The organism is Gallionella capsiferriformans ES-2 (genome assembly GCF_000145255.1).
GTDB lineage: Bacteria > Pseudomonadota > Gammaproteobacteria > Burkholderiales > Gallionellaceae > Gallionella > Gallionella capsiferriformans.
The window spans coordinates 230,686-461,371 of the sequence record NC_014394.1 but is presented as its reverse complement, the minus strand read 5'-3'; the positions used below and the strand labels follow the sequence as shown (position 1 = coordinate 461,371).

At 53.6% G+C, this 230,686-nt stretch carries 221 protein-coding genes, 5 tRNA genes, 3 rRNA genes, 1 other RNA gene, 1 pseudogene and 1 riboswitch (2 of these 232 running past the window's edge); of the genes and pseudogenes, 65 read left to right on the top strand and 166 right to left on the bottom strand.

The window, feature by feature from the left end:
• The 10 genes from apbC to dnaE all read right to left on the bottom strand — a co-directional run.
• Positions 1-335 carry the 5' portion of an iron-sulfur cluster carrier protein ApbC gene (apbC, locus tag GALF_RS02090; protein WP_013292396.1) on the bottom strand. It extends 760 nt beyond the left edge of the window, so 335 of the gene's 1,095 nt are visible here — the first part of the coding sequence; the start codon lies at positions 333-335; its stop codon lies beyond the left edge, outside the window.
• Between the two features lie 158 nt (positions 336-493).
• On the bottom strand, positions 494-1,042 hold the full coding sequence (locus tag GALF_RS02085) for a diheme cytochrome c (RefSeq protein WP_013292395.1): 549 nt from the start codon (positions 1,040-1,042) through the stop codon (positions 494-496).
• Positions 1,043-1,055: 13 nt separating this feature from the next.
• A complete protein-coding gene (locus GALF_RS02080) occupies positions 1,056-1,457 on the bottom strand; it encodes a DUF1924 domain-containing protein (RefSeq protein WP_013292394.1) in 402 nt (133 codons plus the stop codon).
• A gap of 11 nt (positions 1,458-1,468) precedes the next feature.
• The gene (locus GALF_RS02075; RefSeq protein WP_013292393.1) at positions 1,469-2,047 is read right to left on the bottom strand and encodes a hypothetical protein; all 579 of its coding nucleotides are present in this window, start codon (positions 2,045-2,047) and stop codon (positions 1,469-1,471) included.
• Between the two features lie 9 nt (positions 2,048-2,056).
• The gene (locus GALF_RS02070) at positions 2,057-2,653 is read right to left on the bottom strand and encodes a cytochrome b/b6 domain-containing protein (protein ID WP_013292392.1); all 597 of its coding nucleotides are present in this window, start codon (positions 2,651-2,653) and stop codon (positions 2,057-2,059) included.
• Positions 2,650-3,453 carry a metal-dependent hydrolase gene (locus GALF_RS02065; RefSeq protein WP_013292391.1) on the bottom strand — a complete coding sequence of 268 codons (804 nt, stop codon included), beginning with the start codon at positions 3,451-3,453 and terminating at the stop codon, positions 2,650-2,652. The genes GALF_RS02070 and GALF_RS02065 overlap by 4 nt, the downstream gene beginning before the upstream one ends.
• Positions 3,450-4,214, bottom strand: coding sequence for an outer membrane lipoprotein-sorting protein (locus GALF_RS02060; protein WP_013292390.1), 765 nt, complete (start codon positions 4,212-4,214; stop codon positions 3,450-3,452). Before GALF_RS02060 ends, GALF_RS02065 begins: the two co-directional genes overlap by 4 nt.
• The gene (locus GALF_RS02055) at positions 4,211-5,338 is read right to left on the bottom strand and encodes an ABC transporter permease (protein WP_013292389.1); all 1,128 of its coding nucleotides are present in this window, start codon (positions 5,336-5,338) and stop codon (positions 4,211-4,213) included. Before GALF_RS02055 ends, GALF_RS02060 begins: the two co-directional genes overlap by 4 nt.
• The gene (locus tag GALF_RS02050; RefSeq protein WP_013292388.1) at positions 5,335-6,015 is read right to left on the bottom strand and encodes an ABC transporter ATP-binding protein; all 681 of its coding nucleotides are present in this window, start codon (positions 6,013-6,015) and stop codon (positions 5,335-5,337) included. Before GALF_RS02050 ends, GALF_RS02055 begins: the two co-directional genes overlap by 4 nt.
• On the bottom strand, positions 6,008-9,622 hold the full coding sequence (dnaE, locus tag GALF_RS02045) for a DNA polymerase III subunit alpha (RefSeq protein WP_013292387.1): 3,615 nt from the start codon (positions 9,620-9,622) through the stop codon (positions 6,008-6,010). Before dnaE ends, GALF_RS02050 begins: the two co-directional genes overlap by 8 nt.
• A 144-nt stretch (positions 9,623-9,766) precedes the next feature.
• On the opposite strand from dnaE, the gene GALF_RS02040 reads away from it, so the two are divergent.
• Complete coding sequence (locus GALF_RS02040; RefSeq protein WP_013292386.1) at positions 9,767-10,999, top strand: MFS transporter; 1,233 nt, start codon at positions 9,767-9,769, stop codon at positions 10,997-10,999.
• A gap of 9 nt (positions 11,000-11,008) precedes the next feature.
• Here GALF_RS02040 and GALF_RS02035 read toward each other — a convergent pair.
• Positions 11,009-11,082: transfer RNA gene (locus GALF_RS02035), tRNA-Gly, on the bottom strand.
• A gap of 43 nt (positions 11,083-11,125) precedes the next feature.
• Between GALF_RS02035 and thiS the strand changes: the two genes are divergently transcribed.
• Genes thiS through trmB form a run of 3 tightly spaced genes read left to right on the top strand, consistent with a single transcriptional unit; the run spans position 11,126 to position 12,927 of the window.
• On the top strand, positions 11,126-11,329 hold the full coding sequence (gene thiS / locus GALF_RS02030) for a sulfur carrier protein ThiS (protein WP_013292385.1): 204 nt from the start codon (positions 11,126-11,128) through the stop codon (positions 11,327-11,329).
• Positions 11,330-11,378: 49 nt separating this feature from the next.
• A complete protein-coding gene (locus GALF_RS02025; RefSeq protein ID WP_013292384.1) occupies positions 11,379-12,173 on the top strand; it encodes a thiazole synthase in 795 nt (264 codons plus the stop codon).
• Between the two features lie 58 nt (positions 12,174-12,231).
• Complete coding sequence (gene trmB / locus GALF_RS02020; protein WP_013292383.1) at positions 12,232-12,927, top strand: tRNA (guanosine(46)-N7)-methyltransferase TrmB; 696 nt, start codon at positions 12,232-12,234, stop codon at positions 12,925-12,927.
• Here trmB and hemW read toward each other — a convergent pair.
• The 4 genes from hemW to GALF_RS02000 form a co-directional block, all read right to left on the bottom strand.
• On the bottom strand, positions 12,898-14,082 hold the full coding sequence (hemW, locus tag GALF_RS02015; protein WP_013292382.1) for a radical SAM family heme chaperone HemW: 1,185 nt from the start codon (positions 14,080-14,082) through the stop codon (positions 12,898-12,900). The two genes, trmB and hemW, sit on opposite strands and share 30 nt — an antisense overlap.
• A complete protein-coding gene (gene rdgB / locus GALF_RS02010; protein ID WP_013292381.1) occupies positions 14,079-14,669 on the bottom strand; it encodes an RdgB/HAM1 family non-canonical purine NTP pyrophosphatase in 591 nt (196 codons plus the stop codon). Before rdgB ends, hemW begins: the two co-directional genes overlap by 4 nt.
• A 3-nt stretch (positions 14,670-14,672) precedes the next feature.
• On the bottom strand, positions 14,673-15,389 hold the full coding sequence (gene rph / locus GALF_RS02005; protein WP_013292380.1) for a ribonuclease PH: 717 nt from the start codon (positions 15,387-15,389) through the stop codon (positions 14,673-14,675).
• A gap of 91 nt (positions 15,390-15,480) precedes the next feature.
• Positions 15,481-16,266 (bottom strand): PP2C family protein-serine/threonine phosphatase, encoded by a 786-nt coding sequence (locus GALF_RS02000; RefSeq protein WP_013292379.1) that lies wholly within the window; start codon positions 16,264-16,266, stop codon positions 15,481-15,483.
• Positions 16,267-16,344: 78 nt separating this feature from the next.
• On the opposite strand from GALF_RS02000, the gene GALF_RS01995 reads away from it, so the two are divergent.
• The 7 genes from GALF_RS01995 (at position 16,345) to GALF_RS01965 (ending at position 22,525) form a co-directional block, all read left to right on the top strand.
• Entirely contained in the window at positions 16,345-17,208 is an 864-nt protein-coding gene (locus GALF_RS01995; RefSeq protein ID WP_013292378.1) for a YicC/YloC family endoribonuclease, read from the top strand.
• Between the two features lie 469 nt (positions 17,209-17,677).
• Complete coding sequence (locus tag GALF_RS01990) at positions 17,678-18,172, top strand: hypothetical protein (protein ID WP_013292377.1); 495 nt, start codon at positions 17,678-17,680, stop codon at positions 18,170-18,172.
• Between the two features lie 376 nt (positions 18,173-18,548).
• Positions 18,549-19,166 (top strand): guanylate kinase, encoded by a 618-nt coding sequence (gmk, locus tag GALF_RS01985; protein WP_013292376.1) that lies wholly within the window; start codon positions 18,549-18,551, stop codon positions 19,164-19,166.
• Positions 19,167-19,169: 3 nt separating this feature from the next.
• A complete protein-coding gene (gene rpoZ / locus GALF_RS01980) occupies positions 19,170-19,376 on the top strand; it encodes a DNA-directed RNA polymerase subunit omega (RefSeq protein WP_013292375.1) in 207 nt (68 codons plus the stop codon).
• A gap of 18 nt (positions 19,377-19,394) precedes the next feature.
• Positions 19,395-21,503: a RelA/SpoT family protein gene (locus tag GALF_RS01975; protein ID WP_013292374.1), complete on the top strand. Its 2,109-nt coding sequence runs from the start codon at positions 19,395-19,397 to the stop codon at positions 21,501-21,503.
• Positions 21,504-21,626: 123 nt separating this feature from the next.
• Positions 21,627-22,031, top strand: a complete 405-nt coding sequence (locus GALF_RS01970; protein ID WP_013292373.1) for a hypothetical protein — start codon at positions 21,627-21,629, stop codon at positions 22,029-22,031.
• Positions 22,028-22,525 carry a hypothetical protein gene (locus GALF_RS01965; RefSeq protein ID WP_013292372.1) on the top strand — a complete coding sequence of 166 codons (498 nt, stop codon included), beginning with the start codon at positions 22,028-22,030 and terminating at the stop codon, positions 22,523-22,525. Before GALF_RS01970 ends, GALF_RS01965 begins: the two co-directional genes overlap by 4 nt.
• Here the strand turns inward: GALF_RS01965 and pabB are convergent, their stop codons facing one another.
• Together pabB and GALF_RS01955 are read right to left on the bottom strand one after the other, a co-directional pair.
• Positions 22,526-23,833, bottom strand: a complete 1,308-nt coding sequence (pabB, locus tag GALF_RS01960; RefSeq protein ID WP_013292371.1) for an aminodeoxychorismate synthase component I — start codon at positions 23,831-23,833, stop codon at positions 22,526-22,528.
• A gap of 8 nt (positions 23,834-23,841) precedes the next feature.
• Positions 23,842-24,786: a patatin-like phospholipase family protein gene (locus GALF_RS01955; RefSeq protein ID WP_013292370.1), complete on the bottom strand. Its 945-nt coding sequence runs from the start codon at positions 24,784-24,786 to the stop codon at positions 23,842-23,844.
• A gap of 492 nt (positions 24,787-25,278) precedes the next feature.
• On the opposite strand from GALF_RS01955, the gene GALF_RS14755 reads away from it, so the two are divergent.
• The 5 genes from GALF_RS14755 (at position 25,279) to GALF_RS01930 (ending at position 34,530) form a co-directional block, all read left to right on the top strand.
• Complete coding sequence (locus GALF_RS14755; protein WP_013292369.1) at positions 25,279-27,783, top strand: PAS domain-containing protein; 2,505 nt, start codon at positions 25,279-25,281, stop codon at positions 27,781-27,783.
• 709 nt (positions 27,784-28,492) lie between these two features.
• Positions 28,493-30,886 (top strand): EcoAI/FtnUII family type I restriction enzme subunit R, encoded by a 2,394-nt coding sequence (gene hsdR, locus GALF_RS01945; RefSeq protein WP_013292368.1) that lies wholly within the window; start codon positions 28,493-28,495, stop codon positions 30,884-30,886.
• Positions 30,870-31,307 carry a hypothetical protein gene (locus tag GALF_RS01940; RefSeq protein WP_013292367.1) on the top strand — a complete coding sequence of 146 codons (438 nt, stop codon included), beginning with the start codon at positions 30,870-30,872 and terminating at the stop codon, positions 31,305-31,307. The genes hsdR and GALF_RS01940 overlap by 17 nt, the downstream gene beginning before the upstream one ends.
• A 2-nt stretch (positions 31,308-31,309) precedes the next feature.
• Positions 31,310-32,785: a type I restriction-modification system subunit M gene (locus tag GALF_RS01935; protein ID WP_013292366.1), complete on the top strand. Its 1,476-nt coding sequence runs from the start codon at positions 31,310-31,312 to the stop codon at positions 32,783-32,785.
• A gap of 101 nt (positions 32,786-32,886) precedes the next feature.
• Positions 32,887-34,530, top strand: coding sequence for a restriction endonuclease subunit S (locus tag GALF_RS01930; RefSeq protein WP_223293719.1), 1,644 nt, complete (start codon positions 32,887-32,889; stop codon positions 34,528-34,530).
• A 48-nt stretch (positions 34,531-34,578) separates the two neighbouring features.
• On the opposite strand, the gene GALF_RS01925 is transcribed toward GALF_RS01930, so the two are convergent.
• The 18 genes from GALF_RS01925 to tyrS form a co-directional block, all read right to left on the bottom strand.
• Positions 34,579-35,340, bottom strand: a complete 762-nt coding sequence (locus GALF_RS01925; protein WP_013292364.1) for a nucleotidyl transferase AbiEii/AbiGii toxin family protein — start codon at positions 35,338-35,340, stop codon at positions 34,579-34,581.
• The gene (locus tag GALF_RS01920) at positions 35,337-36,311 is read right to left on the bottom strand and encodes a winged helix-turn-helix domain-containing protein (protein ID WP_013292363.1); all 975 of its coding nucleotides are present in this window, start codon (positions 36,309-36,311) and stop codon (positions 35,337-35,339) included. Before GALF_RS01920 ends, GALF_RS01925 begins: the two co-directional genes overlap by 4 nt.
• Positions 36,312-36,597: 286 nt before the next feature.
• Positions 36,598-37,494 carry a hypothetical protein gene (locus GALF_RS01915; RefSeq protein ID WP_013292362.1) on the bottom strand — a complete coding sequence of 299 codons (897 nt, stop codon included), beginning with the start codon at positions 37,492-37,494 and terminating at the stop codon, positions 36,598-36,600.
• Between the two features lie 76 nt (positions 37,495-37,570).
• Positions 37,571-39,010: an SEFIR domain-containing protein gene (locus GALF_RS01910; RefSeq protein ID WP_013292361.1), complete on the bottom strand. Its 1,440-nt coding sequence runs from the start codon at positions 39,008-39,010 to the stop codon at positions 37,571-37,573.
• 282 nt (positions 39,011-39,292) lie between these two features.
• Positions 39,293-40,390, bottom strand: coding sequence for a ribonucleotide-diphosphate reductase subunit beta (locus tag GALF_RS01905; protein ID WP_013292360.1), 1,098 nt, complete (start codon positions 40,388-40,390; stop codon positions 39,293-39,295).
• The gene (locus tag GALF_RS01900) at positions 40,390-43,224 is read right to left on the bottom strand and encodes a ribonucleoside-diphosphate reductase subunit alpha (protein ID WP_013292359.1); all 2,835 of its coding nucleotides are present in this window, start codon (positions 43,222-43,224) and stop codon (positions 40,390-40,392) included. Before GALF_RS01900 ends, GALF_RS01905 begins: the two co-directional genes overlap by 1 nt.
• 181 nt (positions 43,225-43,405) lie before the next feature.
• Positions 43,406-43,945, bottom strand: coding sequence for a 1,6-anhydro-N-acetylmuramyl-L-alanine amidase AmpD (gene ampD / locus GALF_RS01895; protein WP_041938185.1), 540 nt, complete (start codon positions 43,943-43,945; stop codon positions 43,406-43,408).
• The gene (locus tag GALF_RS01890) at positions 43,935-45,329 is read right to left on the bottom strand and encodes a sigma-54-dependent transcriptional regulator (protein ID WP_013292357.1); all 1,395 of its coding nucleotides are present in this window, start codon (positions 45,327-45,329) and stop codon (positions 43,935-43,937) included. The genes ampD and GALF_RS01890 overlap by 11 nt, the downstream gene beginning before the upstream one ends.
• Positions 45,316-46,920, bottom strand: a complete 1,605-nt coding sequence (locus GALF_RS01885; RefSeq protein WP_013292356.1) for a sensor histidine kinase — start codon at positions 46,918-46,920, stop codon at positions 45,316-45,318. Before GALF_RS01885 ends, GALF_RS01890 begins: the two co-directional genes overlap by 14 nt.
• Before the next feature lie 2 nt (positions 46,921-46,922).
• On the bottom strand, positions 46,923-47,132 hold the full coding sequence (locus GALF_RS01880; RefSeq protein ID WP_013292355.1) for a PP0621 family protein: 210 nt from the start codon (positions 47,130-47,132) through the stop codon (positions 46,923-46,925).
• A gap of 45 nt (positions 47,133-47,177) precedes the next feature.
• A complete protein-coding gene (gene ispB, locus GALF_RS01875) occupies positions 47,178-48,140 on the bottom strand; it encodes an octaprenyl diphosphate synthase (RefSeq protein ID WP_013292354.1) in 963 nt (320 codons plus the stop codon).
• A gap of 106 nt (positions 48,141-48,246) precedes the next feature.
• Positions 48,247-49,512 carry an MFS transporter gene (locus tag GALF_RS01870; RefSeq protein ID WP_013292353.1) on the bottom strand — a complete coding sequence of 422 codons (1,266 nt, stop codon included), beginning with the start codon at positions 49,510-49,512 and terminating at the stop codon, positions 48,247-48,249.
• A gap of 76 nt (positions 49,513-49,588) precedes the next feature.
• A tRNA-Ile gene (locus GALF_RS01865) sits at positions 49,589-49,665 on the bottom strand.
• 8 nt (positions 49,666-49,673) lie between these two features.
• Complete coding sequence (rpoD, locus tag GALF_RS01860; RefSeq protein WP_013292352.1) at positions 49,674-51,641, bottom strand: RNA polymerase sigma factor RpoD; 1,968 nt, start codon at positions 51,639-51,641, stop codon at positions 49,674-49,676.
• 95 nt (positions 51,642-51,736) lie between these two features.
• On the bottom strand, positions 51,737-53,494 hold the full coding sequence (gene dnaG / locus GALF_RS01855; protein WP_013292351.1) for a DNA primase: 1,758 nt from the start codon (positions 53,492-53,494) through the stop codon (positions 51,737-51,739).
• A gap of 73 nt (positions 53,495-53,567) precedes the next feature.
• Positions 53,568-54,011 carry a GatB/YqeY domain-containing protein gene (locus GALF_RS01850; RefSeq protein WP_013292350.1) on the bottom strand — a complete coding sequence of 148 codons (444 nt, stop codon included), beginning with the start codon at positions 54,009-54,011 and terminating at the stop codon, positions 53,568-53,570.
• Positions 54,012-54,032: 21 nt separating this feature from the next.
• The gene (rpsU, locus tag GALF_RS01845) at positions 54,033-54,245 is read right to left on the bottom strand and encodes a 30S ribosomal protein S21 (protein ID WP_013292349.1); all 213 of its coding nucleotides are present in this window, start codon (positions 54,243-54,245) and stop codon (positions 54,033-54,035) included.
• A gap of 106 nt (positions 54,246-54,351) precedes the next feature.
• Entirely contained in the window at positions 54,352-55,551 is a 1,200-nt protein-coding gene (gene tyrS, locus GALF_RS01840; protein ID WP_013292348.1) for a tyrosine--tRNA ligase, read from the bottom strand.
• Between the two features lie 186 nt (positions 55,552-55,737).
• Between tyrS and GALF_RS01835 the strand changes: the two genes are divergently transcribed.
• The 3 genes from GALF_RS01835 to GALF_RS01825 are packed head-to-tail and all read left to right on the top strand — an operon-like array spanning position 55,738 to position 58,400.
• Positions 55,738-57,036, top strand: coding sequence for a peptidoglycan DD-metalloendopeptidase family protein (locus tag GALF_RS01835; RefSeq protein WP_013292347.1), 1,299 nt, complete (start codon positions 55,738-55,740; stop codon positions 57,034-57,036).
• Positions 57,037-58,149 (top strand): anhydro-N-acetylmuramic acid kinase, encoded by a 1,113-nt coding sequence (locus GALF_RS01830; protein WP_013292346.1) that lies wholly within the window; start codon positions 57,037-57,039, stop codon positions 58,147-58,149.
• A 44-nt stretch (positions 58,150-58,193) separates the two neighbouring features.
• Complete coding sequence (locus GALF_RS01825) at positions 58,194-58,400, top strand: SlyX family protein (protein WP_013292345.1); 207 nt, start codon at positions 58,194-58,196, stop codon at positions 58,398-58,400.
• Positions 58,401-58,542: 142 nt separating this feature from the next.
• On the opposite strand, the gene erpA is transcribed toward GALF_RS01825, so the two are convergent.
• The 6 genes from erpA to rplM all read right to left on the bottom strand — a co-directional run bounded on the left by erpA (position 58,543) and on the right by rplM (position 62,039).
• Positions 58,543-58,902 carry an iron-sulfur cluster insertion protein ErpA gene (gene erpA / locus GALF_RS01820; protein ID WP_013292344.1) on the bottom strand — a complete coding sequence of 120 codons (360 nt, stop codon included), beginning with the start codon at positions 58,900-58,902 and terminating at the stop codon, positions 58,543-58,545.
• A gap of 18 nt (positions 58,903-58,920) precedes the next feature.
• Positions 58,921-59,325 (bottom strand): bactofilin family protein, encoded by a 405-nt coding sequence (locus GALF_RS01815; RefSeq protein WP_013292343.1) that lies wholly within the window; start codon positions 59,323-59,325, stop codon positions 58,921-58,923.
• A 14-nt stretch (positions 59,326-59,339) separates the two neighbouring features.
• On the bottom strand, positions 59,340-60,041 hold the full coding sequence (locus GALF_RS01810) for a DUF6776 family protein (protein WP_013292342.1): 702 nt from the start codon (positions 60,039-60,041) through the stop codon (positions 59,340-59,342).
• Between the two features lie 54 nt (positions 60,042-60,095).
• Positions 60,096-61,124 carry an N-acetyl-gamma-glutamyl-phosphate reductase gene (argC, locus tag GALF_RS01805; RefSeq protein WP_013292341.1) on the bottom strand — a complete coding sequence of 343 codons (1,029 nt, stop codon included), beginning with the start codon at positions 61,122-61,124 and terminating at the stop codon, positions 60,096-60,098.
• A gap of 82 nt (positions 61,125-61,206) precedes the next feature.
• Positions 61,207-61,599, bottom strand: coding sequence for a 30S ribosomal protein S9 (gene rpsI, locus GALF_RS01800; RefSeq protein ID WP_013292340.1), 393 nt, complete (start codon positions 61,597-61,599; stop codon positions 61,207-61,209).
• A gap of 2 nt (positions 61,600-61,601) precedes the next feature.
• Positions 61,602-62,039, bottom strand: coding sequence for a 50S ribosomal protein L13 (gene rplM / locus GALF_RS01795; RefSeq protein WP_013292339.1), 438 nt, complete (start codon positions 62,037-62,039; stop codon positions 61,602-61,604).
• Between the two features lie 204 nt (positions 62,040-62,243).
• Between rplM and GALF_RS01790 the strand changes: the two genes are divergently transcribed.
• Genes GALF_RS01790 through cimA form a run of 3 tightly spaced genes read left to right on the top strand, consistent with a single transcriptional unit; the run spans position 62,244 to position 65,044 of the window.
• Positions 62,244-63,008 (top strand): YdcF family protein, encoded by a 765-nt coding sequence (locus GALF_RS01790; protein ID WP_013292338.1) that lies wholly within the window; start codon positions 62,244-62,246, stop codon positions 63,006-63,008.
• A gap of 16 nt (positions 63,009-63,024) precedes the next feature.
• Positions 63,025-63,447 (top strand): OsmC family protein, encoded by a 423-nt coding sequence (locus GALF_RS01785; RefSeq protein ID WP_013292337.1) that lies wholly within the window; start codon positions 63,025-63,027, stop codon positions 63,445-63,447.
• Positions 63,448-63,487: 40 nt separating this feature from the next.
• Complete coding sequence (cimA, locus tag GALF_RS01780) at positions 63,488-65,044, top strand: citramalate synthase (protein ID WP_013292336.1); 1,557 nt, start codon at positions 63,488-63,490, stop codon at positions 65,042-65,044.
• An 11-nt stretch (positions 65,045-65,055) separates the two neighbouring features.
• Here cimA and GALF_RS01775 read toward each other — a convergent pair whose 3' ends face one another.
• From GALF_RS01775 to GALF_RS01755, 5 genes are all read right to left on the bottom strand, one after another.
• The gene (locus GALF_RS01775) at positions 65,056-65,913 is read right to left on the bottom strand and encodes an ATP-binding protein (protein WP_013292335.1); all 858 of its coding nucleotides are present in this window, start codon (positions 65,911-65,913) and stop codon (positions 65,056-65,058) included.
• Positions 65,914-65,916: 3 nt separating this feature from the next.
• On the bottom strand, positions 65,917-67,146 hold the full coding sequence (gene argJ / locus GALF_RS01770) for a bifunctional glutamate N-acetyltransferase/amino-acid acetyltransferase ArgJ (RefSeq protein WP_013292334.1): 1,230 nt from the start codon (positions 67,144-67,146) through the stop codon (positions 65,917-65,919).
• A gap of 16 nt (positions 67,147-67,162) precedes the next feature.
• A complete protein-coding gene (locus GALF_RS01765; protein ID WP_013292333.1) occupies positions 67,163-67,648 on the bottom strand; it encodes a Crp/Fnr family transcriptional regulator in 486 nt (161 codons plus the stop codon).
• A gap of 12 nt (positions 67,649-67,660) precedes the next feature.
• Positions 67,661-70,384, bottom strand: coding sequence for a preprotein translocase subunit SecA (secA, locus tag GALF_RS01760; protein ID WP_013292332.1), 2,724 nt, complete (start codon positions 70,382-70,384; stop codon positions 67,661-67,663).
• A gap of 77 nt (positions 70,385-70,461) precedes the next feature.
• On the bottom strand, positions 70,462-71,334 hold the full coding sequence (locus tag GALF_RS01755; RefSeq protein ID WP_013292331.1) for a M23 family metallopeptidase: 873 nt from the start codon (positions 71,332-71,334) through the stop codon (positions 70,462-70,464).
• A gap of 52 nt (positions 71,335-71,386) precedes the next feature.
• Here GALF_RS01755 and GALF_RS14750 point away from each other — a divergent pair, with 52 nt between their 5' ends.
• On the top strand, positions 71,387-71,779 hold the full coding sequence (locus GALF_RS14750) for a DUF721 domain-containing protein (RefSeq protein WP_190274091.1): 393 nt from the start codon (positions 71,387-71,389) through the stop codon (positions 71,777-71,779).
• Between the two features lie 27 nt (positions 71,780-71,806).
• Here the strand turns inward: GALF_RS14750 and GALF_RS01745 are convergent, their stop codons facing one another.
• The 18 genes and pseudogenes from GALF_RS01745 to mraZ form a co-directional block, all read right to left on the bottom strand.
• Positions 71,807-72,007, bottom strand: coding sequence for a hypothetical protein (locus tag GALF_RS01745; RefSeq protein ID WP_013292329.1), 201 nt, complete (start codon positions 72,005-72,007; stop codon positions 71,807-71,809).
• Between the two features lie 27 nt (positions 72,008-72,034).
• Entirely contained in the window at positions 72,035-72,940 is a 906-nt protein-coding gene (gene lpxC, locus GALF_RS01740) for a UDP-3-O-acyl-N-acetylglucosamine deacetylase (RefSeq protein WP_041938178.1), read from the bottom strand.
• A 135-nt stretch (positions 72,941-73,075) separates the two neighbouring features.
• The gene (gene ftsZ, locus GALF_RS01735) at positions 73,076-74,230 is read right to left on the bottom strand and encodes a cell division protein FtsZ (RefSeq protein WP_013292327.1); all 1,155 of its coding nucleotides are present in this window, start codon (positions 74,228-74,230) and stop codon (positions 73,076-73,078) included.
• Positions 74,231-74,304: 74 nt separating this feature from the next.
• Positions 74,305-75,528 (bottom strand): cell division protein FtsA, encoded by a 1,224-nt coding sequence (gene ftsA / locus GALF_RS01730; protein ID WP_013292326.1) that lies wholly within the window; start codon positions 75,526-75,528, stop codon positions 74,305-74,307.
• A gap of 38 nt (positions 75,529-75,566) precedes the next feature.
• Positions 75,567-76,283: a cell division protein FtsQ/DivIB gene (locus GALF_RS01725; RefSeq protein WP_013292325.1), complete on the bottom strand. Its 717-nt coding sequence runs from the start codon at positions 76,281-76,283 to the stop codon at positions 75,567-75,569.
• Positions 76,273-77,241, bottom strand: coding sequence for a D-alanine--D-alanine ligase (locus tag GALF_RS01720; RefSeq protein ID WP_083777161.1), 969 nt, complete (start codon positions 77,239-77,241; stop codon positions 76,273-76,275). The genes GALF_RS01725 and GALF_RS01720 overlap by 11 nt, the downstream gene beginning before the upstream one ends.
• Before the next feature lie 12 nt (positions 77,242-77,253).
• Positions 77,254-78,168: pseudogene (murB, locus tag GALF_RS01715) on the bottom strand (UDP-N-acetylmuramate dehydrogenase); the annotation flags it as partial.
• Positions 78,165-79,565 (bottom strand): UDP-N-acetylmuramate--L-alanine ligase, encoded by a 1,401-nt coding sequence (gene murC / locus GALF_RS01710; RefSeq protein WP_013292323.1) that lies wholly within the window; start codon positions 79,563-79,565, stop codon positions 78,165-78,167. The pseudogene murB and the gene murC, both read right to left, overlap by 4 nt.
• The gene (gene murG, locus GALF_RS01705; protein WP_013292322.1) at positions 79,562-80,623 is read right to left on the bottom strand and encodes an undecaprenyldiphospho-muramoylpentapeptide beta-N-acetylglucosaminyltransferase; all 1,062 of its coding nucleotides are present in this window, start codon (positions 80,621-80,623) and stop codon (positions 79,562-79,564) included. Before murG ends, murC begins: the two co-directional genes overlap by 4 nt.
• Before the next feature lie 94 nt (positions 80,624-80,717).
• Positions 80,718-81,881, bottom strand: coding sequence for a putative lipid II flippase FtsW (gene ftsW / locus GALF_RS01700; RefSeq protein ID WP_013292320.1), 1,164 nt, complete (start codon positions 81,879-81,881; stop codon positions 80,718-80,720).
• Complete coding sequence (gene murD, locus GALF_RS01695) at positions 81,869-83,260, bottom strand: UDP-N-acetylmuramoyl-L-alanine--D-glutamate ligase (RefSeq protein WP_013292319.1); 1,392 nt, start codon at positions 83,258-83,260, stop codon at positions 81,869-81,871. The genes ftsW and murD overlap by 13 nt, the downstream gene beginning before the upstream one ends.
• A complete protein-coding gene (mraY, locus tag GALF_RS01690) occupies positions 83,257-84,342 on the bottom strand; it encodes a phospho-N-acetylmuramoyl-pentapeptide-transferase (protein ID WP_013292318.1) in 1,086 nt (361 codons plus the stop codon). The genes murD and mraY overlap by 4 nt, the downstream gene beginning before the upstream one ends.
• Positions 84,342-85,793, bottom strand: a complete 1,452-nt coding sequence (locus GALF_RS01685) for a UDP-N-acetylmuramoyl-tripeptide--D-alanyl-D-alanine ligase (protein WP_013292317.1) — start codon at positions 85,791-85,793, stop codon at positions 84,342-84,344. The genes mraY and GALF_RS01685 overlap by 1 nt, the downstream gene beginning before the upstream one ends.
• Positions 85,790-87,301, bottom strand: coding sequence for a UDP-N-acetylmuramoyl-L-alanyl-D-glutamate--2,6-diaminopimelate ligase (locus GALF_RS01680; RefSeq protein WP_013292316.1), 1,512 nt, complete (start codon positions 87,299-87,301; stop codon positions 85,790-85,792). The genes GALF_RS01685 and GALF_RS01680 overlap by 4 nt, the downstream gene beginning before the upstream one ends.
• Positions 87,298-89,052: a peptidoglycan D,D-transpeptidase FtsI family protein gene (locus tag GALF_RS01675; protein ID WP_013292315.1), complete on the bottom strand. Its 1,755-nt coding sequence runs from the start codon at positions 89,050-89,052 to the stop codon at positions 87,298-87,300. Before GALF_RS01675 ends, GALF_RS01680 begins: the two co-directional genes overlap by 4 nt.
• Complete coding sequence (gene ftsL / locus GALF_RS01670; protein WP_013292314.1) at positions 89,049-89,360, bottom strand: cell division protein FtsL; 312 nt, start codon at positions 89,358-89,360, stop codon at positions 89,049-89,051. Before ftsL ends, GALF_RS01675 begins: the two co-directional genes overlap by 4 nt.
• Positions 89,350-90,285 (bottom strand): 16S rRNA (cytosine(1402)-N(4))-methyltransferase RsmH, encoded by a 936-nt coding sequence (rsmH, locus tag GALF_RS01665; protein ID WP_013292313.1) that lies wholly within the window; start codon positions 90,283-90,285, stop codon positions 89,350-89,352. The genes ftsL and rsmH overlap by 11 nt, the downstream gene beginning before the upstream one ends.
• The gene (gene mraZ / locus GALF_RS01660; protein WP_013292312.1) at positions 90,282-90,728 is read right to left on the bottom strand and encodes a division/cell wall cluster transcriptional repressor MraZ; all 447 of its coding nucleotides are present in this window, start codon (positions 90,726-90,728) and stop codon (positions 90,282-90,284) included. The genes rsmH and mraZ overlap by 4 nt, the downstream gene beginning before the upstream one ends.
• Before the next feature lie 783 nt (positions 90,729-91,511).
• Between mraZ and GALF_RS01655 the strand changes: the two genes are divergently transcribed.
• From GALF_RS01655 to GALF_RS01640, 4 genes are read left to right on the top strand one after another with little or no spacing between them, the layout of a single operon-like run.
• On the top strand, positions 91,512-92,681 hold the full coding sequence (locus GALF_RS01655) for an IS4 family transposase (RefSeq protein ID WP_013292311.1): 1,170 nt from the start codon (positions 91,512-91,514) through the stop codon (positions 92,679-92,681).
• A gap of 23 nt (positions 92,682-92,704) precedes the next feature.
• Complete coding sequence (locus GALF_RS01650) at positions 92,705-93,328, top strand: TetR/AcrR family transcriptional regulator (protein ID WP_013292310.1); 624 nt, start codon at positions 92,705-92,707, stop codon at positions 93,326-93,328.
• Positions 93,329-93,353: 25 nt separating this feature from the next.
• Positions 93,354-93,776, top strand: a complete 423-nt coding sequence (locus tag GALF_RS01645) for a cytochrome c (protein WP_013292309.1) — start codon at positions 93,354-93,356, stop codon at positions 93,774-93,776.
• A 36-nt stretch (positions 93,777-93,812) separates the two neighbouring features.
• A complete protein-coding gene (locus GALF_RS01640; RefSeq protein WP_013292308.1) occupies positions 93,813-94,280 on the top strand; it encodes a hypothetical protein in 468 nt (155 codons plus the stop codon).
• Positions 94,281-94,438: 158 nt separating this feature from the next.
• Here the strand turns inward: GALF_RS01640 and GALF_RS01635 are convergent, their stop codons facing one another.
• Both GALF_RS01635 and GALF_RS01630 read right to left on the bottom strand, forming a co-directional pair.
• Positions 94,439-94,795, bottom strand: a complete 357-nt coding sequence (locus GALF_RS01635; RefSeq protein ID WP_013292307.1) for a hypothetical protein — start codon at positions 94,793-94,795, stop codon at positions 94,439-94,441.
• A gap of 123 nt (positions 94,796-94,918) precedes the next feature.
• Positions 94,919-97,408: an FAD-dependent oxidoreductase gene (locus tag GALF_RS01630; protein WP_013292306.1), complete on the bottom strand. Its 2,490-nt coding sequence runs from the start codon at positions 97,406-97,408 to the stop codon at positions 94,919-94,921.
• 315 nt (positions 97,409-97,723) lie between these two features.
• Between GALF_RS01630 and GALF_RS01625 the strand changes: the two genes are divergently transcribed.
• Positions 97,724-98,128 carry a rhodanese-like domain-containing protein gene (locus GALF_RS01625; RefSeq protein ID WP_013292305.1) on the top strand — a complete coding sequence of 135 codons (405 nt, stop codon included), beginning with the start codon at positions 97,724-97,726 and terminating at the stop codon, positions 98,126-98,128.
• An 89-nt stretch (positions 98,129-98,217) separates the two neighbouring features.
• Here the strand turns inward: GALF_RS01625 and GALF_RS01620 are convergent, their stop codons facing one another.
• The 5 genes from GALF_RS01620 to GALF_RS01600 form a co-directional block, all read right to left on the bottom strand.
• Complete coding sequence (locus GALF_RS01620; protein ID WP_013292304.1) at positions 98,218-98,823, bottom strand: peroxiredoxin; 606 nt, start codon at positions 98,821-98,823, stop codon at positions 98,218-98,220.
• A gap of 60 nt (positions 98,824-98,883) precedes the next feature.
• On the bottom strand, positions 98,884-100,674 hold the full coding sequence (gene msbA / locus GALF_RS01615; RefSeq protein WP_013292303.1) for a lipid A export permease/ATP-binding protein MsbA: 1,791 nt from the start codon (positions 100,672-100,674) through the stop codon (positions 98,884-98,886).
• A gap of 41 nt (positions 100,675-100,715) precedes the next feature.
• Positions 100,716-101,309: a cob(I)yrinic acid a,c-diamide adenosyltransferase gene (cobO, locus tag GALF_RS01610; RefSeq protein WP_013292302.1), complete on the bottom strand. Its 594-nt coding sequence runs from the start codon at positions 101,307-101,309 to the stop codon at positions 100,716-100,718.
• Positions 101,302-101,868, bottom strand: coding sequence for a hypothetical protein (locus tag GALF_RS01605; protein WP_013292301.1), 567 nt, complete (start codon positions 101,866-101,868; stop codon positions 101,302-101,304). The genes cobO and GALF_RS01605 overlap by 8 nt, the downstream gene beginning before the upstream one ends.
• A gap of 107 nt (positions 101,869-101,975) precedes the next feature.
• Positions 101,976-103,994: a TonB-dependent receptor gene (locus GALF_RS01600; RefSeq protein WP_013292300.1), complete on the bottom strand. Its 2,019-nt coding sequence runs from the start codon at positions 103,992-103,994 to the stop codon at positions 101,976-101,978.
• 147 nt (positions 103,995-104,141) lie between these two features.
• Positions 104,142-104,365, bottom strand: a riboswitch (cobalamin riboswitch).
• Positions 104,366-104,467: 102 nt separating this feature from the next.
• On the opposite strand from GALF_RS01600, the gene GALF_RS01595 reads away from it, so the two are divergent.
• The 3 genes from GALF_RS01595 to ssrS all read left to right on the top strand — a co-directional run bounded on the left by GALF_RS01595 (position 104,468) and on the right by ssrS (position 105,176).
• A complete protein-coding gene (locus GALF_RS01595) occupies positions 104,468-104,668 on the top strand; it encodes a hypothetical protein (RefSeq protein WP_013292299.1) in 201 nt (66 codons plus the stop codon).
• A complete protein-coding gene (locus tag GALF_RS01590) occupies positions 104,665-104,976 on the top strand; it encodes a cell division protein ZapA (RefSeq protein WP_013292298.1) in 312 nt (103 codons plus the stop codon). The genes GALF_RS01595 and GALF_RS01590 overlap by 4 nt, the downstream gene beginning before the upstream one ends.
• A gap of 23 nt (positions 104,977-104,999) precedes the next feature.
• A non-coding RNA gene (gene ssrS, locus GALF_RS15195) (6S RNA) lies at positions 105,000-105,176 on the top strand.
• Positions 105,177-105,238: 62 nt separating this feature from the next.
• Here the strand turns inward: ssrS and GALF_RS01585 are convergent.
• On the bottom strand, positions 105,239-106,492 hold the full coding sequence (locus tag GALF_RS01585) for a DUF445 domain-containing protein (protein WP_013292297.1): 1,254 nt from the start codon (positions 106,490-106,492) through the stop codon (positions 105,239-105,241).
• Between the two features lie 211 nt (positions 106,493-106,703).
• Here GALF_RS01585 and GALF_RS01580 point away from each other — a divergent pair, with 211 nt between their 5' ends.
• The 3 genes from GALF_RS01580 to GALF_RS01570 are packed head-to-tail and all read left to right on the top strand — an operon-like array spanning position 106,704 to position 109,899.
• Positions 106,704-107,168 (top strand): EVE domain-containing protein, encoded by a 465-nt coding sequence (locus GALF_RS01580; protein WP_013292296.1) that lies wholly within the window; start codon positions 106,704-106,706, stop codon positions 107,166-107,168.
• Between the two features lies 1 nt (position 107,169).
• Complete coding sequence (locus GALF_RS01575; RefSeq protein WP_013292295.1) at positions 107,170-107,961, top strand: sulfite exporter TauE/SafE family protein; 792 nt, start codon at positions 107,170-107,172, stop codon at positions 107,959-107,961.
• Positions 107,962-109,899, top strand: a complete 1,938-nt coding sequence (locus GALF_RS01570) for a RelA/SpoT family protein (protein WP_013292294.1) — start codon at positions 107,962-107,964, stop codon at positions 109,897-109,899.
• A 4-nt stretch (positions 109,900-109,903) separates the two neighbouring features.
• Here GALF_RS01570 and GALF_RS01565 read toward each other — a convergent pair whose 3' ends face one another.
• The 10 genes from GALF_RS01565 to ilvD form a co-directional block, all read right to left on the bottom strand.
• A complete protein-coding gene (locus GALF_RS01565; protein WP_050752425.1) occupies positions 109,904-110,668 on the bottom strand; it encodes an ABC transporter ATP-binding protein in 765 nt (254 codons plus the stop codon).
• Complete coding sequence (locus GALF_RS01560) at positions 110,610-111,380, bottom strand: ABC transporter ATP-binding protein (RefSeq protein ID WP_013292292.1); 771 nt, start codon at positions 111,378-111,380, stop codon at positions 110,610-110,612. The genes GALF_RS01565 and GALF_RS01560 overlap by 59 nt, the downstream gene beginning before the upstream one ends.
• A complete protein-coding gene (locus GALF_RS01555) occupies positions 111,377-112,477 on the bottom strand; it encodes an ABC transporter permease subunit (protein ID WP_013292291.1) in 1,101 nt (366 codons plus the stop codon). Before GALF_RS01555 ends, GALF_RS01560 begins: the two co-directional genes overlap by 4 nt.
• A complete protein-coding gene (locus tag GALF_RS01550; protein ID WP_013292290.1) occupies positions 112,474-113,397 on the bottom strand; it encodes a branched-chain amino acid ABC transporter permease in 924 nt (307 codons plus the stop codon). The genes GALF_RS01555 and GALF_RS01550 overlap by 4 nt, the downstream gene beginning before the upstream one ends.
• A 30-nt stretch (positions 113,398-113,427) precedes the next feature.
• Positions 113,428-114,582 (bottom strand): branched-chain amino acid ABC transporter substrate-binding protein, encoded by a 1,155-nt coding sequence (locus GALF_RS01545; RefSeq protein WP_013292289.1) that lies wholly within the window; start codon positions 114,580-114,582, stop codon positions 113,428-113,430.
• 133 nt (positions 114,583-114,715) lie between these two features.
• Complete coding sequence (locus GALF_RS01540) at positions 114,716-115,099, bottom strand: c-type cytochrome (RefSeq protein WP_013292288.1); 384 nt, start codon at positions 115,097-115,099, stop codon at positions 114,716-114,718.
• A 75-nt stretch (positions 115,100-115,174) separates the two neighbouring features.
• Positions 115,175-115,492 (bottom strand): c-type cytochrome, encoded by a 318-nt coding sequence (locus GALF_RS01535; RefSeq protein WP_013292287.1) that lies wholly within the window; start codon positions 115,490-115,492, stop codon positions 115,175-115,177.
• 175 nt (positions 115,493-115,667) lie between these two features.
• Positions 115,668-115,901, bottom strand: coding sequence for a hypothetical protein (locus GALF_RS01530; RefSeq protein ID WP_013292286.1), 234 nt, complete (start codon positions 115,899-115,901; stop codon positions 115,668-115,670).
• A gap of 11 nt (positions 115,902-115,912) precedes the next feature.
• Complete coding sequence (locus GALF_RS01525) at positions 115,913-116,818, bottom strand: D-hexose-6-phosphate mutarotase (protein WP_013292285.1); 906 nt, start codon at positions 116,816-116,818, stop codon at positions 115,913-115,915.
• 57 nt (positions 116,819-116,875) lie between these two features.
• The gene (gene ilvD, locus GALF_RS01520) at positions 116,876-118,723 is read right to left on the bottom strand and encodes a dihydroxy-acid dehydratase (RefSeq protein WP_013292284.1); all 1,848 of its coding nucleotides are present in this window, start codon (positions 118,721-118,723) and stop codon (positions 116,876-116,878) included.
• A gap of 57 nt (positions 118,724-118,780) precedes the next feature.
• Between ilvD and lgt the strand changes: the two genes are divergently transcribed.
• Positions 118,781-119,569 carry a prolipoprotein diacylglyceryl transferase gene (lgt, locus tag GALF_RS01515; protein ID WP_013292283.1) on the top strand — a complete coding sequence of 263 codons (789 nt, stop codon included), beginning with the start codon at positions 118,781-118,783 and terminating at the stop codon, positions 119,567-119,569.
• A gap of 18 nt (positions 119,570-119,587) precedes the next feature.
• Here lgt and GALF_RS16005 read toward each other — a convergent pair whose 3' ends face one another.
• A complete protein-coding gene (locus tag GALF_RS16005; protein ID WP_263053278.1) occupies positions 119,588-119,722 on the bottom strand; it encodes a hypothetical protein in 135 nt (44 codons plus the stop codon).
• On the opposite strand from GALF_RS16005, the gene GALF_RS01510 reads away from it, so the two are divergent.
• The 6 genes from GALF_RS01510 to GALF_RS15190 all read left to right on the top strand — a co-directional run bounded on the left by GALF_RS01510 (position 119,709) and on the right by GALF_RS15190 (position 124,840).
• Positions 119,709-120,899, top strand: coding sequence for an HlyC/CorC family transporter (locus GALF_RS01510; RefSeq protein ID WP_263053277.1), 1,191 nt, complete (start codon positions 119,709-119,711; stop codon positions 120,897-120,899). The genes GALF_RS16005 and GALF_RS01510 overlap by 14 nt on opposite strands.
• Positions 120,900-121,035: 136 nt before the next feature.
• Complete coding sequence (locus GALF_RS01505; protein WP_013292281.1) at positions 121,036-122,247, top strand: type II secretion system F family protein; 1,212 nt, start codon at positions 121,036-121,038, stop codon at positions 122,245-122,247.
• A gap of 88 nt (positions 122,248-122,335) precedes the next feature.
• Positions 122,336-123,202, top strand: a complete 867-nt coding sequence (locus tag GALF_RS01500) for a prepilin peptidase (protein ID WP_013292280.1) — start codon at positions 122,336-122,338, stop codon at positions 123,200-123,202.
• Complete coding sequence (gene coaE, locus GALF_RS01495; RefSeq protein WP_013292279.1) at positions 123,199-123,831, top strand: dephospho-CoA kinase; 633 nt, start codon at positions 123,199-123,201, stop codon at positions 123,829-123,831. The genes GALF_RS01500 and coaE overlap by 4 nt, the downstream gene beginning before the upstream one ends.
• A gap of 59 nt (positions 123,832-123,890) precedes the next feature.
• Positions 123,891-124,652 (top strand): cell division protein ZapD, encoded by a 762-nt coding sequence (gene zapD, locus GALF_RS01490; RefSeq protein WP_013292278.1) that lies wholly within the window; start codon positions 123,891-123,893, stop codon positions 124,650-124,652.
• A complete protein-coding gene (locus tag GALF_RS15190) occupies positions 124,649-124,840 on the top strand; it encodes a DNA gyrase inhibitor YacG (RefSeq protein ID WP_013292277.1) in 192 nt (63 codons plus the stop codon). Before zapD ends, GALF_RS15190 begins: the two co-directional genes overlap by 4 nt.
• Here GALF_RS15190 and GALF_RS01485 read toward each other — a convergent pair.
• The 14 genes from GALF_RS01485 to GALF_RS01420 are packed head-to-tail and all read right to left on the bottom strand — an operon-like array spanning position 124,828 to position 134,832.
• A complete protein-coding gene (locus GALF_RS01485; RefSeq protein WP_013292276.1) occupies positions 124,828-125,772 on the bottom strand; it encodes a Nudix family hydrolase in 945 nt (314 codons plus the stop codon). The two genes, GALF_RS15190 and GALF_RS01485, sit on opposite strands and share 13 nt — an antisense overlap.
• A complete protein-coding gene (locus tag GALF_RS01480; RefSeq protein WP_013292275.1) occupies positions 125,769-126,401 on the bottom strand; it encodes a flavin prenyltransferase UbiX in 633 nt (210 codons plus the stop codon). Before GALF_RS01480 ends, GALF_RS01485 begins: the two co-directional genes overlap by 4 nt.
• 15 nt (positions 126,402-126,416) lie before the next feature.
• Positions 126,417-127,034, bottom strand: coding sequence for a Gx transporter family protein (locus GALF_RS01475; protein ID WP_396230358.1), 618 nt, complete (start codon positions 127,032-127,034; stop codon positions 126,417-126,419).
• A complete protein-coding gene (locus GALF_RS01470; protein WP_013292273.1) occupies positions 127,015-127,395 on the bottom strand; it encodes a NusG domain II-containing protein in 381 nt (126 codons plus the stop codon). Before GALF_RS01470 ends, GALF_RS01475 begins: the two co-directional genes overlap by 20 nt.
• Positions 127,396-127,399: 4 nt before the next feature.
• Positions 127,400-128,236: an RNase adapter RapZ gene (gene rapZ, locus GALF_RS01465; protein ID WP_013292272.1), complete on the bottom strand. Its 837-nt coding sequence runs from the start codon at positions 128,234-128,236 to the stop codon at positions 127,400-127,402.
• Positions 128,237-128,238: 2 nt separating this feature from the next.
• Positions 128,239-129,177 (bottom strand): HPr(Ser) kinase/phosphatase, encoded by a 939-nt coding sequence (hprK, locus tag GALF_RS01460; protein ID WP_013292271.1) that lies wholly within the window; start codon positions 129,175-129,177, stop codon positions 128,239-128,241.
• On the bottom strand, positions 129,174-129,635 hold the full coding sequence (locus GALF_RS01455) for a PTS sugar transporter subunit IIA (protein ID WP_013292270.1): 462 nt from the start codon (positions 129,633-129,635) through the stop codon (positions 129,174-129,176). The genes hprK and GALF_RS01455 overlap by 4 nt, the downstream gene beginning before the upstream one ends.
• Before the next feature lie 49 nt (positions 129,636-129,684).
• Positions 129,685-130,005, bottom strand: coding sequence for a ribosome hibernation-promoting factor, HPF/YfiA family (gene hpf / locus GALF_RS01450; RefSeq protein WP_013292269.1), 321 nt, complete (start codon positions 130,003-130,005; stop codon positions 129,685-129,687).
• Between the two features lie 15 nt (positions 130,006-130,020).
• Positions 130,021-131,418 (bottom strand): RNA polymerase factor sigma-54, encoded by a 1,398-nt coding sequence (locus GALF_RS01445; RefSeq protein WP_013292268.1) that lies wholly within the window; start codon positions 131,416-131,418, stop codon positions 130,021-130,023.
• A gap of 43 nt (positions 131,419-131,461) precedes the next feature.
• Positions 131,462-132,184, bottom strand: coding sequence for an LPS export ABC transporter ATP-binding protein (lptB, locus tag GALF_RS01440; protein WP_013292267.1), 723 nt, complete (start codon positions 132,182-132,184; stop codon positions 131,462-131,464).
• Entirely contained in the window at positions 132,181-132,717 is a 537-nt protein-coding gene (gene lptA / locus GALF_RS01435) for a lipopolysaccharide transport periplasmic protein LptA (protein ID WP_013292266.1), read from the bottom strand. Before lptA ends, lptB begins: the two co-directional genes overlap by 4 nt.
• Positions 132,707-133,282: an LPS export ABC transporter periplasmic protein LptC gene (gene lptC, locus GALF_RS01430; protein WP_013292265.1), complete on the bottom strand. Its 576-nt coding sequence runs from the start codon at positions 133,280-133,282 to the stop codon at positions 132,707-132,709. The genes lptA and lptC overlap by 11 nt, the downstream gene beginning before the upstream one ends.
• Positions 133,279-133,797, bottom strand: coding sequence for a KdsC family phosphatase (locus GALF_RS01425; RefSeq protein WP_013292264.1), 519 nt, complete (start codon positions 133,795-133,797; stop codon positions 133,279-133,281). Before GALF_RS01425 ends, lptC begins: the two co-directional genes overlap by 4 nt.
• Before the next feature lie 48 nt (positions 133,798-133,845).
• On the bottom strand, positions 133,846-134,832 hold the full coding sequence (locus GALF_RS01420; RefSeq protein WP_013292263.1) for a KpsF/GutQ family sugar-phosphate isomerase: 987 nt from the start codon (positions 134,830-134,832) through the stop codon (positions 133,846-133,848).
• A gap of 135 nt (positions 134,833-134,967) precedes the next feature.
• Here GALF_RS01420 and GALF_RS01415 point away from each other — a divergent pair, with 135 nt between their 5' ends.
• Positions 134,968-136,941 (top strand): cation:proton antiporter, encoded by a 1,974-nt coding sequence (locus tag GALF_RS01415; protein WP_013292262.1) that lies wholly within the window; start codon positions 134,968-134,970, stop codon positions 136,939-136,941.
• Between the two features lie 114 nt (positions 136,942-137,055).
• Here GALF_RS01415 and mutY read toward each other — a convergent pair whose 3' ends face one another.
• Positions 137,056-138,108 carry an A/G-specific adenine glycosylase gene (mutY, locus tag GALF_RS01410; protein WP_041937931.1) on the bottom strand — a complete coding sequence of 351 codons (1,053 nt, stop codon included), beginning with the start codon at positions 138,106-138,108 and terminating at the stop codon, positions 137,056-137,058.
• 69 nt (positions 138,109-138,177) lie between these two features.
• On the bottom strand, positions 138,178-139,569 hold the full coding sequence (hemN, locus tag GALF_RS01405; protein ID WP_041937930.1) for an oxygen-independent coproporphyrinogen III oxidase: 1,392 nt from the start codon (positions 139,567-139,569) through the stop codon (positions 138,178-138,180).
• 156 nt (positions 139,570-139,725) lie between these two features.
• On the opposite strand from hemN, the gene fnr reads away from it, so the two are divergent.
• The 3 genes from fnr (at position 139,726) to GALF_RS01390 (ending at position 141,756) form a co-directional block, all read left to right on the top strand.
• Entirely contained in the window at positions 139,726-140,451 is a 726-nt protein-coding gene (gene fnr, locus GALF_RS01400; protein WP_013292259.1) for a fumarate/nitrate reduction transcriptional regulator Fnr, read from the top strand.
• 92 nt (positions 140,452-140,543) lie between these two features.
• Positions 140,544-141,047 carry a hypothetical protein gene (locus GALF_RS01395; RefSeq protein ID WP_013292258.1) on the top strand — a complete coding sequence of 168 codons (504 nt, stop codon included), beginning with the start codon at positions 140,544-140,546 and terminating at the stop codon, positions 141,045-141,047.
• Between the two features lies 1 nt (position 141,048).
• A complete protein-coding gene (locus GALF_RS01390) occupies positions 141,049-141,756 on the top strand; it encodes a hypothetical protein (RefSeq protein ID WP_013292257.1) in 708 nt (235 codons plus the stop codon).
• 78 nt (positions 141,757-141,834) lie between these two features.
• On the opposite strand, the gene ccoS is transcribed toward GALF_RS01390, so the two are convergent.
• The 10 genes from ccoS to GALF_RS01345 all read right to left on the bottom strand — a co-directional run bounded on the left by ccoS (position 141,835) and on the right by GALF_RS01345 (position 150,828).
• Entirely contained in the window at positions 141,835-142,029 is a 195-nt protein-coding gene (gene ccoS / locus GALF_RS01385) for a cbb3-type cytochrome oxidase assembly protein CcoS (RefSeq protein ID WP_013292256.1), read from the bottom strand.
• A gap of 43 nt (positions 142,030-142,072) precedes the next feature.
• Positions 142,073-144,526: a heavy metal translocating P-type ATPase gene (locus GALF_RS01380; protein WP_013292255.1), complete on the bottom strand. Its 2,454-nt coding sequence runs from the start codon at positions 144,524-144,526 to the stop codon at positions 142,073-142,075.
• 8 nt (positions 144,527-144,534) lie between these two features.
• Entirely contained in the window at positions 144,535-145,095 is a 561-nt protein-coding gene (locus GALF_RS14745) for a FixH family protein (RefSeq protein WP_013292254.1), read from the bottom strand.
• Positions 145,096-145,109: 14 nt separating this feature from the next.
• Complete coding sequence (gene ccoG / locus GALF_RS01370) at positions 145,110-146,531, bottom strand: cytochrome c oxidase accessory protein CcoG (protein ID WP_013292253.1); 1,422 nt, start codon at positions 146,529-146,531, stop codon at positions 145,110-145,112.
• A 185-nt stretch (positions 146,532-146,716) separates the two neighbouring features.
• On the bottom strand, positions 146,717-146,839 hold the full coding sequence (locus tag GALF_RS16000; protein WP_013292252.1) for a hypothetical protein: 123 nt from the start codon (positions 146,837-146,839) through the stop codon (positions 146,717-146,719).
• 57 nt (positions 146,840-146,896) lie between these two features.
• Complete coding sequence (gene ccoP, locus GALF_RS01365; protein ID WP_013292251.1) at positions 146,897-147,898, bottom strand: cytochrome-c oxidase, cbb3-type subunit III; 1,002 nt, start codon at positions 147,896-147,898, stop codon at positions 146,897-146,899.
• A complete protein-coding gene (locus GALF_RS01360) occupies positions 147,895-148,095 on the bottom strand; it encodes a cbb3-type cytochrome c oxidase subunit 3 (RefSeq protein WP_013292250.1) in 201 nt (66 codons plus the stop codon). The genes ccoP and GALF_RS01360 overlap by 4 nt, the downstream gene beginning before the upstream one ends.
• Before the next feature lie 4 nt (positions 148,096-148,099).
• The gene (ccoO, locus tag GALF_RS01355) at positions 148,100-148,897 is read right to left on the bottom strand and encodes a cytochrome-c oxidase, cbb3-type subunit II (protein ID WP_013292249.1); all 798 of its coding nucleotides are present in this window, start codon (positions 148,895-148,897) and stop codon (positions 148,100-148,102) included.
• A 12-nt stretch (positions 148,898-148,909) separates the two neighbouring features.
• Positions 148,910-150,340, bottom strand: coding sequence for a cytochrome-c oxidase, cbb3-type subunit I (ccoN, locus tag GALF_RS01350; RefSeq protein WP_013292248.1), 1,431 nt, complete (start codon positions 150,338-150,340; stop codon positions 148,910-148,912).
• A gap of 397 nt (positions 150,341-150,737) precedes the next feature.
• Positions 150,738-150,828 (bottom strand) — tRNA-Ser (locus GALF_RS01345).
• A gap of 48 nt (positions 150,829-150,876) precedes the next feature.
• On the opposite strand from GALF_RS01345, the gene mltF reads away from it, so the two are divergent.
• On the top strand, positions 150,877-152,373 hold the full coding sequence (mltF, locus tag GALF_RS01340; protein ID WP_013292246.1) for a membrane-bound lytic murein transglycosylase MltF: 1,497 nt from the start codon (positions 150,877-150,879) through the stop codon (positions 152,371-152,373).
• An 87-nt stretch (positions 152,374-152,460) separates the two neighbouring features.
• Here the strand turns inward: mltF and serS are convergent, their stop codons facing one another.
• The 14 genes from serS to bioB form a co-directional block, all read right to left on the bottom strand.
• A complete protein-coding gene (gene serS / locus GALF_RS01335) occupies positions 152,461-153,756 on the bottom strand; it encodes a serine--tRNA ligase (RefSeq protein WP_013292245.1) in 1,296 nt (431 codons plus the stop codon).
• Between the two features lie 12 nt (positions 153,757-153,768).
• Positions 153,769-154,482 (bottom strand): class I SAM-dependent methyltransferase, encoded by a 714-nt coding sequence (locus GALF_RS14740; RefSeq protein ID WP_190274089.1) that lies wholly within the window; start codon positions 154,480-154,482, stop codon positions 153,769-153,771.
• 10 nt (positions 154,483-154,492) lie between these two features.
• Positions 154,493-155,812 carry a replication-associated recombination protein A gene (locus GALF_RS01325; RefSeq protein ID WP_013292243.1) on the bottom strand — a complete coding sequence of 440 codons (1,320 nt, stop codon included), beginning with the start codon at positions 155,810-155,812 and terminating at the stop codon, positions 154,493-154,495.
• Positions 155,805-156,650 carry a KilA-N domain-containing protein gene (locus GALF_RS01320; protein ID WP_013292242.1) on the bottom strand — a complete coding sequence of 282 codons (846 nt, stop codon included), beginning with the start codon at positions 156,648-156,650 and terminating at the stop codon, positions 155,805-155,807. The genes GALF_RS01325 and GALF_RS01320 overlap by 8 nt, the downstream gene beginning before the upstream one ends.
• Before the next feature lie 4 nt (positions 156,651-156,654).
• Positions 156,655-157,269, bottom strand: a complete 615-nt coding sequence (gene lolA / locus GALF_RS01315) for an outer membrane lipoprotein chaperone LolA (protein WP_013292241.1) — start codon at positions 157,267-157,269, stop codon at positions 156,655-156,657.
• A 75-nt stretch (positions 157,270-157,344) separates the two neighbouring features.
• Entirely contained in the window at positions 157,345-159,612 is a 2,268-nt protein-coding gene (locus GALF_RS01310) for a DNA translocase FtsK (RefSeq protein ID WP_013292240.1), read from the bottom strand.
• Positions 159,605-160,252, bottom strand: a complete 648-nt coding sequence (locus GALF_RS01305) for a response regulator (protein WP_013292239.1) — start codon at positions 160,250-160,252, stop codon at positions 159,605-159,607. Before GALF_RS01305 ends, GALF_RS01310 begins: the two co-directional genes overlap by 8 nt.
• Positions 160,253-160,343: 91 nt before the next feature.
• Entirely contained in the window at positions 160,344-160,934 is a 591-nt protein-coding gene (locus tag GALF_RS01300) for an SCO family protein (protein WP_013292238.1), read from the bottom strand.
• Positions 160,921-161,631: a sulfite exporter TauE/SafE family protein gene (locus GALF_RS01295; protein ID WP_013292237.1), complete on the bottom strand. Its 711-nt coding sequence runs from the start codon at positions 161,629-161,631 to the stop codon at positions 160,921-160,923. Before GALF_RS01295 ends, GALF_RS01300 begins: the two co-directional genes overlap by 14 nt.
• A 67-nt stretch (positions 161,632-161,698) precedes the next feature.
• Positions 161,699-162,367, bottom strand: a complete 669-nt coding sequence (bioD, locus tag GALF_RS01290) for a dethiobiotin synthase (protein ID WP_013292236.1) — start codon at positions 162,365-162,367, stop codon at positions 161,699-161,701.
• A gap of 7 nt (positions 162,368-162,374) precedes the next feature.
• Complete coding sequence (gene bioC / locus GALF_RS01285) at positions 162,375-163,247, bottom strand: malonyl-ACP O-methyltransferase BioC (RefSeq protein WP_013292235.1); 873 nt, start codon at positions 163,245-163,247, stop codon at positions 162,375-162,377.
• On the bottom strand, positions 163,240-164,127 hold the full coding sequence (locus GALF_RS01280; protein WP_013292234.1) for an alpha/beta fold hydrolase: 888 nt from the start codon (positions 164,125-164,127) through the stop codon (positions 163,240-163,242). Before GALF_RS01280 ends, bioC begins: the two co-directional genes overlap by 8 nt.
• Entirely contained in the window at positions 164,111-165,265 is a 1,155-nt protein-coding gene (gene bioF, locus GALF_RS01275) for an 8-amino-7-oxononanoate synthase (protein WP_013292233.1), read from the bottom strand. The genes GALF_RS01280 and bioF overlap by 17 nt, the downstream gene beginning before the upstream one ends.
• Before the next feature lie 5 nt (positions 165,266-165,270).
• On the bottom strand, positions 165,271-166,266 hold the full coding sequence (bioB, locus tag GALF_RS01270) for a biotin synthase BioB (protein WP_013292232.1): 996 nt from the start codon (positions 166,264-166,266) through the stop codon (positions 165,271-165,273).
• 48 nt (positions 166,267-166,314) lie between these two features.
• Between bioB and GALF_RS01265 the strand changes: the two genes are divergently transcribed.
• Both GALF_RS01265 and GALF_RS01260 read left to right on the top strand, forming a co-directional pair.
• Positions 166,315-167,037 (top strand): ComF family protein, encoded by a 723-nt coding sequence (locus GALF_RS01265; protein ID WP_223293717.1) that lies wholly within the window; start codon positions 166,315-166,317, stop codon positions 167,035-167,037.
• A 111-nt stretch (positions 167,038-167,148) separates the two neighbouring features.
• A complete protein-coding gene (locus tag GALF_RS01260) occupies positions 167,149-168,405 on the top strand; it encodes an HD-GYP domain-containing protein (protein ID WP_013292230.1) in 1,257 nt (418 codons plus the stop codon).
• On the opposite strand, the gene GALF_RS01255 is transcribed toward GALF_RS01260, so the two are convergent.
• The 16 genes from GALF_RS01255 to GALF_RS01180 form a co-directional block, all read right to left on the bottom strand.
• On the bottom strand, positions 168,402-169,439 hold the full coding sequence (locus GALF_RS01255; RefSeq protein ID WP_013292229.1) for a tetratricopeptide repeat protein: 1,038 nt from the start codon (positions 169,437-169,439) through the stop codon (positions 168,402-168,404). The genes GALF_RS01260 and GALF_RS01255 overlap by 4 nt on opposite strands.
• Positions 169,436-170,395, bottom strand: coding sequence for an ExeA family protein (locus tag GALF_RS01250; protein WP_013292228.1), 960 nt, complete (start codon positions 170,393-170,395; stop codon positions 169,436-169,438). The genes GALF_RS01255 and GALF_RS01250 overlap by 4 nt, the downstream gene beginning before the upstream one ends.
• A 34-nt stretch (positions 170,396-170,429) precedes the next feature.
• The gene (locus GALF_RS01245; RefSeq protein WP_013292227.1) at positions 170,430-172,151 is read right to left on the bottom strand and encodes a secretin N-terminal domain-containing protein; all 1,722 of its coding nucleotides are present in this window, start codon (positions 172,149-172,151) and stop codon (positions 170,430-170,432) included.
• Positions 172,148-172,612, bottom strand: coding sequence for a hypothetical protein (locus GALF_RS14735; protein WP_013292226.1), 465 nt, complete (start codon positions 172,610-172,612; stop codon positions 172,148-172,150). Before GALF_RS14735 ends, GALF_RS01245 begins: the two co-directional genes overlap by 4 nt.
• Entirely contained in the window at positions 172,597-173,253 is a 657-nt protein-coding gene (locus GALF_RS01235; RefSeq protein ID WP_013292225.1) for a hypothetical protein, read from the bottom strand. The genes GALF_RS14735 and GALF_RS01235 overlap by 16 nt, the downstream gene beginning before the upstream one ends.
• A complete protein-coding gene (locus tag GALF_RS01230) occupies positions 173,250-173,846 on the bottom strand; it encodes a PilN domain-containing protein (RefSeq protein ID WP_013292224.1) in 597 nt (198 codons plus the stop codon). Before GALF_RS01230 ends, GALF_RS01235 begins: the two co-directional genes overlap by 4 nt.
• Positions 173,846-174,799 (bottom strand): type IV pilus biogenesis protein PilM, encoded by a 954-nt coding sequence (pilM, locus tag GALF_RS01225; protein ID WP_013292223.1) that lies wholly within the window; start codon positions 174,797-174,799, stop codon positions 173,846-173,848. The genes GALF_RS01230 and pilM overlap by 1 nt, the downstream gene beginning before the upstream one ends.
• A gap of 79 nt (positions 174,800-174,878) precedes the next feature.
• Complete coding sequence (locus tag GALF_RS01220) at positions 174,879-178,514, bottom strand: DUF6701 domain-containing protein (protein WP_013292222.1); 3,636 nt, start codon at positions 178,512-178,514, stop codon at positions 174,879-174,881.
• Positions 178,515-178,524: 10 nt separating this feature from the next.
• Positions 178,525-178,941 (bottom strand): mannose-sensitive agglutinin (MSHA) biogenesis protein MshP, encoded by a 417-nt coding sequence (locus GALF_RS01215; protein ID WP_013292221.1) that lies wholly within the window; start codon positions 178,939-178,941, stop codon positions 178,525-178,527.
• On the bottom strand, positions 178,938-179,852 hold the full coding sequence (locus GALF_RS01210) for a prepilin-type N-terminal cleavage/methylation domain-containing protein (RefSeq protein ID WP_013292220.1): 915 nt from the start codon (positions 179,850-179,852) through the stop codon (positions 178,938-178,940). The genes GALF_RS01215 and GALF_RS01210 overlap by 4 nt, the downstream gene beginning before the upstream one ends.
• The gene (locus tag GALF_RS01205; protein ID WP_150102547.1) at positions 179,852-180,286 is read right to left on the bottom strand and encodes a hypothetical protein; all 435 of its coding nucleotides are present in this window, start codon (positions 180,284-180,286) and stop codon (positions 179,852-179,854) included. The genes GALF_RS01210 and GALF_RS01205 overlap by 1 nt, the downstream gene beginning before the upstream one ends.
• 124 nt (positions 180,287-180,410) lie before the next feature.
• A complete protein-coding gene (locus GALF_RS01200; RefSeq protein ID WP_013292218.1) occupies positions 180,411-180,887 on the bottom strand; it encodes a type II secretion system protein in 477 nt (158 codons plus the stop codon).
• Between the two features lie 95 nt (positions 180,888-180,982).
• A complete protein-coding gene (locus tag GALF_RS16065; RefSeq protein WP_013292217.1) occupies positions 180,983-181,417 on the bottom strand; it encodes a type II secretion system protein in 435 nt (144 codons plus the stop codon).
• Positions 181,418-181,566: 149 nt separating this feature from the next.
• Positions 181,567-181,815, bottom strand: a complete 249-nt coding sequence (locus GALF_RS01190; RefSeq protein ID WP_013292216.1) for a hypothetical protein — start codon at positions 181,813-181,815, stop codon at positions 181,567-181,569.
• Positions 181,816-181,883: 68 nt separating this feature from the next.
• Complete coding sequence (locus GALF_RS01185; protein WP_013292215.1) at positions 181,884-183,110, bottom strand: type II secretion system F family protein; 1,227 nt, start codon at positions 183,108-183,110, stop codon at positions 181,884-181,886.
• Positions 183,111-183,112: 2 nt separating this feature from the next.
• Positions 183,113-184,816 carry a GspE/PulE family protein gene (locus GALF_RS01180; protein ID WP_013292214.1) on the bottom strand — a complete coding sequence of 568 codons (1,704 nt, stop codon included), beginning with the start codon at positions 184,814-184,816 and terminating at the stop codon, positions 183,113-183,115.
• An 86-nt stretch (positions 184,817-184,902) separates the two neighbouring features.
• Here GALF_RS01180 and trmL point away from each other — a divergent pair, with 86 nt between their 5' ends.
• Positions 184,903-185,379: a tRNA (uridine(34)/cytosine(34)/5-carboxymethylaminomethyluridine(34)-2'-O)-methyltransferase TrmL gene (gene trmL, locus GALF_RS01175; protein ID WP_013292213.1), complete on the top strand. Its 477-nt coding sequence runs from the start codon at positions 184,903-184,905 to the stop codon at positions 185,377-185,379.
• On the opposite strand, the gene GALF_RS01170 is transcribed toward trmL, so the two are convergent.
• The 12 genes from GALF_RS01170 to GALF_RS01120 form a co-directional block, all read right to left on the bottom strand.
• Positions 185,369-186,361: an NAD(P)H-dependent glycerol-3-phosphate dehydrogenase gene (locus GALF_RS01170; RefSeq protein ID WP_013292212.1), complete on the bottom strand. Its 993-nt coding sequence runs from the start codon at positions 186,359-186,361 to the stop codon at positions 185,369-185,371. The genes trmL and GALF_RS01170 overlap by 11 nt on opposite strands.
• Positions 186,358-186,810 (bottom strand): SH3 domain-containing protein, encoded by a 453-nt coding sequence (locus GALF_RS01165; protein WP_013292211.1) that lies wholly within the window; start codon positions 186,808-186,810, stop codon positions 186,358-186,360. Before GALF_RS01165 ends, GALF_RS01170 begins: the two co-directional genes overlap by 4 nt.
• Positions 186,810-187,271: a protein-export chaperone SecB gene (gene secB / locus GALF_RS01160; RefSeq protein WP_013292210.1), complete on the bottom strand. Its 462-nt coding sequence runs from the start codon at positions 187,269-187,271 to the stop codon at positions 186,810-186,812. Before secB ends, GALF_RS01165 begins: the two co-directional genes overlap by 1 nt.
• 15 nt (positions 187,272-187,286) lie before the next feature.
• Positions 187,287-187,544, bottom strand: coding sequence for a glutaredoxin 3 (grxC, locus tag GALF_RS01155; protein WP_041938160.1), 258 nt, complete (start codon positions 187,542-187,544; stop codon positions 187,287-187,289).
• Positions 187,544-187,960: a rhodanese-like domain-containing protein gene (locus GALF_RS01150; RefSeq protein WP_050752567.1), complete on the bottom strand. Its 417-nt coding sequence runs from the start codon at positions 187,958-187,960 to the stop codon at positions 187,544-187,546. Before GALF_RS01150 ends, grxC begins: the two co-directional genes overlap by 1 nt.
• Complete coding sequence (locus GALF_RS01145; protein ID WP_013292207.1) at positions 187,935-189,704, bottom strand: PglL family O-oligosaccharyltransferase; 1,770 nt, start codon at positions 189,702-189,704, stop codon at positions 187,935-187,937. The genes GALF_RS01150 and GALF_RS01145 overlap by 26 nt, the downstream gene beginning before the upstream one ends.
• Entirely contained in the window at positions 189,698-189,910 is a 213-nt protein-coding gene (locus tag GALF_RS01140) for a YgaP family membrane protein (protein WP_013292206.1), read from the bottom strand. The genes GALF_RS01145 and GALF_RS01140 overlap by 7 nt, the downstream gene beginning before the upstream one ends.
• Before the next feature lie 34 nt (positions 189,911-189,944).
• The gene (locus tag GALF_RS01135) at positions 189,945-193,145 is read right to left on the bottom strand and encodes an efflux RND transporter permease subunit (RefSeq protein WP_013292205.1); all 3,201 of its coding nucleotides are present in this window, start codon (positions 193,143-193,145) and stop codon (positions 189,945-189,947) included.
• Positions 193,146-193,189: 44 nt separating this feature from the next.
• Positions 193,190-194,194: an efflux RND transporter periplasmic adaptor subunit gene (locus GALF_RS01130; RefSeq protein ID WP_223293716.1), complete on the bottom strand. Its 1,005-nt coding sequence runs from the start codon at positions 194,192-194,194 to the stop codon at positions 193,190-193,192.
• Positions 194,195-194,309: 115 nt separating this feature from the next.
• Complete coding sequence (locus GALF_RS15635; protein WP_013292203.1) at positions 194,310-194,474, bottom strand: hypothetical protein; 165 nt, start codon at positions 194,472-194,474, stop codon at positions 194,310-194,312.
• Between the two features lie 23 nt (positions 194,475-194,497).
• Complete coding sequence (locus GALF_RS01125) at positions 194,498-195,955, bottom strand: NAD(P)/FAD-dependent oxidoreductase (protein ID WP_013292202.1); 1,458 nt, start codon at positions 195,953-195,955, stop codon at positions 194,498-194,500.
• A gap of 210 nt (positions 195,956-196,165) precedes the next feature.
• Positions 196,166-196,468 carry an ArsR/SmtB family transcription factor gene (locus tag GALF_RS01120; RefSeq protein WP_013292201.1) on the bottom strand — a complete coding sequence of 101 codons (303 nt, stop codon included), beginning with the start codon at positions 196,466-196,468 and terminating at the stop codon, positions 196,166-196,168.
• 82 nt (positions 196,469-196,550) lie between these two features.
• Between GALF_RS01120 and gpmI the strand changes: the two genes are divergently transcribed.
• The 6 genes from gpmI (at position 196,551) to GALF_RS01090 (ending at position 202,951) form a co-directional block, all read left to right on the top strand.
• Complete coding sequence (gpmI, locus tag GALF_RS01115; RefSeq protein ID WP_013292200.1) at positions 196,551-198,089, top strand: 2,3-bisphosphoglycerate-independent phosphoglycerate mutase; 1,539 nt, start codon at positions 196,551-196,553, stop codon at positions 198,087-198,089.
• Entirely contained in the window at positions 198,086-199,243 is a 1,158-nt protein-coding gene (locus tag GALF_RS01110; protein WP_013292199.1) for a murein hydrolase activator EnvC family protein, read from the top strand. Before gpmI ends, GALF_RS01110 begins: the two co-directional genes overlap by 4 nt.
• An 11-nt stretch (positions 199,244-199,254) precedes the next feature.
• Positions 199,255-200,640, top strand: a complete 1,386-nt coding sequence (locus tag GALF_RS01105; RefSeq protein ID WP_013292198.1) for a S41 family peptidase — start codon at positions 199,255-199,257, stop codon at positions 200,638-200,640.
• 17 nt (positions 200,641-200,657) lie between these two features.
• Positions 200,658-201,062 carry a hypothetical protein gene (locus GALF_RS01100; protein ID WP_013292197.1) on the top strand — a complete coding sequence of 135 codons (405 nt, stop codon included), beginning with the start codon at positions 200,658-200,660 and terminating at the stop codon, positions 201,060-201,062.
• A gap of 9 nt (positions 201,063-201,071) precedes the next feature.
• Positions 201,072-201,821, top strand: a complete 750-nt coding sequence (locus tag GALF_RS01095; protein ID WP_013292196.1) for a HesA/MoeB/ThiF family protein — start codon at positions 201,072-201,074, stop codon at positions 201,819-201,821.
• Between the two features lie 89 nt (positions 201,822-201,910).
• Positions 201,911-202,951, top strand: coding sequence for a GGDEF domain-containing protein (locus GALF_RS01090; protein WP_013292195.1), 1,041 nt, complete (start codon positions 201,911-201,913; stop codon positions 202,949-202,951).
• A 248-nt stretch (positions 202,952-203,199) separates the two neighbouring features.
• Here the strand turns inward: GALF_RS01090 and rrf are convergent.
• The 5 genes from rrf to GALF_RS01065 form a co-directional block, all read right to left on the bottom strand.
• Positions 203,200-203,313, bottom strand: a 5S ribosomal RNA gene (rrf, locus tag GALF_RS01085).
• Between the two features lie 166 nt (positions 203,314-203,479).
• Positions 203,480-206,376: ribosomal RNA gene (locus tag GALF_RS01080) — 23S ribosomal RNA — on the bottom strand.
• A gap of 340 nt (positions 206,377-206,716) precedes the next feature.
• Positions 206,717-206,792 (bottom strand) — tRNA-Ala (locus GALF_RS01075).
• A gap of 18 nt (positions 206,793-206,810) precedes the next feature.
• Positions 206,811-206,887: transfer RNA gene (locus GALF_RS01070), tRNA-Ile, on the bottom strand.
• Between the two features lie 61 nt (positions 206,888-206,948).
• A 16S ribosomal RNA gene (locus GALF_RS01065) occupies positions 206,949-208,484 on the bottom strand.
• The 16S, 23S and 5S rRNA genes sit together here with 2 tRNA genes alongside, the layout of an rRNA operon.
• Before the next feature lie 642 nt (positions 208,485-209,126).
• Here GALF_RS01065 and tsaD point away from each other — a divergent pair.
• On the top strand, positions 209,127-210,137 hold the full coding sequence (gene tsaD, locus GALF_RS01060; RefSeq protein ID WP_013292194.1) for a tRNA (adenosine(37)-N6)-threonylcarbamoyltransferase complex transferase subunit TsaD: 1,011 nt from the start codon (positions 209,127-209,129) through the stop codon (positions 210,135-210,137).
• A gap of 19 nt (positions 210,138-210,156) precedes the next feature.
• Here the strand turns inward: tsaD and plsY are convergent, their stop codons facing one another.
• Positions 210,157-210,750, bottom strand: a complete 594-nt coding sequence (gene plsY, locus GALF_RS01055) for a glycerol-3-phosphate 1-O-acyltransferase PlsY (RefSeq protein ID WP_013292193.1) — start codon at positions 210,748-210,750, stop codon at positions 210,157-210,159.
• 72 nt (positions 210,751-210,822) lie between these two features.
• Here plsY and folB point away from each other — a divergent pair, with 72 nt between their 5' ends.
• The gene (gene folB / locus GALF_RS01050; protein ID WP_013292192.1) at positions 210,823-211,179 is read left to right on the top strand and encodes a dihydroneopterin aldolase; all 357 of its coding nucleotides are present in this window, start codon (positions 210,823-210,825) and stop codon (positions 211,177-211,179) included.
• On the opposite strand, the gene GALF_RS14730 is transcribed toward folB, so the two are convergent.
• From GALF_RS14730 to polA, 6 genes are all read right to left on the bottom strand, one after another.
• On the bottom strand, positions 211,172-211,777 hold the full coding sequence (locus tag GALF_RS14730) for a hypothetical protein (protein WP_013292191.1): 606 nt from the start codon (positions 211,775-211,777) through the stop codon (positions 211,172-211,174). The genes folB and GALF_RS14730 overlap by 8 nt on opposite strands.
• A complete protein-coding gene (locus GALF_RS01040; protein ID WP_013292190.1) occupies positions 211,764-213,062 on the bottom strand; it encodes a sialidase family protein in 1,299 nt (432 codons plus the stop codon). The genes GALF_RS14730 and GALF_RS01040 overlap by 14 nt, the downstream gene beginning before the upstream one ends.
• On the bottom strand, positions 213,062-214,810 hold the full coding sequence (locus tag GALF_RS01035) for an ArnT family glycosyltransferase (RefSeq protein ID WP_223293715.1): 1,749 nt from the start codon (positions 214,808-214,810) through the stop codon (positions 213,062-213,064). Before GALF_RS01035 ends, GALF_RS01040 begins: the two co-directional genes overlap by 1 nt.
• Positions 214,776-215,282, bottom strand: a complete 507-nt coding sequence (locus tag GALF_RS01030) for a GtrA family protein (protein WP_013292188.1) — start codon at positions 215,280-215,282, stop codon at positions 214,776-214,778. Before GALF_RS01030 ends, GALF_RS01035 begins: the two co-directional genes overlap by 35 nt.
• Complete coding sequence (locus GALF_RS01025) at positions 215,279-216,502, bottom strand: glycosyltransferase family 9 protein (protein ID WP_013292187.1); 1,224 nt, start codon at positions 216,500-216,502, stop codon at positions 215,279-215,281. Before GALF_RS01025 ends, GALF_RS01030 begins: the two co-directional genes overlap by 4 nt.
• 89 nt (positions 216,503-216,591) lie before the next feature.
• The gene (gene polA, locus GALF_RS01020; protein ID WP_013292186.1) at positions 216,592-219,315 is read right to left on the bottom strand and encodes a DNA polymerase I; all 2,724 of its coding nucleotides are present in this window, start codon (positions 219,313-219,315) and stop codon (positions 216,592-216,594) included.
• Positions 219,316-219,337: 22 nt separating this feature from the next.
• Here polA and GALF_RS01015 point away from each other — a divergent pair, with 22 nt between their 5' ends.
• Entirely contained in the window at positions 219,338-220,054 is a 717-nt protein-coding gene (locus GALF_RS01015; protein ID WP_013292185.1) for an LOG family protein, read from the top strand.
• A 41-nt stretch (positions 220,055-220,095) separates the two neighbouring features.
• Here GALF_RS01015 and GALF_RS01010 read toward each other — a convergent pair whose 3' ends face one another.
• Positions 220,096-220,998, bottom strand: coding sequence for a recombination-associated protein RdgC (locus GALF_RS01010; protein ID WP_013292184.1), 903 nt, complete (start codon positions 220,996-220,998; stop codon positions 220,096-220,098).
• Positions 220,999-221,165: 167 nt separating this feature from the next.
• Between GALF_RS01010 and GALF_RS01005 the strand changes: the two genes are divergently transcribed.
• Genes GALF_RS01005 through GALF_RS00995 form a run of 3 tightly spaced genes read left to right on the top strand, consistent with a single transcriptional unit; the run spans position 221,166 to position 224,798 of the window.
• The gene (locus GALF_RS01005; protein WP_041938155.1) at positions 221,166-223,115 is read left to right on the top strand and encodes a lytic transglycosylase domain-containing protein; all 1,950 of its coding nucleotides are present in this window, start codon (positions 221,166-221,168) and stop codon (positions 223,113-223,115) included.
• The gene (locus tag GALF_RS01000) at positions 223,105-224,349 is read left to right on the top strand and encodes a multifunctional CCA addition/repair protein (RefSeq protein WP_013292182.1); all 1,245 of its coding nucleotides are present in this window, start codon (positions 223,105-223,107) and stop codon (positions 224,347-224,349) included. Before GALF_RS01005 ends, GALF_RS01000 begins: the two co-directional genes overlap by 11 nt.
• Positions 224,346-224,798 carry an EF-hand domain-containing protein gene (locus tag GALF_RS00995; RefSeq protein WP_013292181.1) on the top strand — a complete coding sequence of 151 codons (453 nt, stop codon included), beginning with the start codon at positions 224,346-224,348 and terminating at the stop codon, positions 224,796-224,798. The genes GALF_RS01000 and GALF_RS00995 overlap by 4 nt, the downstream gene beginning before the upstream one ends.
• Position 224,799: 1 nt before the next feature.
• On the opposite strand, the gene GALF_RS00990 is transcribed toward GALF_RS00995, so the two are convergent.
• Complete coding sequence (locus GALF_RS00990) at positions 224,800-225,966, bottom strand: class I SAM-dependent methyltransferase (protein ID WP_013292180.1); 1,167 nt, start codon at positions 225,964-225,966, stop codon at positions 224,800-224,802.
• A 45-nt stretch (positions 225,967-226,011) separates the two neighbouring features.
• Here GALF_RS00990 and GALF_RS00985 point away from each other — a divergent pair, with 45 nt between their 5' ends.
• The 4 genes from GALF_RS00985 (at position 226,012) to GALF_RS00970 (ending at position 230,547) form a co-directional block, all read left to right on the top strand.
• Complete coding sequence (locus GALF_RS00985; RefSeq protein ID WP_013292179.1) at positions 226,012-226,752, top strand: pteridine reductase; 741 nt, start codon at positions 226,012-226,014, stop codon at positions 226,750-226,752.
• Positions 226,753-226,762: 10 nt separating this feature from the next.
• Positions 226,763-227,605, top strand: coding sequence for a tRNA 2-thiocytidine(32) synthetase TtcA (gene ttcA / locus GALF_RS00980; protein ID WP_013292178.1), 843 nt, complete (start codon positions 226,763-226,765; stop codon positions 227,603-227,605).
• Positions 227,606-227,965: 360 nt separating this feature from the next.
• The gene (locus tag GALF_RS00975; protein ID WP_041938152.1) at positions 227,966-230,107 is read left to right on the top strand and encodes a UvrD-helicase domain-containing protein; all 2,142 of its coding nucleotides are present in this window, start codon (positions 227,966-227,968) and stop codon (positions 230,105-230,107) included.
• A complete protein-coding gene (locus GALF_RS00970; RefSeq protein WP_013292176.1) occupies positions 230,104-230,547 on the top strand; it encodes an MEKHLA domain-containing protein in 444 nt (147 codons plus the stop codon). The genes GALF_RS00975 and GALF_RS00970 overlap by 4 nt, the downstream gene beginning before the upstream one ends.
• Position 230,548: 1 nt before the next feature.
• Here GALF_RS00970 and GALF_RS00965 read toward each other — a convergent pair whose 3' ends face one another.
• Positions 230,549-230,686, bottom strand: partial view of a hypothetical protein gene (locus tag GALF_RS00965; protein WP_013292175.1) — the 3' end only. The gene runs 351 nt beyond the window's last position; the window shows 138 of its 489 coding nt (coding positions 352-489); its start codon lies off the right edge, out of view — the gene reads right to left on this strand; it ends in the stop codon at positions 230,549-230,551.

The window sequence follows — 230,686 nt, the reverse complement described above, 5'->3', positions numbered from 1 at the left end:
CCCACGCCACCCTTACCGCTTGCGACTGCAATGATGTTTTTGACGCCGTCGACCAATTTGACGCCGCGCTGCACCGCGTGCGGCACAACTTTACTGGTAACCGTAACGCTGACCTTGCCAACCCCCGGCAACACGGCTTTCAGTTGCGTCTCGACCATGACGCGAATCTCGTCCCACACACTTTTGGCAGGATAGCCCAGCAGGATATCCAGCGACACATCGCAACCGGAAATTTTAATATTCTTGACGGATTTCCCTGTGACAAAATCGCGATGCGTGTTGGGGTCGATCAAATTCTTCAACGCACTTTGCACATCCATATCGCTAAAACTCATCGCTGCCTCTATTCGGTAATAAATAATACGAGAGCGCAATTCTAACTGATGTTAGGAATACACATAAAAAAGCTTGATACACAAAAAGGGAGAAAAGCCATTTTTCTAAAATAAATCAATCACATGAAAACAGATCCATACCTGATCTCGCCAACGGTTTAATACTTGGGATAATTGGGAATGCTCACGGCATCCTCATCGAAGACACCCTCGGCCGCTTCTGTATGGCAGGCATTGCAGTTGCTCAGCGATTTCACCTTTTTATTGCCCTTGATCATCTTATCGGGAATGTCGTGATGCTTGCGCTTGATATAGCGCACCTCGGTGATTCGCAGCGGCGGTTCACCCTCAGCCGTGGAAATCGCAATTTTGCGCGAACGTTTATGGTAGGATTTTTCTGCCGCATTCGCCAGCGCGTAGTCATAAATCTCTTTGAGCGCCTCCTGATCCAGATCAGCGTCTTCACCGAAATGATCCAGCAACGCCTCATGGGTGAGCAGCTTTTGCCACGACTTACCCGGCAGCAAACCCGGCTGATAAGCAAAATGACATGCACCGCATTCCTGCTTATAGAGTTTATTTTCGACGGGCACGAGCTCCTTCTGGCGCAGCGGCGTCATCAAAGCCCACAGCAAACTCTCTTCGGCCACGGCCGCTTGAGAGATGCACACGGCCAGCAGAGCGGCAGAAATAAATTGCATTTTCATGTCGATACGCCCCTTACTGAGCCAGGAAAAATGTCAGAAAGTCCGCTTTTTCCTGCGCGGTGCATTCGCGTCCCCACGCATCCTTGCAATTGCGCTTGAACCACTTTTCCACTTTTTTCTCATCGGTAAAGCGCTCGGCATTCACCCGAGGCGACATCGGCTCAATGACTTTTTGCGTCTTGTGATGCTTGCCGGACTTACTAAAATCGGTGCCGTGACAGGTCGAACAGGACATCATCTCACCGTCTGCATCGCGGGTCTCTTTGGTCCAGTTAGCTTTTCCGGTAGCCGCATCCGCTTTGATAACCCCTGCCGCCTTATAGGACGCCAGCAGTGCATCACTCGCCGGGGTTGCCGATGCGACAGGCGATAGCGCCAATAATCCTGACAAAATCAGTGCATATAAATAGTTCACGTTTATCTCCTCTACCAGGTTAATTTGATCGCAAGGCCCATACCCACCGCACCCAGTTCCGCCATACCGGCGTGGCTGGTCGGCGTCGAGGAGTGCATCGATTTATTTACGGCATACGCCATGAGCGCCGCGCCCGATAACGCGAGCAGAACATGCAGGTTATCCGGGTCAGACCAGCCGTCTTCAAGACTGAAATCATCCCAGTGGGTAAGCAAGCCGGTCGCAACCGTCGCTGCGGCCATCGCCACGGTGGCTTTTGCATAACGCGCATGTGCGCCACTCATATCGCGCGGCGCATTGCTGCCCGGCACCGGATGCTTGTGCGTAATAAACGTCATGCCGGCCATCACCATGGTACCGACGCCTAAATACTGGTGCAGCTTGCTGCCCGATAAGAGATCCGGCTCAAATTTCTGCGCATCCTTATCGGCCTCGGTTTTTTCTGCCGTACTCTCCCCCATAAATTTGGTATCGGGACGATAGGTACTCGCCGGCAGACTCAAGTCCAGCTCTGCGGCAGATCCTGTACCTGCCAGCAACGCCAGCAACATACCGGCGAGCAGTTTATTAACACGCAAAGCGAGCGTCATTTTTTCTCCTTATTCCGGCGCACGAGATGCCGATGCGATACATTTTTTTCCGGTGATCATCGCGTGCACCAGATTTTCCTTGTGCTGAATGCTGCCGACCAGCACGCCCAACAGGTGCAGCGGAATCAGCACCAGCGCAATATTAACCAGCCATTCATGCACATGTCGAATCATGTAGCTGGTCTCGTCATCGACATAGTTGGCTAGATACAACACCGGCCCCTCAAAATCGATCACGGCCAAGGTCACCAGGCCGCTCATAAAAACCAGACTCAGCGTACCCAACAATGCAAACACCATCAGCGCGCCGGCAGGATTGTGCCCCAGATACGGCTTCGGGTGTCCTTGCAACATGGCGCGCAGGTAACTTATCGTCTCCGCACGTGAAAAAACAAAGGCGCGAAAACGCGCATATTGATTACCGGCGAATCCCCAGACGATGCGCGTCAGCAGCAAGACACATAAAAAATAGCCTATCCAGATATGCAAAAATCCCAAACGATACCCAGCCGTCAAATATGCAGCGGAAAAACTCAACACCAGCGACCAGTGGAACAGCCTGACCGGCACATCCCAGACTTTCACTATGGTTTGCATGTCATTCATTTCGACGCTCCTTTCCCGGCATTCGTCGTGTGATTTTTTTCCGCCATTTTCTCGTCAATTAACCGTTCGGGATGAAAATCGCCGCGAATAAATGAAAAAAGTTCTGAAACAGGCAGCTGCGCCAGCGTACTGCCGATATTTTTTACCGTAAATTTAACCAGTGCAATCAGCGTTTTTAAAAGACGCCGTTCCATTTTCCGGTACAGTATCCACGGCACGGCAAGCCCGACATAAACGCTACCCACCAGCAACACCAGCGCGATGATAACAAAACGATTAAACCGTCCGCCAGGCTCGTTCGCCTGCCACAAATCAAACACCACCGAACGATGCCCCAACTCTTCTTCGGCGTGCATCGCGAACAACTCCTGCGCATAACGCGATGCAAATTTAAGCCCATGCTGCTGACCGACATACAGCTTGGACATCACCGCCGTCAGATGCTCGAGTGCAGCAGCCAACCCCAGTTGTTGAGACACCGACAAGTACTGCCTCGCAGCATCGAGCATCGCGCTAACCATCGCAAGTCCGCGCGGCGGGCGGCCGAGATAGCCCAGCAATACCGTGTTAAATTTTTTATGCGCGCGCGAATGACTCGATTCTTCCCGGATAAATGCCTGACAACGCCGTGCCAGTGCAGAATCCTTATGCACCCGCATTCCCTGAGCCACGCTGCGAATGAAAAAACCTTCCAGCACCGGCGTGACAAAACTGACCGTCTCCATCACGCTGGAAACCACGACATCGTCGTTGCACCAACTGTGCGATAAATCACCGATATCGGCATGCCTGGCTTTCATCGTGCCCCGGACTTTTGATCGCGTTCGGCATCCAGCGCAGAAAATGCATCGGCTGGAATCTGGTACTGCTCGTCTCCCGAATACACCTCGACCTGCGTCATGACGCCCTCGGCATCGGTAAGGGTCAATTTTTTGGCGGTCTGCATGAAGCTATCCGCCTTCTGCAGGGTTTTTCCGACCAGCAGTGAGCGCAGCAGCGCGTGATGCGCATCATACAAGCGGGTTCTGAGCGACAGCCTGGCGCTCACATCAACGCAGCTCTCGACTTCACGTACGGCTGAATGTTTATCGTCCGCGCTCGAGCGTATCATCACGCACTCACGCCCGTTGATCCGTTCGCCCGCCAACAAAGCTTGCCGGCGCCAGCTCCACCAGGGACTGAACATATCCCATAGCACCAGAGACGAATCGAACAGACGGGCGTCAGAATCGACACCTGACACCTTGTCAGGCGTGCGATAAGCGACCACACGAATCTCACCACTACCGACCGATTCTGCGGCAAAAAATCGCCCGCGCACGAAATCGGGCGAAATGCCATTGATACGGAGTTGCTGCTTGTCGGCGCTAAACCTGCCGATCACGGCGATTTTAAACGGCGTAGCGTGCGCGCCGTCAGGCCGGGTGACCAGCACATTCATGCGCGCTGAGAATCCCGAAGTAGACTTCGCCTGCCGCATCAGGCCCGCTAATTCATCCGCGCCAGGTTCCGCATGGCAGAGCGGCGCGAAACACATCAGCATGACTAAAAGCCGCTTCATTCGTGCCTCAGTGCGGCAGAGGGCAACAGGCGCGAGGCTTTGAGCGCCGGATACAGGCCGCCGAAAACGCCCAGCAGCACAGACAAGCCCAGCACGGCAAACAAGAAGGGGATGGAGAAGATCGCATCGATTTTGCCGCGCATCAACTCGAGATGTTCGAGGCCGACAGCCAATCCCGCCCCCAGCAAGATACCGAGCAATCCGCCCAGCAAAGAGAGCAGCATCGCCTCGGTAAACACCAGCTTGATAATCGTGGCGCGCTGCCAGCCCAGCGCCAGCAAAATACCGATTTCACGCGTCCGCTCGTTAATGCTCATCAGCATCGTGTTGAACACCACCAGTGCACCGACCAGGGTAGCGATCAAAATGGTGGCATTGCTCATCGCCTTGGAAATGCGCACGATCGCATTATTGCCGACCAGCTCGCCTGAGGTAATCGCCAGAAATCCCGGCATGGTTTTTTTGACCTGCTCCTTGATAGATGCCAGATCCGCTTCACTCGCGCCCGCATCCAGCTTGATGTTCAGGAAGTTGACCTTGCCCGGCTTGTCGGTCAACGCCTGCGCGCGGTTCAGCGTCATGATGACGGCGCCGTTCTCCACCACCGCGCTGCTCTCAAAAATCCCCGCCACCTTGAAAACCTGCCCCTCAATCTCGACCTGATCGCCGGTTTTTTTATGCAGCATTTCCGAGGCAAGCGAACCCACCATCACCACAGCCTCATCGCTATCAGCAGGCCAGCGGCCATCGATCAGCCTTAAGTGATCCCACAAGTAGCTGCCGTATACCCAGCCGAACACAAAGGCGGGCGGCGCCTCTTCGCTGACCGTCAGCATTTCGCTCAGCAGTCCGACCACTTCTTTGACATGGGGCAAGCGCGCCAGCGCATCCTGTACTTTGGCGGCTAAAAACGGCGAAGGCATGCTGTTCTGGCTGGCAATGCGCGTGACAATCAGATCCGTGCCGCGCGCATCGTTGGCTTTTTGCCAGCTGGCTTCAAATCCCCACGCAATGCTGGTGAGCGCAACCACCGCAGCGATCCCCAGCGAAATCGCGGATACCGTAAGGCCGCTGCGGGCCGGGCGGCGGTACAGATTATCGAGCGCGAAACGAAACAGGTTCATGCGAAAGCCCCCAAAGGATGTTCGACACGCCCATCCCGCATATGAACGATGCGGTCAGCACGCGCCGACACGCTTGCGTCATGGGTCACCATAATCAGCGTCAATCCCTGCTCCCTGACCACCTGAGCCAGCAAGTCCAGCACTTGCTGCGCATTGGCGCTATCCAAACTGCCCGTTGGCTCATCGGCCAGAATCACACGCGGCTGATTGATCAGCGACCTTGCAATCGCCACGCGCTGGCGTTCGCCGCCGGCGAGTTTTCCCGGAAAGTGATCCAGCCGGTCTTGCAGACCCAAACTGTTCAGCAGCGCTTCGGCCCGCGCCTTATGACTGCTTCCCTCGCAACCGATTGTCGGCACAATCACATTGTCCAGCGCGGACAGGGTGGGGATCAGATGAAAGCCCTGAAAGATGAAGCCAAAATTCTCGCGTCTGAATAGCGAAGCATCCCGGATAGTCGAATATGCCTGATCGCGAAAATAAATCTCGCCGGCCGTCGGCGTATCCAGCGTGCCGATCACATTGAGAATACTCGATTTCCCCGAGCCGCTGGGCCCGACGATCGCCACAAACTCACCTTCTTGAATTGTGAGATCAACCCCGTTCAAGGCGCGCGTCTGACCACCGTCAAAATAAAGTGTGATGCCGTTGATGCGTATCAGCGGCGTGTTAGCCATAAACAACCTGCATATTTCCCGGTTGCAGCAGGACGCCCAAATCGCGCATCAGCGCTTCATCCAGCGTCACCTGCCAGTCAGTCCCCAGACGCAACTGACAAACAGCCACCTCGTTGTTGTAGTTGATCTGCACAGCGCACGCCCCGCCGCTCCACGGTTTGAGTATCTCTTTAAGCTGCGCGATGTTCACTGACGAATTGCAGTGCAACTCGAGCTGACGGGCAAAACGGGAACGCGCCTGCGCGAAATTAAACAGCTCTTCGCCACTGACGCGAATGTTGCCTGAATACTCATCGAGACTAGCCTTGCCTTCCACCACCAGTAATTCGTCCTCCACAATCCACTGACGGCTTTTCTCATACTCTTCGTTAAATACCGTCAATTCAATCTGTGCACTGCCATCGTCCAGCGTGATGACTGCCATGCGACCGCGCCGGGTCTGCTGCAGACGCAATCCTGAGACGATTCCCGCCAGTCTTACCTGCACACCGCGCCGCGACACGTAGCCGCCTGAACCGCTGTTCTTACCCAGAAATGCCGGCGTCAAATCACCCAATCTGACCTTAATGAAATTGGTCAGCTCCTTTTCGTACTCCTGATAAGGATGACCGCCCAGATAAATACCCAGACTGACTTTTTCAAACGCCAGCTGTTCACGCAGGCTCCAGCGCGGCACATCGGACTTTTGCTCGATCAGCACCGCATCCGCGTCATCTTCGCCGAACAAGCTGTCCTGATTGATCGAACGCGCCTGCTGATCAGCACTGGCTAATGCTGCATCGACGCTGGCCATCAGCGCTGCGCGATGGTCGTTGATCGAATCGAAGGCGCCTGCGCGTATCAGTGTCTCTATGGTGCGGCGATTGACCGCGCGCTTGTCCACCCTGCGGCAAAAATCGAACAGATCTTTGAATGGGCCGGTGGCCCGCGCCTTGACGATGCTGGCGATTGCCGCCTCACCCGTGCCCTTGATCGCACCCAGACCATAACTGATCGTCTTTTCGTCCGTGGGCGAAAATGCGTAGCCGGAACTGTTCACATCGGGCAACAGGATCGTAATGCCCTGTTGCAGGGTGTCGGCATAAAAAGTGCGCACCTTTTCGGTATTGTCCAAATCACCCGACAAAGTTGCGGCCATAAATGCGGCCGGATGATGCGCCTTCAGGTAGGCGGTCTGATACGCCACCAGCGCGTAAGCTGCCGAGTGCGATTTGTTAAAGCCGTACCCTGCGAACATTTCCATCAAATCGAACAGGCGAGTGGCCAGATCCTTGTCGATCTCGCGATTGAGTGCGCCGCTGACAAAAATATCGCGCTGACGCGCCATCTCGGCAGGATCTTTCTTACCCATCGCGCGGCGCAGCATATCCGCGCCACCCAGCGTATAGCCGCCGATGATCTGCGAGATCTGCATCACCTGCTCCTGATACACGATTACGCCATAAGTCGGCTTGAGCGAGGCTTCCAGTTCGGGGTGGAAATAATCTGCCGTTGCGCGGCCGTGCTTACGGTCGACGAAATCGTCCACCATGCCGGATTCGAGCGGACCCGGACGGAACAAGGCGACCAACGCGACGATATCCTCGAAGGTATCCGGCTGCAGGCGCTTGATCAAATCCTTCATGCCGCGCGATTCGAGCTGAAACACGGCGGTGGTGTTGCATTTTTTCAGCAGGTCGTAGCTGGGCTTATCGTCCAGCGGAATGGCTTCAATGGAAAAGAGTTGAGGATTGTGGACTGAGGATTGAGTAGAAACCTGGGTTTGATCCTCGATCCTCGATCCTTCACGCAACAACTCAGTGGTTGTCTCATTAGTTGTGCGGGGAAGACCCTTGCGGTCTCGAGCCTGAAGACGATGTATGTGCCGCACGGCCCAGTCGATAATGGTCAGCGTGCGCAGTCCCAAAAAGTCGAACTTAACCAGACCGATCGCTTCGACATCATCCTTATCGAATTGGCTCACCACGGATGCGCCGCCGTCGGCACAATACAACGGGCAAAAATCGGTCAGTTTACCCGGCGCGATCACCACGCCCCCGGCATGCATGCCGACGTTGCGCGTCAAATCTTCCAGGCGCATCGCCAGCTCCAGCAACTCCGGCACGCCCTCTTCGCTCTCGGCGATGGCGTTGATTTCAGGTTCCATCTCGCGCGCTTTTTGCAGCGATACCGGTTTTACCCCTTCGAGCGGAATCGCTTTCGACAGCCGGTCGCACAAGCCGTACGGAAACTCCATCACCCGCCCAACGTCGCGGATCACCGCCTTGGAGGCCATGGTGCCGAAGGTCGCGATCTGCGACACGCAGGCCGCGCCATATTTCTGCTTCACGTAATCGATCACCAGCTCGCGGCCATCCTGACAGAAATCCACGTCAAAGTCGGGCATGGAAACGCGTTCAGGATTCAAAAATCGCTCAAACAGCAATTCGTAACGCAAGGGATCAAGATCGGTAATCAGCAGACAATACGCCACCAGCGAGCCCGCGCCCGACCCGCGGCCCGGACCTACCGGCACGCCATTGGGGAAAGCATCCGAGCGATAGGCTTTAGCCCAGCGAATAAAATCCGCTACGATCAAAAAGTAACCGGGGAAGCCCATCTTGATGATGGTATTGATTTCGAATAGCAGCCTCTCGTGATACTGAGGGAATTTTTCGGCGCGCTCAGCTTCATCCGGATAGAGAAAAGCCATCCGGTCGGCCAATCCCCGCTCGGATTCGCTAAGCATAAAGTCATCAAGACTTTCACCCGAGGGCGTCGGAAAATCGGGCAGGCGCGGCTTGCCCAGCACCAGCGTCAGATTGCAGCGCCGTGCGATTTCCACGCTGTTTTGCAAGGCTTCCGGCAAGTCAGCGAACAGCTCGCTCATTTCGGCCTGCGTCTTGAAATACTGCTGCGCAGTAAAGGCTTTCTCGCGGCGCTTATCGTTGAGCACATAACCTTCGGCGATGCACACACGCGCTTCATGCGCCTTGAAATCAGCTGAAGTTAAAAACTGCACCGGATGCGTTGCCACGACAGGCAAATCGAGTCCGGCGGCAAGCGCCGTTGCCGCGTCAACATAGGCCGCTTCATCGGCAAAACCCGCGCGCTGCACCTCGATGTAATAACGATCCTCGAACAACGCAGCCCAGCCTTGCGCATAGCGCCGAGCTTCCGCCACATTGCCCGACATCAGCGCACACCCCACATCGCCCAGATGCGCACCGGACAGAGCGATCAGCCCTTCTGTGCCTTCGTCTTTGAACCATTCGCGGCGCAACTCGGCACGCTCGCGATACTGATTCGAAAGATAAGCGCGCGACAACAGCCGGCACAGACGCAGATAGCCTTCGCTAGACTGACAGAGCAGCAGCAAACGATAGGGTCTATCACGGTCAGCCTCATTGGTGATGAACACATCGACGCCCGCGACGGGCTTGAGGCCTTTGCCGCGCGTTTTTTTGTAAAATTTGACCAGACCGGAAAAATTGGACAGATCGGTCAGCGCCAGCGCCGGCATGCCGTCAGCGATCGCTGCATCGACGGCTTCATCGATGCGCGCCATTCCATCGGTAATGGAATATTCGCTGTGCAGACGGAGATGGACAAATACAGGAGACGGCATGATGTGAGTAAAATAATGTTCAACCGCAATTTTACCACCGCCCTCTCAGGCATCGGCAGATAAAATTAAATCGCGCCGCAATTTGCCCGCAATCCTTAATCGCCATCCTGCTAAAATATCGGCCACGCAATCATTCAACCCTTCATGCCTACCCCTCTGACCCCGCAACGCGAACGCTATCTACTGCTGACCCTATCCGGCATGCAGTTTTCGCACATCCTCGACTTCATGATCATGATGCCGCTGGGCCCGATTTTAATGCACGAATTTTCCATCACAACGCATGAGTTCGGCTTTTTGGTCGCCTCCTACAGTTTCAGCGCCGCCTTCGCGGGCCTCTTGGCCGCCACCTTCGTCGACAAGTTTGAACGAAAACGGCTGTTGCTGACCGTCTTCGCGCTGTTCGGCCTCTCGACGCTGGCCTGCGGCTTTGCGCCCGGCTATGCCACTCTGTTGATCGCACGCGGACTGGCCGGCGCGTTCGGCGGGGTGATGGGTGCCATGGTGCAGACGCTGGTCGGCGATTTGATTCCGTTCGAGCGACGTGCCACCGCCAGCGGCGTGATTTCCTCCTCGTTTTCACTCTCGACCGTGGCAGGCGTCCCTCTGTCGCTGTGGCTGGCCAACCACTACAATTGGCGCGCACCGTTCATCCTGATTGCCGTCACCACCGTCGTATTCATGATCATCGCACTGCGCCACCTGCCTGACGTGCGCCATCACCTGAATCAGGCGCGACGCGCCCACCCCTTCTCGGCCATGTTCGACGTGCTGCATGACGCCAACCACCTGCGCGCACTGATCTTCACCATGCTGATCCTGTTTTCCGGTTTCACGGTCATCCCGTACATCACCGTCTATGCAGTGGCGAACGTCGGAATTCTTCAGCACGATATTTTCTATATCTATCTGGCAGGAGGCGCCGCGACGCTGGTCACCTCGCCCCTGATCGGACGCTGGGCGGACCGGGCCGGCAAGGTAAAAATCTACCAGATCATGGCCGTGGCATCCACCGTACCGCTGTTTGCCGTCACGCAAATTGAAGCCGCCCCCCTCTGGGTATGGCTGATCAGCACCACGTTGTTCTTCGTGCTGATTTCGGGGCGCATGATACCGGCGATGGCGATCATTACGTCAGCGGCCATTCCGAAACTGCGCGGCACCTTTATGTCGCTCAATTCCGCCACGCAGCAACTGGCTAGCGGTTTGGCGGCAACGCTGGCAGGATTCATCACGACGCAAAGCGCAACGGGACAAATCGCGGGATACGACCATGTCGGCTATGTGGCCATCGCCGCAAACATACTGGCGATCGCCTTCGTCGCGCGCATCGTGATGCACGAAAATACTGCAGAAATGAGAATAAATCGGGAGTAAAGCTTACGATGGAGCGGGTGAAGGGGATCGAACCCTCGTATGCAGCTTGGGAAGCTGCCGTTCTACCATTGAACTACACCCGCGTGGTAGCATCGCATTTTAGCGTAACTGAAGGACAAATTGAAAGTGATTACTGTCTTTGTGAACGGCGCCGAGCGCCAATTGAACGATAATTGCAGCATTGCCGAGCTGATTGAGGCGCTCGGCTATACCGGACGTCGCATCGCGCTGGAGAAAAACGGCGACATCGTGCCGCGCAGCCGGTACGCCGATTCCACGCTTAATGAAGGCGACAAACTGGAAATCGTCGTTGCGGTCGGCGGGGGATAATTATCAATGGATCATTGATAATTGACAATTAAATACAAAGGATTACAAAATGAATGACCCGCTCATCATCGCCGGAAAAAGCTACTCATCGAGACTCTTAGTCGGCACTGGAAAATACAAAGATTTCACCGAAACCCGCGCGGCGCTGGACGCTTCCGGGGCCGAAATCGTCACAGTGGCGATACGCCGCACCAATCTGGGTCAGAACCCCAATGAACCGTCGCTGCTCGATGCCGTACCGATGTCGAAATTTACCTATCTGCCCAACACCGCCGGTTGCTATACCGCCGATGACGCCGTGCGCACGCTGCGTCTGGCGCGCGAATTGCTGGACGGTCATAGTCTGGTCAAGCTCGAAGTGTTGGGCGATCCGCAATCGTTATATCCGAACGTGATCGAAACCATCGCCGCCGCCAAAATACTGGTTGCCGAAGGTTTTCAGATCATGGTCTACACTTCGGATGATCCGATTGTCGCAAAACAACTCGAAGACATCGGCTGCGTGGCGATCATGCCACTGGCCTCATTGATCGGCTCTGGCATGGGCATCTTGAACCCGTGGAATCTGCAACTGATCATGGATCGCGTCAGCGTGCCGGTGATCGTCGACGCGGGCGTCGGAACCGCCTCGGATGCCGCGATTGCCATGGAACTGGGCTGCGCAGGGGTCTTGATGAACACCGCGATTGCCGGTGCACAAAATCCGGTGCTGATGGCCAGTGCGATGAAAAAAGCGACGGCAGCCGGACGCGAGGCATTTTTGGCAGGACGTATGCCGAAAAAACTCTACAGCGCGAGTCCCAGTTCTCCGACCGCTGGCATCATCGCCTCAGCTCGCAGCTGATCTCCCATCTATCCCTTCACCCGACTCTAAGGAGTGAAGGTAATCCAGTGTAACGAATATGACTAATACCGACGATCTAACTAAACGCCACATCCGCAGCTATGTTTTACGGCAGGGTCGCGTCACGGTCGCACAGCAGCGCGCCGTCGATACCTTGCAAGCGGTCTATGGCATTCCCTATGCGCCAGCTCCCCTCAACCTCGAGACGGCTTTTGGCCGCAGCGCACCCAAAATCCTCGAAATCGGTTTCGGCATGGGGGATAGCACAGCGAGCATTGCTCAGGAAAATCCGCAAAACGACTACCTGTGCCTGGAAGTGCATACGCCGGGGGTGGGCAATCTGTTCAAAGTGATGGGCGAGCAGAACATCAGCAATATCCGCATCATCCAGCACGATGCGGTGGAAGTGCTGCGCGACATGATAGGAGATGGAACGCTGGACGGCGTGCATATCTTTTTCCCAGATCCCTGGCACAAGGCGCGTCACAACAAGCGCCGGTTGATTCAGGCGCCGTTCATCGAAAAACTGATGAAAAAATTAAAGCCGGGCGGCTATATCCACGTTGCGACCGACTGGGAAAATTACGCCCAACAAGTGCTGCAGGTATTGAGCGATGAGCCGCTGCTTGAAAACACCGCTACCGATTACGCCCCGCGCCCCGACTACCGCCCGCTCACCAAATTCGAGAAGCGCGGGATCAATCTCGGGCACGGTGTCTGGGACTTAGTCTTTATCCGCAAGGAAAATCTCTAATAAATCATTGAGGAAGCGCTGGCCTTGCAGGGTTGGCGCGATGCGCTGGATGTCGCGGGATAACAGCCCGCGCTTCTCAGCGTCGAGCAGCTCGCGCTGGATAGAAATCAGCGACAAACTGGTGCGCTCGCAAAACAAGGCGGCATCGAAGCCTTCGTTCAGGCGCAACGCATTCATCATAAATTCGAACGGGATCTCATCTCGGCTTACCTCGTGCTCCGTTTGAACCGGCGCGCCCAAGGCCACCTGCTGCATATACGCTTGCGGCTGTTTGTAACGCGCCTCGCGAACGATTTTATCGGGAAAACTGAGCTTGCTGTGCGCGCCGGCACCGATACCTAAATAGTCGCCAAACTTCCAGTAATTGAGATTGTGACGAGAGCGCCGGTTCGGCTGCGCGAAGGCCGATGTTTCATAGTGCTGGTAGCCATTTTCCGCCAGCAGCGCCTCAATGGCCTGCTGCATGTCGGCGCTGGCGTCGTCGTCCGGCAGCGACGGCGGATTGCGATAAAACAGCGTGTTCGGCTCTAGCGTCAGGTGATAGGCGGACAGATGTTGCGGTTTGAAAGTCAGCGCGGTCTGCACATCCTGCAAGGCCTGATCCAGCGTCTGTTTGGGTAGCGCATACATCAAATCCAGATTGATATTATCGAAATGAAGCTGCGCGATATCGATAGCGGCTTTCGCCTCATCGGCGGTATGAATCCGCCCCAGCGCCTGCAAGTGCGTATCGTTAAAACTCTGTATGCCCATCGACAAACGGTTTACGCCGGCATCCCTGAAGGCTGCGAACTTAGCGGCCTCGACGGTACCGGGATTGGCTTCCAGCGTGATTTCCGCATCACCGGACAGCGGCAGCAGCATGCGTACCTGACGCAGTATTTCCGTGATCGCTTCACCTGAAAGCAGGCTGGGCGTACCCCCGCCGAAAAACACCGTATAGACTTTTCGCCCCCATATCTGCGGCAGCGCCATTTCCAGATCACGGATCAAGGCGTCGACATATTCCTTTTCTGAAAACCCACCGCGGGCCTCATGCGAATTAAAGTCGCAATAAGGACATTTTTTCACGCACCACGGCACATGAATATACAGCGACAACGGCGGCAGCGCCGTAAAAGCGACCGATTTTGAAATCAGGGAAACGGGGATCATGCCACTTTCAGGTGTTGCAACAGCACCTTCATGGCCTGCCCACGATGACTGATCGCGTGTTTTTCTTCATGCGTCAACTCAGAACTCATCTTGTTCAATTGCGGCAACCAGAACATCGGGTCATAGCCGAAGCCGCCCTCGCCCCGTTCCTCGTGCGCGATTTCGCCGTGCCATTCGCCCTCAGCGATAACCGGCTGCGGATCATCCGCATGCCGCACCAGCACCAGCACGCAGTAGTAATGCGCGCGGCGATCCGTCACGCCCTGCATATCGCGCAACAATTTCTCGTTGTTGCGTCCATCTGATTTCGGGTTGTCCCCCGCGTATCTTGCCGAATACACGCCGGGCGCGCCACCTAACGCCTCAACGCAGATACCTGAATCATCCGCTAACGCCGGCAACCCGCTCAGACGGCTGGCATGGCGCGCCTTGGCCAGCGCATTCTCGATAAAGGTGACATGCGGCTCTTCCGCTTCCGTGATGCCCAGTTGCGACTGCGTCACAACTTCAATCCCTAAAGGCTGCAGCATATGGGAAAATTCGCGCAGCTTACCGGCGTTATTAGACGCGATGACGAGTTTATTCACGGTTTAGCCTGCCAGCGCAGCCTGTTGCATTTTGATTAAATCAACAATGCCGTTTTGCGCCAGTTCCAGCAACTGATCCATTTCAACGCGTGAAAAAGCGTGACCTTCTGCGGTGCCCTGCACCTCGACAAAATGTCCGCTGCCCAGCATCACCACATTCATATCGGTGTCGCAGGCCGAGTCTTCCAGATAATCCAGATCAAGTACCGGCGTACCCTGATAGATGCCCACCGAAATTGCGGCAATCGCATCGGTGACTGGCGTTTCCGTCAGCAAGCCCTTTTCTATCAGACTGCTCACGGCATCCTGCAAAGCCACATAGGCGCCGGTGATACTGGCAGTGCGGGTTCCACCATCTGCCTGAATGACGTCGCAATCAATCTGAATGGTGCGTTCACCCAGCTTTTTCAAATCCACCACGGCACGCAGACTGCGACCGATCAGGCGCTGAATCTCCTGAGTACGACCGGATTGCTTGCCTTTCGCGGCTTCCCGCTGCATGCGGCTACCGGTCGAGCGCGGCAACATGCCATATTCCGCCGTGACCCAGCCTTCACCGCTGCCCTTCTTATGAGGAGGAACACGCTCTTCAACGCTGGCGGTGCAGATGACTTTAGTGTCGCCGCACTCGATCAGCACCGAACCTTCGGCGTGCTTGGTGTAGTGACGGGTGATGCGAATTTCACGCAACTGATTTGCTTGTCTTGAACTTGGGCGCATAAATAACAGTAAGTGGTAAGTGGTAAGTGGTAAGTGGTAAGTGGTAAGTGGTAAGTGGTAAGTGGTAAGAATTTAAACTCGGAAACCGGGTTTAATGAATTTCCAGAATATGGCTGATGATCACGTCGGTGTCATGTATATCCTCGGCGTTGCCCCAGCGTAGCGCCAGCCCGGTGGCATTATCCGCTTTGCCGTTTTCAAGTCCTACGGCGCGCACGATCAGCTGATCAAGCACCCCTTCAACCGGATTTCCGGCAAAAGCGGCCAGCAGATCTTTATCAAACAGAGGGCCTGATAAACCATCGCTGCACAATAAAACCACATCGCCAGACTGCAGCTCGACCGGATTGCCAAGCTCGATGTTGAACATATCCTCTACGCCGCCCAGACAATTTGTAATCTGGTTACGTCTGGGGTGAGTGCGCGCTTCCTCTTCGTCGATCACGCCACACGCCAGCCACATCTGCACCATCGAATGATCCAGCGTCTTGGCAAACACCGCACCATTGCGAATCAGATACAGTCGGGAATCACCGGCATAGCCCCAGTACAGTTTGCCATTCTGGATCAGCGCCGCCACGCAAGTGGTGCCGGGGAAAGTATGATCCATTTTTTGCGGCAAACTCATGATGCGCTGATGAGCCGCCTGCATCGTATCGGACAAAAAAGCTTGCGGATCAACAGCATGAGAATGACCGGCAAACGCACTCATAAAAGTATCAATCGCGATGCTAGCTGCCACCTCGCCGTGAAAATGCCCGCCCATTCCATCGGCCAGCACCATCAATAAATCGTCATTACTGTACGCGTAGGCAACGCGATCCTGATTATATTTTCGATCGCCGATGTGACTGGCCTGATGGATAGAGAATTTCATAGTCTGCAATCGTAATATAATGCGCGCTCAGCGCACAGCTTTTTATTTACAACCGCGCATTTTGGATACTTAAACACCATGATTTTAAGCATGACCGGTTACGCGAATACCAGCGCCGACGCCAGCAGCGGCACGCTATCTCTGGAACTGCGGGCCGTTAACCATCGCTATCTCGATATTCAGTTGCGCATGCCGGAAGAATTTCGCGTGTTTGAAGGCGCATTGCGCGAACTGATCAGCGCACAACTCCAGCGCGGCAAGGTCGAATGCCGGATTAACTATGCCGCACGCGAAGTTCAGGGCAATACGACCCTCAATCGGGAACTGCTGACGCAACTGGCGCAATGGAGCTGCGAAGTGAAAAGCGCCCTTCCCGGCGCACGGGATTTGAGCGTTGCCGACGTGCTGAACTGGCGCGGCATCCTCGCCACGCCCGCAGTTTCAAACGACGAATTGCGCGCGACGCTGGTCAGCCTGATGCAGGCCGCCCTGTTGGAATTTTCCGCTTCACGCAGTCGAGAGGGCGACAAGCTCAAAGAATTTCTGCTGGTGCGCCTTGAGAAAATTGAAACATTGCGCGCCGAAGTAATCCCCCACGTCCCCGCCGCAATTGCAGCTTACGAGACCCGCCTGACCAACCGCTTGAGGGATGCAATGCAGGGCACGGATGATGAGCGCGTACGGCAGGAAATCGCGCTGTTCGCCAGTAAAATCGATGTCGATGAGGAGCTCTCGCGCTTAGACAGCCATCTGACTGAGATGCACCGTATCCTCAGACAAGGCGGTGCAGTCGGCAAGCGGCTGGATTTCCTGATGCAGGAACTCAATCGTGAAGCCAATACGCTGGGCTCTAAGTCCGTCGATGCTGAGGTTTCGCGCAGCGCAATGGAAATGAAAATTCTCATCGAACAGATGCGAGAACAAATCCAGAACCTTGAATAGTGTTTTAGCCCGAATCACCACAACGCACAAACCCACCTAAAGCCGCTAATCATGCGGCTTTGTCATAATTGCCACTGCACTTCCACTCATTAAAACGCAACATGCCTTGCACCTAAACGTGTCCAAAATATGATTGACAATCAAATTCCATGACTAGGCCCCACCAATCTGAAGGACAGCATAAAAAATCAATCTGATATTTAAATTCGCAACAGAATCAAGTCAGAGCACATTTTTAACCTGCGCGAAAATAGTGAAAGTACAGCTCACCTTGATCGGCACTACCTAGCTAACTAGCTAATATCTAATAATGAAATAAGCTGCTAAATTTCGCCTACAAGTATTTGCTACACCTGTTTTTCTTGGATGAATGTAACTCTTCCTGTTTTCAGCTAATTCTTTCACTGTTAAGTTTTTATGGCGCGCGGCAACGTCTTTTTTGTCGCAAAATCAGCTAGGAATAAATTTAATGTTTAAATATTTTGCAATTGCTTCATTATTGACAGTTACAGGTTGCGCCTCAATAGCGGGGGAGAAAATGCAGCCAGTTTCGGTGCAAACAATACAGGATAATAAAGAGGTTGCTGGTGTCGGATGTACGCTAACAAATGATGCGGGAAAATGGTTCGTAACATCTCCCGGTAGTGTAACCGTCCATAAGAGCACCGGTGACTTGGCAATTGATTGCAGTAAAGACGGCAACATTGTGGGACATGAAACCTTGGTATCAAAAAGTAATGGTGCAGTGTGGGGGAATATCCTTGCTGGAGGGGGCATCGGCTATATCATCGATAGAAACACCGGTGCTGGATTTAATTACCCAGATAGCATTACTATAGTACTTCGAAAAATTGGCGAGGTGGTTGGATTGGTTACTCCCGCAATCGCGACCACTACACCTATCGTTGCAACGACGGCACCAATAGTTACGGCTACGGCACCAACTGAAGCAAGTAAAAACTAAAACACGACAATCTCACCGTTCAACTGACCAACAGGATCACAATTGTGACGGCAACACAGCAAAGCTGTGTTTTTGTAGCAGTGGTTCAAAGACACGGTGTGATTGCTCAACAACAGTTGATCACAAATATTGTTGGGATAGACCGCTTGAACTGGTGACAGTCAGGCGGTTTTGTATTTCAGGCCGGAATTTAGACTGCCGGTATCGTGTAAAATGCAAAAAGTTAGGGAACACAACGATACCATCGCTTTGCGTGCACCAAGTAAAAAGCAATATTAACTCACAACTAAATAAATCAATTAGTTACGCGTTTAATACAGATTAAAATCCAACTTGGAATAACCCGGAATTTGAAATTTACCCGTTTGGAGTTTTTATGTCAGGAAGTTTATTCGTCATCAGTGCGCCGTCTGGCGCCGGAAAAACCAGTCTGGTGCACGCCTTGCTCGCCACCAACCCGCAGATTGATTTGTCCGTCTCCTACACTACCCGTGCGCCACGCAAAGGCGAGGTGGATGGTGTCGCCTACCACTTTGTCAGCCGCGAAACATTCATCGAGATGTCAGGACGCGGCGAGTTTTTGGAAAGCGCCGAAGTCTACGGAAATTTTTACGGCACCTCGCAAAACTGGATCGCGCAGGAAAACGCCAAAGACCGCGATATTTTGCTGGAAATCGACTGGCAAGGCGCCCAGCAGGTCAGGCAGCAGTTCGCTGAATGCGTCAGCATTTTCATCCTGCCGCCTTCCATCGCAGCACTGGAACAACGACTGACCGGGCGCGGCACAGATCACAGTGACGTCATAAAACAACGCATGGCAGCAGCAAGCAACGATGTCGCACATGTAGCTGAATTCGATTATGTTATCATCAACGATAATCTGAACGAGGCGCTCAAGGAATTCAACGCGATCGTTCTGGCCGCCAGACTGCGCGGCACCAAGCAGTTGGCTCGCCATCAAAATTTAATTAACCAGTTACAAAATCCGGAGTAAATCATGGCTCGTATTACCGTAGAAGAATGCTTGGCACATATCCCTAACCGTTTTGAAATGACGCTGGCCGCCGCTTTTCGCGCACGTCAAATCGCCAACGGCGCATCACATCTGGTCCCTGAAAGCCGCGACAAACCGACTGTAGTTGCCTTGCGCGAAATCAGCAAAGGTAAAGTCGGCGTAGAAATCCTCAACCGGGGTCACGCTTAACTTTTGCTATAGCAAACAATGGCCGACGCAGAATTTCTGATTGACGAAGTATCGGGCTACCTGAAGCCTGAGGATGTAGAACACATCCGTGCTGCAATAGAATTCAGCCGCATCGCCCATCAGGGTCAAACCCGCCAGTCGGGCGACCCGTATGTCACACATCCGATTGCAGTGGCGCGCATACTCACGCCCCTGCATCTGGATGCGCAATCCATTATTGCTGCACTGCTGCACGATGTGGTTGAAGATACCGAAATCACCACCGAACAGATCGCGGAACAGTTCGGCAAACCCGTCGCAGAACTGGTCGGCGGGCTGAGCAAACTGGAAAAGATTCATTTTGAGACGCGCGAAGATGCGCAGGCTGAAAATTTCCGCAAAATGCTGCTCGCGATGGCACGCGATGTTCGCGTCATTCTGATCAAACTGGCCGACCGGCTACACAACATGCGCACGCTCGACTCGATGCGGCAGGACAAGTGTGAACGCATCGCGCGCGAGACGATGGAAATTTACGCGCCGATTGCCAACCGGCTGGGACTCAATGAAATCTATCTGGAACTACAGGATTTAAGCTTCAAACATCTGCACCCGAATCGCTATACGGTGCTGGCCAAGGCGCTCAAGGTCGCACGCGGCAATCGCCGTGAAGTGGTCGGAAAAATACTGGACGCCATCCGCGGACAGCTTGAAAAAAAACAGGTTCAGGCCGAAGTCACCGGGCGCGAGAAGAACATCTACAGTATCTATAAGAAAATGCAGCTCAAATCGCTGGCGTTTTCGGAGGTACTGGATATCTACGGTTTTCGCGTGCTGGTTGAAGACACCAATGCCTGCTATCTGGCACTAGGCGCACTGCACGCGCTGTACAAACCGATCCCCGGAAAAATAAAAGACTATATCGCCATTCCGAAGTCCAACGGCTATCAGTCGCTGCACAGTACGCTGTTCGGCCCCTTTGGCACGCCTATAGAAGTCCAGATTCGCACCCGCGAGATGCACAAGATCGCCGATGCAGGCGTTGCCTCGCACTGGCTCTACAAGAACGGCCACGCAACCATCAGCGAGCTGCACAAAAAGACGCACCAGTGGCTGCAGGAATTGCTCGAAAGCCTCAACGACAGCCGCACCTCGGCCGAATTCATGGAACACCTGAAGGTCGACCTTTTCCCCGATGCGGTTTATATTTTCACCCCCAAAGGCAAGATTCTGTCATTGCCACGCGGCGCTACGGCAGTGGATTTCGCCTACAGCGTGCACACTGATATCGGCAACCGCTGTATTGCGGTCAAAATCAACCACGAACTGGTCCCGCTGCGTAGCGAACTCAAAAATGGCGACAGGGTGGAAATCATCACCGCAGCGCACGCAAAACCCAATCCTGCCTGGCTGACTTATGTGACCACCAACAAGGCGCGCAGCCATATCCGCCATTTCCTCAAGACCATGCAGTCGGGAGAATCAGCTCAACTGGGAGAGCGCCTGCTGGGTCAGGCTTTGACGGCACTGGGATTCAAGTCTGCCGAAATTTCAGAAGCCTGCTGGAATAAACTGCTGCGCGACACCGGCGTTAAAACCCGTCAGGAAATTTTGGCCGATATCGGTTTAGGCCGCCGCCTCAACATGGTGGTCGCACGGCAACTGGCCTGCAATGGCGATGCTGCACCCGGAGATATCGTCTCCAATCCGGTCATCACCATACTGGGCACGGAGGGCATGGCGGTGCAGTTCGCCACCTGTTGCCGGCCTATCCCGGGAGATCCTATCATTGGCGTAATCAAGAGCGGACAGGGGCTGGTCGTCCATACGCACGATTGCCCGCTGCTACGCAAAGGCCACAGCGGACAATGGCTGGACGTTGTGTGGGACAAACACATCACGCGCACCTTTGCCGTCAACCTGAAACTGCTGGTTGCCAATCAACGCGGCGTACTGGCAAAAGTAGCGGCCGCCATCGCCGATGCTGAATCAAACATTGAGAACGTCAGCTTCGCCAACGAAGGCGAATACACTGCGCTGCACTTCACACTGGAAGTTAACAACCGCCTGCATCTGGCCACCATCATGCGCAGCTTGCGCATGATTCCCGAAGTTATCCGCATCTTCCGCGTACAAAGCGCAGTCTAAACTCACCCCCCAGCCCAGCCAAACTATCTATGCATTCAGGCATATTGTGCTTGCCAGAGCACATAGATATAGTGGCCAAAAATCATCCTTGATGCCTGACGATTAAATTGCGGGGTCAATATCATGCTGGAGAGACTCAAAGAATACAAAGAACTGATTGCGATCATTGCCTTTTTTCTCGGTGGTTTTTTCTGGCTGCAAAGTCAATATCCCAGCAAGAACGATGTGAAGGATGAGTTCAATTCCATCCGCTGCCAGCTGAATAGCTATATGAAGTTGACCCAACTGCAGATCCTGAACCAGGAGTTGGAGAAGCAGTTAAATGCCTTAAAACTACAACTTGCAAGCGTAAATCTGGCAGAGGCGGGCGGCAGCGCATCCGCGATCTCTCCTGCGATGAAGTTGGAGATCGACCAGATGAAATCTGACTTTTCGAGCGTAAGAAATCAGCTGGGACAAACCACTGGCGAAATGAAAAAAATTCGCGACACACTGGAACTCGGCAGCTGCGGCAAGGCGGGACTATGAACGCACTTTGGACGACACTCTTAATACTGTTATCAAACCTAGCATTCAGCGCACCGCTGAGCGAACTGATTGATAAAAACGTACAAAGCGCGACACACGCATACGAAATATCCTTACCGGTTGCCGCTGTGCTGCCGGATACGCCGCCTTCCCCTGCCAACTCCACTGTACAACTGTGGATTCATATCCGTAACAGCAAACAAATCGAACTGGCGCAAGACATTTTCCGGAAGCTGATACAAGCCAAATCACAACCTTGGCATATTGAGCAAAAGCCGATACAAAAAGTAGATGACGGACCTTTGAAAAGCCAGCTGCGCTATTTCAAAAGAGAAGACCGCTCACAAGCTAAAAAACTACTGGCGGCTTTGCAGAAGTCGATCCCGAAAATCGAACTTTGCGACCTATCAGGAAAATTCGATCAAATCGGATGGGTCAAACCGGGGCACTACGAATTGTGGCTATCTCCCGATCTGAGCCGGCTACAAAAGTAATCAGCCCGCAACGGTGCCCCCGTAGCATTTCAACAGCGCGAGCAGCGCGGCAGCCTTATCCAGCGTCTCCTGATACTCGGCATCGCATTGCGAGTCGGCTACCAAGCCGCCGCCCGCCCAGCAGCGTATCTGCCCGCCGCTATAGACCAGCGTGCGAATGACGATATTGGTGTCCATATTGCCGTCAAATCCGGCATAGCCGATCGCACCGCAGTAAATACCGCGAGATGCGGATTCGAGTTGTTCGATAATCTGCATTGCACGCACTTTAGGCGCACCGGTGATAGACCCACCGGGGAAACAGCCGCGCAACAAATCCAGCGCATCACGGCCGGGAGCCAGTTCACCCTGTACCGTGCTGACGAGATGATGCACATGGGCATAACTCTCCACATCGAACAATTTCGGCACCCGCACTGAACCTGCTATGCAATTTTTGCCAAGATCGTTGCGCAACAAATCAACGATCATCAAATTTTCGGCGCGATCCTTGGGATGGCAACTTAACTCGCAGGCCAGCTGCGCATCAATCAGCGGATCCGCATCGCGCGGACGCGTACCCTTGATCGGCCGTGTCTCAACAACGCCGTTACACACACTGACAAAACGCTCAGGTGAGGCGCACAGAATCTGAACCTCGGGAAAATTAAGATACGCCGAAAAGGGCGCCGGACTCAGTTCGCGCAGCTCGAGATAGGCGCACAGCGCATCCCCTGTTGCCGCAGCGGAAAAACATTGCGCCAGATTAACCTGATAACAATCCCCTGCCTGCAAATAGCCTTGCACAGTATCGAACGCCGCCGCATAAGCGGCTTTGGTGAAATTACTGGCTATCATGCCCTGCACGCTGAAGGGTTCGGATGGCAGACTGTGTAAGCGGCTCAGTCGCTGCAGCACATCTGCCAGCACTGCAGCGGTTTCGGAAAAACGCTGATGCGACATCAGACGCGCTGTTTTTTTCTGATGATCGAGTACCAGCGCCCAGTCATAAATACCGATGGACATGATAGCGTTGAGGTTGTCCGCCCCGCCTTGTGTCAGATCATAGCTCCAGTAGCCCAGCGCACCGCCGGCAAACGGCACGTCGGCGACCGGCGCCACGCTCGCACCCAGCTCACCGCGTATCAGTGCAAATGGATCTTCGCACGCTTCCTGCAACACTAGCGTATGGTGAGGTTGCGCAGTCAGAATATCAAAACGCGCCATGCCTGCGCTGTCGAGCCAGGCTGCCCACGGCAGATCAGCGATCGCCGCATAGTAGCTCGCGGCGTCTGACAGGTAGGGTAGCTCTTTGCTGTAAAAATTCACGGTAACAATTAAGAACGAGGAACGGCGAGGGGCGAAGAAGGATGTTGTTCAAGCGCCTTCTCAGCCGCAATTTTCTGCAACCACTCACGTATCATCGGCAAGGCGGCGGTTGCAGCCTCCTCCCCCGCCTTGATCAAATGCAGCTTACTGGCAGCATCGATTTCAGGCGTCATGCCGATTACCGGACGTATTACGACTTGAGCCGATGCCAGCTCCTGCGACAAAATGGACTGGCGCATGATGCGCAGGCTTTGCTTCAAAATATCGATGATATCGAGCAGCGCGGGACTGTCTTTGGGCTGCTGAGAAATATCCACCGCGATGATGAAGTCGGCGCCCATTTCACGTGCGATTGTGACTGGAACAGGCTTCTTCAAGTCTCCGTCGACATACTCTTCACCCTGAATAATCACGGGATAGAACACCCCGGGGATACTGCTAGAAGCCCGCACCGCCATCCCGGTATTGCCGCGGTTAAAGGCGACGGCGCGACCGCTGCTCAACTGGGTTGCAATAGCGACAAACGGCTTGTCGAGTTGCTCGATAGAGCGATTTTTCAACGCACGATTGATAAAATCCTGCAACTGCTCGCCCCGCACGTAACCGCGCCTTGAGAAATCAAAATCCTTGAGCTTTTCACGGTCCATCTCAAGCGCCAGTTTTTCCAGCGCCACGCCGTCATACCCGCCTGCATATAACGCGCCGACCACGCTGCCCGCGCTGGTTCCCAGTACCAGATCGACCTTGATATTATTAGCTTCAAGCACCTTGATAACGCCGATATGTGCAAAACCGCGATCGCCCCCGCTACCCAGCGCAAGTGCGACCACAGGCCGGTCAGATTGCAGCTGCGCAGAATAAACCGCCTGCGGTAAAACAACATTTTTGTATTGCAGCGGCGGCGTGGTGCAAGCGCTCACCGATAAAAGCAGCAGTATAAAAGCAATTTTCATGTCCGAACCATTTGCGGTATTTGAGTGATGGCGGCGATAAAATTCGCAAGCACGCGCTCAAGCACATCCGAATTCGCACTGCGATCCGCCTCTGCATGCCCCCTATTTAGAACAAGCCGCAAAAAAAATTCCATCATATTCAAAATTTTAAACTTTCATGCGTGAATTTAACAAACATTGCGACTGCATCGTGCCATTCTACTTCGCTTCGGTCGCTTTAAGTACCTGCGACAAAAAGTCCTCTTGCTGCATGCATGGCGTATCAATATCAGACTGACCGCAATTATAAACGAGTAAACCCGCAACTCTGCTCAGCCATCCGCTCAATCACAGAGGGTGCGTACTACCTGCAAGACCGTGCGGCACTGCCATGCTCTACAACACAGCTTCATTTCATCGCTCATGAAACTGGTTTTCCACCTGAAAAATATGTCATCATCTGCAACCGAAAGATGTATTGCCAAACGTGGACTTACTCAAACAAAACAACCCATGAAAATCGCCCCACTGCCAAAAGATGAGCAAGCGCGCATGGCTGCGCTGCTCGATTACGAAGTGCTGGATACAGAACTCGACAGCGCACTCGATTCAATGGTGCAACTGGCCTCGTATATCTGCCAGACGCCGATCGCGGCGATCAGTCTGATCGACGAACATCGCCAGTGGTTCAAGGCTAGCACCGGACTCGATGCGAAAGAAACCTCGCGTGATGTGGCATTCTGTGCCCACACCATTCTTGAGAACGAAACGATGATCATCGAGAATGCCCAGCTGGACGAACGATTCTTTGATAATCCGCTGGTCGTTTCTGCCCCTGAAATTCGGTTTTACGCAGGCGTTCCGCTCGCCGCACCCGAAGGCCAACACATTGGAACACTCTGTGTCATCGATCGTGTACCCCGCGTATTAAGTCCCGAGCAGATAAATGCCATCAAAATTCTGGCCAATAACATCATGGCCCACCTGAATCTGAATCTGTCGCACCGAATGTCACGCCAGCATGTCGACAGCTTAAACCTGAAAAATGCGCAACTGCAAACCAGTCAGAACTTGCTAACGAAATTGTCGCATCAACTACCGGGCATGCTTTTTCAGTTCCGCCTGTTCCCGGATGGAAACGTCAGCATGCCCTATGCCAGCGATGGGATCTTCGAGATATTTGAGTTACCCGCCGTTCAAATCAAGGAAGACGCCTCGCTACTTTTCACACGCGTTCACCCTGAAGATTACGAAATACTGATGGCCTCCATCCATGAGTCAGCCCGCACACAACAACCCTGGCGGCTTGAATACCGTGTCATGCTGCCCATGCGAGGTCTGCGCTGGCTGGAAGGGCAGTCCAGACCGGAAAAACTCTCCGATGGCAGCGTGATATGGCACGGCTACCTCTCCGATGTCACCGAGCGACATCAGGCAGCGGTCTCACTACACGAAGTCAGCGAGCGGCTCGCGCTTGCCACGCAGGCGGGCGGCGTCGGCGTATGGGACTGGGATGTCGTGAATAACGCGCTGACGTGGGACGATCAGATGTTTGCGCTGTACGGGCTGCACCGTGACCAGTTTGTAGGGGCTGCTGAGGCGTGGAGCTCGGCCATATTGCCCGAGGATACCGCCCAGGCCCAAGCCTGCATGCACAATGCGCTGGCCAACAAACAGCACTACGATACCGAATTCCGCGTGCGCTGGCCTGACGGGAGCATCCACAATATACGTGCGCTGGCCAGCGTCAAATTTGATTCGGCAGGAAAACCGCTGCGCATGACGGGCACCAACTGGGACATCACAGAGCTCAAGCAATCCCAGCAGGCCCTGCAACGCGCCAAAGAAGTTGCTGAAAGTCTCGCTCAATCCAAATCCGAATTTCTGGCCAATATGTCGCATGAAATCAGGACGCCGATGAACGCCGTCATCGGCCTGTCTGAACTGGCACTCGACAGCACAGATCCCGCAGAAAAACAAAGTCACTTGCAACAAATCAATGACTCCTCACGGTCATTGATGGGCATACTCAACGACATACTTGATCTGTCAAAAATAGAAGCACACCAGCTGTCAGTTGAAAAAATACAATTTAATCTCACTGAATTGCTCGATAGTATCCAGCGGATATTCACCCTATCCGCAGCGGGTTGCGACATTGAATTCAACGTCGTACGCGACGCTGACATTCACCAACTCCTGCTGGGCGACCCGCTCAGGCTGAGGCAAATACTGACCAACTTGCTGGGAAATGCGTTTAAATTCACCCAAAAAGGCCGCGTCACACTGAATGTATCGAAAATAGAAAATACTACTGATTCAACCACGCTGCGCTTTAGCGTGAAGGACAACGGTATCGGCATGTCGGATGGACAAGTCAGCACCCTGTTCCAGCCATTTTCTCAGGCAGACAGCTCCATCAGCCGACGCTTTGGCGGCACAGGGCTGGGTTTGACCATCAGTCGAAATCTGGCGCAACTGATGGGGGGTGACATCAAAGTTGAGAGTCAGGCAGGAGCAGGCAGCACCTTCAGCGTTGAGCTCACCTTCAGCAAAGTGCAGGTAAGCGACCCTCAGCGTCGTCAGTCTGACAAGGCGCCGCCGGAATTGCGCGAAATCGCACACGCACTGCGCGGTAAACACGTTTTGCTGACGGAAGATAACCGGATCAATCAACTGGTCGCCTCCAAAATGCTGGAAAAAATTGGTCTGCTCGTCGATATTGCCAATAACGGCGAAGAGGCGATACAACGCCTGCAGGAAAAGACCTACGACATTGTGCTGATGGACATTCAGATGCCGGTGATGGACGGACTGGAGGCCACGCGCCTGATTCGTCAGGATACGCGATTTATCAACCTGCCCATCGTCGCAATGAGTGCGGGCGTGACTTTAGACGAAAAGTCTGCCTGCGATAAAGCGGGGATGACCGGGTTCGTCGCCAAGCCGATCAACTCGAGCGAATTGATCAACAAACTGATCGAACTGTGTTTCCCCTATATTTCAGACGGGATTTGATTTCGCCCGCATTACGAACATCGGATGTATCTATCGTTGCTACGGCGTGGTTTTTTATTCCCCCTGCGGGCTCGCCACTTATTCTTGCGGGTGCCGCACACCATTTAGCAGTATCTGCCATCAATTTCAGATGATCCGCGAACCATTTGAATTCATCCTCGAATCAGTTGAGCTCGTCGGCGAACCATATGAAGTCATCGGCATGCTTACTCAGATGCTCGTGACACCGCACCCATTACCCAATCTAGTCTGCAGCACCCGTTAAACTGTTCGCAGATCCTGAAAATTTTCCTGCGGCTTGCGCCAAATCGACTGACGCGCACGCCAAACTGACTGCAAGTGATCCTTTTGGCGTCGCCACGTCTGCGGCAAGGAATATCCGGCTGCATAAATAACCGCATTGATAAACAATTCAGCCTCTCGCTAGGGAAGCGCTTATTTATTCGGTTTTGTCATTCCCGCGCAGGCGGGAATCCAGTTAAATCAAGGCACTGGATCTCCGCTTTCGCGGAGACGACGAATAATTCAGCCTCTCGCTAGATAATTCGGCCCCGGGAGACGATGATTGATCAGGTTTTGTCGTTGATGAAACAACTAGCGGGGAGTCCATATAAAAAGCTGACTTATCAATCAAGCCATTAATATGACGGGGAACTGACAAAAACTGGTAGCATCGGGCATAGTCGCTTGACCTGAATATTTTCGCCCTATGACTGACAATAAAAAACTCTCCGAACGCGACATCTGCACTAAATACATCACCCCCGCCGTTATTCAGGCGGGATGGGATTTGTTCACCCAGATTCGTGAGGAAGTCAGTTTCACCAAGGGGCGCATCATCGTGCGCGGCAAGTTGCATACACGGGGCGAACTCAAGCGCGCCGACTACATCCTTTACTACAAGTCCAACATCCCGCTGGCCGTCATCGAGGCGAAGGACAATAGTCACGGCGTCGGCTCTGGTATGCAGCAGGCGCTGAACTATGCCGAGACGCTGGCCGTGCCATTCGTGTTCAGTTCCAACGGTAATGGTTTTTTGTTTCACGACCGCACCGGAATGTCGGATCAAACCGAGCGCGAATTGCGTTTAGAAGAGTTCCCATCCCCTGCCGAGCTGTGGCAACGCTATTGCTTATGGAAGGGAATAGCGACCGAGCAGGCGCTCAAGACCGTAGAAATTCCGTATTACGATGATGGTACAAGCCGCGCACCGCGCTACTACCAGGTCAATGCCATCAACAACACCATTGAGGCGGTAGCCCGTGAGCAGCAACGCATCCTGCTGGTCATGGCGACTGGCACCGGCAAGACCTATACCGCGTTCCAGATTATCTGGCGACTGTGGAAATCCGGCACCAAGAAACGCATCCTGTTTCTGGCTGACCGCAACATTCTGGTCGATCAGACCAAAAACAACGACTTCAAACCGTTCGGCGCTGCGATGACCAAGATCACTAAACGCCAGATCGACAAGAGTTACGAGATTTACCTGTCCCTTTATCAGGCGGTCACCGGCAGCGAGGAAGATCAGAACATCTACAGGCAGTTCTCGCCGGATTTCTTCGACCTGATCGTGATCGATGAATGCCATCGCGGCAGTGCATCGGAAGATTCTGCCTGGCGCGTGATTCTCGACTATTTTTCATCCGCAACTCATATCGGTCTGACCGCCACGCCCAAAGAAACCAAGGACGTTTCCAGCATCAACTACTTCGGCGAACCGGTTTACAGCTACACGCTCAAGCAGGGCATTGAAGACGGATTTCTGGCGCCTTATAAAGTGGTGCGTATCGACATCGACAAGGATCTGCAAGGCTGGCGTCCGAGCAAAGGTCAGGCCGACAAGAACGGCCTGATGATTGAAGACCGGATTTATAACCAGATCGACATGGACCGCACGCTGGTGCTGGAAAAGCGCACCGAGCTGGTCGCCCGTAAAATCACCGAGTATCTGGCGGCGACCGACCCTTATGCCAAGACCATCGTGTTCTGTGATGACATCGACCACGCCGAGCGTATGCGTCAGGCGCTGGTCAATCTCAACCCTGAACGGGTGAAGGAAAGCCGTAAATACGTGATGCGCATTACCGGCGATGAGATCGAGGGCAAGGCCGAACTGGGCAACTTCATTAATCCGGAAGAGCGCTATCCGGTGATTGCGACCACCTCCAAGCTGATGACGACCGGCGTGGATGCGCAAACCTGCAAGCTGGTGGTGCTGGATCAGCACATCAAGTCGATGACCGAATTCAAGCAGATGATCGGTCGCGGCACCCGCATCAACGAGGACTACGACAAATACTGGTTCACCATCATGGATTTCAAGAAGGCGACCGAACTGTTCGCCGACGAGGCGTTCGATGGCCCGCCAATTGTGATTTATGAACCTGAACCTGATAAACCGCCCGCACCGCCCGATGAATTGCCTGTGGATGAACACGGCAATCCTTTGCCGCCCGACACTGACGGTGAAGAAGGGGGGGCGGACCTGCCAACATCAGATGATTTCGGTGGCGGATCAGGGCCGGGTACTGGTCGCGTTAAATATGTCATTGGTGATGTCTCAGTTTATGTCGTATCTGAACGCGTCCAATATTACGGCCCCGAAGGCAAACTGATAACCGAATCGCTCAAAGATTACACTCGCACTACCGTGCGCCGCGATTATGCCTCGCTGAAGGACTTCCTGTTGAGTTGGAACAAAGCCGACCGTAAGGCCGCGATTCTGAAAGAGCTGGAAGAACACGGCCTGCTTCTGGAACCGCTGGCGGATGAGGTCGGCAAGGATTTCGATGCATTCGATCTGATCTGTCACGTCGCTTTCGATCAGCCGCCGCTGACGCGCCGTGAACGCGCAGAGCAAGTAAAAAAGCGTAATTACTTTACTAAATACGGCGAGCAGGCACGCCGCGTTCTGGAAACCCTGCTGGAAAAATATGCCGATACCGGCATACAAAATATCGAAGACATCAAAATCCTCACGCTAGACCCGTTCAAAAATATGGGGACAGCCAGTGAGCTGGTGTCAGCCTTTGGCGGCAAGCCCGCCTATCTGGCAGCCTTACACGAATTGGAGCAACAGTTGTATGACACAGCCGCCTAAGCAAGTCCTGCATCCTGATAAGTTCAGTTTTTACATTGGCGATTATGGCGCCATCGGCTACAAGCTGGAAATGCACGACAACATTTTGCTGTATTCAAGCGCATCTTCAGATCGTATTTGCGGGAATGCCGAAAGTATTGAAGTCATTCCATCACCAATAAAGTGGCGCAACTTCATCGCCAAGCTGGAGGCGATAGGCGTATGGGACTGGGAAGATAATTATGAGAATCCCTGTGTTTGCGATGGTACACAGTGGGAGCTGAACATAGCCCTCGGCGACCGTCATGTACAGTCCAGTGGCAGCAACTATTATCCCGGCATCACGGATGATCCGACCTGTATCACCTTTCCCGATAGTTCGCCACAATTCGACGCTTTCCTTTTAGCTCTTAAAAATCTTACCGGCAAAAGAATCAACTAAATATGTCTATTTCCTCCACCATCAAATCCATTCAAGACATCATGCGCAAAGACGTCGGTGTTGATGGCGACGCGCAACGTTTAAGCCAGCTGGTTTGGATGCTGTTTTTAAAAATCTTTGATGACCGTGAAAGCGAGTGGGAGCTGTTGCAGGACAATTACCTGTCCCCGTTGCCGGAAGCCTATCGCTGGCGCAACTGGGCGGCCAACCCTGAGGGCATGACCGGTGAGGCGCTGAAACAGTTTCTGGATAACGAGATGTTTCCTGCCTTGCAGCAACTGGAAGCCCGTGGCGGCGATCAGCGTGCCTATGTGATTCGTTCGGTGTTCGAGGGCGCTTATAACTACATGAAGTCCGGTCAGCTGATCCGTCAGGTGGTCAACAAGATTCAGGAAGGCGTCGATTTCAACAAGGCGCAGGAACGTCATCTGTTCGGCGATATGTACGAGCAGTTGCTGCGCGACTTGCAGGCGGCGGGCAATGCGGGTGAGTTCTACACCCCGCGCGCCGTCACCGAATTCATGGTGCGCATGACCAACCCTCGCCTCGGTGAAAAGGTGATGGATCCTGCCTGCGGCACTGGCGGTTTTCTGTCCTGCTCGATTGAGCATATCCGCCGTCAGGATGTGAAAACGGTGGACGATGAAGCTGCATTGCAGGCCAGCATCTTCGGTATCGAGAAGAAGCCGATGCCGCATTTGCTGTGTACCACCAACATGATCCTGCACGGCATCGATGTGCCGAGCAATATCCGCCACGACAACACACTGGCACGCCCGCTGATCAGCTGGACGCCGAAAGAGCGTGTCGATGTGGTCGTCACCAATCCGCCGTTCGGTGGCATGGAAGAGGACGGCATCGAAACCAACTTCCCGGCAGCCTTTCGTACCCGTGAAACTGCCGACCTGTTTCTGGTACTGATCATGCAGTTGCTCAAAGCCGGTGGTCGTGCAGCCCTCGTTCTGCCGGATGGTTTTCTGTTCGGCGAAGGCATCAAGACCCGCATTAAGGAAAAGTTGCTGGAAGAGTGCAATTTGCACACCATTGTGCGTCTGCCCAATGGCGTGTTCGCCCCCTACACCGGTATCAAGACCAATCTGCTGTTCTTCAGCAAGGGTGCGCCGACGCAGCACATCTGGTTCTATGAGCATCCGTATCCGGCAGGTGTGAAGAGCTACAACAAAACCAAGCCGATGAAGATCGAGGAGTTTGATGTTGAGGCGGCATGGTGGGGCGTGGAATCTGATGGATTTTCCCATCGCGTCGAAAATGAGCAGGCATGGAAAGTCAGTCTGGATGACATCAAGGCGCGCAACTACAACCTCGATTGCAAGAACCCGCATGTCGGCGAGCAGGAAATTCACGATCCTGATGTGCTGCTGGCGCAATATGCTGCCATGCAGTCTGAAATTGCCGCCTTGCGTAACCAGTTGAAGACGATACTGGGAGAGGCGCTGAATCGCGAGGTGCAGGCATGAGTGCCATTCAGCAACTGTTGACCGACCATATCGATATCTGGACGGCAGCGGAAACTGAGAAGAGATCGGGGCGTGGTCGTGCGTCCGGTAATGCGGGCAGCGTGTACGGCATCAAGAAACTGCGCGAGCTGATTCTGGAGCTGGCGGTGCGCGGCAAGTTGGTGCCACAGGATGCTAACGACGAACCCGCCTGCGAGCTGCTCAAAGGCATACAGGCGAAAAAGGCGAAGCTGATTGCCGAAGGTAAGATTAAGAAAGATAAACCGCTGGCGGCGATAACTGAGGATGAAAAACCGTTTGAACTGCCGAAGGGGTGGGAATGGGTGCGGGTTGGGCAAGTTGGACATGATTGGGGGCAGAAAGAACCTGATTCCAATTTTACCTATATTGAAGTTTCAGCAATCGATAGTACGCGAGGTGTTGTTTCGTCTCCTGGATTGGTTGCGCCTGAAGATGCGCCTTCACGGGCAAGGAAAATAGTAAAGAAAGGTACTGTTATATATTCAACTGTACGGCCTTATCTTTTGAATATAGCCGTCATAGAGGAAGAATTTTCGCCCGAACCCATTGCAAGCACGGCCTTTGCAATCGTCCATCCTTTTTGCTTAATGCCGCCAAGGTATTTCCTTAGTTTTTTCCGTAGCCCTGTATTCGTTCGTTATGTAGAGTCGGTGCAAATGGGTATAGCTTACCCCGCAATCAATGATGGCCAGTTCTTTTCTGGGTTGATTCCATTACCTCCAATTGAAGAACAGCACCGCATTGTCGCGAAAGTCGATGAATTGATGGCGCTGTGTGACCAGCTGGAAAATCAGCACAGCAACGCCGCCGAAGCGCACGAAAAACTGGTGAGCCACCTGCTCGGCACGCTCACTCAGTCACAAAACGCAGAAGACTTCAGCGCTAACTGGCAGCGCATCGCTGCACATTTCGATACGCTGTTCGCGACAGATGCCAGCATCGATGCGCTCAAGCAAACCCTGCTGCAACTGGCGGTGATGGGCAAGCTCGTCCCGCAAAATGCGAACGACGAACCTGCCAGCGAACTGCTTAAACGCATACAGGCTGAAAAAGCCAAACTGATTTCTGAAGGGAAGATCAAGAAAGACAAGCCACTGACGCCTATTACGGACGTTGAAAAACCGTTTGAATTGCCACTGAGATGGGAATGGGTGCGACTAAGTGATATCGCTACGCAAATTACCGATGGCGCTCACCACACACCTGAATATATTTCTGACGGCGTGCCATTTCTGTCAGTGAAAAATTTGAGTTCAGGATGCCTTGATTTTACCGATACACGCTTTATTTCACCGGTTGCTCATGCTGATCTGACAAAGCGATGCAATCCGGAATTTGATGACATCCTGCTCACCAAGATTGGAACAACAGGCATTGCTGTGGTTATAGACGACCCGAGGCCATTCAGTATTTTCGTAAGCGTGGCTTTGATAAAGCTTCCAAAAATTCTCATTGATCGTGACTATTTGTCACTTGTCATCAACTCCCCGTTTGTTCGGCAACAGTCAGAAGATGGCACTGAGGGAGTAGGCAATAAAAACCTTGTATTACGGAAGATAAATACATTCGATATTCCTTTCGCTCCTCTTGCCGAGCAGCACCGAATCGTTGCGAAAGTGGATGAGCTGATGGCGCTGTGCGATCAGTTGAAATCCCGCATCACGGATGCCAGCCGATTGCAGCAGAAGCTGGCGGATGTGCTGGTCGAGCAGGCCGTGGCATAAGACAGTCATTATGTCGGTGAAAATCCCGACCTAGGAAATTGCCACCTTTCATTGTGTGAGTCCATACGCGACACTAATACGGTCAATAATCACGGCCAGATTCGTTTTTCCTAAACCTAACGTTTTCATATCCACGTTTTCTTGAACGATCAGTCCGAGAAATTGATTTAAGTCTTCTGCAACCCGGGCCGGTAAATCAATCCGCGTGCCTGGTGCAAGCACTTGGGAAAGGCGCAAGACATCATGCAGGTGTTTACGAACTTTCTGGGAATCGATGGTCTCCCCTTGTGCAACCCTTTTACTCATGTCGAGCCAGGCATTCGCCTTTAATGGAATCAGGCGATCCTCTCTTACCCAGGCAATACCGTCCGACACGTGTACGCCAGCCAGGATGAATTGGTAATAATCGTTATCCAGCAAAATTGCCGACAGGCTCGATACGGCTTCATCAATGGGAATGGGCGTCAGATGTGCATCGACAGACAAGAGCAGTCCGTCAGGAATTCGGGAAAACAACTCCAGCATCACCGGAAAACCTGGATTCGTTGGTTTTTGAAAACGATAAAACTGCGGTTTACCCCCGCTACGCTCGCGAATTTCATAGCCGCCATCTTGGATAAACTGCCAGAAGTGTTGACCGAACTCGGCATCCATCGCTTCAACTATCAACACCAGATCAATATCCTTGGTCGCTCTGAAATCCAGCCCCGCTTCCTCCATCACAAGGCTGGCAGCCACTCCACCGATCAACACATACCGATCCGTGTAATCATCGAAATGATGGCGAAATAAATCCAATCCTTTGATCATATCAACCCCTTTTCAAATTCATGCAGTGCTTGCTGCACTCGTTCATCACGCTCGTTGCGCAAGCTTAATATCAGTGAGAAAGGATCAACCGATCCGGCTATGGGGTTGATGTTCGGGTCGTAGCACCAAATCTGCCAAAGGCAAGCACCAGGTTCTGGGGATGGTAAAACGAGCAAGCCCAATTTCTGTGCGAGCTTCCATTGTTCGCGGCTAATGGCATAAACCGGATATGCGGGTTCAGCAAGCAAGGTGGTATCAGCCAGCGCGCTTTCACCAGCTACACGTGCTTGTTGTTGCACGGTGGAGTTCGGCATCGCCCAGACGGTTTGTTTCACCGGATCGCGCAACAACGGCAATGCCTTGGTCCAAACCGCATGAGCATTTTCCTCAAACCGCAACCGGCGTTCGCGCCCCACACGCACCACCGAAGCAAGTCCGGAGTTTTCTAATTCCTTCATCGCACGCGATAGGGTCATGCTGGTGTAACCCAGTCCGTTAGCCAATTCCGCCGGATGCACCTCGGCTTTCCACGGATTTAGTAACGCGCTGATCAGCAAAGCTTGCGTTGCGGGGCTTAATCCCTTGTCCGGGACTGCGCGGCGCTGGCGAAAATACTCGCGAAGATCGATGCCCAAATCGGGTAAGTAAAGTTGATTGCCCGGGACGATAAAGGGGATATGCTGACCAACTAGACGCTTGCGCTCGTATGAACTCAAGACAGGAGCCACATAAATAGCCACCTCTCCACTTGCTTTTCCCAGTGTATCTGCATCTTTGCGCACCTTTGCCGCGTTCGCGGCCTGATCGCGCGCCAACATCAACACATAGCGAGCGCCCAGCAATTCAATGCAGGCAAAATCATAAGCATCGTGCAGGAAATAAGGTAAAACTGATTTTTCTGCCCAAGGCTTGATCGCTACAGTCAGTCCCAGCGTTTCCTCCAAATAGCGTTCGATATTTTCGTGGCTCATAAAAAACTATCAGTAACGTAGTTTCGGCACGATAACAACAATCTGGTTGTTGTGCAATATCAATGTTATCCAGCAATTCGATCAATCTGTCATGCCTGCTAGTCGCTGGTTATTAATTTCCCGAATGGAAATAAGGGAGGTGCTGATTAAATCGTCTTGCGAAGAGCGGCCTTTAGCCGCGAACAGCGAGTGGCGGGACGTGGCAAACCAGAATTCGTTATATATCAAAACACTGGATTGTCGCGCAGGTTCTGTTGAGCGCAGGGTTCTACATCTTCGCTAAGCTTCACTTTGCGCGCCCTGTAACGACGTGACGCTCAAGCGCCACTAAGCCAGAGTTTCGAGAGACAAGTTTCACTCGCACATCGTCCCAATCGAGCAGTAGCGGCACAGATTCTTGTTGCCCTTGCGGGCCAGTTCTGAAGGCCGTGAGCCCGACAGTTGAGCCATCGCTTGCTTTGGCATAGTTTGATAGATGATCTTGAATTGTTTGCCTTGCAACTTTTACTCGTTCGGCAACATGGCTACGAACAAGTTTGTGAAGATCACCAATGCACTGCAGATACTCACGGATGACAAGCGTCAGAACCACCTTTTCTGGCATCTCATCAAGGATCGTCGCCTTGAATCCAGTATTCGCGCCCAAGTAGTGACGTTCAGCAAACGGTCGAATTGAGAGCTCAAGCTCACGGCTTTCTCCTTCCCCAATCCACTTTTTTTCAAGTCTCAAACTGTGAACCGCTAGGCCACAATGCTGGACATGATTTCGTAACGCCTCAAGGAATCGATACCCGAAAGTGGCGTCGTAATGATTGTGCGTTCGCTGCTTGAATTCGGAACGAGCCTTATTCGGCTCAGTGGCACAATCTGATAGACGTTGTGGAGCTTGGTCGAGGTAAAGACGAGTTGCCGTCAGCAAGTTTACAACACGCCGATTAATCGTTGATCGCAGCTCAAAGAAGTCATGGTACTCATTCAAATCCCGAACTGCATTAGAGGCTGTAGCTGTGAGCAATTCCTGTTCAACTTCTACATAGTTGCCGATTAAGAGGTCATAGGACTCCTCAAGTGCGAACGCTGCGGCAAGAACGACGCGAGCTTGGGATGCAGCGTCAAACTGCACGTCACTGATTGGCAACTTTGGCACAGGACCAAGCACGTTCTTGCGAATATAGGCGTTCATGATATCCAACGTGGAATTAACCGGCTCCGCGCTTTTGCGGAGCCCGGGTTGAATGTAAAGTTAGACCACGCATCGTTCATGGTTTAGTGGCGATCTCGTTAAAACCAAGGAGTCCCGAAGGACTGAGGGTTGTGAACTCCCATCTCGGTAAGCGTTGCCTTTCTGCACCAAATGCTTCCAATAGTGGTGCAAGCGCTGCCTTGGACTCCACACCCAAGAGAATCTTTGCTCTTTCGAAATAGCTTGTTGATCTGGAGCGCGCGAATACTTCGAGTGGTCCAGAGTGCCTTACGATATAGAGAAGTGTTTCTGGCCACCAATGCCACTGGTCGTTTGGCCTGTCAATGTTATCTCGCATGAACAGAATAAAGTCGGCCTGCATTAGGTACCTGAACTCGATTCCAGAGCCTTTAGAACGCTGTTCGAGTAGGTCGGCGCGAAGAGATAGCCGACGTAGCTCAAGTCTCTTGTTTCTATGTTCAAGAGACTTTATGTATTGGTGAAAAACCTCGAACGGTACCATCGCATCCTTGCCGTATTCCGAACGCCCGGAGACGTAGTATTCGTTTGCCATGAGAAAGGCAGCGGATTCAAATCGTTCATAGCGAATTAACGTTGCCAAGGCGTATAGAAATAGTTCGTGAACGATGAATTTAAAGTTGTCAAAATCCCATTCTCTATGGCTGCTAATGTTCTGTGGTCGCTCAAGGTATGGAATGATGCGTTCAAAGAATCGGTGAATCGCTGTCCGAGTTTCAAGTGAATCACGATAGAGGGCAAGACTCAGAAACAACTCAATTGCCTCGTTTCTATAGGGCAAGAATGCCTCAATATTTCGAATTACCTCATCGTCAAATGGCTCAATTGATGCGTCGATACGGAATTTTTCTAACTCATCTGCAAGCGTTGTCAGGTAATCAATCATTACGGCCTCGGCATTGTCACGTCCGCTCTTGATTGCATCAAGCGCACGCCTCTGTCGCGACGAAGTACCCAATGAGACTGCTCGCTGTTCCTCAGAAAGAAACCCCGGTTTCTGACCAAGACTTGGTTTTTTATAAAGGGGTTGTTCGTACACCCAACGAATCAGCTTTTCAAAGTTCTCAGCTTCCAAGCTTGGATCGCTGAAGTCGATGTAAATACGAGAACGATAATAGACAGGAAGATATGCCTTTCCTTCATCGTCTCGCTCTTTGACTATTGCGACGAACTTGTCTTGTGCTTGGCTACGATAGATTTCTGGTGAAATGATCTGAGTTTCGGTTCCTACGCCACCACTTCGGCCATCTGCTTTGTCAACGTAAGTTTTGTCGCAGATGAGCGCGACCTTTTTTATTTCCGGGTCAGAAACCATGCGTTCCATGAAGGCGTGGGCATCGTGACCTTCTTTTAGATCCCATTTGTCGAGGACCACATCGATACCGGACTCTCGCAAATCAGTTGCAAGCTGAATGACCCAAGCCTCGTGATCTTGGCTCGACCAGCTGTAGGAAATAAAAAGCTTTGGATTACCCATCTAATAGCACCTTGGTCCAACGTTTAAGTAGACAGAATTATTCAAACATATGCAGGGGAGTATTCTGTATTAAAGGTCATTTTCAGTAGTTACTATCTGATTTTAAATAATTATTCTTGCTTTATGCGTCCAGCAATCCAGCATGTTCAGCACAACACTAGAATGTCAGTATTTGGCACGTAGCCGTGGTAGCTGCCAGTAATCTCGATGGAGCAAAGCCTAAAGTAACAGTTTTTATGGCAAGGACGCCCCTGATTCAGGAGCGTCCATTATGGTGACAGGTTAATCCCAGCTCAGTGTGCCGCCGGTCTGATATTCGGTGACGCGGGATTCGAAGAAGTTCTTTTCCTTTTTCAAATCAATCATCTCCGACATCCACGGGAACGGATTAGTCGCCCCCTGATACAGAATATCCACGCCGATTTGCTGGCAGCGGCGGTTGGCGATGAAGCGCAGGTATTCCTTGAACATGGTGGCGTTCAATCCCAAAATACCGCGCGGCATGGTGTCTTCCGCATAGGCGTATTCCAACTCCACGCCCTTTTGCATCAGGCCGCGAATTTCCTCACGGAAGGCCGCCGTCCATAAATGCGGATTTTCCATCTTGATCTGATTGATCAAATCCACGCCGAAATTCAGATGCATGGATTCATCGCGCAGGATGTACTGATATTGCTCCGCAGCCCCGGTCATCTTGTTCTGGCGACCTAAAGCCAGAATCTGCACGAAACCGACATAGAAGAACAGGCCTTCCATGATGCAGGCGAACACGATCAGGCTGCGCAACAGTGCCTGATCCGCTTCCGGCGTGCCGGTCTTAAACTCAGGATTAGTCAGCACATCGATATACGGCAGCAGGAATTCATCCTTGTTACGGATGCTCGGTACTTCGTGATACATATTGAAGATTTCGCCCTCATCCAGTCCCAGACTTTCCACGATGTACTGGTAGGCGTGGGTGTGGATCGCCTCTTCGAACGCCTGACGCAGCAGGAACTGGCGGCATTCAGGATTGGTGATGTGACGGTACGAGCCCAGCACGATATTGTTCGCGGCCAGACTGTCGGCCGTCGTAAAAAAGCCCAGATTGCGCTTGATCAGGCGGCGCTCGTCGTCAGACAGCTTATCACTCTTCCAAAGCGCGATGTCGGCCGTCATGTTCACTTCTTGCGGCATCCAGTGATTGGCACAAGCGGCCAGGTATTTTTCCCATGCCCATTTGTATTTGAACGGCACGAGCTGGTTGACGTCCGCCTTGCAGTTGATGATGCGCTTGTCTTCCACGCGGATGCGAGCGGATGCGGCATCGGTCGCAGCAGACGAGCTCAGTGTATCCACAGCGGGATTCGTTGTTATAACTTCATCGTCAAATGTCAGCATTATTGGCAAGCCTCGCACTCAGGGTTATCAATCGAGCAAAATTGCGTTGTCTCCGCCGGCGCATCGCCGACCGACACCGCATTCAGTGCACCGGCACGTCCGGTTGATTTCTCAGCCGAGGTCGCACCCAGCGTGCGCAGATAATACGTCGTCTTCAAACCGCGCACCCAGGCCAGTTTGTAAGTGTCATCCAGCTTACGACCGGACACGCCCGCCATGTAGATATTCAAGGATTGTGCCTGATCGATCCATTTCTGACGGCGCGATGCGGCTTCAATCAACCAGGAAGGCTCCACTTCGAAGGCCGTGGCATACAGGCTGCGTAATTCGGCCGGGATGCGGTCGATCTTGGCCAAACTGCCGTCGAAGTATTTCAGATCGGAAATCATCACTTCGTCCCAGAGCCCCAGTCGTTTCAACTCTGCGACCAGATGGTCGTTGATCACGGTAAATTCACCGGACAGATTCGATTTAACGAAAAGATTCTGATAGGTAGGCTCGATACAGGCCGACACGCCGATGATGTTGGAAATCGTCGCCGTCGGCGCAATCGCCACACAATTCGAATTGCGCATGCCGTATTGACCGATGCGGGCGCGCAACGCGTCCCAGTCCATGCTAACCGAGGTATCCACTTCGACGTATCCGCCGCGCTCTTCTCTTAACAGATCGAGGGTGTCCTGCGGCAGGATGCCGCAATCCCACAAGCTGCCCTTATAGGAGGCGTAACGACCGCGCTCTTCGGCCAATTCGGTCGATGCCCAGTAGGCGTAATAGCACACCGCTTCCATCGAACGGTCAGCAAATTCAACCGCTTCCATTGAGGAATAAGGTAGACGCAACTGATGCAGACAGTCTTGGAACCCCATGATCCCCATCCCGACCGGACGGTGCTTCAGGTTGGAATTGCGCGCTTTAGCGACCGCGTAGTAGTTGATGTCGATCACGTTATCCAGCATGCGCATCGCGGTGTTGATGGTGCGGCGCAGCTTGGCGTGATCGATCTGACCTGCCAGATCGTGTCCTTCAGGATACAGATGGGCGGGCAGATTCACTGAGCCCAGATTGCATACGGCGATTTCATCCGCGTTGGTGTTCAGCGTGATTTCGGTACACAGATTCGAGCTGTGAACCACGCCCACATGCTGCTGAGGCGAACGGATGTTGCAAGGATCCTTGAAAGTGATCCACGGATGGCCGGTTTCAAACAGCATGGTCAACATCTTGCGCCACAGGCTCGCGGCCTGAACCGTCTTGTAGAGTTTGATTTGTCCGGCAGCCGCTTTTTCTTCATACGCGGTGTAGGCGATTTCGAAATCGATACCGAACAGATCATGCAGATCCTTCACGTCCGACGGCGAGAACAGCGTCCAGTTGCCGCCTTCCATTACACGTTTCATGAACAGGTCGGGAATCCAGTTCGAGGTATTCATGTCGTGCGTACGACGACGGTCGTCGCCGGTGTTCTTGCGCAGATCGAGAAACTCTTCGATGTCCAGATGCCATGTTTCCAGATAGGCGCATACCGCGCCCTTGCGCTTGCCACCCTGATTGACCGCAACCGCCGTATCGTTGACAACTTTGAGGAACGGCACCACACCTTGCGACTCGCCGTTAGTACCCTTGATATGCGCACCGAGGGCGCGCACGGGCGTCCAGTCGTTGCCCAGACCACCGGCGAACTTGGCCAGCAGCGCATTGTCTTTGATGGCGTCGTAAATACCTTCCAGATTGTCTTCCACGGTCGACAGATAGCAGGAAGAGAGCTGCGAGCGGCGCGAACCGGAGTTAAACAGCGTCGGCGTCGAGCACATGAAGTCGAAACCTGACAGCAGACGATAGAACTCAATCGCACGCGCTTCGCGGTCGATCTCGTTCAGCGCCAGCCCCATCGCCACACGCATAAAGAACACCTGAGGCGCTTCGATACGCGTACCGCCGATGTGCAGGAAATAACGGTCATACAACGTTTGCAGCCCCAGATAACCGAACTGCAGATCGCGCGAGGCATCGAGCTCTGCTGCCAGTCGCGGCAGGTCGAAACCGGCCAGTTTTTCATCAAGCAATTCAGCGGCAATCCCGCGCTTGATGAATTTCGGGAAATAGTCCGCATAGCGTGTCGCCATGTCCGCAGGGGCCACATCTTCGCCCAGCACTTCACTGCAGATATTGTTCAACAGCAGACGCGCTGTGACGAAATTGTAAGCCGGCTCTTTTTCGATCATCGAACGCGCTGACAAAATCAGGCATTTGTGCACTTCATGCAGCGGCACGCCATCGTACATATCCTTCAAAGCGACTTGCAGCACCAACTCCGCATCAACCACCTCACCCAGACCTTCGCAGGCCGATTGAACCAGCACCGACAAACGCGCTAAATCCAGCGGCTGCACGACGCCGTCTTTGCCCGTGACGTTGATGACGTGGGCTGGCTGCTGAACCTGAGTCTGCGCACGCGAACGGGAATGCTCTTCGCGATACAAAACGTAAGCACGCGCAACATCGTGTTCGCCGGAGCGCATCAGTCCCAGTTCGACCTGATCCTGAATATCTTCGATATGCAGCGTGCCACCGTGCGGCTGACGTCTCATCAGCGCGATGACTACGCCTTGGGTGAGTTGGTCGACCAGTTCGCGAACGCGTGCGGACGCGGCAGCCGGCCCGCCGCTGACGGCGATAAAGGCCTTGGTCAGTGCCACTGAAATTTTCGCAGGTTCAAACACGACGACCGAACCGTTGCGACGGACAACCTTGTATAAATCGAACGAGCTGTTTGCCTCTTTATCGCCCGCGGCGGACGACAAAGAGGTTGGAGCGCTAGCAGCGTTTGTCATGAGCATCCCTTAGTATTAACTGATCTGGTAAATTCGAAAACCACTATATATAGTATTTTTTTTAGCGATTGACGCTGATTGTAGTGTTACCAGAAAATTTTGCAAGCAAAAACAATCCGATTAAAATCGGCATTCCGATTTATATCAGCGAATCAACTATCTGCAGAGCGTATTGAGGAAGTTACTTCAAAGCGAGTGGCGCAAGATAACGCTGCCAGTCGAAAAACGGCCCCGGATCGGTTTTGCGAACAGGCGCAATATGGCTGTGTCCGGCAATTCCGCGTATCGGCAAGGCCATGCGCAGCGCAAGGGTCAGCTCATGAAGCGCCGCATACTGCGCATCGGTAAAGGGCACATTGTCGCTGCCTTCGAGCTCTATGCCGACTGCAAAATCATTGCAGCGCGTCTTGCCCTGCCATGAAGACAAGCCCGCATGCCATGCGCGTTGCAGACATGAAACGAATTGTATGAGATGCCCGTCGCGGCGAATGTAAAAATGCGATGACACACGCCCTTCCGGTATCGTCTGGTAATAAGGATGCGCGCGACGGTCCAGCGTGTTGGTGAAGAGCTGCTGCACGCCTTCACCGCCGAATTCATCGGGCGGCAGACTGATATTGTGGATCACCAGCAACTCAATAGGACCTGCTGCACGGTCGTCGAAATTAGGTGAGTGCAGATGCTCGCACCCACCCGCCCAGCCGGCCTGGTCAATCCGCATCATCCGCCCCCGCCGGGCTCTTGATGCCCAGTCGCTCCATACGATAGCGCATGGTTCTAAACGTCAGTCCGATCAGTTTCGCGGCAGCGGTTCGATTAAAATTCGTCTGCTGTAGCGCCTCCATCAGCGCCTCTTTTTCAACCCGGTCAAGATAGGCGGGCAGCGGATACTTGTCGGTCCGCTCTCCCACCTCAGCTTGCTCTACCGGACTCAGACACAGATCCTCAGCCGCGATCACGCCCTCCGAACACAGCGCCAGGGCGCGCTCGATGATGTTTTCCAGCTCACGGACATTCCCGGGAAAGTCATACTGCTGCAGCACGCGCAACGCCTCATCCGAGAAGCGTGTTGGCACCCCTGCGCGCAGGCGGTTGAGCACCTGCTGAGCGATTTGAGCGATATCCTCACGCAATTCGCGCAAGCTGGGCATCTGGATCGGAATCACGTTCAAACGATAATATAAATCCTGACGGAACTGGCCCGACTTGACACGCTCGGCCAGATCTTTGTGCGTCGCACTGATCAGACGCACATCCACCGGCTCTTCCGTCGTTGAACCTACTTTTCTGACGCGCTTTTCCTGTATCACACGCAGCAGTTTGACCTGCATCGTCAAAGGTAAATCCGCAACCTCATCCAGAAATAACGTGCCGCCGTTCGCCGCCTGAAAAAATCCGTCACGATCTTTATCAGCGCCGGTAAAAGCGCCTTTTTTATAACCGAAAAATTCACTCTCCATCAAGTTTTCGGGAATCGCGCCGCAGTTGACCGCGATCACCGGCTGATCACTGCGCGGACCACTCTGCACGATCAGGCGCGCAGCGAGTTCCTTGCCGCTCCCCGACTCCCCGCTGATATATACCGGCGCCTGACTACGCGCGACGCGCTCGATCAAATCACGCACTTTCTGCATGGCCGGCGCGTTACCCAGCAAGAGCTTATCGGCGGAAGGACTGGGCTGCGGCATGCTGAGGGCCGATTTCACCAGCGTGCGCAATTGTTCGAGCGACAGCGGCTTGGCGAGATAATCAAAGGCACCGGCCTTGAGTACCGTGATCGCATTTTCCATATTGCCATGCGCAGTAATCACCGCAACCGGCACATCGAGACTGTGAGCGGCGATGTATTTGACCACTTCGAGACCGTCCCCATCGGGCATACGCATGTCCGTCAAACACAAGTCATATCGATTGGCGGCCAGCTTGGCGAGCGCTTCCTGCACGCAAGCGGCCTTATCCACCACCAACCCCATTTTAAGCAGGGTCATTTCCAGCAATTCCAGAATATCAGGCTCGTCATCGACCAAAAGCACCGATTGCTGCAGTGCGGCCCCCTTGACTGAGCCCGACTGAAATTCGCGTTTTGTTTTATCAGCCATGTTCATTCACCGGTCGTTTCCCCAATCTTCTCTCGCCGAAGGTAATTCGAAAGCACGCGCCCGGTTCCGAGAACCTATCGTGGTATTCCAGCCAGGCGCCATTCGCCTCGCACAACTCACGCGCAATGTACAAACCCAGCCCCGTCCCCTGCTCCGCAGTGGTAAAAAAAGGTTCAAACAGACGGGATTGATGCGCTACCGAGACCCCCGGCCCGTCATCCAGCACATCGAGCAGCACACGCCCCCGATCCAATCCGGTCGTCAACACGAGACTGCCCGGCAATTGATGTCCGTAATGCAAGGCATTGCGGCACAAATTCCATAGCACCTGCCGAAAATGCCCCCGGTCGAACGTCACCATACTGCCTCCCTCCGCCTGCAAGTGCAGCACATCCTTCCCCACGCGCTCGGCCTGATTAAACTCTTCGACAAACACAGGCAACAACACCGCCAGATCAAATGTTTCCGGCTGTGCGCGATCGCGCCGGTTCAACTGCATCACGTCTTCGACTATCCGGTTGATGCGCTGCGTATTGTCCCGAATCAGCTGCAACAGACGCGCCTGCCGCGTATCGCCCGATTCCTCCTGCAGCAACTCGGTCGCATAACTGATGGCCGACAACGGATTACGCACTTCATGCGCCAGATTGGCCGTCAGTCGCCCCAATGCCGCAAGCTTAATCTGCTGAGCCTCGGCCTGAGCATGCTGCATATCTTCCAGAAAGATTACCGCACCCTGCGCCGCATCGCGTTCTACTCCGACAAAGCGCAATCTGGCCTGCAAGCCGCCATCCAGCTGCAAGGTGATACGGGCATTCATGGTATTGTGCTTCCATTGCACATACTGCTGATATAAAAGCGGAAAACTCTCGGAGAGCATGCTGTCAGCCGCTTCCGTGTTGTAGAGCAGACGCGCCGCGCTCGGGTTCATCTGCACGATTCTGTCATGCTCATCGACCACCAGCACGCCGTCTTGCATGTCGCGCATCACCAGACGGTTCGCCTCGGCCATCCCGATCAAATCACGACCCCGGCGCTGCGCCAGCTTCTGATTGTCCAGCGCATACTGGGCCAGCTTGTGCGCCAACCCCGCCACCGCGAAATAGGACACACACAGCAAGCCCACCTGAACATATTGCGTGACCGGCGCATCATCGTAAAGAACGGCAAAGGCGTGTTCCAGCAACGCGGCGATGCTGGCAAGCGATGCAAAGAACAGGGTTATTTTTCCGCGACTGATAATACCGGCCACCGCCATCGATACCATCAGCAGCAAACCCACACTGCTCTGTATCCCGCCGCTCGCATGAGATAACACTGTCAGTACGACGATATCGCTGCAGACCTGCCACGCCAGTTGCCATGAAAATTTAAACCAGCGCATCCGCATTGGGATAAACGACAGCGTCACGACAACCGCGTACACCCAGCCCGTCAGCAGAAACAGGTGCCCTTTGCTGGTGCCGAACAGGCGCTCAGCCTCGAAGGCGATCGCGATAAACAGGATGAAGCCGACTAAGGCTAAGCGGTAGAGATTGAAATAATAAAGTGAACGCCAAAAATCGGCGGGAATCTCGTCATTAGTGACCGGCAGCACAACTAGCCTTGGGCATCGCGGTGAGCGGCACAACAAAAGTGCGCGTCCCCCGCACTCACGCTCTCACCGGCCGGCAGATGAACGCCGCAATACGCACAGCGCACCATGTCCTCAGCGGGTTTAGGTGCTTGCGAAGGTAGATTTTTACGGACAGATTTAAACAGCAGATAAATCACTGCAACAATAGCGAACAGAAATAGCAGACGACTCATGTGTACTCCGTTGCAACGACCCGCTCCGGCAAGGATGCGGGTGAATTAGTGCTGGCGCGTGGCAGCGAAGTGCGCCAACTCCATCAGGCAGGTTTTGTATTTCGAAGCCGGCAGACCTTTAATGGCCGCGCAGGCTAATTCGACCTCGCGCATCGCTTGCAGCCTCGTAAAATCGAGCGCGCCGGTATCGTGTATGATTTTAAGCACGTCGGCGAATTTCCCCACGTCACCCTCTTCAATCGCACTGCGCACCACGGCAGCCTGCTGAGCGGTACCGTGTTGCATCGCATAAATCAGCGGCAAGGTCGGCTTGCCTTCAGCCAGGTCATCGCCCAGATGCTTGCCAGTGGCCGCTTCGTCGGCTGAATAATCGAGCACATCATCGATCAACTGGAACGCCGTACCCAGATGCATGCCGTAGGTGGCGGCAGCCGCTTCATCCTCGCTTGAGGTTTTGGCAAGGATCGCACCCAGACGCATCGCCGCTTCGAACAGTTTCGCGGTTTTGTAGTGGATCACGCGCATATAATTCTCGGCATCCACATCGGCGTCATTGCAATTGAGCAACTGCAACACCTCGCCTTCTGCGATCACATTGGTCGCATCGGCCAGCGTCTGCATGACGCGCATCGAGCCTACTTCAACCATCATCTGAAACGCGCGCGAATACAGAAAATCGCCAACCAGCACGGATGCGGCATTGCCAAACAGCGCATTGGCCGTTTCGCGACCGCGCCGCAATCCCGATTCGTCAACCACATCGTCGTGCAGCAGGGTCGCTGTGTGAATAAATTCGACGACAGCCGCCAGTTCGTGATGATGCTCGCCAGTGTAATTAAACGCGTGTGCAGACAGCACCACCAGCGCAGGGCGCAGACGTTTACCGCCGCTATTGACGATATATTCGGCAACCTGATTCACCAGCACCACTTCCGAGTGCAATTTATTGCGTATGACCTGATCGACTGAGGCCATGTCGGCCGCCAGCAATTGATTAAAGTTTTCCAACTTTCCGCCCTAATAAATTCTAAGTGCCAACAGCACCTGATTGATCGCGTATTGTCTCATAAAACGCCCCTTAGCCGCACGCAGCCAACTTACAGGAAACTGACGGTTACTCCACTTTTTTTTCGCAGCGTATCAGATACAGCCCGATCAGCACTCCGGCCCCGCTCAACAGCAGGACGTAATGTGCAGGCGCCATGGGGTCAAGCGGCAAGCACAGACTCACAAGCACCGGCGTGAGCCCGCCGAACACCGCGTAGGCCACATTGTAGGAAAACGACAAACCCGAGAATCTGACCACAGGAGGAAAGGCGCGCACCGCAGCGGCCGGAATCACGCCGATGACACCGACAAAAAATCCGCATAGCGCATACAACGGATTAATGTATTGCGGCGCAACAGCCATCTGGCTATAGAACAGCATCGCGGTAAAACCCAACATCACGCAACCGGCCGCCAGCACACGTCCCGCGCCGAAACGGTCAGACAATGCGCCAAACACGATACAACCGAAACTCAAAAACAAGGTGGCGATACTGCCGGCCTGCAACGCTGCGGCTGCCGGAATGGCATACAGTTTTTGCACCAGAATCGGCGTCATTAAAATCATCACGATGATCGCTGCCGATAGCAACCAGGTCATCGCCATCGTCAGCACCACCGAGGCGCGATGCGCGCGAACCACCGTTTTCAAGGGCAACTCGTCAGCCAATAACTTGCGGGCCTGCATTTCTTTGAATACCGGCGTTTCCTGCAACCACTGGCGCAACCATACCGACAACAAGCCGAACAAACCGCCCAAGATGAACGGAACACGCCAGCCCTCACTGAGCAACTCTGCCGGCGAATACATTTGATGCACCGCCGTCGCAACCAAAGAGCCCAGCAGTATGCCGCCCGTCAATCCTGCCGTAAGCGTCCCGCAGGCAAATCCAACATGTTTTTCGGAGACGTGTTCCGAAACAAACACCCAGGCACCCGGCACTTCGCCGCCGATCGCCGCCCCCTGCATGATGCGTAAAGTCAGCAACAAGATGGGCGCCCAAATGCCGATCACCGCATAGGTCGGCAGCAGCCCGATGACCAGGGTCGGCAGCGACATCAGCAGGATACTCAGCATAAACATGCGCTTGCGCCCCAGCAGATCGCCAAAATGCGCCATCACGATGCCGCCCAATGGACGCGCCAAATATCCCGCAGCGAAAATACCAAAGGTTTGCAACTGCCTTAACCAGTCGGGCATATCGGGCGGGAAGAACAACTGACCGATGACCACGGCGAAGAAGACGAAGATGATGAAATCGTAGAATTCCAGCGCCCCGCCCAGCGCGGACAACACCAGCGTTCGATAATCGTTGCGACTCAGAGACGACATGCACACCCTCCTCACTCACTGCGCGGCTAACTGATCAATGAAAATGGCCCAGGATTTTACGCCTGAGCCATTTATTTGGTGGGTCGTCACGGACTTGAACCGTGGACCAAAGGATTATGAGTCCTCTGCTCTAACCAACTGAGCTAACGACCCGTAAACTATTATCCTTCGCTATCTAAGAAACTCTTCAGCTTCTCGGAACGCGACGGGTGACGCAATTTGCGCAGCGCCTTGGCTTCGATCTGACGAATACGTTCACGCGTCACATCGAACTGCTTGCCAACTTCTTCCAAGGTGTGATCGGTGTTCATTTCTATACCGAAACGCATACGCAATACCTTAGCCTCACGCTGAGTCAGGCTGTCGAGTATATCCGACGTTGCGCTGCGCAAACTCTCATAAACCGCGGCTTCAATCGGCACCGTGGTGTTCGAGTCCTCGATGAAATCGCCCAGATGCGAATCATCGTCATCGCCCACCGGCGTTTCCATCGAAATGGGTTCTTTGGCGATCTTCAAAATCTTATGGATCTTGTCTTCCGTCATTTCCATTTTTTCGGCAAGCGTTGCAGCATCGGCTTCCTGCCCGGTTTCCTGCAGAATCTGACGCGAGATGCGGTTCATCTTGTTGATCGTCTCGATCATGTGCACCGGAATCCGGATCGTACGTGCCTGATCGGCGATCGAACGCGTGATCGCCTGACGAATCCACCAAGTCGCATAGGTCGAAAACTTATAGCCGCGACGATATTCGAACTTGTCCACCGCCTTCATCAGACCGATATTGCCTTCCTGAATCAGATCGAGGAATTGCAGGCCCCGATTGGTATATTTCTTGGCGATCGAAATCACCAGACGCAAGTTAGCCTCGATCATGTCGCGCTTGGCACGGTGCGAACGCGCCTCGCCATTGGTCATGCGGCGGTTGATTTCTTTCAAATCAGTGATCGGCAATCCGACGCGCTTTTGCATGTTGATCAGATTTTGCTGCTTCTCAACAATCGCATGCTGATAGCGCACCAGCAATTCGCTGTAAGGCTTAGCCGCCTTGATTTCTTGAGCGAGCCAGTCCATATCGACTTCATGCCCGACAAAGCTCTTGATAAAATGCGGACGCGGCATCTTGCTCTTCGTCACACAGATATCCTGAATACCGCGCTCGTTGGTGCGAATTTCTTCAACCAGACCGCGCATGGTGTTGCACAATGCATCCACCTGCTTGGCAGTAAAACGGAACGCCATCAACTCTTCGGTAATGCCGGCCTGATGCACATTGTATTGCGCACTCAGATAACCATACTTCTCGTATGCCTTGCCCATTTTGCTGAACAGATCAGCGATCACGGCAAAACGCGCCAGCGCATCGGCTTTTAGCTGCGCCAAATCGGCAGCAGCAGCAGCAGCACTCGCGGCGGCCATCGCTTCTTCATCTTCTTCGTCTCCATCCTCAGAACTCGACTCCTCCGAAGATTCTTCCTCTTCAGCGTCATCCTGTTCCTGATCATCGCTGGCAGTCAAACCGGATTCGTCTTCCAGTTCGATATCCACAAAACCATCGATCAGTTCATTGACGCGAATCTCATCAATTTCAATTTTGGCCGCCAAAGACAGGATTTCCGCGATCGTCACAGGACAGGCGGAAATCGCCTGGATCATGTTGCGCTGACCTTCTTCGATACGCTTGGCGATTTCGATTTCTTTTTCGCGCGTCAGCAGATCAACCGTACCCATTTCGCGCATATACATGCGCACAGGATCTGTGGTGCGGCCAAACTCTGAATCGACCGTGGACAAGGCTGCTTCCGCTTCTTCAGCAGCGTCTTCATCCGCAGCGGTCGGGGCGGAATCCGTCATGATCAGCGCTTCAGCATCGGGCGCCACATCGCAGACACGGATACCCATGTCGTTGATCATGCTCGCTACGCTCTCGATCTGTTCGACCTCGAGCATATCGGGCAGATGGTCGTTGATTTCGGCGTAGGTGAGATAACCGCGCTCTTTACCCAGCACGATCAGCGCCTTCAGACTGGTCCGTCGCGCATCGATGTCCTGCTGCAACTCGGCAAGCGGCAACGCAATCACGTCGTCCTTCTTGTCAGTTTTTTTCTTGGTCTTTTTAACCGTTACCATAATCTTGTTTCCAATTGCGTGAGACCTACGTTAGGACCGCAGAAAAGCGCGCCATTATACCCGAAAAGCACGGACACTTACACCCTTCACGAACATCAACTCTTTAGCTCGCTTACCACACCGGAATTGCCGCGCTGCAGCAATCGCAAATACTGCTCACGCTCGTCAACACTTAGTCCGGACAAACCCCCTTGCGACAATTTGCTTTGCAACGCCTGAAACTGATCGCGACGCTGCCCCTCTTCCAGCTTGCCAACCAACCCCGCAAACTCAGCGGCAACATCGAAGGAATCCCCCCATGCCAGCATTTCCGCTTCCGCCTGAGCCAGCGCTCTGGCATAACTGGTCCCTTCAAACATCTGCATCAGCGCCGGACTGCTGATTTTATAATCCGCCTCGCGCAACGCCGACAGCACCGCCACAATCGCCTCGGCATCCGCCCCCTCACCATGCCAATCGGCCGGCATATCCACGCCCAAGCCGGGTTGCGCGATCAGGCATTGCAACATCAAACGCTGTACCGGAAATGGGGTGCGCGCAGCTTTTTTCAAGGAGGGGCGCGGCGCATGGGCTATCGGCTTGATTTCATACAACGCCTCCAGCTCAGCCTGACTAACACCCGATAACGCCGCCACCTCCTTCCGAAGCAACAACGACGTGACCGGAGACACAATCACCGACAGCAGCGGCTTGGCCCGATGCAGCAATTGATTACGACCCTCCTGCGTCTGCAAATCCAACTCCGACGTCAACTCGCGGAGCAAATAACCGGACAGTGGCATCGCCTCGGCAATGCGCTGCTCAAACTCGGCCTGCCCGAACTCACGAATAAAACTGTCAGGATCATGCTCTGCCGGCAAAAACAGAAAACTCAGCAGCTTGCCATCCTGCAAATGGGGCAGCGCATTTTCCAGCGCACGCCAAGCGGCCTTGCGCCCAGCCTTGTCGCCGTCAAAACAAAATACAATCTGATCCGCCAGTCGCAACAATTTCTGAATATGATACGGCGTCGTCGCCGTACCCAGCGTTGCGACCGCATAATCGACACCGTGCTGCGCCAGCGCCACCACATCCATATACCCTTCGACGACCAGCACGCGCCCGTGAGCGCGTATCGCTTTTTGCGCCTGATACAAGCCGTACAGCTCGCGCCCTTTTTCAAACAAAGGCGTTTCGGGCGAATTCAGATACTTAGGCTCACCCTTATCCAACACACGCCCGCCGAATCCGATCACCTGCGAACGCACATTGACAATCGGAAACATGACACGGTCGCGAAACCGGTCGTAGCGCTTATCGCCATCCCCCGTGATCACAAGTCCGGTCTCAACCAGCGTAGCGCTCTGATAATCCGGAAAAGCAGCACTCAGATTCTGCCAACCCTCCGGCGCAAATCCAATGCCGAATCTTGCTGCAATCTCCCCGCTCAGGCCGCGATTTTTCAGATAATCGATCGCCCGCGTGGATAACTTGAGCTGCTCGCGGTAGTAACGGGTAGCGACTTGCATTACCTCGTATAAATCGGGCGCCACCTTTTTAAAGGACTCGCCTGACGCCTGCTGCTCATACGGCACTTGCATCCCGACGCTTTGCGCCAGATCTTCGATGGCCTCGACAAACCCCAAGCCCAGATGCTCCATGACGAACCCCACCGCCGTGCCATGCACGCCGCAGCCAAAACAGTGATAAAACTGCTTGGACTGACTGACCGTAAAGGAGGGAGATTTTTCGTTATGGAACGGGCAGCAGGCGACATAATTGCCACCGGCTTTTTTAAGCGGCACATAGCGCTCTATGACATCGACGATATCCAGACGATTGAGCAGGTCCTGAATGAAACTTTTTGGAATCATGCCGGAACGCCCTTTTCATCATGACAAAAAGCGCCCTGAAGACGCTCATTGAAAACCTGCTACGTTCAAACTACTACGAGAGCTGAGCCTTAATCAGAGCGGATACCCGACCCATATCAGCAATACCTGCCAATTTAGATTTGAGCACACCCATGACTTTCCCCATATCCTGCGGACCCGCAGCACCAACAGCCGAAATTGCCTCAACAACTGCGGCCAGCACTTCTGCATCGCCCAACTGTTGCGGCATATAAACTGCCAGCACGCCCATTTCGAATTTCTCGATATCGGCCAGATCCTGACGAGATGCCGCCTCATACTGACTAATGGAATCACGGCGCTGCTTGTTCATCTTCTCGATGATCGCAACGATATCTCCATCGGCCAGCTCGATGCGCTCATCCACCTCACGCTGCTTAATCGCGGCGAGCAATAGACGAATAGCCGAGAGACGTGCCGTATCTTTGGCACGCATCGCGACTTTCATGTCATCGGTAATTTTCTGCTTTAAATTCATTACCACGCGAACGGGTAAGACTTAGTACAGCTTAGGCGGCAGAGTCTGGCTGCGCAGACGCTTGTAATGACGCTTAACCGCTGCAGCGAGCTTGCGCTTGCGTTCAGCTGTTGGCTTCTCGTAAAATTCACGTGCACGCAAATCGGTCAACAGACCAGTTTTTTCTACAGAACGCTTGAAACGACGCATTGCGACTTCAAACGGCTCATTCTCTTTAACACGTACGGTTGTCATCTACGAACTACCTTCTACCAAAAAATTGAGGGCGCGATTCTAGCAAAACCATCCTCGCATAACAACTCATATTTCACTATGAGCACAAATAAAGCGAATTTAAAACTTATTGCACCGTGATTCGTGCAAATTTACGCTTACCGACTTGAGCCACCACCACACGACCGGCCGCTACCGTATCGCCTTTATCGTTCACGCGCTCACCGTCGAGCTTGACCGCACCCTGAACTATCATGCGCATTGCCTCCGACGTTCCGTCTACCAGTCCGGCCTGCCTCAGCAACAACGGCACGGAAATCACGCCATCGGGAGCCGCCACGGTCATCTCCGGCATATCATCAGGCAACACCCCCTTGCGAAAACGGGCATCGAACTCCTCCAGCGCAGCCTCAGCATCCCGCTGACTGTGGAATCGCGCAACAATTTCCTGCGCCAGCAACACTTTGATGTCGCGCGGATTGCGTCCGCCTTCAACTTCGGCACGCCAGCTTGCAATTTCGCTCAGACTGCGGAACGACAGCAATTCAAGATAACGCCACATCAACACATCGGAAATTGACATCAGCTTGCCAAACATATCCTGAGGCGCATCGGTAATTCCGATGTAATTGCCAAGCGACTTGGACATCTTGTTCACACCATCCAGACCTTCGAGCAGTGGCATGGTCAAGATACACTGCGCAGGCTGCCCGTAATGACGTTGCATTTCGCGCCCCATCAGCAGGTTAAATTTCTGATCCGTGCCGCCCAACTCCAAATCCGCCTTCAACGCGACCGAATCGTAACCTTGCACCAGAGGATAGATGAATTCATGAATCGCAATCGGCTGCCCCCCCTTGTAGCGCTTCGCAAAATCATCGCGCTCAAGCATTTGCGCGACCGTATGGGTCGCTGCCAGCCGGATCAAGTCGACTGCACTGAATTTATCCATCCAGGTCGAATTGAAAACGATCTCCGTCTTTTCAGGGTCGAGCACTTTAAAAACCTGATCACGGTACGACTGCGCATTTTCCAGCACCTGTTCGCGTGACAGCGGCGGACGGGTGGCATTTTTTCCGGTCGGATCACCAATCATTCCTGTGAAGTCGCCAATCAAAAACAACGCGTGATGCCCCAGATCCTGCAACTGACGCATCTTATTGAGCAATACGGTATGCCCCAGATGAAGATCCGGCGCGGTCGGGTCGAAACCCGCCTTAATGCGCAACGGACGACCCAATGCGAGTTTTTGTTTGAGCTCAGCCTCGATCAGCAATTCATCTGCCCCGCGTTTTATTACATCCAATACCTGTGTCATGTCATTCATATTTTTCATTTTAAATTCAGTAAAATCGCTAGCGCACGCCCTATTTTCCCGCCAGATTGTAGCTACGGGTTCATTTTCACACAAAATATCAGTTAAACCTTTAAGGAATAGCCTGTTTCTGTTAAAGTTCGCTTCAATCAGATAATGCTGCCATCATAAAACGGCAATCCGCTCACGGAGACGCGAATGTTAACGCAAAACATGCTTAACCAAGAACGCAAAAAGAAATTGCGCTGGTTTATCACCGTATCAACCATGCCACTGCTGGGTGTCGTCACCGCTTTTGGACTGGTGCCGACCAGCAATCTTGGTTTGAATAATGACAAAGTTGCCATAGAACAACTCGCTCTGCCCGCAGCAGCCCCAACCGAGAGCACGCCTGCCACCTTCTGGCACACCGAACGCCTGCAGCGCGGCGATACGGTGGCAGAACTGATGCAACGCCTGAACATTAAGGATCCGGTTGCCAGCAATTATCTGCGCAACAGCGCTGACGCAAAAGCATTCCGGAAATTATCTGTTGGCAGCGAAGTACAAGCGGAAACAGATACGACAGGTGCACTCGTATCATTGAGCTACTTGGGCGAACAGGGCGCAAAATCCATCATCCAAAAGCAAGGCGACTCGTTCATCTCGAAAACGGTTGCCGCGCAACTCGAAAAACGTCTGTTTGTCCGCACAGGTGAGATCAAGACCAGCCTGTACGCCGCCACCGATGCCGCTGGCATGCCGGAATCAGCCGCCAACCAACTCACCGAAATTTTCAGCGGCGATGTGGACTTCCATCACGATTTGAAACGCGGCGATCGCTTCACCGCCGTCTATGAAATGACCTACAGTAACGGCGCACTGGTGAAAGCCGGGCAAATTCAGGCAGCCGAATTCATTAATCAGGGCAATGTCTATCGCGCTGTACGCTTTCAAAGCGATGCAACCCACAGCGATTACTACACCCCCGAAGGCCGCAGCCTGAAGAAGGCATTTTTGCGCTCTCCGATTGCTTTTTCACGCGTGAGCTCGGGCTTTACCATGGCACGTTTTCATCCGGTACTGAACAAATGGCGCGCGCACAAGGGCGTAGATTTTGCAGCCCCCATCGGCACGCCGGTAAAAGCCACCTCGGATGGTATCGTCTCTTTTGTCGGCCAGCAGAATGGCTATGGCAACGTTGTCATTCTGAAGCACCAGAGTCAGTATTCCACGGTATACGGGCATCTGTCTCGCTACGCCAAGGGCCTGCGTAACGGCGCTCGCGTCAGACAAGGCGATGTGATTGCCTATGTCGGCATGACCGGCATGACCAGCGGCCCTCACCTGCACTATGAATTCAGGATCAACGATCAGCAACGCGACCCGCTGCGCGTCGCACTGCCCAATGCACTGCCGATCACGGGTGCAAACCGGACCGCATTCAAGGCAATGGCAGATAAATTTGTCGCAAGTCTGGTCCAGTTGCGCAACACCAATCTCGCCAAGCTGGATTAATTGGGCACACAGCACTTGAGTCAGCCCGAGCTTTATATCGGGCTGATGTCGGGAACCAGCCTGGACGGCATCGATGCTGTACTGGTCGATTTCGCCCCCCCCGCCCCAACGCTACTGGGGAAATTTTTCTTCCCGTTCGATGATGCGCTGAGACAAGCCGTACTCGCCTTGCATCTCCCCGCGCAGAACGAACTGCACCAGACGCAACTGATCGCAAATCAACTGGCAACGCTGTATGCCCAAGCCGTCAATGCACTGCTAGCGCTTACCTGCCACACCCCTCAACAAATTCTCGCCATAGGCTGTCACGGACAAACCATCCGGCATTGCCCGGAACACGGCTATACGCTGCAAATCGGCAATGCTGCGCTGCTGGCTGAATTGACCAGCATTACCGTTGTCAGCGACTTTCGCAGCCGCGACATTGCAGCAGGCGGTCAGGGCGCCCCTTTGGTTCCCGCTTTCCACGACAAACTGCTGCGCGCGCCCGGCGTACATCGCGTGATTGTCAATATTGGCGGTATCAGCAACCTGACCAATCTCGCGCCCGGCGTTACCACGTCAGGCTTCGACTGCGGCCCGGGCAATCTGCTGATGGACGCATGGTGCATGCAACACCTGAAAAGATCCTATGATGCGAACGGCGCATGGGCTGCAACCGGACGAGTGCTACCCGAGCTGCTGCAATTGATGCTGGCGGAACCGTTCTTTGCACTGCCGCCCCCCAAGAGCAGCGGACGCGACCTGTTCAACATGCAATGGCTGCAAAGCAAACTTACCGGGGATGAATCACCTGAAGACGTACAGGCAACCCTGTTGGAACTCACCTGCCGCACCATTGCAGAGGCGATACAAACCCAATGCGCGGGCGCTCAGGCCGTTTACCTGTGCGGCGGCGGTGCGCACAACCTGACGCTGCTAAACCGTCTTGCAACGCTACTCTCCAGCAGCATTGTGCAGACCACCAACGAGCTCGGTGTCGACAGCGACTTTCTGGAAGCAATCGCCTTTGCCTGGCTGGCACAGCAAAATTTACAGGGACTGCCTGCAAACCTGCCGCTGGTGACTGGTGCTAGGCATTCGTGCATCCTAGGTGCCGTCTATCCTGCATAACAGCCTCACCCACCGGCCAATCGCCCATTTCACAAAGACACCTCATGACTGAAGAACGCTTCGTAAACATCGAAACAAAAATATCCTATCAGGAAGATCTGGTAGAGGAACTCAATAAAATTGTCTATCAGCAGCAGCAAAAACTCAGCCAGCTAGAGGCGATTTGCGCCTCACTGACAGGGCACATACAATCGCTGAATGAGGCAGGCAATATCAATAAAACCCTCAACGAAAGACCTCCACACTATTAAGCCCGTCTTGCGATGGAGATCGAGCCGGCCGCAAGAATTCGGCTGCCATCGAGAGGGAATCGCTGCAAGGGCATTCAGTTTAAGCGATGCGATTAACTATCCGTCAACAAGCTTCGTTCTGACGGATAGTTACAACAGCGAACTAGACTGAGAATGAAGAACCGCAACCGCAGGTGGTGGTGGCATTCGGGTTCTTAATGACGAACTGAGAGCCTTCCAGTCCTTCCGTGTAATCAATTTCCGCACCGACCAGATACTGGTAGCTCATCGGATCGATCAACAGTTGCACGCCGTTCTTATCAAGAACCGTGTCATCCTCGTTGGTGATTTCATCGAACGTAAAGCCGTACTGAAATCCTGAGCATCCGCCACCGCTGACAAATACACGAAGTTTGAGTTCGCTATTGCCTTCTTCTTCGATCAATTGCTTGACCTTGGCAGCCGCATTGTCTGTGAACACCAGCAAATCTTGTGACTCGGTTACAGCAGTTGTTGCATCCATGATTTTTCCTTACATTAATTAAGCATTACTCGATTTAAACGCGACCACATTTTCCTGATCGGCGGCATTGGTATGCACCAGATGTCCTTGAAGCATCGCACCAATCTGAATTTCCAGCGTCTTGTAATGAACGTTGCCAGTGACCCGCGCCTTGGCATGAAGCTCGAGATATTCAGTAGCAGTGACGTCCCCGCAAATTGCCCCGTTGACCACAAGATGAGTGACACTTACCGCACCATTCACGCTACCCAGCTCGCTTAAAATCAGCGTCGAGGGTTTGCCCGGCATGGCGATCACATCACCGTTTACCTGACCATCGATCCGCATGCCGCCACTAAACGTGACGTTGCCATCGATGACTGTGCCCAGCCCGATAAGGGTGTCAATCCGGCTTTGTGGCTTGCTGTGCTTCTTGTTGAACAAACGCGTCTCCCTGACTACAAAAGATTAACACTCTGTCTGATTTTGGGTTCGCGCATCCCCTGTTCAAACAGTCTAACCTGCACACTCTTCAATTGCACATCTGCGGGAAGCCGCAGAGTTTGCTCCAGACGCTGATAATACTTGAATTTCAGTGAAAACTGCGCAAGCCCTGATTCTGCGGAGGGGAATAGCTGCGTTACTTCGCGCCCGTTTTGCACCACAGTCCCAACGAGCTGATAGCCTCCGGAAAACTCTTTGCCGTGCTGACCGCTCTGCACCAGCAACATCCTCACACGATATTCTCCGGGGATTTTATCGCGTTCCAGCGTGAGCCTATGAATGGCAAACTCACCTTCCTTACCGCTGGCAGCGGTTAGATTCTGGAAAAAATTTAAATCATCCTGTAAACGGGCATTTTCTGCCGTGAGGTTCTGCAACTGACGTGCAGTCTCCCCGCTACGCCCCTGCTCAACCTGTAGTTGCTGCTGAAATTGCGCAACTTGACTGCCAAGCTGGCTATTCTCCAGCGTGACTTTGGCTAATTTCTCCTGCAACCCTGTCATTGCACGCTCGGATTCACCACTGCGAAAACCGGCCAACTCCAACCCGCTGATGTAAGCGTACCAGACCAGACCAGCCGCCGCCAGCACGAAGGGCAACACCATACTCCAGCGATAATACCAGGCAATATGCGGACGAACCGACAGCGGCCTCATACTGAAGCCGCGTCTGGCACGCCGCCACGCTTTAATAACCGCCTCGCGCAGGCATTACGGCAACAACGGTACGATATTCAACGCCATGGCCTCAGGAAAATCGAACATGATGTTCAAGTTCTGTACAGCCTGACCCGCAGCCCCCTTGACCAGATTGTCGATCACCGACAACACCACGACCGTATCACCGCCTTGCGGGCGGTGTACCGCGATGCGACACCGGTTTGAGCCTCTGACCGAGCGCGTCTCAGGATGGCTGCCCGCCGGCATCACATCGACGAATGGCTCATCGGCGTAGCGCGCCTCGAACAGGGCCTGCAAATCAACATCACGTGTGAGCTTACCGTACAGCGTTGCATGGATGCCGCGTATCAAAGGCGTCAAATGCGGCACAAAAGTAAGCCCGACGCCGTTACCTGATACGCGCGCCAACCCCTGCTTGATCTCCGGCAGATGACGATGACCTGCAACCCCATAGGCTTTAAAATTATCACCCGCCTCAGCAAACAACGCCGGAATTTCCGCCTTGCGTCCTGCGCCTGACACGCCCGACTTCGCATCGGCGATCAGACTACCCGCTTCAATAACGCCCGCTTCCAGCAACGGGAAAAAACCCAGTTGTACCGCGGTCGGATAGCAACCCGGATTGGCGATCAAACGGGCCGTCTTGATTTGTTCACGGTTGACTTCAGGTAAGCCATACACGGCTTCGGCGACCAGATCAGGACAGGCGTGCGTCATGCCATACCATGCCTCCCACGAGGCGATGTCCTGCAAGCGAAAATCTGCGGCCAGATCGATCACCCTGACGCCCGCTTCCAATAGTGCGCGCGTCTGCTGCATCGCAATCCCGTTCGGGGTCGCAAAGAACACGGCATCGCACTGCTCTAAATGCGCCTCGTCCGGATGTACGAACAGCAAATCGACCAAACCGCGCAGACTGGGAAACATCTGATCAACGCGCGTACCCGCATCGGCGCGCGAGGTAATTACCTGCAAGGTAACCTCTGGATGTAAGACCAACAGTCGCAGCAACTCAACGCCTGTATACCCTGTACCGCCTACTATGCCCACTTTAATCATCGCTGCCCCCTTTAAAATCACGCGGCATGATACACCAAAACAAAAACCGCCCGAAGGCGGTTTTTGTGATCCAACCAAACGATTAACGCTTGGAGAACTGTTTCCTGCGGCGAGCTTTACGCAGACCGACTTTCTTACGTTCAACTTCACGAGCATCACGTGTCACCAGACCCGCTGCCTTCAACACAGGCTTAAAGTCTGCGTTGTAGTCAATCAGAGCGCGTGTAATACCGTGACGCACTGCACCCGCCTGGCCGTTTTCACCGCCGCCTGATACGTTAACCATGATATCGAACTGACCCAGTGTATCGGTCAAGCCCAAAGGTTGACGCACAATCATGCGGCCTGTTTCACGTGAGAAGTACACATCAACTGGCTTGTCATTGACGATGATATCGCCCTTGCCGGCCTTGATGAATACACGTGCTACCGCGCTTTTGCGGCGACCTGTTCCGTAGTTATAAGAGACCGTCATGATTAAGCCTTCAACAAGTTAATGAGTGTCGGTTGTTGTGCTTCATGAGGATGTGCAGGACCTGCATATACCTTCATTTTGCGCAACATCGCGTAGCCCAAAGGGCCTTTAGGCAACATGCCCTTGACGGCTTTTTCCAGAACGCGGGCCGGATGACGACCTTGCATCTTGGTGAAGTTAGTCGTGTACAAACCGCCAGGATAACCTGTGTGACGGTGGTACAGTTTAGCTTCAGCCTTGTTACCTGTTACTCGCAATTTATCCGCATTGATGACTACGACGAAATCGCCGGTATCCACGTGTGGGGTGTAAATTGCTTTATGCTTGCCACGCAGACGCGAAGCAATTTGTGCTGCCAGACGGCCGAGCACTTGATCAGCAGCATCAACAAGAAGCCATTCGTGCTGGACTTCGTGTGCTTTTGCGGAAAATGTTTTCATATCCACTAACCCTAAAATTCTATATTGAAACCTCGAAGGGCGCGAATTCTAGTCCACCCCCCCACTCATGTCAAATTATATTTTCATTTACACTGAAAACACGAGAACCGAATGGGGGCTTTATTATCGATAGCCCACAAAGCACAGTGCAATTGCCTCGTTGAATTGTAATATGATAGCTTATCTTGTCTTCATACCGCACTCATGTCCTGGTTCATCACCAATCTCACCAGCGCGTTTTTACTCCCTCCGCTGAGTCTGCTGCTGCTCCTGCTCGCCGGGATATACTTATTTTATCGCCAGCCGAAATTTGCACGCGCGCTTTGCACAAGCGCGCTGGTTCTGCTCTGGATCGCCTCCACGCCTTACTTTGCTGAAGGCGCATTGCACCTGCTGGAAAACCAGACGCACGCACTGACCGCTGACAGCCCGAAAGCGTCGGCGATTGTCATACTAGGCGGCGGGACTTACTTTCACGCCCCGGAGTACGACAATCAGGACACGGTCAGCGAAGCCACGCTGCTTCGCCTGCGCTATGGCGCAAGACTACAGCGCGAGCTCAATGCACCAATATTGGTCACCGGCGGAAAACCGTTAGGCAATGGCACCTCTGAAGCGCACCAGATGCGCACAGTCCTTGAAGAGGATTTTCGTATACCGGCACGCTGGACGGAAGACGCATCCGACAACACGTTCGAAAATGCACGCTATTCGTACCAAACCTTGCAAAAGGCTGGCATACGAGACATCTATCTGGTCACGCACGCGTGGCACATGCTGCGTTCGGCCGCCGCATTTCGCGCGGCAGGTTTTGTAGTCATCGAAGCGCCCACTTGTTTCACCACCCGTTACCAGACTAACCTGTTAGCCTTCATACCCCGCGCGGAAGCACTGCGCGACAGTAAAATATTTGTGCATGAAGTGATCGGATTGCTCTGGTATCAGGCAAAATTACGCATTCACGGTTAACACTAAGGACAGTCAGATGAAAGCACGCGTTAAATGGGTAGAAAATGTCGCCTTCTTAGGCGAGACCGAAAGCAACCATGCGGTACTGATGGATGGCGCGCCGGCTGCAGGCGGTCGCAATCTTGGCCCGCGCCCGATGGAAATGCTGCTGCTGGGCGCTGGCGGCTGCACCAGTTTTGATGTGATGTCGATACTAAAAAAAAGTCGTCAGGCGGTGACCGACTGCTATGTCGAACTCGATGCGGAACGCGCCGAGACCGACCCGAAAGTCTTTACTAAGATCCACATGCACTTCGTCGTCAAAGGCCGCAACATCAAGCCTGAAGTCGTCGAAAAGGCCATCAAACTGTCAGCCGAAAAATATTGCTCCGCGTCTATCATGCTGGGCGCCACCGCCCTTGTGACGCACGATTTTGAAGTCATTCAGGAACAGGATTAAATCCTAGTTTTTTAAGTTTCAATCATTTAAGCCCGATACCATGAGCCAAGTCTTTCTTTATGACACCACACTGCGCGATGGCACCCAGCGTGAAGATATCTCCCTGTCCGTTGACGACAAGCTGATCATCGCCAAACGTCTGGGCGATTTTGGCTTTCACTACATCGAAGGGGGCTGGCCGGGCTCCAACCCCAAAGATGCGGAATTTTTCGCGCGTGCTGCAAAGCTGGAGTTGGGTGGCGCAAAGCTTGCCGCATTCGGTCGCACACGGCAAAAGAATAAAAGCTGCGAGGAAGACAGCAACCTTGAAGCGTTGTTAGCTGCAAAAACGCCGGTCGTCACCATGGTAGGCAAAAGTTCTGATTACCACGTTAAACTGGTGCTCGCGGCCTCTCTCGAGGAAAACCTCGCGATGATACGGGACAGCGTGGCCTACATGAAGCAAAACGGGCGCGAAGTGATGTTCGATGCCGAACATTTTTTCGACGGGTTTCTCGCCAATAAAGACTATGCGCTGGCGTCGTTACGGGCAGCGACCGAGGCGGGAGCCGACTGGCTGGTGCTGTGCGAGACCAACGGCGGCAAGCTCCCCTGGGAAGTTGAGGAAATCGTCCGCGAAGTGCGCCAGCATATCCCAACCCCACTGGGCGTACATTGCCACAACGATACCGGCTGCGGCGTCGCCAATTCTCTGGCGGCCGTGCGCGGGGGCTGCACTCAGGTACAGGGCACCATTAATGGCTATGGCGAACGCGTCGGCAACGCCAATCTGACCACCATCATTCCCAATCTGCAACTCAAGATGGACAGGAAGGTTGTAAAAGCTGAACAACTGCGCGAGTTGACCTCACTCGCCCAGTACGTCGCCGAAGTAGTCAACTTAAAACACTATAATCACGCCCCCTACATCGGTCGCAGCGCGTTCGCACACAAGGGCGGCATCCATGTCGCAGCGATGCTCAAGGCGGCAGACACCTATCAGCACATTGACCCTCAGCTTGTCGGCAATGAGACGCGCTCGGTCGTCTCTGAGCTGTCTGGACGCGGCAATATCCAGTTTCATGCAAAATCGCTCGGGATCGATCTCAACAACGACGACGCACAACGCGTGCTGGGCCACATCAAGCACCTGGAGCACGAAGGGTTCACCTTCGAAGCGGCAGAGGCCAGCGTAGAGCTGATGCTGCACCGCTTACGCAGCGATTATGTTCAACCGTTCGAGCTGATCGACTATTTCGTGATTACGGAAAAACGTCAGAGTCGCGGCCTGCTGTCTGAGGCCACGGTCAAAGTCAAAGTCAATGGCGAAACTAAGTTCGTCGCAGCCGAGGGTAACGGTCCGGTCAACGCGCTCTCCACTGCGCTGCGCAGCGCGCTGGCTGGCGTCTATCCGGTGCTCACCACGGTACGCCTGATCGACTATAAGGTGCGCATCCTGGACAGCGCCAACGGCACTTCAGCACAGATCCGCGTACTGATTACGTTTCAGGGGGGCGGACATGTATGGACGACGGTAGGGGCAAGCGCCAACATCATCGAAGCGAGCTGGCGGGCGCTCTCGGACAGCCTGGAATATGCACTGGTGAAACTCAACTGAAGGGTGAAACGCTACGCCTGTCGGCCACACCAGTCTTTTGCAAACTGTCCCGCCACACGACCGCTGCGCGACCCGCGTGACAGCGACCATTGCAGCGCGGCGCGGCGCACTTCATCCGTCATACCGCCCCGCCTGCCGTGATACTGCAACCAGCGCTCACAAATCGCCAGATACTCATCCTGACTGAACGGATAAAAGGAAATCCACAGACCAAAGCGTTCGGATAACGAAACTTTCTCTTCGACGCTTTCGGCGGGGTGAATCTCGTCGCCGTCATAGCGCGTCGCGAGATTATCACTCATGTAATCGGGCATCAGATGGCGGCGGTTCGACGTCGCATAGATCAGCAAATTATCGGAAAACGCCACCAGATCCCCATCGAGTGCCGCTTTGAGGGTCTGGTAACCCTCTTCATCGGCATTGAACGACAAATCGTCACAATACAGAATAAAGCGCTCAGCCCGCCCCTCGACCAGCCCCACAATGACAGGCAAATCCGTCAATCCCTGCTTGTCGATCTGAATCACGCGCAAACCGGCATCGGCATATTCATTGAGCAAGGCTTTAACCAGAGATGATTTTCCGGTACCGCGCGCACCCGACAGCAGCACATTATTGGCTGTACCCCCAGCGACGAATTGACGGGTATTTTGCTGTATGCGTTGCTTCTGGTCGTCGATACCGAGCAGGTCAGCTAAGCGTATGCGCTGAAAATTGGCCACCGGCGACAGAATGCGCTGCCGGTGATCCCAGCGAAAGGCCGCAGCGATCGCCCAGTCGGGCGCCTGCACAGCAGCCCCCGGCACGATACCCTCGAGTCGCGCGAGCAACCCTTCTGCGCGGGCCAAAAACTGATTGAGCGCGCTCAAGGGTTAGCTGCGGTAGCTGGCGTTGATCTTGACGTAATCGTAGGAAAAGTCGCAAGTCCACAGCGTCGCATTCACATCGCTGCGGTTTAACACCACACGGATGGTGATATCAGACTGAGCCATCACGCGCTGACCGTCGGCCTCCTGATAACTTGCGGCACGACCGCCATTTTCGGCGACCAGCACATCATCCAGATACAGCTGGAGGGCCGACACGTCCAGATCCTCTACGCCCGCATAACCGATTGCGGCCAGAATACGCCCCAGATTAGGGTCTGAGGCGAAAAACGCCGTCTTAACCAGTGGAGAGTGTGCGATCGCGTACCCTATTTTTTTGCACTCCTCTTCATCACGCCCGCCTTCAATTTTGACGGTGATGAATTTAGTCGCGCCTTCGCCGTCACGCACGATTGCCTGCGCAAGATAAATCGCAACCTCGCTGATTGCATCGAGCAACACGCCGTAAACTGCGCTATCCTGCGACGTCACTTCATTGTGCGCGGCTTGTCCGGTCGCAATCAGCATCAGCGCATCATTGGTAGAGGTATCGCCATCCACGGTGATGCAGTTGAAAGAGCGGTTTGCCGCCGTGGTCACCAGCTGTTGCAACAGCGCCTGCGAGATAGTCACATCGGTTGCGATATAGCCCAGCATAGTCGCCATATTGGGATGGATCATGCCCGACCCCTTGGCGATACCCGTGATCGTGACCGTTACGCCCTCAACGACGACCTGTTTTGAAATCGCCTTGGCGACGATATCGGTGGTCATGATGGCATGAGCCGCATCGAACCAGTTATCACCTGTCATATTGGCAACGGCCGCAGGCAGCCCGGCGGCAATTTTCGCAACAGGCAACGGTTCCATAATCACGCCGGTCGAAAATGGCAGGATCTGGTTAGACTTGCAGCCAAGCAAACCTGCCAGCGCAGCGCAAGTCATGCGCGCATCCAGCAGCCCTTGTTCACCGGTGCCCGCATTCGCATTGCCGGTATTAACCACCAGCGCACGAATACCTTCATCTGCGGCCAAATGCTCGCGCGCAACAATCACCGGTGCCGCGCAAAAACGATTTTGGGTGAACACGCCGGCGACTTTTGCACCCTCGCACAGCTGCATAACCAGCAAATCCTTGCGGTTTTCCCGCTTGATATTTGCTTCTGCGATACCCAAGGTGACGCCCGCGACGGGCAACAGTTGCTTTGCTACGGGCGGATTCAGATTAACCGGCATGTATATTCCTTCAGATTTAGTAACGACCACCGGTCTTGTAGATGTAATTCGACAACTCAGCAGATTCAATATTCACACGACGCACGATACCGTGCATATTGCGAATGATGCCGCGCATCACGCGATAAACCAGCATAGGATGCGTATTGATCAGCGTTTCGAAACGCGCGCGCGCCATGCTCAACACTTTGGTCGGTCCGACCGCATACAGAGTCGCACTGATGTGGGTCGCAGCCCCGCCCGCAAAGGTAATCATGCCGGCCAGATCGCCCGGTTTTAGCACATGCACAGTGGACTCGTCCCCACCGCTTTCGATCTTAACGTCCACTTCACCCGAGGCGAGGATATACAAATTATCAGGCTGCACATCATTAGGCTGAACGATGATATCGCCCGCTTTGAATTCCTGCACTTCAAACAAGCCTGCCAGAATTTCCACTTCCGCCTGACTCAACTCTTCCGTGACCGGCGAGGTGCGCAGCGTATCAATTACTAATGACATTGCATTCTCCTTTTAATTTAATTGTCCATGACACTGTTTATATTTCTTTCCAGAACCGCAGGGACAAGGATCATTGCGTCCAATTTTCCGCCCATCGCGTACAAACGTTTGAACCGCCTCATCGGTTGACACACTGGTCGCATCCTGAGCCAGCGCTTCTTCGTAATCGGCATGGTGATACTGCACATTTTCAACGGCAGTCGTGGCTTCTACCGCTTCGATTTCCGCCTCGCTGCGCACCTGAACCGTCATCAATACCTGAGTCACTTCGCGCTTGATGACGTCCAGCATAGATGAAAACAATTCGAAGGCTTCGCGCTTGTATTCCTGCTTCGGATTCTTCTGCGCATAGCCGCGCAGATGGATGCCCTGACGCAACTGATCAAGCGCTGCCAGATGCTCACGCCAGTGCACATCGACGCTCTGCAGCATGATGGCACGCTCATAGTGATGCATTCCGTCAGCCCCCACCAGTTCGACCTTGGCGCGATAGCGCTGCATGGCCTCTTCAAGTACACGGTTGCGCAGTCCTGCCTCGTTGAAACTATTGTCTTCTTCCAGCCATTGCGCCAGAGGCAGCTCAAGGTGGAATTCAACTGCAAGCGCCTTTTCAAGACCTGGCACATCCCATTGCTCTTCCATGCTGTGCGGCACGATGTACTGGCTGATCGTATCGTCCAGCACGCTATCGCGCATGCCTTGCACCGTCTCGGTAATATCATCGCTTTCGAGCAGTTCAGTGCGCTGCTGATAGATCACCTTACGCTGATCGTTCGCCACATCGTCGTATTCGAGGATCTGCTTACGCATATCGAAATTGCGCGCCTCAACCTTGCGCTGCGCATTTTCAATCGCGCGTGTCACCCAGACGTGCTCAATCGCCTCGCCTTCAGGCAATTTGAACTTATTCATGATCGCCGCAACCCGATCGGAGGCAAAAATACGCAGCAACGGGTCTTCCAGCGACAGATAAAAGCGGCTCGATCCAGGATCTCCCTGACGACCCGAACGGCCGCGCAACTGATTATCCACGCGCCGCGATTCGTGGCGCTCCGTACCGATAATATGCAAACCGCCGCACTTGATAACCTGCTCGTGTACGATCGTCCAGGTAGATTTCAACTGCTCAATCTGCGCGATTTTAGCTGCTTCATCCAGCGTCTCATCGCCTTGTACGGCTTCTATCTGACGCTCGATACTGCCGCCCAACACGATATCCGTACCACGTCCGGCCATATTCGTTGCAATGGTGACCATCTTGGGTTGCCCGGCTTGCGCGACGATCTCCGCCTCACGCGCATGCTGCTTGGCATTGAGCACCTGATGCGGCAGATTTTCCTTTTCCAACAGATGCGAAAGCAATTCGGAATTCTCAATCGACGTCGTACCGACCAGTACCGGCTGCCCGCGCTCGTAACAGTCTTTGATATCGACGATAACCGCGCGATATTTTTCCATCGCCGTCAAATACACCTTGTCCATCATATCGCGACGTACCGTCGGACGATTCGGTGGGATGATGACGGTTTCCAGATTGTAAATCTGCTGAAATTCGTAAGCTTCGGTGTCTGCCGTTCCCGTCATACCGCCCAGCTTGTTGTACATACGGAAATAATTCTGGAAGGTAATCGACGCAAGCGTCTGATTTTCCTTCTTAATTTCAACGCCTTCTTTGGCTTCGACCGCCTGATGCAAGCCGTCCGACCAGCGACGACCCGACATCAACCGGCCAGTATGCTCATCGACGATGACCACTTCACCATCCTGCACCACGTAGTTTTGATCCTTGTGATACAGCGCGTGGGCGCGCAGTGCCGCATACAAATGATGAATCAAGCTGATGTTCGCCGCGTCATACAAACTGCCGTTTTCCGGCAGAAGACCCGCTTCGGTCAGGATATTTTCGGCATGCTCGTGACCAATTTCTGACAACAATATCTGATGATTTTTTTCATCGACCGAATAGTCTCCCGGCCCCTCTTCTTCGATCTGGCGCACCAGTTTCTGCACCAGTTCGTTGATCTGCATATAGACATTGACGTCGCCTTCCGCCTGCCCAGAAATAATCAGCGGGGTACGCGCCTCGTCGATCAGGATCGAATCGACTTCATCGACAATGGCGTAGTTGAGTTTGCGCTGAAAGCGCTCGCCCATCTGGCTGGCCATATTGTCGCGCAGGTAATCAAAACCGAATTCATTGTTAGTGCCGTAGGTGATGTCAGCCGCATAAGCCGCTTGTTTTTCATCCGATGGCATCTGCGATACGATCACACCGACACTCAGCCCCAGAAAACGGTAGAGTCTCCCCATCCAAGCCGCATCGCGCGAGGCCAGATAATCATTGACGGTGACCACGTGTACACCGCGCCCTGAAATTGCATTCAGATAAACAGGCAGGGTCGCCATCAGCGTCTTACCTTCGCCGGTACGCATCTCGGCGATCTTGCCGTAATGCAGCACCATACCGCCTATCATCTGCACATCGTAGTGACGCATCCCCAGCGCGCGCGTACCTGCCTCGCGCACCACGGCAAACGCTTCGGGCAACATTGCCTCCAGCGTCTCACCCTGTTCGAAACGCTGCCTGAAGCTAATCGTCTTTTCGCGCAACGCCTCATCAGAGAGCGTCGCCATCGTAGCTTCAAGCTTATTAATCTCTTTGACGGTCGACCGATACTGCTTGAGCAGGCGATCGTTGCGACTACCGAAAATACTCTTAAGTGCTTTTGAAATCATTTTTTATCAACCACAGGGCGAGACAACACTAAGCTGCCTCGCCCTTATAAATTTTAACAATCAACCCGTAAATTCAATTAACCTGCTGCATTTTGCAAAAAACGTACGGGATTCTGGGCGCTGCCCTTGTACCGCACTTCGAAATGCAAATGATTACCCGTCGAACGACCCGTGCTACCCACCTCAGCAACCTTGTCGCCGCGCCGTACAACCTGACCCGCCTTGACCAGCAGTTTCGACGCGTGCGCATAACGCGTTACGATATCGTTACCATGATCAATTTCTACCATATTACCATACTGAGCATGGGTATCCGCATACACCACCACACCGCCAGCCGAGGCAAATATGGGCGTACCCGGCTCCGCCATAAAATCCACCCCCTCGTGCATCGCGCTGCTACCGCTAAAGGGATCGACACGCCAGCCAAAATTCGATGTATATACGCCGTTTTCGATCGGCACAATGGATGGTAGAAGTCCGCGACTCAACTGGTTTTGCATTAGCAGCGTCTGCAGCGCCATCAGCTTATCGCTCCTGTCGTCCACCACATGAGCGAGCGTTTCGAGTTGCTGCGCTAAAGTCGCCAAGGAAAGCGGTCCTGCAGTGACCAGCGGCCCACCTTGAGCCGGCGGCTGATCAAATTGAAATTCTTCAGGCTTCATCCCGGTGAGCTTAACAAGCCGTCCACCCAGCGCATCGAGCCGCTGTACGCGCGCCTGCATTTCGCCCAGCTTCAACGCTAGTGCAGAGAGGTTACTGCGCTGATACACGAGTTGATTGGGGCGAATTCCCACCTTATCGAGTCCCGCCGGCGCAAAACGCATCATGCCAAGTACAGCCGCTGCAGTCAGAGCAACTAACAACACGATGCACAAGAACACATGCCATCCAGTCAAATATATACTGCGTGACTGTGTGCAGCGATTGGAAACTAGAATAATATTCATGCTTCCTCCTTTTCGTTTTAAGCCATCCGTGACCCAACGTTTAAAATCCCTGATGAACAGCAGTAGCCAACTGCGCGAACTGCTCAACGCCGTGCAGTCTCTGACCGAACTGCAACACCACTTCAATCAGGTCGCGCCGGCTTATCTGTCCGCACACTGCCAAGTGTTGGGTCTTCGTCAGGGAACGCTCAGCATTGCCGCATCGAATGGCACACTCGCCGCAAAACTGCGCCAACTGGCTCCTGAATTAGTGACCAAACTACAAGACAAGGGTTGCGAGGTTAGCGGAATCAGGGTCAAGGTGCAAGTGAGCTATGCCGTGGTTAAAACGCGGCCTGCACCTCGTTTGCTAAGCAATACAGCAAAGAACCAATTGCACGCACTCAGCGACAATCTTCCCGAATCACCACTCAAATTTGCGTTAGAGAAGTTTTCAAAATCGTAGACAGGGCGATCTTCACCGGACCGCGACTCACAAGAACACTTTCCACGCCACCAACACATAGCGTTCGAGCACAAACAGCAAGCCGAACACTAAAACCAGCAACACCGTAAAGCGCACTGTTTGCCAGGCGAATTTCAGATAACGCCTGTTGCGGGTGAAGACATACAGTCCGCCTGACAATACCAGCAGCAACACGACCAGTACCAGATACAAACGCATGATCAACATCTGTCGCCCTTCTGGATAATTGAGGCGTTAGGCTACCTGCAAGCGCAAAAAATCAGGTGCATCGTCCACGTCGTTAAAGGTGACGAATTCCCACGCCATTTCATCGGCGAGCAACGCTCTGAGCAAGGCATTATTCAACGCATGTCCCGATTTAAATCCGGAAAATGCCCCGATCACGGCGTGCCCAAGCAGATACAAATCCCCGATTGCATCAAGCACCTTATGTTTGACAAACTCATCCTCGAAACGAAGTCCATCAGGATTGAGCACCCGATACTCATCCATGACGATTGCATTATCCAGGCTACCGCCCAGCGCCAACCCCTGCGCGCGCATATTCTCAACATCCTGCATAAAACCGAAGGTGCGCGCGCGACTGATGTCGCGAATATAGGAGTGTTCGTTAAGATCCACCGTCACATGCTGCTTGGAACTGGCAAATACAGGATGCGCAAAATTGATGGTAAAGGTCAATTTATAGCCGTTATAAGGCTCGAATCTGACCCATTTGTCACCCTGCACGACCTCTACTGGCTTCTTGATACGGATGAATTTTTTGGCTGCCGATTGCTCGACGATACCAGCTGACTGCAGCAAGAAGATGAAGGTGCCCGCACTGCCATCCATGATCGGCACTTCGGCACCGTCCATTTCAACGATGGCGTTATCGACCCCTAAGCCCGCCAACGCGGACATCAGATGCTCGATCGTTGCCACGCGCACTCCGTTCTGCTCCATACACGTCGACAAACGGGTGTCATGCACCAGATGCGGTCGCGCCTGTATGTCTTGTACCGGTTTGACATCGACACGACGAAATACGATACCACCGTCGACTTGACCGGGACGCAAAGACAGCGTGACTTTCTCGCCGCTGTGCAAGCCGACTCCGGTCACGCTGACAGAGGTTTTCAAGGTACGCTGCTTAACCATCGGCTTATTCAGTGCAAATTTCATGCACGGATTCTAACATACCGACCTCGAGGCATTTTCATTTTTGCGCTGCAAAAAAACCGCCGCTAAACACCCGAAGCCGCCGGCAGCGCAAACCTATTGCACCCGACCGGTTTAATCAGCCTGTTTACGCAAAAACGATGGAATGTCGTAAGTTTCTACGCCATTTTTCTCCATTGCCTCAACGGCTGCACGACGCCCGCTGCGGAATGCGGTGGGTGTTTCAAGTTCAGCATAATTCACATTAGAGATAGGCATATCGTGCGTACCGGTGCGTTTGCTCTCTTGCTCAACGTAGACCAATTCAGGCTTAGATTTACGTCCGCCCAATCCCGTCGCGACCACGGTCACACGCAGATCGTCACCCATCGATTCGTCGAACACAGAACCTAAGATGACCGTAGCTTCTTCTGCAGCAAATTGCACACACGCCATCACTTCATCCATCTCTCTCAGTTTCAATGAACTGGTCGACGTGATATTAACCAGAACGCCACGTGCACCCGTCAGATCCATGTCTTCGAGCAACGGACTTGCGATAGCGCGTTCGGCAGCAATTCTTGCACGGTCGGGACCGGATGCAACAGCCGAACCCATCATCGCCATTCCGTTTTCAGACATCACCGTGCATACGTCTGCAAAGTCGACATTGATCAAACCCGGTGCATTGATCACTTCGGCGATACCGGCCACCGCGCCTTGCAATACGCCGTTCGCAGCCTTAAACGCTTCCGGCACCGTCACGTCATTACCCAGCACTTCCATCAGTTTGGAGTTAGGCACGATAATCAATGAATCGACGTGTTCCTGCAGCGCTTTGATACCGTCGGCTGCAAATCGCATGCGATTACCTTCATAAGCGAACGGCTTGGTCACCACGGCCACGGTCAGGATATTCATCTCGCGGGCAATTTGCGCCACAATCGGTGCCGCTCCCGTTCCGGTTCCACCGCCCATACCGGCCGTGATGAACACCATGTTGGCGCCGCTGATCATCGACTTGATACGCTCACGATCCTCTTCAGCGGCTGCTTTGCCGACGGATGGCTTGGCACCGGCTCCCAGACCCTTGGTAATCGCAGCGCCGATTTGCAGCTGTGTCGGTGCGCGACTACGGTTCAAAGCCTGAGCATCGGTATTGATGGCGATAAATTCAACACCCTGCACGCCTTGTTCGATCATATGATCGACCGCATTACCACCACACCCGCCTACACCGATTACCTTGATTACCGCATCCTGAGATTCCGCTTCCATGATTTCAAACATCGCCATCTCCCTTAAATGAATACAAAAAATTTACCGGTCAAAACCTGACCACCTCGATACAAAAACCTAATTTGCTAGAACCACGACTTCATTTTTGCAAGTACATCTCCAAATGAATTGCCCTGCATTCGTGTCGCTTCATTATTTTTATGGTATTCAAGCCCATATAACAGCAATCCCACGCCTGTCGCCATACGCGGCGTTTTCACGACATCCAGTAACCCCCCGACGTATTTGGGAATCCCCAGTCTGACCGGCAAATGGAATATTTCTTCGCCCAGCTCAACCATACCTTGCATGGCGCTGCTCCCGCCGGTAATCACAATCCCTGACGACAATAAGTCGTCAAATCCGCTGCGGCGCAATTCCGCCTGCACCAGCGAATACAGTTCCTCGACGCGCGGCTCAATCACTTCAGCCAGCGTTTGCCGCGATAACATGCGCGGGCCGCGATCACCTACGCCTGGCACTTCGATCGTACCGTCGTCCGCCAGCTGGCGCAGCGCACAACCGTGACGAATCTTGATGTCTTCGGCATCCTGAGTCGGTGTGCGCAACGCCATCGCGATGTCGTTGGTGATCTGATCGCCGGCAATTGGAATCACGGCGGTGTGACGTATCGAACCGCCGGTAAACACTGCGATGTCGGTTGTGCCGCCGCCGATATCAACCAGACAGACACCCAAATCCATTTCATCATCGGCCAGCACCGCGCGACTCGATGCGAGCGGCTGCAAAATCAACTCGTTGACTTCCAGTCCGCAACGGTGAATGCACTTCATAATGTTCTGCACGGCTGCAACCGCACCGGTGACGATATGCACTTCGACATCGAGTCGCATCCCGCTCATGCCCAACGGCTTTTTGATGCCATCCTGGCCGTCTATGCTAAAGGCCTGTTCCAGCACATGCAGTTTCTGCTGATCGGCAGGCATACTGATGGAACTTGCGGTTTCCAGTACCCGGTCCACATCCGCCTGCGTGACTTCCTTTTCCTTGATCTTCACCATACCGCTGGAATTCACACTGCGAATGTGACTGCCCGCAATACCTGTGTGCACCTCGGTGATTTTGCAATCCGCCATCAGTTCAGCTTCTTCGAGCGCGCGCTGGATCGCGCCTACCGTCGCCTCAATGTTGACCACCATGCCCTTTTTCAGGCCCGATGATTCGTGCATGCCCATGCCGATCACTTCCAGCGCACCGTCAGGTTTGACTTCACCTACGATAGCCACAATCTTGGACGTGCCGATATCGAGGCCTACCACCAGATTCTTCGCTTCCTTATTTCTGCTCATCGCACGCTCTCCACTGCCGTTTTCCAAAATATTTGAATCTATGCATTGCCTTGCCGCCTTCTAACCGCGTATCCGTTTCGGTAGCGCATATCAACCACCTGAATTTCACGCTCGGCGTCTCCCTGTGGCGCTAACCCGTACGGGTAGACCGCAATAAAGCGTGCCAGTCGCTGACTGAGCGCCTCACGACCCAATTCGACAACCATGTCGTTGCTCAATCGCAATTGCCATGCATGCCTCGGCGACAACGCCAATTGCTCCACCTGCAAATTCAAGGCTGCCAGTTGCGCGCCAAACTTCGCATATTGCTGCGTCACCTCGGCTGAGGTGCCTTCATAGCCTGTAAATCTTGGCAACGATTGCGTCGTCTCCGCTGTAAACACCTCGCCCTGCCTGTTCACTAAAGCCACGTCATTCCAGTGCGCTAAAGCCTGATGCTCTTCAAACTGCACAACCAGCCCGTTCGGAAATTCACGACGCACGCTGACATTGCGTACCCAGGACAATTTCTCCAGTGAGCGCCTGAGTGTGTCGATATCCACCGTCAAAAAATTTCCCTGCACCACCTGCCTGACGACCGCTTTTACCTCATCGCTCATCACCCGCTCCGGCGCAGAGGCTAAGCGCACGCTCTTGATAGGGAGCAGCTTCGGCATATGCACCACGTAGTGAACCGCGCCGTACAACATGACAACAATGCTGCAAAAAAACAGCACGCTTGCCATACCGCGCAACAACGGGGCGTTATCCCACATGCGCCATTCCTAATACACGCAACACCAGCTCATCAAAACTGATTCCCGCCTGACGTGCGGCCATCGGTACCAGACTGTGGTCCGTCATCCCAGGCGAGGTATTCGCTTCCAGCACATAAGGCTGACCCGCTTCGCTCATCAGAAAATCAACCCTCCCCCAGCCTTGTCCACCGATCAGGGCAAATGCGGCCTGGGCCAATCCCTGCATCTTTGCTTCGCTGGCCGCATCCAGCCCGCTCGGACAGCGATAACACGTGTCGTCGCGCAGGTATTTGGCTTCAAAGTCATAAAATTCGTTGGCAGGTTCGATTTTGATCACCGGCAGAACTTGATCACCCAGAATCGCCACCGTATATTCGCCGCCACCGATGAAGCGCTCCGCGATCACCAGAGGGTCGTGACGGGCTGCCTCTCGATATGCCGCCTGCAACTCACCCACTGCCTTAACCTTGCTGATCCCGACACTCGAACCTTCATTGGCAGGTTTCACGAACAGCGGCAAACCCAGTTTTCCGATGACGTCGAGCGGCTCGCTTTGCTCAGCCAGCATCATAAAATCAGGCACCGGCAATCCGCCTGCCTGCCAAACCAGCTTGCTGCGCCATTTGTCCATCCCCAGTGAAGAGGCCATCACGCCGCTTCCCGTGTAGGGAATACCCAGCAATTCCAGTGCGCCCTGCACCGTGCCATCCTCACCGAATCGGCCGTGCAGTGCGATAAATACGCGATCGAATCCCTGCTCTTGCAACTCCTGCAAACTCCGGCTAGCCGGATCAAACGCGTGCGCATCCACGCCGCTGCGCAGCAATGAAGCGAGTACCGCCGCCCCGCTCTTGAGTGAAACTTCGCGCTCGGCAGATCGTCCGCCGAACAGCACGGCAACCTTGCCGTAAGCAGCAGGATTGAGCGTTGAGAATTCCGGGTTCAGCGTTTTAAAATCCGTCTTACTGTTAGCCATCTTTACGCTCGCCTCTCCGATGATTTTCACTTCAGGATGTAAATCCACCCCTGTTTGCGTCATGACCGTCTGCCTTACCTGACAAATCAGGTTTTCAATCTCATCGGCCGTTGCGTTATCCACATTGACGATAAAATTTGCATGTTTTTCAGATACTTGCGCACCGCCAATTTTTTTACCCTTCAGCCCGCACTGTTCGATCAGACGCGCCGCGTAATCATTTGCCGGATTGCGAAACACCGACCCTGCATTGGGCAGATTCAGCGGCTGAGAGCTAATGCGCTTGGCCAATAGCTCCTTGATGTTTTGTCGCGCAACCTGTCCATCGCCCTGCACAAAAGACAACCATGCCCCGACGAAAAATTCATCCGATGCTCCATCCTGCTTCTTTGTCACGCTTCGATAAGCGATCTGATATTCCGACGATGCTCTCTCTATCAACTCGCCGCTGCGCGTTACCACCTGTACACGCACGACGTGCTGCCAGATTTCACTGCCATAACAACCGGCATTCATCGCCAGCATGCCGCCCAGCGTCCCCGGGATTCCTGCGCAAAATTCTGCGCCGGCTAAATCATGGTTGGCGGCAAAGCGCGCGAGCTTCGCACCCGGCACTCCAGCCTGCACGTAGATCAGTCCGTCTTGCTGCATCGCAAGTTCAGTCAATGCGCCGTGCATTAACAGTACCGTGCCGCGTACACCGCCATCGCGCACCAGTAAATTGCTGCCGAGGCCAACGGCGACCAACGGTTCATCGAGCGGCAGACTGCACAAATACACCCGCAAGTCATCCAGATCAGCCGGTTGATACACGCGATCAGCCGCACCGCCTACTCGCCAGCTGGTATGACGGCGCATGGACTGATCAAGGCTCAACTTGCCTCTCAGTACCGCCGCGATAAACTGTCCCGGCTCGCTCATATTCATGTATTGGCCATCTGTTTAACCGCCCCCGGCACATTGCCGATCGAACCTGCCCCCATCGTGACCACGACATCGCCGTCACGCGCCCATTGCATAATCGACTGCGGCATATCCGCAATATGCTCGACAAAAATCGCCTCGCTCTGCCCGGCCAGACGCAAGGCATGCATCATGGCCCGTCCATCGGCGGCAACCAGACGCGTCTCGCCTGCCGCATAGACTTCAGCGAGCAGCAACGCATCCACACCGCACAGAATTTTGACAAAATCCTCGAACAAGTCGCGTGTGCGGGTATAGCGATGCGGCTGGAAAGCCAGTACCAGACGGCGACCGGGAAATGCGCCACGCACGGCAGCTAAGGTAGCGGCCATTTCCACCGGATGATGGCCGTAATCGTCAATCAGCGTAAAACGTCCACCCTCAGGCAAGGCGATTTCGCCATAGCGCTGAAAACGCCTGCCGACGCCTTCAAACTCATCCAGTGCAGCAATGATTGCGTCGTCAGCTACGCCGATTTCCAGTGCAATCGCGATGGCCGCCAGTGCATTCAATACGTTATGGCGTCCCGGCAGATTGAGCGTGATAACCAGATCGCGCGGCGTACCGTTCTGCCTGCATTGCGCGGTAAAACACATCTTGCCGCCCTCATGCCGGACATTGATGGCACGTATTTGCGCATCTTCACTGAAACCATAGGTCGTCACAGGCTTCGTTACACGCGGCAAAATCTCGCGGATATTCGCGTCATCCACGCAAACCATCGCACGTCCGTAAAACGGTAAGTGCTCGATGAAATCAATAAAGGCCTGCTTTAATTTTGCAAAATCGTGCCCGTACGTTTCCATATGATCTTCATCGATATTGGTCACAACGGCCAAGATCGGCTGCAGGTACAAAAAGGAGGCGTCTGACTCATCCGCTTCGACAACGATGAATTCACCGGTGCCCAGCTTCGCGTTCGTGCCGCTGCTGTTGAGCTTGCCACCGATCACGAAGGTCGGATCGAAACCGCCGCGCGCCAGCACACTGGCGGTCAGCGAGGTGGTCGTGGTCTTGCCGTGCGTGCCGGCCACGGCAATTCCCTGACGCAGACGCATCAATTCGGCCAGCATCATGGCGCGCGGCACAACCGGAATATGCCGAGCCCGTGCGGCGACCACCTCAGGGTTATCCTGACTCACAGCGGTCGAGACCACCACCACATCGGCGCGGGTCAAATTCACCTCGCTGTGTCCGATCGCAACGGAAACCCCTAACTCGCGCAGTCGCGCTGTTGCCGCATTTTCAGCCAGATCAGACCCGCTCACGCTAAAACCCAGGTTGAACAGCACCTCCGCAATCCCGTTCATGCCCGAGCCGCCGATACCCACGAAATGAATTTGTTTGATCTTGTGTCTCATTGCGCCAACTCCTTGCATATATTTGCCACATCCCCTGCCGCATCCGTCTTAGCGAGGCTTCGCGCCTGTTGCGCCATCGTCAGCAACTTTTCACGGCTGAGTTCCATCAACTGTTTTGCCAACCCCGCAGCAGAAAGTTCTGTCTGAGGCAGCAAGATTGCCGCGCCCTGTTCGCTCAAAAAGCGTGCGTTGTGGGTCTGATGATCATCCACCGCAAATGGAAACGGCACTAAAATACTGGCCACACCGGCCGCCGCGAGTTCTGCCACCGTTAGCGCACCCGAGCGGCAAATCACAAGATCTGCGGCAGCATAGGCGGCTGCCATATCGCCAATAAACGGCAGCACATCAGCCTCAACATCCGCCTCCTTATACAATTGCGTCACCGTACTGTGGTGCTGCTTGCCCGTTTGGTGCACGACAATCGGTCGATCTTCAGTCGGCAACAGCGCCAGCACTTTTGGCATCACTTCATTGAGCGCGCGCGCACCCAAACTGCCGCCGACGACCAGTACATTCAATCGACCTGTGCGTGCGGCATATCTGTCGGCAGGCGCTGGTATGTCGGCAATGACACTACGCACCGGATTCCCGCACCACTGCGCTTTAGGCAGGACAGCGGGAAAGCCTGTCATCACTCGTGTGGCCAAACGCGCCAGCACCTTGTTGCTCAACCCTGCGACCGAGTTCTGCTCGTGTATCACCAGCGGCCGATGCAATATCGCGGCCATCAGTCCACCTGGAAACGTGATGTAGCCGCCCATACCTAACACGACATCCGGCCGGTGGCGGAAAATGGCAACCGCGCTTTGCCAGAGTGCAATGATCAGATTTAAAGGGAGCATCACCTTGCGTACCCATCCATTGCCGCGTAAGCCGGAAAATCTGACCAGCGACATCGGATAGCCGTGTTTTGGCACCAGATCCGCTTCCATACTGTTCGGTGCGCCCAGCCAGGTCACTTGCCAGCCTTGCTCACGCAGCTGATCGGCCACCGCGAGTGCTGGAAAGATATGCCCGCCCGTGCCGCCTGCCATGATCAATATTGAACGATTCATGCGGGCATCCCTCGTGCAATACGACGGTTTTTGTGCAGATACCCTAATTCGATTTTTGTCTGCACAGAAATAGAAGACTTGCGATTTTTTATACTCATGCGGGCATCCCTCGTGCAAGTCTTCTATTTTCATAGTCGACGCGGAGCAATACGGCGGCGGCGATACAGTTGACCACCACGCCACTGCCACCGAAGCTCAAAAAGGGCAGCGTCAGCCCTTTGGTCGGCAGTACGCCCATATTCACACCGATGTTGATCGTCGCCTGCACACCGACCCACACCCCGATACCTTGCGCGACCAGCGCCGAATAATTTCGCTCTAAAAAGGCCGCATGCCGTCCGATTTGGAATGCGCGTATCACGACCAGCGCGAACAAGCCAATCACACAGACCACGCCCACCAAACCCAATTCTTCTGCGATCACTGCCATTAGAAAATCGGTATGCGCTTCGGGCAGATAAAATAATTTTTCAACGCTGCCCCCCAGCCCTACGCCAAAACGCTCGCCGCGCCCGAAGGCGATCAGCGCATGGCTTAATTGATAGCCTTTACCATAAGGATCAGCCCAGGGATCCATGAAGCCGATCACGCGCTGCAGACGGTAGGGAGACGACAAAATCAGCGCAGCGAAGGCCATCGGCAGCATAAACACCAGCAGGCCAAATACTTTTAAGTTAAATCCACCCAGCCAGAGCGTACAAATAGAGATGGCCAGCACAACCACAAACGCGCCCATATCGGGCTCGAGCAGCAGCAGACCACCGACGACCGCCATCACGCCAAACATAGGCAGAAAGGTTTTGATAATCGAATTGCTCTCACGCCCTTTGCGCACGGTGTAATCGGCGGCATACATCACGGCAAACAGTTTCATCAATTCTGACGGTTGCAGATTGATCACGAACAGCGATAGCCAGCGTCGACTGCCATTGACTTCACGCCCGACATGCGGAATGAGCACCAGCACCAGCAGGGTGGCGCCCGCCACAAAAAGATACGGCGAGTAGTTTTGCCATGTCTGCACCGGCACTTGAAAGGCCAGCGCGCCGGCAACCAATCCCACCGCGATGAACATGCTGTGCCGCATCAAATAGTAGCTCGCCTGATGACCGGTAAATTTGCTGCCTTCGGCGGTTGCGATCGACGACGAATAGACCATCACCAGCCCCACCGACAGCAGGGCGATGAATACCCAGATCAGCAGCATATCGAACTGCACTTGAGGCGGTCTTGTGTGCGTTTTGACTAATGAGGCCATGCACCCTCCTCATTCAAGTGGTTCACCTCAGCGATGAACACCTGTGCGCGATGGCCATAGTTGCGGTACATATCGAAGCTTGCACAGGCAGGCGACAGCAGTACCGCATCCCCATACTGTGCGATTTTTGCCGCTAGCTGCACCGCATCCTGCATATCAGCTGCATGGATGAGCGGCACATCGCCCCCCGCTAATGCTGCGGCGATCAATGGCGCATCGCGCCCGATCAGCACTACTGCACGGGCGTGATGTGTGACGGCCGATTTCAACGGCGAGAAATCCTGTTCCTTGCCCACGCCGCCGGCGATCAACACCGCAGGACAACCCAGTCCTGCTAAGGCGGCGACTGTTGCGCCCACATTAGTGCCTTTGGAATCGTCATAAAACGTCACGCCATGCAGTACCGCGACCTTCTCAACCCGATGCGGCAACCCCTTGAAGCTGCGCAATGCTGCAAGCAACACGGGCATCGGCAAGTCGATCGCACGGCACAAAGCAAGGGCTGCCAGCGCATTGGCAACATTGTGCAAACCTGCCAGTTGCATTTCAGACGCCTTGATGAGTCGTGAACAACCCTGCACCAGCCAAATATCATCACCTTCCCGCTCGATGCCAAAATCGCTTTCGCTCGCGGGTTTATTCAATCCAAAACTGACACAGTCGCTTGTCGTATGTTTCATTGCGATGCTGCGCGCATCGTCGCGGTTGAGCACCTGCAAGCGGCAGCCGCCGAGTATCTGCTGTTTGGCCGCCGCGTACTCATCCATCCCCAAATAGCGATCCAGATGATCTTCGCTGACATTCAACACGGTCGCCGCATCAGCCGTCAGGCTGCGGGTGGTTTCCAGCTGAAAGCTCGATAATTCCAGCACCCAAACCTCGGGTTGTTTGTCACCGCGCTGCAACACCACATCGAGTACCGCAGGCGAAATATTGCCGGCGGCCACCGCATCTAGTCCTGCCGCGCGACACAGGTGCTCGACTAGGCTCGTGACCGTCGTTTTGCCGTTTGAGCCGGTGATGGCCAATACTTTGCCGGGAAGCGGTGCGTGAGAAGCGCGAAGTTGTTGTGCGAAAAGCTCGATGTCGCCGACAACAGGGATGCCGCGTGCTGCAGCGCGTGCGATATACGGGTCGGCTAGCGGCACGCCTGGACTGATGGCGATAAGTTCGATACCGTCAAACAGGGTATCGGTAAAGGCCCCAAAAAACAGCTGATCGGCAGGTACGAATTGGGCGACTTGATCCAGTCCCGGCGGTGTTGTGCGACTGTCTGCAACGCGCAGCCGCGCGCCTTGGGCGCTTAACCAGCGCACCATCGATAATCCGGTCTCACCGAGACCGAGTATCAGAACAGATTTGTCGCTTAACGTTTTCATCGCAGTTTTAAAGTCGCCAATCCCAGCAATACCAGCAGCATCGTGATAATCCAGAAGCGCACAACGACCTGCGTTTCCTTCCATCCCTTTAATTCATAATGATGGTGCAGTGGCGCCATGCGAAACACGCGGCGTCCGGTCAGTTTGAAGGAGGCAACCTGAATCACGACCGACAGCGTTTCCACGACGAATACGCCGCCCATGATGAACAGCACCAATTCCTGACGGACAATCACAGCGACCACGCCCAGCGCAGCCCCCAATGCCAGCGCGCCCACATCGCCCATAAACACTTCGGCGGGATAGGCGTTAAACCACAAAAATGCCAGCCCCGCTCCCGCGATGCCTCCGCAAAAAACGGCCAGTTCTCCCGCGCCCGGGATATAGGGGATACCCAAATATTTGGCGAATACGGCATTGCCTGCGACATAGGAAAATAGTGCTAGTGCACTGGCCACCATCACCGTCGGCATAATCGCCAAGCCATCCAGACCGTCTGTCAGATTGACCGCGTTGCTGGTTCCAACAATCACGAAATACACGACGGCGATGAACGTTGCCGCACTCAGAGGGAAGACAAAAAACTTCATGAACGGCACGATCAGTTCGGTTTGAGCCGGCAGTGTCGAGGTTTTCCAAAGATAGACGGCGACCACCAGCGCGATCAAAGACTGCCAGGTCATTTTCGCCTTCGCTGACAAGCCTTTTGGATTGCGGTGCACGACTTTGCGATAGTCATCTATCCAGCCGATCACACCGAATCCCAGCGTGGTGAGCAACACCACCCATACATAATGATTGTGCAGATCACCCCACAACAGCGTCGTAATTCCAATCGAAGTCAGAATCAGCGCGCCGCCCATAGTCGGCGTACCTGCCTTGACCAGATGCGTCTGCGGACCGTCGCTACGCACCGATTGGCCAATCTTGTATGCCGTCAACTTGCGGATCATCGCAGGACCCACCATGAATGAAATCCCCAGCGCAGTCATCGCCGCCATCACGGTGCGCAGTGTTATGTAGTTGAATACACTGAAGAAACGTATATCCTGAGCCAGCCATTGTGTGAGCGCTAATAACATTACAATATCTCCGGTGAGTCGGGAGTAGTAAGTGGTGAGTGGATACAACCAACCCCACTTACCACTTCCCACTTCCCACTTCCTATTTCCAGATGCTTTACGACACGTTCCATTTTCATGAAGCGCGACCCTTTCACCAGCACGGTCGTGCCAACCTTCAGTTCCTTGTCCAATTCCGCGAGCAGCGCATCAATGTGCTCAAAATGCAGTGCCCCGACGCCGAATTCCCGCACCGCCTCGCGACTTAACTCACCCAGTGCATAGAGATTTTCGATGCCTGATTCGCGTACATTGATCCCGATACCCGCATGAAATGCCGCAGTATCCTCACCTAATTCGCCCATATCGCCCAGCACCAGGACGCGCTGCCCGCTCATTGCGGCCAATACGGCAATGGCCGCTTTCAAAGAGGCCGGATTTGCGTTGTAGGTATCGTCGATCAGCACCGCGCCCTCTCTTGCGGGTTTACGCTGCAGCCTACCCGCGACACCCGAAAATTTTGACAAGCCAGCCACGATGCTCTCGAGCGACAAATTTAGTGCAATGGCTGCTGCGGTAACGGCCAGTGCATTGCGCGCGTTATGCTCCCCGGGCACTTGCATCTCCACTGTGAAATCGCCCACCGGCGTCTTGACGTCAAGGCGCAATCCCGCACCGTTCGGCTGCCACGCACCCACGACATCCGAGTGTCCACTCAAACCGAATTCCAGTAACGAATTTGCACCGGCAAGACAGCGCCAAAGCGGTGCAAACTCATCATCTGCATTGATAATCGCGCTGCCACCGGGCTGTAAGCCCGAAAATATTTCCCCTTTGGCATGCGCTACCGCCTCGACCGATCCCATGCCTTCAAGATGGGCGCCGCTGGCGTTGTTAATCAGCGCAACGTTCGGACAGGCAATCCGCGTCAGATAGTCGATCTCGCCGGGATGATTCATGCCCATTTCAATGACCGCATAGCGGTGCTGCGCATTAAGTTGCAATAGCGTCAGCGGCATACCAATGTCGTTATTAAAATTGCCTTTGGTCGCCAGTACCGCATCGTCCGAGCCTGCCGCGCTACGCAGTACGCTCGCCAGCATTTCCTTGACCGTTGTCTTGCCGTTGCTACCGGTAATCGCGACCATCGGAATATTGAACTTTTGACGCCAGTGCGCCGCCAGTTGCCCCAATGCGATGCGCGTATCCGCGACCAGCAGGATAGAGGATTGAGGATTCAAAATTAAACTGCGCGCTTCAAAGCTGTCCGCGTTCATCAGCACAGCGGTAGCGCCACTCTCGATGGCTTGCGCGGCAAAATCAGCGCCATCGAATTTTTCACCGCGCAACGCGATATACAAATCACCCGCCTTTATCTTGCGCGTATCAGTCGATACCGCCATAAAGCGCGCATCTGTCGGACCTTTGATATGTCCGTGAAGGACTTTAGCTGCCTGTGCTAGCAACATCATTGCGTAACTCCCGGCTGACTCATCCAGGTTTTTAATGCCTGTGTCGCCACATTGACATCGCTAAACGGATGCTTCACGCCCTTAATTTCCTGATAATCTTCATGCCCCTTGCCCGCAATCAATACGATATCGGCACGCCCGGCCATGGCAATCGCATGACCAATGGCGTCAGCGCGATCGCTGATCACCTCATGCCGGCCCTCATTCATCCCCGCAATCACTTCGCCTATGATCTGCTGAGCATCTTCGCTGCGCGGGTTATCGCTTGTCACAATGCAGCGGTCGGCAAATTTTTCTGCCACGCGACCCATCATGGCGCGTTTGCCGCGGTCCCGATCGCCGCCGCAACCAAAGACGCAAATCAGCTGGCCTCCAGCCTTCGTCCCTTGAGCGGCCTCACACAGCGCCAGCAAGACTTTTTCGAGCGCATCGGGTGTATGTGCATAGTCCACGATCACCAGCGGCTGATCATTCCCGCCCAGTTTTTGCATTCTCCCCGTGACAGGCTGCACCGCATTTAATGACGCGACTGCGGCATCGAGGGTCACGTCGCTCACCAGCAGCACGCCCAGTGCGCCGAGCAAATTCGACACATTGAATCTGCCCACCATCTGAGTGGACAACTGTGCCGCCCCCCAACTTGAACGAACTTCAACTTTCATGCCGTGGCTGTCCATCTCCAGCACTACGCCGTACACCATGCGCAGGCCATGCCGTTCAGCTAAGCGTAGCGCTTCATCCGTCGTCCCGTAGCCAATCACTTCGACCGTCTTGTCGACTAGCTGCAGCGCCAGCTCCGCGCCAAACGCATCGTCAAGATTGATCACGGCATAGTTGAGCGACTGCCAGTCAAACAGGCGTCGCTTAGTCGCCGCGTAGCTTTCCATATCTCCGTGATAATCCAGATGATCGCGGCTCAGATTCGTCAGCAAGGCCACATCGAAACGCACGCCATTGACCCGACCCTGTGCCAGCGCATGGGATGACACCTCCATTGCTGCCGCTTGCGCACCCGAGTTCAGGAAGTCTGCCAGCAAGCCCTGCACGCGAATCGCATCCGGTGTGGTATTTGCACTAGCTTCTAGTTCGTTGACAAAGCCATTGCCGAGCGTACCGATCAGCGCACATTTTTTGCCGGCATCTCCCAGCGCCTGCGCGATCCAGTGACAGGTCGACGTCTTTCCGTTAGTCCCTGTCACGCCGATCATCCGAAGTGATTTTGATGGTTCGCCGTAAATGGCATCCGCCAGAAATCCGGCGTTGTGACGTAAATCAGAAATTCCAATATTGGGAACCGTCCATGCCTTATCCCAGACAAAATTGTGCGCATCCCAAATTACGGCTGCCGCGCCTTGAAGAATTGCCTGCGCGATAAACTGACGTCCATCCGTCTTTTCACCAGGATAGGCCATAAATACATCGCCTGATTTCAACGTACGGCTGTCTGTCACCAGATGGTTCAATGGTACGCCGAGCTGTAACTGCAACTGACTCAGGGTTGGTGTCATATTTCCTCCCTGACAATTTCAGCCGGTGCTGCAATCACATTGTCCAGCGGCGCATCGTTCGGTACATTCAGTAAATGCAACGCACCTGCGACAACCTGACTGAACACGGGTGCCGCTACCAGACCGCCGTAATATTGTCCGGCGCTTGGCTCATCTATCATGACGGCGACAATCAGACGCGGTGCTGATACAGGCGCCAATCCGACAAAGGAGGCTACATATCGATTCGAGTAATGCCGCCCGTCAAGCTTATGCGCCGTACCTGTTTTCCCCGCCACTCGATAGCCCGCCACTTGTGCCAGCGGCGCCGTGCCTCCCGGCATCACCACCGATTCCATCATCATGCGCAACTGTGCTGCCGTTTTACTGGAAAATACCGGTTTTCCTGCTGCTGGCTGATCGAGTTTTAGCATTGACACGGGTTTGATTTCGCCATCGCCGGCAAACACCGTATAGGCACGCGCCAGCTGCAACAGATTGACCGAAATACCGTGTCCGTAGGACATCGTGGCCTGCTCGATGGGTTTCCAACTTTTTGCATCTCGCAACATGCCGATCGCCTCACCCGGAAAATTGCTTCCGGTGTGATGCCCGAATCCCGCATCGTAAAATGTTTGCCACATCGTGTCCGGCTCCATGGACAAGGCGATTTTCGCCGCGCCCACGTTGCTCGATTTTTGTATCACCTGAGAGACGCTCAGCATGGGTTCAGCGTGCGTGTCGTGAATTTTTTTATTGCCTACCGTAAACACGCCGTTTTCGGTGTTGATCATCGTATCAGGACGCACCTTGCCGATATTCAGTGCTGTCGCTATGGTGAACGGTTTCATGGTGGAACCGGGCTCAAACACATCGGCCACCGCGCGGTTGCGCATCGCCTGCGTACTCACTCGTGTGCGGTTATTGGGGTTGTAGCTTGGATAATTGGCCAGCGCCAGCACTTCGCCACTATTCGCGTCCAACACCACGATCGCGCCCGCCTTGGCCTGATGCTGCGCGACGGCGAGTTTTAACTCCCGATAGGCCAGATGCTGAATTTTGCTGTCCAGGCTCAATGCAATATCGCCACCGGGCTTCGGTGGCGTCAGACTGCCGGCATCCTCAACAATATGGCCTCGCCTGTCCTTGATCACGCGCTGACTACCCAGTTTGCCGGCAAGCTGGTTCTGCAGCACCAGTTCCAGCCCTTCCTGCCCGTTGTCATCCTGACCGGTAAAGCCTAGCATCTGTGCAAATTCCTCTCCGGCCGGGTAATAGCGACGATATTCATGCTGCAAGGAAATCCCCGGTAAATTCAGTTTTGCCACACTTCCTGACTGCTCAGGCGGCAACTGCCGTTTCAGAAACACAAAATCCCGCTTCACATCGGACAGATGGTCATGCACATCGGTCACCCGCATACCCAACGCCTGCGCCAGCTGCTTCAATTGCTGCGGGCTGATTTTTGTTTCATTCGCATCGTCGATCTTGATATCGGACGGACTGGCCCAAACCGACTCGACTGGTGTGCTAACTGCGAGCGGCTCGCCATTGCGGTCGGTAATCATGCCGCGATGCGCGCTGACCTCAATGATCCGGCTGTAGCGCTGATTGCCTTTCTCCTGCAAAAAGTCGTCCCGTATACCCTGAAGATAAATCGCTCGTCCGACCAAACCTGCCAGACACAAAAGCAGCAGCGCGAACAGCACAATCGCACGCCATCCCGGCAATTTCGCCGTAATGCTGTCGTTTGATTTAGCCGTATATTTCATGGTTTATGACTGGTTCCGTTATCGAGAGGCGAGGACTGCCCAACCCTTATCAATTTAATTTGCTCTTTTTTGGGTAACTGCATCTGCAGCTGCTTTGTTGCGACTCTTTCCACCCGAGCAGATGCGGCCAGCGTGCTCTGCTCCAACTGCAACTGCCCCCACTCAATTTCCATCTGATGGGCATGTTCTTTTTCCTGCTGCAGAGCGATAAACAATTTTCGTGCCTGATGCTGCGAGGTGACCACGCTCAACGCGCCGGTGATAACCAACACCAGCAATAGGCCTTGCAAAAATCCGTTACGCCACATCGCTGCGCTCAGCCACACGCATCACGGCGCTGCGCGCACGCGGATTGCTATTCAGCTCGTCTTTGCCAGCTTTAATCGCACGCCCGATTAAGTTCAACTTGCCCTTGGGCACTTCACTGGCGCGGATAGGAACATTGCGCGGCAATTTGTCCGCATCATTCATATCGCGAATGAAGTGCTTAACCATGCGGTCTTCCAGCGAATGAAAACTGATGACTGCCAGTCGCCCGCCCGGCTTCAGGTGCGTGACGCACTGGGGCAGCACCTGCTTTAATTCCTCGAGCTCCTGATTGAGATAAATCCGTATAGCTTGAAAGGTGCGTGTCGCCGGATTTTTTCCGGTTTCGCGGGTACGTACCGTCTTGCCAACCAGCTCGACGAGCTGCCCCGTGGTCTGGATGGGTTGAATTTCACGCGCAACAATAATCGCTCTTGCAATCTGCTTAGCAAACCGTTCTTCGCCGTAATCACGTATAACCTCCGTCAGCAGACCCTCGTCCGCTGTTTCCAACCATTGCGCGGCGGTCGGGCCGCGACTGTTATCCATACGCATGTCTAATGGCGCATCAAACCTGAAACTAAAGCCGCGCGCGGCCTCATCCAGTTGCGGCGAAGACACACCCAAATCAAGCAAAATACCGTCTACACGTTCAACACCCAGCTCGCGCAGCACCTCTGCCAGATGGGTAAAGCCGCTATGCACCATCTTAAAGCGAGCATCCTGCCATTCCAGACCATGACTGACCGCAGTCATATCTTTGTCCAGCGCGATCAGGCGTCCATTTGCGCCCAGTTGCTGCAGGATCAGTGCGCTGTGCCCACCCCGGCCAAAAGTGCAATCCAGATAGATGCCATCCGGTTTGATCGCCAGCGCCTCGACCGCCTCCGCCAGCAGCACAGTGGTATGAACCAGCACCTCACTCACAGCGAAAATCCTTCGAGCTCTGCCGGCAAGTCACCCGACATCAACAGCAACGCGGCCTGTTGTTGCGCCTGCCACTTGACCTCATCCCACAACTCAAATTTATTGCCTTGACCGATCAGCATCACGCTCTTGTCCAGTCCGGCATAACTGCGCAGCACCGGCGAAACCAGTACCCGTCCCGCGTTGTCCATCTGCACATCTTCGGCATGACCCACAATCAGACGTTGCAAGGCACGTGCGCGCGGATTAAATGAAGGCAGCTTATTTAGCTTGTCGCGGATTGTTACCCACTCAGGCTCCGGATAGACCAGCAGACACCCATCCGCGTCAGCTGTCAGCACCAAATTTCCGGCGCAGTTACTCAGCAGCCTGTCGCGATACCTTGCCGGTATTGCGAGCCTGCCTTTGCCGTCCAGATTAAGTTGCGCTGCCCCTTGGAACATCCATCCACCTCCACAATTACCCACTTTTTACCACTTACACCCACTATATTGAAAAAATACCCTCGGGTCAAGCAAAAAACAGATTTTTTCTTTAAAAGACAATGAGTTAGAGCATAATGCTAATGAAAATAAAATATGCTTATAAAGCAATGGATTGCACAATTAAGCTAAAGTTATTTCTAATGAAGGGCAATAAATTTATGCCCACCGAGTTACCATCATGACGGGGAATTAAAGCGGTCGAATTAAGATCAAATTGGGCGAAATCAACCCGCATGACAGGCAAGGCCGGAATATGGCAGCGAGAACCTCAGATAGAACATAGTCATTTCATAGCGTCATTCAATCAGACTTGACCATAACGATGAAACACCTATAAGATAGTGATCAATTACTTTCTAAATTGAATTTTAAGCCTGACTAAATAGACTGAATTGGAAGCGACTTGCTTGTTTACACTGTTTATTACAAGGCCTGCACTACTGATCAGCCAATATTGTTGTCACCCATGATGAAAAAATTATCCCGACCTTTAAGCGTATATATCATATTCGCGATGGGCGAACCTATGAGGAAGCAGGAGAAGGCCGTGCAGCCTAACCGTAAGATTATTGGAGCAAGATCACTACTGTCCGGTAGATTTTAAGTTCATTTCGCTGTAGCCCTTTATTGACGTGGCTTTCAGCACGTTTTTGCATTCCGACGATTTCAAATACTATCTGGAATCGCCTTTGGTTAAAAAACCGTATCGTTTGCCCTTTAATCGGCAGACGGAGCGGCAGCATGAATCGGGGCAAAACAGTTTTCGCACAATTGCTGGACTTCGTGCCGTTCAATCATTTCGAATATCTGACCGAGCGCTTTGCCGCCAACCACGGGATCAAGCATTTCTCCGCATGGAGCCAATTCATCTGCATGGCCTATGCACAACTGACCCGGCGCGATGGCTTGCGTGATTTGGTTGCCTGTCTCAATTCTCAGAAGAGCAAGCTTTACCATATCGGTATCCGCAGCAAAGTATCCCGTTCCACACTGGCCGATGCCAACGAACGGCGCGACTGGCGGCTGTTCGAGGCACTCGGCCATCGTTTGATCTCCATAGCGCTCGAACTGTACCGGGACGAGGACATCGGCCTGGGACTCAAAGAACCGCTCTACGCCATGGACTCGACCACCATCGATCTGTGCCTGACGCTGTTCCCCTGGGCGGAATTTCGTTCAACCAAGGCCGCCGTCAAAGCGCACACCATCATTGATCTGCGCGGTTCAATCCCTGTGTTTCTGTCCATTACCACCGGCAAGGTTCACGATGTCAATCTGCTCGACGTGATCCCATTCCCCGCTGGCACCATCGTCGTCATTGATCGGGGCTACCTGCACTTCGCCAGATTGTATGCGCTACACCAGCGCCAAGTTACCTTTGTCATCCGCGCAAAGAACAATCTCCGCTTTACCTGGATTGCGTCGCGCGAAGTGGACAAAGCCACTGGATTACGCTGCGATCAAACCATACTGCTGGCGACACCCAAATCAAAAACCGCTTACCCGGAACGCCTGCGCCGGGTTTCTTTCCGCGACCCGGAAACCGGCAAGCATTTGGTGTTCCTGACCAATCGCTTCGATTTGCCCGCGCTGACCATCGCCAATATCTACAAAAATCGCTGGCAAATCGAACTGTTCTTCAAGTGGCTCAAGCAAAACCTTGCCATCAAACATTTCTATGGCAATTCCCTCAATGCCGTCAAATCCCAAATCTGGATCGCAATATGCGTTTACCTGCTGGTCAGCATTGCCAAAAAACAGCTCAATCTTCCTGCCTCCCAGCAGATTTTACTGAATCTTTTTGAGGTCAATATGTTCGATAAAACCCCAATAAATCAAATGGTTGCAAATGCGATACAGAATCTTGACGAACCGGACATCAGTAAACAATTGAATCTATTCGATTTTTAACCGGACAGTAGTGGAGCAAGATGATGAATCAGGAAGTTATTAAACGCCGTATGCCGAGTGAGGAGCGGCAAAGCGAAATTGTCCGCGTCGCTATTCATCTGGCCGCCGAAAAGGGTATAGACAGCGTCACGACACAGGATATGGCCGATGCGATGAAAGTGACTCAGGGGGCTATTTTCAAGCATTTTCCGACCAAGGACGATATCTGGCTGGCCGTCATGCAGTGGATACGCGGCAAACTGATGACGGTGGTGGAAAAGGCCGCATCTGAGGCGACAGATCCGATGGATGCGATTGAACGGATGTTCTTTGCACATATTACTTTTATCGGTAAGCATCCTTCCATTCCGCGTTTGCTGTTTTCAGAGATGCTGCATAAAAGAAACAGTAAGCTCCGCGACCTGATTCAGGAAATCATCTCAGGTTATGAAGGGAAAATTGCCGGCCTGCTTGAAATGGCAAAAGATCAGGCGCTGGTGGCGAGAGAGCTGGACAGCAAAAATGCGGCGGTACTCTACATCGGGATGATTCAAGGGCTGTTTATGCAGGTTTCTATTTTTGGCGGCAAACGCACCTTGCTGGAGGAGGCCAAAAAAACCTTCCCGATTTATCTGCACGGCATCAAAAAACGTAGCGATGATCTTTAACAATTCACCCATGAAAGGCAGCTCAATGAAAAAAAGGATCGCATTCTTGACCGGCACCCTGTTTTTTACCACGCTCACAGCCGCAGAGCCGCTTGCACTGCAGCGGGTAATGAAAGAGCTGGGCAAAAACATGCAAATCGTAACTGATGGCATATCCCGCGAAGACTGGGTTCTCGTTGAACACACCGCTCATCAGATCGGCGAGCATCCTGAGGCACCGCCGGACGAAAAAATCCGCATCATCAGTTTCATGGGAAGCAATATGGGCAAATTCAAGTCCTTCGACGCGCAAACCCATGAAGCCGCACATGAAATGGCCGAGGCGGCTCAGGATAAAAACGGGCAAAGCGTGATCGCCGCCTTTCAGAAACTACAGACAGGCTGTCTGGCCTGCCATCAGACATTCCGTCCTGCCTTCACAGAGCACTTCTACGGAAAATCCAAGTAAAACATTTTATAAAATCATCTACTTAAAGGGGACGTCATGAAAAACTGCAAATTGAGCTGGAGTCTGGTGGTCGTTTTATCCATCATCGTCACGTTGTTAGGTTACAAATTTACCGTAGGTGAAGTGCAACCGTCCGATGATGGCCGTCAGGCTGTGATACTGACCAAGGATGAGCGCAATGCCTTGTTGCTCGAGATGCGCAACTGGCTGCAAAACTCACAAGCCATATTGGCCGCAGCATCTGAGAAAGATTTTGATACCGTCATCAAGTCTGCGCGCGCCTCAGGCATGGCGGCGGAAGCCGACACACCCGGCTCGCTATTCAGAAAAATCCCCGTTGAAATGAAGGCGCTGGGATTTGGAACGCGCAAGAAATTCGATGAGATTGCCGCTGATGCGGAGCAGTTCAAGGAGAGCAATCGTACCGTAGCCAAACTGAGTGATGCCATGAACAACTGCATCGCATGTCATGCCACTTATCGTTTTGTTGAGACGACACAATAGCGGGAAATCAGGCCCGTCAGAACCTTTGCAAGCGGAGATTATCGGCGGCCTTGCAAAGGTGTTCAATAATAAATGTGACTACATTAATTAACCGCGTATGACGATCAAACGGAGTAAAGCCGGAACGGCTCCAAGAACGGGCCGTTCTAGCTCACAACTCAGCGACCTCCGCGCATGCCGCCTTGGCCGCCACCCATACTGCCACCTTGACCGCCACCCATTCCGCCACCTTGTCCCCGGGCGGGCACGCTATCTGGAATAGCAACGCCTTTTTCCTTGGCTTTTTCTTTCATCTTCTCGTGATGTTCTTGACGAATTTCCTTGCGCTCCTCGGCAGAGGTTGCATTGCGCATTTTTGAGCGTTGCTCATTTTGCTCTTCTGATGACATCAACTGCCTGCCGGTTGTCTGCTGAATTCTAGATGGCTCCTGCACCGCAATATCGGCCGCCATCGCGATGCCAAATGACGCAAGCAACGTAACGGACAATACTGACAAAACTATTTTCTTGTACATTTTTATCTCCAATTAGAAAGTTAAAATACGATGTATCAACTTCACGTTGAGGGAAATGCCGATTGTATTGCTTCAATCTGAAACTCACTTCTCACTACCCACTACAACGACGGACTTCATGCATCAAATAAACAGCGTCGTACCAGATTCTGACGCTTCGCCCAAAAAGGCTGCTACGCCGCCAATTTCCACGCCATCAATCAACTCGGACTGGTGTATTCCCATCACATCCATGGACATTTGACAGGCGATCATCTGTGCCCCGCCGTCAACCAGACTTTGCAGCAAATGGCCGGGTGTTTCAACCCCCTTGTCATGCATCACCTTGCGGATCATTTTAGCTCCCAAGCCGTGCATATCCATTTTCGAAATCGAGTTAAGATGATCTACGCCTGACGGCAACATGGAACTGAACATCCGATCCATCATCGGCTTATCCCGTGCAGGCGCATTTTCACGACGCAGCACATCAAGCCCCCAGAAGGTGAAGAACAAACTGACCGGCTTACCCATCGCCAGCGCACCATTTGCGATGATCATGCTAGCCATCACCTTGTCCAGATCGTCCGAGAACACCACCAGCGTGAGCTTGTCGCGTGTCGCTGCCGGCAGGGCGACGACAGGCACGGCCTTGTTCTTGCGCAACAGCACGACAATCAACCCCTTGTCGGACTTGAGCGACAACACATCGTTGCCTGTCTTCTTAGCCCATGCGCGGATATCGCGACCAAAGGCCGGGTCGGAAACGGTGACTTCCAGCAACTCTCCTGCATCGAGCGCCTCCATCGCCTTGTAGGTCTTCATGATGGGACCCGGGCATTGCAGGCCGACCGCGTTCAGCGTGTGCAGCTCGCCACCGGGCGCGACCAGTACAGCACTACCGCTGCGCTCAGCTTCAATTACTTCTGGCGCACGACGCTTGATGTCTTCATAGTCGAAGATATCCGGATTAGACTGCTTATCCACTGCCCACGAGTAAGTCTTGTAGCCGCCTGAAAGGTTGCTGACCTGAGTGAAACCATGCTGTTTAAGGATGCGATAAGCCAGATAACCGCGCAGGCCAATCTGGCAAAACACCACCACGGGCGCATTGCGATCGAGTTCGTCCAAATGTTCACGAATCTGATTGACATCGAAATTGCGCGCCGTCGCGATACTGCCAAATTCGTACTCTTCGGCCGTGCGCACATCGATGAGTTGAAGTTCAGATGACTTTGCGAGCAATCGCGCATGCAATTCACGCCACGCTATCATCTCGTGTGACTTGTTCAGCAGGTTGATGGCCACATAGCCTGCGATATTGACCGGATCCTTGGCGGAACTGAACGGCGGCGCGTAAGCGAGCTCCAGTTCGGCCAGATCTTCCACATTCAGATTGCCGTGTATCGCCGTCGAGATCACGTCGATGCGCTTGTCTGCGCCGTCCGCACCCACCGCCTGTGCGCCGAGGATGCGGCCCTCAGGCGAAAACAGCAGTTTCAGGCTGATCTGTTTTGCGCCCGGGTAATAGCTGGCGTGCGAGCCGCTGTGCGTGATGCAACTGAGGAAAGGGATCTCTGCGGCGATAAGTTGTTTCTCGTTCAGTCCGGTGGTCGCGGCGGCCAGATCGAAGGCTTTGAGTATTGATGTGCTCTGCGTGCCACGATATTGCTGTTTGTTACCGAACACGATGTTGTCCGCGGCCATGCGGCCCTGACGGTTGGCCGGGCCCGCCAGCGGAATCAGCGCCTGACGGCCGCTGATGAACTGCGTGACTTCGATCGCATCGCCCACCGCATAAATATCTGGGTCGGAAGTCTGCAAATGGCTGTCCACCTTGATGCCGCCGGTACTTCCCAGTTCCAGACCGCTGGCACGCGCCAGTGTGGTTTCGGGGCGCACGCCGATGGCCAACACCACCATATCTGCCTGCAGACGGCGTCCACTGCCGAGATATACAACGGTATGATCATCCTTGTCTTCGAAGCGTTCCACCTTGTCCGACAAGTAAAGTTCGACGTTCTTGTCCTTCATGTGGGAATGGACAATGGCCGCCATCTCGTAGTCGAGTGGCAGCAGGATCTGGTCAGCGCCTTCCACCAGCGTGGTGAAAATGCCTTTTTCATGCAGGTTCTCGGCCACTTCGATGCCGATGAAGCCGCCACCTATCACCACCGCACGGCGCGGCGAATGTTGTTCGAGATGACCCATGATGCGGTCCAGATCGGGAATATTGCGCAGACCGAACACGCGCGGCGAATCAATACCGGGCAGTTTGGGTCGCACGGGCTCAGCACCCGGGGAGAGCAGCAGCTTATCATAGGACTCGTCGTATTCATCGCCCGTGTTCAGATCGCGCAATCTCACCAGTTTTGCCTGGCGGTCTATCGCGATTGCCTCTGTGCGGCTGCGTACATCCACGCGGTAGCGCGCCTCGAACGCGGGTTCAGACGTCACCAGCAGTTGCTCGCGCTGTTCGATGGTGCCTGAGATGTGGTAGGGCAAGCCGCAGTTAGCGAAACTGATATACGGGCCGCGCTCTATCATGACGATCTCCGCACGCTCATCGTTGCGGCGAATCCGCGCTGCCGCAGTGGCGCCTCCGGCGACACCCCCAATAATAACAACTTTCATCTTGCATCCTTAAAAGGGTAGTTAAACCGTCGATACACATCGAAACCAGTCGAAAATAACGTTTAATAGCGCTCATCGGAGTCTCTGACATTGACTAGACACACTCAGTAAAGCGCTAGCCGACAGATCCTGCAACCGCAGGACAGCGATTAATTAACTTACGATCGCTTAGGATTTTCAGCCTAAATGATTTTAATTACAAGCATATTATAATATTCTTAAATAGATGCCTTTATTGTGATATTTATCACAGATCACTGGTAACACTTCAAATATCATGTAACACAATTTCTACCCTTCATTCAGGATCTCAGCATGAAATTAACGACTAAAAAAATATCACTGACGCTCGCGACCCTGTTGCTTGTGATGCTCGGCGCTCAACGCTTACAAGCAACAACAGATGTAGATATTGATGTGACACAAGCACACACCATGAATAGGCAAGGAGCGCTGTTACTGGATGTGCGAGAACCCAGTGAATATACCGAAGTACACGCACCCAATGCCACGCTGATTCCGTTAGGACAGCTGGGTGCGAGACTTGATGAGATTGCATCTTACAAGGATAAACCCATCATCGTGATGTGCCGCTCCGGAAGGCGCTCTGCAAAAGCCGTCCATCTGTTGCAGGAAGCGGGATACAGTCACGTTAGCAATATAGCGGGCGGCATACTGGCGTGGGAAAAATCCGAATTGAAAGTAGTGCGTCCGAATTGAACGAAAATCTCGACTAAATTAGCGAGTAGCAGACGCAAAAAGGGCCATCATCAAGATGGCCCTTTACTTGCGAAACGGGGAGAAGCGGCTTACAAACTCTGTGCGTGATCAGCCAGATATTGTGCAACCCCTTCCGTGGATGCGTTCATACCAGCTTTGCCCTTTTTCCAGCCAGCTGGACATACTTCACCATGCGTTTCGAAAAATTGCAGCGCATCGACCATACGCAGCATTTCGTCGATATCACGCCCCAGCGGCAGCATATTCACAACCTGATGCATCACCACGCCGGTCTTATCGATCAGGAAAGAGCCGCGCAGCGCGACGCCCGCACCCGCCAGTTCAACGTCATACGCCTGACAGATTTCATGCTTGATATCAGCCACCAGCGGATAACCGACCTGACCGATACCGCCCTTGTTAACCGGCGTATTTTTCCATGCCAGATGGGTGAATTGCGAGTCAATCGACACACCGATAACTTCCACGCCACGGTTTTTGAACTCCGCCAGACGGTGATCAAACGCAATCAACTCGGAAGGACACACGAACGTAAAATCGAGCGGGTAAAAAAAGATCACCGCAGCCTTGCCAGCGATATGGCTTTTCAGATTGAATGATTCGTTGATTTCGTTGTTGCCCATTACAGCGGCGGCGGTAAAATCGGGTGCTGCTTTGCCTACGAGAACTGCCATGTTTATCTCCTGAAGTTGAATGTATCGGGTGATGCAATTTAGGGCATTAACTCCATTCCGTCAACCTTGAGCGTCTTGTGGAATTAGGTGTGCGCCGGGTGAAAACTGAACACTGTGCAACTGCGCATAGACGCCATTTTTAGCGAGCAATTCGCTGTGGGTGCCGATCTCGGCAATTTCGCCTTTATGCAATACAACGATGCGATCCGCTTTTTCGATCGTGGATAACCGGTGTGCAATCACCAGCGTGGTACGCCCCTGCATCAGGGTTTCCAGCGCCGCCTGCACATGACGCTCAGACTCGGAATCCAGTGCAGATGTCGCTTCATCCAAAATCAGCACCGGCGCATCTTTTAAAATCGCACGCGCAATCGCAATACGCTGACGCTGACCACCGGACAGCTTGACGCCGCGTTCCCCCACCAGCGTATTCAAGCCTTCCGGCCACTCTCGGATGAACTCCATCGCATGAGCCGCCGTAGCCGCCGCGACAATCTCAGATTCACTGACCGCCCGCGTCTGCCCGTAGGCGATATTCGCGGCAAGTGTGTCATTGAATAGCAGCACTTCCTGACTCACCAACGCGATATTAGCGCGCAGACTTGTCAGCGTCAGCTCGTTCAGATTATGGCCATCCAGCGTAATGCGCCCGCTGCCCGGCAGATAAAACCTGGGAACCAGATTAGCGAGCGTGCTTTTACCGCTGCCCGATGCGCCGACCAGCGCCACCGTTTGACCCGCAGGAATATCCAGACAAATATCGCTCAGCGCCTGACGAATGGCACTTTTTTCATCCGTCGACTCACTTTGATAGGCAAAATTAAGATGTTCAATATGCAAGGCACCACGCGCCCGCCCGATGGCAACCGTTCCGGCATCGGGTTCACTGGCCGTATCGAGCAGCTCAAACACACTCTCCGCTGCAGCCAGTCCGCGCTGCATATGCTCGCTGATACCGGTCAAGCGTTTGATGGGCGCGGTCAACATCAGCATCGCCGCGACAAACGACAAAAAACCGCCGACGCTGGTCGCATCGGTCTTAGCTTGCGCAGTGGCCAAATAAATAATCACCGCCAGCGCAACGGCTGCAACCAGTTGCACCAAGGGCACGTTCGCTGCCGCGGCCGCCGCCTGTTTCATCGCATGACGGCGCATCCAATTCGTCTCGCTGGTAAAGCGCTGCTCTTCATACTGTTGACCGCCGAACAGCTTGACGACTTTGTGCGCGCCCACGCTCTCTTCGATGACTTGCGTGACGTTTCCCATCGCGCGCTGCGAATCCCGGCTGGAATTGCGCAGGCGGCGATTGATGGTGTAAATCACCAGTGCGACGGCCGGCGTGACGATCAGCGAGAGCAAGGTGAGCTTCCAGTTCAGGTACAAAAGCCACCCCATTAAACCTGCGATGATGATCGAGTCGCGTATGGTGACGGTCACCACGCTCGTTGCCGCCGCCGTGACCTGAGTAACGTCAAAAGTGAGTTTGGATATCAGATTGCCGGTAGCATGGTTATCGTAATACGCCGTCGGCAGGGTCAACAGTTTGCGGAACATCTCACCGCGCAAATCCATCACCACCTTGTTACCCACCCAATTGATCGCGTAGGTCGCAACGAATCCTGCGATTCCGCGCACCAAAAAAATCAAGATAATGATCAGCGGCGCCCAGCGAATGACAAAATCATCCTTCTGCACAAACGTGCCGTCCAGCATGGGTTTGAGCAGTGCAGGCAACAGCGGCTCGGTCGCTGCCGCAATCGCCGTCCCGAGAATGGATGCGGCAAACACGCGCCAATACGGTTTCACATAGGAGAGCAGACGCAAATACAACTGAGAGGTCGAAAGATTCATGGCGCGCACTTTATCAGAAAAGCAGGGCGTTCGGACTGGCCTTAAAGATCAATACCGGCCTGCGCGCGAATACCGGCACGGAAGGCATGCTTGACATCATTAATTTCGCTGACGGTATCGGCAAGACCAATCAAATCTTGCGAAGCGGCGCGCCCGGTAATCACCACATGCTGACCGGCAGGGCGAGCCGCGAGATCCGCGCACACCTGAGTCGCATCCAGATAACCGTAATTGAGCAGATAGGTCAGTTCGTCGAGCACCACAAGATGCAAGGAGGCATCCTGTAACAGCGTTTGCGCAACCGTCCAGCCGCGTAACGCGCTCGCCACGTCCGCCTCGCGATCTTGCGTATCCCAGGTAAAACCGTCACCCAGAACATGCCACTGCACGCCGGGCTGACGGGCGAAAAACGCCTCTTCACCCGTGTCGCGGCGAGACTTAAGAAATTGCGCCACACCAACCCGATGTCCATACCCCAGACTGCGTGCCACCATCCCGAAGGCTGAACTTGATTTCCCCTTGCCGTTACCCGTCAGAACAAGCAATAAACCCTTATCGCGATCGGCGCTGGCAATAGCCGCATCCACCACGGCCTTTTTGCGGGCCATACGGTTGCGGTGATGACTATCAGGCATGTTTCGCGTCAGTCGCAGCACTGCGTGCAAACACGACATACAGCATCGCGGCCGGAATCAGGTAAATGACGGCGCCGCTCACGTAAGGCACATAGTACTGAGTCACTTCAGACGCATACTGCATAGCGCTCATGCCCACATAGCGATCCGAGAACAGGTAGAACGAAGCGTTTGATATGACAAAGGCCACATTAACGGCGGCCAGCGAAATCGCGGAAAACCAGCCCAGACTGCGCAGGGTATTCTGGTGCATGCCTGCGTAATAGCGCCCTGCAAACCACAACACAGCATAAGTTGGGATCAAGAAGCCATAGGCCGGCGTCATGCAGTAATCACTCACGCCAAATTGAGTCACAGCGGTGAAATCGAGCAGTGCGGCCTCAGCCAGCAATACGCCGAAAAACAGCGGACTCGCCATCACAGCGCCTGCCAGTAAAAACACCGCCAGCGAGGCATCGGGCAGATGCAGACCGCTGCCGAAATGATGCATGCGGGTGAACGCCATGAGCGCAACAAGCGCCACTAAAATGGCGGATTTTTTAATCTGGATGTTATTCATTACCTCTCCTTAAATTGGGTAGCGGCGCAATGATACCAAACTGCGCCACTACCCGCTAAAAAACAAAGGCGGCACACCGCCCTTGCCTGCATCAAAATAACGGATGCTTAAAATTGATAACTTGCATTCAACGAAAAATTCCGCCCCTGCATCGGATAAGCGTTATAAACGCCCGGCGTAAAGGTACTGGATACGGCATAAGTATAATACTGCCTGTTAAACAGATTATTCACAGCTGCAGCCAGCTGCCACGCACCTTCCCGATGGGTTAGCTTCATATCCACCGTCGTGTACGCAGGCATTTTTTGCCCGAAAGTATTCGCCTGATCATTATCAAAATGCTGCTGACCAACGTACATGGCGCTGCCGCTCAGCGAAGTTTTTTCCGTCAACTTGAGTGCGGTTGAAAGTGCAAGACGTTGCCGTGGCACCAGCGGAATATTATTGCCGGACACATTTATTCCGCCGTAAGTCCCGTTAGAAAATTTAGCCACGGTATAACTGTAGGCAGCACCCACTTCTACCGAATCACTATAGGCGTGCGTGCCTTCCAGCTCTAGACCGTAGCGACGCGTTGGTGAAAGATTCATGTTGGTAAAGGTGAGCGCATTGTAATGAATTTCATTATTCAAATTCATCTGGTATAGCGTCGCCCGGATTTTGTCCTTTGCACTTTTATAATCCAATCCCAACTCACTGTCCTGCGAGGTTTGCGGTTCTAGCATGGTAACTTTTGAATCAAAGAATGGTCCGCCATACTGGGCAAAAATCTCATCCACGGTCGCGATCCGGAAACTGCGACCAATTCGACCAAAAACAGCCAGTGTTTGATTCAGGTTATGACGCAACCCGAGTTCGTATGCATTCGCCGTCCTCACCTGATTAGCCGAAGCGTATGCAGCGGGATTGACTGCATCACGCGCCTGATAACTCACCCTTTGTGAACGCGCGCCCAAGGTCAACTTAGTATCAGCACCCAGCTGATTTACATTTTGCAGATATAGCGCACGATCGGACTGCCCTGCCAGAATTTTTGTCGTCGGCGTACCCATGTTTGCCGGAGCACTTGAACGGCTGGAATCATAGTTCCAGTTGGATAGATCCATACCCACAGTCAGCTCATTTGCCGCGCCACCTAGCTGGTAAGGTACTTTTATACGCGGGGTAAAGGAAAGTAGATTAAGCGCGGTATCCAGATACGCCCCGCCAAACGCGGCGAAATAGGCCGTCCGTTTAGTGTCCCGATACGAAAGCTCCCCCGCAAACTCGCCGAACTCAAATTGTTGCGCAGTACCCAAACTAACATGCACACCATTGCGCGTGCCATAATCAAGCGGCGTTGCTGTGCCACGAGGATCAGTCAATAGCTGATTAACGCCCGTATTCGGGTTTACGCTGCGATTTCCCGGATATCGTATCGTCTGATTATCCGCACCGAACTTCACGAACGCATCACCCTGCCCTACATCACCCCGAATATCCGCTTCCAGATTGTTTTGTGTGACGTTGTTATTAGCGCGATAGTTGGCTGTATCCAAACCACTGGCCGTGATACGCATACCGAGTCGTTCGCCTGAACCTGAAAGCGCCAATTGCCATTCCTTGGCGCCATAGCTTCCTGCTCCTACACTTGCAATGCCATGCACGCCTTTACCTGGATGTTTAGTCACGATATGAATCGTACCGCCGCTAGCACCGCCTCCATAAAGGACAGCGCCGCTGCCGTTGACGATTTCAATGCGTTCTATGGAGTCGAGCGGAATGGCCGACCAGTGTATCGAAGTCAGTTCAATATCATTGAGTGGCTGACCATCGAGCAAAACCAGCGTATTTTGATTCCCCGTCATACCAAAACCGCGCATATCAACGGCTAAATCTGGCGTGCCGTCCGTACTGCGCACCTGAATACCGACGTGTTGTGCCAGCAGGCTGGGCAGTGTTTTCGCAGCACTCTTTTCAATGTCAGCAGCGGTAATGACGGTAACGTTAACAGCCGTATTTTCCGAGGTCGTTGCAAAACGTGTTGCTGTGACGACCACCTCATCAAGGCTGGCAGTTTCAGCAAAAGATACCGTTGGAAGTGTGATCGCACCGAACAGTGCGATGATGATAAGTTTTTGATGCATCGTGATTTCCCGAATAAATCCCAAGCGTCCCCGTTGGAATGTTTTATTTTCAGGAAATACTGCGAGTGAATGCGATAAAGTCACGAGACGGGACAAGGCTTGCGCCGCGCTTTCTCATGAATTCCGATGCGCCGCCCGCAGCATCTCCCGTACCTTTGCAATAAGGCCGGTATCCGGGCTCACAAGTCTTGATTTACCGCCTTCCCATGATGACTCACAGTGGCTCAATGGCAAATCCACACTCGACGACCGTTGCGGGGGCAGCTCAGGCTTTGTCGACGGCACCGGAAATTTCCTGTGTCAAACAACGCACCTGCTTCCCGTTTAACTTGACTGCAAAGCAACCAAGCACCTCAAAGCAGCGCACACTTTAACACGCGCCCGGCTCTGCACAAAACGGTGTTTTATAAAACGCTTCTAAAAGCGCGTCTTAGCAATTGACTTTCCAGCACTTTTCAAACTATATTAGCCGCATGGAAAATGAACTAAATACACTGGAGCAAAAACTCGGCCAGCTGATCAAAATCAGCAGCCAGTTGCGCACGGAAAACCATCAATTGCGCCAGGAACTGGCTCAGGCACAAAGCGATAACCGGCTGTGTAATGACAAAATTGAAAGCGCGCGGACGCGGCTGGAAAAATTGCTGCCCACCTTTCCTGAGGAACTGTCATGAGCGGCCAAAAAAACATGCTGGACGTGAAGATTCTCGATCGGGAATTGCGCGTTGCCTGTCCTGAAGATGAGCGCGAGGCGCTGCTGTCTGCGGTCGCCTATCTGGACAAAAAAATGACCGAGATTCGCGATGCCGGAAAGATCGTGAACGTCGAGCGTATCGCGATCATGGCCGCGCTCAATATTGCCCATGAATTGCTTTCAACAAAGCTCGGGCGCGGGGTTGACCTGTCAGACTTAACGCGTAGAATGACTGCCATGCAGACAGCGATCGATCAGGCGTTAGCCGAACAGGAAAATCTGTTTTAATCGGCCACCTCAAGATTTCGAGTTGTCCCCTGCGGTGTTCGTCAGACTCATATATTCTTTGAACCAAGTAACTTTACAGGTCGCGACCCACACGCCATTGTTGTGAACGTCCCTTGCGGATGATCCTGATATGACAGGGAAGTGACCCTCTTGAACCTTTAGGTTCGAGATGCTGGGTCAACGGCACAGGCGGGGGGCTTTATTTTAATGCGACCGAAAGGTCGCATTTTTTTATTGGCTCTGAAGTTGCAAGTCTCTGCGACTAGCCGCCGATCAACCGAGTGACCGCATAGATTGCCAGACCGAACAGGCCACCGACCAGCGTGCCGTTGATGCGAATATACTGAAGGTCGCGGCCCAAATACAACTCCAGCCGGTTAACCATCTCTTTATCGTCCCAGTTGGCGAACTCCTCCCGAATCAAATCGCCCACTGCCCCCTTGTTAGCATTGGCGGCCTGTATCAACGCCGCCTGAATCTGCTCATTGATCCACGAGCGCACGGCCTCATTGCTCACCAACTGAGATTCAAGCTGATCAACCAGCGCGGTGATTTTTCCGGCAAGCACCGATTCAGGTTCAGACAAATCGAGCACCACCCATTCGCGCAACTGATCCCACAATAACTCGATCTGCGCTGCAAATTCAGGACGACTCAATAAGGCTTCTTTCTGAGCGTTCATCCATGCCTGCAATTCGGGATCCTGTTGCAGTCGCTGCAGATAGCTTTGCACCTGCTCGTTGTATTCGCGATACAACCCATTGGTTTCATCCTCGGCCACCGCACGCAACTTATTGACCACCGCCGTGCGTATCGTCGGCACAAACGGCTCTATCATGCTCTGCACAAAGGCGTTATCGCTCCAGCCCTTGATAAAAGCCGAAATCGTTTCGTTATTGTCAGGATTATCCACATAGTCGGCAAACCGGTTCAGCCCGCCATGCAAAATCTTGTGGTGACGCTCTCCGCGTGTGACAAGCTCCAGACTTCCCGCCAGCAATCCTGACAGGTCGATGCTCTGCAGCTTGCTGCGCGTCGCCTGTGCGATAAAATCATGGATGCGCCTGTCGTCCAGCGCCTTTACGCCATAGATAAACCCCGTACTTAAATATCCAGCCACACGCTTGCGGTTATCTGTAAGCATCAGCCACTGCGACAATTGCAACGCCGCATCATAACGTTTGAGTCGCTGCGCAATCACCTCCGCGCTCAAAAATTGCCCGACGACAAAATCTGCCAAGCTATCGGCAATACTGCGTTTGTTGCGGGTCACGATCGCGGTGTGCGGAATAGGAATCCCCAGCGGATGGCGGAACAGGGCCACTACCGCAAACCAATCGGCCAGTGCACCTATCATCGCAGCCTCCGCAAAGGCCGCGAGATACCCCAGTGCAAAGAGCTTCCCCAGAATGTACAAACAGGCTGCCAAACCTAACAAACCGGCTGCAATCCATTTCATTCTGGCAAGATCTCGCTCTCTTGTGGTATTTTCAGACGCAGTGGCGATGTCGTTCATGATTTATTCTCGTTGACTGGTTATAGTTATGACTCCGGCAAGTGCCACAGGGTAACGCAACTTCTCAGTTCATGCCAATGAACACGAAAGTGATCCTTCGAGTACTATGAGCACCTATGCTGTACGCAGCGATTCGCGCAAGGCATAAAAATATGCAACATATTGATTTTAAATAATTATTTAACAACAACCCAACACGATAAAATACTCCATGCGCTACTGGCTTATGAAATCTGAACCCGCCGACGTCAGCATTGACGATCTGGCCAGCTTCCCCGATCAAAGTGTGGCCTGGTATGGCGTGCGCAACTATCAGGCACGCAATTTTATGCGCGACCAGATGGCTATCGGCGACGGCGTACTGTTTTATCACTCCAACTGCAAAATACCCGGCATTGCCGGCATCGCACGCGTATCGACCACGGCCTATCCGGACGCAAAACAATACGATCAAACCAGCAAGTATTTCGACGAAAAAGCCACTCCGGAACAGCCACGCTGGTTCAATGTCGATGTGCAACTGGTCAAAAAAATCCCGCTCATTTCGCTCAGTGAGTTGCGTCTGCATCCTGAACTCGAACGCATGCGCACCTTGCAACAAGGCAACCGCCTCTCCATCACCCCGCTCGACCCGCTTGAGTGGAATTACATCACCACGGTACTGGTTCGCGACTGATATGGAATGGGCCTACCTGCTGCTGGGTGCAACCGTCGGCCTGCTGGGCGGACTGTTCGGCATCGGCGGCGGTACGGTACTGGTACCCGTCCTGCTGCTATTGTTCGATGCACAGCAATTCCCGCCCGAACACCTGCTGCATCTGGCGCTGGGCACCTCGATGGCAACCATCATTTTCACAGCCCTTGCCAGCCTGTACAAGCACCACCAGCACAGGGCGGTTGACTGGAACGTAGTGCGCACCATCACACCCGGCATCCTGATCGGCACAGGCTTGGGCTCCCTGCTTGCCACCAGCATTCCGACCCATTTTGTCGGGATTTTATTTGCGCTGTTCGTGTATTTCGCCGCCGCACAAATCCTGTTCGACCTGCGCCCGCCCGTCTCGCGTCAACTGCCCGGCAAGCTGATCATCAGGCTGTTCGGGGTATTCGCAGGCACCTTGAGCAGCTTAGTTTCCATCGGCGGCGGCACGGTCGTCATCCCCTTCCTGTTGCGCAGCAACCTATCGATCCGGCACGCCATCGGCACCTCGGCGGCCATCAGTTTTCCTGTGGCCATCGGCGGCACGATAGGCTATGTGGCAACCGGCCTCAATGCCTCCGGACTCCCCCCGTTGAGCCTGGGCTACGTTTATCTGCCCTGCTTGCTGTGGACAGCTGCAGCCAGCGTCATCACCGCGCCGCTGGGCGCCAAAGCCGCACACCGGATGAATATAGGCGTGCTGCGCAAATTATTCGCGGTACTGCTTTTGCTGCTCGCCACAAAATTACTTTTCAAGGTCTTAGGATAAATGGTTTCCATTCAGAGCACATCATCACAAACCGATGCGATGTCCTGGCTGCCGGGCCTAGCAGGTTTATTTTCCCCTGAGGAAATCGATGTCATCGCTCGCGCCTGCGCAGTCGCCGAACCGCTCTACAGAGGACAGACGGAGCTCACCGGCACGCCATTGATGCAACACGCGCTGGGATCGGCCTCGATCTTAATCGGCATGAACATGGATCATGAAACCATCGCGGCGACGATCCTGCATGCTGTCCCTGAGTATCTGGACGACTGGGCTGAAAAGCTGAAAACCGACTTCGGCGCGCCCGTCATGGCACTGGTCGAGGGCATTTCGCGTCTGGAGCAAATCAAACAATTTCGCGAGTTGCGCAGTACCGACAAGAAAATCGACAACAGCCAGCAGATCGATGTGCTGCGAAAAATGTTGCTGGCGATGGTCAGCGATATTCGCGTCGTGCTGATTAAATTAGCCGAACGCACCCAGACGCTGCGCTGCCTGTCAGGTGCAAGCCCGGATGAGCAAAAACTGATCGCACAGGAGACACAGAGCCTGTTCGCGCCGCTGGCAAACCGCCTCGGCGTATGGCAAATCAAATGGGAGCTGGAAGATTTATCCGTGCGCTATCTCGATCCGGTACTGTACAAACAAGTCGCAAGACTGCTCGATGAACGACGTGTCGATCGCGAACGCTACATCGATGACGTCGTACAGCAACTCAAACGCACCCTTAGCGCTGCGGGGATAGAGGCCGAGGTGACGGGCCGCCCCAAACATATTTACAGCATCATCAACAAAATGAAGCGCAAACACCTGGCGTTTGATGAACTGTACGACGTGCGCGCGGTGCGCATCCTAGTGGACGATGTGCAAAGCTGCTACGCATCGCTCAGTCTGGTGCATGATCTCTGGACACAGATCGGCAGCGAATACGATGACTATATCGCGCGCCCCAAGAGCAACAACTACCGCTCGCTGCATACCGCCGTAATCGGCCCGCGCGAACAAAATTTCGAGGTGCAGATTCGTACCCGTGAAATGCACCAGTATTCCGAGTTGGGCGTCGCCGCTCACTGGCGCTACAAAGAGGGCGGCAAGACGGACGCCAAGCTCGATGAAAAGATCATCTGGCTGCGGCAGATACTGGAATGGAAAGACGACCTGACGGATCGCGGCGATTTGCAGGCGCAATTCAAAAATGAGCTATTTCACGATCAGGTCTACGTGCTCACGCCGCAAGGCCGCGTCGTTGACCTGCCCAAAGGCGCGACACCGGTTGATTTCGCCTACATGCTGCATACCGATCTGGGACACCGCACACGCGGCGCGAAAGTGGATGGCGCGATCGTGCCGCTCAACTACAAGTTACAAAACGGTCAGCGCGTGGAAATCTTAACCACGAAACAAGGCGGACCCAGCCGCGACTGGCTCACCCCTGCGCTGGGATTTTTACAGGGTGCCCGCGCCCGCGCCAAGGTGCGGGCCTGGTTCAAGAACCAGAACATCGATGAGAGTATCGCGCAAGGCAGAATACAGTTAGATCGCGAATTACAACGCCATGGCGTGACTTCAGTGAATCAGGAAAAACTCGCGCAACGCCTGCATTTCAATAAGCTGGACGATCTGCTGGCCGCCCTCGGACGCAACGAAATCACCCAGCGCCGCATTGCGGTGGCGCTCAGCGCTGAACTGCCCAATAAAATAATCGCGATTGCAAAACCCGTGTTCAGGGCACCGGCGGAAAAACGTTCAGCGACAGGCATACTGATCGAAGGGCTGGGGAATCTGGTGACCCGCCCTGCCAAATGCTGCAACCCCGCGCCCCCCGATGTGATCATCGCCTATGTCACACGCGACCGGGGTATTACCATCCACCGTAAAGATTGTGCCTTCGCGCTACAGCTGACACGCGACCGGCTGCTCAATGCGCAATGGAGCAGCTAGCGTATTAAGCGCCCAGATAAGCGCGCTGTACCGCATCGCTGCCCAGCAAGTCAGCCGATACGCCCGACAGGGCAATCGATCCACCCTCCATCACGTAGCTGCGCGAGGAGACCTGCAGCGCGAGCCTGGCATTTTGCTCAACCAGCAGTATGCTCATACCCTGAGCCGCAACCTCGCGGATCGTTTCAAAAATCTTCTTCACCATCAAGGGTGCCAGTCCCATGCTGGGTTCATCGAGCATTAACAGGCGCGGACGACTCATCAAGGCGCGCGCCATCGCCAGCATCTGCTGCTCACCCCCGGACAGTGTGCCGGCCAGTTGATCGCGGCGCTCGACAAGGCGCGGAAACAAGGCGTACATACGCGCCAGATCCTCATTGATTTGTGCCTGATCGCAACGACTATAAGCCCCCATCAGGAGGTTTTCGGCCACCGTCAGACGCGCAAATACGCCGCGACCTTCGGGTACTAACGCAATACCCATGGATACGCGCTGATGCGCAGGAACGGCGTTTAAAACGCTACCGTCATAAATAATTTCCCCGCCAGCGGGCGCGATGAGTCCGGCTAGGGCTTTGAGCGTGGTCGTTTTTCCCGCACCGTTGCTGCCGATCAGCGCGACCAGTTCACCCTGACCGATATGAAAATCGATCCCCTTAACGGCATGAATTCCGCCATAGCCGACTTCCAGCCCGCTTATTTCCAGAAGTTTATTCACTCTCCGCTCCAATATAGGCGGCGATGACGCCGGGATTATTGCGCACGTCATCCGGTGTTCCCTCAGCAATTTTACGGCCGTAGTCGAGTACCGCCACCCGGTCGCACAGTCCCATAATCAGCTTTACATCGTGTTCGATCAGCATCACGGTAACGCCTGTAGAACGGATGGCCTGCAACAATACCTTCAAACTCTCCGTCTCAGTCGCGTTCATGCCGGCCGCAGGTTCATCGAGCGCCAGCAGCAGCGGTTCGGTGGCCAGCGCGCGGGCGATTTCCAGACGACGCTGTTCGCCGTAGGACAGATTCTTCGCCAGCGTCTGATGAGGCTTGCTGATGCCGACATAGTCCAGCAATTGGCGCGCGCGCGCAATGGACGCGCGCTCTTCATCCCGCGTCGCCCGGTTCTTAAACAGGGCACCGAACACGCCGGCACGGGTTCGCGCATGGCGCCCGATCAGCACATTTTCCAGCGCGGTAAGATTGGCAAACAGGCGAATATTCTGGAAGGTGCGCGCAATCCCGGCCTGTGCCAGCAAATGCGGCGCACCGGTTTGAAAGCGGCGGCCATTGAAGCGAAATTCACCCGAACTTGCCTGATACAGGCCGGTGACTACGTTAAACAGCGTAGTTTTCCCCGCCCCGTTCGGGCCGATCAGCCCGTAGATTTCGCCAGCGTTAATATGCAACGAAACATCCGTCAGGGCGGAGAGCCCGCCGAATTGCTTGCCGATGCCTGTCAGCGCCAGTAACGGTTCGCTCATCGTGCGGCCTCGTCGGATTCCAGCTCACGGCGACGCACGCGCGAAGGCCATAAACCTGCGGGGCGATACAACATCACAACAATCAGCGCGACACCAAACAGCAACATACGCAGACTTTCCGGATCAATCAGTGTCTTGCCGAACAACGCCTGCTGCAAGGGCACCACGCTGTGGCGCAGCACTTCGGGCAACAAGGCGAGCAGCAAGCCACCCAGAATCACGCCGTAGATATGCCCCATGCCGCCTAACACCACCATGCATAACACCATGATGGATTCCATCAAACTGAAGCTTTCCGGGCTGACGAATCCTTGAAATCCGGCGAACAAGGTGCCTGACACGCCGCCAAACATCGCACCCATCGCAAAGGCCAGCAACTTCAGATTGCGTGTATTAATGCCCATTGCGGAGGCGGCAATCTCATCCTCGCGTATGGCCATCCAGGCGCGTCCAATGCGCGACTTTTCAAGACGGCTGGACACAAATACCACCAACATCGTAAAAGCCAAAAACAGGTAGAAATACAGATGCACCGAAGGCAGCGTAATCCCCATCACCTGCTGCGTGCTATTCAGCGAAACACCCGCCACACTGATCGGATCGATGCGACTGATGCCCTGCGGGCCGTTGGTGAAATTCACCGGCGCATTCAGGTTATTCATGAAGATGCGGATGATTTCACCGAAACCCAGCGTCACGATGGCCAGATAATCGCCTCTCAAACGCAAGGTCGGCGCGCCGAGCAATACGCCAAAACCGCCAGCCAAAACCGCTGCCAGCGGCAATACGATCCAGAACGACAGATGCAAGCCGTCCGGAAAGAGCAAGGGGAAGGCCAGCGCCAGATGGGGAGATCCGGTCAGCGCATAACAATACGCGCCCACCGCGAAGAACGCGATGTAGCCCAAATCCAGCAGCCCCGCATAGCCGACCACGATGTTAAGCCCTAACGCCAGCATGATATAGAGCATGGCGAAATCGACGATGCGCACCCAACCGCGCCCGAGCAGCGCATCAGTCAAAAATGGCAACAAGAGCACCGAGACCAGCAGCAACCCGTTTAGAACGTGCTGCGTTGAAAAATTATATTTTTTCATGCACGCTCCGCCAGTCGTTCACCGAGCAACCCGGAAGGTCTGAACACGAGGACGGCGATCAGCACGAAGAAAGCAAATACGTCCTGATACTGGCTGCCCAAAAATCCGCCCGTCAGATCACCGATATAACCCGCGCCCAGACTCTCGATCAACCCCAGCAGCAAGCCGCCCAGCATCGCACCGCGCAGGTTGCCGATCCCGCCCAGCACCGCCGCCGTAAAGGCTTTTAATCCCAGCAAAAATCCCATGTAATAATGTGCCAGACCGTAGTTGGCGCTGACCATCAATCCTGCGATAGCCGCCAGTGCCGAACCCAGCATAAAGGTGACCGAGATGACCCGATTGACATCCACGCCCATCAATTGCGCGGCGTGCTGATTTTCAGCTACCGCCCGCATTGCACGCCCCAGCGATGTGCGATGCACAATCAGCATTAAGCCCGCCATGATCACAAACGCCATGATGATAATAATGATTTGAATATCGTTGATAATTGCGCCGCCAACGTGGTGTGACTGATTGTTGATCAACTGAGGAAAGGCGTGGTATTCGCGCCCCCAGATCATCATCGCCAGATTCTGCAGCACGATGGAGACGCCGATAGCTGTAATTAACGGCGCTAAGCGCGGCGCATGGCGCAGTGGCCGGTAGGCGATACGTTCGATGCCAAAACCCAGCAGCATGCAGCCTGCCATAGCCAGCAACAGGCTGACCGGCAAGGCCAGCAGCGGCGGCACCCCCCAGCCGATCAACGCGGTCAGTGCTGACAGCGCCAGCATCGCGCCCACCATCACCACCTCACCGTGGGCGAAGTTGATCAGTCCCAGTATGCCGTACACCATGGTATAGCCCAATGCCACCAGCGCATACACACTGCCCTGCACCAGACCGTTGATGATTTGCTGAAAAAATATTTCCATTGCGGGTGCGATTAAAATCCGTTTTAAGGATTATTTTTCCGCGCCAACGGTTTCCAGCACCTGCCACTTGCCCTGTTTGACCTGATACAACGTCACGGCGCCGCCCTTCAGATCTCCGTTGCCATCGAACTGAATATTGGCGGTGACGCCCTGATGCGACAGACTGGCTAACGCTGGCATATATTTAGCAGGATCAATCGAATCGGCCTTTTGCATTGCGGCAATCATCACGTTGACCGCATCGTAGCAATAGGGCGCGTATAACTGGATAGGCTGGTATTTGGCCACAAAACGATCTGAAAAATCTTTCCCGCCCGGCATTTTATCCAGCGGCACGCCGGGCAGTGAGGCATAAGCACCCTCCGCCGCATCCCCCGCCAGCTTAACGAATTCGGGTGTATACCCGCCATCACCCATCATAAGCCTCACATTCAGCGCAAGCGCCTTGATTTGTCTGGCCATCGGTCCGCCCTGCGCATCCATACCGCCGTAGAACAGCAAATCAGGCTGGCGGCCTTTAACGGCCGTCAACACCGCCGTGAAATCCACCGACTTATCGCTGGTATATTCATGCGCAACGATCTGCGCACCTGCGGCACGGGCGGCTTTGATGAATTCGTCTGCGAGCCCCTGTCCATAGGCCGTACGGTCGTCGATGATGGCGATTTTCACGGCACCGAGATTTTTCACCGCATATTCTCCCAGCGCACGGCCTTGCTGCGCATCATTCGCCATCACGCGAAAAGCGGTCTTAAAGCCCTGTTGGGTATAGCTGACCGCTGTGGCGGAAGGTGAAATCTGCGGAATCGCGTTATCGCTGTAGATTTTTGCAGCTGGAATGGTAGTGCCGGAATTAAGATGGCCGATCACACCTGCCACTTTATTGTCCACCAGCTTTTGCGCGACGATGGTCGCCGTCTTGGGATCGGCCTGATCATCTTCGCTGATCAATTCGAAATGTACCTTTTTGCCGCCTATCGTAATGCCCTTTGCATTCGCATCGTCGATCGCCATGCGTGTGCCATTCTCGTTGTCTTTACCCAGATGCGCCTGAGGACCGGTCAGGGGCGCAACTGCGCCGATACGCACGACCAATTCACCAGCCGCCTGATCGTTAGCGGATTTTCCGCATGCGGCCAGTGCGAACAAGGCTGTGAACAACAGTGAAACAGAGCGGAATGACATAGTTGAATCCCTGGGAATTAGCGCAGTGGCGATAAGCGGTCGATTATGCATAGCCGCCGCACTGCTTGTCAATTTGACGGGCAACAAAAAAGCCGGCTCGCACCGACTTTTATGGAGATTACTCAGTAGCGACTTATTTAGCCAGTGCCAGAATAAAGCGCACCAGTTCCTTCATTTGTTCGGGCTTTTTGCCTGAGGCATCGTTCGCCGGCATCGGCATGGTTCCCCAGTTGCCAGCGCCGCCCTTGGAAACTTTGATGATCAGACGCGCTTCGGCAGTGGCGTCCCCTTTATATTTGTTGGCAATATCCATCCACGACGGACCAACGACCTTCTTGTCAATCGCATGACAAGCGGTGCAATTATTCTCCCTGGCAGCCAAGGGCATCGTTTTAGCAGATTCGGTAACCGACGCCACCACAGCTTTAGGCGCAACGGCATGAGCCTCCTCAGTCTTGTTGCAAGCGCTCAGAAACAGCGCAAACAGCACAACTAGAAAAACGTAACTTTTTTTCATGGAATTCTCGGTTTAAGGCGTACGACAAATGAAAAAGCGAAGCCGACGAATCAGCTTCGCTTCAGTACCGCTAGATTACTTCAAACCAGCGATAAACTTAGACAGTTCTTTGATATCTGCATCGGATGCGCCCATGCCCTTAGGAGGCATATTGCCCATCTTCCAGCCAAATGCACCACCCTTAGTAACATTAGCAGCGATTTTGCTTTCAGCATCTTTGTCGCCAGCATACTTCTTAGCAACTTCAGTCCAAGCTGGACCAACGACCTTTTTGTCTACAGCGTGGCATGCGCCGCACTTTGCTTTGCCATTTGCTGGCATATCAACAGCCATAGCTGAACCTGCGATCATCAAACCTGCTGCAACTGCGATACTTGCGATAATAGATTTCATATGTTCTCTCCGTTTTATGATCAAAAAACTTATAAAGATGCGGAGGTTTCTCCTCCGCTAGTGATTCTAAACAACTCCGCTCAGTTTGCCTATCAACTTTTCTGAACGTGAGCCAATAACGTTCAGAAACACACTCCGGTTGACACCGTTATTACAAATACAGCACATACCTGCATCAATGGCTTGGCTGAGCATCCGGCACGATCTTATCCAACACCGGCGCTTTTAATACGGCAGCAGACTTCGCCGCCTCCCCTGCATGATGCTTATCTTGCATAGGACAAGGCTGACTTTCATGTTCTGCACAAGGATGCTTATGGGATTTATGTTTTACCGGGCCGTGCTTGACGTCGCACGCATAGGCTTGCGCGCCATAGAACAACGCAAGAAACAGGATGACTTTACGCATTTGCATACTCCTTAAACCGACTCGGCACGATATTCAACGATCATGGTGTGACGCGTGCCTGCCGCGACCGTCACCACATTTTCAATCGCATTGACCGATTCGACGCAAACCATCTCGCGCCAGCCGTCCGGCTGCCCCATATCGCCCATTTTATTAGCTTTTTCGACCCACGGCGTCCACACCACGGTCGATTGGCTGCCTGATTTAGCGATATGAATGCGACGAGCCAGCTTATCGTCGTGAATCACACACTCGCTGCCGGTGTTGATATAGACGCGATCAACTTCACTATTAAACGTGATCGCACCATCCTGACGACGCAAGTTGGAGCCGCCCACCTTGTCCCAGTATTCAGTGCCTTCCAGCCCCGTCACGCGGATAGCGCCGATGTCGCTGATCTGAAAATAGGTGTGCAGCGCTTCGCCGATCACGAAATTTGTGGCACCGGTATTTTCAGTCGTCATTTCCATACGCAGCGTTTCACCAACAATCACCGTCAGATCCACGTTGCATTCATGCAACCACTGTGCGCGCGTTTTGTCGGAGGGCACAAGACGCAAGGTCAGTCGCGTCGCGCCATCGGGTTCGCTGCCCGACTCGATCACGCGCCAAGGCACAGTGCGTGCAAAACCGTGACCCGGAAAGCCTGCTTCGCTCGCATGCGCGCCAAACCAGGGCCAGCACACCGGCGCACCGCCGCGTATCGATTTACCGACTGCGGGTTTCGTGTCGCGCGACAACCACACCACGGGAACCGCCTGACTTTTCGGCTGCCAGCTCATCAGATGTGCGCCCTGCAAGCACAACGATGCGCGGCCCAATGCGTTGTCGATTTCAGCGACGATCAAACCGCTCGCGTCTACGTTAAAAACCAATTGCCCTTTGATACCGAATTGCGAATTCAATGCTGTCGTCATATTTAGCTCCAATTGATAATTTAAAATTGAAAATTAATAGTTGAAAATTAGCAGTTGTTAACTTTCAATTTGAGTCACATCTCTCACCGCGCCCTTATCAGCACTGGTGGTCATCGCAGCATAGGCCCGCAGTGCCACCGACACCTGCCGATCACGACTGACCGGCTTCCAGGCCAGACGGCCGCGCGACGCCATCTCGGTGCGGCGTCGCACCATTTCCTCATCCGAAATACTCAGAACGATGCTGCGATTGGGAATGTCGATTTCTATCGTATCGCCTTCAACAACCAGCCCGATCGCACCGCCTGCAGCCGCTTCCGGCGAGACATGTCCGATAGAGAGCCCCGAGGTGCCACCGGAAAAACGTCCATCGGTGAGCAAGGCACAGACTTTGCCTAAGCCTTTCGATTTCAGATAAGCCGTCGGATACAGCATCTCCTGCATACCCGGACCGCCCTTGGGCCCCTCGTAACGGATCACCACCACGTCACCCGCGACGATAGTATCGGCAAGCACCGCTGCGACCGCATCGTCCTGACTCTCAAACACGCGCGCACGCCCGGTAAATTTTAAAATGCTCTCATCTACGCCCGCCGTCTTGACGATACAACCGTCGACGGCGACATTGCCATGCAACACCGCCAAACCACCGTCCTGCGAATAGGCATGCGCCTTGTCGCGGATGCAGCCCGTAGCACGATCAGAATCCGTTTCCGGGTACAGCATCGATTGCGAAAATGCGATGGTAGTAACGATACCACCGGGTGCGGCTCTGAAAAACTTGTCCGCCGTCCCATCGGTGTTTTGCACGATATCCCATGCGGCCAACCCGTCGCGCAGCGTCTTGCTGTGCACCGAACCCACCTCGCCATGCAGCAAACCGGCTCTGTCGAGTTCACCCAAAATCGCCGGAATGCCGCCGGCTCGATGCACGTCTTCCATGTGATATTCGGATGAGGGCGCAACCTTGCACAACGTGGGTACATGGCGCGACAAACGATCCATATCCTTCATGGTGAAATCGACCTCCGCCTCACGCGCAATAGCCAACAGATGCAACACGGTATTGGTCGAACCGCCCATCGCGATATCCAGCGTCATGGCGTTTTCGAAGGCATTAAACGTCGCGATATTGCGCGGCAACACCGATTCGTCATCCTGCTCATAATAACGTTTACACAAATCGACGATCACGCGCCCTGCACGCAAAAATAACTGCTTTCGCTCGGCATGGGTCGCAACCAGCGAACCGTTACCCGGCAGGGACAGACCCAGCGCTTCGGTCAAGCAATTCATCGAGTTGGCGGTAAACATGCCGGAGCAGGAACCGCAAGTCGGACAGGCGGAGCGCTCGATCGCATCCACTTCTGCATCGCTGTAATGGCTATCTGCAGCAGCCACCATCGCATCGACCAGATCCAGCCCGCGGGTCGCGCCATTCCAGTTCACCTTACCGGCTTCCATCGGGCCGCCTGAGACGAACACCACCGGAATATTCAGGCGCATCGCCGCCATCAACATACCCGGCGTAATCTTGTCGCAATTGGAAATACACACCAGCGCATCGGCGCAATGGGCATTGACCATATACTCGACGGAATCTGCGATCAGATCGCGGCTGGGCAGCGAATACAGCATGCCGCTGTGACCCATCGCGATGCCGTCATCCACCGCGATCGTATTGAATTCTTTGGCTATTCCGCCCGCACGCTCAATTTCACGCGCAACCAACTGCCCCATGTCTTTCAGGTGAACGTGACCGGGCACAAACTGAGTGAATGAATTGGCAATCGCGATAATGGGCTTGCCGAAATCGCCCTCTTTCATACCGGTCGCGCGCCACAGGGAGCGCGCACCGGCCATATTGCGGCCATGAGTGGAAGTACGGGAACGGTAAACTGGCATGATGTCTCTCTGAAAGGGTAGGCTATAATCAAGTTATCAATTCTACCTGATTCCCACATGCTCGTTTATCCACACATCAATCCCGTCGCCCTGCAACTCGGCCCGCTCGCAATTCACTGGTACGGCCTGATGTATATGGCAGGCTTTTTGACCTTTTTGTGGCTGGGGCGGAAACGCATCGTTACGCTGAATTACACGCAGATTACCAACAAGACGCTCGACGATCTGCTTTTTTACGGCGTGCTGGGCGTGATTTTAGGCGGCCGCCTAGGTGAAGTGCTGTTTTACAATCCTTCCTACTATTTTGCCAACCCGCTCAAAATTCTCGCCGTCTGGGAAGGCGGCATGTCTTTTCACGGCGGATTTCTGGGCGTACTGGTCGCGATGGCCGTGTTCGCCTATCAGCAAAAACTGCGCTGGCTCGAACTGATGGACTTCATCGCCCCGCTGGTGCCACCCGGGCTGGCCTTCGGACGACTGGGAAATTTCATCAACGGCGAATTGTGGGGACGACCAACCGATGCACCCTGGGGGATGATTTTCCCTCACGTCGATAATTTACCGCGCCACCCGTCCCAACTTTATGAGTTCGCGCTTGAAGGCGTGCTGCTATTTACGCTGCTCTGGCTATATGCAAAGCAACCGCGCCCTGTCGGCGCCGTATCCGGCCTGTTTTTGATCGGCTATGGCAGCTTCCGCTTTTTAGGCGAATTCGCCCGCAATCCGGACGACGGTATTTTCGGTTTAATGAGTCTTGGCATCAGCATGGGTCAATGGCTAAGTTTGCCGATGGTGCTGACCGGAATCGCCATGATGGTATGGAGCTACCGGCGCCCTGTGGCTTGACACAGCCCGACACCTCTTTCACACTGACTGCAATTCACTCAGCGACGCTACTTTGAACGATTTTTCTACAGCTTCATTATTTGGCATCTTGATCTTGCTGCTGGTTTGTAGCGCATTTTTTTCAGGCTCAGAGACCAGCATGATGGCGATCAATCGCCACCGCCTCAACCATTTAATCCGCAAGGGCAACAAGAGCGCAAAACTCACCGCACAGCTGCTGGGTAAAATTGACAAGCTGCTAGGCTCTATCCTGCTCGGCAATACCTTGCTCAACGTTGCAGCAGCAACCCTAACCGAATTCATCGTGCTGCGCCTGTACGGACATAACGAACTGGTGATGCTGATCGGCACACTGCTGATCACGCTGATGCTGCTGATTTTTAGCGAAATTCTGCCAAAAATAATCGCGGCGAGCTATCCGGAACGCATCGCACTTCCGTCAAGCTACTTGCTCACCCCGCTGATCACCTTGTTTCATCCTGTCGTATCGGTCGCCGGCGGCATCGTAAAAGGCGTACTCTGGCTCTTACGCATTAAAGTTCAGACCGATCAGAGCAAACAAAAAATAACCCTGGAAGAATTGCGTGGCATGGTGCTGGAAGCCGAACACTTCCTGCCGCGCAAACATCAGAAAATGCTGCTCAACCTCGTCGATCTTGAGCGCATCACAGTCAACGACGTAATGATCCCGCGCAATCAGATCGAGTCGCTGAACATCAACGCAGATGAGGACGCGCTGCGCGAGCAGATCATCACCTGCCACCACACGCTGCTGCCGGTTTATGCGGACACACCGGGCAACATCCTGGGCATCCTGCACATCAAGCGCATCCCGGCGCTTTTTCAAGAGGGAAATTTCAATACGACAGAATTACGTGATGTACTGCAGGAACCCTATTTCATACCGTCAGATACCCCTCTGCTCCAGCAACTGCAACAATTCCAGGAACGTCACACGCGCATGGGGCTGGTGGTGGACGAATACGGCGAACTGCTGGGACTGGTGACGCTGGAAAATATTTTGGAAGAAATCGTCGGTGAATTCACCACGCAGTCCCCCTCACAAACGGGTAAATTTCTGCGCCAGGAAGATGGCAGCATCCTGCTAGAGGGCAGCACTACCTTACGCGAACTTAACCGAAAGCTCGGCTTACACCTGCCGATGGACAGCGCTAAAACGCTAAACGGACTGATACTCGAACAACTGGAAGACATTCCGGAAACGGGCACCAGCCTGAAGATCGCAGGCTACCCCATTGAAATCATTCAAACTCAAGATCGCATCGTCAAAGTTGCACGTTTGTTTCCGCAACAAGTACAAAAACAGTGAGTGGGGAGTAGGAAGTAGTCAATACTACTGGTTTTTCCACTCACCACTCACCACTCACCGCTTCTCCGACTTTACAATCCACCCAAAGCTCGGCATCATACCGCGCAATGTCGGATAGCAACTCAGAGGAAACTTCATGGCTGTCGCACAACAAAAAGCAAAAGAATACACCTACACTTGGGAAGGCAAAGACAAGTCCGGCAAGTTAGTCAAAGGTGAAATGCGATCCATCGGCGAAGCCAATTTGTCCGCCTATCTGCGCCGTCAGGGTATTACCGTTGCCAAAATAAAACGAGCGCGCAGCAGCGCCAAAGCAATCACACAAAAAGACATCACCTTGTTCACAAGGCAACTAGCGACCATGCTAAAAGCCGGTGTACCGCTATTGCAGGCGTTCGATATCGTCGGCAAAGGGCATCACAACCCGTCCGTTTCAAGACTGTTGTTTTCGATCAAAACGGATATTGAAACCGGCAGCAGCCTGCAACAAGCCTTCAAAAAACATCCCCTCTATTTCGATGATTTGTATTGCAATCTGATTGGTGCCGGCGAATCGGCAGGTATTCTGGATAGTTTGCTCGAGCGCCTGGCGACTTATCAGGAAAAGATTCTAGCCATCAAGAGCAAAATCAAATCCGCCCTGTTCTATCCGGTTTCGATTATCGTGGTGGCCTTCATCATCACGGCCGTGATCATGATTTTCGTCATTCCCGCATTTAAGGAATTATTCTCAAGCTTCGGCGCTGATTTGCCGGCCCCGACCTTGTTCATCATGGCCATTTCAGATTTCTTCGTCAGCTACTGGTGGGCCATTTTCGGCGGCATAGGCGGGGGCTTCTACACTTTCTTCTATTTCCTGAAGCGTAGCCGCCCGATGCAGCACTTGATGGACAGGGTGCTCCTTAAACTTCCCATTTTCGGGGAACTGGTAAAAAAAGCCACCATCGCGCGCTGGAGCCGCACTTTATCCACAATGTTCGCGGCTGGCGTGCCGCTGGTCGAAGCCTTTAATTCGGTCGCGGGTGCTGCGGGTAATGCCGTGTATTTTGATGCGACCAAGAGCATACAGCGCGAAGTGAGCACCGGTAACAGCCTGACCGTCGCCATGCAAAATACCGAAGTATTCCCAAGCATGGTGATCCAGATGGTGTCGATCGGCGAAGAAGCCGGCTCCCTTGATGCGATGCTCTCCAAGGTCGCCGACTTTTACGAAGCCGAGGTGGACGACGCCGTCGAAGCACTCTCAAGCCTCATGGAACCCATCATCATGGTCGTGCTGGGCACTTTGATCGGCGGCATGGTGGTGGCGATGTATCTGCCTATCTTCAAGATGGGCCAAGTCGTATAAAACCGGATTGAGGAGCGAGAATTGCGGATCGAGTAAAACACCGTGATTTCCTCCTCAATCCTCGTTTCTCAATCCACAATCCTCACCTATGACCTTATTCGACTTACTTGAATCATCCGCCCCCCTGTTTATCGGCACCTGCACGCTGCTAGGACTGATGGTTGGCAGTTTTCTGAACGTGGTCATTCATCGCCTGCCCAAGATGATGGAACTGGGCTGGCGGTCGCAATGTGCCGAGTTGCGCGGCGAAGCACCCGTGGAGAGTGAACCGTACAATCTGCTGGTGCCGCGCTCCGCCTGCCCGCAGTGTCAGCACGCCATCCGTGCATGGGAAAACATCCCTGTGATCAGCTATCTGCTGCTGCGCGGCAAGTGTTCCGGCTGTCATACGGCCATATCCTCCCGCTACCCGATCATCGAGACTTTCAGCGGTCTGCTCTGCGGATTTGCAGCATTTCATTTCGGTTTCGGACTGACCGCCCTCGCGGCCCTTATCCTGATCTGGGCGTTAATCGCGTTGACGGCGATCGACTTTGACACCCAGTTACTACCTGACGACATCACCCTGCCGCTACTGTGGGCCGGACTGCTGTTCAATCTGTACGGCGCTTTTACTTCATTGCATGACGCATTCTTAGGCGCCGTGTTTGGCTACCTCGCCTTGTGGTCGGTATTTTGGCTATTCAAGCTGGTCACCGGCAAAGAAGGCATGGGCTACGGAGACTTTAAGCTGCTAGCCGCCTTAGGTGCCTGGTTAGGCTGGCAACTGCTGCCACTGATCATCATCCTGTCTTCGCTGGTCGGTGCCATCATCGGCATTGCCTTAATCATCGCAGTCAAAAGGGGCCGCGAGATTCCCATTCCGTTCGGGCCATATCTTGCCGGCGGCGGACTGATCGCACTGTTCTGGGGGCAGACGCTCACACAGAGCTATTTACAGCTATTGGCACCGTGAATTCGCTACCGCAGACGTGCATCGGTCTGACAGGCGGGATAGGCTGCGGGAAAAGTACGGTCGCGCACCTGTTTGAAGCCAAAGGGGTTCGCATTATCGATACCGATGCGATCGCCCACCAACTTACTCAGCCGGGTGGCAACGCCATCGATGCAATTCGCACCCACTTTGGTTCTGAGTATCTGCTGGCGTCCGGCGCGATGGATCGCCCGAAAATGCGCCATCTGGTTTTCGCAGACTACGCCGCAAAAGCCAAATTGGAAAACATCCTGCATCCGCTGATCTTAACTGCCTGTTCGCAGGCAATCTCCACCCCGAGCTTAGCGCCGTATACACTGCTGATGGTGCCACTCCTGCTGGAAAATCCACCCTTTTTGAAACTAGTGCAGCGCGTCCTACTGGTCGATTGCAGCGAGCAACAGCAGATTTCGCGCGTCATGCAGCGTAGCGGGCTTGACGAATCAGAAATTCGTGCGATTATTGCGCTACAAATGTCACGCAAAGAGCGGATTTTTCGCTCGGATGACCTCATCAAAAACGACGGCATGCCGGACGAATTGACCGCTCAGGTAAACAACTTTCACAACGATTACCAGCAGATAAGCAACAACCATTTGACGGCAAGCTGATATTCAATATATCTTCCGACCTTAGCATTTTTTTTTATCGAATTTAAGACCATAACGACGTGATCAGCTACGAATTCCCCATCAATGAAAAAGTACGCACCTGGTTGCGTCTTGAGGATTTGTTCGCGCGTATGAATTACTTTTTAGCAGGCGAAATCAGCATGGAACATCATGTTGCCCTCACCACGCTGTTTGAAATTCACGAAGTTGCCAGCCGCCCGGATCTTAAATCTGAATTGCTACAAGAACTCGAGCGCCAAAAACGTGCGCTGGCCTGCTTGCATAATAATCCGGCCATTTCCGAGCAGGCGCTGGATAGCATCCTGACAGAAATTGAACAAGCCTCATCCGCACTCCTCGCCATGACGGGTAAAGTGGGTGCGATACTGCGAGAAAACGAATGGCTGATGAGCATAAAGCAGCGCGCCAGCATGCCAGGCGGCACCTGCCAGTTCGATCTTCCGTCCTACCATTACTGGCAAAAGCAACCCGTTGCCTTGCGTCGTAGCGATCTTCAGGAATGGCTCTCACCACTGCTGCCTATCAGCGCTGCCATCAGTATTTTGCTACGCCTGCTGCGTGAAAATGGCAGAACCATCAGTTTTACCGCGCATCAGGGCACTTTTCAGCAAATGCAAGGCGGACGCGCGGCTCAACTATTACGCGTGCGACTGGCAGCTAACCTGCCCTGCATACCTGAACTCGGCGCAAACAAATATGCCATCAATATTCGTTTCATCGTCGCGAACTACGAAGCCAAATCATCGCTGTTAGAACAAGACGTTCCCTTTGACCTGACTTTCTGCACCCTGACAACGTGAGTAAACCGCCTATCGTGCCATGCCCGCGCTGCGGCAAAGAATCCCCTTGGGATACCAACAACCGCTTCCGTCCATTTTGCAGCGAACGTTGCAAAATGATCGACTTGGGGAAATGGGCTGACGAAGAATTTCGCGTCGCCGTGCCCGACGACGAACAAGACTTTACCGCACCACTCTACCAAGCCTGACGAAGCAACGCGATACCGTGCGCACCCCGCTGCCACGCTATCGACATCTCCGCACGGGTTAGCCCGCCTAACGCATAGACCGGTATGGATGATCCTGCCGCCAACGCTGAAAAGCGCTCCCAGCCCAGATGTGCCGCCCCCGGATGACTCTGCGTTGGCAACACAGGGCTTAACATCGCGAAATCGCAGCCTAGTCGCTGTGCACGTTGCAACTCCTCATCCGTATGACAGGAAGCGGCACACCAGGCCACTGAAGGGCGCTCAGTCAGTTCAGCCAATTGTAGTGAGGTTAGATGCACGCCGTCCGCACCGACCTCGCGCGCCAGCGCTAAATCCCCATTAATCAACACCTTCGCCCCGGCTGCATGCGCCATTGCCACGGTACGAACGGCCAGTTCGCGAAGTCGCTCGGGCGTTAAATTTTTTTCCCGCAATTGGATCAACTGCAACCCGGCATCCAGCTGCGCCTGCAGCTTGATCAAAAACGACTCCACACCCAATTCTGCAACGTTGCTAATCGCATACAGCGCAGGCAATTCGAGCGCGCGCAAAATAGGCGCATTCGCCGGCAGCACAGGCGACACCCTCACGTCCTGAGCCTGTTGCCACGAAAATTGCTGACCTTCATGCGGATAGAGCTCCCCTCGCCATTCGGTGACCCGAAAAAAACTCAGCCTGACTGTTGCATGAGGATAGGTGAACACGCGCGTAAGCCAAGGATAGGCGGTAAGAACCTCAATGCCCAGCTCCTCATGCAACTCGCGCACCAGCGCATCGTGCGCAGTTTCACCCGCCTCGACCTTACCCCCCGGAAATTCCCAGTATCCCGCCCATATTTTGTCGGCGGGTCGCTGTGCGAGCAAAAACGTGCCGTCCGGGCGCTGCAACACGGCAGCGGCCACTTCGACTACCTTCTGTAATAATGCACTCAACGCAATCCCTCCGAATCATTTTCAGGCACACATGCACCCCATCTTGGCATCAGTGTATTGGTGACCCCCAGATGATCCAGAATACGTGCGACCACAAAATCCACCATATCCTGTACATTTTGTGGCTGATAATAAAAGCCGGGATTGGGCGGCATGATGACCGCACCTGCTTGGGCGAGTTTGAGCATATTTTCCAGATGAATGACGGAAAAAGGCATTTCACGCGGAGCCAGAATTAAGGTGCGTTTTTCCTTGAGCATCACATCCGCCGCACGCGCGATCAAATCATCGCTGATCCCGCAGGCTACTTTAGCCAGCGTGCCCATCGTGCAGGGGCAAATCACCATCGCATCACCCGGATTGGAACCCGAGGCCATCGGTGCATACCAGTCATCGCGCCCGAACACCTGTAACTCGCCGCTAAATTCCCCCATGCGCTCACGCAACACGCGCGCAGCTTCCGGCGGACGACTGGACAACACCAACCCCATTTCCTGTTTGGCGACGATCTGCGCCGCCTGTGAATACACCAGATGCACGCGCTGTCCGCTTTTCAACAGACATTCGAGCAGACGCATCCCGTAAGGCATCCCCGATGCGCCGGTAAAGGCAAGATTAATCGTTTTCACAACAGACACTCCAGACTATTTAGTTTCTGCATTATCCATGAAACGGGCCGCAATCAGCCCGTTCACAGCACCGAACACCAGTGCGGCGGCGGCAAAAAGGGGAATCAGGTAGGCAATACCCGCATGCGGGATCAACCACAGATAGACCAGCGCCATCTGTCCTGCAATGTGCGCAAAGGCCGCGCATATGCTGTGCGTGACAGGACCAAACCAGCGTGATGGCAGGTGTTGCGCCAGCGCCAGCGCCAGCAGGCTCAGCAGCGCGCCTGTCAAACTCAGAAAAAATCCCGGTGTTAAAAAATTGCCGAATAACAAACTGCCTGCGAACACCCGCAACAACGAGACCCATGCTGCCGTGCGCCAGCCGTAACGTGCCAGCACAATCAGGGTGACAATATTGGCAAGTCCGGGCTTAACTCCGGGTAGAGGCGATGGAATCGCGCCTTCCAGTATCGTCAGCCCCAGCGCCACCGCAGCCATCCGCGCGACATGGTGATCCTCTGCAGTGGTGTTTAAGAGGATTGAGGATTGAGGAGGAAGGATTGAGTTGTACACCGAATTTGGAGCTGTGGCTTCTTCCCGATTCTCAATCCCCGATCCTCGATCCTGCATTTCAGTAATTAAGACTGTCATATCGTTTGTGACTTCCGACCAGTTCGACGCTCACCTGATTGGGCAGGCACAGCGCAATTTCGCCAGCCTGTTGCAACCAGCCCTGACGTACGCAGTACTGGCGCGGACCGGGATCTTTTGCGATACGTACTTTGCGATTTTCTATCGATATCAGGCTGACACCTAGGGGGCCTGGCACTGCTATTTGCTGGTTGCGCGACAAGGACACCTCACGAAACAGCTTTCCGCCGCTGCGTATGATGGCCTTATCGGCTATTTCGCCCGACCAGAACATCAGTGCAAGCAACACCACACTGCCCGCACCCAGAATCAGCGTCAGCCAGTCACCCGGCCTGATGTGATCTAATGCAAGCGGTGACATGGCGTCAGGAGAGTTCGCGGTGGCGCAACAAAACCTGCTGCTGAGACTGAAAATGACGGCTCAGTTTCTCGCTGATATAAACCGAGCGATGCTGGCCGCCGGTACAGCCGATCGCAATAGTTAAATAGCTGCGATTATCGGCAATAAAATGAGGCAGCCAACGCTCGACAAAGCGGCTGATGTCGGCAAACATCTCCTGAGTAGCCGGAGTATTTTCAAGAAATTCGATCACCGGCGCATCGCGACCGGTCAAAGAACGCAGCAACGGATCATAAAACGGGTTGGGCAGACAGCGCACATCAAACACATAGTCAGCATCAAGCGGAATGCCGTGCTTAAATCCGAAAGACTCGAATAAAAGCGTCATGCGTGCGCGATCTAATTTGATGAACTGCTTGATCCAGGCGCGCAAGGCGTTAGCGCCCAGCTCGCTGGTATCGATGTGATGACCAATATTGCTGATTTCAGAGAGTAACTCGCGCTCACACTCAACACATTCAGGCAATGTCCGCACCCCGTCACTCAAAGGATGCATGCGACGCGTTTCGGAAAAACGCTTCACCAGCGTATCCGACTTGGCATCGAGAAACAGCACATGCACCGCCAGATCTTTTTGCATCAAATGCAGCAATATTTCAGGCAATCGTTGCACGCTGTTGGCGCTACGCACATCGATGCTGACGGCCATTTTGTCATAGCCTGCCGACAACAAATACTCAATCAAGCCCTTGAGCAATTCGGCCGGCAGATTGTCAACGCAATAAAATCCGTTGTCTTCGAGCACCTTGAGTGCCACACTTTTACCCGAACCTGACAGACCGCTTAATAAGAATAGCTGCATCGTCAGCCTCCTGCCAACATCTGATCATGCCGGCTGATAAATTCCTGCATGGTATTAATTCCGCGTTGTTGCAATACAAAATTACGCGCAGCAGCTTCAACCAGCACCGCCAAATTTCGCCCTGCCACCACGGGAATGTTCACTGTGTTAATTTTCACGCCGATAATTTCCTGATGGGTCGCCACCAGCGGCAGACGCTCCATTTGCGACAGTTCACCATCTTGCGAGCGATGCAAATGCACAATCAACTTGAGACTCTTTTTGCGACGCACCGCGGTTTCACCGAACATGGTGCGTATATTTAGCATCCCTAGACCGCGCACCTCAAGAAAATCGCGTAACAATTCCGGACAGCGACCTTCTAGTGTATCGGGGGCGATGCGATGCAGTTCAACCACATCGTCGGCAACCAGCCCGCTACCGCGCGTAATCAGTTCGAGCCCCAACTCGCTCTTGCCGACCGCACTCTCGCCGGTAATCATCACCCCGACACCCAGCACATCGAGAAATACACCGTGGCGCGTCGTCGATTCGGCCAATTCCTTAGCCAGATAGTGCCGGATCAGCCACATCAGATGTACGCTGGGCTTGGAAGATGAGAAGAGAGGAATACTGGAGCGATTGGCAAACACCATCAACTCAGGCGGAATTTCGTTATCGCCCGCCACGATCAGGCATGTTGTGCCATTTTGTTCTATTTGTTCAAACGCCAGATTGCGTTCATCGAGACTCAGATTGCGAAGATAATCGAGCTCCGCCGCACTCAATACCTGAACCCAACTCGGATGGATCAGACTAAGATGTCCGACCATTTCGCGATTAGAAGCCTCTACGGCTTCGCTATCAATAATTCTGTCTACACCATCGGTGCCTGCAACGCGCCTAAGTTCCAGCCTGACTTGTTTGTCTTCAAACAATTGCCGGATATTGACCTGACTCATGCAGCACTGTCCCATTCAGCAAACATTTGGTAAATGCAGGCGGGATCGTCACAAGCCGTCAATCGCTCTCGAAATTGGGCATCACTGAACATCTGCGCCAATTCTCCTAACAACTGTAAATGCAAGTCCGTCGCCAATTCCGGAACCAGCAACACAAAAATCAGTGTGACAGGCTGCCCGTCCGGCGCATCAAAAGGGATAGGGTGTGTCGTTCTGACAAACGCTGCCGTCGCATCCCGCAATTTTGGAATTCGTCCATGCGGTATCGCAACCCCCTGCCCCAGTCCTGTTGAACCCAGCTTCTCACGCGCAAACAGGCTGTCAAAAACCTGACTGCGCCCAATTTGCATCTCATTTTCAAACAGCATACCGACGCGTTCAAAGACGCGTTTTTTGCTGGTGGATTCGGAATCCAGCAGAATATTGCCTGGGGAGAAGATTTTGCTGATCAAGTTCATCGTCATCGCGCCTTAAACAATGGGCGGCAATCATGCCGCCCGTGGTGTTCTACTCTTCTGCTGCAACCTGGGTTTCATCGTGACGACGATCAGCCAGCTTTTCCTTATGCTTGATCACCTGACGATCCAGCTTATCAACCAGCGCATCGATGGCAGCATACAGGTTTTCATCTTCGCATTCGACAAATACATTCTTGCCGCTGATATGAACGGTCGCTTCCGCTTTTTGTTTAAGCTTATCAACCGAAAGAATGATGTTCACATCCAGCACATTGTCAAAATGACGTTTGATTTTGCTAAACTTACCCGTCGCATACTCGCGAATGGCAGGTGTGATTTCCAGGTGGTGTCCGGTTATATGGAGGTTCATTTTATGCTCCTTGTTTTAGAGTGATTTACGGAGATTCACCGGGAGTATATGCAACGCTTCCCGATACTTTGCTATGGTGCGTCGGGCGACGACTATGCCCTGCTGCGCCAAGATTTCTGACATTCGGCCGTCCGTTAGTGGCTTGCTTGTATCTTCACCGCCGACCAGTTGTTTAATCAGTTCGCGTATTGCGGCAGAAGAACAGACGCCGCCACTTTCCGTGACCAGACCGCTGCCAAAGAAATATTTAAATTCATAAATGCCACGCGGCGTACGCATAAACTTTTGCGTCGTACCGCGTGAAACAGTTGACTCGTGCATCTCAAGCACATCGGCTATTTCGCGCAATACCAGCGGGCGCATGGCGATGTCACCGTGTTCAAGAAAAGCCCCCTGCCGATCGACAATCGCCTGCGCGACCCGCAATATAGTATCAAAACGCTGCCGCAGACTCTTAATCAGCCAGCTCGCTTCCTGCAATTGCGACACCAGCGGCGCACCCGATTTATCATCGCGCTGCTGCAAAATATTCGCATACATCTGATTGACGCGCAGGCGAGGCATCGCATCGGCATTCAGCCTAGCGCGCCATTTACCCTTGTGCTGCTCGACAATCACATCCGGCACAACGTAATCGGCAACGCTGCGGTCAAACTCGCAACCGGGCTTAGGGTTCAGGCTGACAATCAATTCCTGTGCCACACGCAAACTGGCATCGGAGCAACGCAGCAGTTTTTTAATTTTGGAAAAATCGTGTGCGGCCAGCAGATCAAGATTCCCGTTCACCAGGCTCATCGCCAAATCACGCCCCGGCGTCTGCTCTGGCAACGCCTTCAACTGCAACGCCAGACATTCACTTAACGTCCGCGCCCCAAGCCCCGGACGATCAAGATACTGCAACTGAACGAGCGCCGTTTCAAGATCATCTAGCGTCAACTCCAGTTCCGCCGGCAACAACCCGGCCAATTCCGCCAAATCCTGCAACATGTAACCATTTTCATCGAGCGCATCGATCAGCATCCCGATCACCAGCCTATCCCGGCTATCCAGTTGACTCACTGACAACTGGCTGTGCAAATACTCCCGCATGCTGGCCTGCAGCGCCGCCTGTTCGGGATAGGCGTCGCTTTCATCATCAGCGCCACGCGTCTCTGCATTCCACTCAAACGGCTCAGCCTCGCCGCGTTCCGATTCGGCATTATCCACCTGTGCATGATCTTCACGAACAGGCTCGCCTGATAATGCGTGGTATACGGACTCATCACCCAATTCCAGCATCGGATTTTCATCGAGCATCCGATCAATTTCCTGTTGCATATCCAGCGTAGAGAGCTGAAGTAGGCGAATGGATTGTTGCAACTGAGGCGTGAGCGTCAGTTGCTGAGACATGCGAAGTTGTAGAGAGGCTTTCATTACTTAATTATTCAATATCCGCGATCATTCTACCCAAATCACCTCAAAGCTTGAAGTTTTCACCCAGATAGACTTTGCGCACACCTTCATTGTAGATGATTTCATCCGGTTTGCCTTCGGCCATCACGGCTCCTGCGTTAATGATGTAGGCGCGATCGCAAATACCCAGTGTTTCCCGCACGTTGTGATCGGTAATTAGCACGCCGATATTGCGCTCTTTGAGGAAACGGATAATTTTCTGAATATCCAGCACCGCAATCGGATCGACCCCTGCAAACGGCTCATCAAGCAGAATAAAACGCGGATTGGTTGCCAGTGCGCGGGCAATTTCTACCCGGCGCCGCTCGCCGCCAGACAGACTGATCGCCGGATTGTTTCTTATTCCCTGAATATGCAGATCGTGTAGCAATTCCTCTAAGCGACGCTCGATTTCCTCATCAGACAAATCCTGCAATTCCAGCACGGCCTGAATATTTTGCGCAACGGTCATGCGCCTAAAAATAGACGCCTCCTGTGGCAGATACCCCAAACCCAGTCGTGCACGCCGATGGATAGGCAGATGAGTAATATCCTGATCATCGATGGTAATTTTTCCACCGTCGGCAGCGACAAGCCCCACGATCATGTAAAAGGAGGTCGTTTTTCCTGCACCATTAGGGCCCAGCAATCCGACAACCTCACCGCTTTTTACCGACAATGACGCATCATGCACCACCGTGCGCAATCCATACTTTTTCTTTAATGCGACCGCACGCAACTCGCTCATTTACGCTCTGCAGCAGGCTTAGCCTCTGCACCTTCTTTAGACTTAGGGAACAACACCGCATGCACGCGCCCCGGCGTACCCGCTGCGGCATTTTTGCTGTCCGCCTGAAAAATTTCGGTTTTTGAATTGTAGGTCACGTGTTCACCACGCACCTCGTCCTGCGCACGCTTGACCCGTGCTTGAATGTAAAAATCGACCGTATCTGCACGCGTATCGTATTCGATGCGCTCGCCAAATCCTTCCACATATTCATCGAGACCTTCGCGCTTTTGCCTGAAACTGGCCGTGTGCCCATAGGCTGTGCCGCGCTGAAATCCAGCCTTATCCTGCACTACGACAATTTTGTCACCGCGAAACACCATGGTGCCCTGCGTCAAAATCACATGCCCCGTAAAAGTACTGATTTGTTTTGCATCATCGACAATCACCTGATCCGCATCGATATCAATGGGCTTATCACGGTCGGCTCGTTCCGCCTGACAGGGCACGGAGACGGCTAACAGCATAAAAATAAACGATAATTTATTTAACATGGTGTTCACTTCTGACTTGAGAGAGCAGTTTCATAGTACGCGCCTTATTATCCATTTCAAGACCGATCGCATGCACCGTAGTGTTCAAATTGAACATGGTGACGGGCCTATCCGTATTTACCCAGTCCTGATTCGGCAAGACGCGCAAATATTCTGTTTTCAGCGTCATCGCAGACTGATCCCCGCCCGCATCTCGCCGCACAACGACATTTTCATGGAACAAAACTTCATCGCCACGGCTTGAAACATTGCCACGATTACCATTGACATACAAAGGCGGACGTTCTGATGACAGCATCGTCACGCGAGGAAAATCAAGCTCTGTGGTATCGTGATCCGGATAGTGCCGCATCTGTGTAGCCGACAGCAAAAAACGCGGCACCCCCTGCAAATCCATTTTAGTTGCATGGAAATTGTCCATAATACCATCGGGATCATGCCGCTGATTACCGGCAGCCACAGCAATTTCCTGCTGCACCTGCTTATCCAGCCAGTAAACTCCCGCCAGCAATGCCAGCAAAGGCAACAACGGCAACCAATAACGGTACTTGGAGACAGCGGTCATTTCAAATAGGGCGCCAACTGGGCATCAAGCGTACCCTGCGCTGACATAATCAACTCACAGACTTCACGGACGGCCCCATAACCACCGCTACGCTTCGTCATATAGTGCGAATGTGCTTGCACTAACTGTGGCGACTCAGGAACGGTAATCGCGAGTCCCACATGACGCATCACACACAGGTCAACGACATCATCCCCCATGTAAGCGGCGGCATCACGGGACAATTGCAATTTACCCAGCAAATCGACCATCGCTTCGAGTTTGCGCTCGACTCCTTGATACACATGAGCAATACCGAGATTCTGCGCGCGTCTTTCCACGCAACGCGAAGTCCGCCCGGTAATGATGGCGACCTCGACACCACTGGCACGCAGCATTTTAATGCCGTGACCATCGAGCGAATTGAAGCGTTTAAATTCCTCACCCGAATCGGACAGGAACAAACCGCCATCGGTCATCACGCCATCCACATCGAAAGCAACTAGACGGATCAATTTTGCACGGCTTAAAAACATGATGGTCTCCTGAGAATTTTAAGTAGCGGGCTGCAAGTGGCCACAATGTTAAATAACTTTGGCGTGTAACAAATCGTGCATATTCAATGCACCGACCAATTGATGCTGAGTGTTGACTACCAGCATTTGACTGATATTGTATTGCTCCATCAACTGCACAGCCTCGACAGCCAGACTCTCTTCGCCTATGCAGCGGGGATGGGCGGACATCACGCTTTTCACCGGCGTGCTGCTAAAATCCAGTTTCTTTTCCAGCGTGCGCCGCAAATCGCCGTCGGTAAATATCCCCAGCACCCCACCGTGCGCATCAACAATCGCCGTCATGCCGACGCCTTTGCGGGACATTTCCAAAAGCGCCTCGCTCAACATCGCACCCTCCTGCACCAACGGCATACGCGAACCACTGCGCATCACATCACGCACCAGCGTCAACAAACGCCGCCCCAGACTACCGCCCGGATGTGATCTGGCAAAATTTTCAGCGCTAAACCCCTTCGCATCAAGCAGTGCAACGGCCAGCGCATCACCCAGCGCTAAAGAGGCGGTCGTGCTGGCGGTCGGCGCCAACCCCATCGGGCACGCCTCCTTATCGACCGCGGCGTTCAGATGCACATCAGCCACGCGTGCCAAACTGGAGGCAGGATTACCGGTCATGCTGATCAGCTTTGCGCCTTGACGCTTGATAATAGGCACGATCGTCATCAACTCCTGACTCTCTCCCGAATAGGACAGCGCGATAAACACATCCGAACCTGCGACCATACCCAGATCTCCGTGACTGGCCTCACCCGGATGCACAAAATAAGCGGGCGTACCAGTGCTGGACATGGTAGCGGCGATTTTTCGGGCGATATGACCGGATTTACCCATACCGCTGACAATCACACGACCTTCACAACGCAGAATCACATCCAAGGCCTGCAAAAAATGGTCGTCCAGACGCTGGCTTAACGCCAGAACGGCAGCGGCTTCGATATCGAGAACCTGACGACCCAGTTGAAGCGCGCGCGGCGCATCGGCAAGAAATTTATTCATGCCGCATTATAGCAAGCCATTGAGGCATGGATAGTCGTAAGTCAGGCAATAAATTGCGCTCGCGCTGTTTTTAAAAACTTTGCAAACTGGGCAAGAGTACGGCATTATCAAATCATTAATTTTCTCCCCACAAAGATGGACAACTCGCTCTCTCTGGTATTGATACTGCTCGCTACCGCCGTCATGGTCGTTGTGGTATGCCGCATTCTGCGCCTACCGGTCATGCTGGGCTATCTTGCGGTGGGAATTTTAATCGGTCCGCATGCCTTTGGCTGGATACCCGATTCACCCAGCACGCGCCACCTGGGCGAATTCGGCGTCGTTTTTCTGATGTTCAGCATTGGCCTTGAGTTCAGCCTAACCCGCCTCAAAGCCATGCATCGCACTGTGTTTGGTTTAGGCGGCGCACAAGTGCTGTCAACCATATTGCTGGTCATGGCAGCGGCCACCTTGCTAGGCGTGGACTGGCGCGCGGGCCTGGCATTAGGCGGCATTCTGGCAATGTCATCTACTGCGATTGTCAGTAAAATGCTGGTTGAACGCGCCGAACTCAATTTACCCTACGGCCAGCAGATGATGGGCGTGCTGCTATTTCAGGATCTGGCGGTTGTCCCGCTTTTGATCATCATCCCGGCACTGGCATCGCAACCGGACAATCTCCACTTAACACTGGGATTGGCGATGTTCAAGGCAACGATCGTTTTACTGATCCTGCTGGTGTTTGGTCAGCACGTCATGCGACGCTGGTTTCATATCGTGGCAAGCCAAAAGTCCTCCGAACTTTTCACCCTGAACGTGCTGTTTATCACGCTAGGACTGGCCTACTTAACAGAACTGGCCGGTCTATCAATGGCATTGGGCGCCTTTGTCGCCGGCATGCTGATCTCCGAGACCGAATACCGCTATCAGGTTGAAGAGGACATCAAACCGTTTCGCGACGTCCTGCTAGGCCTGTTCTTCGTTACCATCGGCATGATGCTCAATCCGGCCAGCATTGTCAGCAATCTGGGCTGGATCGCGCTGGCACTGCCTCTGCTGATTCTGTTTAAAGCGCTGTTAGTCGCAATTCTGGCACGCATTTTTGAAGGTGAGTGGAGCGTTGCATTGCGTAGCGGCATAGGCCTCGCACAAGCGGGAGAATTTGGTTTTGTTCTCCTGACACTGACCGATGGGGCGCATTTACTACAGGGTGAGACGATGCAAATCACGCTCGCCACCATGCTGTTGTCTATGGTAACCGCCCCCTTTTTAATCCAATACGGCGAAGCCATCTCCAGGCGTTTTTCCGACGAGTGGACCAACCGCGCTTTGCAGATGCACCAAATCGCCATCAAAAGCATGTCGAGTACCGGCCACGTGATTTTATGCGGCTACGGGCGCAGTGGACAAAAACTGGCCAGCATCCTTGAGGATGAAGAACTACGCTTCATCGCCTTAGACCTTGACTCTCGGCGCGTTCGTGAAGCCGCGGCGGGAAATAAAAGTGTGGTCTACGGCGACGCCGCCAAGCGCGAAGTGCTCATGGCAGCTGGCCTGATGCGCGCACGCGTGCTGGTGGTCACCTACAAGGACAAACATTCAACTCTGGCCATTTTGCGCCACGTAAAAGAATTACGCCCCGACCTGCCGGTCGTGGTGCGCACCAACGATGACACAAATCTGGAATTATTGAAAAATGCAGGCGCTGCCGAAGTGGTCGCCGAGGTACTCGAAGGAAGTGTAATGCTGGCATCTCAGGCATTACTGCTGGCAGGCGTTCCGCTTAACCGCGTTATTCGTCACGTTCAGGAAAATCGGGCACGCCGCTATGCGATGTTCAATGGATACATAAATAACTCACAAAATAGCGGTATTGAAATCAGCGACGACATGCAACCGCGTTTTCTGAATGTCATGTTAAAAGCCGACTCCTTCGCCGTGGGCAAAAGATTGCGTGACAGCGAACTGGACACGCTGAACGTCGAAGTCAAAGCCCTGCGTCGCTACAATGTTCACGGCGCACAACCCAGCGAAGATATGGTGTTACGTAGCGAAGATGTGCTTGTACTGCTGGGACTTCCAGAAGCACTATTAGATGCAGAAATCAGACTGCATAAAGGCGGGCTGTAACACCCCTCACAGGACGCGCTGCGGCTCTTGCCCGCCTGACAAAAATGACTTCACTTAACGATGCTAACTACCTGTGCACGTTAAAGCCTGCATCAGCAAAAATTTTAATTTAAATCAAAACGCGTCATCCGGCACGCCATAGCCTTCCAGTATCGTTCGGACTGGCGCGGGAATGGCAGATGATAAAGCATCACTGACCCGCAACCACGCCCCCTTTGTTTGCAAAACGTGCAGAGGCTTAGCCGTCACTGACACCCGCAACGGCGTAATGTGTAACTTAAAATGCGTGAAGGTATGGGTAAATGGCGTGAGTGCATCACGCTGACGATCAGCTGCCTCAACGCCATGCTGAGCACACCAGAACAATGCGGCCGCTTCGTCCTCAAATTGTGGCAAGCACCAAAGCCCGCCCCAGATTCCAGCAGGCTCCCGCCGCTCCATAAATACATCATGATCTACCAGCAACAGCAAAAAGCAAGCCGTCCTCTCCGGCACAACGCGGCGCTGGCGCGGGGTCGGTAAATCAGCGACACACCCTGTTTGATGCGCGACGCAATCGGGTTGCACCGGACACGAAGCGCATTTCGGCCGGCTTCGGGTACACAACGTTGCGCCCATGTCCATTAATGCTTGCGTGTAGCGATCGACATCGTTTAGCGGCAACAGGGCTTCGGCCTGTTGCCAGAGCCGCGCCTCTACCGATTTGATCGCAGGTGAACCATAGATCCCGCAATAGCGAGCCAGCACACGCCTGACATTGCCATCTAAAATGGCGCGATTTTGCTGATAGGCCAGCGCACATATCGCGGCAGCCGTTGAGCGCCCAATGCCCGGTAGCGCGAGTATCAATTCAAACTGACGAGGAAACGCTCCGCCATGCTGCGCCACGATAATTTGTGCAGCACGGTGCAAATTGCGCCCGCGTGCGTAATAGCCCAATCCGCTCCAGTGCGCGAGCACCTGTTCTTCAGTGGCGGAGGCTAACGCGGCAATCGTCGGAAACGATGCAACAAAACGCTGATAGTACGGAATGACCGTGACGACCTGCGTTTGTTGCAACATGATTTCAGACAGCCAGATACAGTAGGGATCGGCACACTGCCAGGGCAAGTCGTGCCGCCCGTGGCTGCGCTGCCATGCAATAAGGGATGACGAAAAACTAGACAATCTGATTCGCCAGCGACATGCCGAGCCGACCTTCAACCGAAACAGTAACGCTTCCCACCTTGGGCGTCACTAAATGACCTTCGAATAGCGCGCGTGCTCAGTGCGCGTGCGGAGATATTTGTCAAAGACCATACAGATATTGCGTATCAACATGCGTCCCTTCGGTGTAACGCTGATCCACTGAGGAGAAATCTCCAGCAAACCTTCCATCTCATACTCTCGCAACTCTTCGAGCTCGGTTGCGAAGTAGCTGTCAAAATCGATCAGATAGGCAATATTGAGCGACTCTTTTGAGAGTTCGAAATGACACATCAGATCCTGAATGATGGCGCGACGCACCAGGTCATCGGCATTGAGCTCCATCCCGCGCATAATCGGCAACTGATCCCGATCAAGCGCATCGTAATAGTCTTCCAGTTCACGATAGTTCTGACTGTAGGTCGGGCCGATCTTACCGATCGCGCTCACACCCAGCGCAACTAAATCGCAGTCGGAATGGGTGGAATACCCTTGAAAGTTACGGTGCAGACGGCTTTGACGTTGCGCGACGGCCAACTCGTCTTCAGGTTTGGCAAAATGATCCATGCCGATATAGACATAACCCGCACCCGTCAGCTTGCGCCCCGTCATACCGAGAATATCCAGCTTCATCTGCGGCGACGGCAGATCCTCTTCATGAATCCGGCGCTGCGGTTTGAACAGCGTCGGCATATGCGCGTAGTTGTAGATCGAGAGTCGGTCGGGATTCGCCGCAATAATTCTATCCAGCGTGCGACCGAAGCCTTCCAGCGTTTGCTTCGGCAGACCATAAATCAGATCAATGCTCACCGACTTAAAGCCGTTCGCTCTAGCCGCCGCGATAATGCCCAGCGTTTCTTCTTCACTCTGTATACGGTTCACCGCGCGCTGCACGTCATCGTCAAAATCCTGCACACCGATACTGATGCGATTGAAGCCCGCCTCTCCCAGCAGCGCAATCGTCTCATTGGTCACTTTACGCGGGTCGATTTCGATAGAATATTCGCCATCCTCAACCAGTTTAAAGTTTTCGCGTATCGCCGCCATCACCTGACGGATTTCATCATCCGATAAAAAGGTTGGCGTACCGCCGCCAAAATGCAACTGCTCGACAACCTGACCTTTGCCCAGTAAGTTCGCCTGCATCCCCATTTCTTTGATCAGATAACGCACGTATTCGGCAGACTTACTGCGATCTTTGGTAATCACCTTGTTACAGGCACAATAAAAACACAAGGTATTGCAAAACGGAATATGAATATAGAGCGACAACGGGCGACTGACGCCACCAATTTCGCGCTTCAATAACCATTGACTATAGGTCTCCGCATTGAAGGCTTCAACGAAACGATCTGCGGTCGGGTACGAGGTGTAGCGCGGGCCGTTTTTATCGAGTCTGCGTATCAGTTCCAGGTCTACGACCAATTCATTGTTGTTCAACATAATATCGCCGCTATTTATAAGGTTCGCCATAATGCCAGTTGGGCATCAATGCGGTTTGATATATGTCAAAAATCATGGCATATTCCAGAAGTTGACCAAATTACCATCACATTTTGGCCTCCGGTCTGCCGACCTTCACTTCAAAGGTAAAATTAAGTGCCGTTACCCGCCCCGATTTACCATTTGCATTCACCCTGCTCCAGCTGCAATCTTGCGGAACTGTGCCTGCCTGCCGATCTCAGCGCAAATGAAATGCACAAACTGGATGAACTGAGCACCGTAAAGCGCAGTTTCGCACGCAGCGATTATTTGTATCGCAGCGGAGACAAGTTTCGCTCGCTGTTCGCCATACACAGCGGATCGTTCAAAACCCAGATCCTTCATGAAGACGGACGTGAACAGGTAACCGGTTTTCAGATGGCTGGGGAAATTATCGGTCTCGATGCCATCAGCACCGACATTCACGCCTGCGATGCCGTGGCGCTGGAGTCTTGCGTTGTTTGTGAACTGCCCTTCAACAAGTTAGAAGCCCTCAGCCGCGAAATTCCACTGCTGCAGCGCCATCTGCATAAAATCATGAGCCGGGAAATCGTCCGCGATCAAGGCATCATGCTATTACTAGGTTCGATGCGAGCAGAAGAACGCCTAGCGGTATTTTTGCTGAATCTATCGCAGCGTTTTGCAGCGCGTGGATTATCCCCCACACAGTTTCAATTGCGCATGTCCCGACAGGAAATCGGCAGCTACCTTGGTTTAAAGCTGGAAACCGTCAGCCGCGCTTTCTCTCATTTTCAAAGCGAGCGACTGATTAACGTCAAAGTACGCACGGTTGAAATCCTCGATCTGGCAGGCCTGCAAGCCTGCTTAAACAATACCCGCTAATGCACTTCACCGCCCTGCACACCTTATCGTTTGACAGTCGGCGTGCTTGAGCGGATTATTCGCAACCTACTATTTTCCCGGAGACTAAAAATATGGAACACCAAGTCACAGAAGCCGAAGTATCACGCGCAAAAAGCCTGCACTCCATGCTGCTGTTTGACTTTATCGTCGTTCATGTTTTTGTGTTTGTCCTCGCATTAAGCCTGCTTAAAACCAGCATGCTGCCCATTACACTGATGCCGCTCCTCTCCATTGCGCTGCTGACCAACGTGATTTTTAAAGCGAAACGTGCCATCAACAAAGAAGAATCCATTTTTGTACTTTGCCATAATTTGCTGGCTGCAAAACGCGCAAAACTGTTCCTGATCCTGTTTATTGTGACCGGCACATTGACTACTGCGCTGGTGGTCGGCGGCGCTCAATTCGGCATGAGCAAAGTAACCAGTTACGCATTAGCTGGCGGCATTGGACAGCTTCCCTTTATGGTGGCGCTGCTGATTCTTGTGGTTCTGGAGTTTGACGCTGAGCATCAATGCAAAGACGGAAAAATTCCTGCCTCGGCTTTGGCGTTACATTCAGCGCTGAAGAAGAACTAATATGGACAAGAAGATCATACTCGGCGTCATCGCACTGGTGGTCGCAACGATAGGCATCATCCTTATGATGCCGGATAACTCGGTCAGCACGCCGGACACACTCCCCTGGAAGATCACCCACCCGACACCCGACACCACCCGTGTTTTCGGCATCACACTGGGCAAAAGCACCTTAGATGAAGTCGCACATACTTACAAATATGAAACGGAACTTGAAATCAGTCTGTTCAAGCCCAGCGATGCGGCAATGGGCGTAGAAGCCTTTTTTGAAGAGGTGAATTTCAACGGTTTGAAGGCAAAAATCATCATGACCATTGCAATCCCGACCGAAGAATTGCCAGGCATGTTTGAACGCGGTCTGCGCATGAACAGTACGCCGAGCGGCAAGCGCATCACGCTCACTGCAGATGATCTGGCACGGGTTCGTTCGTTGCCGGTCGCAAGCCTGACCTATATGCCCACCGCGCGCATCGAAGAATCCGTCATTTCCAAACGCTTCGGTGAACCTGCGCAGCGCATCCGTGAGAAGAAGACCAACCTGATTCATTGGTTGTACCCGCAACATGGTCTGGATGTCGTCTTGGGCGAAGGGCAAAAGCCGTTTTTCCAATACCTCCCGCCTAAGGATTTTGAAATTTTGCGAGCCCCGCTTCTTGCCAATGGTGAAATAATGACAACTGATTCCGCCGCTAAATCCGCTGTTCAATAACACCTGACTTAAAAAGGCCGCACCCAGAAATGGTGCGGCCTTTTTCATTGTGCTGCCTGTGAATTCAAAGCGCTGCTTCTAATCTTTTTTGGCATCCTGCTGAGCGCTTGATTGATTATGTAACATCGCGTCCTCATCATCATCGAGCAGTATGCGGCTAGCGTTTCCTTCCATATCCTCATACTGCCCCTTCTTAACCGCCCAAATCAGAATACCCACAAACACCAGCCCGAAAACTGTCATGCCGGGGATAAGACTGTAAATGACATCCATTGCTGCTCCTTATCTTGAAATTAATGCGGCAACACTCACCACACTATTTGAATAAACTGCGTATTCTGGCTGCGTTACCTATCACCAGCAGAGAACTGACCGGCATCGTTATTGCCGCGAGCAAGGGCGTCACATGCCCCATAATCGCCAACGGCACCATGATGCTGTTATACACGAATGACAGGCCGATATTTTGTTTAATGGTGCGCAGCGTACGCCGTGACAGCAAGGTCGCCAGCCTCACCTTATCGAGTTCGTTATGCATCAGCACGATATCAGCACTTTCAACCGACACATCGGTCCCCGAGCCCAGTGCAATTCCGACATCAGCACGTATCAACGCGGGCGCATCGTTAACCCCGTCGCCGACCATGGCCACGCATTCACCGCGCTCTTGCAACGCTTGAATGACGCGATCCTTATCTTGCGGCAGCACCTCGGCGATGACCTCCATACCGCCCAACTGGCGCGCAATTTCTTCCGCAACGGCGCGCCGATCGCCCGATAGCAGCGTCATACCAATACCCGCCTCACGCAACGTATCGATCAGCGCCTTTGCATCGACGCGCAATGTGTCAGCTATCACCAGCACGGCCACATGCTCGCCCCCTACGGCTAGATGCACACAAGTTTTTGCCTGCGCTTCACTCGTATCCTGAACTTTAATCAGTTGTTCTGATTGCACAACGCCCTGCTTCAACAGCCAATCCGCAGTTCCCAGCAAAATCTGCCGCCCTGCGACTTCCGCCTCAACACCCGCACCAGCTGTTGCTAAAAATCCTTGCACCAGCTGATCCCGGAAGGGCAATTCGCGCGCCTCTGCCGCGATCACCACGGCACGAGCCACACTGTGCTCAGAGTAACGTTCAACGCTCGCACAGAGCGCCAGCAAAGCCTCCTCATCTTGTCCCTGTGCTACGACCACCTGCTCGACGCGCATTTTTCCTTCAGTCAGCGTACCCGTCTTATCAAAGACGAAATGCGTCACGCGTGACAAAGTTTCCAGCACCACGCCATTTTTCACCAGTATGCCGTGACGTGCACCGAGTCCCGATGCGACCGCGATTGACATCGGCGTAGCCATTCCGAGTGCACAGGGACAGGTGATAATCAATACTGAGGTCGCTGCCATCAGTGCAAACTCAAAGTCTGCCGACCAGATATAAAAGGTTACGCTCGCCAATATCAGCGTTGCGAGCACAAACCACGGCACGATACTATCTGACAGACGCTGTATCGGTGCTTTCGAGGACTGCGCCTCTTCAACCAGACGAATGATTTTAGATAACGTCGAATCCTGTGAAGCAGCCTGAACTTCCACCAGTAATGCCCCGCTGCCGTTCAGCGTACCGGCAGATACACGATCATCAGGCTGCTTTTTAACATGAGCTGATTCACCACTTAGCATAGACTCATCGACTGAACTGCTCCCCTCGAGCACAATGCCATCCATAGGGATATGGCTGCCCGGTTTAACGAGGACAGTTTCACCCACTTTCACGGCCCGTACCGAGACGATTTTTTCATCACCCTCACGCAACACTGTGGCCACGCGCGGTTGCAGGTCCATCAGACGATTGGTTGCCGATACGGCTTGATGACGGAACATCCCCTCCAGATATCGACCGATTAAAATCACGAAGGTCAGATTAGTGACGGTATCGAAATAGACCCTATCCCCGCCTGTGATCGTCACATAGAGCGAAAAGACATAAGTAACCGTCAGTCCAATCGCGATTGGCAAGTCCATTGTGAGACTCGCATTTCGCAAACCGCTCAGAGCGCCTTTATAAAATGGATATCCGGAGTACAACAAAGCGGGGGTCGCCAGCGCAAAAGCCATCCAGTGGAAAAAATTGACGAACTGTCCGCGATCAGCACCGCTGTATAACGCGATTGCGATCAAATTCAGGTTCATCATCGCAAAGGCGGCGAAGAATAATCTGAATAGCAGTGCGCGATTGATACGCTTCATCGATCCTTCTGCTACTTCAGGATCGTAGGGAACACCAGAATATCCAATCTTTGCCAGCTGATGAATCAGGGTCGACAATTTCACCTGACGCTCATTCCAGCGCAGGTGCAATCGTTTACCCGCTAAATTGACGCCGGCTGACAGCACGCCGGGCGTGCGCATCATGCCGCGCTCGATCAGCCATACGCAGGCCGCACAATGTATACCTTCAACCAGCAAATGCGCATCGCGCAGCTCACCCTGACAATTGACAAAATCCTGCTGCACATCGTCGAGATCATACATTTCAATATCTCGCGGCGGCATGGGCGGCGGTGCAAGCAAAGTCCCTTGCGGCGTGCGCTGGTAATACCCCTGCAACCCGGCCTCATAGATGGCTTCGCAGACCGACTGGCAGGCAAAACAGCAAAATTCGCGCTGCCCGTGATCGAGCAGCTTCTGATAATGCGCGTCAGAGGCAATGGGCAATCCGCAATGAAAACACCCCGCATGCGCGAGGTGTGCAGTTTCAGTGTGTGACATTAATCAAATCACTCGGGCTGTTTTGAAATAGCGACAAAAACCTTTTGTTCCGTATCAAACTGGCTGCCATCGCGCTCGGCCCTGATCAACAGATCCCAGTTTCCCGCCCGGGGAAATTTAAGCTCACCTTGATAATGACCCGGTGCAATTTCCCGCAGTGTTTCCTTGAAATCGAAGTTCGGATCGCCGGGCCACTGTGCAACCACCACAACGGCACCACTCTGTACTGGCTTGCTCTCGCGGTCCAGCAGATTGAACTGCAAAATAGCCGGGCTGGCAGTCAGAATAAAGCGCGCCTCATCAGGTTTAGCTTGGCTATCATTCTGCAAACGCTGAGGGGAGTGCAAACTGGCCTGCCAACCGAGTGTTGATCGCTCGGCCTGCTGCTGCACCCATTTTGCATCGTACTTGTTGTGTGCCTTCACACTGTAGTTATCGTCAAGCACACGAACAGGATTGTGGAGTACGTTCCACAAAAATCGGGCATTGATCAATACACCTGACAATATGATGATCAGCAAGCCAAACACCCACGGGTTACGCCAGCCCTTTTGCTTTTGTGAAATCATCTCAACTCCTTAAATCAACGTTTAGGACCACGGAATACACTATTGTATTCAGCAGCTATCGTCGGATTCTCCACATTTTCAACTCTGAACTGCATCTTGGTCACTTCACCCGCTACATTTTCAGCCGGGGCCTTCACAAACACCGTAAATCCGGCGGCTTTGCCGTGGTGGACTAACTGCGGCTTATCCGCATCGACGATAACCTGACCTTTTACGCCGCCTTCAGCACTGACTTTGACATACAGATCCTTATCGGTTTTGTTCAAAACTTTAAAGGTGTATTTGTTTTGGATCGATCCATCACTCATACGCACAAATAACGGCTGACGTTCCGGCTCCACACTCAACTTCATCGCACCCAAGTGTGTCAGGCCGTAAATGATTCCACCCAACGCCAGCAAGATAATTACGATATACACCCAAGTGCGCGGGTGCTGATACAGCTTCTTGACCGGACGACCTTCCAGTTCATCGAGCGATGCGTAACGAATCAATCCGCGTGGTTTTCCGATTTTATCCATCACGGAATCGCACGCATCAAGGCATAAGCCGCAGGTAATACATCCGAGTTGTTGACCATCCCGTATGTCAACACCCGTCGGGCAAACCTGCACGCACTGAAAACAATCGATGCAATCACCCTGCTGCTCAACAACCTTACCTCCGCTGCGCAACTTACCGCGCGGCTCGCCCCGTGCCACATCATAGGCAGGAAGTATCGTCTGCGAGTCAGCCATAACCGCTTGAATCCGTGCATACGGACACAACCACAAGCACGCCTGCTCCCGCATGAAGCCTGCAAGAAAATAGGTACCCAGTGTAAACGCAGTTAGCGTTGTCATTTCCATCATCGACAGCTTGAAGTGCATCAGATCATGCCAGTAAACGAAGGCATCTTCAAACCAGATCGTAAAACTGATACCAGTAAATACGGCAATGGCCAGCCAGATCAAATGTTTGCTAACCTTGCGTAAAATCTTATCTGCATTCCACGGAGCGGCATCCAGCTTGTGACGCTTGTTCGGGTTTCCCTCAATTTTTTCTTCTACCCAGGTAAACAGATCAACCCAGGCAGTCTGAAAGCAGAAAAAACCGCAAAATACGCGTGATGCGACCGAAGTCACCGCAAACAGGGTCATCGCGAGCAGCAGCAGCAGCAATGAAACCATCCAGATATCTTGCGGGAGGATCGTCAAATTAAAGATGTGAAACTGGCGATTATTAACATCGAGCAGCAAAGCCTGCTTGCCATTCCAGCGCAGATAGGCACCGAAGAAAAAAATCAACCAGAACGACTCCGTAATGTATTTAAGCGTTCTGAAGCGCCCCGGCATGCGTTTTGCATGTATCGTTTTGTCACCCAGATTGGTTGCCCATTCCACATGTTCACTATAAATCCCTGTGACACTGCCCACTTCTTTTACTGGTTCACTCATCTTCAACTCCTCATGTCCTTCATTCGAAGCAACTTAATGACGCTTGCAAAGATCGCTCTGGATAACCACGAACATTATAAATTAGATTTCTCTAATATTAACGTGATTATTCTGAGACATCTTCAGTTTACAGACTGTAATAAAAAAGGAGGAGGCTAGCCTCCTCCTGCATTCAAACCCTGCGATTACTTATCGCCGGATTTTTTAGTCATTGCATTTTTGAACAAAAAGACCAGAGCAAAAATCAACGCCGCAAAAGCGCCGGCAGTGCCGATCATCAAACTCCAATATACAAAGTCGTGGCCCATTTCTATTTTCCTTTCATAAAACCTGCACAGGGATTAACTGTGCAGGAAAACGGAGATTTACTTGGCTTCAGGTGCGGGAGCTGCTTCAGGTGCTGGAGCTGCTTCAACGGCTGCTACAGGTGCAGCTGCTTCATCCTTCTGACCACCACCGAACTTGTATACATAAACAGCCAGCTTCTTCATATCAACGTCAGACAATTTGCCTGCAGCTGTGAAGTTAGGCATGATCGCGGCACGAGCATTCGCATCACCGGAGTTCACACCATAAGTGATGGTCTGCTTGATACCTTCGATAGAACCATCGAAGCGCCAAACACGATCAGTCAGGTTAGCTGAACCCATCGCTTGGATACCCTTGGCATCGGCACCATGGCAAGCTGTACAGTCGCTCTCCATAAATACCTTCTTACCAGCGGCTTCAGAATCGCCACGGCCTTCGCTCATCGCCAGCACGTACTTTGATACGTCCTCGATTTGCTGAGCAGACAAGGTGTCCTTGTGCGCTGTCATCATGCCTTGGCGACCGCCTGCGATGGTTGCATGGATGTCGTCAATCTTACCGCCATACAGCCAGTCATCGTCGTTCAGACGTGGCGCCATCAGGCCTTGTTCGCGAACTGCAAACTTAGCACCCACCTGCTCTGTACCCACCCCGTTTTGACCGTGACAGCCACCGCAATTGTCCGAGAACAATACTTTGCCTGAACGTTCAACATACTTCGACAGTTCTTCGTCTGCAAGAATCGCAGCCGGTGTCATTGTCTTCAGCTTGTCTTCAAACGGACGACGCACGTCATCCAGCACTTTCTGGTCTTCAGCTAACTCTTTAATAGCAGTCCACTGTCCCGTTCCGGGCAAACCAATACCCTTAAAGAACGTACCATTAGTTGCCAGAGGGATAGCCGGATACATAATAAAATATATCACTACCCAAAGTGCACTTGCAGTCAAACCAAGCATCCACCATTTCGGCGGTTGATTGACAAAGTCCGCCAAATCATCATCCCATACATGCCCCGTGGTAGGCACACCACCAGCGGAGTTGTGATTATCACTCATTTTTTATCTCCTGAATTGTTGTACTCGCCATCTTCCCGCAGAGCCATGTCGCTCTGCGAGTCGAATGCATCCTTGTTCTTAGGATTGAACACCATCACATAGACCACAATCATGGCGATGAAAGCCGCCACGGTGAAAAATACACCTTGCCAGTCATTACCGCTCATAGCTGCCCAGTCCGTGTGCAGGTAGTTCATCAGTTTAGTCACGGTAGTTGACACCTTCCTCAAACTTCACGTGATTACCCAAGGATTGCAGGTAAGCGATAACTGCGTCCATTTCTGTCTTGCCTTCGAGCTCTGCCGCTGCGCCTGCGATGTAGGCATCAGTGTAGATTGTCTTAGGAACAGGATTGAACGGCATCTTGGTCATAACTTCCAGCGTCTTGACAGTCTTGGTCTTATCAACCATCGCCTTGTCCAGGAAGAAGAAGTTAGGCATAACGGATTCAGGAACCACATCACGCGGATACTTCAGATGCTTGCGATGCCATTCATCGGAATACTTACCACCTAGGCGGGCGATATCCGGACCGGTACGCTTGGAGCCCCACTGATACGTATGATCGTACATCGACTCTTCAGCGATAGAGTAGTGACCATAACGATCCTTCTCATCACGGAACGGACGAATCATCTGCGAGTGGCACAGGAAACAGCCTTCGCGGATGTAGACATGACGACCGGCGGTTTCCAGCGCAGTGTAAGGACGCACGCCATCGCCTGGCTGCCAGTCTGCCAGGGTCTTGTGGGCCGAGGTAGTTGGATTCCAGACAATTTTATCCATAGGGATCGCATTGCCTTGCAAGTCTTTGTGTGAAGTACCGTTAAATGTACCGTCACCGCCATTCATACCCGTGTTTGGCAGGTAGAACAAAGGCACAATTTCTACGATACCGCCAACCGCGACAGCAATCGCAGTTAGGACGAACATCAGCAGTGTATTGCGTTCGATCTTGTCCTGAAACTTGGTTGAATAAATTTTATCGTGATCAGACATATTTTTCTCCCCTTATGCTTTAGCTGCGACAGCGTTTACGCCGCGAACAGCGCTAGCCTGACGAATAGTCATCACAACGTTGAACAGCATGATCCATGCGCCCAGATTGAAAATCGCACCGCCAACCGCACGCATTACATAGTAAGGATGCATAGCAGATACAGATTCAACAAAGGTGTAGGTCAACGTGCCGAACTCGTCGTAATCACGCCACATGAGACCCTGCATAATGCCGGACACCCACATTGCAACAACATAAGTTGTCGCGCCGATCAGAGCAACCCAGAAATGCACGTTCACGAGCTTGTCAGAATACATTTCGGTATTCCACAATTTCTTGACCATATGGTACAGAGCACCGAAGGAGATCATGGACATCCAACCCAGAGCACCAGCGTGTACGTGACCCACAGTCCAGTCAGTGTAATGAGACAATGCGTTTACAGACTTGATCGCCATAACAGGACCGTCGAATGTAGACATCGCATAGAACGCCATCGCAGTAACCAAGAAACGCAGGATGTAGTCGGTACGCAGCTTGTCCCATGCACCGGACAACGTCATCATACCGTTCATCGCGCCACCCCATGAAGGGATGATCATCGCCAGAGAAACAGCTGCACCGAGTGAACCGGTCCAGTCAGGCAATGCGGTGTATTGCAGATGGTGAGCACCCAGCCATACGTAACCGAAAGTCAGTGTCCAGAAATGCAGAACAGACAAACGATACGAGAACACTGGACGACCCGATTGCTTAGGGATGAAGTAGTACATGATACCGAGGAAGCCGCCGGTCAGATAGAAACCAACCGCGTTATGACCCCACCACCATTGAATCATCGCATCCTGAACACCAGAATAGATGGAGTACGAAGTCGCCCAATCCACTGGAATAGCCAAGCTGTTAACCACGTGCAGGTAAGTGATCATAACGATCATACCCATCGTGAACCAGTTTGACACATAGATGTGTGACGTCTTGCGGATACCGATCGTCATGATGTAATTGAGACCATATGACAGCCAAACCACGGCAATCATAATATCAACCCACCAAGGCAATTCTGCGTATTCCTTACCTTCTGACAGACCCAGAGGCAAAGTGATTACAGCCAGAACGATGATCAGATTCCAACCCCAGAACGTAAACCACGCCATGGTGTTGCTCCACAGCTTAGTAGCGCCGGTGCGTTGCACGATGTAGAAACCAGTCGCCATCAGTACACAACCACCAAACGCAAAAATCACCGCATTGGTATGCAGTGGACGCAGACGCCCGAAGGTAATTTCAGGAATGTCAAAGTTTAAAAACGGAAACGCTAATTCGAATGCGACATACACACCGATCAACGTACCTACTACCCCATAGATGACCGCCGCGATGGTAAACCATCTGACGATATCCATATCATACTTTACTGGTGTCGCTTGCGTAGCTTCCACAGTATCTCCTCCCAAGAGCAAAGTTTAAAAATAATGAGTTATTTGCTTCGCAACTGCCAAGCAATTAACCCATCTCTTCTTACAGCTTAAATAAAGCTGCGCAATCATGGCACATCCACAAGGTTTTAGTAAAGCAAATTGCGACAATCCGCCGCGCATTCCCACCTAAAACACTCAAGCTTTACCATGAATTGCATGAGCGAATAGTAGACGATATATGCGGGTGTCGTTTGATATAAATCAATCACTGAACGGATATCGGTTAATAAAAACACCCCGGTCATGGGCATTTCCAATCCGATGATAGAGAGGACTGTTCGCGTCCCGCGCGATACTGCCAGACGCCACCTCACTCAGAATTAAAAAAGGACACCCGAATGGGTGTCCTTTTTTAATTTGGCGGAGAGGGAGGGATTCGAACCCTCGGTACGGGAATACCGTACGCCTGATTTCGAGTCAGGTACATTCGACCACTCTGCCACCTCTCCGTGAGGCGAATTCTACCAGATACCGGTGATTTGGTGCAGAATGATGACATGCAACGACACAAACTTATAATCCGGCTGTTTCAAATCAGCGTTTTTTTTGCACTGATGCTGTTCGGCTATACCCATCTTAACAAGCACATCGCCTCCTGGAGTGACGAGGAACTGATCGTCGTCATCGCTCAAGACTCTACGCTCTCCGATGAAGAATTTTCCAAGCAGCTTGCCCAGCAGTTTGCTGACCATCTCTACGTCCCGTTAAAAATCATCTTGGTTCCTGCCGATCAAATCAGTGCCACACTGCAAAAGCATCAGGCGCATTTGTCGGCTTCGGGCTTCAGACTCGATCAAAAAAGCAGCGGACTCTTATTAGGCCCCGGCTTTTTAACGGTACGCGAGCAAGTCGCTTTCAATCAGGATCAGGATGCCCCTAAACACTTGAACGATCTGATTGGCAAACGCATTGCGGTTGTTGCCGGATCGACACACGAAAAGGCACTCATCGCACTAAAGGAGCAATTACCCCAACTCGCCTGGGAGTCGCGTACGATGCAAACCGTGGAGGATTTGCTAAAAGAAGTCGCTCAAAGATCGCTGGACTTCACCATCGCCAATCATGAGCAGATCTCTCAAATGCTCAATTACTACGAAAATCTAGCCGTTGCCTTCGATATTGGGAAACCGTCCAAACTTGCATGGGCCTTCCCTCACGATGCAGACAACGAATTGATCGCCGAGGCCGAACAGTTCTTCGCTGAAATCGAAAAAAATGGTGAACTGCACAAACTGCTGGATCGTTACTACGGTCATAACGACCGCCTGGCCACGCTAGACGCCGCTGAATTTATCGAACAGACAAATAAAACACTGCCTAAATTTCGCACCCTGTTCGAGAAGGCCGGCCGGATTGTTAACGAGGACTGGCGACTGATCGCCGCCATCGCCTATCAGGAATCGCACTGGGATCCGCTTGCCACCTCAATGACCAACGTACGCGGCATGATGATGCTAACTGAGGCTACCGCCGACCGCATGAACGTCACCAACCGGCTGGACGCCCGCGAGAGCATCAATGCTGGCGCAAAGTATCTCGAACTGATCAAAAAGCAATTACCCCCCCGCATAGAGGAACCTGAACGCACCTGGCTTGCGCTGTCCGCCTACAATCAAGGCCAGGGACACTTAGAAGATGCACGCACGCTGACAGCACGCAAAGGCGGCAATGCAGATTCCTGGGTGGAAGTAAAAAAATGGCTGCCGCAACTTAACAATCCGGTTTATTTCGAAAAACTTAAACACGGCTATGCCAGAGGCGGAGAAGCGGTTATTTTTGTCGAAAACATCCGCGCCTATTACGACATGCTGACCCGCCTGACTGACGACACAACTCCTGCTCGCGACTACCAGCTTGTCAGCACACGTGAAAAACCCGCCTTTTCCCTGCACACACCACGCAAACTTAAAGCAACGGCAGGCGGCGACAAAACAGAGGCTTCCTATTCACTATCCGATCAGCGATCCATTGACGGACAACACCCACCCTTATAAGCGCCTCAATTTCATGAGAACTTGTCCATCCGCGAGTTGATTGTTTTAGCTTCGTGCCTGCTTAGCCTTTGAACTTCGCAGAAACAATCAACTCGCGGACAACACTGCTAAACCACCCATGTAGGGTCTCAACACTTCCGGTATAGAGATACTTCCATCCGCGAGTTGATTGTTTTCCAGCACAGCAACTAAGGTGCGGCCGACTGCCAAACCAGAGCCATTCAACGTATGCAGCAACTCAGGCTTGCCTGTCCCGCTTTTGAAACGCGCCTGAAGGCGGCGCGCCTGAAACGCCTCGAAATTGCTGCACGAGGAAATCTCACGATAGGTATTTTGGGCAGGCAACCAAACTTCAATGTCATAGGTCGTCGCCGATGAAAAGCCGATATCGCCCGTGCACAATCTCACCACGCGATAATGCAACCCCAGCTTCTGCAAAATTGCTTCAGCATGCCCCAGCAATTGCTCTAGCGCCGCGTAAGAATCATCAGGATGCACAATTTGCACCAGTTCAACCTTTTCGAACTGATGCTGGCGTATCAAACCGCGCGTATCGCGTCCGGCCGAACCTGCTTCGGAGCGAAAACAGGGCGTATGCGCAACATATTTGAGCGGTAACTGTTCAAGCGGGATAATTTCATCACGCACCATATTGGTCACGGGCACTTCGGCGGTTGGAATCAAATAAAAATTCTGCATACCGCCCTCGCCCATCTGACGCGGCACAGCAAACAAATCTTCCTCGAATTTGGGCAATTGCCCTGTGCCGCGCATCGAATCCGCATTCACCAAATACGGCACATACACCTCAGTGTAACCATGCGTGTCGGTGTGCGTATCCAGCATAAACTGCGCCAGTGCACGGTGCAGGCGAGCCAGCCCCCCTTTCAGCACAGAAAAACGTGCGCCGGAAATTTTGGCGGCCGTCTCAAAATCCAGTCCGCCTAAAGCCTCACCCAGTTCAACGTGATCTTTCACCGCAAAATCAAATACCGGTACGCTGCCGCTTTTACGCACTTCCACGTTGTCAGCCTCCGAACCGCCTATCGGCACACTCTCATGCGGCATATTGGGCAGACCTTCGAGCAACTGCTGCAATTGACCCTGCAACGCACCCAACTGCACTTCGATCGACTTGAGCTCTTCGCCAACTAGCGTTACTTCAGCCATGATCGCAGTGGTGTCCTCGCCTTTCGCCTTGGCCTGCCCGATCAGCTTGGAGGCGCTGTTGCGCTTCGATTGCAATTCCTGAGTGCGCACCTGTATCGCTTTACGCGCGGCTTCAAGTTCCCCAAAACGCGCGGTGTCGAGCACGAAGCCTCTTGTCGCCAATCGAGCTGCCACACCATCCAAATCACTGCGCAAAACCTGAATATCTAACATATTGCTTTATCCTTATGCACCCGCGCCATCGGCTGCGGGCTTTTTCAAAATATAAATGATGACTTCCCCGTAATAGGGAATCTCGCCGCGCAACTCCGCCGGCAACTTGCGATTGAAAATGGGGCGCAGCGCCTCGCTCCAGAGATTTTTCCCTGTCATTCTGTTGACCGCGACCTCTAGAATTTCCAGCCCCGCTTTGCGCACCGCACCCCGCACAAAAGTCATATCGATGGGATGCAAGTGCCACGCCATTTTGTGATGTGCGCTGACGGGTTTGAAATACTTGTGAAAGCCGTGCACATAGGTGGAGCGTCTGGAGCGATAGCTGTCCACATTAGGCGTTGACAGAATCACCAGACCGCCCGGTTTCACCAGTCGCGCGCATTCGCGCATGAAAAACGACGGGTTTTCCAGATGCTCAATTCCTTCGATAGAAACCAGCGCGTCAAACTCTCCGTCTGCAAACGGCAGAATCAGATTAGCATCCGCCAGCACACGGCGCGCCTTATCGAAATAAAAAGGCTCTACCGCTTCAAGATCAACAGCGGTGACATCCATACCGAGCTGCGAGAGCCGCGCCGAAAACATCCCAGCGCCACAGGGCAGATCACACACCTTTAAACCCGCAGGCAGGTATTGCTGCACCAGTTCCAGCACCCGGTTATGCGTATTGGGCGCTGCGGCATGTTCAGGCCAATCATCTGAATTTGTTTGAAAATCGCTCAAGCCAGCCCCTTTATTTATTGCTGCCTGCACGAGCCTGCTCATCGAGCTCCCGCAGACGCGTTAATTTTTCTGAAATTTTTCCTTCCAAGCCGCGTTCGGTAGGCTGGTAAAAGCTCACGTCGGGCATGCCGTCGGGAAAATAATTTTCGCCCGCAGCATAACCACCCGCTTCGTTATGCGCATAACGATAGTCGCGCCCGTAATCGAGCTGCTTCATCAATTTGGTCGGCGCATTGCGCAAATGCAGCGGCACTTCCCGCGAACCATCTTGAGCGACAAAGGCGCGGGCGGCATTATACGCGACATAGCCCGCATTCGACTTAGGCGCACAGGCAAGATAGATTACCGCTTGTGCGAGCGCCAATTCGCCTTCCGGAGAACCTAACCGCTCATAGGTTTGCGCCGCATCATTCGCCAACTGAATGGCCCTGGGGTCGGCCAGACCGATATCCTCCCACGCCATCCGCACGATGCGCCGCGCCATATAGCGCGCATCCGCACCACCATCCAACATCCTCACCAGCCAGTAAAGTGCCGCATCCGGGTTAGAGCCGCGCACCGATTTGTGCAACGCGGAGATCTGATCATAGAAAGCTTCGCCGCCCTTATCGAAACGTCGCAGGTTTTGCGCCAGCGTATTATCGAGAAAAACGCTATCGATAAGCGTTTTACCCGCGGTTTCGGCGGCTGTCTGCAACTGCTCGAGCACATTGAGCAGTCGGCGCGCATCGCCATCCGCGTAACCAATAACACGTTCATGCGCATCGTCCGCAAAGCTCAAACCGGGCATAGCCACGGCTTGCGCACGCTCAAATAATTGCCCCAGCTCCTCTTCCGACAAGGCATGCAGCACATACACCTGCGCGCGGGAGAGCAGCGCGTTGTTTACTTCAAAGGAAGGATTTTCGGTGGTTGCGCCGATAAAAGTGACCAGACCTTGTTCGACAAACGGCAGAAAGGCATCCTGCTGCGACTTGTTGAAGCGGTGTACCTCATCCACGAATAGGATGGTATGGCGGCCGTTCTGCTGCAACACGCGCTGCGCCTGAGCAATTGCTTCGCGGATGTCTTTGACGCCTGACAATACGGCGGACAGGGGCATAAATTCGGCATCAAAAGCCGATGCCATCAGCCGCGCCAAGGTGGTTTTCCCCACACCCGGCGGCCCCCACAAAATCATTGAATGCAGACGACCGGATTGAAAGGCCAGCCGCAACGGACGCCCCTCGCCCAGTAAATGCGACTGACCGATCACCTCATCGATGTGTTTCGGGCGCAAGCGTTCTGCAAGCGGCGCATCCGGTTGCGCGGCGGCGAACAAATCATTCATTCAGCGTTTCCACTGGCTTTGCCAATTTTTTAACCATACGATTACCCAGCAGTGACTGCATCTGACTAATCGCGATGTTGTTCAACTGAGTCAAGCGCTCGGACGGCTCAAGTCCTTGATGAATCAGCACCGCATTGATACTTTCCAGATTCGACAACACCACCAATTGTTCCAAGGTCGCAACATCGCGCATATTTCCCGGCACGTCCGTATTTGCTTGTCGCCACTGCACAGCCGTCAAACCGAACAGCGCAACATTCAGCAAATCGGCCTCGCTGGCGTAGATGATGCCAGTCTGCGCCTTGGTTAAGCGCGACGGGATCAGCCGTTCTTTAATGGCATCGGTGTGTGTCTTGTAATTGACCTTGGACAAGGTGCGCTGAAAACTCCATTCCAGCGAGGCGGTGCTAGCTTCTTTGTCTTTGAGGCGTTGAAATTCCTTGATGAGGTAGAGCTTAAATTCCGGGCTAAGCCATGAGCCAAACTCGAAGGCAATATCGCGGTGGCCGTAGGTGCCGCCGTAGCGCCCCGCTTTGGCATACAGCCCAATTGCACCCGTGGCATCTATCCATTTCTTGGCTGACAGAAAAAAACTATTGCGCCCAGCCTCGTTTCTAATTCCCTCGAATTCGGGGGAATTAGAATTAAAGCCGGGGTTGTTGAGTTGCTCCCATACTCCCAAAAACAGCACGGTATCCTTGTTTTTGAGCCATTGTTCGATCAAAGCACTACCGCCATCGAAGTGCTTGACCATATCGGTGAGCGAGATGTAGTCCTGCTCTTCGCGAGTAACAATGGTGATGTCACCGCCTTTGACGTTGATGGTGCGGCTTTTCATGCGACTAATCTCCAGCGATCACATCCGCACCCGCAGGCGGCGTGAACTGAAATTGCTGCGCAGACACCCGAGGATTGCGTTGCATCCCGGAGAATCGCAGCACGGTTTTATGACCAAAGGTATCGTTCAGCTCCATCGCAACCAGACTAGCATCCGCATCAAACCCCATCAGCACAGCGGAAAAACTGCTGTCCTGCGCTTTGGGCGTGGCCTGCAGCCATTCGAACCCCTCGCGGCTGCCAGCCTCTTTCAATACAAAGCCACGCTCGATCTCATTACTACCGGCCAGCAAGGCGGCAGGACTACTGCCCAGCGCCGCATCGAGTTTTTTCACAGAAACCTGATTCAAGTCTTTGTCATACAGCCAGAATTTTGCACCATCGCCAACAATGATCTGCTCATACGGTTTTTGGTACGTCCAGCGAAAACGCCCCGGGCGCTGAAACTGCATCACGCCGGAGGCGCTTTGCATGCGTTTACCATTTTGGTCCTGCACGACCTGAGTAAAATTCGCCTGAGCCGAATGGGTCGCCGCTATAAAGGTTTTCAGTTTCTCGATGGCGCCGGCTTGCGCGCTAAACGACAGTGCTGCCAGCAAGATTGCAAGGATATATTTCATTGTTTTTCTCTATGTAAATTAGGCGCGAGGAGTGACTTAAAGGCTGAACTGAGGATTTCCCTCAATCCTCGATCTTCATTCCTGCCTTTGCGGTGCGATCACTTCGCGATTGCCGTTACTCTGCATCGCCGTGACGATCCCCGCCGCTTCCATTTGTTCGACCAGACGTGCCGCGCGGTTATAGCCGATGCGCAAATTGCGTTGCACCAGTGAAATCGAGGCGCGCCGCGACTTGACCACAATCTCAACCGCCTGATCATATAAAGGATCCGACTCCGCATCGAGGGTCGGCGACACACCGCCATCATCTCCCGAGTCTTCCAGCGAATTGAGCACCCCGTCGATATATTGCGGCTCACCCTGTGATTTCAGATACTCGGCGATGCGATGCACTTCCTGATCGGACACAAAGGCGCCGTGCACCCGTTGCGGATAACCTGTACCGGGCGGCAAATACAGCATATCGCCCTGGCCCAGCAATGCTTCCGCCCCCATCTGATCAAGAATCGTGCGGGAGTCAATCTTGGAAGACACCTGAAACGCGATTCGGGTCGGCACGTTAGCTTTAATCAGTCCGGTAATCACATCCACCGACGGGCGCTGGGTCGCTAGAACCAGATGGATGCCGGAGGCGCGCGCCTTCTGTGCCAGACGCGCAATCAGCTCCTCGATTTTTTTGCCTACCACCATCATCAGATCCGCCAGTTCATCGATGAACACGACGATCAGCGGCAATTCATCCAGTGCCTCAGGATCATCCGGCGTCAACGAAAACGGATTGGTCAACGGCTTGTCCGCCTTGATCGCTTCGCGATGCTTCTGATTGAAGCCTGCGATATTGCGCACGCCGAAGTGCGACATCAAGCGGTAACGCTTGTCCATTTCCTGCACACACCAGTTAAGGCCTGAGGCAGCCTGACGCATATCGGTCACCACAGGGCAGAGCAGATGAGGAACGCCTTCATAGACTGATAATTCCAGCATTTTCGGATCGATCAGCAACATGCGCACCTGCTGGGGGGTAGCCTTGTAGAGTATGCTCAGTATCATCGCGTTAATACCCACCGACTTGCCTGAACCCGTAGTACCCGCGACCAGCACATGCGGCATTTTAGCCAGATCAGCTACCACCGGTTTACCGGAAATATCCTTGCCCATCGCAATTGTCAGCATGGAATGCATGTCGGCATACACTTGAGAGCCCAGAATTTCGGACAACTGCACCATCTGCCGTTTGGCATTCGGTAACTCCAGCGCCATGTAACTCTTGCCAGGAATCGTCTCGACCAGCCGGATGCTCACAACCGACAAGGCGCGCGCCAGATCGCGCACCAGATTGGTGATCTGACTGCCCTTCACGCCGACGGCGGGTTCAATTTCATAGCGCGTAATAACAGGCCCGGGAAAAGCGGCCACCACTTTGACTTCAACGCCAAAGTCTTTCAACTTGCGCTCGATCAGCCGCGAGGTAAATTCCAGCGTATCGGCGGAAACCGTCTCGACCTGATGCGTTGCAGGATCCAGCAGATGCAGCGGCGGCAACGGTGAGTCCGGCATGTCGGCGAACAGCGTGATCTGTTTTTCCTCGCTCGCTCGCGCCGATTTGACGACTTCCATCACGGGTTGCTCGATGTATATCGGCTGATGCACTTCTACGCGCTTCTTCTCTACTTCGACCACCGCCCCCCGCTCAGTGGTGGCCTGTGCACCAATACGTTTATCCTGACGCGTCTGCCAGAACTGTCGTCCCCAGTAATAAATGGCTTCCAGTCGCGCGCCCAGCCAGTCCATGAAACGCAGCCAGGACAACCCGCTAAAAATACTGAAACTGCTCGCCATCAGCGCCAGCAACAGCAAGGTTGCACCGGTAAAACCCAGTAGACGCGACAAGGCATCGCCAATCAACATGCCAAACATGCCGCCGGGTGCCAGCGGCAAAGGCGTTGCAAGCGTATGCAGCCGTATCGCTTCGAGCGCACTGCTAGAAAGCAACAACAGGCAAAAACCGATGAAAGACACCCAAAGCGTGCGTTTACAGAAAACGCTATCGGCGCGCAATCTGCGATACCCCGCCCACACCTGCTGCAGCATAAACAAAACCAGCCACCATGCGGAAACCCCCAGCAGGTAGAACAGTAAATCGGACACGTAGGCGCCCAGTACGCCGGTCGGGTTGAGAATTTTCGTGCTAGCCGTGCTGTGTGACCAGGCGGAATCGTCCGGATGGTAGCCGAACAAAGCCACGGCAAAATATACCGCACAGACTGCCAGTAGCAGCCAACGCGATTCGCGCAACAAACCGAGCAAAGTGTTTCCCGGTAAATCGCGACTGCCTTCAGCCATGCGCGCCCCCGACCAGACCTAAACGCTCAGCCACTCGCACCGCTTCCAATCGACCATTCACTTTCAGCGTCTGATATACCGCCGCAACATGAATTTTGACCGTGCCTTCAGCCAGATGGGTATGGGATGCGATTTCCTTATTACTCATGCCCGCGCAAATGTGCTCGAGCACTTCCATCTGACGCGGGGTCAGTCCATAGCCATTGGTGTGCATACTGCGCTTGTCAACGGCCTGTACGCTACGCTGGCGAAAAATCTCCGGCGGCACGTAAATTTCTCCGGACAGCACCCGTTTCAACGCCGCCAGCATCGCATGCGAAGTTGAACTCTTACAGATAAAACCAGATGCGCCATAATCCATTACTTTTTCCATATTTGCTAATGCATCGTCTCCTGACACCACTACCACCGGAATGCGCGGAAAACGCTGATGAAAATAGCTGACCGATCTTGCCCCTTCGCTGCCGGGCATATTTAAATCGAGCAACACCAAATCAAGCTCGGGATGCTGAGCAACCACTTTCAAACATTCCGGAAAGTTGTTAACTTCCAGCAATTCCAGTGTATCTGACAACTGTTGCAACACATAGCGCATGCCATCCCGAAACAGCGCGTGATCGTCCGCCATTAAAATCTTCATACTTTCCCCCCGGATAAGTAGCCCTTCAACGGGCCGTGCCCAATCATAACATCCGGCAAGCCCAAACTGACAACCTGCCCCTGACAGACGGCTAAGACTTTCCTAGCGCCAACAGCAGGCGGATATCCTGCTCCAGCCAGTCTGTGCGCTGTGCAAAAGGGGACAACAGACGTACCCGCCCGTCCGTATCGATCAAAAATGAGCCTGCGCTATGATCGACGTTGTAACCGGTCGCTGTCGCCTGCTTCTGATACATCACGTCAAAGACCTTGGCTACTTGAGCCGTACTGCCTGCATCTCCGAACAAACCGAGGAAAGAGGGGTGAAAAGCCGGCACATATTGCGCAAGCAACGCCTGCGTGTCGCGCTCAGGATCGACGGTAACAAACAACACTTGCACTCTGTCAGCGTCTTTTCCTAAACGCGTCATGACCTGCGATAAGTCCGCCATCGTGGTCGGGCATACATCGGGACAATGCATATAACCAAAAAACAGCACCACCACCTTACCGCGAAAATCGTGCAACGTACGTAATTTTCCGGTGTGATCAGTCAATTTAAAATCCGCACCGGCGTACTTGGCACCCACTTCCGCAGCATGAAATGGCGAGGGCAACTTAGGCTCGCCACAACCTGCGATAAATAACATCAGTAAAAAAACGAACCCGTTACGCAGCAACATGGCAACTCCCCGCCCAGCCGTTCACATAAAAGGTGTAACCGACCTTGGTCAGACCATACATCCCAATTCCCACCACCAGCAACCCTGCGACACGTCGTACTTTGGGTGACTGCACCCAGCCCCGCATGTTTTCCCAGAACAAACCAATCGCCAGCAAGTTCGGCAAGGTGCCAAGGCCAAAGGCCAGCATGACCAGCGCACCGGTTGACGCCTGACCACTGGCCAGCGCTGTGATCAGCACACTGTACACCAGACCGCAAGGCAGCCACCCCCAAAGCGTGCCAAGCAAAAAAGCACGCAGCGGCGTCGAGACAGGAAACAGGCCGCGCGTCAAAGGCTGGATGCGTTGCCACAGCAGCTTCCCTAAGGTTTCTATACGGCGCACCGCCCCCCAAAGACCGGCCAGATACAGCCCGAGCGCAATCAACATCAAACTGGATAAGGCGAACAGCAAATGCTGTACCGGCACCACATCGCGCAACAGCAAACCCGCCTGCCCCACAGCACCGGCCAGCAAACCTGCCAGCGTGTAGCTGGTCACCCGCCCGCCGCTGTAGGCCAGATGAAAGGGCCAGCGCGCACCGCCCGCGGGCAATTGCGTTGTCAGGATACCCACCAAACTGCCGCACATTCCAAGACAGTGCACGCCGCCCAGCAAACCTACGAAAAACACCGCAATGATGCTAAATTCAGTCATAAGATATAGTGGATAGTGGATAGTGGATAGTGGATAGTGGATAGTGGATAGTGGATAGTGGCAGAGTTTAATGCTTTAACAGCGTCATATCCAAAAACCTCACCACCTCCGAAGCATCCGGGGCGTTCTGATGATGCGGCACCACACCCAGCAACGGCCCTTTAATCCGCTCAGTCAAGGCCTCTATATTTTCGTTCAGCATACGCATCTCTCCATCCACGCAATTGGCCACCCAGCCCGCCAGTTTCAGTCCGCACCGGGTAATCGCATCAGCCGTTAATAGTGCATGATTAAGGCAACCGAGCCGCATTCCAACTACCAGTATGATAGGGAGTTTCAACTGCCGCGCCAGATCTGCGCTATCCTGCCCCTCGTTCAACGGCACGCGAAAACCACCCGCCCCCTCGACAACGACCACATCCGCCTGACTCTCAAGCTCGCTGTACGACTGAAGTATCCGCTCCAGACTGATCCTTACCCCGACAAACTTTGCTGCCAGATGAGGTGCGACGGCGCGCTCAAAACTGTACGGATTGATCTGACCGCGACTTGCCAGCACGTTGCTAGCGGCAAGCAAGGCTCTGACATCTTCGTTCATGCCGCCATCATCGCACCCTGCCGCAACCGGCTTCATCCCCACGACACTCAATCCTTGTCGGGCAAACCCGTGCAACAGTGCGCAGCTAATCAGCGTCTTACCCACACCGGTGTCTGTTCCCGTCACAAAAAAGTTCATGGCAACCTCATTTTATTTTGAAAGATGTCTTAATAATGGCGGCGCCATCACGATTCACACGCGGCGCAGGTTTCCATGCATGGCCATAGACCACTTCATAGGTCGCAGGCAATTTGCCGTCACGCCTAAGTTTCTCATAGTTTTCCAGCAATCGCGCCCACGCCGCTTTCCCCATCAGCCCCTGCCCGCGTCCTGCCGTCGTATTATGCGCACCGATCGCTTTGAGATCCTGCAACACACCCCGCACATCCTCATAGGTCAGCGTCAGATATTCCATATCCATCACCGGCTCAGCGAATCCCGCCTGCACCAGCATATCGCCGATGTCATGCATATCGGCAAAACGATTCAGATGACTGCGTTCGTCCACCCCTTTGAACGCCTGCCGCAATTCTTTCAGTGTATCAGGGCCCAGCGTGCTGAACATCAGCAAGCCCTCGGTTTTTAACACCCGATGCAATTCGACGAAGGTGGCCGGTAAATCATTGCACCACTGCACAGCAAGATTCGACCAGACCATATCCAGACTATTCGCTGCCAGCGGCAAGGCTTCCACATCGGCACACACCGGCAACTGACGGCAGCCGCCGAATAATTTTTGCCACCAGCTTGAACGGCTTTTCGAGGTCTGCAACATGCCGATGGCGATATCCAGCGAGATCACCTGCGCGGCGGGGTATTTTTCCGCCAGCTGACGCCCGCCCCAGCCTGTGCCACTGCCCGCGTCAAGCAGACGCGCTGGCTGCAATTTGATGTATTCAAGGCGTTCGAGCATGCGCATACACACTTCGCGCTGCAACACGGCGCTTGCGTCATACCCCTCTGCCGCACGGGAAAAAGCCTGGCGCATCGCTTTTTTATCGATTACAAATTCATTCATGCAAGAAGTCCGCCACCTGTTTTACAAATTCTTCGGGATGCGACAAAAATGGAACATGGGCCGCACCTTCTACCGTCACCAGTCGCGCCTGCGGCAATTTCGCCGCCATAAACTGCATCGCAGCCAGCGGCGTGAGCGTGTCGCAACTACCTGCGATCAGCAACGCAGACTGTTTTATTTTTACCAACACATCGCGTAAATCACTGTCGCGCAAAATTTCCAGCCCCGCCTGCAACGAGACGAAATCCGGCTCATCGCGCAAAGCCTGACTACGCCGCAAAATGGCCAGCAACTCGCGCTCGCGCTCCCCGCCGCGCACTTGCAGCCCGAGAAACCGGCGCAACGTCTGCGCACTATCCTGCCGCAATGCGTCAGAAAAGGCTGCCAACGTATCGTTCTCCATCGCACAGGGCCAGTCAGCTTTCTGTGTAAAGCAGGGCGTCGCGGCAACCAGCACCAGTCGCTGTACCTGTTCCGGATAACGCATCGCCCAGCGCAGCGCGACCTGTCCGCCCAGCGACCAGCCGCAAAGGCTTAGCGGTTCCGTGAATTGTGCGGATAATTGATCGACAATACGATCCAAGGAGAAGCGAGAAGGGGGAAGGGGGAAGGGCAAAACCGCCGCTCCGAACTCTTCTCCCTTAAGCACCAAAGATGCGTCCCCTTCTCCCTTTAGCGCCGAAGGCGCGCTCCCCTCAATCCTCGATCCTCGATCCTCGATCCTGCTGTATCCGTGCCCGGGCAGATCCACCGCCATCACCTTAAAATGCGTCGCTAATTGCGGTAAAACATCGCCCCACATTCCGCTGTGGGCACCCCAGCCGTGAATGAACAACAACGGCGCACCCGAGACACCGTGACGATCAACGTGCAAGCTCATGCAAGGCCTCCAGCAATCGACTGACATCGTCTTCCGTGTGAGCAGCAGACAAAGTGATGCGCAGACGTGCCGTGCCCGCGGGCACGGTCGGCGGACGGATCGCCGCCACCCATATCCCGCGCGCGCGTAATGCCATGCTCAGCGCCAGTGCCGCCTGATTATCGCCTACCAGCAGCGGCTGGATCGCCGTATCGGAGGGCATCAACTGCCAGGGCAATCCGTGCAAACCCGTGCGCAGCTGCGCAATCAGCTGATGCAAGTGCGCGCGCCGTCGATCTTCTTCCGCGATCAGCTGCAAACTTTGTCGCAGTGCGCAGGCTAGAGCCGGCGGCGAGGCCGTGGTGTAAACATAGCTGTGCGCATTGTTGATCAGCGTATCAATCACCGCCTGTTCTGCGGCGACAAAGGCACCGGATACACCAGCCGCTTTACCCAGCGTCGCCATGTAGATGATGCGCGGTGAACTGAGGCCAAAATGCGACAGGGAACCGCGCCCCTGATGACCCAGCACGCCAAAGCCGTGTGCATCATCAACCAATAGCCAGGCGTCATGCGCCACGCACAGCGCCAGCAACTCGGGCAAGGGCGCCATGTCGCCGTCCATACTAAATACCGCATCAACGCAAATGAGTTTTCGTCCGCGCCCCGTCTGTGCCAGCAGGACGGCTAACTGCGCCATGTCGTTGTGACGATAACGCTGCACCGTCGCGCGCGAGAGCAGCATCGCATCATTGAGCGAAGCGTGATTGAGTTTGTCGGCAAATACCGTATCGCCGCGACCTACCAAGCCCTGCACCACCCCCAGATTCGCCATGTAACCCGTGGAAAAGAGCAAAGCGGCAGGCTTACCGGCGAAGGCGGCCAGCTCGCATTCCAGCTGTTCATGCGGCGTAAAATGACCGCAAACCAGATGCGCGGCACCCGCCCCGACACCATACTCCGCCGCCCCCTGCTGCAGTGCGGAGATAATGTCCGGATGGTTCGCAAGTCCCAAATAATCGTTGCTGCTAAACGATAAATACGGCTTTCCCTCCACGACCAATTCAGGCGTTTGCGGACTCGATACCGTACGCCGCTGGCGCAGCAAGCCCCGCGCGCATCGCTCGTCGAGTTCTAGTTGAAGTTCAGTGAAAGGCAACGGTTTTAATGTTTATCCGCAAACGGATACATGCCGAGTTTGTCCATCAACGCGCGATCGCGCTCGACCTCCGGATTGCCGGTAGTCAATAGCTGTTCGCCATAAAAAATTGAATTGGCGCCTGCCAGAAAACACAAGGCCTGAATTGCATCCGACATCGCTTGCCGTCCGGCAGATAATCGCACGCGCGCAGTCGGCATGGTGATGCGCGCAACCGCAATGGTGCGCACAAAATCCAACGGATCGAGTTCGGCGGCATCGGCCAGCGGCGTACCCTCGACCTTGACCAGATTATTGATCGGCACGCTTTCAGGATAAGGGTTCAGGTTCGCCAGCTGCGCGACCAGTCCTGCGCGTTCGGTCAGACTCTCCCCCATCCCGACGATGCCGCCGCTGCACACATGCATCCCTGCCCGGCGCACACGCTCCAGCGTATCCAGCCGGTCCTGATAGTCTCGCGTGCTGATGATGTCGCCGTAAAATTCAGGCGAGGTATCCAAATTGTGGTTGTAGTAATCCAAACCGGCCGCTCGCAACTGCTCGGTCTGCGCATCATTCAACATACCCAACGTTGCGCAGGTCTCCATCCCGAGCCCCCGCACCGCCTGAACCATATCGACCACGCTCAACATGTCGGCCTCTGACGGTTCGCGCCAGGCAGCCCCCATGCAGAACCGGTCGGCGCCCGCCGCTTGCGCGGCTTTTGCTGCCTCAATTACCGCATCTAACGCCAGCATCTTGCGGTCTTCCACGCCCGTCGAATGAAACGCCGACTGAGGACAATAGCCGCAGTCCTCCGAGCAACCGCCCGTTTTAATCGACAGCAAGGTGGAGAGCTGCACCTGATTCGGATCGAAATGTTCGCGGTGTACCTGCTGAGCGCGGTAGAGCAAGTCGGCAAACGGCAGCGCGAACAGCGATTCAACCGCCTCGACGCTCCAGCGTTCAGGCGTTGCGGTTCTTTTAACGGGATGGTGAAAGGCGATGGTCTGAGTATTCATAGAGTATGATGCGCATGTAGAGTAGCAGCTGCGTATCATCCAAGAAAGGTGCACGCCTTGTCAATTTTAAACACGCTCAAACTAAACAGCCGCTTAAAATTTGATCAGATCTTGCCTGCTCAACCCTGCGTATTGTGCGGCACAATGAGCCATGCGGGACTTTGGTGCACAGCGTGCGATTATGAGATGCCCTATTTTGACGCACCCCATTGCCCGGTTTGTGCGCGTAACACACCGGACGGTTCACTGTGCGGTCACTGCCTGACCCATCCGCCCGCTTTTCATCACACGCTTGCCGTCTTTTCCTATCAATTTCCGATCGACCAACTGATTCAATCACTGAAATATCATAGCCAACTCCCACTGGCACCCATGCTTGCCAAAAAGCTGCTCGACCGAATAGACGAAATACCCGACTTAGTCATCCCAATGCCACTGCATCCTGTCAAACTTAAAGATCGCGGTTTTAATCAGGCAAGCCTCATCGCAACTCCAATTGCACGAAAGCTTGGCGTTCCTTTGAATGAGACTGCCTGCCATCGGCTACGCAACACCCCCTCGCAAACCTCGCTCCCCTGGTGTGAACGCGAACGCAATGTGCGTGACGCATTTGACTGTACGCTCGACTTATCCGGCAAACACATTGCGCTGGTGGACGATGTTCTCACTAGCGGCGCCAGCATGAACGAACTGGCACGGGCCGTGCAAAAATGGGGCGCAAACAAAATCAGTGTCTGGGTTGCAGCCCGAGCGACATCAAATTTGCGCTGACATACAAAATCCAGCAATAAGATACTTATTAGGGATTTCCCTATTTTGTGCGAGAATTGCTACGCTATATTTAACATTGCGCGGGCAATTTCATGGACACGAAGGAATCCGATGTCAAAATTCAGCATCAATTTGCATGAAGCCGTCTACTCGCTGTCCAACGCGCTTGATCTGGTGGGGGTCACACACATTCATCATGGCAAGCATGTCGCCTACATGGCGACTGAGTGCGGGAAAAAGCTGGGCTGGCAAGGGGCTCGTATGGATGACCTGTTTCAGGCCGCCATTTTGCATGACAGCGGCGTGTCCAAGACGGTGATACACCAGCGGCTTGCGCAATTTGAATGGGAAGATGAAATTGATCATTGCAAATCCGGCGCAAAACTGCTCTCCACTTGCCCGCTGCTGGCCAAATTAGCCCCCATCGTTCGCCACCACCACACGCACTGGTCAGAACTGAAAGATCTCGACCTCCCCATGGAAGTCAAACTTTCCGCCAACTGCATTTATATGGTTGATCGCGTGGATGTCCTGGCGCTGGGATTTTTAGTCGATCAATCCAACCTGCTGCTGGGGCGAGAGGAAATTCGCCAGAAGATATTCACTAAACGCGGAGAGTGGTTTTGCCCCGAGCTTGTCGATGCCTTCATGGAAATATCGCGATCAGAGGCATTTTGGCTGCTGCTGGAAAACGAACAAGTCAACGGCTATGTCTCCGTGTGGCTCGCAGAAACCCAATCACGTGAAATGGACTTTGAAGAACTGCGCAGCATCGTGTCTATCTTCTCTTATATCGTAGATGCCAAGAGTTCCTTTACGAAGGAGCATTCTGACGGCGTTGCCAGACTGGCAAGATACTTAGGCGGCCTGTTCAACCTGTCAAATGAAACCTGTGAAATGCTCGAACTGGCAGGTTTGCTGCATGACATCGGCAAACTCAGGCAGCCGGATGAACTGCTGGACAAAGCTGGCAAACTGACCGATGAAGAATATGCGCATATTCAAAGGCACAGCTTTGACACCTATATCATTCTCAAAGATATCCGCGGTCTTGAAAAAATTACCGCATGGGCTGCTCAACACCACGAACGCGTGGATGGATCAGGCTACCCTTACCACCTGGGTGACAGCGGAATTTCACTCGAAGCACGCATCGTTGCGGTCGCCGATGTTTTTCAGGCACTCGCGCAAAAACGCCCCTACCGAGATCCGCTGAACCCTGATGCGATCATGGAGATACTCAACGAGATGGTCGATGATAAGAAACTTGATCGCAGCGTTGTGATCTGCGTAGACCAGCACCTGCAAGACTGCTGGCTCGCCGCAGTCGGAGGCGACAAAGTGCCAAAATTCGACACGATTGCTTAAAGCGACTTAATTTTTTGCTGCACAAAGGCTTGCAACTCAGCGCTCAATGTTTTGCTGGACAGGGCACGCAGGAAAGCCTCTTTCGCCTCGTCATTTTTGCCCAGCGCCTGCAATGAAATCCCGCACCCCATCAGCCAGACACCCGAATTAGGCGATGCCTTGAGTGCCACCTGATAATGCTCCACCGCCTCTTTGTGCCGTGCACGGCGCTGCAACAGTGCTGCATAAAAGGCTTGGTAATCAGCCTGTTGTACCGCATACGGCAACGTTAAGGCTAGCGTCGCAATCGCCTGATCCAGTTCGCCCCGCTGCACCTGCAAGCGCGCCAGCAACATAGCATACCCGCTGTTAGCGGGCCTGATTTTCAGTCCTTCCTGCAGCACCTGCTCCGCACCCGTGTTGCGCTTACTCTCCAACAACAAGCTGACCAGCGAATGTCGCGCCGCATCGAACCCCGCATCCATGCGCAAGACGGCCTCCAACCCCGCCTGGGCTTCGATGCTTCTGCCCTGTTGCATATAAACGGTGGCCTTGTGAAATTCGGCTTCGGCCTGCTGCCTTAAGCTGACTTGCTTGACCGCCCCCGGCAGGTTAGCATCGGGCACGGCAGGGGCCACTGCTTTGAGAGCAGGCGGCGCGGCAGCCCGTTTTGCCAGGGGCATCGTTTTAACCTGCGGTGCGGCTTGTTTTTCCGGCTGAACTTTAGGCACCATAACAGCCTGCTTTATCGGCTGAACTTTAGGCGCCACAACAGCCTGCTTTTCCGGCAAAATTGCTGCCGGCTTAATTGCTGATATTGCAGGGATAACCGGTGCAACCGGTAGCACTTTAGCCACAACAGGCTGTTTTGTAATTAAAGACGGCCCATTGACGCCCCGCCAGAGCAAGGCCGCAAGAATCACGAGTAATCCCGCTAACAAAACAAATTGAACCCTCCGGTATTTGTTACTGGCATGAACCGTGCGCAACTGTCCGGTCGCAACAGTCACCCCCCGCTGCTCCAAACCATTGAGCATCTGATTAATGACGCTCATCTGAGCAAGACCAGTCCACTTACCACAACCAGCAATACAGCAATGACGGCCCCCGCTTTTAATCCCAGCGCAAACCAGTCGCGCCGTGACTCGGGCGTATCGGCCGCTGCCACCCCGATGTGCCTGGCACTCACATGCTGCTGGCCCTCGCCATAGGCCAGCATCAGGGCTTTATGCGCAATGATATTCACCAGCCTCGGCGTCCCCTTGGTGACACGGTGCAATTTAGCAATAGCCGCCATATCAAACAAAGTGTCGCCGGCAAATCCCGCCACCCGCACCCGATGCCGCACATATCGATCCAACTCATCAGGCAGCAAACCGCGCAATTCATACTGAAAACTGATGCGCTGACGCAACTGACGGATTGAATATTGCGCGAGATGGGCATTCAATTCCGGCTGACCGAACAGCACCACTTGCAGCAGTTTGCGCTTTTCTGTTTCCAGATTAGTCAGCAGGCGCAGCACTTCGAGGGTAGGCAGGGGCAGCGCCTGCGCCTCATCCAGACACACCAGCGCACGCTGGCCGTAACGCGCGCAATCGAGCAGCGCATTGGTCAAGCCCTTCATCAGCTGATGCTGATCGCTATCCTTGTCGAGCGGCACACGAAATTCATCGGCTAACGCCAGCAGCAGGCTTCTGGGTTCCAGATAGGGATTCGGAATGTAGGCGGTAATGAAATTCTGCCCGGCGACTGCGCTTGCCGCCTGATCCTGAGTGCCGATCGGCGTAGTGGATTGCATCCCCTCGTTGAGGGTAGCCAAAAACTTGCGGCACAGCATGGTCTTGCCATTGCCCACCTCACCCGTGATCTTGATAAACCCCTCGCCGTTGTGCGCCGCCACCAGCAAGGTATTGAGGGCCTCCTGATAACTGGAACAGGCGAAAAAAAAGCTGGTGTCAGGCGTCAGACCAAAAGGCGCCTCATGCAAACCGAAGTGCTTTAAATACATAGGAGCGCTACAGACAGTAAACCGTTCAAAACCCTCATTTGGTTTTGCGGCTCAGATTTTCGACGCGATCTCGACTGCGCGCAATATCATCCGACCAGTCACGGTCTGAATCAACCACGGTAGGCTTAAGCAAAATGACCAGCTCGCGCTTGCTCGACACTTTGCTGGTTTGGCCGAATATCGATTTGGAAAGTCCCGGCAGACCCGACTCGCCATTCGTCGAGTCCTGACGCATCAAACCGCCAATCGCGACGATCTGCCCATCGCGTGCGCGCACGATACTGTCCGTCTCAGAAATCGAGCTGGAAGCCATCGGCAGGGTATAAGTCCCTGTCGTCGCGCCCAGATTCAACACCTTATTCACCGTGGTCACCGAACTGATGGACGGGTGCACATGTAAAATAATCTCGTTGTTTTCATCGATTTTTGGCGTTACATCCAGCACAATCCCTGAGAAAAACGGCTGCGTTTTAATCGTAGGCGCGGTTCCTGCCACATTGACAGTGGCCTGTGACCCTCCGGAAATTTCTGTGACAAAAAACTCATCGGTGCCGACTTTCAACACCGCTTTCTGGTTGTTTAACGTCGAGATGCGGGGACTGGACAGCACATGCACATCGCCTTGTGACTCCAAAAAATTGAGCAACAAGGCAAAGCTGCTGGTCTGGAAAGCCAGACCAAACAAAGACCCTGTGCCAGCCGCATTAGGCAGCAGGCTCGCACCCGGCAATGCGCTAAGTGCCGCACTTGAAATATCCGTCGCGCCCACACCTGCCGTTGCCGGATTCAACACACTGCCAGCACCGCCGACACCAACGGATGAAAAGCTGTTTAAACCATTTTTAAATGCGCCCCAATTCACACCCGACTGAAAACTATCGTTGAGCTGCACATCGATGATTTTCGCTTCAAGTATCACCTGCCGTTCAACGGAGATCTGCGATGCCTTTAAAAACGCGGTGACATTTCTAATTTCATCGGGCAAAGCTCGGATGACAATCACACCGGACATCGGGCTGACCGACAGGCTGCGATCTGCAGGCAGGCGCGCACCTTTACCGTCAGATGCATCCTTGCCACCCAAAATGAGCCTGAGTGCCTGCGCCAGTTCCTCCCAGAAATCCGATTTACTCTTCATGGAAACTTTGCTGGTATCTGTACTGGCCGCCCCATATTGATACTGGGACGATGACTGACCGACATTCGCATTGGCCTGCGCTTGCGCGCTGGCATTACCGACATTATCTGAAACAGAACTGGATTTCACCCGCAATGAGGATGACCCTTCGCGCAATCCGGTCAGGTAATTCACCTGAAAAATACGCGTCTGCAAAGTCAGCGGCTGCACAAAAATACGCGTGCCATCGAGCTTATAGTCATAACCGTACATTTCCTTGACCGCTTCGAGCGCATCGAACACGGTGACATCTTTCAAGTTCAGTGAAATATTGCCTGTCACATCAGGATGCACCAGCATGCTGTAGCGCGTTCCAGATACGATCGCCATAAATACCTGACTCGCGGGGGTATTATTAACGGACAGATCAAACTTAGTCTCCAAGGGCTTGCTATCGGTCTTAAGCATCGCGGCATCCAACTGCGGCAACAACGCCTCATTAACGGCGTCGTCCTTGCTCGGTTGCACGGCTTGATTCATTTCCTGCCGAATTGAATCCACTGTCTGATTGTGGCTCTTATTGGCCGCACAGCCGCTTAACAGCAAAAAACCTACGAAAAACACCCCGATTTTCTTCATTTTTTATCCCCGTTTGAGACCTTCTTGTCGGTCTGCACTGGTGGCGCATCATTTTTGGTCTTGCTTATCGTCACATCGGGAAACAACATCAGCACTTGCTTCCCCTTACTCGTTTTTAATACCACATTCATCGCGTTCACTTCGATGAGCCTAGCCTCCCCCACGCGCCCACCGATTTCAACGGTTTGACCGTCAATGATCGCAGCGCGCCGATTTTTGGCAATGAGGATGGACTGCAGACCGGGTTCCAGTTTTGTCTCTACGCGCACCGACTCGTCAACGGGCGTCGAGACGCTGACAGGCGGACGGGTCGGGTCGGCGAGTTCTTCGGCAACCGACGCAAAAGATAAACCAATGAACAACAGCCCCAATAAGTAAGCCGTCCAATTTCTCCATTCGAGGCCAACGAGAAACGACTCGCACCCCGCGACCAACTGTGCGCGACTCATACCGTCAACCATGTTTTATCCAGACTCAGCGTATAAACGGTCAAAGTCAGCAGCGAATCCGGATGTTTGGCAACGGACAAACTCACTTCACCCCAAAACATCTGAATCGGCATGGTTTCCAGCGCCGTCAAATAGCGCAGCAAATCCAGATAGTCACCGCGCACAGTAATCTGCACACCGTGCTTATAGACGGGAGGCGCTGCTGTTTTAGCATCTGTTTTTTGCTCAAGCAACAAGCTCAGCGGCAGAGTCTTCAATTCGACCAACTGTAATTTATCGTTGCGACTCAACACCTGCTCGAGCAACGCTGCCATCTTGGCGGGATCAACCAGTCTCGCGCTGCGCTCTTTAAGAAAATTTTCATTTTCCTGAAGTTGCGCCTTCAACTCGCTGATACGAACGCGCAATGGAGAGTGTTGAATATCTTGCTTGGCTTGCAAAATAGCCTTTATGGCTTGCTGCAAATTGTTCGTCTCCTGTTCCTGCTGCGCCATCTGCTGCGAAATGGTTTTTTGCCTGACCAACAGAGGATCAAGCATAAGCGCGTTCAATAGCAAAATCAGCAAGCCTACCGCGACTGAAAAAATCATGGCACGCTCACGCGTCGACATTGCGTCAACCTTGGTGCGCGTCAACTCCCAATATTTTTTCATAGTTGACTATCCGGCGCGGTAAACAGGGTAAATTCCAAATACTTGGCCTCTTTGGCCGGTTGCATTTGCAAGTTTGAAAAACTTTTGCCATGCATGATGCTTTCATGACTGAGCTTTTGAATATAGGCCGGCACCGATTCCGGCGCGAGCGTGCCGCCGCTCAAGGTAATTTCAGCCGAGTTCACCTTAAAACCTGTCAGCCAGAGTCCGGGCACCACCTGCCTTGAAAAGGCACGCATATACTCCGAAAAACCGCTGGTATTGCTCACCTGACCTTCACGCAGTGTGTCCGTCAGCGACCTCGCCTCTTCGGCCTTTTTTTCCAGCTGCTGTAATTCACTCTGGAGTAATTCATTGGTTTTCTGAGGAGAAAATCCGGCAGAATAACCGGCTAATGCGCTCTGTTCGACATTGAGCCTCGCCAAAACCTGCGCGGCCTGCTTGTCCAACTCACGAACCTGATACAGAGCATAACCGTACAAAATCAACGCACCTACAAAAATGACCGCTAATCCCTGCAACATGGTTACCAGTGAGAAATGCGTTTCCTGCTTGAGAAAATCAGGATTGAATAGATTGATCTGCTGGCTCATCAGGCGCGCCTCTCCTGGCGCAAAGCCGCACCCAACGTTGGCAGCACCATCGCGGCAAACTCACTGTCAGCCATCGCGGGCACTGCGCTGATATCCAGCACTTGCGACAGATCAACGCCTTCTACCGCCATGCCCACCGTTGAAACCAAATAATCCAACAGCCCCGAATCTTCCGGTGCACTCAGCAACACACGACTTAGCGATAAATGGTTGAACTGCCGATCGAAGTAATCGAGTGAACGCTGCAACTCCAACTCGACCCGGTCACGATATTGTTCGCGCAGCGCTTCATTTGCATCACGCAACTGAGGCAGCGTGATCTCGATGCGACGGGACAAATACAGCTCGCCATCCGCGGTAAAGGTCAGCAAACCTCCCAGCTCGTCGAACGCCAGCAGCGCCAGCGCACGATCAGATTGCTCAAACAAACGAGCCACATTGCGCTGTGCAGTTTCCGGAATCTCAATAATGCTCAGCGCAAGCTTTGCCTGCTCAAACAAGGCCATACGGGTTTTAATTGTTTCATTGGGCACTGCAATGGCAAACAGGGATTGATTATGTTCAGGCCGGTTTTTGTTGACAGGGATGCGCAATACATCCACCGCAGCATCATCAACCGAGTAGGCCAGACTATCCTTAATTTTCCAGCGCATCGCCGTTTTTAGCTCATTGTCAGGCACATTAGGCGCCTCCATCAACATGATCTGGTACTCGCCGGCGGCAAGCAAGGTCGTACAAGCCTCATTCCCCAGATCCGATTCTCGCCTCAGTCGTTCCAGATACGCCACAGTAACGGCGGAATTTTCATGGTATTCACAACGCAACACACGCGGAATTTCGGCATCGAATGACAACTGAATCAGGAATACGCCGTGCGACGTCAGACCGACCGCCAGCCAGCCAGCATCGCGCGGCTTGGCTTTGAGGAACGAAGTGATGGACGGAATCTTCATAAGTACGCGAAGTTAATTTAGCAAGTGCCTGTTGTCAATGATTATCCGCATATATTCTCCATTACCGGCCTCATTATCCTCAACGCCCGCGCCTTCCCCGATAAATGAACACCGGATTCCCGCCATATACGCCAAATGTCGCCCGCGCACGACCCGGCAGCGGAAGATAAGCCGGAGAGGCAAGATCAATATCAACGCTGCCATTCCCCCCCATTCCCGGGGCTGACAGTCCGACCACACCTTGACCATTGCTGATCACGGGATTGGTCAGCGTAGTTTTAGCCGCATTGAGATTAAGCTGATAATTGCTAAGCGCGAGGGTCAACGCCGTAATATGATCATCCACGCTGGTCACATAGGCGGTGCCGTCCCAATACTCAATGAAAACCGGCAGTGACAAGGCGAGCAACTCCGACCCATACGCATTGACAATACGACTCCGACCATAGCGAAATGCCGCCTGACCAAGCAGCGCATGATCATTACCCGCCACAGCATCCGTATCCAGATCATAACAGTCAGCCACAGCAGGATTATTGCAGACAGTACCGATATCGGACTCTACTGCCGCCCCATCGCTGTCGAGCGGCGCAATGCCAATATCGACCGCATCGTATACGCCATCGGCCGACGCCCCGCGGCTAATCGTAAACGGCACGGTAATTTCGGCCTGCGCCTGAGATCCTGCCCCGCCCGGCTGTGAAAAACAAGGAGTCGTTCCACAGCTCACCACCGGCATACCGGCATTGCTGATGCGCGACGTCAGATAGCTTGGCGTCGTCAAATCAATCGCCGCGAGATTTAGATTGGCAAAAATAGTCGGGTCGAGTTTTGCATAGTTGTTCGCCGCCGTTGTCGAGTTCTGATAGTTCTGCGAGGGCACGCCGTGCAGACTCGTCGGCACCAGAATAAACGAGGCATCCATCTGTTCACCCATGTAGGTATAGGCAGGGCACGGCGTCACCTCGTCCGAGATCAGTAAGCCTGCATCGCAAATATCGGTGCGATTGTCCAGCAGCGGATTTTGCAGCGCAAATTTCGCCAGTGTAAAGCGCCCGATATTTCCGGACGTCGTGCCGACCACCTCACCCACGCCCAAATAATCGGAGTCGCCCACGTGCGGCGTCACCGTAATGACCCCAACCTCATCCCAGGCGAAATTATTTCCCACCGCCACCCCGCCGGTAAACGCGCCGAAAGTCGGAAATTGCACACCCGTCATATCGCAAGCTGTCACACTGGCCGGATCGGCACAGGTAATCGCGATATTGTGGCCGCCTGCCGGCGACACCAGCGCGTTCGAGAGTTTCACGTGTTCGGGCGTCACTTCATGCCCGTAATTGGGCGTAGCCCCCCCTTGAGCATTGACCGCAGTCACTCTGACCGAGAAGGCTTCGCCGGATTTGACGAACCCCGCACCCGTTGCATCGGCCGCACCCGGATTGGCAAAATTGTCACGCACGCGCTTGATATTGGACAGCACAAAGCCCGCCGGCTTGACCACAAACGGGATACTTTCGCTGATGATGCTGGACGGGGTATAACGCAAATACAGCGTAATGCGGCCGACATCCGGATAGTTCAGCGTAAAAGGCGCCAGTGAATTGGCGTTGAAATTCAATGAGACGGCTTTATATGTGTTCGCCGTTGCCGGATCCGAACCATTCTGCAACCCGGTTGATAATACCGTACTGGAGGTCACTGCCGTACCTGCGGCATTGTAGGCATTGATAGTTACTGCAGGACTCTGACAGGTTGTAGGGTCCAGACATTCAAAGGCGATGTCCACGCTTTTAGCGACATTGTTAAACGCGTTGCCACAACTCGCGCTGGTCGCCTTCAGGTAATAAACTGGCGACGTCGCGCCTGCCACCTGATCCATATTGCTCACTGCGATACCCGCTGCATTAGCGACGGTAAAACCGCCGCCTGCGAATAGAATGGTATTCGACAATTCGGCAGCCATCGTATTGGCCGTCAAGGACGCTCCCGTCGCATTATCCGACACACCGAGGGTGATGCTGCCAGAACTCGTATGCATCAACCCCAGCGTCGCCGACGTCTCTCCCGCAGCATAAGTGTAAGTCGCCCGCCCGTCATTGCCCGTACCATTTGAGAGACTCCCCGTACCGGACACGATACTCCAGTCGCCCTTGCCGCTCGAGGTGGAGAGTTTAATGGCGCCGCCGCCCCCCGTCGGCGCGCCGTGTGCCGCCGTATGCGGCGTAATCGTCACATTGGAAAGCGTGCAGGTCGAGCCAATGTTAGCGGCAGAAATCGCGACGTGATCCACACCGGTCGCCGCATAATCGACCCGCACCTGTATGAAATCGACCGATACAGAGCGGTTCGTATTGGATTTGGTACTGGTATTTTTTGCCGCGAACGCAACGCCGAAAGTCGACAGCTTAAAATCGCTATCGGTCCAGGTCGTCCCCCACAGACTCGTCATGCCGCCATGCATTTCTGCCACATCGGCCTTCGTGTAATTAGTGGTGGTCGCACCGTTCAATGTTGTACTGAGGGTACCGGCCTTGACCAGATAGACAAAGGCGTCGCGTATCGTGCCGCCATCGGTCTTGCGGGTTACATACACGGTAATGCCGCTGATCGCGGCCCCTACCGGAATCGCCGCAAAATCAAATCCGGTACATTTCAGATAGTTAGTCGTGGTGTTTTTCACGACATTCCCGGCGATGGAATGCACGGTATCGGCGGCCTGCGCATTCCCCGGATTCGTCCACGCCCTTGTCCCGACCCCGGTCAAATTGGTGCAAGACGTCGGACTGGATATCACAAACCCCGCACCGGCCTTGGTCACACAGGGATTGCTGCCCGTGACGGTAAAGCCGTGCGGACAGGCCACACCGGTGCCAGCCAGGTTGTAATAAGTTTTGTTGAGTGGCGAAATCGGCACGGCTGGCGAGGTATAGGTGACGGTATTGCCAGTGGCCGATGCGCTCAGCACCCCCACGGTGGAGGTCGCCGTCACGGTCAGACTCGAGTTTGCCCCCTGCGTCCACGCATTTGTCGCGGACTTTTGTTTAATGGATTTGAGACTAACGCTGCCATTATTGGTCACTTTTGCAGTTTTACTGCTGAAATCGGCAGCAGACACACCGGCATTGATCACACCGGTGGCACCGATCACCGTGCTGTCGGCATAAATACGCAGGAAAGTCGTGTTCGCCGCATCGATCGTTGAATTGATCGTCCCGTTGATAGTCAACACCGAAGCCGCCACGGTCTTTCCCGCATCATTACGTCCGGCATATAGACGCGATGATCCGGAAAAATTCAGCACAGCCCCTGCGGCAATTTGCGGTGCGCTGCCTGAGGTATATAGCCGGGTGCCTGAATAGGTGCCGCTGCCGGAAATCACCGCTGCAGCGCCGGTGACATCCATGTTGCCATCTCCCGAAATCGTGCCGTTGTTAGTCAATGCGCCGGTGAGCGTCAGCGTATTTCCGGCGTCAGCCAGTATCGCACCCGCATTCACCGTCAGCGATGAGGAGGTATAACGCGCGTCCAAAGTAACCGTAAAGGGGGCCGCCAACACGATTGTATCGGTACTCGCTGGCACTTTCCCACAGTTCCAGGTCCCGGAGCTGCCCCAGCGTCCATTCGCACGACTGGTACACGTGGCGGCCTGAACCACCGTCGAGAACATCAACCCTGCCAGTATCCACAACACCCGTTTATTCAAGTGATTCATTTTTACTCCGCTATTGCACAAGCTTAGCCGTGGCGACCTGCTCCACGTAATTCACATCACCCGGTGCGCCCGCTGTTTTGGCAACCGACGAAACCGCATAGACCCAAAGCGTGGCAGTCCCCTCAACATACGAAGCTGCCGAGCAACTCACCGTCACCGCGAACGGCGCGAGCAGGTTATCTGTAAAGGATACCGCCGTCATCGCAGGACATCCGGCAGTCCAGGCAACTGAGGACAGCGCAACATGGTAGGCCGCCACCTCGATCCCGGCCAGCGCCGCCTGATAACCGCGCGCTGCCATGGCATCCACGGCCTGACTTTGATTCTGCGTGGTAGACAAGGTTACTGCAAAAGTACCCAGCGCTGCGATTACCACCAGCAAAAAAATCGCCGTAATCAAAGAAAAACCTTTTTGCAATTTTTTCATGGCATATTACTCACATGAATCTCCTGATACAGGCTCACGCTCTCGCCCCCCGATGTCAGCGTCAGGCGCACGCCCAGCAAGCCCATGCGCTGATTAGCCGCCGTGTAATCGATGCTGCATCCACTCACCTTATCGGCCAGGATCGCACGTGAACCTGTCAGCACACTAGGGCTTGCCTGCACCGGATTGAAACCGTACCCCCAATGCCGCACCAGACTTGCCTGACCATGACCACTTGAATCGAGCGCACCCAAAGTTCCTTCACAGGCATACGTCACCGCCTGCTGCGCGCCATCCACCACATCGAAGCGCTGGCTGCTCAAGCGGGCAAACGAAGGAAATTTCGTCGGCGTAATCACCACATTCGATTGTGTGCCGGCCGCTCCGGCATAAGCGCGCAACACGCCTGATGTCGTCGCGTCATAGGCAGGCGCGCCATCCGACTGCGTGCTACCGATCACAATATAGTCATTTGCAGCAAAGCTCATCGGTGAGCCGATGACGTCAAAACTACTGTCCGCGCCGCTAAAATCCAGCACATCGCCCACCCCGGAGGCAGGATCGCTCATATCCTGTGCCACACGGTAACGCCCGACATCTTTCGTTGGCATGAATTCGAGGCAGGGCGTCGCCCCGCACCCCGCTACCCGCACGCTATTAGCAACCGCGATGCTGATGTCACCGGCCAGACGGTAAAAAGCCGTATCAGCGATATTGGTGAGGTCTGCCCGCCGCGCCACATCCATGTACTGCTGCACGGGCCATTTGAGAAACACCGCCACCATACTGCCTATGATGCCGGTAATCACAATCACCATCACCAGCTCGATCAGCGTAAAACCTCGACAGACGTGAGGAATGAGGAATCCCTGCCTCCTGCCTTCTGCCTCCCGCATCCGGTCTTTACGCATCAGTATGCCGCCCTGTAGCCGGTTGCGATGATCGTCGTATTATTCGGGCCGGTCACCGTCACATTGATTTGCGCCACACGTCCCGCTGGAATGCCGTTCCAAACAGCGGCTTCAGGCATGACCGATACTGTCGCGTTATATTGCGCTAAAACAGGCGATGAGGAGGTTGCATCCGCCACTGCAAAAACACCTGTCGTGGCAAATCCGTTGTAATCTCCGACCACATGATACGCGGAGGCGCGGTTCGCCTGCGTCACAGGGGAGCTTGCCACGCCGGATGCCGCAATAAAGTCCTGCAACTCGATCTCTTCGAGCAGAGAATACGCTGCCGCCATGGCCTGCTTGCGAATCAGAGGATCCGCGCTACCTTTACTGGTTTGATTCATCACCAGCAAGATCCCCGCCAGCGCAGAGCTTACGATTACGATAAACATGATCAGTTCGATCAAACTCGCACCTAACTGAGAAACCAGGAGCGAGGATTGCGAATTCAGGATTGAGGAAACCCCGACTCGCGGCTCACCCCGCGATCCGCGATCCCCGATCCTCAATCCGGCCTTAGTGAACATAGCCTGTTTCCGCCTCGACAATGACCGGTGTGGCATAGCCGCTCACCGCAATGCTTTGCGCAGCGCTCGGACGACCCAGCGTATCAAAATAAAAAGACGTTGCCCCGCTCAGCACCACACCGCCGGGAGCTGTCAAAACATAAGGGGATTTTCCGTCAGGACTGCTCATATTGCCGCCCGGGCAAGTGGCTACGGTATGTGCAGTGCCGGGAGCTACGGCGTCATAGCTTAGCGTGACGCTGTCGGTCGCAAAAGCCACACAAACAAAATGATTCTGCGCTGCGGCCACTTTCTGTGCATAACTCAGCGTAGCCTTGAGCTGGTCGGCAAAACCGCGTGACTGAAAGACGCTGGTGCCGAAAAAGCGCGGGACAGCCACCGCCGCCAGGATACCGATCAGCACCATGACCATCACCAGTTCAACCAGCGTAAAGCCTTTGGACAACTTAGGTTTAGCAATCGACATTCATCAACCCGATAGCTGTTTCATGTTTTAAGACGATCCTTAATAAAACAGGGGAGCAAGCTCCCCTGTTTTATTACCCGGCACTACTGAACTGCTTAACAGCCAGAGTTTGTCGGCACAATGGTCGGTGCAGCACCTGCGGCGGCTTCCGTATAAGTGACCTGGCATGAAGCTGGCGTTGTTGCACCCGTTACCTGTATCGTCGTCGTCGTACCCGATGTGGTCACCGTGTAACCCGCCCCCAGCCCAGCCACGGTCGCAATGCTGGCAGCAGCAGGATAATACTGAACCATCGTAACCGTGGTCCCTTCTGCGGTAACGCTACTGGCGGCCGCCATGGAACCGGCAAGCGACGCGCTGTGTGTCATATTGGCTGCTGAACGGATTGCCCCTTCGGCACTCGCCAGAGTCGCTTTGCGGGCATCGCCAGACAGGTTTACAAACTTAGGCAAGGCAACCGCTGCCAGAATACCCAGAATAACAATCACCATTACCAACTCGATCAGTGTAAAACCCGCTTGCTTCTTCATTGTTGCGCTCCTGATTAGTCGAGGCAAAACCTCGTAGTTATTTATGCCCTTGCCGACTTTTTTGTCAGACTTTGCGAACTATAAGGGAAATACGATGCGCCGACAACTGCCATCCACTGCCTTGCAAATTCTACAAAAAATATCAGCGGCTAAGTCACATCGTCCGCACTGGTCACAATCGTCACTTGATCGGTTTTTTCGCTATCCGGTTCCGGCCTTAGCACCGACGGGAAGGATACGATGCGCTGACCATCGCGAAGCCGCTGCGATTCCTTGAGCAACTGAACAATCATATAGGCATTTTCCACATCCGGCACCAGCGCCAGCGTCTGAGAATCCCGCTCCGACACGAGACAGATGCGGTAAAACTGCTTTTGGATCCGGTGATATTGACGCATTAAACAAGCCTCCTAATAGTGCTCCTGATTATACATAATTCCTGATTCCTGATTCCTGATTCCTATTTTTAATGCATCGCCGCTTTGCCCAGATCCCACATCGGCAGGAAGACACCCAACGCGAGCACCAACACTAGCGCCCCCAGAGAGACGATCAAAATAGGCTCGATCTTGGAACTCAGCGTAGAGACTTCATATTTAACTTCCTGCTCATACATGTCCGCGACTTCCGCCATCAATCCGTCCAGATCCCCTGTCTCTTCACCGACCGCGATCATCTGCAGCACGATCGGGTTAAACACACCGGCTGCAACAGCCGTGCGCAGTATGCTTTCGCCGCGCTCGATACCCTCGCGCATCGCTTCAATACGGCTGCGCATGAATTCGTTGTCAACCACCATGCCGACCACATTCATGCCCTGCAGTATCGGCATTCCGCTCTTGAACGTGAGTGCCAGACTGCGAGCAAAACGCGACAAGGTGGCCTTAAAAATGATAGGGCCTACAATGGGCAGTTTTAATTTGTAGCGATCCCAGTTGTAACGCCCCGCCTTAGTATTGATGTAATACCGGAAGCCTGTCACCGCCCCCGCCAGCATCAGCATCAGCATCCACCAGTAACTCACCATAAAGGCCGAGAACCCCAGCAGCAGTTTGGTGATCGCCGGCAAATCGGCGTGAAAACCGGCATAGACTTTAGCGAAAGTCGGAATGACGAACAGGTTGATAATCACGATCGCAATGCCCATCGCGATCACCACGAACGACGGATAGCGTAAGGCCGTTGCGATGCGCTCCTTCATATCGCGCTCAAAATCCAAATACGCGTAGAGACGAATAAAGGTCTGATCGAGCATACCGGTCATTTCACCAACCTGCACCATGCTGATATAGAACATCGAAAACACCTTGGGATGCCGGCGCAATGCCGCACTGAGTTCACGACCGCTATCTAAACTATCACGCACATCCTGCAGCATCGCCGCAAACGCCGTATTCTTGGTCGACTCCTGCAACCCGGCCAGCGCCCGTAAAATCGGCACGCCCGCCTTGAGCAGCGTGTACATCTGACGACTGAACAGCATCAAGTCCATCGGCGTGATGGGCTGCTGATTAAGTTTCAACCACCAGTCCGGCGCCTGCACTGCATTTTTACCGACAAAAGGTTTGATGTCGGTGGGAGTAATCCCCATGCTGTTCAACTGATCCGCAACGGCCCCGCTGCCTTCGCCATCCAGCGAGCCTTCTACCATCCGGCCTTGCGCATTGCGGCCTTTATAGGTAAAAACCGCCACGACTAGTCTTCAACCTGATTGCTGATACGCATGACTTCGGAAACCGAGGTACGTCCCTGCAACATCTGCTGCAAGGCATGATCAACCAGCGTCTTGCCGCGCATATGCTCTGCTGCGACCGTCATAAAGTGTCCGACACTATCGTGAGCCGCAGCTTCAACCATCTCGCGCCCCATTTCCAGCATCTCGTACACCCCCATGCGGCCGTGATAGCCGGTACCGTTGCAATGTGAACAGCCCCGTCCGTGCATCAAGCGAGCGTGCTGTTCGATGCTCACCCCTTCCACTTCGAGCCACTCGCGCTCCTGAGGGGTCGGCGTATAACTCTCGCTGCAACTCTCGCAAATTCGCCGCAACAATCGCTGAGCAATCACCGCCTGCACTGAGGACGCCACCATAAAACGCTGGATGCCCATGTCGACCAAACGGAACAAGGTACCTGCCGCATCGCGGGTATGCAGCGTAGACAACACCAGATGGCCGGTCATCGCCGCGCGCAAACCGATCTGGGCAGTCTCCGCATCGCGCATTTCGCCGACCAGAATCACATCGGGATCCTGACGCAATGCCGAACGCAACACAGATGAAAAGGTCAATCCGATTTTTTCATTCACCTGAACCTGATTAATCCCCGGCAGGCGATACTCCACCGGATCTTCAACGGTGAGCAGTTTCATGTCTATCGTATTGAGTTCTGCCAGCGCAGAATAGAGCGTTGTGGTCTTACCGCTCCCGGTGGGTCCCGTCACCAGGATCATGCCGTTGCTGCGCTTTAAAATGGCGCGGAAACGCAGCAGCATGTCGGGCGGCATGCCCAACTTATCGAGACCGACCATTCCGCCGTCCTGACGCAACAACCGCATAACCACCGCCTCGCCGTACTGGGTAGGACAGGTTGCAATACGCACATCCACCCCTTGATCACGCACCCGCACATGAAAACGGCCGTCCTGCGGCAAGCGTTTTTCGGAGATATCCAGTCCGGACATCAACTTCAACCGTAACACCAGTGCCGGCGCGATTTTGTTATGCGCTTCGGTTTGCAAATGCAGCGCGCCGTCAATACGGAAGCGTATCATCAGCTTGCCCTCTTGAGGCTCAATGTGAATGTCCGATGCGCGTATCTGTGTGGCATCGTCAAACATGGTCTGCAGCAGCTTCACCACCGGTGCTTCTTCACTGCCCACCGCACTGGTCATGGATCCGAAGTCGACATAGCTATCGCCCAGCTCTTCGCTGAGCTCATGGGCTAATCCGGAGATTTCTTCGGTACGCCGGTAGCCGCGATCGATCGATTCGAGTAACTGACCTTCGGTCACAACCGCGACATCGATATCGCATTTAACGATACGGCTAATTTCATCAAAGGCGAACAGATCGGTCGGATCCGCCATCCCGACCAGCAACACGCCGTTGCGTTCCTCGAGCACGATCGCGCGAAAGCGCCGCGCCTGATTTTCCGGCAGCTTGCGCACCTGCCCGATATTGATGTTGTAATATTTGAGATTGATATAAGGAACGTGGAGCTGTTTGGCGAGCGACTCGGAAATTTTCTCTTCCGTAACGAAACCGTTATCGACCAGTACACGCCCGAGCTTGCGTCCCGTGCGTTGTTGCTCATCAAGTGCCGCTTTTAACTGATCTTGTGAGATCAATTGCTCGCTCACCAGCAAATCGCCGATGCGAACTTTCTCCGGACGCGCCATAATTCTTCCCTGAATAATTGAAACTCAACCTACGCGGGCGGAAGTTAGCCTTTTTTCCCTTCACTGACAAGACTTAACGACAATTTATGTTCCATGTAATTCTCTACCAGCCGGAAATCCCGCCTAACACGGGCAATATTATCCGACTATGCGCCAACACGGGCTGCCAGTTACACTTGATCAAACCGCTGGGTTTTACCCTCGAAGACAAGCAGTTGATCCGCGCCGGTCTCGATTACCACGAATTTGCCAACCTGCGCGTTTACGATCATTTGGAAGCGTGTTTATCGGCATTTGATGCCGGGCGTATTTTCGCACTGACGACCAAAGGCTCGCAGCCGTTTCATGAGATCCGCTATCAGCCCGGGGACGCATTTTTATTCGGTCCGGAGAGCCGCGGCCTGCCAGCCGAGGTGTTAAACCAGCTGACCACGACACAGCGCGTGCGACTGCCGATGTTGCCTGACAACCGCAGCCTGAATCTGTCTAACACCGTTGCGGTGGCGGTTTTCGAAGCCTGGCGTCAATGCGATTTTGGCGGCGCGTCGAAACTTACTGGCTAAATTCAAGACTGGCGGTGCGATTGAGCAAACTGGCGACCATCTGTGCGACGGGAACATGGTCATACAGCACGTGATAGACCGCTGCACTGATCGGCATATCAACGCTCAGGCGCGCGGCTAGGCTGTACACTTCACGCGCGGCATACACCCCTTCGGCGACATGGCCTAGCTGTTGCAAAATTTCGTCGAGCGTTTTTCCCTGCGCCAGCATAAGACCGACACGGCGGTTGCGCGACAAATCCCCGGTACAGGTCAGGATCAAATCGCCTGCGCCCGACAATCCGCTCAACGTCTCAGAGCACCCGCCCAGTTTGAGCCCCAATCTGGAAATTTCAGCAAGCCCGCGGGTCATTAACGCTGCGCGGGCATTGTTGCCCAGCCGCATGCCGTCGCACACGCCGGCCGCGATCGCCATCACGTTCTTGACTGCACCGCCGACTTCAACGCCCACCACATCGCGGCTGGCATAGACGCGCAACCTTGAATGGTGCAGCGCTTGCGCCGTGCGCTGAGAAAAGGACTCATCGTCCGATGCCAGCACCAGCGCAGTCGGCAAGCCTTGCGCGACTTCCAGTGCAAAACTGGGGCCTGACAAAACGCCGTACGGCGTGCCGGGCGGCAAAATTTTCTCGGCAACCTGATGGGGCAGCAACGAAGTTTCAGGCTCAAAGCCCTTGCATAGCCAGATAACGCCGCAGGCTAAATCCGCGCGAACCAGCCGCAAAAGCGATTCGCGCAATGCAGCCGTTGGCGCGGAGAGAATCACGAGCTCCGCACCGGCTAGCGATGCCGCAAAATCATCACTCAACTGCAACGAGTCTGGCAAGAGCACATCGGGCAGATAACGGACGTTACAGCGGGATGCCCGCATGGCCGCCACTTGTGCTGCGTCACGCGCCCAAAGCGTGACGCGATGCTGTCCGGCAAGACTGATGGCAAGCGCCGTTCCCCAGGCACCGGCCCCCATGACGGTAATATTCATTCGCCCCAAACCTCGCTGCTGCGAACAAACCCCGTTTCGCCATCCTTGTGTCGCACTTTGATCCAACCGGTGCCGGTCGATTCAAACCACTCCAGCGCCACCTGAGCCCGAACCTGACACACACGTGCTGCACCCTCATCCGGTTCAGCACGCACATCCACCAAAGGAGGAATCACGACGACGTACTTTTTGTTAGTCAGCGCATGCTTTTCCAGCCAGTACAAACCGCCCGTCCGGTCGCGCACCTTGACCCAGTTATCCAGGGTCACGATGGCTTCAAACGGCATATAGCGGCTCACGACGAACAGTTTTTTCGCCTTAAGCGACGGGGCATCGTACAAGATAGCGCTCGCCTCACCGACCGTGACATAGTCAACCGCTTGCGCCGCACCCAGTACGCACAGCAAGGTGCACAACGAGGCCAGACGCAAGACGGCGGGGTATCGCATTAGTGGGTGGTCGCCGCTGCCGCTTCAACCTGCTGTTGTTTTTGCTGCTGATACAACACATCGAAGTTGATCGGGTTCAACATGACCGGTGCGAAACCTGCGCGTACCGCCACGTCGGAGACCACTTCGCGCAAGTACGGAAACAGAATGTTCGGACACATCACGGCCAGCACCGGCTCCATTTCGACTTCCGGCAAATTGCGCAGGGTGAAAATACCGGCCTGTTTCGCTTCGATCAGGAACATGACCTTTTCGCCCACTTTAGCCGTGACGGTTGCCGTGACATTCACTTCGAACACGCCCTCATCCACGCCTTCGGCTGAGGTATGCAATTGCACTTCAATTTGCGGATTTTCGCGTTCCAGAAAAATCTGCGGCGCGTGAGGGATTTCCAGCGACAGATCCTTCACATAGATTTTGTCCATATTGAACACGGGTTGGGTGTTTGCAGCGTCAGTCATGTTATATCCTTAAAGTTAATTTGCCAGTAATGCCGTTAATGAGCCCGCCTGTTCCAGCGCTGCCAGATCATCGAAACCGCCGACATGCTGCTCGTTGATAAAAATCTGCGGCACGGTGCGCCGCCCGGTAATCTCTACCATGTGAAGACGCAATTCAGGTTGTAGATCCACACGAATTTTTTCAATTTCGGTGACCCCCTTGCGCTGCAGCAACTGTTCAGCGCGGATGCAATAGGGGCACACCTCGGTGGTGTACATCACGACCTTAGCCATTATTTTTGCGTCGGCAGATTGGCTTTTTGCCATGCCATCATGCCGCCTGCCAGGTTATAAGCCTGAGTAAATTCGTTTTTGCCCAGCGCCACGCAGGCATTACCTGAGCGGTTACCGCTGCGGCAAACCACGACTACCGGTTTGTCTTTATATTTCGCCAGTTCGCCCATGCGCTCCTTGAGCTTGCCCAGCGGAATCAGTTGCGCGTTCAATATGTGTCCGGCCTTGAATTCGGCCGGCTCACGCACATCGAGAATAAACGCATTTTTGTGGTTGATCAGTTGCAGTGCGGCATTGGTATCCACGTCCTTGATTCCGCGCACACGACTACCCAGCATCGACCAAATAATCATCACGCCACTCATCAGCGCCAGAGAAATCGGGAAAAAGTTACTTGTTATGAATTGCACTTGCATACTCCTGTTCTGTCTTGAGGGCGAATTCTAGCAGAGCGGCAAAGTGCGCGGGGTCTTTCTGGGCTAATTTGACCAGTTGCGCACGCGCCTCCTGATTGGCGGGATAAGCCCACATTGCCTGTTCATACACCCGCCGCGCCGCAAGCGCATCCCCACTTTGCGCGAGCAGGCAAGCCTGACGGTATACCACAGGCGCAATCGGAATAAAGCGCGACAGGTTCGAATTGACCGCCAGCTTCGCCGCCAGCTTCTCGTCACTTACCTCAAAATAGGCCGCCATAAACAGATCGGCATAAGGCCGTAGTAACGAGCCGTTGTGTACTTGAATCAGACCGGCCCGCGTACGTTCGAAGGCCACAGCCACGTTGCCTGAAACAGGTCGTATCGCAAGCGTATCTTTGAGTAGCTGATAGCCGCTTTTGAGCTGAATCAGCGACAACAACCCCAGTAATAATATGGCGGCCAGCGCGCCGCGCCCCACCCAGCGCATGTGCAACCGGTAGTGCGTCTCATCGAACATGCCCAGCAGGAGTGCGGCAACCGCAAGAAAATACACATACCAGAGCGGATATTCGAGCAGGCTGTGTATGGCCAGCACACCCAAGATGGCATACCCCCACCAGTGCGGGGCACTACAGACACGCCCCCCTTTAAACCAGACACCTAAGGCTGCAAACAACACCAGCAGTCCGGCGATTCCAGCTTCAGCCGCCAGCTGAAATAGCAGACTATGCGCATTGTTATACAGCCCGTTAATATTGACCTGCCGCAACTCGGGCCCTAACTGAAAGTGCTGCCAGGCGAACTGCCCGAAGCCTGCGCCCATCCACGGCGACTGTTTGAAGATCAGCCAGGCTTCATGCCACAATTGCAGACGGATGCTGCCCGACGAGGTATCTGCAACTCGCTGAAAAATATCGAAATTGCTGCCAGCCCCTTTCATAAAGGATAGTTGCACAACGCCGTGCATGAGCACGAATCCTGCCAGCAACACTACGCAATAATGCATTACAGGGCGCAACTGCGGCAGGGTCTTCATCCCGCGCCAGGCCAGCAGCAGCATGAACAATAAATACAGCCAGCTGCTGCGCGAGCCGCTCAGCGTCAAGACAAACAACAGGGGCAGCGCCAGCGCCAGTACGAAACCTGCCGGCAATTTACGCTGCCCGAACAGCACACCCAGCGAAATTAGTCCCAGCGTGATGTAGCTGGCGAAATGATTGGGTTGCGCAAGATTACCGTACACGCCGGTTGAGACTTTCATCACCACCACAGAGTCGAACCAGCTGTGCCAGCGGTAGTGCTGCAATATGCCGATCAACGCACTGAGTTCCGCCCCGACCAGCAAAAATCCCGCCAGTACAACAGCCAGAAATTCCAGTCCAAACACCTCGCGCAACCTCGCACCCAGCATCATCAGCAGCAGAGTGAACAGTAGATATAACAGGTAGAGCAAGGACTGGTCGAAATACGCCATCATCCCCAAGGATGATTGCAGCAACACTAGCGCGATCAGGAACGCGGGCAATTGCACGATGCGCGGCAGGCGGGGCGCTTGCCAATAATCGCCTGTGAGCAGCAAGGTGAGCGAGAGCACGCCCATCAGCGCACTCAACCACTCCTGTTCAAACGTGGTGAGTGGATATTGGTGACGATAATGCAGAAAAGGCAAAACCCACATCAATCCGGCCAGAGCCAGACTGATGTGGGTTAAGTTAAAAGAAGACTGCCTGCTTGTTAGCAAGAACCGCCTTTAACCCCGAATTTAGCGAGAATATTGTTCAACGGACAGAACGAAGTAAACCCGCTCTGAAACAGGTTCAGACCCACAAAACCGGTAAACCACAAGAAATTTTTAGCCACAAAAATCGGGCTGCCTTCAACGCCCAGCGCCAGCGACAACATGACAAAGGTACCGGCTACGATGCGAATAATGCGTTCTGCGTTCATGCGTTAATGCTCCTTAAATTTAATTTCGACAATTTTACTGGAATTTTTTATACAGCGTGGCGTAATAAAGCACCGGAATCACCACTAGTGTCAGCAAGGTGGAGACGAGGATACCGAAAATCAAGGAGATGGCCAGCCCGTTGAAGATCGGATCATCCAGAATAAAGAACGCGCCCAGCATCGCAGCTAAGCCGGTCAGCACAATCGGCTTGGCGCGCGCCCCGGCCGCGGCAATCACAGCTTGCTGCAAAGGAATCCCACCCGCCAGCTGCAAATTGACAAAATCCACCAGCAAGATCGAGTTACGCACGATAATTCCTGCTAACGCGATCATGCCGATCATCGATGTTGCCGTGTATTGCGAACCCAGCAAGGCGTGACCGGGCATCACGCCGATGATGGTCAGCGGAATCGGTGCCATGATAATCAAGGGAACCAGATAAGATTTGAACTGTGCGACCACCAGCAGATAAATCAAGATAAGTCCGACACCATAGGCAATGCCCATATCGCGGAATGTCTCAAACGTCACCTGCCATTCACCATCCCATTTCAACGCATAACCGGCATAAGGATCACTGGGGGTGTTGAAGAAGTAGCTTTTCAGACTGCCGCCCTGCGCAAGCGGCGTGCCACTGATTTGCCCGTTAATCCCGAACATACCGTACAGCGGACTATCTAATTTACCCGCCATATCACCAAACACATACACGACCGGCAGCAAATCCTTGTGGTAGATCGGATAATCACGCGCCACCGGGATCACCTGCACCACTTCTGAAATCGGCACCAGCACACCGTCACGCGCACGCACTTTCAGTTTCAGCACCTCTTCGATGCTGCTACGCAGCTCACCTGGCAAACCGATACGTAACGGTGGCGCATATTTGGCACTCGCGTCGTGCAAGGACGCAACATCCTGTCCCGACAAAGCCGTGCCGATTACATCGACAATATCGCGCGGCGCAACACCCAACAAGGCCGCCTTACTTTGCAAGACACGTAATTGCAGCTTGGGCGCCGCTTCAGTGACCGTATCATCGATCCCGACGATACCCTCGGTCTTGCCAAACTGTGCACGCACTTGGCTCGCAACCCGACGTGCCCCTTCATAATCCGGCCCGTAGATTTCTGCGACGATCGGCGACATCACAGGCGGACCGGGCGGCACTTCAACGATCTTGACTTTAGCGCCCCAGTTGGCCGCAATTTTCTGTATAGGGTCGAGCATCGCGGTCGCGATCTGATGACTACTGCGACTGCGATGATGCTTTTCACGCAGATTGACCTGAATATCGCCCTGATCGGCACCGCTGCGCAGATAGTACTGGCGCACCAGCCCGTTGAAGTTAATCGGGGACGCAGCACCGGCATACGCTTCGTAATCGGTCACTTCAGGCACGGTGGCCAGATATGCACCGATATCGTGCAGCACCGCATTGGTTTGCTCAAGCGCCGTACCGGTTGGCATATCCACGACCACTTGAAATTCGGACTTATTGTCAAACGGCAGCATTTTCAAAATCACCAGCTTCACAACCCCGAGCGATACGGCCAGCACGAGTCCGGCCAGTATCCCAAGCCACAACTTGCGCCGTGCCGGTTTGCCCTGAGCACCGTTCAAAAACGGACTCAATACCCTGTGAAAAAATCCGCTGATAGCCGATTCGCCATCCTCTTTGACCGACTCGTGATGCGAACCTGCAAAACGCAGCACCAGCCACGGCGTGATGACAAACGCCACCGCGAGTGAAATCAACATTCCCATGCTGGCATTAATCGGAATCGGGCTCATGTACGGTCCCATCAATCCACTGACGAAGGCCATCGGCAACAAAGCCGCGATCACCGTAAAGGTCGCCAGTATCGTCGGACTGCCAACCTCATCGACTGCGGCGGGAATAATTTGCGACAAGGGCTGATCTGGTGTCAAGGCGCGGTGACGATGGATGTTTTCAACCACCACGATTGCATCATCCACCAGAATCCCGATTGAAAAAATCAAAGCAAACAAGGAAACACGGTTGAGCGTAAAGCCCCACGCCCAGGACGCAAACAGCGTTGCTGCCAGCGTCAACAACACTGCACCCCCCACCACCATCGCCTCACGGCGACCCATGGCCAGCCAAACCAGCGCGACAACGGCCGCCGTGGCAAACAGCAGCTTCTTGATCAGCTTCATGGCCTTGTCGTTGGCCGTTTCGCCGTAATTGCGCGTGGTGCTAACTTCCACATCAGCAGGAATCACCGAGCCTTTGAGCTCCGCCACGCGGGCAAGCAAGCCATCGGCGACCTCCACCGCATTGGCACCGGGCTTCTTGGAAATCGCGACCGTGACGGCCGTAAATTCACCGCGCGCTTTAATCCCTTTATCATCGGCAGCAGGCCCCGTTCCCAGCCAGACATAACTGCCCGGCTGATCGGCACCATCCTGCACATCGGCTACATCGCGCAAAAACACCGGCTTGTTGTTCGATACACCGACCACCAATTGTCGCACTTCGTTCGCATCGGTCAGAAAACTGCCCGTCTGCACCAGCACTTCGCGATTGTCCTGCACCAGTGTCCCGGCATTTTCCGACACATTGGCCGACTGCAACGCAGCGCGCACATCCTGCATGGACAACTGATACGCATTCAGACTTTCGGGGTTGAGCAGCACACGCACCTGACGCTGCGTACCGCCTAACGTCGACACCTCGCGGGTACCGGGCACGCGTTTCAACTCCGCTTCAATGGCATGCGCCACCTGCGTGAGTTCAAGTCCACCGCCAATCTGCTGATTTCGCCACAACGTCAATGCCACGATAGGCACGTCGTCGATGCCTTTTGCTTTGATAATAGGCTGCGAGACGCCTAACGTTTGCGGCAACCAGTCTGAATGGGAATGTACCACATCGTACAGCTTAACCAAGGACGGCACATGCGCTTCGCCGACCTTGAATTGCACGGTGATCACCGCCATCCCCGGTTGCGCGACCGAGTACACGTGATCGACGCCGGCGATTTGCGAGAGCACCTGCTCGGCAGGCGTAGCAACGGTTTTCGCCACATCCTGAGCCGACGCGCCGGGGTAGGCGATCAGCACGTTGGCCATCGTGACATTAATCTGCGGCTCTTCCTCGCGCGGGGTGACCAACACTGCAAACAACCCCAGCAACACGGCAACTAGCGCGAGCAACGGCGTCATCTGCGAGTGTAAAAAATGTCTGGCAATACGTCCTGAAATACCCATCCCTATCAACCCCTAGTTAACCATTGATAATTAATCATTATCAATTACTGTTTCATTCCTGCTTTAACCGGATCGCGGGCCACACGCTCGCCCTCTTTCAAACCTGATAAAACTTCTACCCATCCTTCAGCGGCAGTTTCACCCACGCGAATCTGGCGCAAACTGGCCGCACCTTTTTCATCCACCACGTACGTGGCGACAACTTCACTGCGGCGTAACACGGCGCTGGCAGGAATAACCAGTTTTTTGACTTTGCCAACGACAAAATGGGCGCGCACAAACATCCCCGGATACAAGCCGGCTTCATTCGCAGGAAGATACACACGCACTTGCGTGCTATGCGTACGCGCATCGGCAACCGGTTGCACTTTACTTGAATCGGCTTTAATCCAGCGATTCAAAGACGGCACTTCGATCATCACCTCGGGATGCGCACCGATATTGCCGATCTTGTATTGCGGCACGCTGACCAGCACACGCATCTCAGACGGGTCAAAACCCGTCATCAAAGGTTTGCCCGGCATCACCATCTCGCCCAATTCCACCATGCGTGCCGACACAACACCGGAATACGGCGCAACGACGGCCGTATATCCATGCGCGAGACTCGCCTGTCCGGCACCTGCCTCGCTTGCCGCAGCTTGGGCTATCGCCACCTTATAATCGGATTGTGCTTTGTCGAGCGCCGCCTGACTAATAAATTTTTGCGCGAGCAACTGGCGCGCACGCTCATAGGTCAACCTGGCATTTTGTGCGTTAGCTTGCGCCTGTTGCACCTGCGCCTGACTGCCAGCCAGCGCCTGCGCGGACTCACGCTCATCGATACGCAAAATGATCTGGCCTTTTTTTACGCTATCACCTACATCGAAATTCACTTCCTTAACCCGACCGCCAATTTGCGCAGAAACGGTAGATTGCCGAGTCGCCTCGACCATACCTTCCGCACTATAAGTCTGTGCCACCTCGCGATACTCGACCGGCGCCACCAATTCAGCCGCACCAACACCCGTCGACATCATCAGCAAACTTACTAACCACAGTTTTTTCACAGCAATTCCCTCATCCATTCTGGTTCTCGCGAACCCAATATATTAGAATATACTAATATATTGGGTAAAATACAAGCGCCAACTCTCCCGCCTGCTCGAAATCACTCAACCAAACTCAATGGTGCGACTTTGCCATCAATTTAAGAATTTTAAAATTGATCACGATAAAACGCATCATCTGCCAGATGATAGACGTCCTCATGTGGCGTGTAAAACCGGTTGGTGACGGCGGATAATATGCCTGCTGATAAGGCTCTCTATTGGTAACTTTGTTTGACATTGACGGCTCCTAAAATTGGGTTATTAATCGGGAATGATGGACCAGCCCGGTTTCATTTTTGCCTGATAGATGAAAGCATGATGCAATAAATATTTCATCCAGTGACCGGCCAGACCGATTTCCCCAAAGGTCAAATCAAGATCGCGCCCGTATTCAGGATATTTTTCAAAGTCCGGTACGACAGGGTAAACGGTCATGGTAGCTGCCGTTCCTTTAAATACATGCGAACCCGTTGACGCCACACAAGCAGCCCCCATTTCAGCCATCGAAGCGGTATGGGTAGGCTTTTGCGCGCCGTTAATCATATCGGTGATGCTCTTAGCCACCGCCATTGCCATCGCAGCGGAAGGCATGCCCGTTCTGGGCGCGGTCGGATTGATCGCTGTACCATTCACACTTTGCATCGGTTTGCTGATCATATGAGGCGGCGCAAATGCGATACCGACCGCGAAAATATTCGCATAGCCCGGCGTTTGATAAGTTCTCGGCCAATCGCGCGCACTCCATTCCAGATAAGGACGCGGCGTGTAATCGGCATCCACTTTCATAAAACCGTTTGGCGCGAAGACTGCACTCGTAATGTCTTCACCGGCCTTATCGTACGCCTTGAGACCCACCCCTGCAAAAGGCGGGATCAACATCGAGAAATCGAATGCCAGTTCGTGAAAACTACCATCGAGAATTTCATAGTGAATTTTTCCGGCTTCGACTTTTTTCACATGGGCGCGGGTAATCCATTCGATGCCACGCTCAACCATCAGTGACTCGGCAAATGTCTTGCCGTTGGTGATGTAGCCGCCACGCTTGATATGCACGCCGCCCATCCCAAAGTCGCCCAGCTCATACTCATTGCTGAGCCAAACAATGCGCGCCATGTGACGGACGCCCGCTTCACGCAGCGTATGATCGACATTGTAAATATATTCGAATGCAGCGCCCTGACAAGTACACATGCCATGCCCGGTACCAATGACAATCGTGCGCCGCTCGCCTTTGCGCATATCGTCAATAATCAACTGGAGCTTTTTATTAGCTTCGATCGCATGGCTTGCCGTGCAAACCGAAACGGTGTGACCGTGTTCAGGCCCCAAGCCTTCGGTCGCGCCAAAATTTAGCTTCGGTCCTGTGGCATTGATCAGATAATCGTAAGTGATTTTTTCCGTCACACCCGCTTTGTCAGGATGGGTGTATTCGACCATCACGAAAGGGCTATCACTCCCGGCATCGCCTGCCGGGCTAATTGAGAGCGCTCGCGCTTGACGAAAGCTGACACTGGTTTTTTTGTACACGTCGGCCAGATCGAAGGTTACCTCCTCCTCCTTCATTTGGCCTACACCCACCCAGATGTTGGACGGTATCCAGTTCCATTTCGCATTAGGCGATACGACAACAATCTCATGATGTCGGCCTATCATTTTGTTCAAATGCCTGGCCGCGGTATGCCCTGCGATCCCTGCCCCTAAAATCACGACTCGTGCCATTTGCGTCCCTTCAAATGTGTTAATTGTTTTAAATACAACGAATACTTCGATTTAAGTGCAGCACGCCCCCGACTCATGCAGGCGACCAAACTTGAATATTATTATATAATGAATCTCTAATGCTTTAGGTTGCAAAAAACAGTAAATTTGACAGCAGCATCCTAATCAGCAGCACAAAAACTTAACGAACCTTACCTTTAATTCAATCCGCTACGAAGTACAAAACACCTCACGCATCATACTAACGAGTTTGAGCGTGCGCAAATCTCCAATCCGGTAATACACCTTATTCGCTTCCTTGCGGGTCGACAACACCCCTTTATCCCGTAAAATCGCCAAATGTTGCGAGATATTACTTTGCGATGTACCGACATGCTCAACGATATCCTGAACGCTGATTTCCTGATCATCCAGTACGCACAAAATTTTCAAACGCAACGGGTGCGCAATAGCCTTGATTGCTTGTGATGCCTGCTGAATATCCTCTTCTTTATCGATTAATCTGTTCGTCATTCTCGTCCCTTAATAACACGCTCGTCGGCCAATTCGGTTAAAATAAGCCCATTAAATTAACAACTGCTAATATTCTACCCCAATGAAAGCGACCCCTGTCTTATTGCTTATTCTGGATGGCTTCGGCTACCGCGAAGAAACTGACTCCAATGCTATTCTGGCCGCACGAAAACCCAACTGGGATGCGCTGTGGCAGACTTATCCGCACACGCTGATCAATGCATCCGAAAAGCATGTCGGCCTCCCCTCACATCAGATGGGGAATTCTGAAGTAGGGCATCTGAACATCGGCGCAGGACGCATTGTGTATCAGGACTTGAGCCGTGTTGATGTCGCGATTGAGGACGGTAGTTTTTTCAAAAATCCCGCGTTGTCGGATGCAATTTCAGTCGCAAAAAGCAATGACAGCGCACTACACATCATGGGACTACTCTCGGCAGGTGGCGTGCACAGTCACGAAAGCCACATCCACGCCATGCTGGAAATGGCAGCTAAAAACGGGCTCAAAAAAGTCTACCTGCACGCCTTTCTCGATGGCCGCGACACCCCGCCGAAAAGTGCAGCACCTTCCCTGCTGGCATTACAGGATAAATGTGCGGCATTAGGCGTCGGAAAAATCGCCAGCATTGTAGGGCGTTTTTATGTGATGGATCGCGACAATCGCTGGGAACGCGTGCAACCGGCCTATGAATTACTGACACAAGGACGCGCCGACTATTACGCAACCGATGCCATAAGCGGTTTGGACGCCGCTTATGCGCGCGACGAGTCGGATGAATTCGTCAAGCCCACCCGAATCAGTGGCGCGGGCGAACCCACTGTCACCATGCAGGATGGCGATGTGGTGGTATTTATGAATTTCCGTGCCGATCGCGCCCGCGAAATCACCCGCGCGCTGACCGATGAGGCCTTTAGCGGGTTTGAGCGCGCCTGCCTGCCAAAATTCGGCCGTTACGTCACGCTCAGCAACTACGGATCCGAGTTCACTCTGCCATGCGCCTATACGGCCGAGGCAATCCATAACGACATCGGCGAATACGTTGCGAACCTCGGCCTGAAACAGTTGCGCATCGCTGAAACTGAAAAATACGCCCACGTCACTTATTTCTTCAGCGGCGGCAAAGAGCAACCCTATCCGGGCGAAGACCGCATTCTGGTTCCCTCCCCAAAAGTGGCCACCTACGACTTACAACCTGAGATGAGCGCATTTACCGTCACAGAAAAACTGGAGGCAGCCATTTTAAGCCAGCAGTATCCACTGATTGTCTGTAACTACGCGAATGGCGATATGGTGGGACACAGCGGCAATATGGAAGCCGCGATCAAAGCGATCGAAACGCTGGATGTGTGTATCGGACGCATCGTCAAAGCGATGCAGTCTATCGGCGGTGAAGTCATATTAACTGCTGATCACGGCAATGCTGAACAGATGATGGACAACACCACTCATCAGGCGCATACCGCGCATACTCTTAATCCGGTCCCCTTCCTCTATGTAGGGCGCTCCTGCACGCTCACAGATGGCGGATCGCTGCGTGATCTGGCGCCAAGCCTGCTCTATATGATGGGACTGCCCCAACCCGCAGAAATGACAGGGCACAGCTTGATCAAACTATTGTGAAATTTGCACTGATACTGTCACTGTGTTTGCTGGCTGGCCAAGCTTCGGCCAGCCAGCAGGAAGAACTGGAGAACCTGCGCCAGCGCATCAAGGAGATGCAAAGTGAGATCGCTAAAACCAGCGAATCCAAATCAGAAGCGGCAGACTCACTACGCGCGTCTGAGCTTGCCATCAGCGACAGTAATCGCCGTCTTGCGCAATTATCTGAACAAAAACGTGATGCCGACCGAAAACTCGGCGTACTCGAAATTCAACGCCAGCAACTGGAACAACATATAACAGACCAGCAGGCGTTGCTTGAAAAATTGTTATATCAGCAATATCTGGGTGGCAAACACGACTATCTCAAACTGATGCTCGACAATCAAGATCCGAATAAAGTTGCACGAGACCTGCAATATTTTCAATACATTGCGCGCAACCGTGCCATCTGGCTTGACAGTTTGCGACGTGACCTCAAGGAACTGGATGCCGTCGCAGCGGCTGTTCATACTCAAAGTGAAACGTTGACCAATCTGCGTACAGAACAAGCCACTCAAAAAGAAAAGTTACGACAAGATCAACGAGACAGGCAGCTGGTTCTAGGACAGATTTCTAAGCAACTCTTGCAACAACGTAAAGAAATTTCCCGCTTGCAGCACGACGAAAACAGACTGGCCAATCTGGTGAGCAAGATCGCACAAATGCTTGCAAAACCAAAAACCAAGTCTTTATTTCACAACACCAACATTCCGGATAGTCGCTTTGACGGCAAGCCCTTCGAAGAACTGATGGGCAAACTCGCCTTACCGGTCAAAGGTGAGATTACCAATCAATTTGGCACAACCCGGCCCGACAGCACGGTAATCTGGAAGGGCTTATTTATTAGCACAGCTCACGGACAACCCGTCAGATCCATTGCTGCCGGCCGGGTAGTATTTGCCGACTGGTTGCGAGGCTTCGGCAATCTACTGATCATCGATCACGGCAATGCCTATATGAGCTTATATGGCAACAACGAAACACTTTACAAACAGGTCGGCGATGAAATTCACGGCGGAGATGCCATCTCAACGGTCGGCAACAGCGGTGGGAATGCAGATTCCGGTTTATACTTTGAACTGCGTCATGAAAGCCGACCGCTCGATCCTGCAAAATGGCTGGCTAAAAAATAAAAGGAGTAACTATGCGTCGTATGGAAAAAGCGGGATTGGTAGGGTTTGGTTTGGTCGCAGGGGTTGCGCTCAGCCTGCATTTTGCGGCCCTAGCCGACAAAGAAACGCTGGTCTCTCCGCTTCCTATCGAAGAGTTACGCGCCTTCACCGAGGTGTTCGGCCATATCAAAAACAGTTATGTAGAACCTGTTAGCGATCAAAAACTTTTCACCGAGGCCATCAACGGCATGCTCAACGGGCTCGACCCGCATTCAGCCTATCTTGATGCGGATGCCTTTAAAGACTTGCAGGTTGGAACGCAAGGCGAATTTGGCGGATTAGGCATCGAAGTTGGCATGGAAGACGGACTTGTCAAAGTGATCTCTCCTATAGAAGACACCCCGGCCTATCTGGCAGGGGTCAAAAGTGGCGACCTGATTTTGAAATTGGATGATGCGCTGGTCAAGGGCATGTCCCTAAACGATGCTGTCAAGCGTATGCGGGGCAAACCGGGCAGCAAAATCGTGCTGACGATACTGCGTAAAAACGAACTCAAACCGCTGACCATTACCGTGGTCAGAGCGGTAATCAAGGTGCAAAGCGTCAAGGCCAAGTTGGCTGAACCCGGCTACGGTTTTGTTCGCATAACACAATTTCAGGAACATACAGGAGAAAATCTCGCCACTGCACTGGATAAACTGGTCAAAGAAAATAAGGGGGCTCTAAGCGGGCTGGTACTAGATTTACGTAATGATCCGGGTGGCTTGCTCGATGGTGCCGTTGCGGTGTCGGCCGCCTTCCTGGCCAAAGATGCCCTAGTAGTGTATACCGAAGGGCGCACCGAAGATGCTAAGATGCGGCTCACTGCATCGCCGGAATACTACCTGCGCGGCAGCAACAAGAATGACTACATCAAAAACATCCCTGCCTCGATTAAGAGCGTACCTTTGGTTGTCTTAGTCAACGGCGGCTCAGCATCCGCTTCCGAGATTGTCGCAGGCGCCTTACAAGATCACAAGCGCGGCGTCATCATGGGAACCCAGACCTTCGGCAAAGGTTCAGTACAAACGGTGCTACCGCTTGGAAACAGCACGGCCATCAAGCTAACGACGGCACGCTATTACACACCGGGTGGACGTTCGATTCAAGCCAAGGGAATCGTGCCGGACATTCTTGCCGATGACCCCTCAACATCCGCATCTGACAATTTGTTCCGTTTGCGCGAAGCTGATCTGGAAAAGCATTTAGCAAATGATAAACAGCCTGAAGAGAAGACGCCAAATACCGTCAAATCAGATTCGTCCACGAAGAGCAATACTGAAAAGCTTCCGCCTACCGAGTATGGTTCAAAAAATGATTACCAGTTAAATCAGGCTTTTAACCTGCTAAAAGGCATGAAAATTCTGCAAGGAAAATAGGAGATAAGGAACCTGTCATGATAAATCCTTTCGATCTGGAAAAGAAACGAGAACTCTTGTTTGCGACTGAGCCCGCCGGACAAGCCGAGCGCGCACTGACTATTTTGAGTGGACTCGCCAATCTAAAAGCATGCGCAAGTTCACGTGCTTACGCCGTCGAAATTCAATACAATTTGCAAAACTACACACTCGCAGGTTTAGAGCATGCGCTGGAGCAAGAAGGTTTCCAACTCGACCAAAGTTTTTTGCATCATGTCGGTCGCAATATTATCCATTACTGCGAAGACACCTCGCGCCACAACATGGAAATTCGCGGTCACATCACAAAGAAGAACGAAAAGGAAGTATTTGTCGGCATAGGGGGGCAGCACAGCCATACCGACCCGGCAGGAAAGCCACCTGCATTGCGCGAGTTCGAGTAATACGAGCGTATGGATGACTTTCAACTGCAGCGTTACGGCAGGCATATTTTGCTCGACGAAATTGGCATCGAAGGTCAGCAGCGACTTATCGAATCGCGCGTACTTATTGTAGGACTAGGCGGCCTAGGCTCTCCGGCCTCGCTTTATCTGGCAGCTAGCGGCGTTGGTCAAATTACATTGTGCGATGACGATTCCGTCGATCTGTCGAATTTGCAACGTCAAATCGCGCACCGGACTTCCAGTATTGGTCAATCCAAAGTCGGCTCTGCCGCTGCTGCCATTCTGGATATCAATCCGGAAACGCACTGCATTCAATTCGAATCACGCGTCAACCAGACCGACCTTAACCAGCTCGTCGCACTCCACGATGTCGTTTTAGATTGCAGCGATAATTTTTCGACACGATACGCCGTTAATCAGGCCTGCAAGACCCACCATACGCCCCTCATTTCCGGCGCGGCTATCCTGTTTTCTGGCCAGGCGTCTGTATTTGATTTCAGAGACCCGAATGCTGCGTGCTATAACTGCCTGTTTCCTGAAGACTCTGACGCCGAAAATTTACGGTGTGCTACAACAGGTATTTTTTCACCTTTAGCTGGCATCATTGGCACAATCCAAGCGGCTGAAACACTCAAACTACTTATCGGCATCCAGCCCGGACTTTCAGGCAAACTTTTAACGGTTAATGCATTAGACATGAGCTTCCGACACAGCGTAATTACCAAAGATCATCACTGCTCTCGCTGCTCCTCATCGTAGAGCGGGCTGCAAAATCACATGCGACGCCAGTGCAGCAGAGTGCAATGCGATCATTCCACCATGTAGGGATATTTTGAAGGCAACACACCATGCTACTTCCTGACTTAAATAGTTCGCTAAACCACGCGTTACAGTCATTGGCCGCGATGACAGGGCAAAGAGATCGTGAACTTCTTGCAAGAACGCTGGTTGCAACCTTATCCGAACTCATGGAACAAAGCGTAATCACCCTATACCGACTGGTGGGTGATGAAGCTATTCTTGTTGCTCAGGCCGGCACAGCTATCCCGCCTGACCAAATTGCAGAGCCGAGCATCATCATTTCTGACCGATTAGAATTTAAAAGTGTAATTGATTCACGATGTGAATCTATTACTTCATTGGATGCACACACAACTAGCGTGACCATTCCGATTTATGGCCAACAAGAAATTACAGCCTTACTGGTTATAATCACTAACGCCAATTTCGATCAATCACTGTCGTTACCCCGCGACATTTTGACGATCTACAGCAACTATCTGAATTTGCTTGATGAAAGTGAGACGGATACGCTGACAGGATTACTTAATCGACGCACTTTCGACAACAATCTTGAGAAAATGCTGACAGAATGCACGGATGCAGAAGTCCAAAAAATCGAGATCAATTCTCATTCGAGAAAGCCCCCCTCATCTGAACTTCCTCACTGGCTAGCCGTGATGGATATTGACCACTTTAAGCGCATCAACGATGAATTCGGACACTTGTATGGCGACGAGGTATTGTTGTTATTATCCCGCTGTATGCGTAGAAATTTTAGACAGACTGATAAGTTATTTCGTTTCGGCGGTGAGGAATTCGTCGTCGTTCTGGACAGAACCTGCGAAGTTGATGCTTCAAAAGTTTTAGAGCGGTTCCGCACAGCAATAGAATGCTATGATTTCCCGCAAGTCGGGCGCGTCACAATCAGCATCGGCTTTACCTGTCTTAACGGAAAAGACGACCCATCAACACTCGTTGGCCGCGCAGATCAGGCACTATATTACGCTAAAGAGCATGGTAGAAATCAGGTCTGCTTCTATGAAGGGTTAATCGCAGAAGGAAATTTGACCGCTGAACACTTTACGGATGACGTTCAACTTTTCTAGCAAGAGATGATTATGTCGACCTTGACTATGCCAGCAAATCATATAACCAATATCAGGCTGTATGGCAGATTTTTATAAGACAGGCTCATGACCGACTTTGGTTCCGTCCAATGTAGATTCTTGTGCCGCCTACACAAGCCGCGCTGAACCACGGCGTCTTGTTGTCCCTTCGTTCAAGCAGGTCTATTATTGAATGCAATTAAAGCAAAAACCCCCGCCGTTTCCGGAGGGGGTTATGCATATAAGGAGTCTGACGATGACCTACTTTCACATGGGTAATCCACACTATCATTGGCGCGGAGTCGTTTCACTGTCCTGTTCGGGATGGGAAGGAGTGGGACCAACTCGCTATGGTCGTCAGACAAACTGGTAAGTCGTTTGCGATGTTCTGCAAACCACTATGTTTGTTGTTTCTTGCCGCCATTATACATGGTTTCAAGAAACATTATCTGGAAGAAGTAAAGTAAGTCTTTGATTGTACTTGCGTTACATATATAAGACCGTTTTATCAGCCCTACTTAATGTTATAGGATCAAGCCTCACGAGCAATTAGTATTGGTTAGCTTAACGCATTACTGCGCTTCCACACCCAACCTATCAACGTCCTGGTCTCGAACGACTCTTTAGAAGGCTTAAAGCCTAGGGAAATCTTATCTCAAGGCGAGTTTCCCGCTTAGATGCTTTCAGCGGTTATCTCTTCCAGATTTAGCTACCCGGCAATACCACTGGCGTGATAACCGGTACACCAGAGATCTGTCCACTCCGGTCCTCTCGTACTAGGAGCAGGTCCCTTCAAATTTCCAACGCCCAAGGCAGATAGGGACCAAACTGTCTCACGACGTTTTAAACCCAGCTCACGTACCACTTTAAATGGCGAACAGCCATACCCTTGGGACCGGCTACAGCCCCAGGATGTGATGAGCCGACATCGAGGTGCCAAACTCCCCCGTCGATATGAACTCTTGGGAGGAATCAGCCTGTTATCCCCAGAGTACCTTTTATCCGTTGAGCGATGGCCCTTCCATACAGAACCACCGGATCACTATGACCTACTTTCGTATCTGCTCGACTTGTCAGTCTCGCAGTTAAGCATCCTTTTGCCATTGCACTATCAGTACGATGTCCGACCGTACCTAGGATACCTTCGTACTCCTCCGTTACAATTTGGGAGGAGACCGCCCCAGTCAAACTGCCTACCATGCACGGTCCCCAACCCCGATAAGGGGTCTAGGTTAGAATCTCAAACACACCAGGCTGGTATTTCAAGGTTGGCTCCATAAGAACTGGCGTCCCTACTTCACAGCCTCCCAGCTATCCTACACAGGTCTATTCAAAATCCAATGCAAAGCTACAGTAAAGGTTCATGGGGTCTTTCCGTCTAGCCTCGGGTAGATTGCATCTTCACAAACATTTCAACTTCGCTGAGTCTCGGGTGGAGACAGTGTGGCCATCGTTACGCCATTCGTGCAGGTCGGAACTTACCCGACAAGGAATTTCGCTACCTTAGGACCGTTATAGTTACGGCCGCCGTTTACTGGGACTTCAATCAAGAGCTTGCACCCCATCATTTAATCTTCCAGCACCGGGCAGGCGTCACACTCTATACGTCCACTTTCGTGTTTGCAGAGTGCTGTGTTTTTAATAAACAGTCGCAGCCACCATTTCACTGCAACCCCATCGAGCTTCGGACGCGAAGTCCTACACTCTACCGGGGCGCACCTTCTCCCGAAGTTACGGTGCAAATTTGCCGAGTTCCTTCACCCGAGTTCTCTCAAGCACCTTAGAATTCTCATCCTGCCCACCTGTGTCGGTTTGCGGTACGGTCCCAATATAACTGAAGCTTAGTGGCTTTTCTTGGAAGCTTGGTATCAGCAACTTCTCGCTCAAAGAGCAATCGTTATCACGCCTCAGAATTGACCTCCCGGATTTGCCTAAGAGATCTCCCTACACGCTTGAACAGCCTATTCCAACAGACTGCTTGCCTAACCTTCTCCGTCCCCACATCGCATTATATTGAGGTACAGGAATATTAACCTGTTTCCCATCGACTACGCATTTCTGCCTCGCCTTAGGGGCCGACTCACCCTGCGCCGATGAACGTTGCGCAGGAAACCTTGGGCTTTCGGTGAGGGAGCCTTTCACTCCCTTTATCGCTACTCATGTCAGCATTCGCACTTCTGATACCTCCAGCATCCCTCACAGGACACCTTCGCAGGCCTACAGAACGCTCTCCTACCATATCAACACCCATATAGAGTGTTCAATATCCGCGATTTCGGTGCATAGTTTGAGCCCCGTTACATCTTCCGCGCAGGACGACTCGATCAGTGAGCTATTACGCTTTCTTTAAATGATGGCTGCTTCTAAGCCAACATCCTGACTGTTTTAGCCTTCCCACTTCGTTTTCCACTTAACTATGTCTTGGGGACCTTAATCGGCGGTCTGGGTTGTTTCCCTCTTGACACCGGACGTTAGCACCCGATGTCTGTCTCCCACGCTCGCACTTCTCGGTATTCGGAGTTTGCAATGGTTTGGTAATCAGCAATAGACCCCTAGCCATGACAGTGCTCTACCCCCGAGAGTGATACGTGAGGCACTACCTAAATAGTTTTCGGAGAGAACCAGCTATTTCCAAGTTTGTTTAGCCTTTCACCCCTATCCACAGCTCATCCCCTAATTTTTCAACATTAGTGGGTTCGGACCTCCAGTTGGTTTTACCCAACCTTCATCCTGGCCATGGATAGATCACTTGGTTTCGGGTCTACGCCCAGCAACTATCGCCCTTATCAGACTCGGTTTCCCTACGCCTCCCCTATTCGGTTAAGCTCGCTACTGAACGTAAGTCGCTGACCCATTATACAAAAGGTACGCAGTCACGGAACAAGTCCGCTCCCACTGTTTGTATGCATGCGGTTTCAGGATCTATTTCACTCCCCTTCCGGGGTTCTTTTCGCCTTTCCCTCACGGTACTGGTTCACTATCGGTCGATTACGAGTATTTAGCCTTGGAGGATGGTCCCCCCATATTCAGACAAGGTTTCTCGTGCCCCGCCCTACTTGTCGTAACCCTAGTTCCACACCACTGTTTTTACCTACGGGACTATCACCCACTATGGTCAGACTTTCCAGACTGTTTGGTTAACAATGATGCTAAAAGTTACAGGCTGCTCCGTGTTCGCTCGCCACTACTTACGGAATCTCGGTTGATTTCTTTTCCTTCAGGTACTTAGATGTTTCAGTTCCCTGAGTTCGCTTCACGAAGCCTATGTATTCAGCTTCGGATGACCCCGAAGGGCCGGGTCTCCCCATTCAGATATCTACGGATCAAAGCTTATTGCCAGCTCCCCGTAGCTTTTCGCAGGCTATCACGTCTTTCATCGCCTGTAATCGCCAAGGCATCCACCACATGCACTTATTCGCTTGACCCTATAACGTTAAGTCCTCAGTGTTGCCACTAAGGCGTTATATATGTTTCGCAATTTAAATCTTCGTTACATCAGATTGATTTAAGGATCTGATTTCGCAAAGGTTTGTGTACAAACCATGATGACTAATCACGGAATGTCTTGATACAATCAAAAACCCATTTAAGTTAAACATGTAATCATAAGAATGGAGTTAACCAACCTGACTCATACATGAATCACTTCTTTACTTCTTCCAAATTTTTAAAGAACATCTTATCGGCAAAAGCCAATATCGAAACCCTAAAGGTTTAAATATGGGTTCTTGCAACTTCTTACTACCACCACTACTTCTCAGTTAATGGTGGAGGTTAACGGGATCGAACCGTTGACCCCCTGCTTGCAAAGCAGGTGCTCTCCCAGCTGAGCTAAACCCCCGGCAAAACTATTTCTAACTGGTGGGTCTAGTTGGACTCGAACCAACGACCCCTGCGTTATCAACACAGTGCTCTAACCAGCTGAGCTACAGACCCAGGTAATACTCTTAAATTAAACAATCGATGAGTGTAGGCACTCAATTTCCGGATTCTCTAGAAAGGAGGTGATCCAGCCGCACCTTCCGATACGGCTACCTTGTTACGACTTCACCCCAGTCATGAAACCCACCGTGGTAAGCGCCCTCCTTACGGTTAGGCTACCTACTTCTGGCAGATTCCACTCCCATGGTGTGACGGGCGGTGTGTACAAGACCCGGGAACGTATTCACCGCGACATGCTGATCCGCGATTACTAGCGATTCCGACTTCATGGAGTCGAGTTGCAGACTCCAATCCGGACTACGACGCGCTTTCTGAGATTAGCTCCCCCTCGCGGGTTGGCAACCCTCTGTACGCGCCATTGTATTACGTGTGAAGCCCTACCCATAAGGGCCATGAGGACTTGACGTCATCCCCACCTTCCTCCGGTTTATCACCGGCAGTCTCATTAAAGTGCCCAACTAAATGATGGCAATTAATGACAAGGGTTGCGCTCGTTGCGGGACTTAACCCAACATCTCACGACACGAGCTGACGACAGCCATGCAGCACCTGTGTTCAGATTCTCTTTCGAGCACAATCACATCTCTGCGATCTTTCTGACATGTCAAGGGTAGGTAAGGTTTTTCGCGTTGCATCGAATTAATCCACATAATCCACCGCTTGTGCGGGTCCCCGTCAATTCCTTTGAGTTTTAATCTTGCGACCGTACTCCCCAGGCGGTCAACTTCACGCGTTAGCTACGGTACTAAGGAAGTCTCCTCCCCCAACACCTAGTTGACATCGTTTAGGGCGTGGACTACCAGGGTATCTAATCCTGTTTGCTCCCCACGCTTTCGTGCATGAGCGTCAGTATTAACCCAGGGGGCTGCCTTCGCCATTGGTATTCCTCCACATATCTACGCATTTCACTGCTACACGTGGAATTCTACCCCCCTCTGCTATACTCTAGTCTTCCAGTTTCAAATGCAGTTCCCAGGTTGAGCCCGGGGATTTCACATCTGACTTAAAAAACCGCCTGCGCACGCTTTACGCCCAGTAATTCCGATTAACGCTCGCACCCTACGTATTACCGCGGCTGCTGGCACGTAGTTAGCCGGTGCTTCTTCTTCCGGTACCGTCATCTACTCCTAGTATTAATAGAAGCAATTTCTTTCCGGCTGAAAGAGCTTTACAACCCGAAGGCCTTCTTCACTCACGCGGTATGGCTGGATCAGGCTTTCGCCCATTGTCCAAAATTCCCCACTGCTGCCTCCCGTAGGAGTCTGGACCGTGTCTCAGTTCCAGTGTGGCTGGTCGTCCTCTCAGACCAGCTACGGATCGTCGCCTAGGTGAGCCTTTACCTCACCTACTAGCTAATCCGATATCGGCCACTCCGAAAGCGAGAGGTCTTGCGATCCCCCCCTTTCCCCCTCAGGGCATATGCGGTATTAGCGTAACTTTCGCTACGTTATCCCCCACTTCCGGATATGTTCCGATATATTACTCACCCGTTCGCCACTAACTAAAGAGCAAGCTCTTTAATCCGTTCGACTTGCATGTGTAAAGCATACCGCCAGCGTTCAATCTGAGCCAGGATCAAACTCTTAAGTTCAATACCTGTTTTGGTTCACTGCTGAACCGATCTTACTCAAAGAAAATCACATAACATGATTTTTTTCGACTTTGCGTAAGCACTACTATATTTTAAAGTCGTTATCTTTTTAAGCTCCATAAGAAGCCGATAACTACCAAAAATCAAGCACCTACACTCGTCGATTGTTTAATTTATGTTTTTAAAGAGCGTTCGCTTTGCAGCGAAGAGGTCAGCATTATAGAGACTTAAAACTTATTGTCAACTACATTTTGAAATCTTTTATTTCTCAACTAAACCGGCGAAACTCAATCAACCCTCTGATCTTTAAGCATTTCAGGCTACCCCTTACGCTTCGTTTCAAACCTCGTTCCGTTGAAGAGGTGCGCATTATAGAGACTAAAAACACATTGTCAACTAAATCTTCACACCTTTATTTCAACCTCACCAAAAACATCAGGAAACGCAATCATTTTATTGATTATTAAGACTTTTCCGCTTCCAGATCCGCCTCGTTTCAACCACTGTTCCGGTGAAGAGGTGCGCATTATAGGCACTTAAAATACCACGTCAACTCTTTTCGGTAATATTATTGAAATATCGCACCGGCAAACTGCTCAGTCCGGTTTTTCACTACAATAGCGTCTACTTCGAAAGGCTGCTGTGATTACACTCGGAATTGAATCTTCCTGCGACGAAACCGGTATCGCGCTCTATCAAACAGGCCGCGGCTTACTGGCTCACGCACTTCATACACAAATCGCAATGCACAGCGAATACGGCGGCGTCGTGCCTGAACTCGCATCACGGGATCACGTGCAACGCGCTATTCCTCTTATAAGACAAGTCATGCAGGACGCCAATCTCACGTTCGAGCAACTCGACGCGATTGCCTACACGCAAGGACCCGGTTTAGGAGGCGCCCTGCTGGTTGGTGCTAGTGTCGCCAACTCGCTCGCCTTCGCACTCGATATACCTACTATAGGCATCCATCACTTAGAAGGCCACCTACTCTCACCGCTTTTATCCGATCCAGCGCCCGAATTCCCGTTTGTCGCACTCTTAGTATCGGGCGGGCACACACAACTCATGCGCGTCGATGGCGTGGGAAGATATGAACTGCTCGGTGAAACCGTGGATGACGCAGCAGGAGAGGCCTTCGACAAGAGCGCAAAGCTGCTGGGACTCGGCTATCCGGGCGGCCCTGCGCTGGCGAAGCTCGCGACTTCGGGTCGACCTGGCCTGTATAAGCTGCCGCGCCCGATGCTGCACAGCGGAAATCTTGATTTTAGCTTCAGCGGCTTAAAAACAGCCGTACTAACTTTGGTACGACAAAACGAGCTCGACGAACAAACCCGCGCCGACATTGCCTATGCAACGCAGGAGGCGATCATCGACGTGCTGGCGCACAAAGCGCGTGCTGCCCTGGTAAAGACGGGACTGTCACAACTGGTTGTAGCAGGGGGCGTGGGCGCAAATCAGATGCTGCGTCAGCGACTGAGCGAGGATATCGGCCGTCGCGGGGGCTGCGTGTTTTATCCGGATCTGGAATTTTGTACCGACAACGGCGCGATGATCGCCTTTGCCGGTGCGCTGCGTCTGAGCGAGGGACAAGGCACGAAAGATTACCGTTTCAACGTCAAACCACGCTGGAACCTAGAGGAATTCGCTTAAGCTTACTGCTCGCAACGAACTACGCTTTTTTCCCGATGCGACTCTCTTTGCCCGCCAGCAGATTCTGAATATTGCTCTTATGCCGCCAGATGAGCAGCATAGACATGACAAAACACGCAAACACCCACTCCTGCGGCAAATTCATCTCGTAGGCATAGACAGGCGCAGTCGCTGCGGCCATCAATGCCGCGAGTGACGACAAACGAAACACGACGGCGATAACAAGCCAGGTAACCAGTGCTGCCAGCCCGAGCCAGCCGTTCAGCGCAAGCAATACACCGAGCGCGGTTGCCACCCCCTTGCCCCCTTTGAAGCGCAGAAAAATCGGGAACACGTGACCTAAAAAAACCGCCATAAACACGAATGCGACCAGCTGTAAATCATCCGGTGCATAGTGCTGGGCGGCAGCCACAGCCACCCAACCCTTGGCCGCATCGCCCAGCAACGTCAGTGCAGCCGCGGCTTTTTTCCCGCTGCGCAAGACATTAGTCGCCCCCGGATTGCCGGAGCCATAGGTTCTGGGATCAGCGATACCAAAGATACGACTGGTCACAACCGCAAAGGACACCGAGCCCAACAGGTAGGCTGCAACAACAAAAATTAGGGTCAACATCGGTAATACCTTAGAATTCAACAGGTGTGAATTCTACTTGAATCACAACTTAACCACCAAACATCGAAAAATATGGACATCATCTTTATACGCGAACTCAAAGTCACGACCCTGATCGGCATTTACGAGCGGGAAAAGCACGTCCCGCAAACCTTGCAGCTTGACCTCGATATCGCGCTGCCCAACAGTCGCGCCTGTTACAGCGACGACATCAACGATGCGCTCGATTACGCCAAGGTCGCGCAGCACATCCAGACGGTATTGAGCGAGGGGCACTTTTCTCTAGTGGAAACACTGGCTGAACACATCGCCCAGATCATCCTCAAAGATTTCAACGCCCCGTGGGTCAAAGTGAGCGTTGCAAAATTACAGGCGATACGCAATTGCCGCATGGTGGGCATCAGCATCGAGCGCAGCCAAATCAGATAATTTTTTTGCGTACGCGTAAAACCGATTTTTTAATCAGCGCAACCAGCGCATAAATCGCCACCCACGGGTCGAGCAGATAATCCCACAGGTTATTTGATTCATACCAGCCGGCAGACCAGCCCAATACAGCCAGAGAAATAATCAGTGTAATCAACGAGTACCGTAAGGCCCACGCGAGCAGTGCCGCCAGCAGCAATCCGCCTAAAAATCCCATGTCGCCGTAACCCAGCCGGTAAGGGTCAGTCATCCCGATCCCCAGCGCAAAAGGATATAGCGCCAGTGCCGCAAGTGCGATGACACTCAACACCGGCAACGAGCCATCTATATCATGGCGTATCTCGTTGCGATGCAACCGCGCCGACAGGATGCGACCGTATGCTATGGCCAACAGCAGCAGTGTCGAAAAGCTCAAATCCCCCAGCATCCCCCGGACGAATTCAGCAACAGACAGACCATCGGCCGGAATGAGCGCCGCGATGAACAGGAGCACGCCAAACAAGCTGATTTGCTTTAACCGATTGATCAGAGGTAGATGTAAGGCGAGCACCATGATCGCAAATGCGATACCGGCAAGCGCGCTGATATCAGTGAAGCGCATGATCGACCTCCCCTGCGCGCTGATCGAGCCACGCGAAATTAAACCAGACATGCTTAATAAAGGTTCTGTTCCAGGTATAGACGAGATGAAAATCACCGCCGGACGCCTGTATCAAATAAGGGTAGGAGAACTCATAGCGACAATGCCCGTCATGACACACGGTACGTCTGGCGGACTCGACAGCCGGCTCGAGGCGGGAAGTACTTATAGCATCGCTGCTCTCAATCATCTGTGCGGCATTTTTGATGAAATTCGCCTCATCAGGCTGCGAACTTGCCTGCTGCTGATCTTCCAGCAACTGCACAACCCGCCAGGTGACGCCGCCATCCTGCGAGAGCACGAGCGATAACGTATCACGACCCAGTTCTTGATCATTGAGCACAGCCAACATACGCCCATCGGGCAGGGTTACGCCAGTCACCGCCGCATCAGGATTACGCAGTGCGGTTTTTTCAGGCGCAGACCAATGCAGCCCCGCATCTTGCGTGCTGACCGCCACCACGCGATGCGGCCCCGATGCGCTTGAATAGCGCATCAAGACTTTAGCTGAATGTTCATTTTGCATCAGCACGACAGGCTGCAAAGTCCCCTGACCACCGGCGGCCAATCGCTGCTTGTCGAGTACGACGCCCTCTTGGCTCAGATGCAGCATCTCTCCGAATTTACTGATAAATTCGTGATAAACAGGCAAACCTAGCGTGCCATCGCTGTATAAAAAAGGCGCGCCTTTCACCAGCGTACTGATATTCATAAAGGGCGATGTAATCAGTCGGCGCGGCGTAGTCCATGTCGTGCCTTCATCGCTTGAGGTCATCGTGGTAATCGAACTGCCCGCCCAGCCGCCCAGCGACACGGCGACATAGTACATACGCAAGCGGCCATCGCTCATGCGACCGACGATCGGGTTGCCGAGTTTTGCGATATAGCGATGTAATGTCGACTGAGTCTGTTCGCGTGTCGCGGCAATCAATTCTGCGCTCCATTGACCGGTCGCAGGATCGAACACTGCGCTGTGTATCGCGACGTCTTTGGCTCCCTCGCGGCTACCGGAAAACCAGAAAGCCCGAATGCGCCCGTCTTTGAGCTCGATGGATGAGGCGGCATGTACCTGCGTGAACAGCTTGGACGAGGCAAAATGCGTCTCGTACCGCGCTGATGTAACCTTCACCGGCACTGTTGCCTGCATCTTAAAACTGGCGGCCGCCGGGCGTGACATCGCTTTATAGAACCCGCAGGAAAAAGCGAGCAACACGAGATTCAACAGGATGCGGCGTTGCCATGACATTACCGGCACCCCTCTTCCTTCGCGGCAACCTGAGACACACCGGATGATTCGATCAGCAATTCCTTAACGAACAGCTGCTCAAACACCTCGCCTGCCAAAATACGCTTGAGCTCATCAGGGCTGTGGCGACCGCGTATTTCCAGACGTTCGCCGATGATTTTGCAGCCGTCGCAAGGCGTTTGCAGCGGCAATTGCACGGCAAACAGATCATAACGGGATGCCAATTCACCCACACTTAACGGCGCACCCGCAAAATAACCGTGAATTTTGGCGCCCGGCAAGATAAACCGGTAACCCTCGTCAACCGCCCTGAAGTCGCACGGCACCCAGACTTCTTTTCCTGCGGCATAGCGCTGTGCGCCGGCACTGAAATTTCCCGCGATGCCATCGAACGGACGCAAAAAAGCCGCCAGCGACAACATCACCAGCAACACCACCACATTGGTGACCAAGCGCGTCGTGCGCGCGTGAAAAATCCCCAGCAACAACAGCGTTGCCGTCATCAGGAGCAACAGCCAGTAACCCGCCGAATACAAGTCCTCACCCGGCATGGCCTGTTGCAGCCGCCACGACAAAAATGCGAGCAAGACCAGCACACCGCCGCAGAGCAACAGGCTCGCGACAAACGCCCAGCGACTGATGCGCTGCCAGCTGAGTGCACACAACACCGCCAAGACCGGCATCGCTTCGAGCAGATAGCGCGCAGAACGCTGGCTGGGCACACAAAACACCACGAACAAAACGCCCATCCATATCCACAACAGTTTTTCGGCGTCACTCAACGGTCGCCGATAAGCAACCCACCCCAAGGCTGCCACTGGAAATGCCAGCAGTCCGGCATTCATCGGATAGCCGAGCAGCAGCGCCCAGACACTGCTGCCCCCCCAGAGCAGATGCCCCAGATAGCTGCCGCCCTGCGCGCCGAATTTTCCGGCATTTTCACCGACGATAAACTCGCGCCACACGGCAGCCGGATCAGGATCGAAGACGAACCACAGCCCGAACAGCGCCAATGCGACGATGACGGTGATGGCAACCTTCAACGCATCTTTCAAAATAAAGGCCGACCAGCGATACTGGCGCTGATGCAGATACCATAAGGACAGGGCCAGACTGACGGGGGCGACCAGCGCGAAGGATTTATACAACAGCCCCATGCCCACCTCGACACCCAACAGCAGCGGCACGATCAACCGTGAGTCAAAGGCCTGAGTGCGCCAGTACAACAGCGTAAAAAAGGGCAGAAAAAACCAGAATATTTCGGCAGGGTTGACCAAAAATGGACGCCCGAAACGGTAGGTGCTAAAAAAGGCCAGATAGGTCAGCGCCGCGATAAAACCCGTTTCCACAGGATCAACCCCCTCTGATCTGCGCTCACCGGCCAGCCTGTGCGCCAGCAAAAAAACCAGCAGCGCGGTCAGCAAGGTATAAATGACACTCGGATAGCGCAGATTCCACCATGTCCACTGGGCACCCCAGTGCGTCGAGAGGATACCCTGCCAGAACAACAGCGGCGGCTTGGTATTTCTCATGCCGTGCAATTGCGATTGCAGCGGCAGCAAATGTCCGCTCTCCGCGGTCAGCCGGGTGATATGCGTGTAGGGAAACTCATCGCCATTTTTCGGGATATGCGCGCTATCCAGCGCGTAAAAATAGGTAAACACGGCCAGCACAACCGCCAGTCCGTAGTAGATGAAACGCCAGGCCGCCGGACTAATGCGCTTCATCGACAGATTTGGCAGGCGCACGCGCCGGCAGCAACTTCACGCGACCGAAGGTCCAGATATCATTCAGCACGAAATTGAGCACACTCGTTGAAGCGATGGCGATCAAATTTGCAAACTGGTAATAAAAATGCGGTGCCAGCAAATTGGTGAACAGCACTTGCAACGCGATGCTGAGCCAGCAGGCCAGCGTATATTGACCGAACTGCGACAACCAGGAACGGTGATGCTGTTGCGTACGATCCGACCAGGTCCACAATCGGTTCCAGAAAAAATTATTCAGTGTCGCCAGCAAAATTGCCACGGCGAGCGATAGATTCAGTTTGAGCTCGACGTGCTGCACCGTGTTAAACAGATGTTCCTGCGCCAGATACAACACGCCGATATTGACAACCGTACCGGAGGCGCCGACCGTGCCGAATTTCAAAAAGCGCCGCGAAAAAATCCGGCGCAGCAACGAGGGAATAGAGATGCTCAGATTGAGAGCCGATTTCATACGGTATTGTCCACGCTGAGCAATTCACGCGACTTGCTCAATACCTGTTCAGGGGTAATTTGTTTAAGACATTGATTGTCGCCATCGCAAGGCGATAAACGATGGTTGTAGGCCGTCAGACAAGGCGAGCAAGACCAGGACGAATACAGGCAATGAATATTGTCGGTCAACGGGCTATACAGCGCAGGCGTTTCCGGCCCGAAGAACACCAGCGTCGGCAAGCGGGTCAGGGCGGCAAACTGGCCCGGGCCGCCGTCGTTGGTCACCAAGAGTGACGCATACTGGAACACGCACAATAAATGCCGCACCGTTCTGGTGTAGCCCGTCAGATCGACGCAATATTGACTCTGAGCGTACTCTACGATTTCTTGCGCCAGCGGCGCATCGTCTTTCATGCCGATCAACCCGACCGCATAACCGTCCGCCAGCAGACTCACGCAAAGCAGCTTATAACTCTCAGGCGGCCAGGCGCGGATCGGCAAAATGCCGCCACTCGGATACACCAGTACAAGTTTTTTGCCGGAAATTGCCGGAAAATCGGCATACAGGGCGGAGGCGACCTCCTCCAGTTCGCCGTCGCGAAACACCAGTTGGGGTGGGCGCTCAACACGCAATACCGGCGCGGATTTTCCTTTAGGCACGCTGGCAGAGCCGATCGCTGCGACCATCGTCAAAAACTGCTCAGACAAATGGCGGTAAGGGTTGTACATCACAGGACGATTGATGAACGTGCCGCGATACAGTCCCTCTTGCGTGTGACGAGAAAACCCCACGCGCACGGGGGCTGCGGACAGATAGGCAAAAATACTGCTCACGCGCGTAAACAGTTCGCAGTCGATCACTACATCGAATTTAAGGGCGCGCATCAACCGGATAGCACGCCATATATCCGGGAGAAACTGAGTCAGCGTGCGATCATCGATGGTCAGCACATTGGCCTCAGGCACAACGCCCAGCAAATCGAGCACTTCGCGATTCTTTTTGAACAGCATCACATGCAATGCCGCATCGGGATATTGCCGCTTCAACTGGGCGAACATGGCATGAGCCAACACCAGACTGCCCATTTCGGAGAGCAATATAATCAGGATACGCCGAGGGATAGCCGCTTGCGCGGGCGCGCCAAACAGAAAATTACGGAAACGATCGTATCCTGAGAGCAGCGCACAGATCGGCACCCCGGCAAGACGATCAACTGCGCGCTGAAAATTGATATCCAAAGAAAAATCCAGTTATTAAGGTCATGCCCCCCAAAGACCTAAGGCTGCCAGATTATAGGTGACACGCCACTATTGAACAAGCGAAGCGCTCAGTGCGCCACGTCCCAGTTTTTGCCGGAACCTACCTCCACCAGCAGCGGCACGTTGAGATTGGCAACATGGCACATCAGGCCGGGCAGCGATGCTTTAATCAGCGACAACTCGTCATCCGGCACCTCAAGTACCAGTTCATCGTGCACCTGCATGATCAGACGTGTCTTGAGTTTTTCCGTCTCCAGCCAGCCCTGCACTTGTATCATCGCAAGTTTGATCAAGTCGGCCGCCGTCCCCTGCATAGGCGCATTGATCGCGGCGCGCTCAGCCCCCTGACGCTTCATCGCATTGCTGCTGTTGATTTCAGGCAGCCATAACCTGCGACCGAACACCGTCTCGACATAGCCTTGCTGCTTCGCCTGTTCGCGCGTGCTGTCCATATAGTCGCGCACCCCGGGATAGCGTGCGAAGTAACGCGCGATATAAGCCTGCGCAGCGCCCCGCTCAATTCCCAACTGTTTCGCCAGCCCGAAAGCGGACATGCCGTAGATCAGGCCAAAGTTGATGACTTTCGCATAGCGCCGCTGCTCGGTCGTCACATCAACTGGCGTCGTCATAAAGATTTCAGCGGCCGTTGCGCGATGCACGTCTTCATTCTTCGCAAAAGCCTGCAGCAAACCCGCATCCCCCGACAAGTGCGCCATGATGCGCAGCTCGATTTGCGAGTAATCGGCCGCCACGATGCAACTACCGGATGGCGCAATGAACGCTTCGCGGATACGTCGCCCCTCTGCACTTCTGATCGGAATATTCTGCAGATTAGGATCGCTGGAGGCGAGCCGTCCGGTTACCGCGACTGCCTGAGAATAACTGGTGTGCACGCGGCCCGTGGCGCGATTGACCATCTTCGGCAGTTTGTCGGTATAGGTGGATTTGAGTTTCGCCATCCCGCGATACTCGAGCAATATTTTCGGCAGCGGGTAGTCCAGCGCCAGTTCCTGCAACACCTCTTCGTCGGTGGACGGCGCGCCGCTCGGCGTTTTCTTCTTCACCGGCAACTTTAATTTATCGAACAAAATTTCCTGTATCTGCTTGGGCGAGTTCAAATTGAACGGCTGCTCTGCGGCCTCGTGGGCACGCGCTTCCAGTGCGATCAGTTTCACCCCCAGCTCATGACTTTGTACATGCAGCAAATTGGCATCGAGCAAAACGCCGTTGCGCTCCATCACGAACAACACCTGCATCGCCGGCAGCTCGATGTCGCGGTACACATGCTGCAAACCGGTTTTCCCTGTGATTTCTGGCGCCAGCGACTGATGCAACTGCAAGGTGATGTCAGCGTCCTCTGCGGCATAGCGGGTCGCAATATCCAGATCGACCTGATCAAAACAAATCTGTTTGGCGCCACGACCCGCCACCTCTTCGTAACTGATCGTTTTAACCCCGAGATGGCGCAAGGCCAGACTATCCATGTCGTGCGATTTATGGCTCTCCAGCACATAAGATTCGAGCAGCGTATCGTCAGATATCCCGCGCAGCGCAATGCCGTGATTGGCGAAAATGTGCTTATCGTATTTTAGGTTTTGCCCAAGCTTCTTGTGCTGCTCGCTCTCAAGCCAAGGACGCAGACGGGCAAGCGTTGCATCCAGATCCAACTGATCCGGCACCCCGGGATACCGGTGCGCCAGAGGCAGGTAAGCGGCCTCGTGCGGCGTGATCGCAAAGGACATCCCGACCAAGCGTGCATCCATCACATCAAGCCCCGTGGTTTCGGTGTCGAGACAGACCAGATCGGCGGCAAGCAGGCGAGCGAGCCAAGCGTCGAGCTGCTCACCGGTGAGAATTTTTTGATACTGCACCTGCGCGGTGCTGACAAGCTCAGGCACGGCCGACACCTCTGCCTGTTCGGGCGCCTTCGCCACCTCCGTCGCCGCATTCAATTCGCGCAACCAGGTTTTAAAATTAAGACGCTCAAACAGCTGCCTTAACGCCGCCTTGTCCGGCGTTGGCGCGACCAGCTCAGCGTACAGGGGCAAGTCGGGCACATCGCATTTCACCGTAACAAGCTGCCGCGCCTGCGGGAGCCACTCCAGCGCATTGCGCAGATTCGCACCCACCACCCCGCTGATTGTGTCGGCATTTCGCATCAGGTTATCGAGCGAGCCGTGTTGCAACAACCATTTAACGGCCGTTTTGGGACCCACCTTTTCAACGCCTGGCACGTTATCCACCGTATCGCCCATCAACGCCAGATAGTCCACGATCAACTCGGGCGGCACGCCGAACTTCGCCTTCACACCGGCCATATCCAGCGTTTCATTGTTCATGGTGTTGATCAAAGTGACATGCTCGTCAACCAGCTGCGCCAGATCTTTATCTCCCGTCGCGACAATGCAGCGCACGCCGTCCCGAGAGGCCTGGCGCGCCAGCGTGCCGATCACATCGTCTGCCTCCACGCCCTCCACCATGGCAATTTTCCAACCCGATGCGGCAATCAACTGGTGCAGTGGTTCGATTTGCGCCACCAAATCAGCAGGCATGGAAGGACGATTGGCTTTATATTGCGGATACAGGTCGTCGCGAAAGGTTTTACCTTTTGCGTCAAATACGCACAGGCTATAATCGGCAGGAAAATCCTGACGCAGGCGGCGCAGCATGTTGTGCACGCCGTAGATCGCATTGGTCGGTTCGCCGTGCTGATTGCGCATCTCAGGAATAGCGTGAAAAGCGCGGTAAAGAAAGGACGATCCGTCCACCAGAAGCAAAGTTTTTGTAGACATTTTATATTTTCAAGGTACTGACATGAACAACACACCGAAGCTGCCATTATCCGATATTCCAGCGGCCTGGGATGCCAAAGAAGCGTGGCGCGTATTTGGCATTATGTCAGAATTCGTTTCAGCTACCGACCGTCTAGCGCAAATCCATCCCGCCGTCAGCATTTTCGGCAGCGCCCGCACCCGCCCCGACCAACCCTATTACAAACTCGCGGAAGAAATTGCCCGACTGCTGTCGGACGCCGGATTTTCGGTTATTTCAGGCGGCGGCCCGGGCATCATGGAGGCGGCCAACAAAGGGGCCTTTTACGGAAAATCCCCCAGCGTCGGCCTGAACATTCAATTGCCGCACGAACAATCGAACAATCCGTACCAGAACATCAGCCAGTCTTTCCAGCATTTTTTCGCACGCAAGGTAATGTTCGTCAAATTCGCCAACGCCTACGTGGTCATGCCCGGCGGCTTCGGCACACTGGACGAGCTGATGGAAGCGCTCACCCTGGTGCAAACCGGTAAAACGCGGCGCATCCCGATCATACTGGTCGGCAGCAAATTCTGGGGCGGCATGATCGAATGGTTCAAAACGGCGCTAATCGAAGAAAAAGTCATCCATCCGGAGGATATGGAACTCATCCAGCTCATCGATGAACCACAAGAAGTGGTGCGGGCTATTTTCAAACACTACGAAACCGCAGGCTTTGAACCAACCGAAGCCGAACGTGAACGTCAGCTCTACTTGTAACAGCGGGCGGGCAGCGAAATTTCACTGCACGCCACTCCCCCTTACTGATTCGATTTTTCGCCGCCCAAGGCGTCAGTCAGATCGACCAGCATTTTGGCAAGCTCCCCCGTCATCAGCGTAAAGTCGAGTTCGAACAGTTCATCGGCCGTATCGGCCAGCGTCGTCGACTCTTCCTTGATGATATCGAGAAATTCAAGTCGCTTGATCTGCAATTGCTCGGTCAGCACGAACGAGACGCGGTCATTCCATGTCAACCCCAGACGGGTCGCACGTTTACCGGCGGCGATATGCGCCAGTATCTCGTCGCCTTCGAGCGCGTGATTTGCGTAGCGCACCGTGGCGCGGCTCTCGCCGGTCGCACGCAGTTCCAGCTCGCGGTCGATGGTAAATCCTGCCGGTGCCGCTTCCCCTGCCAACCAGTCAGTCATCGCGGCGACCGGCGAGAGTTCGGTGTGCAGCGGTTTGACCGGCAAGTCATCGAGCGTCTTATTCAAAAATTCAAGCAGTTCCTCAGCTTTAGCAGCGGATGCGGCATCGATCACTAAAAAGCCGTTCGCTGTATCGATCCACGCATAGGTTGTGCGCAACAGTGCGAAAGCGCGCGGCAACAATTCTTCCGTGATCGCCTCTTTGAGATCCTTCATCTCTTTGCGCCCGACTTTATAGCCCTGCTGCGCTTCGATATCGGCGACGCGCTCCTTGGCGAAACGCGTGATGATGGTCGCAGGAAGCAGCTTTTGCTCGACACCCAATGCAAATAATATTTGCCCGTTAGCGGCATGTACCAGGCGGTCGTCGCCACGGCACGATACCCAGCCACGGCTTTGCTTATCGAGCCCGCTACACGGCAGCAGCGGTTTTAGTGCCAGTTTTTCCTGCAAGGCAGCGGCCGTGATCGCACAGTCGACAGGCAGGCGATAGATAAAGATATTTTTAAACCACATGACCTAGTCTCCCGAAAAACCGTCGATTATACAGACCGCTAAAAAAAATTCGCCAGCCTTAAAACTCAAAACCTGCCGTCCACGGATGAAATTGCACCGCAGCACAGGCCTGCGTTTGTCATCGTTATGGTATGCTTATCAACAGTTTAGTTAGCCAGCCCGTCCTGATGTCCCTTATAAAATTTCTTTTTCTACTCCTGTCTCTGATTACTTTCAACGCAGAAGCCGCACAGGACGACGATTTTCTCGCCGCACGAGATGCCTTCCGCTCGGGCGACGCTGCAAAACTGGCGACATTCTCGCAGCGACTGCGCAATACGCCGCTGGAAGTGTATACCGCTTATTATCAGCTGAGAATGAAGCTCGATACCGCCGATATCAGCGAGATCAGCGCCTATCTGGCGCGCCCGGACGATACGCCGATGATCGATAAAATGCGTTCCGAATGGCTGAAAAGTCTGGCCAAAAAACAGCAATGGGAATTGTTCGAACGTGAACGGCCGCGTCTGATCGCAGAAGACACTGAATTGGCCTGTTATACCTTGCAATCGCGCATAAAAACCCGCGAACTTTTATCCGATGTGCGCAGCCTATGGCTAAACGCTAAGGACCAACCATCGAACTGCACGGTGCTGTTTGATGCGGCCATATCCTCCGGCGTAATCAGCCAGCAGGATATCTGGCAGCGCATGCACAAAGCCCTGCAAGCGGGTAATGTGTCGCAGGCGAAAAACCTGGCCGAACACCTGACCGGCAGCCGCGCAATTCCCTCCGGCGCACTCGATCGCGCAATGGACAATCCGGGTCGGTATCTGGACAAACAGACACTGGATAACGCAAGCCTGGGCCAGCGCGCGGTTGCTCTGTTCGCGCTGCAACGACTGGCGCGGCTATCCCCCGATCTGGCAGCGGATCGCTGGGGCCATCTGTCCGCCCATTTTTCTGACGCCGAACAGCAATATTTTTTAGGCTGGCTAGCCTTTGAAGCCGCTCGCAAGCAGGATCCGCGCGCCCGAAAGTGGTTCAAGCAAGCCGGCAGCAGCCAGCTCACCGATCAACAAGCCGCCTGGCGGGTACGCGCCGCCCTGCGAGTTCAGGACTGGCCGGAAGTGCTGGCCGGCGTTAACGCCATGACCGAGCCTCAACGCAGCGAATCAGCATGGCGCTACTGGAGCGCCCGCGCCCTGCAGGCAACCGGACACCGCGATGAAGCCCTGAAAATTTTCCTGCCACTCAGTGCGGAGCACACTTTTTACGGTCAGCTGTCCGCCGAAGAGCTAGGCGACACACCCGTGCTCAGTGCGACGCCATCGAGCTATCAGCCCGGCACCCGCGAGTTAACGGCCATGGAACAATTGCCCGGCATCAAGCGCGCGATTGCGATGTATAAAATGGATCTGCGCACCGATGCAATGCGCGAATGGAACTGGCTCATACGCAATTTCAACGATCACGAACTCATCACGGCAGCCGAAATCGCCAAACGCCACGAAATGTATGATCGCGCGATCAATACAGCCGACAAAACTGTGCTCGTGCATGATTTTAGCCTGCGCTATCTAGCCCCCTACCGCACTGCGATGCGCGAACATCTGCAGGAAAACGGTCTCGAAGAAGCCTGGGTGTACGGGCTGATGCGTCAGGAAAGTCGCTTCGTAACCTCAGCTAAATCGGGGGTTGGCGCCTCCGGACTGATGCAGGTCATGCCGAGCACCGCACGCTGGATCGCCAAAAAACTGGGTTTGAAGGACTATCGCGAATCGCTGCTGCACCAGCTCGACACCAATCTGATGCTGGGCACCTATTATATGAAGAATATGCTCTCCTCCCTCGATGACAGTCCGGTGCTGGCATCAGCTGCTTACAACGCGGGGCCGGGCCGGGCCCGTCGCTGGCGCTCGGATAAACCGCTGGAAGGTGCGATTTACGCCGAGAGCATCCCGTTCGATGAAACGCGCGACTATGTCAAAAAAGTGATGAGCAACACAGTGTATTACGCACGGCAGTTTGGTGCCCCGCCGCGTTCACTCAAGGCGCGCATTGGCACCATTGCGGCAAGAACGGGGGATATACCGCTCACCGACGACAAATCGCCCGGCGGCAGCAATGACCGCTAACGCGCAAATCTATTGCGTCGGCGGCGCGGTGCGCGACCGCCTGTTAGGACTTCCCGTCAAAGATCACGACTGGGTGGTGGTGGGCAGCACGCCAGAGGCGATGATAGCCCAAGGATACCAGCCGGTCGGTCGCGATTTTCCGGTATTTTTGCACCCGAAAACCCATGAAGAATATGCGCTAGCCCGCACCGAGCGCAAAACTGCGCCCGGCTACAAGGGCTTTGTCGTGCATGCCGCACCCGATGTGACGCTGGAACAGGATTTGATGCGGCGTGACTTCACCGTCAATGCCATCGCTCAGGATACGGCCGGCAACCTGATCGACCCGCACGGGGGCATGACCGATTTACGCGCCGGCATCTTGCGCCATGTCAGCAGCGCTTTCAACGAAGATCCGGTACGCATCCTGCGCGCGGCGCGTTTTGCAGCACGCTTTGGCTTTCACATCGCACCCGAGACACAAGCGCTCATGTGCGACATGGTGAATAATGGCGAAGTCGATGCGCTGGTGTCCGAACGCGTCTGGCAGGAACTGTCCCGCGCCCTGATGGAGCAGACCCCTGCACGGTTTTTTACCACGCTGAGGGATTGCGGTGCGCTGGCTAAAATCATGCCCGAAATCGATGCCCTGTTCGGCATCCCGCAGGTGGCAAAATATCATCCGGAAATCGACTGCGGCCTGCACACCCTGATGGTCATTGAGGATGCGGCGCAGCATGATTATGCGCTCGAGGTGCGTTATGCGGCGCTCACCCACGATCTTGGCAAAGCCACCACTGCGCCCGACATGCTGCCGCGACACCTAGGCCATGAGCTGCGCAGCGTCGCGCTGGTAAAAACGCTGTCAGAACGCATCAGGGCAACGGGTGAATGCCGCGATCTGGCGCTGCTGGCGGCACGCTTTCACGGCGACATACATCGGGCGTCAGAATTACGCAGCGACACCATCATCAAGTTATTCCAGTCGAGCGACGCCTGGCGCAGGCCGGAGCGCTTTAGCCAATTGCTGCAAGCCTGTGCATCTGATGCGCGTGGGCGCTTAGGATTTGAGCAGAGTTTGTATCCGCAAGCCGCTTATTTACTGCAATTACTCAGCGCTGCCCGCGCGGTCAATCTAGGCGAGATTGCGCGATTGTGTCAGGATAAAGGTACAATTCCAGCCGCTGTGGCGCATGCGCGCAAAGACGCAATAGAAAATCTGGTCAAAAATCATCAAAAGGATTTGAAAATATGAAGTGGATCATCGGTATGTTGTTCGTTGCACTACCCTGTTTGGCTTTCTCCGCGGAAAAATCAGGTAAAAAGGAAATCGAGGCCAAGTTTGAACAGCTGTTCAAATCGGTGGATGCCGATGGCGACGGCAAGATATCAAAGGAAGAGGCTGCACTCAAAGCACCCGCAATGGCGGATGGATTCGAAGTGATCGATACCAACCACGATGGCGGTTTGACCAAAGCCGAGATCAAGACCTTCACCCTCGCGCTGGAAAAGAAGCGCCGCGAATTTTCTCAGCAACTTGAAAAAGCGGACAAAAATAAGAATGGCACCCTGTCACGCGAGGAAGCGGCCGTGCTTCCCAACTTGGATGCGCATTTCGATGAAATTGACAGCAACCTCGACGGCCAGCTCAATATCAAAGAAATTTCAGACTTCCTGCGCGCCTTGACCGCACCCGCCAAATAGCTTACAGCAAGCGGCTAAAATCGCCACGGGCGAATCCTGATAAAGGGTTCGCCCTGTTTTTGCTCAATGCGATAACTTTAAACAGTTCGCCCATTTCTGCGGGGCTGGTCAATTTCTGCAATTGAGCGGACAGCGGCAGATAAGCGCGCAGATCTTCAGGGGAAGTCTCCACCATCAGGTCCGCAATGCCGTTATTAATCAGGAAAAACGCCTGACTGGTATACCCTGACAATTCCAGCCCCGCATCGATGCCGGTCTCTGCAATATCCGTAAAATTGACGTGCGCGGTGATGTCCTGCAGCCCCGGCAGAAAAAAGGCATCGTCATGCGCACGGTGACGGTAATGACACATCAGCGTGCCGTTCAATCGCTGCGGATGATAAAACTCGCGCGCGCCAAAACCGTAATCGATGAAGAGCAGCGTACCTTGCGTTAGGCGGCAGGCCAGGCTAGTGACTAGGCCTCTCGCCGCAAGACAGATCTCGCTGACATAGTTATCCGGCACCTTGATTTGCTGCGCTGCCTGCAATAATTGTGCGTCGGCAATCGCGCGCTCTACTCTGACAAAGCCCGACTCATCCAAAGCCACGCCGATTTCACTCAGCGCACTGTCCTGCCAGCGTACCAGATGCACGGGCAGCGCATCGAGCACTTCGTTGGCAACGACTGCGCCCTTCACCTGTTCTGGCAACGCATCCAGCCAGTGCACGCGGCCAAGCAAATGCGGCAGACACTGACCAATAAGCGCCTGCTGGCGCGCACGCAAATCGGCACTAACCTCCAAAATACAGTAGCTATCAGGCAAACGGCCCAACCGCTCTAATTCTCCCAGCATATCGACCGCAAGTTTCCCGCTGCCCGCACCCAATTCCAGAATATGCGGCGCACTCTCTTCCATGATTTGCGCAACTTGCCGGGCTAGAGTGCGACCGAACAGCGGCGAGAGTTCAGGTGCGGTAATGAAATCCCCCGCTTCGCCAAACTTGTGCGCACCGGCTGTGTAGTAACCCAGTCCCGGCGCATACAGCGCCAGCTCCATATAGCGTGCGAAAGAAATCCAGCCGCCTTGATCGGCAATCTCACGGTGTATCGCCTCGATCAGGCGCGCGCTGTGTTGTGCCGCCGCAGGGCCCGGTTGGGGAAGTGATGTGTCGGGTGTTATGGGCATGGTCAGGTATAATTCGTCAGATTGCTAAGTTTAATGGAGGGTGCGGTGCAAGGCAAAGTTATGTTGGTGACAGGCGGGGGGAAACGAGTGGGCGCTGCAATTTGCCGCCGCCTGCATGCTGCGGGCGCGACCATCGCACTGCATTACCGCACCTCAACGCAAGAAGCCATGGCATTAAAGGACGAACTCAACGCTCTGCGCCCCGATAGCGCCGCAGCTTTTTCAGCCGACCTGCTTGATCTGGCCGATTTACCCCGTTTAATCGAGGCCGTCATCGCCAGATTCGGCCGTCTCGATGCGCTGATCAACAATGCCTCCAGTTTTTACGCGACGCCGCTCCCTGAGCTGAACGAAATGCAATGGCACGATCTGCTCGGCACCAATCTGCGCGCACCGCTGTTTCTGGCGCAGGCCGCACAAGGCGAATTACGCCATCGACACGGCTGCATCGTCAACATCGTGGACATTCATGCAGAACGTCCAATGCAAGGCCATCTGTTATATAGCGTTGCTAAAGCGGGCTTGGTCGCACTCACCCGCGCACTGGCTCAGGAGCTCGCACCCTGCGTGCGCGTGAATGCAGTCGCACCCGGCGTCATACTCTGGCCAGAAAATGCCGACTGGGAAGATGCCGCACAACGCGGGAATATCGTGGCCCACACCCTGCTCAAACGTGAAGGCGAGCCGGATGACATCGCCAAAACCGTAAAATTTTTAATCGCCGATGCCCCGTATATCACCGGGCAGGTCATCTCGGTAGATGGCGGCAGAAGCATCACACTTTAATTGGAAATTTATGACCCTCATTGCACAACCTATTCAGTTCGATCATTCCGGCAATTTCAATAAACTCAAGAACCGCTTGGAGCATCAAGTCGGCAAGGCCATTTTCGATTTCAACATGATCGAAGAGGGCGACTCGGTGATGGTCTGCCTCTCAGGCGGCAAGGACTCTTATACCCTGCTGGATATTTTGCTGACGCTGCGAAAACGCGCACCGATTGATTTTCGCATCGTCGCGATGAATCTGGATCAAAAGCAACCCGGTTTTCCCGCCGACATTTTGCCGGGTTACCTCAAAGCGCTGGGCGTCGAATATCACATCGAAACGCAGGATACCTACTCCATCGTCAAAGAGAAGATCCCGGAAGGAAAAACCACCTGCTCGCTGTGTTCCAGATTGCGGCGCGGCATTATCTATAAGGTCGCGGGCGAATTGGGCGCCAACAAGATTGCACTGGGCCATCACCGCGACGACATGATAGAGACGCTGTTCCTGAATATGTTCTTTGCCGGAAAACTCAAGGCGATGCCGCCCAAGCTGGTCACGGACAAGGGCGATCATATCGTCATCCGTCCGCTGGCCTACTGTGTCGAAAAAGACATCGCCCGCTATGCGCGCGGCATGGAATTCCCGATTATTCCCTGCAACCTGTGCGGCTCGCAGGAAAATCTGCAACGCCAAAATATCAAGGAAATGCTGACCAATTGGGAACGCCAGTATCCCGGACGCAGCCAGACGATTTTTACCGCGATGCAGAATGTCGCGCCATCCCATCTGCTCGATGGCACTCTTTTCGATTTCAAGGGCATGCAGATGGGCCAGGACGTCGCCGAAGGCGACGTGGTATTTGACTAGTCGCGCCGCCGGATATTAGAGGCGGTTGATTCACTTCAATACAACGCCGGGTTGGAGATAGCCGAAAAGTCATCCTTTTCGGCCTTAATTTTCTCCCGCTCGGCCTCTCCGGCCACCTTCTCCGCCTCATTAATCTCGCGCTTTGCCTCACTAATCTCGCGCTTCGCCTCACTAATCTACCTCTCCGCCTCATTTTTCACCCCCGGAGCACCTGGTCACATAACCAATGCAGGCGGTAAATCTACGGGGGCCTCGTATGCGCTTTGAGGCGCGCCTCACCTGCGTAATTTTTATTGCACGGCGGCAACCTTTTGAAAGAGCGCTATCGGCATGTCTGCGCCACTGTGGGATAATCCGCCCATGAATACGACACTTTTATCCGGCCTCAATCCGCCCCAACTGCAAGCCGTAACGCTACCCCGCCAGTCCGCGCTCATTCTGGCCGGTGCCGGCAGTGGCAAGACCCGCGTACTGACCACGCGCATCGCCTACCTCATCAGTACCGGTGCTGTGAGTCCGCACGGCATACTGGCGGTGACCTTCACCAACAAGGCCGCAAAGGAAATGGTGACCCGCCTGTCGGCGATGCTGCCCATCAATACGCGCGGCATGTGGATCGGTACGTTTCACGGACTGTGCAATCGATTACTGCGCGCGCATTACAGAGAGGCGGCCCTGCCGCAGACCTTCCAGATTCTCGACTCAGGTGATCAGCTCTCGGCGATCAAGCGCATCATGAAAGCGCTGGAAATTGATGATGAAAAATATCCTCCGCGCGAGATGCAAAATTTCATCAGCGGCAGCAAAGAGCAGGGACTGCGCGCGCATGATGTTGAGGCCTTTGATCCCTATACACGGCGCAAGGTCGATGTGTACGCCGAATACGATGCGCAGTGTCAACGTGAAGGCGTGGTAGATTTTTCCGAATTGCTGCTGCGCTGTTTCGAATTGCTCTCCCGCAATGAAAGTCTGCGCACCCACTATCAGGAGCGCTTCCACCACATTCTAGTGGACGAATTTCAGGATACCAATCCGCTGCAATACCAATGGCTCAAGCTTTTAGCGGGGCAGCACAATGCCTTATTTGCCGTGGGCGACGACGATCAGTCCATCTATGCGTTTCGCGGCGCGAATGTCGGCAACATGAAAGACCTGTTGCGGGATTTCAAGGTCGAAGCGGTCATCAAGCTGGAGCAAAACTACCGCTCCCACGGCAACATACTCGATGCGGCCAACGCGCTGATTTCCAATAACCGCAATCGCCTGGGCAAAAACCTGTGGACGTCTGAACAGGGCGGCGAAAAGCTGCGCGTCTATGAAGCGCCGACCGATGTGGAGGAAGCCAACTTCATCGTAGGCGAAATCAGACAGCTCAAAACAGAAGGTCTGAAACTCACTGAGATGGCACTGTTGTATCGCTCCAACGCGCAATCGCGTGTGCTCGAACACGCGCTGGTCTCAGCCGGATTGTCGTACCGGGTCTATGGCGGCCTGCGCTTTTTCGAACGACAGGAAATCAAACACGCCTTGGCTTATCTGCGCCTGATGCAAAATACCGATGACGACAATGCGCTGCTGCGCATCATCAACTATCCGACACGCGGCATCGGCGCGCGCAGCATCGAACAGATACAGGATTCGGCAAAGATGCACGGCACCACGCTGTGGGATGCCGCCGCCCGTGCGGGCGGCAAAGTATCCGCCTTCGTCGGCCTGATCGAAGCCATGCGAAGTGCCACGAGCGCCTTGCCGCTGCCTGAAATCATGGAACATGTGCTGGTACACAGCGGTCTTATCGAGCACTATCAAAGCGAAAAAGGCGCCAAGAAACGAGAAGCGGAAGAGCGACTGGAAAATCTGAAAGAACTGGTCACCGCAGCCACGTTGTTCGTGCATGAAAACGAAGACGACAGCCTGACGTCCTTTCTGACCCACGCCTCGCTCGAAGCGGGAGAACATCAGGCGGGCGATCAGGACGATGCGCTGCATCTGATGACCGTGCATGCGGCCAAAGGGTTGGAATTTAACGCCGTGTTTATCACAGGCCTCGAAGAAAACTTATTTCCGCATCAGAACAGCCAGCGGGTCGATGGCGGTCTGGATGAAGAACGGCGCCTGATGTATGTCGCGATTACCCGCGCACGCCGGCGTCTGTATATGAGTTTTGCGCAGCGTCGCATGCTGAATGGTCAGGTGAGTTATGGCGCCCCCTCGAGTTTCTTAAAAGAATTACCCGAAGATTTGCTGCAATGGCTATCCGCTCGCGAAGCGCCGCGCAACCCGTTTGCCTCCTTCGGTTATAGCGCACCTGCGGCACCCGTACAGCATTCCGTCAGCAGCACAGGATGGCGCACCGGTCAGCGCGTGATGCACCTGAAATTCGGTGAAGGGGTGATCACAGGGGTCGAAGGCAGCGGCACCGACGGACGCGTACAGGTCAATTTCAAACACGCCGGCAGCAAATGGCTGGCGCTCGAATACGCGAAACTCACCGCACTATGACGACAGATACGCCGCCCGATACAGCGCTAACCGATCCGCGTCTGCCACTGATACTGGATAGTTATCAGCGCTTAACCGGAAAAATCCTGTTAGCCGATACGCAAAGTATGTGGCACGCCCCTTTTGCCATCGTCGCCCATGACACCGCATCCGATCCCGTCTTCTTCTATGGCAACAAACTGGCCTTGCAACAGTTCGAGATGAGTTTCGAGGAATTCGTAAAACTGCCCTCACGGCTCTCCGCCGAACCGCTGGCACAGGAGGCGCGCGCCAAACTGCTGCACAAGGTCTCGCTGCAAGGTTATATCGACGACTATTGCGGCATGCGCATTAGCGGCAAGAACACCCGCTTCATGATCCGCAACGCAACCGTCTGGAATTTAATAGATGAAGCCGGCCTCTGTCACGGCCAAGCGGCGACTTTTATAACACACAAGTAGTTCACACCTGAGGCGGGAAACTCGCGACGAGGCTGTCAGGCACTTCGCGCTTTGAGGCAAGGCTGATCGCACCCGCCTCCATGATCGCGGTGATCATGACGCCCGCTAAGGTTGGTAAGATTGCAATACGCGTGAGTGC

Coding starts and splice junctions, on each gene's coding strand:
- argJ (WP_013292334.1), bottom strand. CDS start 67,146: ATGCCGGTTAATCTGAATCCGCCCGTAGCAAAGCAACTGTTGCCCGTC.
- GALF_RS01000 (WP_013292182.1), top strand. CDS start 223,105: ATGACCGCTAACGCGCAAATCTATTGCGTCGGCGGCGCGGTGCGCGAC.
- GALF_RS02025 (WP_013292384.1), top strand. CDS start 11,379: ATGAATGACCCGCTCATCATCGCCGGAAAAAGCTACTCATCGAGACTC.
- ccoP (WP_013292251.1), bottom strand. CDS start 147,898: ATGAGTGATAATCACAACTCCGCTGGTGGTGTGCCTACCACGGGGCAT.
- GALF_RS00995 (WP_013292181.1), top strand. CDS start 224,346: ATGAAGTGGATCATCGGTATGTTGTTCGTTGCACTACCCTGTTTGGCT.
- ccoG (WP_013292253.1), bottom strand. CDS start 146,531: ATGAGTGAACCAGTAAAAGAAGTGGGCAGTGTCACAGGGATTTATAGT.
- mraY (WP_013292318.1), bottom strand. CDS start 84,342: ATGTTATTAGCGCTCACACAATGGCTGGCTCAGGATATACGTTTCTTC.
- argC (WP_013292341.1), bottom strand. CDS start 61,124: ATGATTAAAGTGGGCATAGTAGGCGGTACAGGGTATACAGGCGTTGAG.
- GALF_RS01230 (WP_013292224.1), bottom strand. CDS start 173,846: ATGAGCCAGCAGATCAATCTATTCAATCCTGATTTTCTCAAGCAGGAA.
- bioC (WP_013292235.1), bottom strand. CDS start 163,247: ATGAATGAATTTGTAATCGATAAAAAAGCGATGCGCCAGGCTTTTTCC.
- GALF_RS00970 (WP_013292176.1), top strand. CDS start 230,104: ATGACGACAGATACGCCGCCCGATACAGCGCTAACCGATCCGCGTCTG.
- GALF_RS01720 (WP_083777161.1), bottom strand. CDS start 77,241: ATGGCTAACAGTAAGACGGATTTTAAAACGCTGAACCCGGAATTCTCA.
- GALF_RS01590 (WP_013292298.1), top strand. CDS start 104,665: ATGAGCGGCCAAAAAAACATGCTGGACGTGAAGATTCTCGATCGGGAA.
- GALF_RS01005 (WP_041938155.1), top strand. CDS start 221,166: ATGTCCCTTATAAAATTTCTTTTTCTACTCCTGTCTCTGATTACTTTC.
- ftsA (WP_013292326.1), bottom strand. CDS start 75,528: ATGAGCAGAAATAAGGAAGCGAAGAATCTGGTGGTAGGCCTCGATATC.
- GALF_RS01580 (WP_013292296.1), top strand. CDS start 106,704: ATGCGCTACTGGCTTATGAAATCTGAACCCGCCGACGTCAGCATTGAC.
- GALF_RS01555 (WP_013292291.1), bottom strand. CDS start 112,477: ATGAAAAAATATAATTTTTCAACGCAGCACGTTCTAAACGGGTTGCTG.
- GALF_RS01095 (WP_013292196.1), top strand. CDS start 201,072: ATGGATGACTTTCAACTGCAGCGTTACGGCAGGCATATTTTGCTCGAC.
- GALF_RS01940 (WP_013292367.1), top strand. CDS start 30,870: ATGACACAGCCGCCTAAGCAAGTCCTGCATCCTGATAAGTTCAGTTTT.
- GALF_RS01540 (WP_013292288.1), bottom strand. CDS start 115,099: ATGAAAAAAAGTTACGTTTTTCTAGTTGTGCTGTTTGCGCTGTTTCTG.
- GALF_RS01360 (WP_013292250.1), bottom strand. CDS start 148,095: ATGAACTACCTGCACACGGACTGGGCAGCTATGAGCGGTAATGACTGG.
- GALF_RS01505 (WP_013292281.1), top strand. CDS start 121,036: ATGGCTGTCGCACAACAAAAAGCAAAAGAATACACCTACACTTGGGAA.
- GALF_RS14735 (WP_013292226.1), bottom strand. CDS start 172,612: ATGGTTGACGGTATGAGTCGCGCACAGTTGGTCGCGGGGTGCGAGTCG.
- GALF_RS01595 (WP_013292299.1), top strand. CDS start 104,468: ATGGAAAATGAACTAAATACACTGGAGCAAAAACTCGGCCAGCTGATC.
- gmk (WP_013292376.1), top strand. CDS start 18,549: ATGTCAGGAAGTTTATTCGTCATCAGTGCGCCGTCTGGCGCCGGAAAA.
- GALF_RS01475 (WP_396230358.1), bottom strand. CDS start 127,034: ATGACAGTCTTAATTACTGAAATGCAGGATCGAGGATCGGGGATTGAG.
- GALF_RS14750 (WP_190274091.1), top strand. CDS start 71,387: ATGAACAGCAGTAGCCAACTGCGCGAACTGCTCAACGCCGTGCAGTCT.
- plsY (WP_013292193.1), bottom strand. CDS start 210,750: ATGTTGACCCTAATTTTTGTTGTTGCAGCCTACCTGTTGGGCTCGGTG.
- bioD (WP_013292236.1), bottom strand. CDS start 162,367: ATGAACTTTTTTGTGACGGGAACAGACACCGGTGTGGGTAAGACGCTG.
- GALF_RS01215 (WP_013292221.1), bottom strand. CDS start 178,941: ATGAAAAAATTGCAAAAAGGTTTTTCTTTGATTACGGCGATTTTTTTG.
- hemN (WP_041937930.1), bottom strand. CDS start 139,569: ATGTTGAACAACAATGAATTGGTCGTAGACCTGGAACTGATACGCAGA.
- GALF_RS01975 (WP_013292374.1), top strand. CDS start 19,395: ATGGCCGACGCAGAATTTCTGATTGACGAAGTATCGGGCTACCTGAAG.
- GALF_RS01635 (WP_013292307.1), bottom strand. CDS start 94,795: ATGTACAAGAAAATAGTTTTGTCAGTATTGTCCGTTACGTTGCTTGCG.
- GALF_RS01790 (WP_013292338.1), top strand. CDS start 62,244: ATGTCCTGGTTCATCACCAATCTCACCAGCGCGTTTTTACTCCCTCCG.
- GALF_RS01320 (WP_013292242.1), bottom strand. CDS start 156,650: ATGAAAAGCCGCACCATCAACGTCAAAGGCGGTGACATCACCATTGTT.
- ccoO (WP_013292249.1), bottom strand. CDS start 148,897: ATGTCTGATCACGATAAAATTTATTCAACCAAGTTTCAGGACAAGATC.
- GALF_RS01920 (WP_013292363.1), bottom strand. CDS start 36,311: ATGAGCCACGAAAATATCGAACGCTATTTGGAGGAAACGCTGGGACTG.
- GALF_RS01870 (WP_013292353.1), bottom strand. CDS start 49,512: ATGTCGTCTCTGAGTCGCAACGATTATCGAACGCTGGTGTTGTCCGCG.
- GALF_RS01755 (WP_013292331.1), bottom strand. CDS start 71,334: ATGAATATTATTCTAGTTTCCAATCGCTGCACACAGTCACGCAGTATA.
- ampD (WP_041938185.1), bottom strand. CDS start 43,945: ATGCGGATTGACCAGGCCGGCTGGGCGGGTGGGTGCGAGCATCTGCAC.
- rplM (WP_013292339.1), bottom strand. CDS start 62,039: ATGAAAACATTTTCCGCAAAAGCACACGAAGTCCAGCACGAATGGCTT.
- GALF_RS00990 (WP_013292180.1), bottom strand. CDS start 225,966: ATGCCCATAACACCCGACACATCACTTCCCCAACCGGGCCCTGCGGCG.
- GALF_RS01925 (WP_013292364.1), bottom strand. CDS start 35,340: ATGATCAAAGGATTGGATTTATTTCGCCATCATTTCGATGATTACACG.
- GALF_RS01210 (WP_013292220.1), bottom strand. CDS start 179,852: ATGCGTAAAGACCGGATGCGGGAGGCAGAAGGCAGGAGGCAGGGATTC.
- GALF_RS01310 (WP_013292240.1), bottom strand. CDS start 159,612: ATGGCTGAAGGCAGTCGCGATTTACCGGGAAACACTTTGCTCGGTTTG.
- rpoD (WP_013292352.1), bottom strand. CDS start 51,641: ATGGTAACGGTTAAAAAGACCAAGAAAAAAACTGACAAGAAGGACGAC.
- GALF_RS01120 (WP_013292201.1), bottom strand. CDS start 196,468: ATGACGAACAGATTAATCGATAAAGAAGAGGATATTCAGCAGGCATCA.
- GALF_RS14730 (WP_013292191.1), bottom strand. CDS start 211,777: ATGCGCTTCACTGATATCAGCGCGCTTGCCGGTATCGCATTTGCGATC.
- GALF_RS16065 (WP_013292217.1), bottom strand. CDS start 181,417: ATGAAGAAGCAAGCGGGTTTTACACTGATCGAGTTGGTAATGGTGATT.
- GALF_RS01510 (WP_263053277.1), top strand. CDS start 119,709: ATGATGGCGATCAATCGCCACCGCCTCAACCATTTAATCCGCAAGGGC.
- mraZ (WP_013292312.1), bottom strand. CDS start 90,728: ATGTTCCAAGGGGCAGCGCAACTTAATCTGGACGGCAAAGGCAGGCTC.
- GALF_RS01105 (WP_013292198.1), top strand. CDS start 199,255: ATGCGTCGTATGGAAAAAGCGGGATTGGTAGGGTTTGGTTTGGTCGCA.
- GALF_RS01970 (WP_013292373.1), top strand. CDS start 21,627: ATGCTGGAGAGACTCAAAGAATACAAAGAACTGATTGCGATCATTGCC.
- murD (WP_013292319.1), bottom strand. CDS start 83,260: ATGAAAACGTTAAGCGACAAATCTGTTCTGATACTCGGTCTCGGTGAG.
- folB (WP_013292192.1), top strand. CDS start 210,823: ATGGACATCATCTTTATACGCGAACTCAAAGTCACGACCCTGATCGGC.
- GALF_RS01140 (WP_013292206.1), bottom strand. CDS start 189,910: ATGAACGCAGAACGCATTATTCGCATCGTAGCCGGTACCTTTGTCATG.
- rph (WP_013292380.1), bottom strand. CDS start 15,389: ATGCGCCCAAGTTCAAGACAAGCAAATCAGTTGCGTGAAATTCGCATC.
- GALF_RS01530 (WP_013292286.1), bottom strand. CDS start 115,901: ATGCGTAAAGTCATCCTGTTTCTTGCGTTGTTCTATGGCGCGCAAGCC.
- msbA (WP_013292303.1), bottom strand. CDS start 100,674: ATGAATCTTTCGACCTCTCAGTTGTATTTGCGTCTGCTCTCCTATGTG.
- GALF_RS02065 (WP_013292391.1), bottom strand. CDS start 3,453: ATGAAAGCCAGGCATGCCGATATCGGTGATTTATCGCACAGTTGGTGC.
- GALF_RS01935 (WP_013292366.1), top strand. CDS start 31,310: ATGTCTATTTCCTCCACCATCAAATCCATTCAAGACATCATGCGCAAA.
- GALF_RS01015 (WP_013292185.1), top strand. CDS start 219,338: ATGAACAACACACCGAAGCTGCCATTATCCGATATTCCAGCGGCCTGG.
- GALF_RS01910 (WP_013292361.1), bottom strand. CDS start 39,010: ATGGGTAATCCAAAGCTTTTTATTTCCTACAGCTGGTCGAGCCAAGAT.
- ftsW (WP_013292320.1), bottom strand. CDS start 81,881: ATGGCCTCATTAGTCAAAACGCACACAAGACCGCCTCAAGTGCAGTTC.
- GALF_RS01535 (WP_013292287.1), bottom strand. CDS start 115,492: ATGAAATCTATTATCGCAAGTATCGCAGTTGCAGCAGGTTTGATGATC.
- GALF_RS01180 (WP_013292214.1), bottom strand. CDS start 184,816: ATGGCGCGTCCGGAGAAAGTTCGCATCGGCGATTTGCTGGTGAGCGAG.
- GALF_RS01010 (WP_013292184.1), bottom strand. CDS start 220,998: ATGTGGTTTAAAAATATCTTTATCTATCGCCTGCCTGTCGACTGTGCG.
- secA (WP_013292332.1), bottom strand. CDS start 70,384: ATGATTTCAAAAGCACTTAAGAGTATTTTCGGTAGTCGCAACGATCGC.
- trmB (WP_013292383.1), top strand. CDS start 12,232: ATGACTAATACCGACGATCTAACTAAACGCCACATCCGCAGCTATGTT.
- GALF_RS01995 (WP_013292378.1), top strand. CDS start 16,345: ATGATTTTAAGCATGACCGGTTACGCGAATACCAGCGCCGACGCCAGC.
- GALF_RS02000 (WP_013292379.1), bottom strand. CDS start 16,266: ATGAAATTCTCTATCCATCAGGCCAGTCACATCGGCGATCGAAAATAT.
- GALF_RS01685 (WP_013292317.1), bottom strand. CDS start 85,793: ATGATGTTGCTAGCACAGGCAGCTAAAGTCCTTCACGGACATATCAAA.
- GALF_RS01880 (WP_013292355.1), bottom strand. CDS start 47,132: ATGAGTCGTCTGCTATTTCTGTTCGCTATTGTTGCAGTGATTTATCTG.
- GALF_RS01955 (WP_013292370.1), bottom strand. CDS start 24,786: ATGAAAATTGCTTTTATACTGCTGCTTTTATCGGTGAGCGCTTGCACC.
- lptB (WP_013292267.1), bottom strand. CDS start 132,184: ATGAGCGAGTTGCGTGCGGTCGCATTAAAGAAAAAGTATGGATTGCGC.
- GALF_RS01220 (WP_013292222.1), bottom strand. CDS start 178,514: ATGAATCACTTGAATAAACGGGTGTTGTGGATACTGGCAGGGTTGATG.
- GALF_RS02060 (WP_013292390.1), bottom strand. CDS start 4,214: ATGAAGCGGCTTTTAGTCATGCTGATGTGTTTCGCGCCGCTCTGCCAT.
- GALF_RS01825 (WP_013292345.1), top strand. CDS start 58,194: ATGACTGAAGAACGCTTCGTAAACATCGAAACAAAAATATCCTATCAG.
- GALF_RS01645 (WP_013292309.1), top strand. CDS start 93,354: ATGAAAAAAAGGATCGCATTCTTGACCGGCACCCTGTTTTTTACCACG.
- erpA (WP_013292344.1), bottom strand. CDS start 58,902: ATGGATGCAACAACTGCTGTAACCGAGTCACAAGATTTGCTGGTGTTC.
- grxC (WP_041938160.1), bottom strand. CDS start 187,544: ATGGCTAAGGTCGTGATGTACACCACCGAGGTGTGCCCCTATTGCATC.
- GALF_RS01680 (WP_013292316.1), bottom strand. CDS start 87,301: ATGACACCAACCCTGAGTCAGTTGCAGTTACAGCTCGGCGTACCATTG.
- GALF_RS01135 (WP_013292205.1), bottom strand. CDS start 193,145: ATGGGTATTTCAGGACGTATTGCCAGACATTTTTTACACTCGCAGATG.
- GALF_RS01380 (WP_013292255.1), bottom strand. CDS start 144,526: ATGTCACACACTGAAACTGCACACCTCGCGCATGCGGGGTGTTTTCAT.
- GALF_RS01990 (WP_013292377.1), top strand. CDS start 17,678: ATGTTTAAATATTTTGCAATTGCTTCATTATTGACAGTTACAGGTTGC.
- rpoZ (WP_013292375.1), top strand. CDS start 19,170: ATGGCTCGTATTACCGTAGAAGAATGCTTGGCACATATCCCTAACCGT.
- GALF_RS01260 (WP_013292230.1), top strand. CDS start 167,149: ATGTCAAAATTCAGCATCAATTTGCATGAAGCCGTCTACTCGCTGTCC.
- GALF_RS02040 (WP_013292386.1), top strand. CDS start 9,767: ATGCCTACCCCTCTGACCCCGCAACGCGAACGCTATCTACTGCTGACC.
- cimA (WP_013292336.1), top strand. CDS start 63,488: ATGAGCCAAGTCTTTCTTTATGACACCACACTGCGCGATGGCACCCAG.
- cobO (WP_013292302.1), bottom strand. CDS start 101,309: ATGCCTGATAGTCATCACCGCAACCGTATGGCCCGCAAAAAGGCCGTG.
- GALF_RS01415 (WP_013292262.1), top strand. CDS start 134,968: ATGGACAACTCGCTCTCTCTGGTATTGATACTGCTCGCTACCGCCGTC.
- GALF_RS01190 (WP_013292216.1), bottom strand. CDS start 181,815: ATGCGTCAATATCACCGGATCCAAAAGCAGTTTTACCGCATCTGTCTC.
- GALF_RS01205 (WP_150102547.1), bottom strand. CDS start 180,286: ATGTTTATCGTAATCGTAAGCTCTGCGCTGGCGGGGATCTTGCTGGTG.
- GALF_RS01585 (WP_013292297.1), bottom strand. CDS start 106,492: ATGAACGACATCGCCACTGCGTCTGAAAATACCACAAGAGAGCGAGAT.
- GALF_RS02055 (WP_013292389.1), bottom strand. CDS start 5,338: ATGAACCTGTTTCGTTTCGCGCTCGATAATCTGTACCGCCGCCCGGCC.
- GALF_RS01235 (WP_013292225.1), bottom strand. CDS start 173,253: ATGAAAAAATATTGGGAGTTGACGCGCACCAAGGTTGACGCAATGTCG.
- GALF_RS01745 (WP_013292329.1), bottom strand. CDS start 72,007: ATGTTGATCATGCGTTTGTATCTGGTACTGGTCGTGTTGCTGCTGGTA.
- GALF_RS01525 (WP_013292285.1), bottom strand. CDS start 116,818: ATGACGACAGCATTGAATTCGCAATTCGGTATCAAAGGGCAATTGGTT.
- GALF_RS01810 (WP_013292342.1), bottom strand. CDS start 60,041: ATGAGGCCGCTGTCGGTTCGTCCGCATATTGCCTGGTATTATCGCTGG.
- ccoS (WP_013292256.1), bottom strand. CDS start 142,029: ATGGATGTCATTTACAGTCTTATCCCCGGCATGACAGTTTTCGGGCTG.
- GALF_RS01725 (WP_013292325.1), bottom strand. CDS start 76,283: ATGTGGGATAACGCCCCGTTGTTGCGCGGTATGGCAAGCGTGCTGTTT.
- GALF_RS01625 (WP_013292305.1), top strand. CDS start 97,724: ATGAAATTAACGACTAAAAAAATATCACTGACGCTCGCGACCCTGTTG.
- GALF_RS01650 (WP_013292310.1), top strand. CDS start 92,705: ATGAATCAGGAAGTTATTAAACGCCGTATGCCGAGTGAGGAGCGGCAA.
- GALF_RS01455 (WP_013292270.1), bottom strand. CDS start 129,635: ATGAACTTGATCAGCAAAATCTTCTCCCCAGGCAATATTCTGCTGGAT.
- GALF_RS01560 (WP_013292292.1), bottom strand. CDS start 111,380: ATGAGCGAACCGTTACTGGCGCTGACAGGCATCGGCAAGCAATTCGGC.
- GALF_RS01965 (WP_013292372.1), top strand. CDS start 22,028: ATGAACGCACTTTGGACGACACTCTTAATACTGTTATCAAACCTAGCA.
- GALF_RS01100 (WP_013292197.1), top strand. CDS start 200,658: ATGATAAATCCTTTCGATCTGGAAAAGAAACGAGAACTCTTGTTTGCG.
- dnaG (WP_013292351.1), bottom strand. CDS start 53,494: ATGATTCCAAAAAGTTTCATTCAGGACCTGCTCAATCGTCTGGATATC.
- secB (WP_013292210.1), bottom strand. CDS start 187,271: ATGACTGACGCTGCAAACACCCAACCCGTGTTCAATATGGACAAAATC.
- hpf (WP_013292269.1), bottom strand. CDS start 130,005: ATGAACCTCCATATAACCGGACACCACCTGGAAATCACACCTGCCATT.
- GALF_RS01545 (WP_013292289.1), bottom strand. CDS start 114,582: ATGTCATTCCGCTCTGTTTCACTGTTGTTCACAGCCTTGTTCGCACTG.
- GALF_RS01640 (WP_013292308.1), top strand. CDS start 93,813: ATGAAAAACTGCAAATTGAGCTGGAGTCTGGTGGTCGTTTTATCCATC.
- GALF_RS01305 (WP_013292239.1), bottom strand. CDS start 160,252: ATGAAGATTTTAATGGCGGACGATCACGCGCTGTTTCGGGATGGCATG.
- bioB (WP_013292232.1), bottom strand. CDS start 166,266: ATGAATACTCAGACCATCGCCTTTCACCATCCCGTTAAAAGAACCGCA.
- GALF_RS01565 (WP_050752425.1), bottom strand. CDS start 110,668: ATGACGTGCGCAATAATCCCGGCGTCATCGCCGCCTATATTGGAGCGG.
- GALF_RS01850 (WP_013292350.1), bottom strand. CDS start 54,011: ATGAATTTAAAGCAGAAAATTACCGATGACATGAAAGTCGCGATGCGT.
- GALF_RS01765 (WP_013292333.1), bottom strand. CDS start 67,648: ATGTCATTAGTAATTGATACGCTGCGCACCTCGCCGGTCACGGAAGAG.
- pilM (WP_013292223.1), bottom strand. CDS start 174,799: ATGAAGATTCCGTCCATCACTTCGTTCCTCAAAGCCAAGCCGCGCGAT.
- GALF_RS01300 (WP_013292238.1), bottom strand. CDS start 160,934: ATGTTGCTGCGTAACGGGTTCGTTTTTTTACTGATGTTATTTATCGCA.
- GALF_RS01170 (WP_013292212.1), bottom strand. CDS start 186,361: ATGAATATTACCGTCATGGGGGCCGGTGCCTGGGGAACGGCGCTTGCC.
- GALF_RS01445 (WP_013292268.1), bottom strand. CDS start 131,418: ATGAAAGCCTCTCTACAACTTCGCATGTCTCAGCAACTGACGCTCACG.
- rpsI (WP_013292340.1), bottom strand. CDS start 61,599: ATGACGGTCTCTTATAACTACGGAACAGGTCGCCGCAAAAGCGCGGTA.
- GALF_RS01325 (WP_013292243.1), bottom strand. CDS start 155,812: ATGAATGATTTGTTCGCCGCCGCGCAACCGGATGCGCCGCTTGCAGAA.
- GALF_RS14745 (WP_013292254.1), bottom strand. CDS start 145,095: ATGATTTCACAAAAGCAAAAGGGCTGGCGTAACCCGTGGGTGTTTGGC.
- dnaE (WP_013292387.1), bottom strand. CDS start 9,622: ATGCCGTCTCCTGTATTTGTCCATCTCCGTCTGCACAGCGAATATTCC.
- GALF_RS00975 (WP_041938152.1), top strand. CDS start 227,966: ATGAATACGACACTTTTATCCGGCCTCAATCCGCCCCAACTGCAAGCC.
- murG (WP_013292322.1), bottom strand. CDS start 80,623: ATGAATCGTTCAATATTGATCATGGCAGGCGGCACGGGCGGGCATATC.
- hsdR (WP_013292368.1), top strand. CDS start 28,493: ATGACTGACAATAAAAAACTCTCCGAACGCGACATCTGCACTAAATAC.
- GALF_RS01605 (WP_013292301.1), bottom strand. CDS start 101,868: ATGAATAACATCCAGATTAAAAAATCCGCCATTTTAGTGGCGCTTGTT.
- GALF_RS01030 (WP_013292188.1), bottom strand. CDS start 215,282: ATGAAATCGGCTCTCAATCTGAGCATCTCTATTCCCTCGTTGCTGCGC.
- tyrS (WP_013292348.1), bottom strand. CDS start 55,551: ATGAATGACATGACACAGGTATTGGATGTAATAAAACGCGGGGCAGAT.
- GALF_RS01395 (WP_013292258.1), top strand. CDS start 140,544: ATGGAACACCAAGTCACAGAAGCCGAAGTATCACGCGCAAAAAGCCTG.
- GALF_RS01165 (WP_013292211.1), bottom strand. CDS start 186,810: ATGCGATACCCCGCCGTCTTGCGTCTGGCCTCGTTGTGCACCTTGCTG.
- GALF_RS01900 (WP_013292359.1), bottom strand. CDS start 43,224: ATGACAAACGCTGCTAGCGCTCCAACCTCTTTGTCGTCCGCCGCGGGC.
- serS (WP_013292245.1), bottom strand. CDS start 153,756: ATGTTAGATATTCAGGTTTTGCGCAGTGATTTGGATGGTGTGGCAGCT.
- GALF_RS01090 (WP_013292195.1), top strand. CDS start 201,911: ATGCTACTTCCTGACTTAAATAGTTCGCTAAACCACGCGTTACAGTCA.
- GALF_RS01905 (WP_013292360.1), bottom strand. CDS start 40,390: ATGCTGACATTTGACGATGAAGTTATAACAACGAATCCCGCTGTGGAT.
- ftsZ (WP_013292327.1), bottom strand. CDS start 74,230: ATGTTTGAAATCATGGAAGCGGAATCTCAGGATGCGGTAATCAAGGTA.
- GALF_RS01420 (WP_013292263.1), bottom strand. CDS start 134,832: ATGAATAAATTTCTTGCCGATGCGCCGCGCGCGCTTCAACTGGGTCGT.
- GALF_RS01785 (WP_013292337.1), top strand. CDS start 63,025: ATGAAAGCACGCGTTAAATGGGTAGAAAATGTCGCCTTCTTAGGCGAG.
- lptA (WP_013292266.1), bottom strand. CDS start 132,717: ATGTTAAATAAATTATCGTTTATTTTTATGCTGTTAGCCGTCTCCGTG.
- GALF_RS01675 (WP_013292315.1), bottom strand. CDS start 89,052: ATGAAATATACGGCTAAATCAAACGACAGCATTACGGCGAAATTGCCG.
- GALF_RS01500 (WP_013292280.1), top strand. CDS start 122,336: ATGACCTTATTCGACTTACTTGAATCATCCGCCCCCCTGTTTATCGGC.
- polA (WP_013292186.1), bottom strand. CDS start 219,315: ATGTCTACAAAAACTTTGCTTCTGGTGGACGGATCGTCCTTTCTTTAC.
- GALF_RS14755 (WP_013292369.1), top strand. CDS start 25,279: ATGAAAATCGCCCCACTGCCAAAAGATGAGCAAGCGCGCATGGCTGCG.
- trmL (WP_013292213.1), top strand. CDS start 184,903: ATGTTCCATGTAATTCTCTACCAGCCGGAAATCCCGCCTAACACGGGC.
- GALF_RS15635 (WP_013292203.1), bottom strand. CDS start 194,474: ATGTCAAACAAAGTTACCAATAGAGAGCCTTATCAGCAGGCATATTAT.
- ilvD (WP_013292284.1), bottom strand. CDS start 118,723: ATGCCAGTTTACCGTTCCCGTACTTCCACTCATGGCCGCAATATGGCC.
- GALF_RS01245 (WP_013292227.1), bottom strand. CDS start 172,151: ATGAAGAAAATCGGGGTGTTTTTCGTAGGTTTTTTGCTGTTAAGCGGC.
- lolA (WP_013292241.1), bottom strand. CDS start 157,269: ATGAAATATATCCTTGCAATCTTGCTGGCAGCACTGTCGTTTAGCGCG.
- rapZ (WP_013292272.1), bottom strand. CDS start 128,236: ATGCAGCTATTCTTATTAAGCGGTCTGTCAGGTTCGGGTAAAAGTGTG.
- GALF_RS01620 (WP_013292304.1), bottom strand. CDS start 98,823: ATGGCAGTTCTCGTAGGCAAAGCAGCACCCGATTTTACCGCCGCCGCT.
- hemW (WP_013292382.1), bottom strand. CDS start 14,082: ATGATCCCCGTTTCCCTGATTTCAAAATCGGTCGCTTTTACGGCGCTG.
- GALF_RS02085 (WP_013292395.1), bottom strand. CDS start 1,042: ATGAAAATGCAATTTATTTCTGCCGCTCTGCTGGCCGTGTGCATCTCT.
- GALF_RS01570 (WP_013292294.1), top strand. CDS start 107,962: ATGGTTTCCATTCAGAGCACATCATCACAAACCGATGCGATGTCCTGG.
- GALF_RS01550 (WP_013292290.1), bottom strand. CDS start 113,397: ATGGAAATATTTTTTCAGCAAATCATCAACGGTCTGGTGCAGGGCAGT.
- GALF_RS01915 (WP_013292362.1), bottom strand. CDS start 37,494: ATGAACGCCTATATTCGCAAGAACGTGCTTGGTCCTGTGCCAAAGTTG.
- hprK (WP_013292271.1), bottom strand. CDS start 129,177: ATGAGTCAGGTCAATATCCGGCAATTGTTTGAAGACAAACAAGTCAGG.
- GALF_RS01295 (WP_013292237.1), bottom strand. CDS start 161,631: ATGACTGAATTTAGCATCATTGCGGTGTTTTTCGTAGGTTTGCTGGGC.
- gpmI (WP_013292200.1), top strand. CDS start 196,551: ATGAAAGCGACCCCTGTCTTATTGCTTATTCTGGATGGCTTCGGCTAC.
- GALF_RS02075 (WP_013292393.1), bottom strand. CDS start 2,047: ATGACGCTCGCTTTGCGTGTTAATAAACTGCTCGCCGGTATGTTGCTG.
- GALF_RS01600 (WP_013292300.1), bottom strand. CDS start 103,994: ATGCATCAAAAACTTATCATCATCGCACTGTTCGGTGCGATCACACTT.
- mltF (WP_013292246.1), top strand. CDS start 150,877: ATGCAACGACACAAACTTATAATCCGGCTGTTTCAAATCAGCGTTTTT.
- GALF_RS01250 (WP_013292228.1), bottom strand. CDS start 170,395: ATGTATTTAAAGCACTTCGGTTTGCATGAGGCGCCTTTTGGTCTGACG.
- murC (WP_013292323.1), bottom strand. CDS start 79,565: ATGAGACACAAGATCAAACAAATTCATTTCGTGGGTATCGGCGGCTCG.
- GALF_RS01630 (WP_013292306.1), bottom strand. CDS start 97,408: ATGAAAGTTGTTATTATTGGGGGTGTCGCCGGAGGCGCCACTGCGGCA.
- GALF_RS01575 (WP_013292295.1), top strand. CDS start 107,170: ATGGAATGGGCCTACCTGCTGCTGGGTGCAACCGTCGGCCTGCTGGGC.
- GALF_RS01125 (WP_013292202.1), bottom strand. CDS start 195,955: ATGGCACGAGTCGTGATTTTAGGGGCAGGGATCGCAGGGCATACCGCG.
- GALF_RS02050 (WP_013292388.1), bottom strand. CDS start 6,015: ATGGCTAACACGCCGCTGATACGCATCAACGGCATCACACTTTATTTT.
- GALF_RS01040 (WP_013292190.1), bottom strand. CDS start 213,062: ATGTCATGGCAACGCCGCATCCTGTTGAATCTCGTGTTGCTCGCTTTT.
- GALF_RS01200 (WP_013292218.1), bottom strand. CDS start 180,887: ATGTCGATTGCTAAACCTAAGTTGTCCAAAGGCTTTACGCTGGTTGAA.
- GALF_RS01470 (WP_013292273.1), bottom strand. CDS start 127,395: ATGTCACCGCTTGCATTAGATCACATCAGGCCGGGTGACTGGCTGACG.
- rpsU (WP_013292349.1), bottom strand. CDS start 54,245: ATGACAACCGTACGTGTTAAAGAGAATGAGCCGTTTGAAGTCGCAATG.
- GALF_RS01890 (WP_013292357.1), bottom strand. CDS start 45,329: ATGAACATGGCTGATAAAACAAAACGCGAATTTCAGTCGGGCTCAGTC.
- GALF_RS01255 (WP_013292229.1), bottom strand. CDS start 169,439: ATGAGCGTCATTAATCAGATGCTCAATGGTTTGGAGCAGCGGGGGGTG.
- GALF_RS01280 (WP_013292234.1), bottom strand. CDS start 164,127: ATGAGCTTGCACGTTGATCGTCACGGTGTCTCGGGTGCGCCGTTGTTG.
- GALF_RS01390 (WP_013292257.1), top strand. CDS start 141,049: ATGGACAAGAAGATCATACTCGGCGTCATCGCACTGGTGGTCGCAACG.
- GALF_RS16000 (WP_013292252.1), bottom strand. CDS start 146,839: ATGGGCCACGACTTTGTATATTGGAGTTTGATGATCGGCACTGCCGGC.
- GALF_RS01425 (WP_013292264.1), bottom strand. CDS start 133,797: ATGTTTTTAAGCCGTGCAAAATTGATCCGTCTAGTTGCTTTCGATGTG.
- GALF_RS02070 (WP_013292392.1), bottom strand. CDS start 2,653: ATGAATGACATGCAAACCATAGTGAAAGTCTGGGATGTGCCGGTCAGG.
- lptC (WP_013292265.1), bottom strand. CDS start 133,282: ATGACCGCTGTCTCCAAGTACCGTTATTGGTTGCCGTTGTTGCCTTTG.
- ttcA (WP_013292178.1), top strand. CDS start 226,763: ATGACCCTCATTGCACAACCTATTCAGTTCGATCATTCCGGCAATTTC.
- GALF_RS01835 (WP_013292347.1), top strand. CDS start 55,738: ATGTTAACGCAAAACATGCTTAACCAAGAACGCAAAAAGAAATTGCGC.
- lpxC (WP_041938178.1), bottom strand. CDS start 72,940: ATGGTTAAGCAGCGTACCTTGAAAACCTCTGTCAGCGTGACCGGAGTC.
- ftsL (WP_013292314.1), bottom strand. CDS start 89,360: ATGTGGCGTAACGGATTTTTGCAAGGCCTATTGCTGGTGTTGGTTATC.
- GALF_RS01655 (WP_013292311.1), top strand. CDS start 91,512: ATGAATCGGGGCAAAACAGTTTTCGCACAATTGCTGGACTTCGTGCCG.
- lgt (WP_013292283.1), top strand. CDS start 118,781: ATGCTCGTTTATCCACACATCAATCCCGTCGCCCTGCAACTCGGCCCG.
- GALF_RS01150 (WP_050752567.1), bottom strand. CDS start 187,960: ATGCAAGTGCAATTCATAACAAGTAACTTTTTCCCGATTTCTCTGGCG.